Genomic DNA, 226,210 nt, shown 5'->3' on the forward strand with positions numbered 1-226,210 from the left:
TGACACCGGCCGAGTTCGCTCAGACCATCAACCCGCGACGTGATGCGGGCTCACGCAGCCGGAATGGCTCCGCACCGCAACACGCCGCTACCGCCCCGAATACAACAACCCAAAACCGCCGGAGCGAACTCAAAACTGGATAAAACTTGGGGGCAAGGTCAGTAGGCCAGTGCCGATGATGGGCCTTGATGAAGGTCGCTGAAACTGAGGGACGGGTATTTTTACCCTATTGCCCAACGATGCCATTTTAGGTGTATTCGCCCCAAACGATAATCAGCGACGGTGGGTAGTGGCAAAACAAAAACCCTTCAGCGCGATCACGCGAAAAATGATCGACGCATGGCTCCAGACAGACGCCGGTCAACCTGTCGCTCCACACGTCGTGTACAGTGATATTCTCGACATGCTGTCCATGAAGATGCGCTTGACGGTGTTCACGATCAGCGGCGGCGACCCACTCCAATGGCATATGAAGACGATTAGGCATTCCGGCTTCACCTCGCGTATCCTCAACATCAACGCGATTTTTGCAGATTGCCACATCGGCGAGTTTAAAGACCAGACCTATATGCGCGAGGCGGTCATTCCTCGCCTCAACCAAGTCCTTGAAACGCAACAGCCTTCCATGGAACTGGTCAAGACCAGGCTGTTCGGCGTCAACCTCGGCTACGATCGGATTTTGATTCCGCAACGCAATGCCGAGCGTCCTGAATGGATCATCTCGTCGTCCTATGCCCAGTTCCTCCTCAGCCCGCCCCAGCGTCAGGAGACGCTCGACATTGTCGACGAGACCATCGTTCAGTTGTTAATCGAAGGGGCAACGGCAAAGGAGATCGCGGTCACACTCGACGTCTCACACAGGACGGTTGAGCATCGGCTGGAACGGATGAAGGAACGATACGGTGCTCGAAATACCGTGCATCTGGTGGCGATGCTGATTGCCACGCATATCGATCGGTCGCACGGGGGCGATACCAGATCTTAGAGTATCTGTTCGCTAACTCCAGCGGAATAACTTGGAGTTATCGAACAGATAATCAAAAAAACGCTTGGTCACGTGCCGTAACACCATGATCAGTTGAACAGACTAAGGACGGTGTCGGTGTTCGAATTAGCGATCGACAAAGCTTGAATGGCGAGCTGCTGCTGGGCCTGCAGCGCCTTCTGGCGTGCGGACGCGTCGTTCAAGTCGGCATCGACAAGCTGTCCGACGCCCTTGTCCACAGTATCGATCAGCGTTTTCGTGAAGCCTGACTGCATATCGATACGTGCCTTGAGTGCGCCGAGCATCGCGGCACCGTCGATCGTCTTTTGTGTCATGAGTTCGACATCGATAATATACTTATCCAGACTCCCTGAATTGCTCACGATATCAATGCCGAAAATACCTGTCTGCGGGATAGGCTCGATATTGACGGAAACATTGCTGAAATGAACGCCTGTCCGAAAGCCGTTTAGCCTGTCTACGTTTGGGTCCGTTTTGACATTGACCGTGGTCGCGCTTGTCGCGGCAATGATGGTGTCCGGGCGGGTGATCAGGGTATTGAGAATTTGCGCCCACTGCGACGATGTCTCGATCTTTCCGTTGGTCGTACCCAGCACGGAATTCACAAGAGCACGGTTGATGACATGGGATGTTGGAGATTCGCGATTGAAATGAAAGTCGAAGTTGATGTCAACGGACTGGTAAACTTCGAATGCTTCGAAATCGAGATCAAGTGAATAGCGCTTCCCGTAGTCTAACCCGTTTTGGAGTCCACCGCTCCCCACCGTCGAGCTAAAATTGGAAATCTGGACGGCCGAGCCATTGAGACCGTTCGTTTCTCGCGAATAAATATCAAACTTGAAGTAGTAAGGATCCGACAGGTCTTTATAGTAGTATGTCGAAGCACTTGCGCCGATGCTGTTAAGTTGACTTCGAAGCACTGCGGCCATTTGAGAGGCTGTATCGATCTTTCCTCCATTAAAGGGGAGAACGCTGTCCACGACGCTTCGATTGATCGTCACGGAATAGGAATTGCCAGGAGCGTACGGACCGGGACTCGTGGAAGCCGGGTCTTCGGCGTCAAGTGTAATGTCAAACGTTATCCGATCGCTTGCCGTGGCAAAATCGAGCGGGCCGGCAAAGGTGAATCTTAGATTTCCCTCATAGCCCGACGTGCCCCGGCCGTCGGTGTATCCGGTCGGAGAGTACCAGGGACTCCCTATCGGAGCAGAGGATACTGAACGTATGCCGGCAATCGACTTCGGGCTGCGAGGATCGGCCTCAAGGATTCCGCCGCCCTCCTTGTTGAACAAGGCCGTCTCGAGGTGATCCACCGTCGTCGTGCCAATCCCAATGTTTCCAGAAGCCGACCTGTTGAAGGACGAGACTAGGGTGCTCGAACGCAGAGGCAAGGTCGTATCGATCAATCCCGAGATATCCGTACTCAGCCAGTTCTCCCCTGCGAAACTGGCCGAGTCGGCAATACTGCGTGTCGACTGCGCAAGCTGGTCGATTTCCTTCTGGATTTTCGCTTTATCGACACCCGGTTCCTTGGCCGCGACAAGCTTTGTCTTGATCTCATCCAGAACGTCCTTGACGGCAGACATCGCAGAATACGACACGTCGATCTTGGCTGCGGCAAGACCAAGCGCATCGTGAACGGTGGCAATCGCCTTGTTGTCCGAGCGCATCGTGGTCGCGATCGACCAGTAGGCGGCGTTGTCGGCAGCGCTCTGTATCCTGAGACCGGACGATATCTTTCCCTGCTCGGCACCCAGGCTGGAATTTATGCTTCGTAAAGTGCTGAGCGCAGCCAGCGCCGAAGTATTGGTGAGAATGCTTGTCATATGTCTAAGCCACGGTAAGGTTGCATCAAGGTGGCATCGTCATATGCCTGTTTCGGCAATCGCCGTCTCCGAAATATGGTTCATGATTGTTTAACAAACATGGAAATCGTGAGGGTAGAAATACGGTGCTGTAGCCTATCCTCTTGCTTTGGCTCTCTGTCTTCGGGTCATTCAACCCGCGCGTTGCACAGCTACACCGGCGAAGAAAAGGACGATGTGGATAGGCTAAGGACTATTTGACTGCTCACCTGCATTCTACTTGACGCAACCAAAGGCAGCAGCCGTGCCTCGTTTCGGAAATCATTTCCGCCTACTCGCCGTAAGCCGGGCACTTTGGCTGTCATCAAGACTCCCCACCGCATCACGCCGCTACCGGTCCTAATCCAGCAACCCAAATGAGCCGGACTTTAATCAATTCTGGAGGAAATTCTCAGGGGCAGGTCAGTCCCCATGTCCTCCGACATCACCCCGGATGCGCCGCGTCACTTCCGTTGCGAAGCGATCGCGTCGTCCTCGATGGCACAACACGCACCCATCGGTCCCATGGCACCATCCTCCGTCATCCCGGATCCGGCCGCGCCGATCCGCTTCTCGATGATCCCGCGATCCTGATCGGACTGGCGCTTGCGCATGTCCGGCAGGGGAAGGGGATGACCGGCACGGTTCCGGGCGCCGTCACGTCCCCGCTGCAGGCCCATGCCGATCATGGCAATCCGGCCTGCCGTCTGCTGCTCGACTGGCTTGAGCGTCGCAACAGCGCATCTGTGAGCGCGCCGCGGCAGGTAACCGGCCACGCCGCCCCGTCCGAAAAGCGCACCGCTCTGCCTGTCGCCTGGCAGCTTCGTCCGGCACGCACCGGTGGTTCGAAGCGGCAGAAGGCGACAGCGGTCCGGTCCGCCAATCTCAAAGCGGCAATTATTGCCGCCACTGCGGAGGGCCAGATCGATGAATAAGCTCGCCCGCCTTCTGCTCCGCCGCCTCGATCATGTTGCGCGTCGGCAGGCACAGCGCAATGCGCACGCCAACGGACTGCTGACGATGAAGATCGTCGACGTCGATGGTCATCTCATCCGCCGCTATGCGCCTGCCTTCGATGTCGGCAGGCTGAGTGGCAATCCGGATCGCGACCGCGCATGGATGCGCCGCACCTTCGCAGCCTACCTGTTGCCGACATCCAAGCCGTCGGACTTCGCGGCCGCCGATGAGAAGCCGCTTGCATCATTGCCGCCACCTCGGGATCGGCAACGAACGTCGGCGGACCCTGAAACGTCCGGAGATCGTGCCGCCGGTCATGCCGACCATCATGATTTTCGCGCCTACGCGGTCGGTCTTGTCGGGCGGGCGGGCAGGCTCGCTCTGGTCAGCAACATCGTCGCCGCCCTGGTGCTGGCCCGCGCGATCGAGAACACGGGCGTGCCGTTTGACAGGATCGTCCGGGCGATCGCCATGGCGGCGCCCGTGGTCTCGCTTCATGCACCCGTGTCCGGCTTCGAACGCGCCATGCGGCGGCTGATCGAACTGCCGGGGTTCCTGCCCGGCGCCACCCCGAGCGGCATCGATGGCGACTATGTCTATGACGACGACAGCTTCGTCGCCGCTGAAGGAGCGGGGCGACCGTATATCCAGTTCATCGGCGAGTCCGTCCATCGTCTGACGGGGGCGGCGCTGCAGCGCAGGCTCGTGAATGCCCTGACACGGGATTAGCCGGTCGTCGCGATCTCGGAGACGGCCGAACATATCCCCTCCGAGATCAGCCTTGCCGCTGACGTCGGGATTGTCGGCGGCTGGCTGGACTATGCCTTCATCAGCATGATGCTGGAAGCCGTCCATGGCGACGCCGGCCTTGCGGCACTCACCCGCTGGACCAATGCCTATGACGCGCACTACCTGACGCTCGACGATGTCGTTCTGGCCTTCCGCCCCGGCCGCAGTGCACCTGATGTCATCGACGTCCTGGCCTCGTTGATCGAACGCAACCGCATGGCCGCCCACGATGGTGACGATGGGGACGAAGCGGAGAGCCGGGGGACCGGCAAGCCGGTGAAGCCGAAGCCGGAAGAGGGACGTCCGGGACATCGGCGGCGAAGGACAGCAGTGGCGGGAGGCGTGACAAGCCCTCCGGCGCCGAGGTCATCCAGCCGGAGCGTGCGGGCGACGGCAAATCCAACCGTCCAGCGCTCACGGTCGAGACGCTCTCCGGCTACGGGAAGGCAAAGACCTGGGCGCTCGACCTGAAGGCGGATCTTGCCGACTACCGGGCAGGCACGCTTGCCTGGTCGCAGATGAGCAGCAAGCTCCTGCTTTCCGGCCCGCCGGGGACCGGCAAGACGACCTTTGCCCGGGCTCTGTGCAACAGTCTGCAAGCTCCGCTGGTCGTGACGTCCGTTTCCACCTGGCTGCAGGGTGGGCATCTGAGCGACGTCATCGCCCGGATGGCGCGAACCTTCGCCGAGGCGCTGGCGCTGGCGCCTGCCATCCTGTTCATCGACGAGATCGACGGCATCGGCAAACGACAGCCTGCCGAGCGGGAATATGCCGACTACTGGAACGCCGTCGTCAACAAGGCGCTCGAACTGCTGGATGGTGCCGTAAAGTCGGAAGGCCTCGTCATCGTCGGCGCCAGGCCTGACGATATCGACGAGGCCCTCAAGCGCTCCGGGCGGCTGGAAACGCACATCGAGATCCCGAAGCCGGATGTCGCGGCGCTCTCGGAGATTTTTGCGCATCATCTCGGCGAGGACATTGCCGTGCTCTTGGCGGGTGCGAGTGGGGAAGCTGACACGGCGAATGAGGCGCAGGCCGAGAACCCTGTCATCGCCACACAAGACGACGGCCTGCCGGACGATGCTGACGAGGGAGCGGATGCGCACATGGAACGCGACGACACCCAGAAAGGAGCAAGGACATGACGACATCCATCACCACCACCAGGATCGGGATGCCAGTTCCAGATGCGGCCCACGCGCTTCTGCGGCGTCTGGCAACCCGTGCCATGGGCCTCACCGGAGCGGACGTCGAACGCATCGTTCGTCAGGCACGGCTGAAAGCCCGGCGCGAGAAGCGCTCGATCCGCTTCGACGATCTTGAAGCCGGCATTCGCATGGATCGGCCTATCTTGCCCCATGACCTGCGCTGGCACTTCGCCGTGCACGAGGCTGGACACGCAGTCGTCCACCACGCTCTTCGCCTCGGTCCCATCTATGGTCTCACCATTGATACGCCTGATGGCGGTGGCCACAGCCTGCTTGGCTTCACCGCGTCCGGAAGCGACACGCTCGGCTACCGCGAGGACGTGCTGGCCATGCTGATGGCCGGACGGGCCGCCGAGCAGATCGTCGTCGGCTCCATCTCGGCAGGCTCCGGTGGAACGGATGACAGCGATCTCGCCCGTGCCACCCGTCTGGCGCTCACCATGGAGCGCTGCCTCGGCTTCGGCGCCGTGCATCCGCTGCTCTACCGCGACGACAAGGACCCCGCCGCCGTTCTCGACGCCCATCCCGGATTGGCGGCGCGCGTTCATGGCCTGCTGGAGAAGGCGCAGGCGCGGGCGGTCGGCATTCTCCAGGACCATCGCGGCACCCTCGACAGGCTCACGCAGGCGCTATTCGATGCACAGGCCCTGGACGAAGATGCCGTAAAGCAGCTTCTGAAGCGGCGTGATCTGGCGACAGGAAGCGAGTAGGTTCCTGCGAAAACCGGGAGGAGCCTCACGCATGACCGTCACCATCGTCGCGCATTGCGACTGGAGCATGGATCGCAGGAAGCGCTGGATGACCGTTGCCAGTCGCGACGGCTCCTGCTGGAAGATCGCAGCACCTGAACTGGTGGGCGACACCGCCACGCTGATCGAACGACTGCGGGCAAGGTCCGATGGGGACGGCGCCCTGTTGCTGGGCTTCGACTTCCCGATCGGCCTGCCCGAGGCCTATGCCCGGGCGGCCGGCGTCGGCTCGTTCCGTGAAGCGCTCGCCCTCTTCGGATCGGGCGCCTGGTCGGACTGGTACAGTGTGGCGGATCATAAAAGCCGGATCTCGCTTCATCGCCCCTTCTATCCGGCGCGACCGGGCGGCACACAGCGGGCGCATCTCTTCGAGGCGCTCGATGTCAGTGATCCCCGATCACTGTTGCGACAGTGCGAGCGGGCGACCAGCGATCGGCAGGCGGCCTGCATGCTGTTCTGGACGCTCGGCGGAAACCAGGTCGGCAAGGGCGCCAGCACCGGGTGGCGGGAGATCATCGTGCCGAACATCGACGTCATCGGCCTCTGGCCTTTCGACGGGCGCCTTGCCGATCTCGTCGCGCGAACCCCTTGCGTGATCGCTGAGACCTATCCCGGCGACGTCTATCGCCAGCTCGGCATGCCCAGGGGCGGTTGGAGCAAACGGCGGCAGGCCGATCGCCAGCGCATGGGTCTCGCCATGCGATCCTGGCTTGCCGCCCGCGAGACCATCGATGCCACCCGTCTGCTGCCGATCATCGACGGCGGCTTCGGTGCTGATACGGCAGGCGAGGATCGCTTCGATGCCGCCGTCGGCCTTCTCGGCATGCTCGACGTCGTCGATGGCAGGCGCGATGAGGGTGCGCCTGCCTCCGATGCCGTCCGGCGCTGGGAAGGGTGGATTCTGGGCCATCAGAGGGACAATGCATCCTGATCTGACACACAGTTGGACAGGTTGCCTGCAACGCATCTCACGTCCTGTCGACTTGAGACAGATTGCGCTCATGTGATTCCGACATCGGGATTTTTGATTCAGGACGCGAAGATCTTGATTCAGCAACGGCGTTTGCCTCGGCGCAACGCGTCTCGACGCGAGATGACGTGCCGTAACGCGAAACAAATTGCGCATTCTTGATTCAGACCTGCGGGCGACCGATTCCGAACTCAATAAATCCGATTCCGCCAATCGGCGCTTGCGCCGCTCGCCCGGCGCCTCGACCATGGAAGGGGGCAGACAACAGGAGGCCCCATAACAGGAGGCCGACACGATGAGGCCGACACGGGGAGGGGAGAAATCATGAGTATGAAGGCGGCACGGCAGCGGCAGAAGGCCCTTCGCGATGCCAATCGGAAGGCCCGGCGTCCGGATCGGGACGACGTCGCAAGGGTGGCCTTGTACTGGCTGATCCGCAGGGCCGTCGAGAAGGGTCAGACGGCCGAGCTCGAGAAGTTCCAGGACGTCATCGTCGCCATGCTGGCCGAACAGGGGTTCGACGAAGGCGAGAGTGATGTGGTGTTCGATGACCTCGTCGCGAAGTACAGCTCCGGCGGCCTGCCGTTCCGCAGGAAGACCCATCTGCTCTTTCCGGACGCGGTCGAAGACGGCGCCTGAGCGCAGGTGTCCGTACCCTCAGTGCCGTGGTCTCTGCTGAGTGCCCCGCGTCACGGCGTACGCTGTTCTGATGCGTTCTCCCCCCATTACTTCGTAAAACGCCGTTTGATTCTGAATCGGAATTCCAGAGTGCCACGCGGTTTGGCTAGCTGTTGCGCGACGCCTTCAATGCCGTGAGCCCGGAAATCATTTCCGCCTCGATCCATTCACTTCTTGCCTTCGCGTGCCCATGGCGGTGGTTGCTTGTTTTCGATCCACGGGAGAAGTTGCAAAGGCTTTCGTTCGATGTCCGACGTGATGACAGGATAGTGCTTCAAGGCGTCACGCATCAGCGGCAGGCCGGCCGGGTTGGTGTACCGCGTATTGGTTTCGCTGCCTTCGCTCAGGCGTCCGGAAATGTCGTCAATCACCTCAGTCGAAATACCCGCCTGCTTCAACGTATCGGCCATGCCATGCCGAAGCGCGTGAATGGCGCGCCCCCACATTTTCTCGCCAAGCGCGCCCTGCATGACAGGAACGAAGGTGTCGTAGAACCGATTGCCCGGGTCGTTGTCCGTCTTGTTCGAGAAGAGGTCCGGGAAGAGGGCCTCGTATCCCAATCGCCTGATGGCCTGGACGTAGTCGATGAACCCAAGTCGCACCAGTTCATCCGGCAGAGGCAGCAAGCGTTGCGACTGCGTGGTCTTCAAACGACGGATGCTGTTCGTGCGTAGAAGGATGACATAGCCATCGTCGTCCTTGGCAATATCGTTCACATGAAGCCCGGCGAACTCCCTGCGTCTCGGTCCCAGATAGGTGAAGAGAATGGGCAGAAAGTAGAGCGAATCATGAAAGACATGCTTGCCCGGTTGCCGCCGCTTTCCGCGCAGATGGTCACGCGACCCGCAGTAGACGGGGCTTGAGAAAATCGGAACGATATCCTCCGGCTTCGGCTTGTATTGCTGCTGACGAATATCTCCCGCCTTGGGCTTTCTCGGCCGGATCCCTTCAAAGGTCCAACTCTCAATCTCGAATCCGTGGCCTTTCAGATGTTTGAGGAAATGGCTGAGGTTGCCAAGGTGCTTGCGGATCGTCGCGGCGGCCAGCCCGACCTTTGGCTCGGTGCCGGACGCCTCCGCCGCGCGGCGCATCTCCTGGCCCTTGGCGCGCAGTTCCGGGGCCGACATCACCCGCATCCGGCTGCTGCGGCCCCAGTCGATTGGAATGTCGTTGAAGTGCTGGCGCAACAGGCCGATGTGATATTGCTCGATCTGCCCGGAATGCTCGACGCCATGTTCAGCGAGCACGGACTGGAACATGCGCACAAGAGCCTTGGCATCACGGGCCGTCTCCGCCGTCCACTTCTTGCCCATGTTGGCGATAAGCTTGTCACACTCCTGTTCGAACTCCGAAACGGTGACCACGCGTTGCTCGGAATCCGAAGCGTTTGAGGTCGCCTGTTTGCGCGTGGCTGGGCGTGGGGTCAGGTCGAGATAGGCGGCTTCCGGATCTTTTGGCGCGGCAGTCAGAGCTGATGCAGTTGGTGGTTCAGCCGCCGGAGGCGTCGGCGCAGGATCAGATCCGCGGGGTGGGGTGTCGGCTGCCTTGCCCTCGGGCATTGGTGCCAGGGCTCTTCCGCCGCCCGTAAACTCACTCTGGCCTTTTGTCCACCAGTTCATGACGCTCTGTGATGTCGAGCAGGGCCGCCGCGCGCCCTTCGAAGACCTTCGACATGGCGCGCTGACGATTGGCGACGGTGTCTTCGATCTCAAAATTGTAGATCAGCCGTCGGATGCCGTCTTCGAAGCCGGGGCTGCGGGCGATGGCGAGTTCCGCCCTGTAGTTGGCCCTGATAGCATCGACATGCGTTTGCGGGACGCCGTTGTTCAGCAGATAGGTGAGACCGGCGCAGCCCGTCTCCAGGGTCAACTCCACCCGGCTTCCGAACTTCGCGACGAGCTGGCAGGCCCAGCCAGCCTCGAGATCGAGTTCCATCTCGACGACGTCGCCGCCGCGTCCGTTGCGGCGCGCCATCATGTTGATGTCGTCGAGCCGTTCGAGTTGCTTGTCGCGCTCGTGCTCGAACAGTTTCTGGAGCTGCTGCTTGGACATCGCTTCCTTCGAATGCAGTTTCAGTTCGGCCAGCTTCGTATTGAGCTTCCGGCCAACCATCTGCGCCTTTCTATGATCGGAAACCTGAAGGCTGAGTGAAAGCCGGCTGCCACTCGGACAGGCGGTAAAGTGCGCCGGGATGCGCGGCCGCCAGTAGAAGATGTTTCCGCGGCGGATGAGATTCTCGACCTCGTGGCGAACGGCCATGACGAAATGCCCTGTCGTTCCAGAGCTGGCGCCGTCGCCCGCATTCGGGGCCTGGGCATCACCTCTGGGCATCAGTTCTGGGCATCAGGTCGCCAATGATGCCAAAACGGGATCCGGCGCATCTGGAAAACTGAAGGATAACAGGAATTTGCGAGAATTGGCTGGGGAACCTGGATTCGAACCAAGATTAACGGAGTCAGAGTCCGTCGTTCTACCGTTGAACTATTCCCCAACTGGCGAGCGGTTGTGTCCGCCGCGGTAGTGAGCGGGCTTATAAACAGAAAGCGCGGGGTTTGCAAAGACCCTTTGTGGAAAAAATCGCGCTTGGCTGCGCGGGGCAGGGCCAGGGTGTGGAAAAAAGCGTTTGGCGAAAGAATGCGGCGCTGGTAAAGTTTTCCCAACAACACTCAGGAAAAGCGCTTTGAGCGGGCTTCAAGGGCCAAGCGCGGCGCGATGGACAGTAATGTGATGGACCCCGAACACGGCGACAAGCCGTCCGTTTCCGGGGCGTCGGCAGCAGGCCGTGTCGAGGGACCCTCAGGTTCCACGCCGGTGAAGGGCAAGCGCAGGCGCCGTCGCGCCTCTGCGAAGGCCCAACCGCATGCCAGCCAGGCGGCCGAAGCTGCCCTGGTACGGCGTCCCCAGGACGAGGGACCGGCTGACGGGCCGGCCCGCAAGCGCAAGCGCCGTCGGCGCGGCAAGCCTTCCGGTGCATCCGGCGAAGGCAACCCGTCTGCGCAACACGCCAAGCATGCTCACGGCGAAGCCGTGGCCGCCCGCCGGACGGCGGCGGACATGGCCGCGGGCGCGGATCCGCGCGCCGATCGATCGGCGGCGGGGCGTGGACCTGCCGCGACGAGGGGCGGTGGCGACGGTTTGACGATCGCCGGCGCGGCGGAGGTGCGGGACGGGGCGGCGCGTGATCGCGATGGCGGCGAGCGGCCCGGCCTCTCGGGTCGCGATTCGCGGCCGCATGAGAAATCCGCATATGGGCATCCTTCGGACAAATCGCATCGCGGCGAGCGACACGGCCAGCGTGGCGGCAAGGAGGCGCGCGGGCAGCGTGCCCTGCAGGGCCGGCCGCTGACGAGCGAGCGGCGCCCCGGCGCGAAGCGCGATGCGGGCCGGGCCGGAGAAGCCGTGCCTCAGCCCCGGGCGGGGGAACACCCATCGGATCGGCAAGGCGTATCTGCCGGGCAGGATATGCCGCGGACAGGGCAGGGGCGGGGATACGATACCGCCCACGGGCAGAACCGGGGCGCCGGTCGCCACGGCACCAGCAGCGCGGGCACGTCACGCGGCGAGCGGCGGGAGGGGCGTGGCACGCCCGGTTCCTCCGATCGGCGGACGCAGGACAAACTGGCCTCATCCCACGGCATTCCGGGCCAAGGCCATTCGGGCCCGCGCATGGAGCAGGGCCGCGGCCCGGGCGAAATGGGCGACAGCGTTGATGGCGGCTGGCGGCCCCTGCTGCGCAGCGACGTCACGCGCCGGCCGCAGCCGGGCGGTGGTCACAGGCCGGCAGGGCGCGATGGCCATGGCCGCGGGCAGGACGAGCGCGATGCGGGCGGCCAGCGCCAGCGCGGCGCCGATCCGGGCCAACAGGATGCGCCGCTCTATGCCGCGCTCGACCTCGGCACCAACAATTGCCGTCTGCTGATCGCGCAGCCGACGCGGCCCGGCCAGTTCCGCGTCGTCGATGCTTTCTCGCGCATCGTGCGCCTCGGCGAAGGGCTGGCGGCGACGGGGCGGCTGTCGGACGAGGCGATGGAGCGCTCGGTGGAAGCGCTGCGCATCTGCGCCGGCAAACTGCGCAACCGCCAGATCCGCATGAGCCGGCTGATTGCCACGGAAGCGGCCCGCGCCGCCGAAAATGGCGAGGCCTTTCTCGAGCGCGTCGCCAGCGAGACCGGCCTGACGCTGGAGATCATCAACCGTGAGACTGAAGCGCGCCTTGCGGTCTCCGGCTGCTCCTCGCTGGTCGGGCGCGATACCAAATCCGTCGTGCTCTTCGATATCGGCGGCGGCTCTTCGGAAATCGCGGTGATCCGCATCGGCGACAACCGCTCCAGCCGGCTGGCCAACCACATCACCCACTGGACTTCGCTGCCCGTCGGCGTCGTCACGCTGTCGGAACGCCATGGCGGACGCGATGTGACGCCCGAGCGCTTCGAGGCCATGGTGGTCGAGGTGGCCGGCATGCTCGCCCATTTCGACAGTCCGCCGGTGGAGGCCCTGACCGGCGACGATCCGCAGTCCGGCTTCCACCTCATCGGCACCTCCGGCACGGTAACGACGCTCGCCGGCGTGCATCTCGATCTGCCGCGCTATGACCGGCGCCGGGTGGATGGCGTCTGGCTGACGGATGACGAGGTCTCGGCCATGCAGGCGCGGCTTCTGTCCTGGGATTTCGCCGCCCGCGCCGCCAATCCCTGCATCGGGCCGGATCGCGCCGATCTGGTGCTGGCGGGCTGCGCCATTCTCGAAGCCATTCGCCGCCGCTGGCCATCGACCCGCATGCGGGTGGCCGACAGGGGGCTTCGCGAAGGGCTGCTCACCGATATGATGGCCGATGACGGCGCCTGGCGCCGCAGCCGCCGGCCGTTCCGCAATGGCCGCGACGACGGCACCACCACAGGGGGCGCGAAGCCATGACCAAGCCACCGATCGGCGGCAACCGCACGGGCCGCAAGCTTGGCCAGAAGGTGAAGAAGGGCAAGCTGAAAGCCTCTTCCCGCCGCTGGCTGGAGCGCCACATCAACGATCCCTATGTGCAGCGTGCGCAGCTCGAGGGTTACCGCGCCCGCGCGGCCTTCAAGCTGCTGGAAATCGACGAGAAGCATGCGATCCTGAAAGGCGCGCGCCGCATCATCGATCTCGGAGCGGCGCCGGGCAGCTGGTCGCAGATCGCCGCCAAGGTGACGAGCTCCACGGATGCGGACCCGCGCGTGGCTGCCATCGACTTCCTGGAGATGAATCCGCTGCCGGGCGTCAATATCCTGATGCTCGACTTCCTCGACCCGACGGCGCCGGAGCTCTTGAAGCAGGCGATCGGCGGCGCGCCGGATGTCGTGCTGTCGGATATGGCCGCGCCCACCACCGGCCACCGCCAGACCGATCACCTGCGCACCATGCATCTGTGCGAAGTCGCGGCCTATTTCGCCGTCGATGTGCTGGCGCCGGGCGGGCATTTCCTGGCCAAGACCTTCCAGGGCGGAGCCGAGCGCGAACTGCTGACCATGCTCAAGAAGCATTTCCGCCAGGTCATCCACGTCAAGCCGCCGTCCTCGCGCGCCGAATCGGTCGAGATGTTCCTGCTCGCCAAGGGCTTCAAGGGCCGCCGGCTGACGGCGGCGGGCGAAGAGGATGGGGCGCAGGACGGCCATGTCCACGGTGGCGCGGAAGAGGATATCGATGCCTTCACCGGCCCGGATGCGGATGCATGATGCTGCTCTACACCACCGTCGGCAGCAATGATCTTGCCCGCGCCGGCCGCTTCTACGATCGCGTCCTGGCGACCCTCGGCTTTCACCGGGCGCGGGAGGATGCGAGCGAGATCGGCTATATGGCGGAAGGCGATGTGCGCTGCCGCTTCTGGGTCGTCACGCCCTTCGACGGCAAGCCCGCCCATTTCGGCAACGGCGTTACCATCGCCTTCGAGGCACCAAACCGCGCCGCCGTCGCCGCCTTCCACGCCGCAGCGCTCGCCGAGGGCGGCACGGATGAGGGCCAGCCGGGGCTGCGCCCGTTCCATGCGAATTTCTACGCGGCCTTCGCGCGGGATCACGACGGGAACAAGATTGTCGCCGTGTGCGAGCGGGCGGAGTAGACGGGAGCGCCTCGCGCGAGCCCCTCTCTGTCCTGGCGGACATCTCCCCCACACGGGGGGAGATCCGCTGGGCGCATTGTCATCTTTCACTCTTGAGCGTCTTTAGACCACGTCGCGCTCTGAAGCCCTGAGTAGCGTGTCGCAAATAACGCGTGGAGCCCATCTCCTGCCAATCTCCCCCCTTGCGGGGGAGATGTCCGGCAGGACAGAGGGGGGTGCCCGCACCACGTCCCGCGGCCAGATAATCCCCGCCCTTACTCCGCCGGCTCCTCCACCAGCTTCGCCGTCCGGCTGCGATGGCCCGACACCCGCTGGCCGGCGTCGCGGTTCATCCGCAGGAAAGGGATGACGGCAAGCAGCGTCAGCGCCGCGATGATCATGAAGGCCAGCTGGAAATCGGAAAGCGTCAGCTGCGTGCCCGTGATGACGGTCTCGAGTTCGAGGATCGTGCCGGCCACGGCAACGCCGAGCGCAACGCTCATCTGCTGCAGCACAGCGCTCATGGCGGTTGCCTTGCTGGCATCGGCATCGTCGATATCGGCAAAGGAGAGCGCGTTGACGCTTGTAAAGAAGAAGGAACGGGCAACGCCGGCGACCAGCAGGGTCGCAAACATCACCGCATAGGGGGTCGCCGGTGTGAAGAGCCCGTTGGCGAAGGTCATGGCCGCACCGATCAGCGCGGCGATGATCAGCGTCGTGCGGAACCCGGCGGCGGCCAGCACGCGGCGGGCGAAGAACTTGGTGGTGATGGCGCCGATCGCCCCGACAAAGGTGATCATGCCGGATTGGAAGGCATTCAGCCCGAACCCCACCTGCAACATCAGCGGCAGCAGGAAGGGGACGGCCCCGACAGAAATGCGAAACAGCGTGCCGCCCGTCGCCGCGGCGCGGAAGGCCGGGTCCCTGAAGAGCTTGAGGTCGAGAATGGGCGCAGGATGGCGCCGGGCGTGGCGCACATAGGCGAACCCCGCGACGATGCCGGTGGCGATCGCGGCAGCGCCGACGATCGGCGGCAGGGCGGGCATGCTGACGACGGAGAGCCCGAACATGGTGCCGGCAGCAGCGATGGCGCTGAGAAGAAAGCCCCTGGTGTCGATCGGCGGTGGCGCGGCCGCCTCGATCACTGGAAGATAGATGCCGGAGGCGATGTAGCCGATGAGCCCGACGGGCACGTTGATGAGAAAGATCCAGTGCCAAGAGAAATAAGTGGTGATGAAGCCGCCGAGCGGTGGACCAGCGAGCGGTCCGACCAGAGCGGGAATGGTCAGCAGCGCCATGGCCGAAACGAGCTGGCGCCGGTCGGTGCCGCGCACGAGCACGAGGCGGGCGACCGGTGTCATCATGGCCCCGCCCATGCCCTGGAAGAACCGCGCCAGCACGAAATCGACAAGGCTTGAGGAGAGCGAGCAGAGGATCGAGCCGGCGATGAAGACGAGGATCGCCCAGCGGAACACGCGCTTGGCCCCGAAGCGGTCGGCCATCCAGCCGCTCAAGGGAATGAAGATCGCCAGCGACACCATATAGGCCGTCAGGGCCAGCTTGAGCGTGATCGGCCCGATGCCGAGATCGGCCGCGATGGCCGGCAGCGAGGTGGCAATCACCGTGGAGTCCATCTGCTCCATGAACAGCGCCACGGCGAGGATGATGGGAACGAGCCGGTTCATGGGAGCAGGATCGGCGGCGGCGGGCATAATCTGGGGCGCTTGCATGGGGCACGCTTTTTGGAAAACTGGCGGGGAGATGGAAGGCCTGCAACGGCTCTCCAAGCTGGTCAACATAGCGCAGCTGTGCCGCACGTCCTCTCGCAAACATGAACATTGTGTAAGGGTCCATCACATCGCTGTGAGGTGCGTGGCTTTCTGACCCCGGCCCCTATCTTGCACCGTGGTCCAAGCCGCAGCGCGCTTCGTAAGCGGCATCGAGAATAGACAGGTTTCCCCGTCGGCCTGCACGGCCGCGATCCTTGCGAAGATCAGCAGAGAGGATAACAGCATGTCCAACACGCTTACGCCGCCCGCCGCCTTCACCCTCAATCGTCGCGTCCTGTTCGGACTGACCGCCGGTGCGCTGGCAGCGCCGGCCATCCTGCCGCGCGCGAGCTTCGCGCAGGATGCCGCTGCCCCGGCGGCCGGCGCGATGGCGCCGCGCATTCACACCTTCCCGCTCGGCAGCTTCAAGGTGACCGTGCTGTCGGACGGCAAGCGGGTGTCGGAAAAGCCGCAGGAAACCTTCGGAACCAACCAGACGCCCGAAGCGGTCGGCGAATTGCTGACCGCCAACTTCCTGCCGGCCGACAAGTATGTGAACGGGTTTTCCCCGACGCTTGTCGATACCGGTTCCGAGGTCGTGCTCTTCGACACCGGCATGGGCGAGGGCGGCCGCCAGGCGGGCGCCGGACAACTGATCAACGGGCTCGCCGCTGCCGGCTATACGCCCGACAAGGTGTCCGTCGTCGTCATCACCCACATGCATGGCGATCACATTGGTGGCCTCATGGAAGGCGGCCAGCCGGCATTCCCGAATGCCCGCTACGTGACGGGACAGGGCGAGTTCGATTTCTGGAAGGATACGGCCCGCGTCGGCACGCCGGCGGAAAACGGCCACAAGACGGTGCTCGCCAAGTTCGTACCGCTTGCGGAGAAGGCCACGTTCATCGGCGATGGCGGCGACGTCGTGCCCGGCATCACCGGCATGAAGGCCTTCGGCCATTCGCCGGGCCACATGATCTATCGCATTGAATCCGACGGAAAGGCGCTGATCCTCACCGCCGATACGGCCAACCATTTCGTCCTGTCGCTGCAACGCCCGGATTGGGAAGTGCGCTTCGACATGGACAAGGCCGCGGCTGCCGCCACGCGCAGACAAGTCTTCGACATGATCGCGACCGATCGCCTGCCCTTCGTCGGCTATCACATGCCCTTCCCGGCCGTCGGCTTCGTGGAAAAGCAGGATCAGGGCTATCGCTTCGCGCCGGCCAGCTACCAGTTCGACATCTGACGAACCGGAACCGCCGTTGAGGCGGCTTCACGCGCTGAGTATCGTGCGCGCAAAGCCGCCCACGGCATGGCGTGCGGACCGCCAGCATCGGCCACACGCCAGAACACACCGCCTCCTGAGAGACGGTGGTTTCTCTGTGTTCAGAGATTACTTGTCGTGCATGTCGCGCGCGACGTCGCGCAGCACGGCGGCCATGCGGGTCTGCAGGTCCTCGTCGCTGACCGAGGCGCCGGCGAGGGCGAGGTCGGTGCGCAGCCGCTCATAGGCGGCCGTCGGGCCATCGGCGGAGCAGGCGGCAAGCTCCTGCGCATAGGCATCGGCATCCTGGCGACGCATCGCAGACGCTGCCCAAAGGCCCATCAGCGCATTGCGGCGTGCCTCGGCCTTGAACTGAAATTCCTGCTGATAGGCAAATTCCGTTTCGAGCGCCTGAGCGCGCTTTCTGATGGCCGTCATGGTCGTCCCCGTTTTTTAAGAGTTGCTGTCGGCCCTGTTCCCGGGCCGTAAGAGCAACCTAACCGCGATTTTTTAAGAATCCGCACAGCAGAAACAGCTAATGAAACGTCAATGGCTTTTGCCAGGTCACGGCGCAGGCCAGCACTGCGGTTTTTTCAGTTCCCAACCTGTCAAAGACGTGTTACGTGCCCTCGCCAACTTCCAAGAAACGCTTCCAGCGACCGGGCGACCCGCCGTTCCGGAACCGTTTCGTTTTTTCGTTTGTGAAAAGGATATTGGCATGGCCCGCATCATTGAGACTGCTACCGGGATGGAGGCTCTGACCTTCGACGACGTGCTCCTGCAGCCCGGCCACTCCGAGGTCATGCCCGGCCAGACGAATGTCGCGACCCGCATCGCCCATGATTTCGAATTGAACCTGCCGATCCTTTCCTCCGCCATGGACACCGTGACGGAGGGGCGTCTTGCCATCGCCATGGCCCAGGCCGGCGGTCTCGGCGTCATCCATCGCAACCTGACGCCCGCCGAACAGGCCGAGGAAGTCCGCCAGGTCAAGAAGTTCGAAAGCGGCATGGTGGTCAACCCCGTCACCATCGGACCGGACGCAACGCTCGCCGACGCGCTCTCGCTGATGAAGATCCACGGCATTTCCGGCATTCCGGTCGTCGAAAACGCCTCTGCCGGCAAGGCCGGTCGCCTCGTCGGCATCCTCACCAATCGCGACGTGCGCTTTGCCTCCAACCCCGCCCAGAAGATTTACGAACTCATGACCCGCGAGAACCTCGTGACGGTCAAGGAAAACGTCGATCAGGTCGAGGCCAAGCGCCTCTTGCATTCCCACCGGATCGAAAAGCTGCTGGTGGTGGATGGCGAAGGCCGCTGCGTCGGCCTCATCACCGTCAAGGACATCGAAAAGTCGCAGCTGAACCCGAACGCCTCCAAGGATGCGCAGGGGCGCCTGCGCGCTGCTGCCGCCATCTCCGTGGGTGACGATGGCTTCGAGCGCGCCGAGCGCCTCATCGATGCCGGCGTCGACCTCATCGTCGTCGACACCGCCCACGGCCATTCGCAGCGCGTTCTCGACGCCGTCACCCGCGTCAAGAAGCTGTCGAACTCGGTGCGTATCATGGCCGGCAACGTCGCCACCGCCGATGGCACCAAGGCGCTGATCGATGCCGGTGCCGACGCCGTCAAGGTCGGTATCGGTCCGGGCTCCATCTGCACCACGCGCATCGTCGCCGGCGTCGGCGTGCCGCAGCTTGCCGCCATCATGGCCTCCGTCGAGGCGGCGCAGGCCAACGACATTCCCGTCATTGCCGATGGCGGCATCAAGTTCTCCGGCGACCTCGCCAAGGCGATTGCGGCCGGCGCCTCCGCCGTCATGATCGGCTCGCTGCTCGCCGGCACGGATGAAAGCCCGGGCGAGGTGTTCCTCTACCAGGGCCGCTCCTTCAAGGCCTATCGCGGCATGGGCTCCGTCGGCGCCATGGCGCGCGGCTCGGCCGACCGCTATTTCCAGGCGGAAGTGCGCGACACGCTGAAGCTGGTCCCTGAGGGCATTGAGGGCCAGGTGCCCTACAAGGGCCCGGTCGGCGGCGTGCTGCACCAGCTGGCCGGTGGCCTCAAGGCCTCCATGGGCTATGTCGGCGGCAAGGACATCAAGGACTTCCAGGAAAAGGCCACCTTCGTGCGCATCTCCGGTGCCGGCCTTCGCGAAAGCCACGCCCATGACGTGACGATCACCCGCGAAAGCCCGAACTACCCCGGCGCCGTCTGATCCCACTTCCTCCAAAGCCTTGTAAGGCCGCGTCTTCTTAACCAAGGCGCGGCCTTTCCCATTCCCCCCTTTTTTGGGCGTTGCCAGCAAGTGCTAACATTCGACAAATTGGTGGTATGGCGCTGTTTGGGGGCGCCCTACTGAGGGAAATCGAATGTTCAAGACACTCATCACGGCGGCGGCGCTCAGCCTCGCCGCATCGACGGCCGCTTTTGCCGTGGACGTCACCGCAGGCACCTACGATGTCGAAGGCACCAATCTCGACGGTTCCGCCTATAGCGGCACGGCCACCATTTCGCTGGAAAGCGATACGACCTGCTCGATCACCTGGGAAACCGGCGGTACGACCTCGCACGGCATCTGCATGCTTTACGACGACGCCTTCGCGGCCGGTTACGTCCTGCAGGATGCCGTTGGCCTCGTCGTTTACAAGGTCGAGCCCGGGGGCGTTCTCGAAGGCGGCTGGACGATCACCGGCAAGTCGGGCTCCGGCACCGAAACGCTGACCCTGCGCAAGTAAGCGCAAGGCCCGCACCGCAGTTTACGCCGTGAAGCCGTGCCCGGCCGGGCACGGCTTCGTCGTTTTGCCGGGGCAGGGGCCGCAACAGGCGTTTTTCTTGCCCGCGGGTTGCGCTACATCTCCCGCACCCAAGAAGGAGATGCCCTGTGACTGTTCTTTCCCCCGCCTACCTGTTCTGGCCGATGTTCGCCCATGTGCTGCTGGTGCTCGTGGTCTTCATGCTTCTGTCGAAGCAGCGGGTCGGTGCCGTCCGGGCGGGGCGCGCCAAGGTGTCCCAGTTCAAGGACAACAGGGAGGAGCCGGTCGAAAGCCTTGCCGCGAAGAACAACATCGCCAACCAGTTCGAAGTGCCGGTGCTCTTCCATATCGCCTGCATCCAGTTGCAGCTCTTCGATGCGGTGACACTGCCGGCCGCTGTTCTCGCCTGGCTGTTCGTCATCAGCCGCTATGCCCATGCCGCCATCCACCTGACGTCCAACCGCGTGCTCTTCCGCCGCCGCGCCTTCATCGCCAGCCTTGTCTTCACCGTCGCCCTCTGGCTGCTGCTCGCTGTCCGCCTCGCCATGGGCTGACGAGTGCCATCACAGCCGCGCTGTCGTTGACGCCGATCAATGGCGACGTCCCGTTCCGATGCTACGTCTCGGCCGACAGCAACGGGCAGCAGGGCTGCGAGGAGACGACGATGGCAGGGATGATGAAGGCCGCAGTGGTGCGTGAATTCGGCAAGCCACTGACGATCGAGGAGCGCCCGATCCCCACCCCGGGGCCGGGTCAGATTCTGGTGCGCTACGCCGCCACCGGCGTTTGCCACACCGACCTTCACGCCGCCAATGGCGATTGGCCGGTCAAGCCCAATCCGCCTTTCATTCCCGGCCATGAGGGCGTCGGCCACGTCGCCGCGCTCGGCGCCGGCGTCACCGGTATCAAGGAGGGGGATCGTGTCGGCGTTCCCTGGCTGCACACCGCCTGCGGCTGCTGCTCGCCCTGCCGCACCGGCTGGGAAACGCTCTGCGGCAGCCAGAAGAACACCGGCTATTCGCTTGACGGCACCTTCGCGCAATATGGTCTGGCCGATCCCGCCTTCGTCGGCCGTCTGCCGGATACCCTCGACTTCGGCCCTGCCGCACCGGTCCTGTGTGCAGGTGTCACGGTCTACAAGGGATTGAAGGAAACGGAAGTGCGCCCCGGCGAGTGGGTCGTCATTTCCGGCATTGGCGGCCTCGGCCACCTCGCCGTGCAATATGCCAAGGCGATGGGCATGCATGTGGTCGCCGCCGATATCTTCGATGAAAAGCTGGCGCTCGCGACAAGGCTCGGCGCCGACCTCACCGTCAATGGCCGTGATGCGGATGCCGTCGCCAAGGTGCAGGCCGCGACCGGCGGCGTGCATGGCGCGCTCGTCACCGCCGTTTCACCCAAAGCCATGGAGCAGGCCTTCGGCTTCCTGCGCTCGAAGGGCACGATGGCGCTGGTCGGCCTGCCGCCAGGCTTCCTTGCTCTGCCGGTCTTCGACACCGTGCTGAAGCGCATCACGGTGCGTGGCTCCATCGTCGGCACCCGGCAGGATCTGGAAGAGTCGCTGGCCTTCGCCGGGGAAGGGAAGGTCGCTTCGCACTTCTCGTGGGACAAGCTCGAAAACATCAATGCCATCTTCCACCGCATGGAAGAAGGACAGATCGACGGCCGCATCGTGCTCGATCTGGCAGCCTGACACGCAGGGAAGGCGAGAGGCGACTCGCGTTAAACCTGTGTTGGCAATCCAAGGAATACTGCTGCCAGAAGGAGAGGGGCTGCATCTGCCTCCTTAACCTTAACCGATCAGTCACCATGACAGCACCAAAAATGGCGCGTTTGCCGGCTTTTGGTCTGTCGGAAGCTGGAGTAGGTTCCGGCCGATCGCGTTGGGCGGTATATGCAGTGTTTCCACTACGGGTTTTGTAGGCGTTTTCGAAAGTCCGGTTATTTTAGTAAGGGTCGGCCGCGGTGCATCCCTGGATGCCCGCGGCCTGTTTCATTTTGCAGCAGAGTGTCTCGTTTTGAGGCAAGGACAACCCCCCGGCGGGCCTCACCAGCCGGGCAGCATGTGGCTCTGTCGCAAGCGCGGATAGCGCGGCAGCCCCTTGAGGTCGTTTTCGATCTCTTCGCTCACCGTGTTCGGCGTGATGTTGTCGAGGCAGGCCGTGATGTGGTTGGTGATCGCATTGGATAGCGAGGGCGACAATCCCGGCCGCTTCATGATGCCGATCTGCACCGGCGCCAGCGCAGGAAACCCATCCGCGACCGAGAGCACCTTCATGCCCGGACGCAGCGCCGATTCGGGCATCACCGACACCGCCATGCCGGCCAGAACGGCCGCGGCAACGACGGTGGAGGACCAGCTCGTGAAGAGAACGGTATAGTCTTTCCCGGATGCATCCAGCGCCGAGCAGGCGGCCTGCCGCCATTGGCAATCGCGCCGTCCGACGGCGAGCGGCACCGGCGCGTTTTCCGGTAGCGGATGGTTGACCGAGCTCACCCAGCACAGCGGCTCGGTGCGCACCACGTCCGAGGCGCGCGCTCGCGGATTGTGCGTGACGAGGGCGATGTCGAGGTCGCCGCGCGCCAGCTTTTCGGCGAGATCCACCGAGGGCTCGCAGACGATGAACAGTTCGACATTCGGATGCGTCTTGGCAAAGCGCATGATGATTTCCGGCATGTAGCGATCGGCATAATCATCCGGCGTGCCGATGCGCAACGTGCCCTCGAGACGATTGTCGTCGAAGGAGGCCATGGCCTCGTTGTTGAGGCGGATCATGCGGCGGGCAAAGTTCAAGAGCTTGTCGCCATCCACCGTCAGCCGGTTGCCGCGGCCATCCTTGACGAAGAGGGGTTTGCCGACGCGCTCTTCGAGGCGCCGCATTTGCATGGAAACGGCCGACTGCGTCTTGAACACGCGGTCGGCGGCCTTGGTGAAGCTGCCGGTATCGGCAATGGCGACGAAGGTCTGGAGCTGGTCGATGTCGAGGGGTGCGGACATGGGGAAGTGCCATCAGTTAAACTGATGGATATCATTAGAAACATTCGTTGGACTGATCAATACGGATTTGCGAAACCCGGCAGGCAAATCGCTGGCGGTCACCGGTCCGGGCTGCTGCCGATCTCCGGTCAAGCCCCGCCCATCCGCCCGGGCGGGGCTTTGCCCGACGCCGTTGTTTGAACCAGACCCTTGAAGGAGTTTCGTCATGTCTGCGCCCCGTTCCGCCCTCGATCTCGCTGCGAGCAAGCCTGGTCTTGCGCTTCGCGCCATCGAGTTTGCCGGTGCGGTCACGAACCTTGTGCGCCGACTGCGAAACCGAAATGCGATGCTGGCCCTTGCGGATCTCAGCGAATCCCAGTTGCTTGACATCGGGCTGACGCGGGAGGACGTGCACAGCGCCGTCACCTCGTCCTTCTTTGCCAACACCGGCAGTCATCTGACGCGGGCCGCCCGCCTTCGCGCCAATGCCTACTATCAGGGCCTTCGCCAGCCCTGAGCGAGGCTGACGGCAGAGGCCGTCTGAAAAGAATTTGCCGCGCCGTTATCCGGCGCGGCTCCGATCCCCGCAGGGTTTTGAGCCAACGAACCCTGCCTCTTGCCCGGTGCCCGGTCCCAAGGCCGGCCATCGGGCTTTTTTTATGCGGCGCGCTGGTGCCGGCTCCGCTCCATCTCGGCCGAGGACTGTCCCCGACCGACGCGGAAGCTCGCGATCAGCCGCAGCAGGTCGCCGGTGTCGTTGGCGAGCATTTCGGCCGAAGCCGTCGTCTCCTCCGCCATGGCGGCGTTCTGCTGGGTGGCGACGTCGAGCTGGTTGAGCGCGCTGGCGATGGAGCGCAGCGTCGTATCCTGCTCGGCGGCGCTGTGGGCGATCTTCGAGACAATCTCGTTGGCGCCTGTGATCTGCGTCGAGATCCGCTTCAGCGCCTCGCCGGTCTCGCCGACCAGTTCCACGCCCTGGGCAACCTGCTGGCTGGAGCGCTGGATCTGTTCCTTGATCTCCTTGGCCGCAGCGGCGGAGCGCTGCGCAAGTTCGCGCACTTCCTGGGCAACGACCGCAAAGCCCTTGCCGCTTTCGCCGGCGCGTGCCGCCTCGACGCCGGCATTCAGCGCCAGAAGGTTGGTCTGGAAGGCGATCTCGTCGATGACGCCGATGATCTTGCCGATTTCCTGCGCCGAGCTTTCGATGCCGCTCATCGCCGCAATGGCGCGGTTGACGATTTCGTCGCTCGAGTGCGTTTCCTCGCTGACGGTTGTCACCCGGCGTGCCGCATCGCGCGCGCCGTCCGCCGTCTGGCGCACGGCCACGGCGAGTTCGTCCATGGCGGCCGAGGTTTCCTCAAGGTTGGCGGCCTGGCGCTCCGTGCGCTGGGCGAGCTCGCCGGATGCCTTGCGGATTTCCTCCTTGCTGACACCGATATCCGCACCCTTGACGGACACGCGGCTCATGGCCTCTTCGAGCCGCGTCAGCGCCTCGTTGAAGTTTTCGCGCAGCTGATGGTACTTCGGCCCGAGATCGTCGCACCGCACCGTCAGGTCGCCGGTGGCGAGCGTCGCCAGCGCCGAACCGATCGTGCCGACGGCATGGCTCTGCTGGCGGGCTTCTTCGAGCTGGAAGGCAACGCTTTTTTCGCGCTCGCTGCTGAGTTCCAGTTCCTGCTCGCGCTGGCGGGCGGCCAGCGCATGGCGCTCGCGGATCTTTTCCTGCAATTCGCCTGTGGCGCGCGCCATCATGCCGACCTCGTTGGCAAGATCGCCGTGCGGAATGGCGATCGTGACATTCTCGTCGGCAACGGCGCGCAGCGCCGTGTGAACGGAGCGCAGCGGCAGGGTGATGTTGCGGATGACAAGCGTGGCGGCGATCAGGCCGAGCATGGCAACCACGATGCACAGCGATGCCGCCTTGATGATCTCGCCCTGAACATAGGTGTCCAGATCATCCATGTAGAGCCCGGTGACGACCACGAGGTTCCAGGGTGCGAAGGCCTGCGCATAGGCGGCCTTGCGGAAGTTATCGCCTTCCTGGCCCGGCTTCGGGCCGAAGAAGTCCACGCGCCCGCCCCCGGCAAAGCCGAGCTTCACCAATTCGTCGCGATAGGCAAAGCCGTTGCTGTCCGCCTTGCCCTTGAAGTTCTGCCCCACCCGCTTCGGATCGGGGTGGAAGAGCATGGTGACGTCCTTGTCATAGGCGAAGAAATAGCCATCCGGCGTGAACTTCATCGCCGCGATCGTCGCAAAGGCGTCCGCTCTGGCCTGATCCTGCGTCAGCGCACCCGCCTCGGCCTTCTTGTTGTACATCTCCATGACCGACAGGGCGGTCTCGACCTCGGTGCGCAGCATCTCGTAGCGCTGCTCGTAGATCGTTGCGGAGAAGGATCGGATCTGGAAAACCGACGCGGTCGCAAAGCCGGCCATCAGAAGGCCGACCAGCAGGTAGAGCGCCGAAGCGATTTTGAGATTTTTCATACATGCCCCCACGCATTGAGTGGCATGAATGTAACGGTAAGAGTTAAAATTGTACTTAATCAAATTGGATGCATCGTCGGAGGGCGGTTGTCGAAAGACCTGAAGTCATTTTCCCCGTGGAGGTCTTTTCTGTACCGCGCCCGTCAAGCAATGACAGGCCAGTTTTGTTGTGATTTACTACAAATCACACGGGATGATGGCGCGCCACGTGCCTGGGATACGCTTGCGTCTCAGGCCGTGCCCTCCGGCTTCCCCTTGCCCATATAGGTTTCGAGCAGGCCGTCGAACTGCTTCTGGTATTCCTTCTGGGCAGCAATGCCGCTGTCGAACATGGCGTTGAAGAAGGCGCCCATCTGCTCGCTCGCACTCGCTTCGCCAGAGGCCGCCTGCGGTTTGGCTTCGGGTTTTGCGGTCGGCTGGGCCGTTTCCTGGGGCTCGGCCGCTTTGGCGGCGGTGGCAAGAAAATCCTGATAGGCTTTGACGAAGGGGTTGCCGGCAAAAAGATCGGGCTCGGGTTTCTTCTCCGGTACGGTTCCCATGCCGAAAAAACCCTGCATGGCCTGGGTAAAGGGGTTGTCGAAGGGGTTTGCAGGCGCCGCCGGCTTCTGCTGCAGTCCGGCCGCCTCCATGAAGGGGCGCATCATCGCCGCGTAGGGGTTTTCCGGTGTCGACTGGGCGGCCTGACCACCCATCTGGCCGAACGGCGCCATCATCTGCTTGAAGAAGCCGCCCATCAGGGCGCTCGCGACCACCGGCAGCATCTGCTTGTAGATTTCCTGGCCGATGCCGGTCATCTGCGCGGCCTGCGCGGCAATGGCGCGCGACACGTCCTTCGAGCCGAAGAGGCGGCCGAGCGCCGCGTTGCCGTCATCGATACCCTGCGGGGAGAAGGCGCGGGCGAGATCCTCGAAATAGGGCGCATAATTGCCGCTCGCCATGGCGGCCAGAAGCGGCGTGAAGTCCATCGGGTTGGTCGCCTGCCGCTTCAGTGCGGAGGAAAAGGCCGGCATCAGCGCCTCGGTCGCAAGCCGCGCTTGCTCCTGCGCCAGACCGAACTGGCGGGCCATCATGTCCACGGCCTTGCCGTTCTGCGCCTGCATCATCATGTCGTAGAGTGGCAGCATTCCGATTCCCCTCGCATCGCCCGGTTCACCCGGTTCATTGCGCACTATAGGGCAATTCGGCGGTGGCAAAACCGCTTTTGTCACGGATTGGCGGTCATCCCCGAGGGAATGCGGCTCAGTACTGGAATTCGCTGAAGATCGGCTCCACCGAACCGTTCCAGCGACCCTTGTAAAGGCCGAGCAACTCCTCCGCGAGCGTCATGCGCCGCGCGACCATCTCGTCGAGCGGGGCAAGGAAGATGGTTTCATCCACGCCATCCCCGTTCAGCCGGGCGCGGTTCTTGAGGCCGAGCCGGGAGATGGCGAGGATGTCGCGCGCCACCGACCAGAGATCGCGCCCGCGCACCATGGCGGAAAGCCCCTCGGCCGGCACGGCGTTGCGCAGCGACAGTGCGTCCTCGTAGGACCAGTCCTTTACCGCGTCCTCGGCCGCATCGAGCGCCGCATCGTCGTAGAGAAGGCCGACCCAGAAGGCCGGTAGGGCACAGATGCGCCGCCACGGACCGCCATCGGCGCCACGCATCTCCAGGAAGCGCTTCAGCCGCACGTCCGGAAAGAGCGTGGAAAGGTGGTTGGTCCAGTCGCCCATGGTGGGCTGCCATTCGGCGAGCGTGCCCTTCAGCGCGCCGTCCATGAACTGGCGGAAGGTGATGTGCGTGCAGTCGTGATAGACGCCGTCGCGCACCACGAAATACATGGGCACATCGAGCGCCCAGCGCGCGTAGTCCTCAAAGCCGAAGTTCGGCGCGAAAAACGCCTCCAGCATGCCCGAACGCTGGTTGTCCGTGTCGCGCCAGATGTCGCCGCGCCAGGATTGCAGCCCGTTCGGGCGGCCGTCGGTAAAGGGCGAACTCGCAAACAGCGCGGTCGCCAGCGGTTGCAGCTTCAGCGACACCTGCATCTTCCGGCGCATGTCGGCCTCGGAGGAGAAGTCGAGATTCACCTGGATCGTGCAGGTGCGATACATCATGTCGAGCCCCTGCGAGCCGACCTTCGGCATGTAGCGCGACATGATGCCGTAGCGCGACTTCGGCATGCGCGGCGTTTGCTCAAGCGTCCACTTCGGGCTGCCGCCGATGCCGAGAAAACCGATCCCGAGCGGCTCGGCGATCGCCTTGACGGCCGCGAGGTGCTCGTTGGATTCCTTGCAGGTCTGGTGCAGCGTCTCCAGCGGCGCACCCGAAAGCTCGAACTGGCCGCCTGGCTCCAGCGAGATCGCGCCGCCGCCCGACGTTGCGGCAAGGCCGATGATCCTGCCGGCATCGTCGATCGGCTCCCAGCCGGTTCTTTCCTGAAGCTGGCGCAGGATCGTCTCGATCCCGGCTGCGCCCTCATAGGGCACGGGGGCATTGTCCGCCTTGAAGAAAACGAATTTCTCGTGCTCCGTCCCGATCCGGAAGGCATCCTTCGGCTTGCTGCCTTCGGCCATGTGCGCGGCGAGTTCGCTGAGGGAGGAAACCGGCGTCAGGTCGGTGGTATCTCGGGCCATGGTGGTCTTCTGCTTCTCGGGATCGTCGCCCCGCACGGCGCGGGAATGGTTGCTGCTGCTTGAACCGGATTTTTCAGGCTGGCAAGCAAAATCATTTCATGCCTGTTTCAAAAAACAATGACGCTTTGCGACCTTGAATAGCTCATTTCCAGTCCCCAATGGCGGCCTGCAAAACCGCCATGGCAGCCACCGCCGCCGTGTCCGCCCGCAGGATGCGCGGCCCGAGTGGAATGGCCGTGACAAAGGGCAGGGCGCGCAGCATCCGGCGTTCCTCCTCCGAAAATCCGCCCTCCGGCCCGACCAGCAGCGCAATCTTCCGCTCGGTGATGCGCGACAAGATCGGCAGCGGGTTCTGCCCGGCATCGCCCTCGTCGCAGAAGATCAGCCGCCGGCTGCCATCCCAGTCGGCAAGCACCTCCGCGAGCTTGCGCGGCGCCGCGACCGTCGGGATCGAAAGGATGCCGCATTGTTCGGCCGCCTCGATCACATTGGCCTCGATCTTCTCGACCGATCCGATCCGCCCCTGCACATGCTGGGTCATCACCGGTACCAGCCGTCCCGCGCCCATTTCCACGGCCTTCTGCACGAGATAGTCGAGCCGTCCTACCTTCAGCGGTGCGAAGAGATAGGAAAGGTCGGAGGCCTCCGGCTGCGGCCGCACCTGCTCCACGGCGACGAGCGCGATCTTCTTGCGGGTCGGGTAGGTCACCCGCGCCAGCCATTCGCCGTCGCGCCCGTTGAAGACCAGAAGCTCGGCCTCCGCTTCCAGCCGGAGCACATTGGCGAGATAGTTGAACTGTTCGGCGCTCGCCTCGTGGACAAGGCCTGCTCCGAGCGGGCTGGTGATGTAAAGGCGCTGCATGCGAAAATTGGCGCGCATGGAAGTCTCCGGCAGGGTCAGCGAAAGGCGGCCGCGAGAAGGGCATAGATGCCGGCCGACAGCAAGCCGCTCGCCGGTGTCGTCACCACCCAGGCCGCCAGAATGGTCATCAGGTGCGAGCGCCGCACCAGATAGCGCCGGCTGGTTTCGGACTGGTTGACGCCATCGGGGTTGATGGCGGTCTCGGCGCCGTCGCCCTCGCTCTCCCCGGCATTGCGGGTAACGAAGGCGCGGCGGCGGCTGGAGCGCGCCGTATACCATTCGCGAAACAGCCCGACCCCGAACACCGCACCCACCGCAATGTGGGTGGAACTGACAGGCAGGCCGAAGGCCGCGGCCAGGATGACGGTGATCGCAGTCGACATCACCACGCAATAGGCGCGGATCGGATTGAGCTTGGTGATCTCGCTGCCGACGACCCGGATCAGCTTTGGACCGTAGAGCAGGATCCCGACGGAGAGGCCGAGCGCGCCGATGACCAGCACCCAGAAGGGCGCCGAAAGCGGCTTGGCGAACACTCCACTGCCGAGCGCGTGCATGATGCCGGCCAGCGGTCCGATGGCGTTGGAGACGTCATTGGCCCCATGGGCAAAGGACATCAGCGCGGCCGCGAAGATCAGCGGCAGGCGAAACAGCTTGCGCAGCGATTGATTGCGGTTCTCCAGCCCCTCGGCGGCGCGGGCGATCAGCGGCTTCAGGCCCCCGTAGCTCGCAAGCCCGACCAACCCTCCGAGCACCAGGGCCTGGAAGGCCGTGATGCTCAGCACCTGCCCGGCGCCGACGAGAGTAATATAGGTCGTGAACGACCCGGCCATGATGGCAAGCAGCACGGGCACCCACCGCTTTGCCGCCTCCAGCTTGTCTTCGCGGTAAAGGATGAAGGTCTTCACGAAGGCGAGGAAGCCGATGGCGACCAGCGCGCCGAAGAGCGGCGAGGTGATCCAGCTGACGACGACGGCGCCGATGCTTTTCCAGTGCAGGGCATCGGCGCCGGCCGCAACGATGCCGGCCCCCGCCACCCCGCCGACGATGGCGTGGGTGGTGGAAACGGGCGCGCTGGCAAGGGTTGCGATGTTGACGACGATGGCAGCCGAAAGCAGCGCGGCGATCATCACCTTTGCGTAAGCCATGTCGCTCGGCATGCGATCAGGCGAAACGATGCCGGTGGCGATGGTGTCGATGACGTCGCGCCCGGCGATCAGCGCCCCCGCCGTGTCGAAAACGGCAGCAATGATCAGCGCCGTGCCGAGCGTCATGGCGCGGGCCCCGACGGCGGCGCCGACATTGTTCGTCACGTCGTTGGCGCCGATGTTGATGGCCATGTAGACGGCCAGCGCCGCGCCGGCGATCGCCATCACCGCCCCCGGTCGCTCCAGCATGACGAGGGCGGCAAAACTGGTGGCCAGCACAAGAAAGATCAGCGCGATGCCGGGCGCGACCAGCGAGCGCGACACGCGCACGGAGACCTCCTCCACGCGATGATATTTCTCCAGATCCTTGTCGAGCGTCGGCTTGCCGGCGCCCCGGGCAGTCTTGGCCATGGGTCGTTAAGTCCAGAATGAGGCGGGAAGGTCGGCGGGTGGGGCGATCGGGCTCCTGTGGGTTCCACGCTGGCGGTCGGTAGACCGTCGCAGCTGCGGCGATATCACAGGGCGTTCGGTGTGTCAGGTCGCATGTGGCGCGTCGTTGTCCGCGACGCGGGCCGGGCGCTGCCTAGCCGACCTTGCGCGTTGGCGTATCATGCGAGGGCGTCAGCGGCCCGCCTGCGGCAAAGGACCGGATGAGCGCCTTGAGCTCCGGCTCGTCCACCCGCATGGCGGCCTCCTCGGGCGTCACCCATTCCAGGCGACGCTTGCCCTTCTCCTTGAATTTCGAAACCATGTCCGAGACTTCGAGCGCATGCACGGCGACGATGCACGGCACTTTCACGCCATGCTCCAGACCCTTTTCGTAGACAAAGGTCCCGAGCATCTCTTCCTCAGCCTTTCCCTTGACGCCGGCTTCCTCGAAGGCTTCCTGCTCGGCGACCTGCGAGGCGCTGCGCCCGTCCATCGGCCAGCCCTTGGGGATCACCCAGCGTCCGGTGTCACGGCTGGTGATCAGCAGGATCTCCAGTGCGCCGTCGCCTTTGCGCCTGCGGTGGCACAGGGCAGCATACTGCATCCGCAAGGGTCTGCGGAACATCAACTGCATGTCAGCGACGAGACGGCTCAGGATACTCAATTCAAGATATTCCTTTCGAATGGGCTGGCGGGAAGAAAGCGCAAAGTGAAACGCGATAGAAAGAGGCGTGCCGGACAGTCTAGAAAGCCCTTCTAAAATCGGGTGTAAAGCGCCTGCTGTCCAGACCTGTGAAGCGTCCATGCGCCTAAACGTCCGTCTCAATAGACAAATATTGGTGTAGTCGTCGGTTGTGTCGTTCTTTAGAAGCGTAATTGCGCCATGGTATCGTCGCTTAGCGCCTTATCTACGCTTTTCCGTTCGAATCAGTCGCATCGTCTCCCCGATGAAGGCGCCGCAACTGCGAGACGCGCGCGCGGTCGCCTGCGCGATCGGCGGCGCGCGCTGCCTCGATGATGAAGTCGATATGGGCTTCCGCTGCCTGACGCGCCCGCCCCGGGTCGCCGGCAAGAATGCCATCGAGAATAGCCTCATGTTGCGACAGCAATGCGTCATGCGCGCCGGGCGCTGCGAAGACCATGCGCCGGTTGAGAAGGATCCCTTCCGACAGCAGTCGGTAGCAGGCCCGCATCGTGTGCAGCAGCACCATATTGTGGGCGCTCTCGCCGATGGCGTTGTGGAAGGCGATGTCCGCTTCGAGCTCGCGCTCGTAGTCATCAACGGCATGGGCGGCGCGCATCTGCGCGATGAGGGTGGCAAGATGCGCCCGGTCATCCGCGGTCGCCCGCTCGGCCGCCAGCGCCGCCGTCATGCCCTCCAGCGCACGCCGGTACTCCAGATAGTCCTGCCGGGCTTGCCCGTGGCGCGAGATGAGATCGATCAGCGGCTGCGAAAACACCTGCCCGATGATATCGGCCACGAAGGTGCCGCCACCATGCTGGCTGACGAGCAGGCCGCGCGTCTCCAGCACCTTCAGCGCCTCGCGCAGGATCGGTCGCGACACGTCGAGCCGTCGTGCCAGATCCCGCTCGCCCGGCAGCCGGTCGCCGTCCCGCAGCACGCCGTCGAGGATAAGTCGCTCGATGCGGGCCACCACTTCGTCGGCGGTGCGCGCATGGGGTATGGGTGCATAAAGGTCGGCATTCGTCGTCTCGCTCAAGGCGTCTCCTCCAAAGCGCCGGTGAGGCGAGGGCCGCAGGGCCGCCGAGTGATGGCACAGCCGCCTTGCGTCCCGCAAGCATTGCGCGGCGGGTCAGCGGATCGATGCGGTCCTGATGCGGTGCTTTGTCTTGCTTTCGGTCGAGGGATGCTTTTGCATTTTGCCAAAGGCTTGATAACGATGGGCGGTGGACAGGGGAGACTATCATGGCACGTCGCATGTTCGAATTTCCGCCCGCCACGGCGCGGGCCCAGGCGCTCGGCGAAATCCATTCGCGGCCCTATGTGCTCGTCGGCTCGCCCCGCGTCATCCTGCAGCTCGCCTTCCTGACGGAGGGCGGCTCCTCGGTCGATCAGGCCGTGATGTCGGAACTGTCGCGCTCGCGCGGTGTCTCGCCCCCGGCGCGGGAGGCAAACCACCACGCCATGGCCTGGGGGCCCGGCACGCTGCGCTGGGAACGCCACACGGAATTCTCCACTTATTTCTGGGATGGCCCGGTGCCGGAACGGTTCGGTGCCGAGGTCACCCAGCATCCCTTCGGCGACAGCTTTCCGCCACCGGGAACGCTGATCTCCGCCATCCGCCTCGAAGTGCGCCCGGATACCGAGGAAACCCGCGCGGCCATCGCGGATTTCGACCAGACGAGCCTCTGTTTCAGCGAGGCGAAGAACGGCCAGGCCCTCGTCGTCACCGACTTTCGCCAGAACGGCGACGGCATGACGCAGATCCTCGTCATCGACCGTTCCCTGACGGAAGCCGGGCGCGGTGCGCTGGTCCAGCGGCTCCTCGATATTGAAACCTACCGCACGCTCGCCATGATGGGTCTGCCGCTGGCCCAGTCCCTGTGGCCGGATGTGCGCCGCATCGAAAACGGGCTGACGGCCATCACCCAGCACATGAAGGGCGGCGTGCGCGAGACGGCAGATCGCCAGCTCTCCGAAATCACCCGTCTGGCTGCCGAACTGGAGGCGGGTGCCGCCCTCAGCCTCTACCGCTTCGGCGCCAGCCGCGCCTATTACGGCATCGTGCAGGAGCGCATCCGCGCGCTCGGCGAAACGGGCGTGCCCGGCTACGAGACGCTCGGCACCTTCCTCGAGCGGCGCCTCGCACCCGCCATGCGCACCTGCCAGTCCATCGAGGAGCAGCAGGCCAACCTCTCGCGCAAGCTTGCGCGCGCCACCGCGCTGCTCAGAAGCTGGGTGGATGTGGAACTGGAGCGACAGAATGCGACGCTGCTCTCGTCCATGGATCGCCGCGCCCGGCTGCAACTGCGCCTGCAGCAGACCGTTGAAGGCCTGTCGGTCGCCGCCATCTCCTATTACGTCGTCGGCCTCTTTGGCTATCTCGCCAAGGCGATCGGACACGATCTCGTGCCCGTCGATCCCGGCGTGCTGACCGGGGCTTTCGTGCCGATCGCCGTCATCGGCGTCTGGGTCACCGTCCGCCGCATCCGCAACCGCCATGCCGAGGAAGACAAGGAACATGGCGACGCCTGAGGTGAGGGCAGGCGTTATCCTTCCCAATAGGGCACGGGACCATAGAGCCCGGCGAGATAATCGATGAAGAGCCGCACCTTCACCGGCAGGAACTGCCGGCTCGGATAGACCGCCGACAACGCCAGCGTCTTCGGCCCTTCATAGGCCGGCAGCACCTGCACCAGCCGGCCTTCCTTGAGCTCCCGTCCGATATCCCAGGTGGAGCGCAGCGCGATGCCGAGCCCGGCAATCACCGCCTCGCGGATCACCTCGGAGGAGTTGGTGATCAGCGGCCCCTCAGGCCGGTAGGTGATCGCGCCCTCCGGTCCCTCCAGCTTCCACGCATCGTGGTTGTGGGCCGGCAGCAGGATGTGGCGGGCAAGATCCTCGATCGTTGCCGGCATGCCATGCGTTTCCAAATAGGCCGGTGCCGCGCAGAGCAGGCGCCGCACCGGCGCCAGCCGTCTGGCGACAAGGCTCGAATCGGAGAGATCGCCGATGCGCACGGCCAGATCGAAGCCGCCAGCGACGATGTCGGTGAAATCGTCCGAGAGCATCAGGTTGATCGTCAGCTCCGGATGCGCCTGCATGAAGGGCAAGAGGTGCGGCGCGATGTGCTGGCGGCCGAAGGAGGTCGGCGCCGAGATCTTCAGTGTGCCCTGCGCCTGTCCCGAACGTCCCGAGACGAAGGCCTCCGCCTCCTCGATGGCCCCCAGCACCGAGCGGATGCGCTCGTGAAAACCTTCGCCCGCCTCCGTCAGCGAAATCTGCCGCGTCGTGCGCTGCAACAGTCGTGTCCCCAGCCGATCTTCCAGCCGCTTGATGCGCTTGGAGATGACAGCCGGCGAAAGCCCGAGCGCCCGCCCCGCCGCCGACATGGAGCCGGTGGAAACGACGCGGGCGAAAATGTCGAGGTCTTCGAGATGCGTCATTCCCGCTCCATTTGTTCCATGCCGGCGAAAGTTCTTAGCATTTTTGCCGACTTTCGTGCAGTGGCAAAGGCGCGATCGAACTGGTAAAGAAAAATGACCAGTGACCGCGCCATCCACATCCGCTAGGCTCGGCGTTCACGGTCCGCTGCCGAGGATGGCGGTTTCAGGGAGGACAACCATGCACCAGCCGATCGCCTTTCTCGAACCGCGCCGCACCGTCATGGATCGCCGCGCCGTCATCGTCGCCGATCTCGCCGATCTCCTGCCCAAGGGCTGCCTGATCAGCGACGAGCGCGGCCTCGTGCCCTTCGAAACGGACGCCTTCGTCTCCTACCGCCGCCTGCCGCTCGCCGTCGCCCTGCCGGAGACGACGGCGCAGGTTTCGGCGCTCCTCAAATATTGCAGCCGCTACGGCATTCCCGTCGTGCCACGCGGGGCCGGCACATCGCTCTCCGGCGGCGCCATCCCGCAGGAAGATGCCGTCGTCATCGGCCTTTCCAAGCTCAACCGCATTCTGGAAGTGGACCTGCCGAACCGCACCGCCACCGTGCAGGCCGGCGTCACCAATCTCTCGATTTCCGAGGCCGTCTCGGCCGACGGCTTCTTCTATGCCCCGGACCCCAGCTCGCAGCTCGCCTGCACGATCGGCGGTAATATCGGCATGAACTCCGGCGGCGCCCACTGCCTGAAATACGGCGTCACCACCAACAACCTGCTGGGCGTGAAGATGGTGCTCTTCGACGGCACCGTCATCGAGCTCGGCGGCAAGGCGCTCGATGCGGCGGGCCTCGACATTCTCGGTCTCGTCTGCGGCTCCGAAGGCCAGCTCGGCATTGTGACGGAAGCAACCGTGCGCCTCGTCGCCAAGCCCGAAGGCGCCCGGCCCGTGCTCTTCGGCTTCCCCTCGTCGGTGGAAGCCGGTGCCTGCGTCGCCGAGGTGATCGGCACCGGCATCATCCCCGTCGCCATCGAATTCATGGACAAGCCGGCCATCGAGATCTGCGAGGCCTTCGCGAAGGCCGGCTATCCGCTCGATGTCGAGGCGCTGCTGATCGTCGAGGTTGAGGGCTCCGAGGCCGAGATGGACGCCATGCTCGCCGCCATCATCGAGATCGCCCGCCGCCACGGCGTCTCCACCATCCGCGAATGCCAGTCGGCGACGGAAGCGGCGCTCATCTGGAAGGGCCGCAAATCCGCCTTCGGCGCCACGGGCCGCATCTCCGACTATATCTGCATGGACGGCACCGTGCCGCTCGGCAAGCTGCCCTACGTGCTCGAAAAGACCGCCGAGATCATCGCCGGCTACGGCCTGCGCGTCGCCAACGTCTTCCACGCCGGCGACGGCAACATGCACCCGCTCATCCTCTTCAACGCCAACGATCCCGAGGATGCTGCGAAGGCCGAAGCGGCCGGCAACGATATCCTCAAGCTCTGCGTCGATGCCGGCGGCTGTCTGACCGGCGAGCACGGCGTCGGCATCGAAAAGCGCGACCTGATGCGCCACCAGTTCGCGGAGGTCGATCTCAATCAGCAGATGGCCGTGCGCGCCGCCTTCGACCCGGACTGGATCATGAACCCCTCCAAGGTCTTCCCGCTCGACGGAAGGCCCCCGTCTGCCGCCGCAAGGCCCGCCGATCCGCCCCGTGTCGCGACGGCCTCCTGACGGGCATCTTCGCGACCCCCTTTCCCCTTTGACGCCGCCCGGCTGCGGCCCGAACCCCGGATCTTTCCATGCCCGATATGCTGACTCCCACGAGCGAGGCCGAAGCCGCCGAGATGATCCGCGCCGCGGCCGCCGACAGCCGGCCGCTCGCCATTCGCGGCGGCGGCACCCGCAGCCTGAAGGCACTGGGCGAGGGCGCCACCATCCTGTCAACGTCAGGCCTCACAGGCATCACGGCCTACGAGTCGGCGGAGATGACGATGACCGCGCGCGCCGGCACCCCCTTGGCCGACATCGAGGCGGCTCTTGCCGCGCATCGCCAGATGCTCGCCTTCGAGCCCCATGACCTGCGCCCCGTTCTCGGCGCCACGGGCGAGCCGACCATCGGCGGCGTTTTCGCCACCAATGCCTCCGGTCCGCGCCGCTTCGTGGCGGGCGCGGCGCGTGACAGCCTGCTCGGCGTGCGCTTCGTCAACGGCAGCGGCGAGGCGGTGAAATCCGGCGGGCGCGTCATGAAGAACGTCACCGGCCTCGACCTCGTCAAGCTCATGGCCGGCTCGCGCGGCACGCTGGCGCTGATGAGCGAACTCACCTTCCGCCTGCTGCCCGTGCCGGAAACCGCCGCCACCATCGTGCTGTCAGGCCTCGACGACGAAGCCGCTGCCCGCGCCATGGCGGTCGCCATGAGCCTGCCGGTCGAAGTCTCCGGCGCAGCGCACCTTCCCGAAAGCGTGCGCAGCCGCTTCCTAGGCGGACACCTGCCCGAAGGCGCCGCCACCGTGCTGCGCCTCGAAGGCCTTGCCGCCTCCGTCGTGGTGCGCCTTCAAAAGCTGACCGCCGCCATGGCGCCCTTCGCCCCCGTCACCCGCCTCGACCGCGACGAGACCATCGCGCTCTGGCACGAGATCCGCGACGCCAGACCCTATGCGGACGGCACGACGCGCGCCCTCTGGCGCGTCTCCGCCGCTCCCATGGAAGGCCAGCGCCTCATCGCTGCGCTGCGCCTGCAAGCCGGCATCGACTGCTTCTACGACTGGCAGGGCGGCCTCGTCTGGATGCGGATGGAAGCCGGGCCGGAAGCCGCGCTGGTGCGCGGCTACGCCGAAAAACTCCCCGGCACCGCCCACGCCACGCTTGTCCGCGCCGATGCTGCGTCGCTTGCGGCAACGCCCGCCGAACCTCCCGTCTCCCCCGCCGTCGAAGCCCTGACCGCCCGCATCCGCGCGTCGATCGATCCGGCGGGCATCTTTTCCGGAAAGGCTGCCTGATGCAGACCAATTTTTCCCCCGCGCAGCTCGCTGATCCGCATGTGGCCGAATCCGAAAAGATCCTGCGGCGCTGCGTGCATTGCGGCTTCTGCACGGCCACCTGTCCGACCTATGTGACGCTCGGTGACGAGCTCGACAGTCCGCGCGGGCGCATCTATCTCATCAAGGACATGCTGGAAAACGGCCGGCCCGCCGACAAGGAGACGGTAACGCATATCGACCGGTGCCTCTCTTGCCTCTCCTGCACCACCACCTGTCCCTCCGGCGTCGACTACATGCACCTCGTCGATCACGCTCGCGTCCATATCGAGAAGACCTATACCCGGCCGCTGCCGGATCGCCTGACGCGCGCGCTGCTCGCTTTCGTGCTGCCACATCCGGCCCGCTTCCGGCTGGCGCTCAAGGCAGCCGGGCTTGCGCGCCCCTTCGCCGCTCTCTTCAAGCGTTTTCCCGTCACCCGTCCGCTCGGCAACATGCTGGATCTCGCGCCCGCCAGCGTGCCGGCCCCGTCCGATTCGGCCCGTGCCGGCACGCGCCCGGCCACGGCTGAAAAGCGCGGCCGTGTCGCCATTCTCTCCGGCTGCGCCCAGCCTGTGCTGAAGCCGGAGATCAACGAGGCGACGCTGCGCCTGCTCGCCCGCCTCGGCATCGAGGTCGTCATTCCCGAGGGCGAGGGCTGCTGCGGCTCGCTCGTCCACCACATGGGCCGCGAAGAGGAAGCGCTTGCAAGCGCCCGGCGCAATGTCGACGTCTGGACCCGCGAGATCGAGCGTGGCGGGCTCGACGCCATCCTCATCACCGCGTCGGGCTGCGGCACGACGATCAAGGACTACGGCCACATGCTGCGGCTCGACCCCGCCTATGCGGAAAAAGCCGCCCGCATCTCCGCGCTTGCGAAGGACATCACCGAATATCTCGCGACGCTCGACCTGCCCCGTCAGGAGCCCCGCAAGCTGACGGTGACCTATCATTCCGCCTGCTCCATGCAGCATGGCCAGAAGATCACCATGGCGCCGAAACTGCTGCTGAAGGCGGCGGGCTTCACGGTGCGCGATCCTGCCGAAGGGCACCTGTGCTGCGGCTCGGCCGGCACCTACAACATCCTTCAGTCCGAGATTTCCGACAGGCTGAAGGCCCGCAAGGTGAAAAACCTCGAAGCCACCAAGCCCGACGTCATCGCCACCGGCAACATCGGCTGCATCACCCAGATCGCAACCGGCACGGCGGTGCCGATCCTTCACACGGTGGAACTGCTCGACTGGGCCTATGGCGGCCCGAAGCCGCCTGCGCTGGCGGGGCGAGGGTAGGGGCAGTGGCGTACGTGCGCGCGGCGTGGGGTCGTCGCGTCATCAATGCTGCTGGCAAAAGCAGTCTCGGGCGGGCTTTAACGCTTGTCCGTTGCCCCACCCGCCGTCATCCTCGGGCTTGACCCGAGGATCACCTTTTAAAGCGCTTACGGGCGTGGCTGTTGATCCTCGGCTCAAGGCTGAGGATGACTTCAGAGTGTGAGGCATGAGAGCGGAATGCGGGAACGCGTCATCCGCGAGGATAGCGGTATGAGGGCGCGTCTGGCGTCAAACAAATCTCCCGGCAATACGCGCACGACCACCGAACCTATGCCGGCACTCGCGTCACAAACACGCGCTCGCGCCATCACCCCATCAGAAATGATAGGACACGCCCACATTCACCGCATTGGTCAGAATGTTGGTCTTCAGCTTGGCCCCGCTGTCGATGTCGACATTCACCCAGGAGTAATTGCCCTTGTACTCGGTGAAAACGGACCAGTTGTCGGTGATGGCGTAGGTGACGCCGGCCTGGGCCTGCAGCGTGGCGCCGCCCACCTGGTAACCGAAGGTGCGGCCGGAGGGGCGGGTGACTTCCACATGCGGAATGTTGATGCCGGCGCCGAGGCCGACATAGGGCGTCCAGGCGCGGCCCGGCTCGGTGAAGCGGTAGAGCGCGTTGAGCGTCAGGAGGTTCAGCCCGTCGGTGAATTCGAAATGCGTCCAGCCCGGCGTCTTGGCGAAGGTGTCGCCGCCCGCATAGACCTTGGCATGGGTAAAATCGATCGACAGGCCAACGTCCGGTTCGCCGAAGGAGCCGAGCCACCAGGTGGCGCGCGCGCCATAATAGGGCGGATTGGCGAAGGACTTGCCGTCCCAGCCGGCGGTGAAATGCGTCCCGTCGCTGGTCGTCACCCCGCTATGCGGCGCCGTCTGGTAGCCGCCGTAGACGGAAAGCTGCACATCTTCCGCGTGGGCGGGGGAGACGGTGACCATGCTCGTGGCGAGGAAAGCGGCGGAAAGGGCGATGGCGCGCATGAGATCGATCCGGAACGGGGATGATCACCGATGCGTATCAGTCGCGTGCAATCGATTTGTGACAGGGTGGGCGCCGGCAAACGCCCTACCCGGAGCGGCACCCCACCCGCTGCTTCGCAGCGACCTCCCCCTCAAGGGGAGGTAGGGTCTCGGAGGCCGCGGCATCCTCCCACACGCCCCTTGAGGGGGCGGGTCGGCGCTTGCGCCGGGGTGGGGTGACCTTTGGGCAGGTTATTGATGACGCGCACGACGCAGTGCAAGCCACCAGGCCGCACGTCGAACGCGTCGGCTTCATCCCCCGAACAGCTGCCGGAAGAAATCGACGCCGCGGTCGTCGAAGCTGACCTTGCCCTGGCGGTTGCCAGGACCGACGACGATGACCTTCGAGCCGACGGGCACGCGGGCATAGAGGTCCGTGACATCCTTGTTCATCATGCGGATGCAGCCGGACGACATGTTCTGGCCGATCGACCAGGGCTGGTTGGTGCCGTGGATGCGAAACGCCGTGTCGTGGCCGCGCTTGTTGTGCAGGTAGAGCGCCCGCGCGCCCAGCGGATTGTCTTCGCCGCCGGGCTGGTAGGCGGGCAGGATATGGCCTTTGCGGGCCTCACGGGCGCGCATTTCCGGCGGCGGCGTCCATCCCGGCCATTCGGCCTTGCGCCCCACCGTCACGACGCCGGACCAGCCGAAACCCTCGCGGCCAACGCCGATGCCGTAGCGGGTGGCGCGGTTCGTGCCATCGACCAGATAGAGAAACTTGTTGTTGGTATCGACGATGATGGTGCCCACCGGCTCGTCCGTCGCCAGCCGCACCCGGGTGCGGGCATATTTGCGATCCGGCATCTTCTTGTTGGCGATACGGATCACGTCCCGTTCCGCCGAAACGCCGGCCGGCCGCTCCATCATCGGCTGTGCGGTGGCGCCCGTTGCGCCCGTCACCGCCAGCGCCAGCACAAGGGCGGCTGCCTTGGCCGCCCCCGTCACGCTCGTCTTCGTCATGCGATTGTTCCCTTCTCCCGCATGGATGCCTTTGCCCATGCGCTCCCGTCCTTGTGTTTCCGCTGTCCTCGCCCGGTTTCCGCCGCACACAGGCTACCGCAACGGCTTGCGATGACAAGAGCCGTCCGCCACGGACAAGGCGCATCCTGGCTGCTTGGCCGCCCGCCCGCGGTTCCTGGGGTTATTGCACGATGACGCGGGCGCCGACATTGACGCGCTCGTAGAGGTCGGTCACATCCTCGTTGCGCATGCGGATGCAGCCCGAAGAGACCGCGTAGCCGATCGTCCACGGCGCATTGGTGCCGTGGATGCGGTAGAGGGTTGAGCCGAGATAGAGGGCGCGCGCGCCGAGCGGGTTCTGCGGGCCGCCTTCCATGCGGGCCGGCAGGAAATGGCCCTTGGCGGCCTCGCGCGCGATCATTTCCTGCGGCGGATGCCAGTCCGGCCATTCGGCCTTGCGGGTCACCTTGTGGGCGCCGGCCCATTCGAAACCGGGCTTGCCGACGCCGACGCCATAGCGGCGCGCCTCGCCATTGCCTTCAACAAGGTAGAGGAAGCGGTTGTTGGTGTCGATGACGATCGTGCCGGGCTTTTCGGCCGTTTCATAGGCCACTGTCTGCGGCAGGAATTTCGGGTCCAGGGCGCGGCGTGCCGGATCCTCGGCCCGGGTGATGGCTGCCACCTGCTGCGGATCCATCTGCTGGCCGGCCCGCGGCTGTCCGTAGGAAGGCTGGCGCACCGTCTGGCCGCCCAGCGCGACGCCGGCCCGGTCGATGCGTCGCACGGCAACGCCCGGCAAGGCGTCCATGGGCTGCCCGCGCCGCTGCTGATACTGGCCCTGCCGGTACTGGCCTTGCTGATATTGGCCTTGCTGATATTGCCCCTGCTGGTATTGCCGCGTCTGGTAACGGGTGGCGGCGCGCTGGCGCTCGCGATAGACGGGTCGCACCTGCCCATCCTGCACGCCAAGCTGCAGCAGCCACGGGGCGGCGAGGTCGGGACTGACGATCACCGGCGGCCGGTTGGCATAGCGGTCGTTGGCGCTCGCCACGCCGCCGGACAGCGGGGCAAGCGACAAGGCGAGGGCCAGTCCCGCAAGCGCGGGAAAGCGGCGGGCAAGACGGCTGTGGAGGATGGAGGAGGGCTTGAAGATCGGGCGCACGCTGAAAACCTTTCGCCGAAGGATCTGGCCGGCTGGGCCAAGGAATGGTGCGATCGTGGCAGGCGCGCGCAAGCGAAAGGTAAACGGCCGGCCTCGAAAAACCGAACGACCCGTTAAAGCTTTCGGTAGGGTTATCGCCCGGTATAGGACCATGGTTTCCACAAGGTGAATCGAAAGGACCCATGATGATCGCCGAGGGATTGATGAGGGGAGAGGACGGCGTGGTGACCTGCGCCTGGCACGGCGGGCTTGCCGACTATCGCCGCTACCACGACGCCGAATGGGGCCATCCCGTCACGGACGATACGCGCCTCTTCGAGAAGATCTGCCTGGAAGGGTTCCAGTCCGGTCTCTCCTGGCTGACGATCCTCCGGAAGCGCGAGGCCTTCCGCGCTGGCTTTGCCGGCTTCGACATCCCGGTCGTCGCGGCCTTCGGTGCCGCGGATGTGGAGCGGCTCGTTGCCGATCCCGGCATCGTGCGCCATCGCGGCAAGATCGTCTCCACCATCAACAATGCCCGCCGCGCGCTGGAGATGCAGGCCGAGTTCGGCTCGCTCGCCCGTTACTTCTGGTCCCACGAGCCGCAGCCGCAGGAGCGGCCTGATATCGTCGACCTCGCGCATATCCGGGCCAATCCCACGACGGTCGTCTCGACGAAAATCTCCAAGGACCTCAAGAAGCGCGGCTGGACCTTTGTCGGCCCCACCACTGTCTACGCCTTCATGCAGGCCATGGGCCTCGTCAATGACCACCTCGAAGGCTGTGCCTTGAGGGGCGAAGTCGAGCGCAAGCGCGCGCTTCTGCGCCGTCCGTAAGCGGGGTTTAACGCGAGGCTTGCCTGAAGCTGACCGAAAGTTCGTTTTTTCGCTTTGGCACCCTTGCTCCGGCATTTTAGGGATTTCAAACGCGCGAAAATCAGCTAGCTTCTGACTCAGCGGCAAATCACCATACAGTCTCGCGTTGAACATCCCGTCAGTGCTCGTGTCGGCGGGCGCCGCTATGTGCTGAATGAATCGGCATGATTGGAGAGATGACATGACGTCACAGTTTACGACGGAAGATTGGGCCTGCTTCAAGGCGCGCGAGATTGTCGAGCGCGAGGGCATGACCCTTGTTCGGGCCGCGCGCGGCAGCAGCCGGAACGATTTGCATGAAAGCAGCCTGCGGCTGGCGCGCGCCATCGCCGCGACACTCATCGAGGCTTCGGTGGACAATTCCGCCTATTCCAATCGCGCGCGCTCCTTCTGACGCACATCGCAAGGCCACGGGCTTGGTCGTGGCGGACCCGGGGTTGCCGGTCGAAATCGGCGCCCCGCGCTGAGCTCTGGTCTTTGCGAGATGTCGTCCCGGTCATTCCGGAAGGCTGGCGGCCTTCCGGAATGACCTTTCCTTCCCCGGTGTTTTGGCATTCCGGAAGGCTGACGGCCTTCCGGAATGACCCTTTCTTCATCGGTGTTTTGGCATTCCGGAAGGCTGGCGGCCGTCCGGAACACTGCGTTTGCGAGACACGCCTCACGCGTGCAGCTTTAGCCGCCGTTCTTGGCGAGCCAGTCCCGCATCTGGCGGATCTCCGCCTCCTGCGCCGCGATGATGTCCTCGGCGAGCTTGCGAATGTCCGGGTCGGTACCGTATTCCAGCTCCACCTTGGCCATGTCGATGGCGCCCTGATGGTGGGCGATCATGCCGCGCACGAAATCAACGTCCGCATTGCCGGTAAAGTCGATCGCCATGTCGCGGTGCATCCGCTGATTGCCCTCCTGAAAGGCCTTGCTGGAGGGCGCATCGGCCCCCGGCCCGGTGGCGGCCATATCGTGCTGCATGGCGCCGTGCCCCGCATGGCTGTCTTCGGCAAAGGCGGACATTGGAAGAAGCGTCAGCGATCCGCCGAGAAGGCAGGCGGCAAGAAAGCTGCGGACCGAATGCGTCGAGCGTGTTTGATGGGTCATTGTCCTGTTCCAGTCTGTGGTTCTGTGGCGCACGGCACGTCTCGCGCCCCGTCGATGGGATAGCGCGGTGTTCCGGCCGGCGACCGGATGGTGTGTGGGGAAGTCGATCGGTCGCTCAGGCCCTGCGTCGGGGTGGTTGCAGCGGAACGGCCGGCAACTGGCCGGAAAGCCGCGACACGATGAGGGGCGAAAGGCTTTCGGCATTTTCGGTTGCCTGCCGCAGCACGGTGCTGCGCGCCGCCAGCCCGAGACAGGCGCCGCAGGGAAAAGATGCATCATGCGACGGCCGCTGGGATTGGTCTGCGTCACCGCGGCCCGGTGACCGGATGTCCGTTGCCCTGTCGCCGTGATGCATTGCCCCGGCATGCACGTCCCCGGCATCGGCGCTGTGGTGGCTGGCATGGTTCGGCACGGGCCCGTGGGCACGGGGCGTCGCCATGGCCATGCCGCAGCCGGCAAGCGCCATGGCCCCGGCATGCGCGGGCGTGCCGGCAAGGCCGAGGCTGGAGATCATCATCAGGATGAGGGCGATGACGCGCATGTCACGAACATGGCGTGGGCAGGAAGCGCTGACAAGAGGGAGGGGGAACGAGGTGACGAGGGGCAGGGGGCAGGGGGCAGGGGGCAGGGGGCCAGTGATGAGGGGAATGGTGCGCGCCCGCAAGGCATGGATGTCCGAAAAGCCGGCAAAACCCCGCAGTGACGCCCTTTCAGGCGCGGGGACGATCCGCCTCGCTGCCATCGCCGTCCGGGCCGCGTTCGTCGGGCAGGCTTTCTCCACTCAGGAAGTAGCCGCGCAGCAGGCACATTCGCCCGCCGGCATCGGCAAGGGACCGACCGACGCAGGCAATGGCCGTCGCCGTCTCGCCATCGGCCCGCCGCGCGCGGTAGCCGAACATCATCGGCTTGCCCGTGGCGCGTTCCAGCGTTGCCAGCACGCCGTCGCGCGTGTCGTGCGCATAGGCGTTGACGATGTCCATGATGCCGCGCGTATCGGGTTGCAGCCCGTGCAAGGCCGCAGCCGCATCGGAGAGCGTATAGGCGCCGCTGGTCAGGTCACAGGAAAACGACGCCCGGGTCTGACCGGCGAGCACCGCCAGCCAGTCGAGGTCGACGGCCTGGCCCGCAGCGGCAAGGCCAACCAGCGGTGCATCACTGCCGTTGCGGGCCACGCTGTCTGCATGGCCGTCCCCCTGGCGCCCGCTGGCGAATGGTGCCCCTGACATTCTGCTCACGCGAAAACCCCGAAACGTGGCCGGTAATCCGCTGGGCGCCTTTCGGCAGAACGGTCGGATGCATGGGCCAATGTATATATGCGATTTTAAAGGACTGGAATCGCGATCGAAACCCGGTACATTGATCGTTCAATAAACTCAGGATATGTAATATTCAAGAAAATGCAACCGGAAGAAATCGTCTCCTCCGCAACCTCGCTCTCCTCGGCCGTCACGGATCTCGTCGCGCATCTGAGATCCTACCGGCTGAAAATGGGGCTGTCGCAGTCCGATATCGCCTGGAAGCTCGGCGTTTCCCTGCCAACCATTTCGCGCTGGGAGCGCGGCGTGGCGCGGCCGGATCTGCGTGCCATCGGCGCCATCATCGATTTCATGCGCCGGGCCGACAGCCATGATGCGGCAACCCTGGTGCGCAATGTCGCCCGCTCGCGCGAGAGCCGCAACCTGTGGGAGGGCGAGGACATCCGCTACCTCGTCGGCTCGCGGCGCGAACTGCTGGAAACGCCGCAACTGCGATCCCTCGTCGGCGAGCCCATCCGCCGCTATCTCGCCGGCTCCTATGCCATGATGGTGGAGGACCGGGCGGTGTGGTCCGCGCTGCGCCGCCACGAGATCGCCTCCGCCGAATTCTTCGGTGGCACCGCCATGACCAACACCTTCCTGCCGGCCGGCATGGTGCAGCTGAAGCGCATCACGCTGCATGCCGGCTATATTGGCGAGGTGCGCTGCGAGAGCCATTCGACGCTGATGCCGAAATCGCTCGCCACCAAGCAGGAGGGCGTCGTCCTCTATTCCTGGGACGAACTCGGCCGTCCGGCCTGAGAGGCCCTCTCTTGAAGGCGTAGCCCGAAACGCAAGGGACGCCGGCCCTCCGCCCGCCCATCAGCCTTGTCGCCCGGCGCGCAATCCGCTAGGAAGCCGGCACTTTCCTCCTGATTTTTAAAAGGTTCGGCCGACAATGTCCGACAAGAAGAAGACCCAGAAGCTCAAGGCCCGACTGCCGCGCGGTTTCGTCGATCGCGAGGCGGCCGATATCCGCGCCGTCAACGAGATGACCGCGAAGATCCGGGAGGTTTATGAGCGCTATGGCTTCGATCCCGTCGAAACGCCGCTCTTCGAATATACCGATGCGCTCGGCAAGTTCCTGCCCGACAGCGACCGCCCCAACGAGGGCGTCTTCTCGCTGAAGGACGACGACGAGCAGTGGATGAGCCTGCGCTACGACCTCACAGCGCCGCTCGCCCGCCATGTCGCGGAAAACTTCCAGGAAATCCAGCTTCCCTACCGCACCTACCGCGCCGGCTACGTCTTCCGCAACGAAAAGCCGGGCCCCGGCCGCTTCCGCCAGTTCATGCAGTTCGACGCCGACACGGTCGGCGCAGCCGGCGTGCAGGCCGATGCCGAAATGTGCATGATGATGGCCGACACGATGGAAGCGCTTGGCATCAAGCGCGGGGATTATGTGATCCGGGTGAATAGCCGGAAGGTGCTGGACGGCGTTCTTGAAACTGCCCGTGTCTTTGAAGATGCGCAGAAACTTGCCGTCCTTCGCGCAATGGACAAGTTCGACAAATTCGGTGTTGAAGGCGTCAAGCTTCTACTCGGAGCCGGTCGCAAGGATGAAAGTGGGGATTTTACAAAGGGGGCCGGTCTTGTCGACGATCAGATCGGCATAATCGTCTCGTACCTTGTCGCCCAATCTGGTTCCAGCTTCGCAACGATGAACGACGAAGCTACCCTTGTCGCTGGAGACGAAGAGCAGGCGTCTCATGGCTTTGGTAGTAGCGATACGTTTTACTACTCCAATCTCAGAACAATTCATGCCCTCACGGGCGTCCTTGGTGGTTCATCGTCGCAAGCTATCATTGACGAATTAAATAGCATGTTCAGCATGATTGCCTCAGCAGGTTACGGCTCGAGGCGCATTAAGTTCGACCCCTCCGTCGTCCGCGGCCTCGAATACTACACCGGCCCCGTCTTCGAAGCCGAGCTCACCTTCGCCGTCACCAACGAGAAGGGCGAGAAGGTCGTATTCGGCTCGGTCGGCGGCGGTGGGCGTTATGACGGGCTCGTGTCGCGCTTCATGGGGCAGCCTGTGCCGGCCACCGGCTTCTCCATTGGCGTCTCGCGCCTGATGACCGCGCTGAAGAACCTCGGCAAGCTCGGCGCCGACGAGGTCGTCGCCCCCGTGCTCGTTTGCGTCATGGACCGCAATGTCGAGGCGATGGGCCGTTACCAGCGTTTCACGCAGACCCTCCGCAACGCGGGTATCCGCGCCGAGATGTATCAGGGCAATAAAAAGAATTTTGGGGATCAGCTTAAATACGCGGATCGTCGTGGTTGCCCTATCGCGATCATCCAAGGTGGTGACGAGCGTGAGAGAACGGATGGCGACGGCAATCCGATGCCGGTGGTGCAGATCAAGGACCTCATCGAGGGCAAGCGCCTCTCCGGCGAGATTACCGACAACACCGAATGGCGCGAGGCCCGCGTCGCCCAGATCGTCGTGCCCGAGGACGACCTCGTCGCCAAGGTCGCCGAAATCCTCGCCGCCCAGGCCGAGGATCGCGCCCGGCAGGGGTAAGGATTTCCCGTGCTTTCGATTGTGGCCTGCCTTCCTCTGTCCTGCCGGACATCTCCCCCGCAAGGGGGGAGATCGGCTGGGCGCGGCCGCAGTGGGTCCTCGCCAGCGTTTGCGTGGAGCGTCGAAAATGGGCGGTTTGCTGCCGAGCGTCGCGATCACGCGAAAGCCCCCTCATCCGCCTGCCGGCACCTTCTCCCCGCCGGGGAGAAGGCCGCTGCGGCGCGGTCTGGCACCCCATCTCTTCTCCCCGCCGGGGAGAAGGTGCCCGAAGGGCGGATGAGGGGGCTTGCCCTCCATCATCGCCATCATCTGCCGACTGTCGCCATGCCCCTTCGTTCCGGACCCCGCCCATGCCCCTGATCAACCTGCCTGCCTTCGCCCCCGCGCTCGCCGAAGATCTGGCGGCCCTGAAGGCCGAGCGGGTGGATACGCCCGTGATCCAGCCGGCCGCGCCCTTTCTCGACATGGCGGGCGAGGATCTGCGCCGGCGCATCTTCCTCACGGAAAGCGAGACGGGCGAAAGCCTGTGCCTGCGCCCGGAATTCACCATCCCCGTCTGCATCCGCCACATCGAGACGGCGACGGGCACGCCGAAGCGCTATGCCTATCTCGGCGAGGTCTTCCGCCAGCGCCGCGAAGGTTCGGCCGAGTTCTATCAGGCCGGCATCGAGGATCTGGGTGATCCCGATGTTGCTCGCGCCGACGCGCGTGCCGTGGCCGATGCCGTCAGCGTCCTTGCCCGCCGCCTGCCCGGCCGGCCGCTTGCCGTCACGCTTGGCGATCAGGGCGTGTTCGAGGCCGTGGTGGCGGCCTGCGGCCTGCCGGCCGGCTGGCAGAAGCGGCTGATCCATGCCTTCGGCAACCATGCCCATCTCGCCCGCCTGCTGGAGGCCCTGTCGGACCCGGAAAAGACCGAGGTCTTCAATCCCGAGCTCGAAAAGCTTGCCATCCGTGGCCTGCTGGAGGACGAGGCGAGCCTCGCCGCCCATATCGACGCGACCATGCAGGCGACCGGCTATTCCACCAATGCCAGCCGCAGCCCGGCCGAAATCGCACGGCGCCTCAAGGAAAAGCTGGAGCTGGAAAGCATCCGCTTGGATGCCCGCACCCATGGCCTGCTCACCGAATTCCTCGGCGTCGATGTCCCGCTCGCCGATGCCCCGGCGGCGCTCTTTGCCTTCGCCGAGCGCTCCGGCCTCGACATCGCGCCCGCTTTGTCGCGCTTCGATGCGCGCGTGGCGGCGATCCGCAATGCCGGCGTCGAGCCTGATATCGTCACCTACCGCGCCGCCTTCGGCCGCCCGCTCGATTATTACACCGGCCTTGTCTTCGAGGTGACGGTGAAGGGCGAAACCGCCGTTCTTGCGGGCGGTGGCCGCTTCGATCGGCTGCTGACGCTGCTCGGCGCGGCCGACCGCATTCCGGCCGTCGGCTTCGCGCTCTGGCTGGACCGCATCGAGACCGCCATCAACGAGGGGAGGGCACGCGCATGACCGTCACCATCGGCCTGCCGTCCAAGGGACGCATGAAGGAGGATTGCTCGGCCATCCTTGCCCGCGCCGGCCTGCCGGTCGTTGCCGTCGGCAATGACCGCTCCTATCGCGGCCGCGTCGACGGGCGCGAGGATATCGAGATCGCCTTCCTCTCGGCCTCGGAGATCGCCCGCGAGATTGCTGCCGGTACCGTCGATTTCGGCGTCACCGGCGAGGATCTGGTGCGCGAGGGCCTGGCCGAGGTGGATGCGCGCGTGGAATTTTCCGCCCGCCTCGGCTTCGGCCATGCGGATGTCGTCGTCGCCGTGCCGGAAATCTGGCTGGATGTGGACACGATGGCCGACCTTGCCGATGTCGCCGCCGATTTCCGCGCCCGCCACCAGCGCCGCCTGACGGTCGCCACCAAATACTGGCGGCTGACGCAGCAGTTTTTCTCCCAGCGCCACGGCATCCAGCTCTACCGCATCGTGGAAAGCCTCGGCGCCACGGAAGGCGCGCCGGCTTCCGGCTCGGCCGATATCATCGTCGATATCACCTCGACGGGCTCGACGCTGACGGCGAACCACCTGAAGGTGCTGTCCGACGGCGTCATCCTGCGCTCCGAAGCCTGCCTCGTGCGGGCCCGGCGCAAGGAGCACGACAGCGATCCGGTTGTCGCCGAGATCGTCGAGCGGGTGCGCGCCGTCGTCTGACATCGCCCGGGCGTGCGGCGACGCAAGCCTGGCGCAAGCCGGCGGGCGCACCCTTGCCTTTACACGCGGGGCCATGCCGTTCCGCCATCCGGCTGCCCCTGCGCGGCCCCTCCCGATGGCGCTCCCGGTCCCCATCAATCGATCAAGCCCCGGATGAGCCGCGGACACCGATCCCCCATGCCAAGGATCCGGACCATGGTCAGTGCTCTCGAAACCGTCCGTTTCGCAACATCGCAGGCGCTGCTGAAGGCGCTGCGCGACACCGAGACCGAGGCCGAATCCGCCGGCAGCCTGCCCACTCCCATGGCCGGCATCCTCCGGGAATACGGCATCGACACCGCCGCCACCGGCGGGGCGGCCGGCACCCAGTCGCTCTCCGCGCTCCTGACCGGTCTCAGCCCGCAGAAAGTCTCCGGCACCACGCTCGGCACGGCTGTCGGCAGCGTCACGGCCCCCGTCGCGCCCATTTCCACGGACATCACCACCGCCTCCTTCATGACGGGCCTTGCCGGCCGCATCGTGGCGCTTGCCGATGCGCCGGATACGAAGGCGCAGGGCCAAGCCATGGCCAAGGCGCTGAAGGCGGGAACGCTGACGGTTGCCGATCCCCTGACCGGCCGCGCCGTCGCCGCCTTCTCGCCCGACAAGCAGCAGACCGGCACGGCGAGCGAGATCGGCGCCAGTGGATGGTCCGACTACTTGAAGGATCACCTCAAGCGCGGTGAGGACGGCACGTTCCTGAGGTCACGGGATGGCAGCTACATCGACGCCGCCACCGGCGCCAATGCCTGGTTCGGCACGGTGGGCAGTGGCTATGTCTATCTCACCTGGCCGGCCGCAAGCACGGGCACGGCAGCGGCCGCTTGACGTTACAGGCGATTTTTCGCCGCTCCCCATCTGACAATGGCCTGTCCGCTGGCCTATCTAGGTGAGGCCCGCCGCCGGGCGGCTGTCTCCTGTTGCGCCCGGCTTTCCCCTTGAAGACGCGAGCGGTCCCGCCATCCGGCTGGCCGCAGCGCTGTTCCGGAGCCTGCCATGGCCGACCTCTCTGCCTTTCCCATCACCAGCAAATGGCCCGCCAAAAACCCCGAGATCATCCAGCTCTATTCCCTGCCGACGCCGAACGGCCAGAAAGTGTCGATCGCACTGGAGGAAATGGGCCTCGCCTATGAACCACACCGCATCGACATCAGCACCAATGTGCAGAAGTCACCGGAATTCCTGTCGCTGAACCCCAATGGCCGCATCCCCGCCATCATCGACCCCAATGGTCCGGATGGCCAGCCGATCGGCCTTTTCGAATCCGGTGCCATCCTCGTCTATCTCGCCGAAAAGACCGGCAAGCTGCTGCCGGCCGATGCCAAGGAGCGTTACGAGACGCTCGCCTGGGTCATGTTCCAGATGGGCGGCGTCGGCCCCATGCTCGGTCAGTTCGGCCACTTCTTCAAATATGCCGCCGACAAGGTCGCCAACAATTCCTATCCGATGGAACGCTACCGCGACGAATCCAAGCGCCTGCTCGGCATTCTCGAGGAGCGGCTGAAGGGTCGCGAATGGCTGATGGGCGACGACTACACCATCGCCGACATCGCGACTTTCCCCTGGGTCGAGGGCGCCCGCCGCTTCTATGGGGCCGCCGATGTACTCGGCTACGACAAGCTGCCGCATGTGACCGCCTGGGTCGATCGCGCCCTTGCCCGCCCGGCCACGCAGCGCGGCCTGGAGATCCCGGCCAAGGATTGAGCTGAACCTTGCGCCGGTGACGATCCTGCGGGAGTTTCCTGGGATCAGGAAGGAGCACACCCATGTTCGTCACCGGCCGCTGCCATTGCGAAGCCATCACCTATGAAGCGGAGATCGACCCCGAGGCTGTCGGCATCTGCCATTGCACCGATTGCCAGCGCCTCACCGGCTCGCCCTTTCGCGTCACGGCGATCACCGCCGCCGATGCGATCCGGTTGACGGCAGGCCAGCCGAAGCGCTACCGGAAAGTGGGGGACAACGGGCGGGGTCGCCTGCAGCTTTTCTGCCCGGAGTGTGGCGCACCGCTCTTCACCACGGGGGAGGGGCCGGATGCGGCCACTTGGGGCATTCGCTGGGGTAGCATCGACCAGCGCGCCAGCCTTACCCCGAAGGGCCAGATCTGGTGCCGCTCGGCCGTGGACTGGCTGCCCGCCATCGGCGGCCTGCCGGCCAGCGACGGCGACGCATAACGGATGACGAGACCGGGCCGAGCGCGCCCGCGCATGAGGGGACGGACGAGGGAATGGCTGAGGGCATGACGGGGAACATCGTGATCGTGGGTGGCGGACAGGCCGGTTTTGCGGTCGCCGCAAAGCTCCGGGCCCTCGGGGACGCAAGGCCCGTTACCATCCTCGCCGCCGAGGCGTCGCTGCCCTATCAGCGCCCGCCACTCTCCAAGAAATATCTGCTGCGCGAGATGAGTCTCGACCGGCTCTTCTTCCGCCCGCAGGAATGGTTCGACGACAACGCCGTCGAGGTCCGCCTGTCGACGCGCGCCACAGGCATCGATCGCGAGGCCCGCACCGTGACGCTCTCGACCGGCGAGACGCTTGCCTATGGCACGCTGGTGCTGGCGACCGGCGCCACGCCGCGCCGCCTGCCGGCCGAGGTCGGTGGCGATCTTGCCGGCGTCACCGTCCTGCGCGACTTTGCCGATGCCGATGCGCTGGCCGGCGAGATGCAGCCCGGCCGCCGCGTGCTGATCGTCGGCGGCGGCTATATCGGCCTCGAGGCCGCCGCCGTCGCCCGGTCCCTGGGGCTGGAGGTGACGCTGATCGAGATGGCCGATCGCATCCTCAACCGCGTCGCCTCAGCCGCCACCGCCGATCTGCTGCGCGCCGTCCACCTTTCGCGCGGTGTCGATATCCGCGAAAACACCGGGCTGGTGCGTCTCGAGGGCCGCGACGGCCGCGTGGTTGCCGCGCACCTGACCGATGGCACGCGCCTCGACATCGACCTCGTCATTGCCGGGATCGGCGTTCTCGCCAATGATGCGCTCGCCCGGGAGGCGGGCCTCGAAACGGCCGGCGGCATCGTCGTCGATGCCTTCGGCCGCACCGCCGACCCCGCCATCTTCGCAGCCGGCGACGTTGCCGTCTTCGACTATGACGGCGCGCGCATCCGGCTGGAATCGGTGCAGAACGCCGTCGATCAGGCCGAGGCCGTCGCCGCCGTCATCGCGGGTGGCACGGCGGCCTATCGTCCCCATCCCTGGTTCTGGTCCGACCAGTTCGACATCAAGCTGCAGATCGCCGGCCTCGGCCGCGCCGGCGACGAGACGGTGCTGCGCCCCGGCCAGCGCGAGGGCAGTGTTTCCGTCTGGTATTTCCGCGACGGGCACCTGAAGGCGGTGGATGCGATCAACGATGCAAAAGCCTATGTCACGGCCAAAAAGCTGCTGGAACTCGGCCGCTCGCCAAGCATCGAGACGATCCGTGACACCGGCATCGACCTGAAGACGCTGATCGCCTGATCGCACCTGCACCGGCACTCCGGCGCGGGTCGGCTCGGTCACAGTATCCGCCCCGCATGCAGCGCAAATTTGCGCTTTGTTAAGCACGTTGCGGGACGTGATCCTTCCCTTTTGGATTTATATTCATAGTTTCATACTTGCTTAGAGGGAACCGATGCATTGCGGAGGCTGGGGACCCCTTGGTTCTCGTTGTCTTTGCTATGCGGAAGTCCGGCCATGATCAAAGTCCTGAACTGCCTTGTGGTCGATCACGATCCCAAACTCGTTCTGCTCGCGGCAGCGCTGTGCTTCCTGACGAGCTTCGGCGCGATCGTTCTTCTGCAACGCGCGACGGCTGCCGAGGGCAGGGGGCGTCTCGTCTGGCAGCTGGTGGCGGCCGGGGCAGCCGGCTACGGCATCTGGTCCACGCATTTCGTTGCGATGCTCGCCTATGATACGGGCGTGGTGATGGGCTTCGAGGTGGGCCTCACCCTGCTCTCCCTGCTGATCGCCGTGCTGATGACCTTCGCAGGGCTGGTGCTTGCAAGCGCGCAGGGCGCTGGTAAAGGCTGGACGCTGGCGGGCGCCGCCTGCATCGCCCTCGGCGTGTCGGGCATGCACTTCGTCGGCATGAACGCGCTCCAACTTCCCGGCAGCATCGAGTGGGATCCGCCGCTCGTCGCTGCCTCGCTGGTCTTTGCCCTGTCGTTTTCCGCCGCCGCCCTCTTTGCCACCCGCACCACGCACCGTTCTGCGGTGCGGCGCACCCTTCTGCCGGCGGTGCTGCTGACGCTGGCGATCGTTTCGCTGCATTTCACGGCCATGGGTGCGGTGACCGTCGGCGACGGACCGGTCTCCGAACATCTGACGTCCCTCGTCTCGCCCGGCCTTCTGGCATTGATGATCACCGCCATCGCGGTTTCCATGCTGTGCGCCGGCATCGTCATCGCCGGCTTTGCCAAGCGCACCCAGCGCGATCGTGCCGAAAACGAACGCCAGCTGTCCGTGCTGGTCCGCGGTGTCACCGATTACGCCATCTACATGCTCGATGTCGATGGTCGCGTCACCAGCTGGAATGCGGGTGCCGAGCGTCTCAAGGGTTACTCCGCCGCGGAAATCATCGGTCGGAGTTTCGCGTGCTTCTATTCAACGCAGGAGCAGGCCGATGGTGAGCCTGAGCGCACCCTGGCGGAAGCGCTGAGCAAGGGCGGCTGCGAACGCGAGGGCTACCGCTACCACAAGGATGGCACGACCTTCTGGGCGAACGTGGTCATCGAGCCCATCCACAACGAGGATGGATGCCATATCGGCTTCGCCAAGATCACCCGCGACCAGACGCGCCAGAAAGCCGAGGCCGAAAAGCTTGCGCGGATGACGGCAAATCTGGACAGCGCGGTCGAGAACATCACGCAGGGCATCTGCCTGTTCGATGCCGATGACCGGCTGGTGCTGTGCAACGAGCGCGTTCGCCGCCTCTTCGGCGCGACGCCCGATATGCCGTTGGTCGGCATGGGCTTCCGCGAGCTTCTGTGCGCCATCGGTGCCCAGAGGGGAAGCGATCCGGCACTTATCGCCGCCTTCGCCGAGAAGATCTATCACGAGCATATGGCCCCGCTGAAGGCCACGGGCGCCTCCGATGTGCTGATCAAGCTGCCCTCGGGCCTGTCCGTTTCGGTCAAGTACCGCGCCATTCCCGGCGGCGGCTGGGTCAGCACCTACGAGGATATCACGGAACGTCTTCAGTCGGAGGCGCGCATCGCCTTTCTCGCCCGCCATGATGGCCTGACGGGCCTGCCAAACCGCGAGCAGTTCCGCAACGCCCTGAACGAGGCCATCACTGCGGCCGAGCGCAGCGGTGAGCGCGTGGCCGTCGTCGCCCTTGATGTCGATGGTTTCAAGGAAATGAACGATATCCACGGCGCGGCCGGCGGTGACCTCGTGTTGAAGACTCTGGCCGAACGGCTGGTCGCCCTGCCAGAGGCCGGCCAGAGTGTCGCGCGCCTTGGCGGTGACGAATTTGCCGTCGTGCTGCGCTTTGAAGAGCTGGCCCAGCTGGAAGACCTTCTGGCCGACATCAAGGCGGCGACGACGACGCACCTGATGAGCGGTGAAGACGAGATCAACATCGGCTGCAGCCTCGGCGTCGCCATCTTTCCGCAGGACGCAGCGACAGCCGAAACCCTTGTCAACAATGCCGATCTCGCGCTGCAGCGCGCCAAGGGCGCGCTCACCGACAATGTCTGCTTCTACGAGACGGAGATGGACGAGGCGGCGCGCCTGCGCCGGGTACTCGCCGTCGATCTCTGGCAGGGCGTCGCCCGCCGCCAGTTCGCGCTGCATTATCAGGTGCAGACCTCGGTGGCGACGGGTGAGACGACCGGCTACGAGGTGCTGCTGCGCTGGGCCCATCCCGAGCGCGGCTTCGTTTCGCCGGCAAGCTTCATCCCGATCGCCGAGGAATGCGGCGCCATCCTGCCGATCGGCGAATGGGTGCTGAAGGAAGCCTGCCGCGAGGCCGCCGGCTGGGACAACGGCCTCAAGATCGCCGTCAACCTCTCCCCGGTCCAGCTTGCCCATGCCGATATCGTCGCGCTGGTCAGTGCAACGCTTGCCGAAACCGGCCTCGACCCCCGCCGGCTGGAGCTGGAGATCACCGAAACCACCATTATCGGCGACAAGCAGCGGGCGCTGGAAACGCTGCGGCAGATCAAGGCGCTCGGCGTTACCATCGCGCTTGATGATTTCGGCACCGGCTATTCCTCGCTCGATACGCTGCGCTCCTTCCCCTTCGACAAGATCAAGCTCGATCGCAGCTTCATGAACGCGGTGGAGGACAGCGCCGAAGCCAAGGCGATCCTGCGCGCCATTCTGGCGCTCGGCAGCAGCCTGAGGGTGCCGGTTCTGGCGGAGGGCGTCGAAACCGTCTCACAGCTCGACATCCTGCGCCTGGAAGGCTGCGACGAGGCCCAGGGCTACCTGCTCGGCCGCCCCCAGCCGATCGACCAGATCCACGCCGCCGCTCTCGCCGAGGGTCCCGTCGCGGCGTGAGCGCAGACAGGGCACTGCCCCCTCATCCGATCCTTCGGGGCACCCTCTCCCCGAGGGGAGAAGGGATTGTGGTGCTCTCGTCCGGGTCTCTTCTCCCCGGCGGGGAGAGATGATGCCGGCAGGCAGATGAGGGGGGGCGAAGCCATGCCGCGTCCCGAGGATGCCAGGTTCAAGGGCAGGTCTGCCGCCGGCCAGCGGGCCCGTTGCCGCCTGAGCGTCGGCGTGGCGCGACCGCCCCCTCATCCGACCCTTCGTGCCACCTTCTCCCCGAGGGGAGAAGGGATGGTGGCGCTCTCCGCTGGCTCTCTTCTCCCCGGCGGGGAGAAGATGCCGGCAGGCAGATGAGGGGGGCGAAGCCAAGCGGCGTCCCGACGTTGCACGCCCCAAACGCGGAGCCGCCGCCAACCCCGCCACACCCCGCACCTCCAAACGAAAAAGGGCGACCCGAAGGCCGCCCTTTCCGTATTGCGAGGCGTTGGACTGATTAGAAGTCCATGCCGCCCATGCCGCCGCCCATGCCGCCGGGCATTGCGGGGGCTTCCTTCTTCGGCAGCTCGGCGATCATCGCTTCCGTCGTGATGAGGAGCGAGGCAACCGAAGCGGCGTTCTGGAGGGCGGTGCGCACGACCTTGACCGGGTCGACGATGCCCATGGCGATCATGTCGCCATATTCCGACGTCTGGGCGTTGTAGCCGAAGTTGTCGTCGTTCTTGTCGAGGATCTTGCCGACAACGATGGAGGCTTCGTCGCCTGCGTTTTCAGCGATCTGGCGAACCAGCGACTGCAGGGCGCGGCGAACGATGTTGATGCCGGCTTCCTGGTCGTCGTTGGCGCCCTTGGCGGTGATCTTCGTGGAGGAGCGCAGCAGGGCCGTGCCACCACCGGGAACGATGCCTTCCTGAACGGCGGCGCGCGTTGCGTTCAGCGCGTCGTCGATGCGGTCCTTGCGTTCCTTGACTTCCACTTCCGTTGCACCGCCGACGCGGATGACGGCAACGCCGCCAGCAAGCTTGGCAAGGCGCTCCTGAAGCTTCTCGCGGTCGTAGTCCGAAGAGGTTTCTTCGATCTGCGCCTTGATCTGCGCGACGCGGCCTTCGATGTCGGTCTTCTGGCCGGCACCGTCGACGATCGTCGTGTTTTCCTTGGAGATCGAAACCTTCTTGGCGCGGCCGAGCATGTCGAGGGTGACAGACTCGAGCTTGATGCCGAGGTCTTCGGAGATGACAGTGCCGCCCGTCAGGATGGCGATGTCTTCCAGCATGGCCTTGCGGCGGTCGCCGAAGCCCGGAGCCTTGACGGCAGCGATCTTGAGGCCGCCACGCAGCTTGTTGACGACGAGCGTTGCAAGCGCTTCGCCTTCGACGTCTTCCGCGATGATGAGGAGCGGCTTGCCGGTCTGGACGACGGCTTCGAGAACCGGGAGCATCGCCTGGAGGTTCGAGAGCTTCTTCTCGTGCAGGAGAATGAAAGCGTCTTCGAGGTCGGCGACCATCTTTTCCGGGTTGGTCACGAAGTAGGGCGAGAGATAGCCGCGGTCGAACTGCATGCCTTCGACGACTTCGAGTTCGGTCTCGGCGGTCTTGGCTTCTTCAACCGTGATGACGCCTTCGTTGCCGACGCGCTGCATGGCTTCGGCAATGTCCTTGCCGACCTGCGTGTCGCCGTTGGCCGAGATCGTGCCGACCTGGGCAACTTCTTCCGAGGTGTTGATCTTCTTGGCCTTGGCCTGGAGATCCTTGACGACTTCGGCGACGGCGAGATCGATGCCGCGCTTCAGGTCCATCGGGTTCATGCCGGCGGCAACGGCCTTCTGGCCCTCGCGGACGATCGCCTGGGCGAGAACGGTTGCGGTCGTGGTGCCGTCGCCGGCGATGTCGTTGGTCTTCGAAGCGACTTCGCGGACCATCTGGGCGCCCATGTTCTCGAACTTGTCTTCCAGTTCGATTTCCTTGGCGACGGAAACGCCGTCCTTCGTGATGCGCGGTGCGCCGAAGGACTTGTCGATCACGACGTTGCGGCCCTTCGGACCCAGCGTGACCTTGACGGCATCAGCGAGAATGTCGACGCCGCGCAGCATCTTTTCGCGCGCGGTGCGGCCGAATTTGACTTCTTTGGCTGCCATGGTGAAAACTCCTTTGAAAGGTGTCTGCGATTGTTTCGCGAAACGGATATCGGCTTATCGATCCCCCCGGCCGGCGCTGTCGCCGGTCACCGGAGAGCGGTCGAAAGATCAGCCGATGATGCCCATGATGTCGGCTTCCTTCATGATCAGAAGGTCTTCGCCGTTGAGCTTGACTTCGGTGCCGGACCACTTGCCGAACAGGACGCGATCGCCGACCTTGACGTCGAGCGCAACGACCTTGCCGGTCTCATCACGGGCGCCGGAGCCAACAGCGACGATCTCGCCTTCCTGCGGCTTTTCCTTGGCGGTATCCGGAATGATGATGCCGCCCTTGGTCTTTTCTTCAGACTCGACGCGCTTGACGACGACACGGTCGTGCAGCGGGCGGAAATTGGTGCTTGCCATTGTCTTAATCCCTCGATCAAATGACATGGACGGACCCAAAAAGGCCCCTCGAATGTGTTAGCACTCTCTCTGGAGGAGTGCCAGCGACGTCGATTTAGGGATTGGCGCGGGGGGAGTCAAGGATGGGGTGGGGGAATTTTGCGGTGGCTGGTCATGGTGTGGCTAGATACGTTGGGGTTGTTACTCCGTCAGTGACGCCAACGATGGCATAAGCGCCATCACCGTTGCGCGTCTCGAAACAGACCAACGAATCTAGTTCAGTTCTCTCGTCCTCCCATCCTATCTAGAAGTTGTGCCAAATTACCTCTGACGGTCTTCGTGTACGGATGTTCGGTGCCTAGCGCTTTCTCAAAAAGTTCGAGAGCCTTGCGGTAGAGAATTTCGGCCTCCTCGTAACGCCCTTGGGCATTGAGGTTGTAGGCAACGTTGTTGTAGCTCGTCGCCGTATCGGGATGGGCCTCGCCCAGCGCCGCCCGCCGCAGTTCCAGCGCTTTGCGGTAGAGTGGTTCGGCCTCCTCGTGTCTTTTTTGGTCATCAAGGTTGGAGGCAACGTTGTTGTAGCTCGCCGCCGTATCGGGATGGGCCTCGCCCAGCGCCGCCCGCCGCAGTTCCAGCGCTTTGCGGTAGAGTGGTTCGGCCTCCTCGTGTCTTTTTTGGTCATCAAGGTTGGAGGCAACGTTGTTGTAGCTCGCCGCCGTATCGGGATGAGCCTCGCCGAGTGCCGCCCGCCGCAGTTCCAGTGCCTTGCGGTAGAGTGGTTCGGCCTCCTCGTAACGCCCTTGGGCATTGAGGTTGTAGGCAACGTTGTTGTAGCTCGTCGTCGTATCGGGATGGGCCTCGCCGAGTGCCGCCCGCCGCAGTTCCAGTGCCTTGCGGTAGAGTGGTTCGGCCTCCTCGTGTCTTTTTTGGTCATCAAGGTTGGAGGCAACGTTGTTGTAGCTCGTCGTCGTATCGGGATGGGCCTCGCCGAGTGCCGCCCGCCGCAGTTCCAGTGCCTTGCGGTAGAGTGGTTCGGCCTCCTCGTGTCTTTTTTGGTCATCAAGGTTGGAGGCAACGTTGTTGTAGCTCGCCGCCGTATCGGGATGAGCCTCGCCGAGTGCCGCCCGCCGCAGTTCCAGTGCCTTGCGGTAGAGTGGTTCGGCCTCCTCGTAACGCCCTTGGGCATTGAGGTTGTAGGCAACGTTGTTGTAGCTCGTCGTCGTATCGGGATGGGCCTCGCCGAGTGCCGCCCGCCGCAGTTCCAGTGCCTTGCGGTAGAGTGGTTCGGCCTCCTCGTGTCTTTTTTGGTCATCAAGGTTGGAGGCAACGTTGTTGTAGCTCGCCGCCGTATCGGGATGAGCCTCGCCGAGTGCCGCCCGCCGCAGTTCCAGTGCCTTGCGGTAGAGTGGTTCGGCCTCCTCGTGTCTTTTTTGGTCATCAAGGTTAGAGGCAACGTTGTTGTAGCTCGCCGCTGTATCGGGATGAGCCTCGCCGAGTGCCGCCCGCCGCAGTTCCAGTGCCTTGCGGTAGAGTGGTTCGGCCTCCTCGTAACGCCCTTGGGCATAGAGGTTGTAGGCAACGTTGTTGTAGCTCGTCGCCGTATCGGGATGGGCCTCGCCGAGTGCCGCCCGCCGCAGTTCCAGTGCCTTGCGGTGGAGGGGTTCGGCCTCCTCGTACCGCCCTTGGTCATAAAGGTTGGAGGCAACGTTGTTGTAGCTCGTCGCCGTATCGGGATGGGCCTCGCCGAGTGCCGCCCGCCGCAGTTCCAGTGCCTTGCGGTGGAGGGGTTCGGCCTCCTCGTGTCGCCCTTGCGCACCGAGGTTGGAGGCAACGTTGTCGTAGCTCGTCGCCGTATCGGGATGGGCCTCTCCGAGCGCCGCCCGCCGCAGTTCCAGTGCCTTGCGGTGGAGGGGTTCGGCCTCCTCGTGTCGCCCTTGGTCATAAAGGTTGGAGGCAACGTTGTTGTAGCTCGTCGCCGTATCGGGGTGGGCCTCTCCGAGGGTAGTCCCCTTCAGTTCCAGTGCCTTGCGGTGAAGGGGTTCGGCCTCCTCGTAACGCCCTTGGTCATCGAGGTTGGAGGCAAGGTTGTTGTAGCTCGTCGCCGTATCGGGGTGGGCCTCTCCGAGGGCAGCCTGCTTCAGTTCCAGTGCCGTGCGGTGGAGAGGTTCGGCTTCCTTGTAACGCCCTAGGTTATCAAGGTTGTAGGCAAGGTTGTTGTAGCTGGTCGCCGTATCGGGATGGGCCTCTCCGAGCACTGCCCGTCGCAGTTCCAGTGACTTGCGGTAGAGAGGTTCGGCCTCCTCGTAACGCCCTTGGTCATCAAGGTTGGAGGCAACGTTACTATAGCTTTCCGCCGTGTCTGGATGCTCATCGCCGAGCGCCTCAGCAAGAAGAGCACTCTGGGCGCGATAACACTCGACGGCCTGTGCATAGTTGAATTTCACGGCGGCAAGCTCGGCGCGTTTGCCGAGAATACCTGCCCGGTTTTCCTTGTCGCGTTTCGCCGTCTCTTCACGATCGGCGATTATGTCAATGTAGCGTTTATCGGCTTCAGCAAGTGCCTTTTCCGCCGCATCCAACGAAAAGTGCTCACCGCTTGTCAAAGCGTCATCCGCTTGCTCCAGAAGGGACGCAATCTCTGGGACTTCGTTTGCGAGAGATCGAAAATCTCCTCTGCTGTCGCGCAGTTCTTTCAGTCGTTCGTAAGATTTCTCCAATGCGGCAGCAAGATCTTCTCGTGGAATCCGCTTTTCAAGGATCATCGCTAGAAGGGCGATGAGGTCGCTCTCTGCCACATGCAGTTGTTGCTGCAGGAGTGCGACTTCAGGGTAGCTTGCGCGAATGTCCTCGACGGTTCTTTTGATCTCGACCACATCCTCTCGAACACTCCCGAGAGCATTCGCCATTTCGAACATGAGGCGTGGTTCGAGCTGGCGATAATAATTGTCGTCTTCGACCGCGGCCTCGATACCGGCGCGGACAACGTCTCGCGCAAAGCGGTAGGGCAGTGTTCCGCTGGCAGCAGTACCGAACAGGTCAGGATAGGCTTGTCCCAGCCCCGTCATGATGACCGTGACGGCGCGGTCCGCAAAGCCCTCGCGACTGACTGCGGATGCAGCCAGCGCTTTGTGGTCTATGATGCAACGTTCCAGGCCATCATTAAGGGCCTCATTGGCGGCGACAAGATCAGATCGAATGGCAAAATTGCCATCACCGCCAGAAACCAGATCGCCGTAGCTTTTGAGAACCTCTGCCTGGAGACGCGCGCGGACACGTTTGCATTCCGGCCCGAATTTCTGTCTGCGGCCCAAAACGAACCCGACAAGGGCAGCCGCGCCAACACTTGCCTCAATAGCTCCAGAGGGCACCCTGCCCAAGGCAACGGCGGCGGAGCCGACACAAACCGCTGCGATCTTCTCTAGTCCGGTCTCAAAAAAACGCACGTCGCTTACCCTCATCGGCAACAGACTTACTATTCATGGCCGAAAGTGCAATTCAAGCGATAGATTGGGAGAGACTATCTCGCTTTCGGGAGTAAGGCGTGCTGTGGATCGCAATGCTAAAGAAGCCTGCATGAATGTGGGCGAGGCCGCGTCCCTTCCCGCCATCGCGCGCCGCATGTTACATCCCTGTCACATCCCCGCTCTAACACCCGCCCCATCTGCCGGTGACCGACGAGGCACCGGGGATGCGCGTGGGGAGAGACGGCATGCAGGGAAGAATGGACGGCATCGGGCCGGGCGCGACGGCCGCTGCCGCAGGGGCCACGCCCACGCCCCCCAGCTTCGCCGAGCTCACCCGCGTCTTCGCCCGCATCGGCCTTCTCTCCTTCGGCGGCCCGGCCGGGCAGATCGCCTTGATGCACCGCGAGGTGGTGGAGGAGCGGCGGTGGATGTCGGAGAGCCGGTTTCTGCATGCGCTCAACTATTGCATGCTGCTGCCCGGCCCGGAGGCGCAGCAACTGGCGACCTATATCGGCTGGCTGCTGCACGGCACGCGCGGCGGGGTGGTCGCGGGGCTGCTGTTCATCCTGCCGGGCTTTGCCGTCATTCTGGCGCTCTCGGCGGCTTACGCGCTGTTTCAGGACACCCACTGGCTGGAAACCGTGTTCTACGGCCTGAAGGCCGCCGTGCTCGCCATCGTCATCGATGCGCTGCTGCGCCTTGCGCGCCGCACGCTGAAGACGGCCTTGGCGCGCGCCCTTGCGGCCGGCGCCTTCCTGGCGCTCTTCGTCTTCCAGCTGCCCTTTCCGCTGGTGGTCGCCGCCGCCGGCCTTATCGGCTTCCTCCTCTCGCGCCGCGACGAACGCAAGGGCACGGCCACGCTCGCCCCGCCCGAGCCCGATCCGGTGCCCATCACCTCCGCCCCGCCGACGCTTTCCCATGCTGCCAAAACGCTCGCCGCCTGCGGCCTGCTGTGGCTCGCGCCCTTCGCGCTGATCGCCGCCATGCTGGGGGCGGGGTCGGGCGCCATCTTCACCGCCATCGGCGCCTTCTTCTCCAAAATGGCCGTCGTCACCTTCGGCGGCGCCTATGCCGTACTCTCCTATGTCGCCCAGCAGGCGGTGGAGGTGCATGGCTGGCTGAAGCCCGGCGAGATGCTCGACGGGCTGGCGCTGGCCGAAACGACGCCGGGGCCGCTTGTGCTGGTGCTCGCCTTCGTCGGCTTCATGGGCGCCTTTCGCGGCGCCACGGGGCTTGAGCCGCTGACGGCGGGGCTCTTGGGCGCCACGCTGACCGTCTGGGTCACCTTCGTGCCCTGCTTCCTCTGGATCTTCCTCGGCGCGCCCCATGTCGAAAAACTCCGCCAGAATGTCGCGCTCTCCGGCGCGCTCTCTGCCATCTCGGCCGCGGTGGCCGGCGTCATTCTCAATCTCGCCCTCTGGTTCGCGCTGCACATCCTCTTTGCCCGCGTCACGCGGCTGGAGGCCGGCCCCGTCTCGCTGCCGCTGCCCGAGCTTGCCAGCATCGATCCCGGCGCCGTGGCGCTCACCATCCTCTCGGCGGTGCTGCTGATCGGCCTCAAGCGTGGCGTCGTCACCACGCTCGCCATCTCCGCCGCCGCCGGCATCGCGCTGAAGCTTGGCGGCCTCGCCTGAGGCGGTGTTTGGCCACGCCGGCCATTTTTTACGGCCCGCGGCTTGTAATCTTTCCGCTTCCTTGCAATGTCAGGCGCTTGGAAAGCTTGCCGGAAAGACTGGATGACCCCTCGCATCACTGCCCTCAGCGATCTGTCAAACCGCTACGACGTGGTGCTCTGCGACGTCTGGGGCGTCCTGCACAATGGCGTGGCCGCCTTCGCCGAAGCCTCCGAGGCGCTGATGGCCGCTCGCCGGCGCGGCGTCACCGTCGTGCTGCTCACCAATTCGCCGCGCCCCAATCCCAGCGTCCTGACCCAGCTGCGCGGCCTTGGCGTGCCGGATGAGGCCCATGACCGCATCGTCACCTCGGGCGATGTGACGCGGGCGCTGATCGCCACCGCGCCGCGCCGCATCTTCTTCATCGGCGCCGAACGGGATCTGGCGCTGATCAACGGTCTCGATGTCGAGCTGGTCGGCGCAGACAGCGCCGAGAGCATCGTCTGCTCCGGCTTCTTCGACGACGAGACCGAGACGCCGGCCGATTACCGCGCCACGCTGTCGGGTCTTGCGGCGCGCGGCGTGCCCTTCATCTGCGCCAATCCCGATCTCGTGGTCGAGCGCGGCGATCGCATGATCCCCTGCGCCGGGGCGCTCGCGGCGCTCTACCGCGAGCTTGGCGGCGAAACGGCGATTGCCGGCAAGCCATACCCCGCCATCTACCGCGCCGCCCTTGCCGAAGCCCGGGCGCTGCGCGGGGCGCTCGATCCGCGCCGCGTCATCTGCATCGGCGATGGCATGCCGACCGACGTGAAGGGCGCGCAGGATTTCGGCCTCGATCTTCTCTATATCTCCGGCGGCATCCATGCCGGCGACTACACCGCCGAGGGGCGCATCGACGAGCGCAAGCTGAAGGCCTTCCTCGCCCGCGAAGGTGCAACGCCGACCGCCTGGATGCCGCGTCTCGCATAGGGTTTCCACCATGACCGTCTTCCACCGCAACGAAACCCGCCAGCCCCTGCCGGAACCCCTGAAGGGCGGCGTCATCGCCATCGGCAATTTCGACGGCGTGCATCGCGGCCACCAGGCCGTGCTGGCCCGTGCGCTGGACGAGGCCCGCGCCCGCGGCGTGCCGGCGCTGGTGCTCACCTTCGAGCCGCATCCGCGCTCCGTCTTCCGGCCGGATATGCCGGTCTTCCGCATCACGCCTGCGCCGCTCAAGGCCCGCATCCTCGAATCCATGGGCTTCAGCGCCGTCATCGAATATCCCTTCGACCGCACCTTCTCCGAGATGACGGCACGCGCCTTCATCGAGAGCGTGCTGCTCGACTGGCTGCACGCCTCCCACGTCGTCACCGGCTTCGATTTCCACTTCGGCAAGGGCAGGGAAGGCGGCCCGGCCTTCCTGATGGCCGCCGGCGCCGAGGGTGGTTTCGGCGTCACGCTGGTCGATGCCTTCCGGGATGAAAACGCCGCCGTCATCTCCTCCAGCCACGTGCGCGCCGAACTTGTCGCAGGCGACGTCGTGGCCGCCGCCGGCATGCTTGGCTATCGCTACACGGTGGAATCGGAGGTCATCCACGGCAAGGCGCTCGGCCGCACGCTCGGCTATCCCACCGCCAACATGCGCCTTGCGCCCGAGGTGGCCCTGCGCACCGGCATCTACGCCGTGCGCTTCCGCATGGCCGATGGCACGCTCTACAATGGCGTCGCCAGCTTCGGCCGCCGCCCGACGGTCGACAGCAACGGCGAGGCGCTGCTCGAAACCTTCGTCTTCGATTATTCCGGCGACCTCTACGGCCAGATCTGCGCCGTCTCCTTCTTCGGCCATCTGCGCGACGAAATGAAGTTCGATGGCCTCGATGCGCTGGTTGTGCAGATGAAGCAGGACGACGCCGAAGCCCGCGCCCTGATGGCCGGCGTCCGGCCCCTCAGCGAAATCGACCGGCGGCTGTGCTTCTGATCAGAGGCGGTGGGTGGTTGCCCTTTCTCCTCCGTCATGGTCGGGCTTGACCCGATCATCCATGCGGCAAATGCAGTGGACGAGGCTTGGATCCTCGGGTCAAGCCCGAGGATGACGGCGAGAGGCGGAACCAGCAGCCCATCACCACCCCTTCAGCCTCTTCCCTTCCACCGCGAAAAGCCGTAAAGACCGCGCCATGACGTTTCATCGGCCGATCATCGATCTGCGAATTACCGGCCCGGCCTTCCGCGTTCTCTGAGCGAGGCCGGAGGGTCCGGGTTTTCGGGTGTGCCGAGGCTGCCCGTTTCACGTCTTCATTTTTCTTTGCCATGCCGTGCGCCGATCCTCCGGGCGCCAGAGAGAACCGATAGCAGAGCCATGACCGATAAAACCGCCGATAAAACCGCCGAGACCACCAAAGTCGATTATTCCAAGTCGCTCTACCTCCCCGAAACCGATTTCCCCATGCGCGCCGGCCTGCCGCAGAAGGAGCCGGAGACGGTGAAGCGCTGGCAGGAGATGGGGCTTTACAAGAAGCTGCGCGCCTCGGCCGCCGGCCGGGTGAAATTCACCCTGCATGACGGCCCGCCCTATGCCAACGGCAACATCCATATCGGCCACGCGCTGAACAAGATCCTGAAGGACGTCATCGTTCGCTCCTTCCAGATGCGCGGCCGCGACGCCGCCTACGTGCCCGGCTGGGACTGCCACGGCCTGCCGATCGAGTGGAAGATCGAGGAAAAGTACCGCGAGAAGGGCAAGAACAAGGACGAGGTGGAGATCAACGAATTCCGCCGCGAATGCCGCGAATTTGCCGAAGGCTGGATCGGCGTGCAGGCCGGCGAGTTCAAGCGCCTTGGCATCGAAGGCGATTTCGACAATCCCTACACGACGATGGCCTACCATTCCGAGGCCCGCATCGCCGGCGAACTCTTGAAGATCGCCAAGTCCGGCCAGCTCTATCGCGGCTCCAAGCCGATCATGTGGTCGGTGGTGGAACGCACGGCGCTTGCCGAGGCCGAGGTCGAATACCACGAGGTCGAGAGCGACACGATCTGGGTGAAGTTCCCGGTGATTAATGGTGCAGATCTAAATGTATCGGCAGCTCGCGAGCGTATGCCGAATGGTCAGATCTTTAACGCGTCAATGTTGGGTAATGCATCTGTTGTTATTTGGACTACAACTCCTTGGACTATCCCTGGAAACCGTGCCATTTCCTTCTCATCTCGGTATTCGTACGGACTTTATGAAATCCAAACGGCGGTGAATGATTTCGGCCCTCGCCCTGGCGAGTGGCTTATCTTTGCCGATAGGCTGGCGGAGGAGTGTGCAGCGAAAGCAAAGGTCACTCTCAAACGATTGACATTTGTTGATGCAGACGAATTGAAGCAAATCGTTACAGCCCACCCGCTCGCGCATCTCGGCTACGACTTCGCCGTCCCGCTGCTCGACGGCGACCACGTCACCGACGATGCCGGCACGGGCTTCGTGCACACGGCGCCCGGCCACGGCCGCGAGGACTTTGACGCCTGGATGGCGTCTGCCCGCGCCCTCGAAGCCCGTGGCATCTCCGCGAAGATCCCCTTCACCGTCGACGACGCCGGCTTCTACACTGCCGAAGCGCCCGGCTTCGGTCCGGATGCCGAGGGCGGTGCCGCGCGCGTCATGGACGACAACGGCAAGAAGGGCGATGCCAACAAGCGCGTCATCGAGGCGCTGATCGCGGCCAACAACCTGTTTGCCCGCGGTCGCATCAAGCATGATTACCCGCATTCCTGGCGCTCCAAGAAGCCGGTTATCTTCCGCAACACGCCGCAATGGTTCGTCTACATGGACAAGGATCTCGGCGACGGCTCGACGCTCCGCACCCGCGCGCTCGGCGCCATCGACGACACCCGCTTCGTTCCCGCCATGGGCCAGAACCGCCTGCGCGGCATGATCGAGCAGCGCCCGGACTGGGTTCTCTCGCGTCAAAGGGCGTGGGGCGTTCCGATCTGCGTCTTCGCCAATGAGGCCGGCGATATCCTGCGCGACGACGCGGTCGATGCCCGCATCCTCGAAGCCTTCGAGGCCGAAGGCGCCGACGCCTGGTTCGCGGAAGGCGCGGCCGAGCGTTTCCTCGGCAATGCCTACGATCCCGCCGAGTGGAAGCAGGTCCGCGACATCCTCGACGTCTGGTTTGACAGTGGCTCCACCCACACCTTCACGCTGGAGGATCGCCCGGAACTCAAGTGGCCGGCCGATGTCTATCTGGAAGGCTCCGACCAGCATCGCGGCTGGTTCCATTCCTCGCTGCTCGAAAGCTGCGCCACGCGTGGCCGCGCGCCCTATGATGCCGTCATCACCCACGGCTTCACCATGGCCGAAGACGGCCGCAAGATGTCGAAGTCGCTCGGCAACACCGTGACGCCGCAGGATGTGATGAAGGAATCGGGCGCCGATATCCTGCGCCTCTGGGTCATGAACACCGACTACTGGGAAGACCAGCGCCTCGGCAAGACCATCATCCAGACCAACATCGACGCCTACCGCAAGATCCGCAACACCATCCGTTGGATGCTCGGCACGCTCGCCCATGACACGGGCGAGGAGATCGCCCATGCCGACCTGCCGGCGCTCGAAAAGCTGATGCTGCATCGTCTGGCGGAACTGGATGAGGTCGTGCGCGCCGGCTACGACGCCTTCGACTTCAAGCGTGTCGTGCGCGCGCTCTCCGACTTCGCCAATGTGGAACTGTCGGCCTTCTACTTCGACGTCCGCAAGGATGCGCTCTACTGCGACGCCCCGTCGTCGCTGCGCCGTCGCGCGGCCCTGCATGTGATCCGCAAGCTGTTCGAAAGCCTGGTCGTCTGGTTCGCCCCCATGCTGCCCTTCACCATGGAAGAGGCCTGGCTGTCGAAGAAGCCGGATGCGGTCTCGGTGCACCTCGAGCAGTTCCCTGAGATCCCGGCCGACTGGAAGAACGAGGCGCTCGCCGCCAAGTGGGCAAAGATCCGCACGGTCCGCTCCGTCGTCACCGGTGCGCTGGAAATCGAGCGCCGCGAAAAGCGCATCGGCTCCTCGCTGGAAGCCGCGCCCGTCGTCCACATTGCCGACGCCGAGCTGCTGGCGGCCCTGAAGGGCGAGGATTTCGCGGAAATCTGCATCACCTCGGACGTGACGATCGTCGAGGGTGAAGGCCCGGCGGATGCCTTCCGCCTCGCCGATGTCGCCAAGGTCGTCGTCGTCCCGGCGCGCGCCGAAGGCACCAAATGCGCCCGCTCCTGGCGCATCACCAAGGATGTCGGCTCCGACCCCGCCTACCCGGATGTCTCGGCCCGCGATGCCGCAGCTCTCCGCGAGCTTGGCTTCACGGGGTGATGGGAGAGGGTGCGGCGTTTCCTTTTGAGCGCCGCACCCCCCTCTGTCCTGCCGGACATCTCCCCCACAAGGGGGGAGATCGCCCAGAGGCATGCTCCCCACGATGAATTGAGGCTTCTCGGTCTGCAAAATGCCGCGTGGGCGGGAAGCCCGCGCGCCCATCCAATCTCCCCCCTTGTGGGGGAGATGCCCGGCAGGGCAGAGGGGGGTGTGATGTTCCGCATGGACAGGCCCAAGCCTCCCACTACCCCCGCCAGCCAACCCCGCCCTCGGCCAGCCGCCGCGTTTTCGCCCGCGCCAGCGTTTCGGTGATGATCTTTGCCGGCGCCAGGGGATCGTCGAACCCCATCTCGATCGTGAGCACCAGCGAGCGTGCCGCGAGGTCTGCGGCAAGCGGGTTGGAGCGCTCCAGCCGCACCTCGTCCTTGGCGGTCGTCACCAGCGTCAGCCCGTCGCGCTCGGCACGGGCGAGAAGATCGGCGATCTCGTCGTCTGAGAGCACGTGGTGGTCGGGAAAGCTGACGGTGTCGACGATCTCGGCGCCGACGGCTGCCAGCGAGCGGTGAAACTTGGCGGGATCGGCAATGCCCGCCCAGGCCAGCACCCGCCGGCCAGCCACCTCCGCCCCGTTCAGCACCGAGACGGCGGCACGGAAAACGCCCTTGCCGGCGCGGGCGGCGCGGCGCACCTCGGGGTCCGCCGCCTCGCCGTCGCCCACCTTCAGGAGCGCGCTCGCATGGCGCATCTGCACGGCCAGCGGCGCGCGCACCGGGCCGGCCGGCACGACGAACCGGTTGCCGATGCCGCGCCCGCCATCCACGACGACGAGGGCATAGTCGATGACGAGCCGTGCGCTCTGGAACCCGTCATCCATGATGATGAGATCGGCGCCCGCCTCGATCAGCCGGAGCGCGCCCTGCAGCCGCTTGCGGCAGATGACGGTCAAGGCCTCGCGGGCGAGCAGCAGCGGCTCGTCGCCGACATCGCGGGCGCGATGGTGGGCCGGATCGACCAGCGTCGTCACGTCGAGCGTGCCGCCATAGCCGCGGCTGAGGAAGCCGGGGTTAAGGCCCATGCCCCTGGCGGCACGGGCGATCGCAAGCGCGGTCGGCGTCTTGCCGGCCCCCCCGACGGTAAAATTGCCGATGCACAGCACCGGCGCCGGCACGGAGCGCCGCCGCGCCCGGTTCATGCGCGCGCCCGAGACAGCGCCATAGGCAAGCGCCAGCGGCGCCAGCGCAAATGCCTGCCAGCCGGCCTTCATCCACCAGAAGGGCGGTGCCTCTGATACCATCTCGTCCGATTCCCTCCGCCGCGCACCCCGCCCGGCGCGACACAAAAGGCCAGAACGGCTGCGTTTGCAAGTCGTTCCCGCCCCGCCGCCGCCTCACAGCACCCGGTGAAGCTCGGTGATATCGGCGAGTACGTGGTCGGCGGCGGCGGCAAGGCTTTGGGGGGAACCGGTTCCGGTCAGCACCGCGACGGTGAGGCCGACGCCGGCGGCGCGGCCCATATGGAGATCGTGATTGTTGTCGCCGACGACGGCCACCTGCCGCGGATCAAGGCCGGTCGCGGCGCAGAAGCCGAGCACCATGCCGGGTTCGGGCTTGATGCCGTAGCCGCTGTCGTAGCCCGCGACAAAGTCGAGGCAGTCGGTAAAGCCGAAGCGACGGGCCGTCTCGCGGATCGAGCGCTCATTGTCGCTGGAGGCGACGCCGAGGCGGTAGCCGGCCGCCTTCAGCCCCGCGAAGAAGGCGCCGAGATCGGTGACGGGGGTGGAGTAGTCGGCGGCCATGGCAAAGAGGTTGTCGAACGCGATGGTGAGGTCGGCAAGCGAGAGCGGCGAACCGGCCGCGATCATGCCCTCGGCGATCTCCACCGTATTGCCGGCGGCCAGCAGGCTGTCCGGCGTCACATATCCGGTGTCCGGGTCCATGCCGGTCTCGGCAAGAATGGTGCGGGCGAGCGCCTCGTCGCCCCGCGCGGCGCGCCGGCCGAGCTCGTAATTGATCGGCACCCAGCTCTTCGCATAGTCGAGCAGTGTGCCGTCCTTGTCGAAGAGAATGCCGGCAATGCGCTGCCGGCCGGCCGGGTCCAGGGGCGCGGCTTTGGTATCGGCGCGGTGGGCGTCACTCATCTTGGCTTCCTTCGGGCAGGGACGGTTAGGGACGGAGAATAGCCGGGGAAGGGCGGCGCGCAACTGCCCGGCTGCGCCGTCGCAAGCGGCCGTCGCGTCAGGCGCCGCGGCCGTTCGGCAGTTGCAGCCGGGCCTTCATCGTCAGCGGATTGAGATAGGGCTCCAGCCCGCGCAGGGTTGCCGAGAGCGCGCCGCGCATCTCGTGCACGCTCTGCTGGCCCGCATCGATCATGCCGTGACGCACTGCGTCGTTGGCGAGGAGATAATGCACGCCCTTGGCCAGCATCTCGACGTCACGGATGATCTTGGCGCTGCCGCTGCGCGTCAGGGTCTGATAGGCGTCCCGGAAATTCTGCACATTGGGACCGGAGAGGATGGCGCAGCCGAGCATGGCCGGTTCCAAGGGGTTCTGTCCGCCCTCCGCAAACAGCGAGCGGCCGACGAAGGCGACATCGGTGAGGCGCAGGTAAAGCCCCATTTCGCCGATCGTGTCGCCGAGAAAGACGTCGACATCCGGCGTCAATGCATCGCCACGCGTGCGGCGCGCCACCTTCAGCCCCTGCGCAACGAGGGCGGCTTCCACCGCGTCCGACCGCTCCGGATGGCGCGGCACGATGATCGAGAGCTGGCCGAGCCGCTCCTTCAGGGCCCGGTGCACGGTGCCGGCGGCCGCCTCCTCGCCCTCGAAGGTGGAGATGGCGGCCCAGGTCTTGCGGGCGCCGATCTGCTGGCGATAGGCAGCAAGGGTCGCGGGATCGTGGGGCGGCGCGTCGGTATCGACCTTGAGGTTGCCGGACACCATCACCGGCAGCACGCCAAGCGCCGTAAACCGCTCCGCGTCGATATCGGATTGGGCAATCACCAGCGCCAGATTTTCGAAGATCGCATCGGCAATCGCCGGGCGCCGTTTCCAGCGGTTGAAGGTGCGGTCCGACATGCGGCCGTTGACGAGCACCTGCGGGATATGGCGGGCGCCGAGCTCCATGATGGTCATCGGCCAGATCTCGCTCTCGGCGATGATGGCGAGATCCGGCTGCCAATAGTCCAGAAACCGGCTGACGGCGGGCTTCAGGTCGATCGGCACATATTGGTGGATGACCGTATCGGCCAGGCGCTCGCAGACCACCTTGGCGGAGGTGCGCGTTCCCGTCGTCAGGATCACGGAGATGCCGCGCTTGCGCACCTCGCGGATGAGGGGCACGACGGAAGCCGTCTCGCCGACGCTGGCGGCGTGAAACCACACCAGCGGGCCCTCCGGCCTTGGCTGGCTCGCATGGCCATAACGTTCGCTGCGGCGCTTGGGATCTTCCTTGCCGCGCGCGGTGCGCAGTGCCAGATAGCTCCAGATGACGGGCGCAAGCGCCTGCCCGGCCAGCCGGTAGGTGGAAAGCATCGCGCGCGCATACAACCTGCTCATACCGTCATCATTCCCCTGACGTCGCCGGCATTTCCTTGAGGGGAAGACGGCCGCCCCTTGCAGACTGAGCCCGGAGCAAAGAGGCTCGCACGGGCGCACACGCTGCCCTGCCGCCATTCCCCACAGATACGGCGGATTTCAGGCATGCGCCTGGGAGGCCCGCGGCCGGCGCCGCTTTTACCCTTCGTTTCGACGCTTATTCGCTGCCGGGATCGAGCAGGCGGTGCATGTGAACGATGAAATAGCGCATATGCGCATTGTCGACCGTCAACTGCGCCTTGCTCTTCCACGCGGTCAGTGCCGACGCGTAGTCAGGGTAGATGCCGACAATATCGAGCTTCGACAGGTCACGAAATTCGAGGCCGGTCAGGGTGGTCAGTTCGCCGCCGAAGACGAGGTGCAGCAGTTGCTTCTTTTCAGAGGTGTCGGGCATCGGAAATCCATCGTTCAAACCGCTTTCAGGGCTGGTTTGGGGCATTCCGCCGCAAAGGTCAATGCCCTTCCATGGCCTGTCCGGCGGCGATCAGCCCGGCCAGTCGGTCATTGGCTGCGGCGCACAGGACGGGGTGTTTGACACTCGCCCTGTTGTAGGTCAGCGGGCTGGCATCGAGCATCTGCAGCGTGCCGCCGGCTCTCTCTAAAATCAGATCTGCGGCCGCCAGATCCCAGTCGTGGGAGCCGGTCTTGACGATGGTGGCATCGATCCGCCCGTCCGCGACCATGGCGAGGCGATAGGCGAGCGAAGGAACATGCTGGACGCGGCTGACGCCGGTGCGAAAGCCGGGTTCGAGCCGCGCGATCATGTCCTCGGCGGAGGCGACTTTCAGGGCCGCGTCGCCTTCCCGCGCCACGCCAATGACCGTGCCGTTCTTCAGCGCCGGCCCGTCAAGCGTTGCCTGGAAGATCTCGCCGAGTGCCGGCGCATAGAGTACGCCCGCCACCGGCCGGCCGGCATGCACGACGGCAACCGAAACGCACCACAGATCCTTGCCGGCAATGAAGGCACGGGTGCCGTCGATGGGATCGACCACGAAAAGCGTCTCGCAGGCGAGCCGCGCCGGATCGTCGTCCGTCTCCTCCGACAGCCAGCCGTAATTCGGCCGGGCCGGCAGCAGCATCTCCTTCAGCACGTCGTTTGCCGCAAAATCCGCCGCGCTGACGGGCGAGTGGCCGCCATTCTTCCACGTCACCTCCGGCGCATTGCGGAAATAGCCGAGCGCCGTGCGACCGGCCTCCTGCGCGGCGCGGGTGATGAGATCGAGATCGCCGGCAAAGGGGCCAGGGGCGGATGGCGCGTCACGTGCCGGCAAGGGTCATGCCTTCGATGGCGATGGTCGGGGCGGCCACGCCATATTTGCGGTCGATGTCGTTGGCCGGGGTGATGGCCATGAACATCTCCTTGAGGTTGGAGGCGATCGTCACTTCCGAGACGGCATAGGTCAGTTCGCCATTTTCGATCCAGAAGCCGGAGGCGCCGCGCGAATATTCGCCCGTGATCATGTTGACGCCCTGTCCGATCAGTTCGGTGACGTAAAAGCCGGTGCCGATCTGCCGGATGAGGTCTTCGGGCGCGATGCCGCCCGGTTCAAGCGCGAGGTTGGTGGGCGAGGGCGAGACGCTGTTGCCGCCGCGCACCCCGCGCCCGTTGGTTTCAAGGCCGAGCTCGCGCGCCGTCGAGGTCGAGAGGAACCAGTGGTTCAGCACGCCATCCTCGATCATCACGAGGCGCTCCCCCGTCACGCCCTCGCCGTCGAAGGGCCGCGAAGAGGAGCCGCGCACGACGAGCGGATCATCGGTGATCGAGAGGCCCGATTTCAGCACCTGCTTGCCCATGCGGTCGCGCAGGAAGCTCGTCTTGCGGGCAACGGAGGCGCCGTTGATGGCACCGGCGATGTGGCCGACGAACCCGCGCGCCAGGCGCGGATCGAAAACCACGGTCAGGCCCTTCATGGTCGGCACCTGCCGGGGATTGAGGCGTGCCACGGTGCGCTCGCCCGCCTTGCGGCCGATATCGGCGGCATCGCGCAAGTCGCGGTAGTAGAGGCGGCTGTCGAAATCGTAGTCGCGCTCCATCTTCGTGCCTTCGCCGGCGATAACGCTGACGGAGCGGCCGAAACGGCTGGCGCTGTAGGCGCCGGAAAAGCCGTGCGAGGTGACGAGCACCAGCCCGCCGGAGCCGGCCGAGGCACCGGCGCCACTGGAATTGGTCACGCCCTTGACCGCAAGCGCCGCATCTTCGGCCGCGAGCGCCGCGTCGGTCAGCGCCTCCGTCGAGACCTCGGTCGGATCGAAAAGCTCGAGATCGCGGATGGTTCTGGCAAGGCGCGCTTCCTCGGCAAGGCAGGCATAGGGGTCTTCCGGCGAGGCTTTCGCCATGGCGACGGCGCGTTCGGCGAGCACGCCGAGATCGAAGCCCGGATTGGCCGAAACGCTGGCAACGCGCTTGCCGACGAAGACCCGGAGCGAGAAGTCATCGCTCTCCGACGCCTCGGTGGATTCCACCTTGCCGAGACGCACGGCGACGGAGCGGGAGCGGCCGCGCACCACGACGGCATCGGCCGCATCGGCCCCCGCCTTTCGCGCACGCTGGACAAGGTCTTCAGCGCGGGCAAGCAGCGCGGCGGAATCGATCTCTTCGGTCATGATTTGGCCTTTCATTCCCTTCCCATTTATTGTGCAGTGCCGGGGGCATCAAGGGCTCGCACCTGATTCCCTCTCCCTTTCGAAAAGCGAAGACCTCATTCCATGGCCACGTCCTCCGTAATGTATTCGCAGGCCCTGCTGCTGCTTGGCGGCGCCGTCATCTCCGCGCCGCTGTTCAAGCGGCTCGGTCTCGGCACCGTTCTCGGCTATCTCGCCGCCGGCGTCATCATCGGGCCGATCGCCGCGCAGATCACCGAAGGGGAGCAAATTCTGCACGTCGCCGAACTCGGTGTGGTCTTCCTCCTGTTCATCATCGGGCTGGAACTGAAGCCATCCCGCCTTTGGCAGATGCGGCGCGACATTTTCGGCCTCGGCACCGCGCAGGTGCTGATCACGGGCGCGGCGCTCTCCGCGCTCGGCTTCTATTGCGGCCTGCTCAACTGGGAGGGCGCGATCATCGCGGGCTTCGGCCTTGCGCTGTCCTCCACGGCCTTCGCCATGCAGATCCTCGAGGAGAAGAACGACATCAACACGCGCTACGGCCAGCGCGCCTTTTCCGTCCTGCTGTTGCAGGACATGGCGATCGTGCCGCTCCTGGCGCTGATTCCGCTTCTGGCCAACCAGGCGCCGGAGGCAACGACGACCCCGCTGCAGGATTTTTCCATCGCGCTCATCGCCATCGGCGGCGTCGTGGCGGCCGGGCGGTATGCGCTGAACCCGCTCTTCCAGATCATTGCCCGCACCGGCGCGCGCGAGGCGATGATCGCCGTGGCCCTGCTGGTTGTCATGGGCGCCGCGACGGTCATGCAGGTGGCCGGCCTTTCCATGGCCATGGGCGCCTTCCTTGCCGGCGTCATGCTGGCCGAAAGCAGCTACCGGCATGAGCTCGAGGCCGATATCGAGCCCTTCCGTGGTATCTTGCAGGCGCTGTTCTTCATGGCGGTGGGCCTCTCCCTGCAGCTTGAGGTCATCAAAGAGAACTGGATGTTCATCCTCCTGGCCGTGCCGGTCGTCATCCTCGTCAAGGGCGTCGTCGTCTACGGCCTCTGCCGGGCGACGGGCTCGGGCCACAATGATGCGATCCGCATCGCCGCGCTTTTGCCGCAGGGCGGCGAGTTCGGCTTCGTGCTCTTCACCACGGCGGCAACCGCGGGCATTTTCACCGACGGCACCGCTTCGCTTCTCGTCGTTGTCGTGACCGTTTCCATGGCGCTGACACCAGCCGTCACCGCGCTGGCCGGCCTGACCGTGAAGGACGTCGCCGACCGCGAGGAACTGGAGGAGGATTTCGAGGGCGCCGGCGCCGACGTGCTGATGATCGGCTTTTCGCGCTTCGGCCAGATCGCCTCGCAGATCCTGCTTGCCGGCGGCCGTGACGTGACGATCATCGACCATTCCGCCGCCCGCGTTCGCCAGGCCGCCACCTTCGGATTCCGTATCTATTTCGGCGACGGCGCGCGGCTCGACGTGCTGCGCGCCGCCGGCATCGAAAAGGCCAAGATCGTCGCCGTCTGCACCCAGAAGAAGGAGATCACGGATCGCATCGTGGCCCTGGTGCAGGCGGAATATCCCAATGCCCGCCTCTTCGTGCGCTCCTATGACCGCCTGCACACGCTGGAACTTCGGGCCGCCGGCGTCGACTATGAGCTGCGCGAAACCTTCGAGTCCGGTCTCGTCTTCGGGCGCACCACGCTGGAAGCCCTCGGCATCGGCGACGACGAGGCGCTGGCCATCACCGACGACATCCGCCGCCGCGACGAGGCCCGTCTCGACGCCCAGGCCGTCGAAGGCATCACCGCCGGCCGCCATATGCTGCATTCCAAGCCGGTGCGTCCGGAACCGCTGGTCAAGCCGAAGAAGGACCACGCCCACACAGCCGAGGAAGGCCGCGAACTGCCCGAGGTGGAAGAGGTGCGGTAGGGGCAGGGTAGGGATTGGTGGCTGAGTTGTGCCTTGCTCTGCGCCCCCCGTGTCAGCTCTGGCCTGCCCCTTGATCACCCCACCCCGGCGCAAGCGCCGACCCGGCCCCTCAAGGGGCGGGTGGGAGGATGCCGCCGCCACACACGCCCTACCTCGCCGTGAGGGGAGAAGGCTGCACCCGCACACTCCCTACCTCCCCTTAAGGGGGAGGTCGCCGCAAAGCGGCTGGTGGGGTGATGCGCCGGTGCGGCGCAGCAGACGCATCGGGCCGGGTTAGGCTCTTCTACAGCGCCCGGCAGGGCAGAGAGGGGGTAGACCCCACGTACAGCGGCCCCCTTACAGACCGCCCACGCGCCCCGCCATCACCGCATCCAGCGCCCGCTTCAACTCGTCGCGAATGCCCTGCGTGGCGGCCAGCACCTCGCCCGCGCGCAGGAAGTCCAGCACGCGGAAACGGTTGACGTCCGGGCGCAGCAGGATGTCCGGGGCGCCTGCCTTCAGCTTCATGGAAATGATCGACTGCATCAAAAGCTGCGTGGCGCCGAACAGGCTGTCGATGCGGGTCGGCATCGTCTCGCCGTCGCCATCGGGGCCACCGACCACGTCGACGGCGATGACGATGTCGGCCAGCGCGCGCAGATGGTCGAAGGGGATGGGATTGTAGATGCCGCCATCGATCATCACGCGCCCGTCGATTTTCACGGGCATGAAGACGGCGGGGATGGCGCAGGAGGCGGCGATGGCCGGGAGCACAGGCCCGCGCTCGAAGATCGTCTCGTGCATCCCGTAATAGTCGGTCGCTGTCACCTTCAGCGGAATGGCAAGGCCTGAAAAATCCTCCGGGATAGTCTCCGGCAGAAAGGCTTTGAGGATCCGCTCGATGTTGAACTGGCCGAAGCGGAAGCCATTGGTCATGGCCTGGCTGAGGGTCGTCGGCCTGAGGCTCCAGAGGCGGTTGAAGACCTCGCCGCGCCGCCCGACCGTGGCGAGCGTATAGTCGCGGATGTCACGGCCCGGCATGCCCGCCGCCATGCCGGCCCCCATGATGGCGCCGATCGAGGAGCCGGCAATGGCCACCGGGCGGATGCCCATCTCGTCCAGCACCTCGATGACATGCAGATGCGCCAGCCCGCGCGCCCCGCCACCGCCGAAGGCCACCGCGACGGTCGGCCCGGATGCGCGTGGCGAGAGTGGCATGCCGACGGGAAGGGCGCTGGCCTCAGGGATGTCGCTGGACTGAGGGGTCTGGTCGGCCATGGCGCGCTCTCGCTCCTGTCATGTCGTTCGGGCCCGCCCCGCGTCTGGAAAGCGCAGCGGAACGCGCTGTGCACGAATGTAGCGGCAAGCGATGACGGGCGCATGTGGCCAAAGCGCGGCGGTGAGGTCTACCCTTCGAAGCGGTAGAAATGCATGCGCGTGTCGCCAAATTCCCGCATGTCGAGAAAGGCGCAGCGTTCCGGCAGAACGGACACCACATCCGCGCGCTCTTCCAGGATGATGAGCGCCCCCGGCACCAGCCAGCCGCCGGAAATGGCCGCCGCGATCGCCTTTTCGCCAAGCCCCTGCCCGTAGGGCGGATCGGCAAAAAGCAGATGGAAGGGGTCGAGATTACCGACCTTGCCGAGATCCGTCGCATCCCGGCGCAGGATCCGGGCGCGGCCTTGCAGGCCGAGCGTCTCGATATTGCTCTGGATGATGCCGCGCCCCTCGACGCTCTGCTCGACGAGAATGCCGGAGCGGCAGCCCCGCGACAGGGCCTCGATGCCGACGGCGCCGGTGCCGGCAAAGAGGTCGAGAACGCGCGTACCCTCCAGCACGCCCGCATGGGCATGCTGGAGAATGTTGAAGAGGCTTTCGCGCGTGCGATCCGTGGTCGGGCGGATCGCATCCGACTTCGGTCCCGCCAGCGCGCGACCGCGAAACTCACCGCCGACGACGCGCATCAGGCGCCCCGGCCGCCGCGCGGGCCATTGCCGCCGGGACGACCGCCGGAGCGGTTGCCACCTGGACGACCGCCGGGACCCTTGGCCCCTGGACCTTTGCCACCGAAGCCGCCCTTTCCGCCCGAACGATCACCCGATGGCCGATCACCGGAAGGACGGTCGCCACCGGCGCGCGGACCCTTGCTGAAGCCGGGCTTGCCGAAGGATTTGCCGGACGACGCGCGTCCGCCACCCTCGCCATCGGCGCTGCTTCCGAAGCTGCGGCCCTTGCCGGGTCCCTTGCCGAAGGACGGCTTGCCATCCCGGCCGCCGAAGCCCGGCTTGCTGTCCCGGTCAACGAAGCGCTTGCTGCCCCCGTCTGCGCGGTCGCCGAAGCTGCGCGGGCCCTTGCTGAAGGACCCCCGCTCGCCATCGCCGCGGGCCGGGCGCTCGTCGCGCCCCTCGCTGCGGTGCGGGCCGCGGGCGTCGCGATCGCCGCTGCCGCCGAAATCGCGGCGCGGGCCACGGCCACGCTCACCGCCCCGCTCGCCATCGCGCTCGTCGCGGCGCTGCGGCCGGTCGGCGCTGCGGATCCAGTCGCTGTCGTCCTCGTCGCGGTGAATGACCGGGCGCGCCGCATCGGCGCGCGCCTGACGCTCGGCCTTGCGGTCCGGGTCGAACTTCGCGCCCGTGCGGTTGGTCTTGCCATCGGCCGACTTGCCGTAGCGCTTGCCGCGCGGCCGGTCATCCTCGCGGCGGATGATCGGTTCTTCCGATCCATCCTTCTCGGTCTTTTCGGCGATCGGGCGGGCGCCCGGCGCCATCCAGACATTGGCGGTGCGGGCGCGCTTGGCCGGCACGCGGGCCGGCCGGTCGTCGCGCCGCTCATCGCGTTTGCCGTCCCGCCGGTCATCGCCGCGTGCGCCAAAATCCTTGCCGCCACGGGCCGGCCTGGTGTCGAGGCGGGCGCGGCCCTCCTCGCGGCGCTCGCCCTTGTCCATGCGGCGCTGCGGCCGGTCGGAGAAGGCTTCCTTCTTCCAGTCGTCGCGGCCGGAAGGACGCGTGTCGTCACCCTCGCGGGCCGGACGGCCGTCGAAGCTGTCGGTGCCGTCATTGTAGATCGGCGCATCGAAATTGGCCTTGGCCTCATCGATGAGGCGGGGCCCGAGCTGGTCGCGCAGCATGCGGCCGCGCACTTCCTGCACGCCGCCCTCCGGCAGGTCGCCGAGCTGGAACGGACCGTAGGAGATGCGGATCAGCCGGTTCACGTCGAGGCCAAGCGCGCCGAGCACGTTCTTGATCTCGCGGTTCTTGCCTTCGCGCAGACCCATCGTCAGCCAGACGTTGGAGCCCTGCGTGCGGTCGAGCGTCGCGTCGATGGCGCCGTAGAGCACGCCGTCGACGGCAATGCCCTCCTTCAGCTTGTCGAGCTCGGCCTGGTCGATCTCGCCATGGGCGCGCACGCGGTAGCGGCGCAGCCATCCGGTGGTCGGCAGCTCCAGCACGCGGGCCAGACCGCCGTCATTGGTGAGCAGCAGCAGGCCCTCGGTGTTAATGTCGAGGCGGCCGATGGAGAGCACGCGCGGCAGCTCCTCCGGCAGGTTTTCGAACACGGTCGGGCGACCCTCGGGGTCGGAGTTGGTCGTCACGAGGCCGGCCGGCTTGTGGTAGAGCCACAGGCGCGTGCGCTCGGGGCCGCGCACCGGCTCGCCATCCACCAGCACCTCGTCAGACGGGGTGATGTTGACGACGGGCGTGTCGAGCAGCTTGCCGTTGAGGGTGATGCGGCCTTCGCTGATCATCCGCTCGATGTCGCGGCGCGAAGCGACGCCGGCGCGGGCCAGCACCTTGGAAATGCGCTGCGGCTCGTCATTGACGGCGGAGGCGACGGGCGCATCCGCGGCCTTCGGCCGCGAGGTTTTCGCACGCGGCGCATCGCCGTCCTGCGGGCGGGGTTTGCGCTTCTGCACGTCGCTGCCGCCCTTGGCTGCGTAGGAGCCTTTGCTCCCATCCTTGCCGGCGAACGGCTTGTCGCCACGACGCGGGCCATCGCCGCCGAAGGAGGCGCTGCGGGGTGCGGATTTTCCGCCGGGCTTCGCACCCGGCTTGCGGCCTGTCGCCTTTGCGGCGCCCGGCTTCTTCGGCTTGTCTTTGTCTGTCATTTGTGTTGCCTGCCTTTTGGCGCTCTCCTATCAGGTCGGGGCCTTGCGGTTAAGCGGAAAGTTGCGGGCAAACCGGGCCCGGACGCGGAAGAATCGGATGACGGACGGCGAAAAGACGGTTTTGGAGGCGACGCCCGGCTCGCTCTTCATGCAGCGCGCCTTGCAGGAGGCGCGTGCGGCGGCGCTACGCGGCGAGGTGCCCGTCGGCGCGGTGGTTGTGCTCGATGGCGAGTTCATCGCCGCCGCCGGCAACCGCACGCGCGAGCTCTCCGACGTTTCCGCCCATGCCGAACTGCTGGCGATCCGTCAGGCCGGCGCCCGGCTCGGCAGCGACCGTTTGCCCGGCGCCGACCTCTACGTGACGCTGGAGCCGTGCACCCTCTGCGCCGCAGCCATCTCCTTCGCCCGCATCCGCCGGCTCTATTACGGCGCCGAAGACGAAAAGGGCGGCGCGGTCGACAATGGCGTGCGCTTCTTCTCCGCGCCCACCTGCCACCATGCGCCGGATGTCTATTCCGGCCTTGCGGCGACGGAAGCGAGCGAGATCCTCAAGGCGTTCTTCCGGGAGCGGCGGGAGGGCTCGAGCGAGCCTTGATCGAAAAACCCAACCGGATGGGTTATATGGAATGATAACGGTGTTGAAAGCCGCTGGACTTCGGTTTGTGATCTTCAAGGACGATCATGAGCCGGCCCACGTCCATGTGTTCGGTGATGGCGAGGCGAAGATAAATCTGGTGGGCGCGGCCGACGTCACGCTGGTCTGGGCGCGTGGCATGAGCCGAAGTGACGTTCGCCGGGCGATACAGATCACGCGTGAGCAGCGCGATGTCTTTCGAGCGGTGGAGAGATTTGCATGAATGAGTTGACCGATGCCGAAATCGATGCGGCCTTGGCGCGTGAAGCGGCCGCTGTAACGCCCGCCACCCGAGCGAGCGCGGCGCGCTTTGATACTGCGAGCCGCCGGACCGTGATCGAACTCGCCAACGGTGCGCTCTTCGCCTTTCCGCCGGAGCTTGCGGAGGGGCTGCGCAACGCATCGGACGAGGCGCTGGGCGACATCGAAATTCTCGACGATGGCACCGGTCTGCACTGGGAAAAGCTGGATGTCGATTTCACCGTGGCCGGCCTCGTTTCCGGCATTTTCGGCACGCGACGCTGGATGGCGCAACGCGCCGGGGAAGCAAGGTCGGACGCAAAGGCCCGCGCAGCCCGTCTGAACGGAAGCAAGGGCGGGCGCCCGAAAAAGGTCGCGCATGGTGGCCGCCAGCCGTGACGTGACACCGTCGTCAGGCGAAATCCTGTCCCCACCCAGTGTCAGCGGAAAAGCCGGGTGATAAAGAGGGGGCCAACCCAAGGAGCACCCCCAATGACCCGTACCCTTCTCGTCATCGATGTCCAGAACGACTACTTCCCCGGCGGCCATCTGCCGCTCTGGCAGCCGGAGGAAACCGAGGCGCGGATCGTCGACGCCATCGGCGCTGCGCGGGCGCGCGGCGACAAGGTGGTGCTGGTGCAGCATGTCTCGCCCGAGGCCGAGGGCCTGTTTGCGGCCGGCAGCCAAGGCGGCCAGATCCGCCCGGCCATCCTCGCTGCCGCCGGCGATGCGCCGGTGGTGACGAAAGCCCATGCCGACGCCTTCCAGGAAACCGACCTCAAGACCCATCTCGGCGGAACGAGCGAACTCTTCATTTGCGGGATGATGACGCAGAACTGCGTGATCTTCACGGCGCTGTCGGAGCTCGCGCACGGCTTGACGATCAAGGTGATAGGCGATCTCTGTGCTGCGCCGAGCGAAATCGTTCATCTCATTGCGCTGAATGGCCTGGAATCGAAGGGCTATGTCGTCGGTACGGACGCGCTTGGGCCCGCTCAGGCGTCCTGATCACCCGTTTTCATCGCATCGCCATCGGCAAAGGCGGCGAGATCGTCGCCGGTCAGGCGATAGCGGATCCATTCGCTCTGCGGTTTGGCGCCGATGGCGTCGTAGACACGAATGGCCGGTGCATTCCAGTCGAGCACCGACCATTCGAAGCGCCCGCACCCTTCGGTGAGCGCGATGCGGGCGAGGTGGCGCAGCAGCGCCTTGCCCGCCCCTGTGCCGCGCGCTTCGGGCGCCACATAGAGATCTTCGAGATAAAGACCCTTGCGGGCCTGCCAGGTGGAGTAGCTGTAGAAGAAGATGGCAAAGCCGACAGGCCTTCCGTCTTTCTCGGCGATCACAGCCCGCGCGGCCGGCTTGGGGCCGAACAGCGTGTCCGTCAGGCTGTCCACCGTCGCATCGACCGCGTCGGCAGCCTTCTCGTAGGTCGCGAGATCGATGATGAAACCGAGGATCACAGGCGCATCGGCCCGCACCGCATCGCGGATTGTCAGGGTCATGGGAAAAGCGCCTGATCTTGAAGAGACATCACGGCGACGCACGAAGCGCCGTCACGGGCGTCCGGATCAGAAGGGCCAGTACCACTTGCTGCCGGTGTTCTTCATCTCCGCTTCCTGCTTGCGGCGACGCTCCTTGACCCTTTCCGGTTCGCCGAGATCGGCAACGGCCTGTTCCGGCAGCTTGCGATATTCGAGCGGCGGATCGGAGAGGAATCGGCGTTTGTCGGAATAGGCGCCCATCTGGATCCGGCGGGCCTCGCGATAGGCCTCCTGCTGCTCCTTGGCGCTCAACTGGCGGCCGTTCGCGCTGGCCTTGGCAAGCGGCGAGACGTACGTGGTGCTGCCCTTGTTGGCATCAGCCTCCTCGCGCAGACGCTGGCGCGTCTCCTCGGGCGATTCGACCCAGGCAGGATTGTTCTCGCGGCTGGCGAGCGTCGCCTGTGGCTGCACCAGAGTCGCGGCTTCCTTGCCCGGTGGCAGCACGAGGCCGGCGCGCGGCTGGTATTTGGTGTTGGTCTTGTTGGTGTCGGGCGTGAACGCGAGTGTCGAGCCGAGATCGTCCACCAGATGTTCGGCCGCGGTCTTGTCGGTGCCGTAGGTGGGGCTGCTCATGCAGCCGGAGAGTGCCGCCGTGCCGGCGAGCATCGCCACCAGAGAGCCGTAGACCCGAACCTTCGCCATCATCGCATGAACCCTTCCAGCACTGCCGGTACGCACGCCATCGTCAACGGACGCCCTCATGGCCCCGTGGCGGAGGAATCCGCCAAATTTCAGGCAGCTTTACCGGATGGAAGGGGCAAGCGCAATCGCGCCCGCACGATTGTCGGGGCTCCCGCAGCTTCAGTGACGCTTCGTCTGGCACGCCGTCAAGATCCGGCAAGGCCCTGGTGCGGCCCGGCTCAGGCCTGATCCGGCAGGCCTCCGGCCCGGCGTTCTGCCTCCAGCGAGGCGGCGGCATCGCTGTAGGCTTCCTGGCGGGCGACACTCCAGTAGCGCAACTCGTCGACCGGGATCTGTCGGCCCGTGACGGCGCAGATGACATGCGAGCCGGCCAGCAGAATCTGGTAGTCGCCATCCTGGTAACGGATCTTTGCTTCGCGCATGCCGCCATCGAACCGGTTCATCGTCTGCCTCTCGTCCTTCGTCCACCGGGACAGGAACCCGGCATTGGCGGCCCGGGCCGCCCCTTGCCTCCGGCATAGACCCTCGTATGGCGGCTTGCCAAGCCTTTCCGTCCCTCAACTGCGGCCAAAGAGACGTTCGATATCGGAAAGCTTCAGCTCGATATAGGTGGGGCGGCCGTGATTGCACTGGCCGGAGCCGGGCGTCGCCTCCATCTGCCGCAGCAGCGCATTCATTTCCTCCGCGCGCAGCCGCCGCCCGGAGCGCACCGAGCCGTGGCAGGCCATGGTGGCGGCGAGGTAGTCGAGCCGTGCCGCGAGCCCCCCGGCCGTGTCCCATTCGGCCAGTTCGTCAGCCAGCTGCCGCACCAGCCCCACAGCATCCATCTCGCCCAGCATGGACGGCGTCTCGCGCACGCAGACCGCGCCCGGCCCGAACCGCTCGATCCCGAGCCCGAGGCGCGAAAAGCTCTCGGCATGCGCCATCAGCCGGTCGCAATCTTCCTCCGGCAGGTCGATGATCTCGGGGATCAGCAGCGCCTGGGCGGGAATGGCGCGTTCGGCAAGCCCCTTGCGCATGGCCTCAAACACGAGCCGCTCATGGGCTGCGTGCTGGTCGACGATGACGATGCCGTCGCGGGTCTGGGCGACGATATAGTTCTCGTGAAGCTGCGCCCGCGCCGCGCCAAGCGGAAACTGTTCGGCGCTCACCTCCGGCGCGGATGCCTGGCCTGTCGCCATCTCGACCGCTGGACCGCTGCGCGCCGACGGCGCGGCAAAAGCCGCAAAGCCACCCTGCGCCGCCTCGGCAAATCCCCATCCGGACGGTGCCGCCGCAGCGTCGCCCTGGATGCGCTCGCCACCTCCTGCCGACAGGGGGCGCGAGGGCGACATTGCCGCCGTCCAGGGCGAGGCGGGCCGCGCCGCGCCAAAGCCCGCACCCCCGCCAAAACCCGCACCCCCGCCAAAACGGTGTCCGCCACCGGGCGCGCCGCCCATGCCGTTTTCCGGCCGGAACGCGCGCATCAGGCCGCTCGCGCCGGTCGTTGCGGCCCGGTCGCCTTCCCTGGCCAGGGCCTCGCGGATCGCGCCGACGATCAGCCCGCGCACCAGTGCCGGATCGCGAAACCGCACATCGGCCTTGGCGGGATGCACGTTGACGTCCACCAGCGCCGGATCGATCGCGATCGACAGGACCGCGACCGGATAGCGCCCGTGCGGGATGGTCTCCGCATAGGCACCGCGAATGGCTGAGAGAATCAGCTTGTCCTGGACGGGGCGGCCGTTGACGAAGGCGAACTGATGCAGCGAATTGCCGCGATTGTAGGTGGGCACGCCCGCAAAGCCGGTCAGCCGCACCTCTTCCCGCTCGGCGTCAAGGCCGATCGCATTGTCGCGGAAATCCTTGCCGATCACCTGCGCGATCCGGGCGAGGCGGTCGTCACCGACCCCGGAAAATTCAAGCGTGGTGCGATCCGAGCCCGACAGCACGAAACGGATTGCGGGAAAGGCAAGCGCCATGCGCCGGACGATCTCGGTGATCGCCGCCGCTTCGGCGCGCTCGCTCTTTAGAAATTTCAGCCGGGCTGGCGTGGCGAAGAAGAGGTCGCGCACCTCGACGACGGTGCCGGGATTGGCCGCGGCCGGCCGCACGGGCCTCAGCGCGCCGCCTTCTACGGCAATCTCATGGCCCTCGGCTGTGCCCGGCTGGCGCGTCGTGATCGACAGGCGCGCCACCGAGCCGATCGACGGCAGCGCTTCGCCGCGAAAGCCGAGCGTGCGGATGTCGAAGAGGCTGTGCGAGAGCTTGGAGGTGCAGTGTCGCCGTACCGCCAGCTCCAGATCCTCCGGCGTCATGCCGCTGCCGTTGTCGGTGACGCGCAGCAGCCCCTTGCCGCCGCCGGCCGTGGCGATCTCGATGCGCGTTGCGCCGGCGTCGATGGCGTTTTCGATCAATTCCTTCGCCGCGCTGGCGGGGCGCTCGATGACCTCGCCGGCGGCGATCTGGTTGATCAGGGTTTCGGGAAGCTGCTTGATGATCATGCGCCATTTTCGGGGATTCGCCCACGTAAGGAAAGGCGGTCGCCCGGTTTTTCCCATGGGACGGCGCGGCGCAACGCCCGCTCGTCGGAAGCGACAAGCTCCGGTCAAGCATTGGTCGTCATGATGGCTGAAGACCCTCCGTGTGCAACCAGGCATTTCGCCGACGGCTGTTGCGCCCTGCGGGCGGTTTCGACATGGCGGCCTCCTGGTGGCAGGGAGTCGTGACGGTCGTGGAAATGGAGCATGTGAATGACGGGATCGGCGTCACCTGACGCGAACATCCACCGTTTGGTTCTTGATGTGGCTGCCGAAATGTTCGGGTCGGCCCTGCTTGTCTGCGACAAGTCGGATGCCATCGTCTTTGCCAGCCGCAGCCTTCTCCAGATCTTTCCGATCGGCGGCCAGTTCATCCAGCCGGGCACGCGCCTGCGTGATTTTCTCGGCGCGGTCTATGATTGCGGCGTTCGCCCCGGAACTGTGCCGGAAACCAGCCGCCGCCGGGCCAATCGCGACGAATGGATTTCCCGGCAGATTTCCATCCACTGGCGCGAGCGTCACGAAATGGAAGAGCGAATCGGCCGCCACCGCTGGATCAACATCGTCCTGCGCCGGCTGACGAGCGGCCACGGCGTCTTCGCCTTCATCGACATTTCCGAACAGCGCAACCGCGAGGAAAAGCTGCAGTTCGACCTCGAACGCGTCGAGATGACCGAACGCATCCTCGATGAACTGCCCAATCCGCTCTTCGTCAAGGACCGCAATCTCCACTACGTCGCCGTCAACAAGGCCTTCTGCCAACTGCAGGGCATGTCGGCCGAGCAGATCCTCGGCCGCACGGCCTGGGATCTCCTGGAGCCGGACCTTGCCGAGCGCTACGAGCGCTCCGACCGGCAAGTGCTCGAGACCGGCGAGGCCTTCGCCCTTCCCGAACAGGCCGTGACATCGGACGGTGAGGATCTCTGGGTCATCACCCGCAAGTTCCGCGTTGGCGATCCGGCCCAGCCGATGCTCGTCACCTGCCTGAACGATGTGTCCGAGGTGCTGATGGCGTCCGAATCGCCTTTCCCGGCCGCCGATGGCGCGCCCAAGCCCGACTATGACGCCTTTCTGCCGGGGCAGAACTGCTACGATCCCTTCCGTGCCATTGCCGTTCAGGATCTCGGGGTTGGCACCGGCATGATCGATCCGGCCGGGGTGACGCCCATCAAGACGAGCCCGCCATCGCGCGTCGCCATCGTCACCGCCGAGGATTCCATCGGCGCCGCCCTCGTCGCCCAGCTATCCATCTGGGGTGTCGAGGCCTGCCGCGTCGGCTCGCTCGCCGAACTCGACATGCTGCTCGATCTTGCCGCAGGGGAGGGCATCGCCCTTGATGCCATCCTCGCCGATACCGCGCTCGGTGCGCCGGGTGATCGGCCCATCCCGCTGATCGGCTTCGACGGCCACGCCGATGCCCATGCCCTTCTTGCGGATCTCGAACGGGCGGGCGTCGCCGTCTTCTCCGATCACGTCGCCCTTGACAGCGATGCCGATCTGGAGAGCGGCGACGATGCACGCGAGCCCGTGCGCGAGCCGGGCGTCGATGTGCTCGTCGTTGAGGACAACCAGATCAACCAGTTTGTCTTCACGCAGATCCTCGAAGCACTCGGCCTCAGCCAGCGCATCGTCGCGACGGCGCGCGAGGGAATTGACGCCTGGCTCGAGCTGCGCCCGCGCCTCGTCTTCGTCGACATTTCGCTGCCCGACATGGATCCCTATGACATGGTCGGAAAAATTCGGACGCTGGAAGCGGCGACCGGCAGCCAGACCCCCATCGTCCTTGTCGCCAACGGGATCGAGGCCTTCGATCCGCAGCGGGCTCAACCCCACGGTGTCCACGACCACCTGATGAAGCCTCTCAGCCCGGATGCCGTGGAGATCATGTATCGGCGGCATGTTCCCGTCAAAGTGGGGCGCGAAGGCGCCCAGCCGTGACGGCCTCAACTAACCCCTTGTCAACTCGTCACTTCTGGTGGTGCGGCAAGCCAATTTTTGGGACCCTGCAGCTAGATTATGTTAAGGTTCAGCCCGCATTCTCATTGTCGACAGTGAGGATTATCCGTTCCTACTAACGTTAGGGGGCGCGGATGCGCCGGGCCTCCTGGGGTCGGACTGCGGTCTGCCCGGACGGCGCGGCGGAATGGATAAAGGGTTGGCAACAGCATGGTCGGGGCGACGGGCACACCCCACAAGGCGGACGCATCCGGATTGCCGATCAAGGATCGGCTGACCGGCCTCGGCACACTTGCAAGCCTTCGCGACTCCATCGACAGCATAGCCGCCGAGCGGGCCGCCGATCCCGCGCCCTTCACCATCGGTCTCGTCAATCTCGACGGTTTCAAGCCGATCAACGATCTCTTCGGACCGGAATCGGGCGACGACATTCTCTGCCAGGTGGCCGAGCGTCTGCTGGCCTGTGTGCCCGATGGCGCCTCGGTCATGCGCACCGGCGGCGACGAGTTCGCCATCGTCCTGCCCTTCGTCTTCGAACGCAAGAGCGCCGAGAAGGTGGGCATGATGCTGAAGGAGGTGCTGTCGGCGCCTTTCGACATCGGTGACCGGCATGTGCGCCTGTCGGCCAGCTCGGGCTTTGCGATCTACCCGTTCGCCGGGGCCGAGGCGGGCGAGCTGACGAAGAGCGCAGCGACCGCGCTTTATCGCTCCAAGCGCCGCGGCCGCGCCCAGATCACCGTCTACTCCCACGAAATCGCGCAGGAAATGCGCCGCGCCACGCATATGGAGCAGGCGCTCAGAAACGCGATCATCGCCAACGAGATTGACGTACACTTCCAGCCGATCGTGGAGATCGCGACGGGCGACATCGTCGGCTTCGAGGCGCTCGCCCGCTGGTGCGATGCCGATCTCGGCTATGTCTCTCCGGCCGTCTTCGTGCCGCTGGCCGAGGAGCGCGGCTTCATCGACGCGCTGTCGGAGGCGCTGTTGCGCAAGGCCGCCGAGCAGGCGGTTTCCTGGCCCAGGCACATCTTTCTGTCCTTCAACCTGTCATCGGCGCAACTGGTCGATCCGGCAACGGCCCTCAACGTCCTGTCGATCGTCAATCGCGCCGGCCTTGATCCGCGCCGTCTCGACATCGAAATCACCGAAACCGCCGTCATGGCCGATCCGGACATTGCCGGCCGCGTGCTGACCATGCTGCGCAATGTCGGCTGCCGCATTTCGCTGGATGATTTCGGCACGGGCCAATCCAGCCTCGGTCGTCTGTGCGACTTCACCTTCGACAAGGTCAAGATTGATCGTTCCTTCGTGTCGCGGCTGACGGCCGAGCGCAGCACCGAACACATCGTGCGCGCCATCATCGACATGTGCCACGGCATGAATTTCCAGGTCGTGGCGGAAGGCATCGAGACGGCGGCCGAAGTGGACATGCTGCGGCGCCTCGGCTGCACCATCGGCCAGGGCTGGTATTTCGGCAAGGCCGTCGATGCCGTTACCGCGCGCCGCCTGATCAATGACAGCGCCACGCGCCAACTGGCCGTCGGCTGATCGCCCTGCCTGTTATTGGCCGCGCCTCACTCCCCTGCCGGCTGGGCAGCCCGGCTCCGCTCCCCTTCGGCCAGCAGCCAGTCTCGCACCCGGCTTGCCTGCGCCGACAGCTCCCGTGAGCGCGGCCACACGACGTAGAAGGCCAGCCCCGTTTCCAGAACATGGCCGCCGACCGGCATCAGCGCCCCGGCGCGCACCTGCTGCTCGATCAGATGCTGCCAGCCGAGCGCAATGCCTTCGCCTGCCAGCACCGCCTGGATGACCAGCACATAATCATTGATGGCGAGACGCCGCGGCCGGGCGCGATAGGCGATGCCGGCGCTCTGGAACCATTCGGCCCAGTCGCAGGCCCGGCGCACCGGTTCCTCCAGATGGATGAGGCCATGTTTCAAGAGGTCGCCCGGCGTTTGCGGATGTCCGTGGCGCGCGAGGAAGGCGGGGCTCGCCACCGCGGTGATCACCTCCGGCGCGAGAAGCGCGGTATGGTAGCCCGGCCAGTGGGCGGGGTCGCCGCCGCGAATGCCGAGCGGGATCGGCTCTTCCTCAAGGTCGAGATCGCGCACGCTCGTCTGGATGCGCAGGTCGATCTCCGGCAGGTCTTCCCGCATCTGTGCCAGCCGTGGCAGCATCCACATCGAAGCAAAGGCGGTGGACGCGGCCAGCGTCACATGCGTCTCGCGCCCCTTGGCGCGGATCTGCTCGGCAGAACGCTGGATGCGGGCAAGGCCGAGCGTCACATCCGCATGGAACTTTTCCCCCGCCTCGGTCAGCGTCACGGCCCGATGCAGGCGGTGGAACAGCGGCTGGCCGAGCTGATCCTCCAACGTGCGGATCGCATAGGAGACGGCGGCCTGCGTCATGCCGAGCTCGGCGCCGGCGCGGGTGAAATTCTGGTGCCGCCCGGCCGCCTCGAAGACGATCAGGCTGCCGGCGGAGGGAAGGAGGCGGCGAAGCGTTTGCATAAGGTGAGATTATGACAATGGGAGAATTTTACCAGCGTCACAAGTGCTCTTTGCGGGACTAGCCTGTGTGAAACAAATGGCAGAAGCCGCAACGGGCACCAACGCCGGGGAACGCACATGGACGAGATCACGCCAGTCACCGAAAGCCAGGGCCGACGCACGCGCGGCGCCCGCACCCAGCGCGGCGGCGCGGGCCGCTTGGCCACCGGCGTGCCCTACATCCAGCGCAACATCCCCACCTACGATATCCTCGGCGAGGAGAGCCTCCAGAAAATCGAGAAGACCGCCGAGCGCATCCTTGCCGAGATCGGCATCGATTTTCGCGACGATCCCGCCGCCCTCGACCTCTGGCGACAAGCGGGTGCCCGCATTGACGGCCTGCGCGTACGCTTTGAACCCGGCATGCTCGCCGAAATCTGTTCGACCGCGCCGCAAAGCTTCACCCAGCACGCCCGCAACCCCGCCAACAACATCGAGATCGGCGGGAAGAACGTGGTCTTTTCCCCCGCCTATGGCTCGCCCTTCGTCATGGATCTCGACAAGGGCCGGCGGTATGGCACGCTGGAAGACTTCCAGAACTTCATCAAGCTCGCCCAGTCGAGCCCATGGCTGCACCATTCCGGCGGCACGATCTGCGAGCCCGTCGATGTCGCCGTCAACAAGCGTCATCTCGACATGGTCTTCAGCCATATCAAATATTCCGACCGCGCCTTCATGGGGTCGATAACGGCCGAAGACCGTGCCGAAGATTCGATCGAGTTGGCGCGCCTGCTCTTCGGCGAGGCCTTTGTCGATCAGCACTGCGTCATTCTCGGCAATGTCAACGTCAACTCGCCGCTCGTCTGGGACGGCACGATGACCAAGTCGCTGCGCGCCTATGCCCGCGCCAACCAGGCCGCCGTCATCGTGCCCTTCATTCTCGGCGGCGCCATGGGCCCGGTCACCACGGCCGGCGCCATTGCGCAATCCTTCGCCGAAACGCTGGCCGGCTGCGCGCTGACGCAGCTGGAGCGCAAGGGCGCGCCGGTTATTTTCGGCAACTTCCTCTCCTCCATGTCGCTGCGGTCGGGCTCGCCCACCTTCGGTACGCCGGAACCGGCGATCGGCTCCATGGTGGTCGGCCAGCTCGCCCGGCGCGCCAAGCTGCCGCTGCGCTGCGCCGGCAATTTCTCCAATTCCAAGCTGCCCGACGGGCAGGCCATGGTGGAAGGCACCATGTCCATGCTCTCGGCCGTCCATTGCGGCGCCAACTTCATCCTGCATTCGGCCGGTTTCCTCGACGGCCTGCTCGCCATGTCCTACGAGAAGTTCATGATGGACCTCGACCTGTGCGGCGCGCTGCATTCCTACCTCGCCGGCGTCGTCGTTGACGACAACACGCTGGCCATGGATGCGTTCGAAGAGGTCGGCCCCGGCAGCCACTTCCTCGGCTGCGCCCACACGCTGCGCAACTACCAGACCGCCTTCTGGGATTCGTCCCTCTCCGACAACGAGCCTTTCGAAAAGTGGAGCGAGGAGGGCGGCGCCACCGATTACGCCACCCGCGCCAACCGCGCCTGGAAAAAGGCGCTCTCCGACTACCAAGCCCCGCCGCTCGATATCGCCATCGAGGAGTCTCTGACCGATTACATCGCCCGCAAGAAGGGCGGTGTGGATGACGCCTGGTATTGATGGCGAAACAAAAAAGGCGCCCCCTTGCAGGAGCGCCTTCCTCATCGATCGGGATCGATGCTTACTGGGCCGTCGCCGGTTCCTGGGCCGGGGCGGTGCCCGTGGCCGGAGCCGTCGTCATGCCCGTGCCGGTGGACGAGGTGGTCGAACCGTCAACGGCAGCGCCGTTGTTGCGCTCGGCAAGAACCTGGGCCTTGGTCTTGAATTCCGGAGCAGCCTTCAGGCTGTCAGCCGTTTCCTGCGTCGTCAGCTTGATCGTGCCGTCCTGCGGGTTTTCAGACACCGTCACGGCTTCGAAGGGGACGGCGACGTTCTTTTCGCCGATGCCGAGGAAACCGCCGACGCCGATCACGGCGGCTTCAACAGCGCCGTCCTTTTTGAAGATCAGGTCGTTGATTTCGCCGATGCTTTCGTCAGCCGCGTTGTAGACGGACTGGCCGATATAGGTCGAGGACGCGATCTGATCCATGGACTGCTCGGTCAGGTAACCGGCCGGTGCAGCCGCGGTGGTGCCGGCAGCCGGCATTTCGGTCGACGGGGTCGTCATCGTGCCGCTGGTGCCGTCGGTACCCTGCATCGGCTGGGTTTCCATGGTCGGGGGCGTTGCGGTGTCCTGCGCGAAGGCGAGGGGAGACAGCGTGGTGACGCCTGCAAGCAGGGCGCCGGCCGCGACAGAAGCGATAAACTTGTTGGTCATGGGGTAACCTTCCTTTTCGTTTCGTTGCGATCAAGGCGCGGTCTTCAGTGTCCCGCACCGCTGATGCCGACCTAACGTGCCGATACGAAAAGTGGTTCCGCAGAAAATTTTTCCCCAAAACGGGAACAAAACGCTATTTTAGAGCCCGCTGCTGGCACGGCGGGCTCCTGTTTTTGCGCGTCAGTTGCTCAAAACTCTTCCCGGCTGTCGCCCGACTTCAGCGCCGCATTGCCATGAAAGGCAGGGGCGGCGCGAACCGCGGCCGGCCGGGAGGGCGTCGTCGGGACCTGGGCCGGGGCTGACCGGGCAGGGGTTTCGAAAATGCCGGCCTTCGCGGCACCCCCGAACTTGGACTGGCCGAGGTTCAGGGCCAAAAGGTTGGTCTGGAAGGCGATCTCGTCGACCACGCCGATACTGTTGCCGATTCCGCCGGCCGATTGTTCGATCTTCCCCATGGCATCGACGGCCTCGCCGACCACCTTGCCCGAATGTTCCGCACTCTGCTTGGTGCGCCGCACCATCTGGCCGGCCTCCCGGGCGCGATGGCTGGAATCGACGACCGTGGTGGTGATCTGCTCGAGAGCCGCCGCCGTCTCTTCGACCGAGGCAGCCTGCTGCTCGGTGCGCCGGGCAAGATCGTTGGAGGCAGACTGGATCTGCTGGGAGGAGACGGCAATCGGTGCCGCATTGTGCGAGATCGTCTGCAGCGCCGCGCGCATCTTGGATGAGGTCTCGTTGAAGTCGATGCGCAGCTGGTCCAGCGCTGGCAGGGAAGGCGTCTGGATGGTAGGGGTCAGGTCGCTCCCCGCCATGGCATTCAACGCGCCCCCCCAGGCCTGCCGGCTCTCCTGTCGGTGCAGCGGGTCAGAGCCGGAAGGCTGGTTCGAACTTGCCCTTGAAGGGAACCCCCAGCTCGAACGTGTTGCCAGCCTGCGGGTCCGCGGCTTTTTCCTCCGGGCCGTAATCCTGCCAGGCCGAGGTCACCAGCACCCGGTCGGCATTGTGCCCGATGGCGGCGGGGCAGCTCGACTGCTTGGCCGGCACGCCGTAGCGGGCGATGCGCGTTCCATCGGGACGATAGACATCGACGGCGCCGATCCCCCAGGTGGCGTTCCAGATATTGCCCTCGGCATCCGTGATGGCACCGTCGATCGTGGCGTCGGAGCCATGGGCATCGACCAGCACCGTCGGTGTTCCCGTCGGCAGGCCCGTGGCCGGGTCGAGCGCCACCCGCATCATCTGGTTGGGAATGGAATCGACGAAATAGCCGACCGATCCGTCCGGGGAGAAGCAGATGCCGTTCGGAATGGAAAGGCCGTCGAAGAGTTTCGTGACGGTGGTGCCGGCCACATGGTAGATCGCGCCGGCGCCCTCTTCGGCCTTGCGGCCCATGGTGCTGGCCCACAGCACACCGGAAGGATGCATGCGCCCGTCATTGGCGCGGTTGCCCGGCTTGTCCTCCAGCTTCACGAAGGCCGAGAGGCTGCCATCGCCCGTCCGGCGGATGAAGAGGCCCTCATCGGAGACGATCAGTTGACGGTCCGCATCGATGATCGCCATCACGCTGCCGAGGAAGGGCAGGGGATGCACCGTCTTCACGCCCGCGGAAAGCGCGAGCGCATGCAGTGCCTTGCCCTTGATGTCGAACCAGAAGGCGGTGTCGGTCGCCGGATCGTAGGTCGGCCCTTCGCCCAGTTCGAGATGCGCGCCGCACAGCACGCGGCCCTGAAACGCTGTCCGCTCCATCACGCATTTCCTCCGTAGACCCGGTCATAGGCCTCGATCGTCACCCGGGCGCGCTTTGCCACCTCGGCGGCGTCCATGCCGGCCTTGTAGAGGCTGGAGCCGAGGCCGAAGGCGCGGATGCCGATGCGGGCGTAGTCGGCGAAGTTGGTTTCCGACACGCCGCCGACCGCCGCGATGGTCAACTCCTTCGGCAAGACGGCGCGGATGGCGTTGATGCCCTCCGGGCCGAGCACGCTGGCGGGGAAGAATTTCAGCCCCGTCGCGCCGGCGCGCGCCGCCGCCAGAGCTTCCGTGGGGGTGAAGACGCCCGGCAGCGTGACCATGCCGCGCTCGGCGGCGAGGCGGATCACCGCCGGTTCCACATTGGGGCTGACCATCAGCCGGCCGCCGGCACTGTCCAGCCGCTCCACATCCTCGGTCGTCAGCACGGTGCCGGCGCCGATCAGCACGCCTTCCGGCGCCATCTTCGCGGCGATCTCGATGGAGGTGAAGGGATCGGGCGAGTTCAGCGGGATCTCGATCGCCGTCAGCCCGGCGTCGATCAGCGCGCCGACCACGGCTTCGGTCTCTTCCGGTTTCAGGCCGCGCAGGATGGCAACGAGCGCGCGCTGCATCGGCGGGAAGGGAATGCGTGTCATCAAGTCAGTTCCTTTGTCAGGCCTCTTTCGGCGCCGCAAACGCACGAAGCGCCCCGGCACCATTCAACAGGCGGGCGGCCGTTACAAGGCCCAGATCTGCCGGGCGGCATGGGCGAGGCCTTCGCGCACCGCGACGTCCGCATCCACCGTCTCCGCGGTAATCCCGGCGACGTCGAAGGCGGCGCGGTAAAGATCGGCCAGCGCTCCGGAGCCAACCAGAATGGCATGCTCGACCGTCCCGAAGGACAGCGCTCCGGCGCATTCCAGGCCGATCAGCGCACCGGAAAGCCGAGCCCGCGAGGCCGTCGCGTCCTTGCCCTGCAGCAACTGCCCGGCACGGATCGAAAAGACGATGTTGGTCGCCAGCGCCGGCCGTTCGAGCGCCATGGAGACGGCCGCGCGGAAGTCGGCGTGGTCACCGTCAAAGCGGCCCGCCTCGGCCAGCGTGTGGGACAGAACCGAATGACGCGACAGAACGTCGAAGAGTTCACCCGTCATGAAGGTGGAAAACCCGTCGACGCGCCCGCCCGAAAGCCGGACCCATTTGCTGTGCGTGCCCGGCATGCAGACGAGCCCGCTGGCATCGGGGTCAAGACGCGTGGCCCCGAGAAGCTGCGTTTCCTCGCCGCGCATCACATCCGGATGGGCTGCGTCGCGCTGGGCAAGCCCCGGCAGGATGCGCACGTCACGGGCAATGCCCGGCACGCGCACGGCCTGTCCGGCAATCTCGGCCAGCGCCGCCGGCGTATCGATATAGCCGGCCTCGACCCATCCCTGTCGCGCGCCGACCATGCCGCAGGCGATGACGGGTGTGTTGGCCGCCGCACCGGCCGCTTCCAGATGCCGCTCCAGCGCCGCTTCAAAGCCGCCCGGGGCTGCGGACGTGCTCGTCATGCCGTCGCTGCTGCGGCGCTCGGCGATGACCGTGCCGTCAGGGCCGATCAGCCAGAGCCGAAAGCTGCTCGTGCCCCAATCGACGGCCGCATAGGATGCCGTGGTGGAGGACATGGGGGAAGATTGCGTCATGCTCAGGTTGCGCCTCCGTCGACGATGATGCTTTGCGCCGTCATGCCGCCGGAGGCGGAGGAGGCAAGGAAAAGACAGGGGCCTACGAGATCCTGCGGCGCCAAGGCCCGTTTCAGGCACTGCCGCTCCACCATGCGGGCGATGGATTGCTCCGTCAGCCAGAGCTGTTTTTGCCGCTCGGTCACGATCATGCCGGGCAGGATGCAGTTGACGCGGATGTTCTCCGGGCCGAGCCGTCCGGCCAGGGAGCGGGTGAGCCCGACAATGCCGGCCTTGGCAGTGGCATAGGCGGGGATATCGCCCATGTTGAGGAGATAGGCGATCGAGGAGAAGTTGACGATCGCTCCGCCGCCGGCTGCCCGCATGAACGGCAGGGCGGCCTGTGCGGCGAAGAAGAAATGGCGAAGATTGACCGCCTGGCTCTCGTCCCAGCTTTCCGGCGTGAGCGCATCGATGTCCTGCCGGTCGTCGCGGGCGGCATTGTTGACAAGAATATCGAGCCCGCCGAGCCGTTCGCCCATCGCCGTCACGGCCTCTGTCACAGCCGCCGCGTCCCGAAGGTCGCAGGCGAGAAAGGCGGGGGTGTGCCCGCCCTTCGCCAGCGTCGCGATCAGGGCCTCGGCCGCGGCCGCGTCAATATCCAGAAATCCGACCCGGGCGCCCTGTCCGCAAAAGGCGCCCACCAGGCTAGCGCCGATCCCTGAGGCGCCGCCCGTGACCAGCACCGCCTTGCCGGCAAGATCCCCGTAGAAAGGTGATGACTTCGGCATGATGGTCCCGATCGCGTCCCGACAAACATGTTCCAATAAATGGAATAGTGTTTTACTATGCGGAATATCGCGTGTCAGACTGGCTGCTGTCAAGGCCGGGTTGTGGCACCGACGCCTCTGGCTGGCATGATGGGAAGAGCGGGTCAGATGAGAAGAGCGGATCAGAGTGCATGAGGCAGGCATGGAACCAGTGACGGACGAGACCGCGCAGCCCGCGACCGATACCGGCACCTTCGGCAAGGTGCTCGCCGTTCTCGATCTTGTGCTGTCGGCCGATACACCGCTGCGCTTCAAGGATGTTCTGCAGCTCGCCGGCCAGCCCCGCGGCACCCTGCACCGCCAGTTGACTCATCTTGTCAGTGAGGGGCTGCTGGTGGTCGGTGCCGATGGCAGTTATACGCCGGGGCTTCGGCTGCTGCGGCTCGCCCACCGGTCCTGGTCGCAGAACAGCTTCCGCACCGTCGCGGCGCCGCATCTCCTGCGCCTGCATGCCGCCACCGGCGAGACGGTGCATCTCGGCGTGCTCAGCGGCAGCGACATCGTCTATGTGGACAAGGTGGAGGGGCAGCAGACCGTGCGCATGGGCTCGCAGGTCGGCAAGACCTCGCCGGTCTACTGTACCGGTATCGGCAAGGCGGCGATCGCCCTTCTGCCCGAGGCCGAACTGGAGCGACTGCTATCCACGATCCGCTTCGTCCGCCACACGCCGGCGACCCTCGCCGATGCCGCAGCGCTGCGGGCCGAGATCGCCACCGTCCGGCAGTCCGGCATTGCCTTCGACCGGGAGGAGCACGAAGAAGGCATCCGCTGCGTGGCGGCGCCGATTCGCGCCGGTGGCAAGGAACCCGTCGCGGCCATCTCGGTCACCGGTCCGGCCTATCGAATCTCGGTCGATCAGCTCGATCGCTGGAGCGAGGTGGTCAGCGGTTGCGCGGCCGATATTGCGCGCGACTGGCGGCTTTGCCTCGGTCCAGGCCGCTGAAACGGGGATGCTTTACCGTAAACTCCACACCGGCGCTGGACGTTGCGCGGGCGCAAATGTAGTTTACGAAAACGTTGCAGGTCTTGTATTTTGCCCCTTTTCTCGTTGTTTGGGCAGGCTTACGACAAATGGTGATGATTTCGGCAAAGCTTGAAGCCGCGACGAAAGAATGAGTAGAAAAGTTTGGCATGATGGACATTGCGGTCAACGACAGGCTCGAGCCCTCTTTGAAGTCGCTGGAGACGCTCTCCAGTGCGGAGGATATCTCGATTGAGCTCGAAAAGCTCTGCGAGACCTTCCGCTTCAGGAGCTACATCGTCCTGGTTCTGAGGGACCGGGCCTGCGAACTTCTGAGCGACCATGTCGTTCTGTCGAACTGGCCGGCAAAGCTGCTTGCCCAGTACGATCAGGAGCGCTGGTCGCGCAACAGTCCTGTCTTTGAGCGTCTGCGCAGGAGCACCATTCCCTTTACCTTCGACATCGAGGCGACTCCGCGGGCGACGCGCGTCTTTGATGCGTTTACCGATGCAGGCATGAGTCGCGGCGTTTACATTCCCGTCCATGACCGGCGCGGCGTTCGCGGCGCGATCGGCCTTGGCGGTACCCGCGAACCGGTGGGCGTCGAGGATATCCTGCCCATCAACATGGCCTGCAGCGCGATTTTCCAGGCTGTCTGCAATCTCAATCTGGACCGCGCTCCGACGGGTGCTCGCCTGTCGGATCGTGAACTGGAATGCCTGCGCTGGGCTGCGGAAGGCAAGACGGCCGCCGAGGTCGCGGCCATCCTTGGCCTGTCCGAATACACGGTCACCCATTATCTCAACCGTGCGGCGCAGAAACTCGATTCCGTCAATCGCGTGCAGGCGGTCGTCAAGGCGCTTCGCGCCAAGCTGATCGGCTGACGCAGGCCGTGACTGATGTGAGTGGTATCGCCATGGGTTCGCGGCATGTGTACAATGGGAGCCCGGCCGTTGTGTGGGGCTTTGTGGCCGATGGAGCCGAAGGAGAGACGTGGATGAAAGTGGCCGGAATCTCGGCGTGCGCTCTGCGATGACCCGCGACAGCAACGGATCATCCGCGTTCCGGACAGGTGATTTTGCAGCGGAGATCGCGTCGCTGCAGACGCAGTTTGATGTGATCCGCTACCTGCGCCGGGTCGCGCAGCTCTTTGGCTTCTCCCACTTCATCATTGCAACCGTTCCCGGCGCCGATTCCGACGGGCTCGGGGCCCATTCGCTGGTCAGCAATCTGCCCTCCGAACTGATCGCGAGGATCGATGCGCTCGATCTCGTCCGGTCCGGCGAAGGCTTCCGTCGCCTGCGCGGAACAACCGCACCGTTCGAACTGTCGCTGAAGACCCACTGCCCGGATGCGGAACGGCAGGACGAAGCGGACGTCAAGACGTTGGATGTCGTCCTCAACGAGGCCAATCTGCGGCAGGTCAATATTTTCCCCGTCCACGACGTGGCGGGAACACGCGCCTTTTTGGCCTTCGTCGGCCCTGAAGTGGAAGTGCCGACCGCTGCGGTGATGGAACTGCAGATGGTCGCCATTCACCTCTTCAACCGTCTCGTGGATATCAGTGCGCTTTTGAAGGCGCCGACGAACCGGCTGTCGGACCGCGAAATTCAGTGCCTCACCTGGACCGCGGCCGGCAAGACCAGTTCCGAGATCGCCGGCATTCTCGGTCTCTCCGAGCATACGGTGAACCACTACCTGAACCACGTCACCAAGAAGCTCGATGCGGTCAACCGCACCCAGGCCGTGGTCAAGGCCCTGAAACTGGGTCTGATCAGCTAAGAGGTGGGGGACGTCGCCCTGCCGCTTTTGAAGGCGTTTTCCAACCTCTGCGTATGATTTGTGCAGCGTGACGGAGTCCCGCAGCGGCAGCGGCGATGCAGGTGGATCTGCGGAAGGCCGTTGACCGGGTGCCATTATAAAAAAGACGAATAAAGACAGTCTGTTGCCAGAAATCTTCGTTTCCTGGAGAAATCGGAAGTCCAACTGGCACACCTCCTGCATCTTGATGGACAGGTCCAGAGGGGACTGACAAAAAGAGACGCGCCCACGAAGGCTGCGATCATCAAGGCTGTCGCCTCTGCCGTGATCCCGGATGTACGGACACGGCAGAGGTGGCAGCTTTTTGCATTTCCGGGCGATGGCAACGCGCGGCCACCTTGCAAAATGCGCAAGACGGATTGGCGAGAGGACGTCGCTCGACTATCTCTGCGCGATGAAGCGCGCGCGGGCGCCGGATTTCGCAGGGAATGGATCACGACATGGCAGATGTGACGAAAGAGATGGTGCTGGAAAAGCTCGCTGCGGTGCGCGGGCCCGGGCTTGAAGGCAACATCGTCGAGCGCGGCCTCGTCTCGGAAGTCTTCATTGCCGAAGGCAAGGTCTATTTCTCGCTGACCGTACCGGCCGAAAAGGCACGTGAACTCGAGCCGATGCGCGCGGCGGCCGAGCGTGTCGTGAAGGATATTCCGGGTGTCAAGGCGGTCATGGTCGCGCTGACCGCCGATCGCAAGGCCGGGCAGGGGAGCGCGCCCGCCCGCCGTCCGCCGCCGCCTTCGGCCGGCCATGCGCATGATCACGGCCACGCACACGGGCACAGCCACGCCCCCGCCCAGCCACGCCAGCAGGCCACCCGCGCCGGTATCCCCGGCGTCGGCGCCATCATTGCGGTCGCCTCCGGCAAGGGCGGTGTCGGCAAGTCCACGACCTCCGTCAATCTCGCCCTCGGCCTGAAGGCCAATGGTCTGAAGGTTGGCATCCTCGACGCCGATATTTACGGTCCCTCCATGCCGCGCCTGCTCGGCCTTTCCGGCCGTCCGCAGCAGATCGAGGGTCGCCTGATCCGCCCCATGGAGAATTACGGCCTCAAGGTCATGTCGATGGGCTTCCTCGTCGATGAGGAGGTCGCGATGATCTGGCGCGGCCCGATGATCCAGTCGGCGCTGCTGCAGATGCTGCGCGAGGTCGCCTGGGGCGATCTCGACGTGCTCGTGGTCGATATGCCGCCCGGCACCGGTGACGCGCAGTTGACCATGGCGCAGCAGGTGCCGCTCGCCGGCGCCGTCATCGTCTCCACGCCGCAGGATCTCGCGCTCATCGATGCCCGCAAGGGCCTTGCCATGTTCCGCAAGGTCGAGGTGCCCGTGCTCGGCATCGTCGAGAACATGAGCTACTTCATCGCTCCCGACACCGGAAAACGCTACGACATCTTCGGCCATGGCGGCGCGCGGGCGGAAGCGGAGCGTATCGGCGTGCCCTTCCTTGGCGAGGTGCCGCTGACCATGACGATCCGCGAGACCTCCGATGCCGGCACGCCCATCGTCGTCGCCGAGCCGGATGGCCCCTCGGCCGCCGTCTATCGCGAGATCGCGGCCCGGGTCTGGGCGGGGGTCGAGGCGGGCGGCGCGGCGCAAGCGCCGGACATCGTGTTTGATTGACGCGCCTCACGCGATCTCATTAGGATATGCGTCGATGCGAAGGCGGGACTGCGGCGCGCCGATGGCAGGGTGATTGATTTTTCCCCCGGACTGCGCCATATGCCGCGCCGCACACGTTTCTGTGTCCAACTCCATGCCCTCTCGCGGTGGACCTCGGCTCCCCCGTGACGACCGAGTTGCGGAAGCAGTCCTCGCCGAAGGGTAGCGCAACGCATGACACGTTCCGGACGGGCAAAGGGCAGGGCGGGCTTCCCCCTGGCGGCGAGCCGATGATCACCCTCCACACATCGACGGGCGAGGCGCGTGAACTGCACGCCGCCGGTTTCGAACCGCGTCCGCAGACACTCGATCCCGCCATCGTCTGGATCGACATGCTGCAACCCAACAAGGCCGAAGATGCGCTGGTGGAAGGCCTGCTCGGCATTTCCGTGCCGACCCGGGAAGACCTGAAGGACATCGAGCCGTCGAGCCGCCTCTACACGGAAAACGGCGCCGTCTTCATGACGGCCTCGCTTCTGTGCGGCGTCGACCGGGAGCGCCCGGCGCTGACGGATGTCGCCTTCGTGCTCGCGCAAAACCGGGTCGTCACCGTGCGCTATGATGATCCGCGCGCCTTCACCCTCTTCAAGGCGGCGCTGAAGCGCAGCCCGGACGGCTGCGGCACGGGTATCGGTCTCCTGCTGCGCCTGCTCGAGACCATCACTGATCGCACCGCTGAAATCCTCGAACATGCCGCGCTGAAGCTCGACGATCTCTCGCACAGGGTCTTCGAAACCCCGGCCGGCAGCCGTCGGCGCGATCCGCACTATCTCGAAGAGCGCCTGCGCGAGGTTGCCGCCCAGCACCGTCTTGTGGCGCTTGCCCGCGACAGCCTCAGTTCCCTCGATCGCCTGCTGACCTTCCTCTACACCGTTCCGGACACCCAGGCCGAGACGGAGATGAAGGAACTGTCCCGCACCCTGTCGCGCGACGTGCAGACCCTCTCGGAACATGCGACCTTCATTTCCGGCAATATCGCCTTCCTGCTGGATGCCTCGCTCGGCCTCATCAATGTCGAGCAGAACGCCATCATCAAGATCTTCTCGATCGCCTCGGTGGTCTTCCTGCCGCCGACCCTCGTCGCTTCGCTTTACGGCATGAATTTCCGCTTCATGCCGGAACTGGACTGGACCTTCGGATATCCCTTCGCGATCCTTCTCATGATCGTCTCGGCCATCATTCCCTATCTCTTCTTCCGCTGGAAAGGCTGGCTGTAAGGGCTCGGTGATCGAGCATCCTTGACGCCGCTAGGAGCACCCATGGGTCACGCAGCAGACCACTCCCACGTCAGCAGCCACAACAGGCTGAAACGGTTCCTCATCCTGGCGCTCGGCTCGGTCGGCGTCGTCTATGGTGATATCGGCACCAGCCCGCTTTACGCCTTCCGCGAGGCCATGCGCCCCATCGCGGCCGATGGCGTGGCGCGCGAAGAGGTTGTCGGCCTCATCTCGCTGATGATCTGGACGCTGACGATCATCGTCACCTTCAAATACGTGCTCTTCCTGCTGCGCGCCGACAACCACGGTGAAGGCGGCACGCTGTCGCTGCTGGCCCTGCTCATGAAAAAGACCGGGGCCCATGCGCCGCTCTTGTTCCTGATGGGCATTGCCGGCGCTGCGCTCTTCATCGGCGATGCCATGATCACGCCGGCGCTCTCGGTTCTCTCGGCCGTGGAGGGCCTGAAACTCGTCACGCCCCATTTCGATGACTATGTCGTGCCGATCGCCGTCATTATCCTTGTCGCGCTCTTTGCCGTGCAGTCGCGCGGCACCGCGGCGGTCTCCAATTTCTTCGGACCCATCACCGTCATCTGGTTCCTGGTGCTGGCCGCCGGCGGCATCAGCCATATCGGCGATGACCTTGCCATCCTCTCGGCCTTCAACCCCTTCCACGCCGTGCATTTCATGATCACCGAGGGCTATCTCGGCATCATCGTGCTCGGCGCCGTCTTCCTGACGGTCACCGGGGCGGAAGCGCTCTACGCGGACCTTGGCCATTTCGGCCGCCGGCCCATCCAGTGGGCCTGGATCTGCCTCGTCTTCCCGTCGCTCACGCTGAACTATCTCGGCCAGGGCGCGCTGGTGCTGAAGCATCCCGAAACGCTGTCCAACCCTTTCTACCTGATGTTCCCGGAATGGGCGCTGCTGCCCGTCGTGCTGCTCGCCACTGCCGCCACCATCATCGCCAGCCAGGCCGTCATCACCGGCGCCTTCTCGCTGACGCGCCAGGCAATCCATCTCGGTTTCCTGCCGCGCATGGCCATCGTGCACACCTCCGAAACCAACACGGGGCAGATCTACCTGCCGAGCGTCAACACGCTGCTGCTCTTCGGCGTCATGCTGCTCGTCTTCGTTTTCGGCTCGTCCGAATCGCTGGCGACCGCCTATGGCATCTCCGTCACCGGCGCCATGGTCGTCACCACCGTGCTCGCCTTCGCCTTCGTGCGCATCCGCTGGCACTGGCCGCTGTGGCTGGCCATCGTCGTTCTCATGCCGCTGCTGGCGCTGGAACTCGTCTTCCTCGGCGCCAACCTGCTGAAGATCCATGACGGTGGCTATGTACCGGTGATGATCGCGCTCGCCTGCGTCGTCATCATGTGGACCTGGCGCCGGGGCACGGCCATCCTGCATGAAAAGACCCGCCGGACGGATGTTCCGCTCGCAACCTTCGTCAAATCCATCGAGAAGAAGAGCGAGCACGCCCCCGTCGTTGTGCCTGGCACCGCGATCTTCCTGACCAGCGACCCGGACTCGACGCCCGCCGCGCTGATGCACAACATCAAGCACAATCACGTCCTGCACCAGCAGAACTTCATCCTGACCATCCGCACGGCCAACACGCCGCGGGTGCGCAAGGAAGACCGCGTCTCCGTGCGCCCGCTGTCGGAGCGCTTCCAGATCCTGGAAATGACCTTCGGTTTCATGGAGACCCAGAACGTGTCGCAGACACTCGGCCTTTTCAAGAAATCCGGCCTGAAGTTCGACATCATGTCGACCTCCTTCTATCTCGGCCGGCGCAAGCTCGTTCCCGATGCGCAGTCCGGCATGCCCCACTGGCAGGACCGGCTCTTCATCGGCCTCGCCAACGCCGCCATCGACCCCTCCGACTATTTCCGCCTGCCCACCAACCGCGTGGTCGAACTCGGCTCCCACGTCATCATCTGACGGGGTCCTCACGGGGAATTGAGAGGGGAGGGGCAGGCCGCCTTCCAGCGGTGAAGCGGCATTCCCTCCCTCCGCCATCATCGGGCTTGACCCGAGGATCCATTTCACGAACCACGACAATGGCTTGTGGATGCTCGGGTCACGCCCGAGCATGACGGCGATAGGGCGCAAGGACGCCCCCCTTACTTCCAACCCTCGCCACCACCCCACCATCTCCGCAAGCCGCGATTAACCAAACATCAAGGTTAATGCTTCACTTTTCCGACCATGGCGAAGGGGCCGAAAGCCCCGGTTGGCAGGGCGTTGAGCCTGCCTGCCGTCGCCGGTGCCGCTTGAGGCGCCTGTCGTTCCAGTGCAGTTCGCGTTTCCTCGGAGTTGGTCGTTTGCGTCAGCGTCATGCTTCTCGCCGCAAGGCAGGTCATCGGGCCCTCGGCCTCCTCAGCCCCATCCTCCTCGGCATTCTCACCTTTGTCGGCACGCCCTCCGATGCCGCCCATGCGGACCTTGCCACCTATCTGTCCGGCATCAACCGGGGCGGCGAGCGCTGGCGCATGTATATGACCACCTCGCCGGCCGGCTCCGTGCACGAGGTAGAAATGGTCTTCAACGACCCCATCACAACCGGCGCGCTCGCCGATGGCGCCGGCATCCGGCTTCCCGACGGACGCATGGCGGCGCTCTCTGGCGAGACCCGCAAGGGCGAGGGCGTTCCGGACGAGGATCGCGTCAACCGCCGCGAAAAGAAGGGCCGAATCGTTGCCGTCGTGCCCGTCACGCCGCCGAAGGATTTCACGGCCGGCTCCATCCTCGAGCGTCACTCCATGCTGATCGAGCCCGAGTTCGACAGCAAGGAGCACATGCGTTTCGCCCGCCCGAAGATCAAGGGCCGAGAAATCGAGATCGCCACGGCCTTCTATCGCAAGAAGGCGGAGCCCCGCGATCCGCAGGTTTCGCCGATGTTGGCGAGCCTCGTCACCAACACCCGGCCCGATATTCTCGCCACCGCCTATGCGGAGCCGGCCCCGGACTATGCCCGGCAGTCGCCGTTCGATTCGATCCTGACCGACAAGGATGCGCGCGGCCGTTTCATCCCGCAGATCTCGCCCGAGGATCACGCCTGGGCCGCCACGCCCCTGCCGCCGGACGTCTTCTCCGCCGCCGAGCAGGAGTGCCTCGCCAACGGCATCTATTTCGAGGCACGCGGCGAATCCCTGAAGGGCCAGGCCGCGGTCGCGCAGGTCATCCTCAACCGGGTGCGCAATCCCGCCTATCCCAAGACCGTCTGCGGCGTCGTCTACCAGAACGAACAGTGGCGCAACCGCTGCCAGTTCTCCTTCGCCTGCGATTTCATCAAGGATGTCGTGCACTCCCGCACCCATTGGAAAATGGCGCAGGAAGTGGCCATGGCGGTGACGGCCGGCAAGATCTGGCTGCCGGAAGTCGGCTCTTCCACGCACTATCACGCCACCTATGTGCGCCCCAACTGGGCCGGCACGATGAAACGGGTGGGGCAGATCGGCAAGCACATCTTCTACCGCACCTATGGCGGCGGCTGGTCCTGACCACGCTGACGTTCCAAAGGCTTTCGTCGGGCGCCGCAATCCGTTGCGGTGCACAAGCGATTCCCGCCCGATTCCCTGCGGCGAATCCGACCTTTGTATTATCCCATTGATTTCATGATGATTTATTGCGCTGGAATGCGTTAACCCCTGCCTTGACTAGAAGGAGGGCTAAAACTATGGTGCGGCCGACTTGAAAACGGGCCGCCAACGCGCAGTTCAGCCCTTGTCATCCTGCCGCTCTTTCAAGGCGCGGCAAGACCAAACGGGAGGAAATGCCATGGTGGGAAAACCCGAAGACAGTCCGGAGGCGCGCCTGAAGGAGCTGGGCAACAGCCTCAAGGGTCGCCGGCGCAGCGATGAGGACATCAAGGCTGCTGACGAGCGCGCAAGCGAAACCCGCAAGGGCTACGCCATGGCCGTCAAGCTTTCGAGTGAATTCATTGCAGCCGTCATCGTGGGTGCGATTCTGGGCTGGCTTTTGGACAATTTTGCGGCTACAGGGCCGTGGGGAATGATCGTGTTCCTCCTCCTCGGCTTCTGTGCCGGCGTGCTGAACGTGATGCGCGCGGCGGGATTGGTGGCATCGCCCCATCCGGTCGATCGCCTCGGCGGCAGGGACAAGAACGGCAGGCTCTGAGGGCCGGTCGGATCACGAAAAGGCCGGCCGCAAGGCGGGCGACAAGACAGAGAGAGCGGCTGTGGCAGGCGACAAGGTAGATCCGGTACACCAGTTTGTGGTCAACAAGATCGTTCCGATCGAAATTGGCGGCATCGACTTCTCCTTCACCAATTCGTCGCTGTTCATGGTCGTCGCCGTGGTTCTCGCCAGCGGCTTCCTGTACCTGACGACCTCGCAGCGCGGCCTCATTCCGGGCCGACTCCAGTCGGTCTCGGAACTCTCCTACGAATTCATCGCCTCCATGCTGCGCGAAGGCGCCGGCAGCCACGGCATGAAGTTCTTCCCGATGGTCTTCTCGCTGTTCATGTTCGTGCTGACCGCGAACCTGCTCGGGATGGTGCCCTACTTCTTCACCGTCACCTCGCAGATCATCGTCACCTTCGCGCTGGCGCTGTTCGTCATCCTGACGGTCATCGTCTACGGTTTCTACAAGCACGGTTTCGGCTTCCTCGGCCTCTTCGTGCCCCAGGGCGTTCCGGGCGCGCTTCTGCCGCTCGTCGTCGCGATCGAGGTCATCTCGTTCCTCTCGCGTCCGATCAGCCTTTCGGTTCGTCTCTTCGCCAACATGCTGGCCGGTCACATCACGCTCAAGGTCTTTGCGGGCTTCGTCGCCACGCTGAGCACCATGGGTGCCATCGGCATCGGCGGTGCGGTCCTGCCGCTCGCCATGACCGTTGCCCTGACCGGTCTCGAATTCCTCGTAGCCTTCCTGCAGGCCTACGTCTTTGCGGTACTGACGTGCATGTACCTCAACGACGCGGTGCATCCGGGTGGTCACTGAGGATTGAACGTCGTCGGTGCCCGTTCTTCCGGGCGCCACAAGAATAGCCGCAACAACCATTTCGAAGGAGTTTCACATGGAAGCGGAAGCAGCAAAGTACCTCGGCGCAGGCATCGCGACCCTCGGCATGGCCGGCACGGCTCTCGGCCTTGGCAACATCTTCGGCAACTACCTTGCCGGCGCCCTGCGCAACCCGTCGGCTGCTGACGGCCAGTTCGGCCGCCTGGTATTCGGCTTCGCCGTTACGGAAGCTCTGGGCATCTTCTCGCTGCTCATCGCTCTCCTCCTGCTCTTCGCCGTCTGATATCGGCAAGGCACGATCGCGGCGCTGAAGGCGGCGCCGCGATCGCTCGATTTGAGTGCACCTGGAGGTGAGCATGTTTGTGACCGCGGCCTATGCCCAGTCAACCACGACAGAGCCGACCGCGACGGAAGGCGCAGCAGCAGGACACGACGCCGCTGCTCCGGCTGGTGAGCTTCACACCGAAACCGGTGTGGCCCACGAAGGCGGTCACGGAGGCGTTTTCCCGCCTTTCGACTCAACCCATTTCGCATCGCAGCTGCTCTGGCTCGCGATCTCTTTCGGCCTGTTCTACCTCCTGATGAGCAAGGTCATCATTCCGCGCATTGGCGGAATTCTCGAGACACGCCACGACCGGATCGCGCAGGACCTCGATGAGGCCGCCCGCCTGAAGGCCGAGGCCGATGCGGCCATCGCATCCTACGAACAGGAACTGGCAGCCGCCAAGGCCAAGGGCAACGCGATCGCTTCCGAAGCGCGCGACGCCGCCAAGGTCAAGGCCGACGCCGAGCGTGCATCGCTCGAAGCCGACCTGTCCCAGAAGATCTCCGCCGCCGAGGCGCGCATTGCCGACATCAAGGCTGCTGCGCTGGCCGAAGTGGGCACGATCGCCACCGACACCGCCGCCGCCGTCGTCGAACGCCTCATTGGCCCCAAGGCCAGCGAAGCGGACGTCGCCGCCGCTGTCCAGTCCGTGAAGTAAGGGAGACGTTCCATGGATTTGACCTCTCTGGCTTCCGTCTGGGCCTTCGTAGGCCTTCTCATCTTCCTCGGCCTGATGGTGTACCTGAAGGTTCCGGGCATGCTGGCCAAGTCGCTCGACGAACGCGCCGGCAAGATCAGCAGCGAACTGGCCGAAGCCAAGCGTCTGCGTGAGGAAGCCCAGGCGCTCGTCGCCGAATTCCAGCGCAAGCGCAAGGACGCCGAACAGGAAGCGGCCTCGATCGTCGCCGCCGCCAAGCGCGAAGCCGATGCCCTGACCGCCGAAGCCAAGGCCAAGACGGAAGAATACGTGGCCCGCCGCACCGCCCTGTCGGAACAGAAGATCCGCCAGGCCGAGACCGACGCCATCAACGCCGTCCGCTCCGCCGCCGTCGACCTCGCCATCGCAGCCGCCGAAAAGGTGATTGCCGCCAAGTCCGACGCCGGCACCCAGAACGAGCTCTTCACCAACGCCCTCGGCGAAGTGCGCACCCGCCTCAACTAAGGCGTTGCCGTTGCGCCGGTGACAGATCGATACCGAAACGCCGGAGTGCTGATGCGCTCCGGCGTTTTGCTGTGTGGAGTTCGGTCCGTAGAGGTGTCGCTGCGCCTTGAATCGGCTATGGGGACGCGGTGAAACCAACACGTCGTCCTCTGCCGATTAGGGTTGAGGAAGCCGCCGCGCCCATCCCATCTCCCGCCTCGTGGGGGAGATGCCCGGCAGGGCAGAGGGGGTAGGGCGCATATGCAAGCTCTTCCTCGAGAACCGGCAGGCACATTCCCGCTCACTCCCCCTTCAGCGGCCTGAACGTCATCCGGTGCAGCGCGCAGGGCCCAAGGGCCTTGATGGCGGCGAGATGCGCCGCCGTGCCGTAGCCGGCATGGGCCGCAAAACCATAGCCGATGAAGGCCGCTTCCGCCGTTGCCATCATCCGGTCGCGCGTGACCTTGGCGACGATGGAGGCCGCCGCGATCGAGACCGAGCGGGCATCGCCCTTGACCACGGCACGGCCGGGGCAGGGAAGGCCGGGCGGCACATCCCGGCCATCGATGATGGCGCTGGCCGCCGGCACGGCAAGACCGCGCACCGCCCGCGCCATGGCCGCCAGATTGGCCTTCAGCACATCGGTGCGGTCGATTTCGGCGGGCGAGGCGGTGGCGATGGAGACGGCGAGCGCCTGGTCGAGAATGAGCGAAAACAGCGCCTCGCGCTTCACGGCGGTGAGCCTCTTGCTGTCGTTCAGCCCCGGCGGAATGCGAGCGGGATCAAGGATCACCGCCGCCGTCACCACCGGCCCCGCCAGCGGCCCGCGCCCCGCCTCGTCCACCCCCGCCACCGGCCAAAGGCCTTCGCGCCGCAACCCGTCCTCGATCGAAAAATCGGGGGTCAGAACGACGGGAAAAAGATCGGCGAGAGCGGGTTCGGTTTTCGGACGTGCCATGCCTGCCGGATTGCCACGACGAGGGCGGGTAGGCAAGGGGGGGCATGGTGCGGGGATCGCGCGTGCGTGGGGCACTCCCTCTGCCCAGCCGATCTCCCCCACGGGTGGGGAGATCGGCTGGGCACGGCGGCTTCCTGCAGATCATCGCTATAGGAAGCCGAGAGGGTGATGAAGTCCGGTGCGCGCGCTACCAGCCAATCTCCCCACCCGTGGGGGATGCCTGGCAGGGCAGAGGGGGGGCGGCTCGCCGCTCGCGCCGCCGCTCTACACCGCCAGCCGCGCCGCCAGGGCTTCGATATCCCGCGGCGCAAACACCGCAATCCCGGCCTGCGAGAGCCGCGCGGCGACGACGCCCTGGCCGGCGATCCTGGTGCCGGCAAAGTGCCCGTCATAGATGGCAAGCGAACCGCAGGAGGGGCTGCCGTCAATCAAGAGCGCAAAGCGACAGCCCGCATCACGGGCGACCGTCAGTGCATGGTCGGCAGCGCGCTGAAACACGGCGGTCACGTCCCGCCCTGTCGCCTCCATCACCCGCGCCGTGCCGCCCAGCACTGCTGTCCCGCCGCCTGCACCCACGATCTCGGCCGGCGGACGCGGCACCGGCAGGCCGGCGGCCATTTCCGGACAGAGTGCCACGAGGCGCCCTTCGGCAGACCATCGTTCAAGAACGGGATGAAGAAATGGCTTGGCCTTGCCGTCGTAGCGGACCGCATGGCCCATGAGGCAGGCACTGACGAGAATCTTCTCCATGCGCATGCCCTCCCGTCGGACAGGGGAATGCCGCCTGCCGTCGTCATGTCAGCGAAAGACCGGGGCGCGTAGCCCCGGCCGCCCCCGTCCTCAGCCGGCGATCTTCGAAAAATCCGCCACCGTGCCCGTTGCTTCGCGGATGCGGGCAAGCAGCGCAAGGCGGTTGGAGCGGATCGCCGGATTTTCGTCATTGACGAGCACGTCGGCAAAGAAGGCGTCGATCGGGACGCGAAGGGCTGCGAGCGCCTCCATGGCGGAGCGGAAGTCCTCGCGCGACACGGCGTCCGCGGCCGAAGCCGCCGCCTGCGTGGTCGCGACGTAAAGTTCCTGCTCGGGCGCCAGCGCCAGAAGGCTCGGGTCGACCGTGGTGCCAACCGCCGTTCCCTTCTTCTCCTCGGCCGCCAGAAGCTGCGTGGCGCGCTTGGTGCCGGCCAGCAGGTTCAGCCCCTCTTCGGAGGTGATGAAAGCCGTCAGCGCCTCGACACGCCGCGCCACCATCAGGAGGTCGTCATTGCCACTGCCGACCGCGAGCACGGCGTCGATAAGGTCATGCCGCGCCCCGAGATCACGCAGATAGACCTTCAGACGGTCGTGGAAGAAGGAGAGGAGGTCGGCCACGACGGGCGCCGCGTCCGGACGGTTGGCATAAGTCCGCTCGATGGCGCGATCCAGCGCCTCCGTGTCACCGGCCTGATCAAGATGCAGCGCGGCCTTGAATTCTTCATCGGACTGCGGGTCGTGAAGATGGTCGAAGACCTCTTCCGCGGCGGCTGTCGCGATGGCGGTGAGAGGAAGATTGATCTTCCGCTCCAGCATCATCCGCACCACACCCAGCGCCGCCCGCCGCAGCGCATATGGATCTTTCGAACCGGTCGGCTTTTCGTCGATCGCCCAGAATCCCGTCAGCGTATCCAGCTTGTCGGCGAGCGCTACCGTCAGGCCGACGGCGTTTTCCGGCAGGCGGTCGGAGGGGCCCTGCGGCTTCCAGTGATCCTCGATGGCGGCGGCAACTGCCGGGTCTTCGCCCTGCAACACCGCATATTTGCGGCCCATGATGCCCTGAAGCTCGGGGAATTCGCCGACGGCTTCGGTGCGCAGGTCAGCCTTCGCCAGAACCACGGCGCGGTCGACCAGCGCCTTGTCGGCTCCGGTGAAGTCCGCAAGCTGCGCAGCCAGCGCGCGGATACGGCTGACGCGTTCGCCCTGCGTGCCGAGCTTGGCGTGGAAAGTTACCTTCAGCGCATCGAGCTTGGCCATGCGCTGGTCGAGCGGCTTGGCAAGGTCGAGGTTGAACGTGCCGGCCGAGGCCTTCAGCGTCTCGAGGTCCGGCAGGTCGTTCTGGTCGCGGGTCCAGAAGTGGCGGGCGTCGGAAAGGCGGGCTCGCACGACCTTGCCATTGCCATGCACGATCTCCTTGCCGCCATCCGTCGCCGCGATATTGGCGACGAGGATGAAGCGGTTGGACAGCACGCTCTCATCGGCCCCCTGCGGGCGCGTCACGAAGCATTTCTGGTTGGTCTTGATGGTGAGGCGGATGATCTCGGCGGGGATTTCGAGGTATTCCTCCTCGAATTCGCCCATCAGCACCTGCGGCCATTCCACGAGGCCGGAAACTTCCTCCAGCAGGCCGTCGTCCTCCACGAGGTCGAGCCCGCTGGCGAAGGCGAGGTTGCGGGCATCCGCGCCGATGATCTCCTTGCGGCGCTCGGCGTCGAGCACCACGAAGGCCTTTTCCAGCTTCTCGACATAGTCGGCAAAGCGGCGAACGGTGATCGCCGCCGGCGCATGGAAGCGGTGGCCATAGGTGACATTGCCGGCCACGATGCCGTCCACCTCGAAGGGGATCACCTGCGTCTCGTCATGCTCCGGCCCGAAGGTGCAGACGATGGATTGCAGCGGCCGCACCCAGCGCAGCGCGCCGGGCTTCGCCGAGGCGGCGCCGGAGCGCATCGGCTTCGGCCAGGGAAAATCGCGGATGATCTTCGGCATGATCTCGGCGACGATCTCTTCCGTCGGCCGGCCGGGCTTGACGATATGGGCGACGTAGAAATCGCCCTTCTTCGGATCGCTGTGCACATGCGCTTCGGAAATCGAGGCCAGCCCCGCGCCGCGCAGAAAGCCCTCGATCGCCTTCTCATTGGCGTCGGTGCGCGGGCCCTTGCGCTCCTCGCGCTGGTCGGCGGACCGCGCTGTCAGCCCGCGAATGTCGAGCGTCAGGCGCCGCGGCGTCCAGTATTCCCGCGCCCCCTCATAGGTCAGCCCCGCCTCGACGAGTTGGTTCGTCACCAGCGTCTTCAGATCGCCCGCCGCCTTGCGCTGCAAACGGGCAGGAATTTCCTCGGAGCGGAGTTCAAGCAGGAGATCGGGCATCAGAGCTTACTTTTGACAGGGTGAACGGACTGGCGCGGACTTAGCAAGCCGCGCAGCAAAAGTCATCCCGATGCGATGCAAAAGCACGTTGCTCCCGCGTTTCATGCAGCCGACAAAGTGGGGAGCGCCGCAAGCTCGTCCGCTTTGGCGCGCGCATGCATCTTCAGGTCATAGCTGGTCTGCAGGTTCATCCAGAATTCCGGCGAGGTGTCGAAGAACCGCGCGAGGCGCAAGGCCGTGTCCGGCGTCATTGCGGTCTGTTCGCTGGCCAGCCTTTCGATGCGCGTGCGCGGGACATTCAGCTTGCGCGCCAGCATACCGGCGCTCAGTCCGAGCGGCGACAAGAATTCGTCTCTGAGAATTTCACCCGGATGAACCGGCGGCAGAACAACAGTCATCGATGCGCTCCTTCTTTAATGATAGTCGACAATCTCGACATTCTCGGCTCCGCCATCCGACCATGTGAAGCAGATCCGCCACTGATCATTGATGCGGATCGAATGCTGGCCGCTCCGGTTGCCCCTCAAGGCTTCCAACCGGTTGCCAGGTGGCGCCAACAGATCACGAAGCTCGCGTGCGTTGTCGAGCAGCGTCAGCTTGACGACGGCGCGTCGGGCGAGATCGGCAGGAAATCCCTTCGGTACACTTCCGCCGGCAACCGCCCGTGTCCGTGCATCTGCATAGGATCGAATTGCCATGTCTCACTCCGGGAATGTATCACTGTACGATACATTTTCAAGTCAGCTCGTTACGCGCCTCACCACCCCCCGCCACCGCCGCCACCGCCGCCACCGCCCGAGGAGCCGCCGGAAAAGCCCGAGGAGGACGAAGACTGCGGTTGCGGCAGCGTCGAGGCGATGGTTGTCGCCATGGAGGAGGAGAAGGAGCCGATGCGGCCGAAGCCGCGGGAGAGGTCGCCGATGTACCAGCCGGGCTGGTGGGCGGCGGCGGCCGCGCCGGCGGCAGTGGCGAGCCAGGCTTCGAAGGTGCGGCTCCACGGCTTTTCGACCCCGAGCGCGACGGCGTAGGGCAGCAGCGTTTCGAAATGCTGCGGCGACATGGCCGGTGCGCCCTGCATGTTCATCCGGTCGCGCTCGGCGACGGTCAGATAGAGGCGCAAGCCCTCGACGCCATTCATCAGGCGCCGGCCGAGCGGCGTCGGCGCACCCATCAGGAAGAAGAACAGCACATTGACCAGCACGATGCCGCCGATGCCGATGAGAAGCGGCAGGTCGCTGATATCACTGAAGAGGGCGATCTGGCTTGCGATGACGGAGCCGCCGATGCTCACGGCGACGAAGCCGATGAAGCCGAGCGCGACGATGGAGCCGATGCGGGAGGCGAGCGGAGCATGGCGGCGCAGGCCCTTGCCGAACTGCACGGCAAATGTGCCGAGGAAGAGCGCCGAGAAGCAGACGGCAAAGAGCATGCCGACAATATCCTCGCCAGGATTGCCGAAGAGGAAGATGGCGCCGATGAAGAGGGCGCTGAGCGCCGCCCCGCCGATCACGTAACCGGTATTGTGCCGGTAGTAGCGACCACGATGTTCCTTTTCGATGGCAGCGCGGAAATCCTCGCCGACGCCCTTGACCGCGGTGCCATTGGCACTGTCGATCACAAGCGTCCCGCCCGCCTGGTCGACGGCCTTCAGCAGCGCCGCTTCACCCGGCGGCAGCGCCGCAGTCACAGGCTTTGGCGTGCGCTTCAGGGTGATCGAGCGTTTCAGATCCTCGATCGTCAGATAGCCTGATACGGCAAGGCTGATCGCGGCCGCCGACAGCGCCGTCCAGCCGCCACTGGAAAAGCCGGTATTGTCGACATAGTTGACGAGGGCCGGCGACAGGCCCTCCGGCGCATCCCAGCGCGGCACCACCGTGCCGGCCGGCGGATCGCGCCCCACCAGCCACCAGAAGCGGGTGTAATAGGCGAGCACGGCGGCGAGGCCGACATAGGCGATGATGTCGCCAAGGAAATCGCGCAGCAGCCATAGCGTCTGCTGCGTGTCGCTCGGCGGCGCGAAGACGCCCTTTTCGACCTTCACCGCGATGGTCAGCCCCTCCCGTGCACCGAGCGCCCGCGTGGTGGCAAAGGTCAGCCTGTCGCCGTCGATGCGAACCCGTGCATCCTTGCCCGTCGCCCCCTGCGGCCCGGTGAAGAACACGGTGTCGACCGGCCGCGCACCGTCCGGCAGCGTCACGGTGGCGGTGGCGGAGAGGATGGGAAAGGCCCAGCCATTGCCGGTCACGTTCCAGTAGAATTCGTCGTGATCGGTAAAGAAGCGGATCTGCCGGTCGGTGCGGTAGGTGATGACATAGGTATGCCGGCCGGGATCGAGGAGTGTGTCGGCACTGCCGATGCGCAGGCGCTGCCCGCCGGAGATGGTCTCGAGCGCAAAGGGCTCGGGCGATCCGTCGCGCTCCACCGACTGGACGTCGAAGGCGACGCTCTGGCGGCGGCCGGCCGCATCCACCATGGTCGTCGGAAAATCGCGGAAGATGCCGCGGCGGATGTTGTTGCCCTCGGCGGTGACGGTGATGGTCTCGCTGACGCGGACATCGCCATCGCGGGAAAGGTCGATCACCGCATCGAAGCCATTGATGACCTCCGCGGCGGCGGCCGGCTGGCCGGCCAGAAGCGCCAGCAGCAGAAGAAGACGTCCGAACCACCGTGCCATTGCCGTTCCTCCGTCTTCTGGTGCCGTTGGCGGCGTCTTCAACCCTTGGGAATGTCCCCGGTCAGTTCGACGCCGAGCGAGGAGAGCGCCCGCCAGTAGCCGGGATAGGTCTTGCCGACGCAAGCGGGGTCGAGAATGGTGATGCCGCCGATCTTGAGGCCCGCAAGCGCAAAGCTCATGGCGATGCGGTGATCGGCGAAGGTGTCGATCTCGGCCGGAAGGTGCTGGCCGGCAAGCGCCGGATCGGCGTTGACGATGAGGTCGTCGCCCTCTTCCACGGCGAGGCCCGGCCGGATGGCATTGAGGCCGGTCGAAACGGCGCGGATGCGGTCGCATTCCTTGACGCGCAGATTGGCGATGCCGACGAAGCGCACCGGCGCCGCGTTGAAGGCGGCAAGCACGGCAATCGTCGGGATCGCATCCTGCATCTGCGAGCCGTCGATCACGGCGGGCAGGTGCGGCAGCTTCGAAATGAAATCATAGGCGCGCGCATCGGGCTGCGAAAATACGGCCGCCGGCGTGCCGATGTCGATGGCCCCGCCCGTCAGGACTTCCGCACCCCAGAGATAGGTGGCGGCCGAGGCGTCGGGTTCGATGTGATAGTCGGCGGCGCGGTAGCCGGTCGGTGCCACGCGCCAACTGGTCGGGCTCGCCTGCTCCACCTTGGCGCCGAACGCTGCCATGGCCGCCGTCGTGAGGTCGATATAGCCGCGCGCCCCGATATCGGCGCCGGTGAGCGCGATTTCGACAGCCCGGTCATTGCCGGCCGCCGCCATCAGCAGCGCGGAGACATACTGGCTGGAAAGCCCGCCATCGATCTCCACGCGGCTCTCGCCGAAGCGCCCCGTGCCGGTCACCGTCACCGGCGGGCAGCCTGTCGGCGCGTCAGCCGCAACGCCCATGCGCACCAGCGCCTCCACCAGCGGGCGGATCGGCCGCTTGCGCATGTGTTCGTCGCCATCGACCACGACCGTGCCATCGACGAGCGCGGCAGCGGCCGTGAGGAAGCGCGTCGCCGTGCCGGCATTGCCGAGGAAGAGGGGGGCGGCCGGCGGGGTGAGGCGACCGGAGCCTGAAACGACGAAGGTCGTGTCGTCGGGCTCCTCGATCGTCACGCCCATGGCCCGCAGCGCCTCGGCCATGTAGCGCGTGTCGTCGCTCTTCAGCGCGCCCGTCAGGCGGCTGGTACCGGCTGAGAGACCGGCGAGCAGCAGCGCGCGGTTGGTGATCGACTTCGAGCCGGGCGGCGCGACATGGCCTTTCAGCGGGCCGCTGGCGGGGGTGATGGTGAGCTTGCCGGAAGAGGGGGTCATGGCACCTGTCTCGATATCGGTCGTCTGCTGGTCAGAAAGGCCCCGGTCAGACCGGAACCCCTTGCGTGTCGCCGTCCTCTACGACGGATCGGCGGCTTCCGGAAGATCAGAACTTCACGGCCGGCACGGCCCGGTCGGCCGCATCGGTGATCTCGAAATAGGGCGCCTTGGTAAAGCCGAAGGGGCCGGCAACGAGATTGGAGGGGAAGCTCTCGACCTTGACGTTGAGGTCGCGGGCCGCGCCATTGTAGTAGCGGCGCGACATCTGGATTTCGCCCTCGATGCTTTCGAGGCTCCGCTGCAGCTCGGCGAAATTCTGGTTGGCCTTGAGGTCCGGATAGGCCTCGGCCAGCGCCACGATGCGCCCCAGCGCCTGCGAGAGCGCGCCTTCGATGGCGGCGCGGCCGGCCACGTCGCCAGAGGGTGCCGCCTGGGCGCGGTTGCGCAGCGAGACCACCTCTTCGAGCACCGTCTTTTCGTGGGCCGCATAGCCCTTCACGGTCTCGATGAGGTTGGGGATGAGGTCGGCGCGCCGTTTCAGCTGCACGTCGATGCCCGACCAGGCCTCCTCCTTCATCTGCCGGGCCTTCACCAGACCGTTATAGACGATGACGAGGTAGAGCGCGGCAGCGGCGAGGATCGCAAGACCGATCAGCATGGTGAGTTCCTCCTGACAGTGGCGGGAGGATTAGCGCACTTCGCCGCAGCCGCAAAGCCGCAATGAAGGGCCTGTTCCCGGCGGAACGGCGGCAAAGGCGAGATCGGGCGAAAGTCACGGCATCGGATCAACCCCAAGCCGGCAGCGCCCATCATGTCCACTCTCGCCAAGCTCCTCAACGTCGTCGCCTTCACCGCGCTCTTCCTGGTGCAGGCCTCGGTCATGCCGGTCGAAAAGCCGAGCGGCATCCGCCGCGCCCTCCAGACCTATGCCGGCCAGCTGCCGACCGGCGCCTATCCGACGCTGAAGCCCGTCTGGACGCTCGGCGTCGCCCAGGTCGAAACGCTCTGAAAAACCGGAATGCCAGGAAGTATAAGTCGCCCACAATCCCATCAAATTTGAATAAAAGCCGACTGCCGGCCTGCACGTGATCTGAAGACCTGTCCTGTATCAGAAAGGAACAAGAAGAACACGACAGGGACATCATGACCGCGATTGCTTTGACCGGCGCCAGCGCGCCCTTACCCATGTCCGCTTTCCGGCCACAGCCGGCGCCGGCCGCGCCTGTCTACGTGGACGAGCCGCTTGCCGATGACAGCTCTTGGCCATCGGTCTCGAACATTGCCGAGCCCACAGACTGGCAGTCCTACACGCCGGCAGAGGTGCTCCCGGATCCGCAGCCGGCGCCCGTTTATGTCGATGCCCCGCTTTTCGACCCCAACGCCCCGGACGAGGCCGTGATCGCCGCCGGCCGCGCCCTGCGTGCCCCGCCGCCGGCCGCAGCAACCGATGAAATGCCGATCGCGCCGGAGGCCCCCGTGGTCTATCGCGACGAGCCGCTTTATGACCCCAACGCGCCGGACGAAGCCATCCTCGCCGCAGGCCGGGCCCTGCGCATAACGGCCGAGGCCTTCGCTGCCACTTTCCCGTCCGCCACCGCCGCGCGCCCGGTCAACACCGACGGCCTCGCCGCGGCGGAAGCCCGCAGCCGCGAAAATGCCGTCAACGCACTCGCCGCCCGCACCCCAACCACCCTGCTCGCCCTCAGCAGCCTTTCCGGCGGCGCTCTGCTCTTCAATGCCGACAACGCGGCCAGCGAGACCCCCGCGACAACCACCCTCGGCCTCTTCACCGCCGGCTACCGCGAGCATTGAGGCAAACGGCAAAGGCCGGACGCGATGGGCATCCGGCCTTCTTGTTTTGCACTGAAAACGATGTGTCGAAGCCTAAGCCGCAATTCCGCCCGGCACGGCGCCGCCGGCATCCGTCAGGAGGAAGGCTTCGCCGCAAGCCTTCGCGAGGGTGCGCACGCGCAAAATGTAGCTCTGGCGCTCGGTGACGGAAATCACGCCGCGGGCGTCGAGCAGGTTGAAGACGTGCGAGGCCTTGATGCACTGGTCGTAGGCCGGCAGCACGCATGTGTGCAGCACGCCCGGCTCGGCGGGATGGCCGGCCGCAAGCAGGGCTTGGCATTCCTTTTCCGCATCGATGAAGTGCTGGTGCAGCATCGCCGTGTTGGCATATTCGAAATTGTGGCGCGAATATTCCTGCTCGGCCTGCAGGAAGACCTGCCCGTAGGTGATCTTCTCGTCGCCCTCGCGGCCGTTGAAGTTGAGGTCGTAGACATTGTCGACGCCCTGCACATACATCGCGAGGCGCTCGAGGCCGTAGGTCAGTTCGCCCGAGACGGGGGCGCATTCGATGCCGCAGACCTGCTGGAAATAGGTGAACTGCGAGACTTCCATGCCGTCGCACCAGCATTCCCAGCCAAGACCCCAGGCCCCCAGCGTCGGGCTTTCCCAGTCGTCTTCCACGAAGCGGATGTCGTGCAGCAGGGGATCGAGGCCGATCGCCTCCAGCGAGCCGAGATAGAGCTCCTGCAGGTTCGACGGGTTCGGCTTCAGGATGACCTGATACTGGTAGTAGTGCTGGAGACGGTTCGGGTTCTCGCCATAGCGCCCGTCCGTCGGCCGGCGCGAGGGCTGCACATAGGCGGCGCGCCAAGGCTTGGGGCCGAGTGCACGCAGGGTCGTTGCGGGATGGAACGTGCCGGCGCCGACTTCCATGTCGTAGGGTTGCAGCACCGCGCAGCCCTTGTCTGCCCAGTAGGCGTGCAGCGTCAGGATCAGCGCCTGGAACGAACGCTTCGGATTCATGTGGTCGGGAACGGTGGTCATGGTGAAATAGCCCGAATGCCGTGGAGATGGCCGGACGAGTGCCACGAGAGGGGGAGGGAGGTCAACAGTGAAGGGCGGCAGCGAGTATATCCGCTCTTCCAGGGCAACATCCTCAGTCCTTCTTCACCCGGTATTCCCCCGTCACCGGATCCTTGATCAGCGTCCCTTGCGTGCCGGTCTGCTGTTCGCGGCGCACGCGTTCGCGCTGGCGGGCGAGGCGTTCGGCGTCGGCGACGAATTTGCGGTAGCCGAGCCATGCGACGCCCGCGATGAGGAGAATGAGGATCAGTTGCGGCATCGGCCCCTCCGGTGCTCGGGTCGGCGGCGCCTTTTTGCGACGCGGCCGGCCGGCGGGGTCTTGTCCGCCGGTCCCGTCTTTGTTCTTTCGGCCTTAAAGACCGTATCGGCTCCACAATGCCCTTTCCTCGGCTGCTTCGGCAAGTCCCGAAGCCAGCGAGGCGGCAAGCGGCTGGGCTGCGTCGCCGAGGCTGGAGGAGACGCCCGGCATGCGCCGGCCGAAGAGGCCGCGGGCCGGCTGGATGAGGCGCAGTTCAGCTTTCGCCCCGAACCGGCGCTTCAGCGTGCCCCGGAGGTCGCCGATCCCGTCCACGAGGCCGAGTTCGCGGCCCTTGGTGCCGGTCCAGAAAAGCCCGGAGAAGAGCGTCGGATCATCGGCAAGCTTGGCGCCGCGACGTTCTTTGACCATGTCTATGAAGGTCTGGTGGATCTCGAGCTGCAGGCTCTTCAGATAGTCGATGTCGCTGTCGCGCTCCGGCTGGAAGGGATCGAGGATCGCCTTGTTCTCCCCGGCCGTATAGACGCGCCGCTCGACGCCGATCTTCTTCAGGAGTTCTGGAAAGCCGAAGCCGCCGGAGACGACGCCGATCGAGCCGACGATGGAGGAGGGGTCGGCGAAGATCTCGTCACCGGCCACCGCGATCATGTAGCCGCCTGAAGCGGCTGCGTCCTCGACGAAGACGATGACGCGCTTGTTCTTCTCTTCCGCCAGATCGCGGATGCGCTGGTAGATGAGCCGCGCCTGCACCGGTGAGCCGCCGGGCGAATTGATCGACAGCGCCACGGCCGGCGCTTCCTTCACCGCAAAGGCGCGCTCCAGCAGCGGGGCGACCGAGGCAAGGTTGAGGGCGGGGCGGAACTGGCTGCCGCCCGCAAAGATCGCGCCATTCAGGCGCACCACGGGAATGACGGTGGTTTCGCCGCGAAACTTGCGCGGAAGCAGCTTTTTGATGAACGCTTTCATGTCGGGCCTTGCTGAAACAGTCGCTATGGATGGACCCGATGTAGGGATTGGCGGGCGCCGCGCAATGGAGGGGTCGGGAAAACCCGCGTGATCGGGAAAGGTCGCCGACACGCAGACGGCGTTTGTCGGCGCTTACCGACCCCGCCGGGCATAGGCGGCGCGGCCATTGTTGAGGTCGTCGACATCGTCCGCAAAGCGATGCCCGTCCTCGACATGCATGATGAGCGGCGCGCGCAGCGTCAGCCGCGCCCGGCTCTGCTTGATGGCGGTGACGAGGATGCGCACGGCGTTTTCGCCGGCGCGCGGATGCAGCGGGGTGATCTCGATGCCGCCGAGCCGGCGTCCGCATGCATCGATGATCCCGGCGATCGATTCCGGGCGGGCGATGAGCGAAAGTTGCCCGCCGGGTTTCAGCATGGCGGCGCCGGTGCGAATCCAGCCGGCCAACAGCCCGTCGGTCATCGCATGGGCCTCGGCCTTCAGCGCGTCGGGCGTGCGGCGGTCCGCGCCGTCGTTGAAGGGCGGGTTCATGATCACGTGGTCAAAGGCATCGTCGGCAAGGCCCGCCGCCACGCGGGCGCGTCCGGTCAGCATCACATCCGCCTCGATCAGCGACAGGCGCGGCGTCAAAGCGGCGTTTTCGGGGTGGGCGAGGGTGTCGCGCGCATAGGCGGCCATGACGGGCGAGCGCTCGACCAGGAGCACCTTAGCCTCCGGCAGGCGGGCGGCGACGGCAAGGCCGGCCGCCCCGGCCCCCGCGCCGAGATCGGCCACCCGCATCGGCCCGCTTCCGGCGACGAGGGCGGCGAGCAGCATCGCATCCATGCCCGAGCGATGGCCGCGCCGTTCGGGCTGCACCACATGGAAGCGGCCGCGGTGAAAGGCATCGACGGTGCGGCCGAGATCGGCGGCGGTCAAGTCGTGATGGTCCGGCGTCCCATCAGGCTCTGGCGCTGTCACCATCCGCCTTCCTCCTCCGGCGGGCGCAACTCATGGGCAAGGCCGGCGTCGCAAAGGATGGTCCGCGCCTCTGCAGCGTCCTCGCTCGGCACCAGTAGCCGACGCGGCAGAAGGCCGAGCGAGCCTTCCAGCACGCTCATGCCCTGGTCTGCGATGAGGCAGGCGATCTCGGCCTCCTTCAGAAGGCTTTCGGCGAAGGACAGAAGGACAGGGTCGTTGGTGCGGATCAATTCTCTCATCGCCCTGCCGTCGTCTCCATGCCCGCGGTGCCTGCCGCAATCGCCTTGCAGTTCGGGCCGCGGCGTCCGTTTCCCGCGTCCCGGTGTCGCCGGGGGCTCTGTGTCTTTCGGCGCACGAGACAATTCGCCTCTTGCCGCCCGGTGCCACGGTTTCTATTGTTCTTTTCAGAAATGCAACAGGAGTCCGGGTTTTGGGCGTCGTGGTATCGCTGGAAGACAGCAAGAACAGGCAGGCATCGGTCAAGCCGCTGGTGGATCTCACCCGGGCTGACATGGAGCGGGTAAACCAGCTGATCCTCTCCAAGGCCGGCTCCGACGTGCAGATGATTCCGGAAGTCGCCAACCACCTGATTTCCTCCGGCGGCAAGCGCCTGCGCCCGATGCTGACGCTCGCCTCGGCTGCCATGTTCGGCTATAGCGGCGACAGCCACATCAAGCTCGCCACCAGCGTCGAGTTCATGCACACGGCAACGCTGCTGCATGACGATGTGGTGGACGAAAGCGACCTGCGCCGCGGCAAGTCCACGGCCCGCACCATCTGGGGCAACCAGGCGAGCGTGCTGGTCGGCGACTTCCTGCTCGGCCAGGCCTTCCGCATGATGGTCGATGTCGGCTCTCTCGATGCGCTCGACGTTCTCTCCACCGCCGCCTCCGTCATTGCCGAAGGCGAAGTGCTGCAGCTCTCCGTCGCCAAGAACATGGAAACCACGGAGGACGACTATCTCGCCGTCATCCGCGCCAAGACGGCCGCGCTCTTTGCCGCTGCCGCCGAAGTCGGCCCCATCATTGCCGGCGCGCCGCGCGCCGATCGCAATGCGTTGAAATCCTACGGCATGAATCTCGGCCTTGCCTTCCAGCTCGTCGATGACGTGCTCGATTACGGTGGCTCGGCCGCCGATCTCGGCAAGAATGTCGGCGACGACTTCCGCGAGGGCAAGATCACCCTGCCGGTCATCCTGTCCTATCGTCGCGGCACGCCGGACGAACGCGCCTTCTGGCGCGCGGCGATCGAGGGTGGCGAAAGCGGCGACGAGAATCTGGAAAAGGCGCTCGGTCTGATCACCCGCTACAACGGCCTTGGCGACACCATCGCCCGCGCGCAGCATTACGGCACGATCGCCCGCGATGCCCTGGCGCCGCTGCCGGCTTCCCCGCTGAAGTCCGCCCTTCTCGAAGTCATCGATTTCTGCATCGAACGCCTGAACTGACGATGTCCTGAGGGGCGGCTGTGGCCGCTCCTCCGTCCCGGTGACGCCCTTGCAGCACGGCATCAAAAAAGTCATGCTTCACCACGATACCGACGCATTGCTCTGGAATGAGTCGCGTCGCGGACGCCGCGCGGGTTGCGGCCAGAAAGGCTTCTTATGCGGAAAGATCGTTTTCTACGTCTCCTGAACGGCGCTGCCATCGTGGCCATCATGGGTCTTGGCGCGGCCGTCGTCTCGGCCGAGGACAAGCCCGCCGAGCCGAAGGCCGAAGTCACCTTCGAGACGCGCGACGTCAACACGTTTTCGGGCGCCTATCTCGCCGCCCGCACGGCCGATATCGACCGCGATTTCGTCACTGCCACCGAGCTTTACCGCAAGGCTCTCGCCCTTCAGCCCGACAATGTGGACATCGCCCAGCGGCTGATGATCACCTATCTCATGAATGGCGACTTCAAGAAGGCGGTCGATGCCGCCGACAAGCTAAAGACCGACGCGTCCGTCGAGCGCATCACCTCCATGGTGCGCGGCGTCGATGCCATCGCCACCAAGCATTACCGCAAGGCGACCGAGATCCTGACATATGAGGGGCCGAACGATCTCGATCGCCTCATGACGGGCCTTCTGCAGGCCTGGGCGATTGCCGGCGAGGGCAAGACCAGACAGGCGATTGCCGCCGTCGACAAGCTCGAAGGGCCGGAATGGTTCGGCATCTTCAAGAGCTACGTCTCCGGCACGATCGCCTTGCAGGCCGGTGACATCGATACGGCCCGCAGCCGCCTCAACACCGCCGTGCTGGATCGCGATGGCGCCAGCGGCGCGCCGGATACCTTCATGCGCGCCATCTTCGCGCTGGCGCGCCTCGAAGCCGATGCCGGCAACAAGCAGAAGGCGCTCGACACGGTCGCCGTGGGCGAAGGCGTGGTCAACAATTACACGCCGCTCGACGCCCTGCGCGCTAGCATCGAAAAGGGCGAGAAGCAGCCGCAGCAGGTGGAAACGCCGGCCGAAGGCGCAGCCTCCGTTCTCTTTGCCATCGCCGCTGCGCTCAATCGCGGCGGCGCCGAGGATATTGTCACGCTCTATCTGCAGACGGCCCGCGCGCTCGATCGTGACAGCGCCGACATCCTTATCATGCTCGGCGGCATTTCCGAAACGCTGAAGAAGCCTGAGCAGGCCATCGCGCTCTACCGCGAAGTGCCGGCCGATTCGCCCATGCGCCGCCTGTCGGAACTGCAACTGGGGCTCAGCCTCGCCGCGGTCGACAAGGTGGAGGAGGCCAAGACTCACCTGCAGGCGCTGATCGACCAGGATCCCAAGAACATGCGCAGCTATCTGGCGCTCGGCAGCGTGCTGTCCGATGCCAAGGATTACCGCGCCATGGGTGCCCTCTACGATCGCGCCGTGGAGGCCATGGGGCCGGTGCCGCAGCGGAGCGACTGGACGATCTTCTTCCAGCGCGGCATCGCCTATGAGCGCCTGAAGGAATGGCCGAAGGCCGAGCCGAACTTCAAGAAGGCCCTGGAACTCAACCCCGATCAGGCGCAGGTGCTGAACTATCTCGGCTACTCCTGGGTGGACATGAACATGAACCTCGAAGAGGCCATGAACATGATTCGCAAGGCCGTCGAACTGAAGCCGGATGACGGCTACATCGTCGATTCGCTCGGCTGGGCCTATTACCGCCTCGGCAAGTTCGACGAGGCCGTGACGGAACTGGAGCGCGCCGCCGAACTGATGGCGGGCGATCCGACCATCAACGACCACCTCGGCGATGCCTATTGGCGCGTCGGCCGCAAGCTGGAAGCCACCTTCCAGTGGCGCCAGGCGCTGGAACTGAAGCCGGAGCCGGCCGAGATCCCGAAGATCCAGGCCAAGCTCGACAACGGCCTGCCGCCGCTGGACAATACCGTGCCGGCCGCCGACGCCGGAGGCATCAACCAGCCGAAGAAGGAGCCGGAGGCAGACGTCGCCGCCGGCAAGAAGTCCTGAGCACAGCAGGAGCGCCGCGGTGAGCCGTTCGGCGATCCCTGACCGGCAGGCGCCCACGGCCTTTCAGGCCGGCAAGGCGCATGGTTCTGCCGGTGCCGCGCTGCCCGGCATGGCGCTGACCCGTCTGGCACCGGCCAAGCTCAATCTTGCGCTGCATGTCGTCGGCCAGCGTGCCGACGGCTACCATCTGCTCGAAAGCATCGTCACCTTTGCCGATGCCGGCGACCGCGTCGGCGTCAGTGAAGCTGCGGCGGATCGTTTCACGGTCAGCGGCCCCTTCGCCTCCCACGTGCCGCTCGATGCCGAGGGTGCCACGGGCAACCTCGTTCTGAAGGCACGCGATGGCCTGCGGGCGCTTGCTGCCGCGCGCGGCCTTGCCGCCGGGCCGGTGCATCTCCATCTCGAAAAGAACCTGCCGGTGCAGTCGGGCATCGGCGGCGGCTCCGCCGATGCCGCGGCCGCGCTGTCCCTCCTGTGTGATCTCTGGAACCTCGACGGGATCTTCGCGCCGCCGTCGCCATCCGGCGCGCTGCCGCTCGACCTCGCCGCCCTGGCGCTGACCCTCGGCGCCGACGTGCCCATGTGCCTTGCCGGCGTGCCGGCCCTCATCACCGGCATCGGCGAGGGCATCACGCCGCTGCCGACACTGCCCGCCCTGCCGGCGATCCTCGTCAATCCTCGGGTCGGCGTCTCCACCCCCGCCATCTTCCGGCTCCTGACGCAGAAGACCAATCCGCCGCTGACGCTTCCCGCTCCGGCGGCAACGCCGGCTGAATGGCTTTCGGCCCTCGCGGCCATGCGCAACGATCTCGCGCCACCGGCCCGCACGCTCGAACCCGCGATCGGCGCGGTCGAGGACGCGCTCACCGATGCCGGCGCGGTGCTGGTGCGCATGTCCGGTTCCGGCGCAACCTGCTTCGGCCTTTTCGCAGACCGGAATGCGCGCGACCGCGCGGCAACGCAGCTTGGAGCCGAACGGCCCGGCTGGTATGTTCAGCCCTGCCACACCAGAGGAGCCGGCGATGACAAAACGTGATCCGCACCGCCCCTTCATCTCCGTCCGATTCGCGGTCCTCACCGTCTCCGATACGCGCACGGTCGCCGACGACCGGTCCGGCGATACGCTGGCCTCGCTGATCGAGGGCGAGGGCCATAGCCTCGCCGTACGCGCCATCGTGCCGGACGACCGGGCGAAGATCGCCGACACCGTGATGGACTGGGTGAAGTCCGGCATTGCCGACGTCGTGCTGACGACGGGCGGCACCGGCTTTACCGGCCGCGACGTGACGCCGGATGCGCTGGAGCCGCTGTTCGACAAGCGCATGGACGGCTTTTCCGTCGTCTTCCACCGCCTCTCCTACGAGAAGATCGGCACCTCGACGATCCAGTCCCGCGCCACCGCCGGCCTGATTGGCTCGACCTTCGTCTTCGTGCTGCCGGGCTCGCCCGGCGCTTGCCGCGACGCCTGGGAGGGCGTCCTCAAGCCGCAATTCGACTACGGCCACCGTCCCTGCAATTTCGTGGAAATCATGCCGCGCCTTGATGAGCACCTGAAGCGCGGCAAGTGAGGCGGAGGCGGGCGCGGTTCACCCGCCCCGCTGGCGCCGCGCCACCCAGGCGGGGGCGATCTCGCTCGCCATGCGCTTCGGCCTGATAGCAACGGCCAGGGCGGCAAGGGTCGTGGCGCCCCCGGCAAGGCGCAGGGCATCTGCCTTGCGCACGAGGCAGCCGTTTTCCAGCGGGCCCTGACGGCGCGTCAGCCGTGTCAGGAAGGAGCGGCGAAACTGTCGGGCAGGGGTCAGCCGCGCGGGGCCGCCGCCGATCGCCAGATGTTCGCCGATCTCCTCGACCCAGCGGCCCATCGGCCGTGCGCCGGGCTCCAGCAGCAGCAGCCAGTCGCCGCGCGTGCGTGTCACCGCATCCGTCAGCGTCACGCCGGACAGAAAAAGGCATCCCGCCGCATCGGCGACCGCTGAACTTCCATCGCGCGACCCGCGATCAAGGATGACGACATCGCTGACGAGGCCTTCGACAGCACCCGCGACAAGCACCGTCAGCGTCGCCGCCAGCTCCGCCTCGTCATCCAAAACCTCGATCAGCACACTCAGCATAATCCTCCCTATCGCATCGCCCCGCGAAACGCCACACCTGCAAGGCCGGTGCGCCGCAAGCGCTTTGAACGACGTTAACATCGGTGACATGAAAGCCGTCATGGCGCCGGGTGTGGCGCGCGCCGCATCCTGTTTGTTCTTGCAATGTTCTTTTTTTCGCGCTAGGACAGGGATCACCGGAAGCCGGCCATGGGGCCGGCGGGTCGGAGAGGATCCATGGCAGAGCTGAGAGAACTCAGGCAGGGTGCGCTTGCGCCCGGTCACCGGGCAGATGTGGCCGATGCGCTGGTGGAGCGCTCGGGCGCACGCATCGAGGTCGACCGCCGCCGCGGGCGCGGTGCGGGCCTCAATCCAAGCGGTCGCTTCGAGCCCGTCTCGCGCGAGGTCTTCGACGACGGCTGGCAGACGCTGGAGGAATTGCCGCCGTTTCGCACCGAAGTGCAGGTAGAAAAGCCGCGCAGCATCATCGCCCGCAACGAAAGCCCGGACATTCCCTTCGATCGGTCCGTGAACCCCTATCGTGGCTGCGAGCATGGCTGCATCTACTGCTTCGCCCGGCCCACCCATGCCTATATGGGCCTGTCGCCGGGGCTGGATTTCGAGGCGAAGCTGTTTGCCAAGCCCGATGCGGCAAAGCTTCTGGAGCGCGAACTTGCCAAACCCGGCTACAAGCCGCGCCCGATCGCCATCGGCACCAACACCGACCCCTACCAGCCCGTCGAGCGCGAATGGCGCATCATGCGGCAGGTGCTGGAAGTGTTGCGCGACGCCAACCACCCGGTGATGATCGTCACCAAATCGGCGCTGGTGACGCGCGACATCGACATTCTCGCGCCGATGGCCGAGAAGGGTCTGGCGCGCGTCGGTCTTTCCGTCACCACGCTCGACCGCAAACTGGCCCGCAGCATGGAGCCGCGCGCTTCGACGCCCGCCAAACGGCTTGAGGCGATCCGTCAGGTGACCGATGCCGGCATTCCTGCGGGGGTGCTCGTCTCGCCGATCATCCCCGCCCTCAACGACCACGAGATCGAGCGCGTGCTGGAGGCGGCGAAGACAGCCGGGGCAACGGAGGCGAGCTATGTGCTGCTGCGCCTGCCGCTGGAGGTCGCGCCGCTCTTTCGCGACTGGCTGCTGCGCGAATATCCCGATCGCTACCGCCACGTCATGTCGCTGGTCCGCTCCATGCGCGGCGGCAAGGACTACGATGCCGAATTCGGCAAGCGGATGAAGGGCGCCGGCCCCTATGCCTGGCAGATCGGCCGCCGCTTCGAGCTGGCGGCCAAGCGCCTGGAGCTCAACCTGACGAAGCGTCAGCTCAATGCCGACCTCTTCGTTCCGCCGCTCGGCCATGGCGTGCAACTGTCCTTGCTGTAGGAACGCACGGGTCGAGCGCGAAAGGATGTGGGTGCCCCCGAATGCACGAAGGCGCCTCCGCTTCTCTCGGAGACGCCTTCGTTCGCTCCCGGCGAATGCCCCGCCCGGCAACCGCAGGGTAGCCGACGGGCGGGGGAATGACGGGGTTACTGTACCCTGAGTTGGAGCGTGTCCGGATCAAAAACCTGTGATCGGACGTCGGCCGCCGTTTGCGTTGCGTCTGGCGTGCCGGTTGCAGAGGCGACCGATGCGGTCTGCGCCGCGGTATCGATCCCGCCGGCGGCAATGAGGGTGCCGACCGATGTCGTGGCAGCGGCGGCAAGCGAGCCGCCCGTTGCCGTGTCCATGCCCCGGAAAAGATCCGGCGGCAGGCTGCTGACGAAGGTCACCGGCGATCCGCCGAGCCAGGCTTCGGTGCGCACCAGCTTCATCTCACCGTTCACCGTGCGGATCTCGCGTCGTTCGGTCCCGGGCGTGATGGCCGGCACGCGGTAGCCGCCATCGGCAACTTTCTTTGGCACATCGACACAGGTCTGGCAGGTGATTGTCTCGATGCTGCTCGCGGTCGTCGACGCGGTGCCGGTCACGATCGTTTCAATCGATCCCGCCGCGGCCGGGCCGGCGACGAGCGTGATGAGGGCAGGAAGCAGGACAGGACGCATGATACAACTCTCCATATTGCTGGAGAGCCTACCCGCAAAATCTTACGGTCCGGTCAGGAGAAATGGTAAACATCTTCTGGTTTTTGCGGAAAATCCGGTTACCAGCGCTGCTCTGGCGGCCGACGCGGAGGGGTCGACCGGCCTGATTTTGGCGACGCCCCGGAATTACGTGCGGTTGAGCGCCCGCCAGCCAATATCGGAGCGCGTAAAGCCATTGTCGAAGCGGACCGCAGCGACGGCGTCATAGGCGGCATTGCGTGCCGACGCGACATCCGCGCCCATCGCCGTCACGTTGAGGACGCGCCCGCCCGTCGCCACCAACTGCCCGTCCTTGAGGGCCGTGCCGGCATGGAAGACCTTGGAACTGTCGGTGTCGGCGGGCAGCGCCGCGATCGGCAGACCCTTGTCGTAGGAGCCGGGATAGCCCTTCGAGGCGACCACCACCGTCAGCGCCGCCTCCTCGCGCCACTCGGCGGAAACCTCCGAGAGTCGGCCGGTTGCCGCCGCGTGGAGGATCGGCAGAAGGTCGCTCTTCAGCCGCATCATCAGCACCTGGCACTCGGGATCGCCGAAGCGCACATTGTATTCGATGAGTTCCGGTCCCTTGGCCGTGATCATCAGGCCGGCAAACAGCACGCCGCTGAACGGGTGCCCGCTTTCGGCCATGCCGCGGATCGTCGGCTCGATGATCTCGGCCATGGTGCGGGCGACCATCGCCTCACTCATCACGGGGGCAGGGGAGTAGGCGCCCATGCCGCCGGTGTTCGGGCCGGTATCGCCGTCGCCGACGCGCTTGTGGTCCTGGGCGGAGGCGAGCGGCAGCGCCGTCTTGCCATCCGTCAGGCAGAAGAAGCTCGCCTCTTCGCCGTCGAGGAAGGCTTCCACGACCACTTCCGCCCCGGCCGCGCCGAAGGCGCCGGCAAAGCAGTCGTCGATGGCGGCAAGCGCTTCGGCCACGGTCATTGCCACCGTCACGCCTTTGCCGGCTGCCAGCCCGTCGGCCTTGATGACGATCGGCGCACCCTGCTGCTCGACATAGGCGCGGGCCGCGCCCGCCTCGGAAAAGCGGCGATAGGCGCCGGTCGGAATATTGTAACGCGCGCAGATATCCTTGGTGAAACCCTTGGAGCCCTCAAGCTGCGCTGCCGCCTTCGACGGGCCGAACACGGCAATTCCCTCGGCGCGCAGGCGGTCTGCAAGGCCGGCGACCAGCGGCGCCTCCGGCCCGACCACGACGAAATCGATGCCGGTGTCCTGGCAGAAGGCGATGACGGCATCATGATTGTCGGTGTCGAGGGCGACGAGCGTCGCTTCCTCGGCGATGCCGGGATTGCCGGGCGCGGCGTAGAGCGCCGTCAGACGCGCAGACTGCCGGAGTTTCCAGGCCAAAGCATGTTCGCGCCCGCCCGAACCGATCAAGAGAACCTTCATCTGAGCACCTCCGTTGTCTCGCCGAAACGCCGCCGCTGCGCCCGTCTGGCCCATGGCCTGCGGTTAAGGGGCGGGGCAGGAGAGGTCAAGGGAAAACCGATCGTATGCGGCCACGCCGCTGGAGAGGTGCCGATCCGGCCCTCGCGGCATGGGCCTGCGCCCTTTCGCCCGGCTTGACCGGACCGCTGCCGCACGGCAATCAGGAGGCATGATGACACCCGCTCCCGACACGACTCCCGTCACACCTGCGGCCCCCGAAACCGGCCGCGTCGCCGATGCGCCCTCGCGCAACTGGGTCTACCGCGTGCTGCCGCCGGGTCTTTGGCCCTATGCGCAGCTCGCCCGCTGGGATCGGCCGATCGGCTGGCAGTTGCTGCTCTGGCCGTGCCTGTGGTCCGCCACGCTCGCCGCCGGCGCGGCCGCTGAGACGACGCCGATACCCTTCGGCACCTATCTCTTCCATCTCGTGTTGTTCTTCATCGGCGCCGTCGCCATGCGCGGGGCGGGCTGCACCTATAATGATCTCGTCGACTACCGGATCGACATGGCGGTTGCCCGCACGCGCTCGCGCCCGTTGCCCTCCGGCCGGGTCAGCCGCAAGGCCGCAACCCTCTTTATGGTGTTGCAGGCGCTGGTCGGGCTTGTCGTTCTCCTGCAGTTCAACGGTTTTTCGATCGGCCTCGGCATCGCCTCGCTCGTCATCGTCGCCGCCTATCCCTTTGCCAAGCGGGTGACGGACTGGCCGCAACTCGTGCTCGGCCTTGCCTTTTCCTGGGGGGCGCTGATGGGCTGGGCGGCCGCTTTCGGCGACCTCGGCGCGGCGCCCGTCTTTCTCTATCTTGCCTCCATCCTGTGGACGATCGGCTACGATACGATCTACGCCTATCAGGACCGGGAAGATGACGCGCTGATCGGGGTGCGCTCCACGGCGCGCCGTTTCGGCGATCGCCCGCGCCCGTGGCTCGCCGCGCTCTACGGCGCCGCCGTGCTGTTCCTGGCGCTTGCCTTCATCGCGGCCGGTGCGGGCTTCTTCGCCTGGCTCGCGCTTCTTGTCGCGGCGGTCATGCTCGCCTGGCAGATCCTGGTGCTGGATATCCGCGATCCCGCCGATTGCCTGGCGCTCTTCCGCCTGAATGGCACGGTGGGCCTCATCCTGTTTGCGGGCCTTTTCGCCGCCCTCGTCTGGCGGCTTCTGGTCTGATCAGGCCCAGCTCGGCCCGGTGCTCTTCGAGCGGCGGTCGCGGCGCAGATAGGCGGCGGCGAGAATGCGGGCCAGGCTGGCAATTCGGGTGATCATCTGGCGCATCGGGGACCTCCTTGTCTGTGGTGGCAAAGCCTGTCGTGGCAAACGCTATGGATGGGCTATGGCACGAACGTGGCGGGGGTCCTGTCACCAGGGTAACAAACTGTATTTTCAAAACAAAAAACCGACCGCAGGGGGTCGGTCGGTCTTTTGCACCGGAGGAAATGTGGCTGAAATCAGGACCGGGCGATGATCTCGCGCCCGTCGATCCTGAGGGCAACGCCGAGCTTGCCGGTGGAGCGGCGCACCAGGAAGCGCGGCCGGCGATCGGCGAAGTAGGCATAGCGGCGGCGGGGCCGGGGACGGCTGGTGCGAACCTCGCCCAGATGCTCCTCGAGCGGACGGGCAACGCCGTCGGCCTCCACCATCAGCATCGGAATGTGATAGGCCTGCGACCAGGCACGCCAGTCCGCGGCGATGTCGGACAGGTCATGGGCCACCAGAAGCGGGATGCACAGGTCCGGATCGTCGTGGTGCAGTTCCAGCGTGACGGTCACCAGGCCGTTGCCATGGTCGATGGCACGGGCCGCAACGCCCTTGAAGGCACGGGCCGGCAGCGCGATCGACAGCGGCAGGCCGCTTGTGGGAAGGATCTTGCGCAGCACGGCACCGCGTTCGTCGAGCTGGATCGAGACGGTGCCCGGATGCCCGGGAAGAGCGTAATTGGCCTGTTGCGGAAAACGCATCGGATCGAGCCGCAGTGTGTTTCCGAGCCATGCCGGCTGGGTCAGTGTATTGCGCATTGTGTATTCGCCCTTGTTTTACCGTGAGAGCCGCTTTCCGCAGTCTTCTCGTCGGGACGTTTTCCGTCCTCTGTGACTGCAATCTACGGACCGCCACTTTGAGGGCGCTTAATTTTTGCGGTTAAGAAAACTTTGCGGTTTCCGATGGTTAGCGAAAGCCAACCCGTCACGGTTGCCAGTTCGTGAAGCTTTTGCCGGTCATTTTCGCAAACCGGCCTGAACAGCCTCGCACAAGGCTGCGGGCCCACCGTCCCGAGACAGGGCGGGGTGCGTGCGCATGCGCCGGATCTGTACCGGTTAACGCGATGGCAAGGACTGATAGGGCATGGTCGCCTGTGGAGCCGGCGCGGCACGATACCGCCTTGTCGATGAGCGCCCGGCCCGCATGAGGCGATACGCGGCGAAATGAGACAGGATCGCTTCAGGCGCACGGGCGCCGGCGGTGGTTCGAAAGGCCCGGAGAACCCCTTTGGCAACGACGTTTCTCGATTACAATCTCATCGCGCGCGACATGAACGCGAGCCTCAATCGCGTTGCCAAGCAGACGCTGGTGGCGCGCGACGCCGAATATTACAAGGCCAATATCGGCAAGGTTTCGACGGTCGATGAGTTTCTGGACGATTACCGGCTCTACTCCTATGCCATGAAGGCGCATGGTCTCGAAGACATGACCTATGCGAAAGCCTTCATGAAGAAGGTGCTGGAAAGCGATCTGACGGACGATGCGAGTTTTGCCAACAAGCTGTCCGACGACCGCTACCGCAAGTTCGCCGCCGCTTTCGACTTCTCCAAGGCGACCGCCGTCGCCCAGACGGACGCGCAGACCGACAGCATCATCGGGCTTTACACCAATAAGATCGCGACCCTTTCCGAGACGCTGACGGACGATACCCGTTACTACGGCGCCGTCATCGACAGCGTCACCACGGTCGACGAGCTCCTGACCAATTCGCGTCTGAAGGATATCGCGCTGAAAGCGCTGCAGATCGACCCGACCTACGTGTCCTTCGACCACCTGAAGAAGGTGCTGACAAGTGACGCCAACGACCCCGGCAGCTACCTGAACACGCTGGACTATGGCGACGATACCCAGACGCTCGACAAGTTCAGGGCGCTGAATGCCGCCTTCAATTTCCAGACGGATGGCACGCTGGCGTCCGGCACCCTGCCGCAGAACGACACGCAGAAGAAGGTGATCGAGGAAGGCTATATTCTCAACGGCAGCACGCGCGCCACCCGCGCCGCGGCGCTGCTCAACGACGAGTATTACCGCAACACGATCGGCTCGGTGACCACTGTCGATGACATCAAGTCGAACCCGCGCCTGCTCTCCATCATCCTCACCGGGTTCGGCCTGCCGACGAGCACGCTGACCTCGACCTTCGAAAACATCGTCACCAGCGATCCGAACGACCCCGCAAGCTACGTCAATACCCAGGGCGGCGAGCTCAACCAGGCCTACAAGGCGCTCCGCGCCGCCTTCAACTTCGAAGCGGACGGCACGATTGCTGCCGGCAACGTGGCGCAGACCGCCCAGCAGATCGAAACGACGTCCGGCGGCTACTTCTCCTTCTATGACGACAAGGACGATGCCGCCGACGAGGATCTGATCAGCCGCTTCAAGCTGGAAGTCGGCACCATCAAGACGGTGGACGACCTCCTCGCCAGCCAGCGCATGATGAGCCTTGCGTTCACGGCCTTCGACATCAAGCCGGAGGAATATACCGCCCGCACCCTGAAGAAGGTTCTGACGAGCGATCTCAATGATCCCGCCAGCTATGTGAACAAACTCGGGGACGAGCGGCTGCTCGCCTTCGCCAAGGCGTTCAATTTCAAGGCGGACGGCGAGACGACAGCGCCACGGCTGGCGCAGGATCAGTCCGAAATTCTCAATGTCTCGAAGAAATACGTCCTGGAAAAGAGCCGTTTCGGGACGGACGCCGAGAAGAAGAAGGCGGAAGACGAGGCGGCCTATTACAGCTCCAAGATCTCCGGCGTCGAAAAGCTCGATGATTTCCTCAAGGATCGTCGCCTGGTCGACTTCGTCCTGACGGCCTATGACATCGATCCGAAAACGGTGACGACCGCAGATCTCAAGAAGATGTTCCTTTCCGATCCCAACGATCCGAGGAGCGCCATCAACACCACGACCAACCGCGATTACCGCGTGATCGTCGCCTCCTTCAATTTCGATGGCGACGGCAAGATCACCCGTCGTCCGGAAGGCCAGATCCAGACCCAGCGCGGCGTGGCGGAAACGCAGCAGTTCTACCTCAACCAGACGCTCGAGCAGGACGCCGGCGCGGAGAACGAAGGCGTGCGCCTCGCGCTCTACTTCCAGCGCAAGGCCGATTCGCTCTCATCGGCCTACGATATCCTCGCGGATCCCGCGCTGCTGTCCTTCGTGCAGACGACCTTCAGCATCCCGAAGGAAATGTCGAGCGCGGATGTGGAGATCCAGAAGACCCAGATCGACAAGGTCCTGAACATCAAGGATCTGCAGGACCCGGAAGAGGTCAGCAAGATCGTCAAGCGCTTCACCGCCCTTTACGATCTGGCCAACGATACCGGCTCGCCGGCACTCGCCATCTTCGGCGGCAGCGGCGGCATCAGCGCCGATACGCTCTTCACCCTCTCGCAGTTGCGCCAGGGCGGCCTTTAACGCCGGGTGATGCGTGGCGCCACTCAGAGGCGCTGCTGCAGGACCTTGTCCGGGTTCATGATGCCGGCCGGATCGAAGGCGGCCTTGATGCGCTGCATCAGGTCGATCTCGATCGGCTCGCGGATCGCCGCCAGTTCGTCGCGTTTGAGCTGACCGATGCCGTGCTCGGCGGAAATCGAGCCGGCATGGGCCCTGACGATGGCGTGGACCCGGTCGCTGACCTCGTGCCAGCGGTCGAGGAAGGCGCGGCTGTCGGCGCCGACGGGCTGGGAGATGTTGTAGTGGATATTGCCGTCGCCCATGTGCCCGAAGGCGCAGATCCGCGCCCCCGGCACCATCGCCATCACCGCCTGATCCGCCTCGGCCAGAAAGGCCGGAATGGACGCGACCGGCACGGACACATCATGCTTGATTGATCCGCCCTCCGGCTTCTGGGCCGGCGACATGCTCTCGCGCATGTGCCAGAAGGCGCGCCGCTGCGTCTCGTTCTGGGCGATCACCGCGTCCGCAACGAGGTCTGCGGCGTAGGCTTCTTCCAGGATCGCCGTCACGATCGCATCGGCGCTGTCCTGCGCGTCCGACGTCGAGACATCGATCAGCACGTACCAGGGCTGCGGCGTCGCAAGGGGAGGGCGCACGCCCGGAATGTGCTTCACGGTGAAATCCACACCGATCTCAGCCATCAGTTCGAAGCCTGTCAGGGCCGGGCCGGCACGGCGCGTCGCGATGCCGAAAAGGGTCAGTGCGGCCTTGGGGTCTGACAGTCCGGCAATCGCCACCTGATGGCCGGCCGGGCGGGGGAAGAGCTTCAGCACCGCCGCCGTGATGACGCCGAGCGTGCCTTCCGCGCCGATGAAGAGGTCGCGCAGATCATAGCCCGTATTGTCCTTCTTGAGCCGTCTGAGCCCGTTCCAGATCTCGCCGGTCGGCAGCACCACCTCCAGCCCGAGGCACAGATGCCGCATGTTGCCATAGGCGAGCACCGCCGTTCCCCCGGCATTGGTGGAAAGGTTGCCGCCGATCTGGGCGCTGCCCTGCGATCCCAGCGACAGCGGAAAGATCCGCTCGACCGTCTCCGCCGCCGCATGGATGTCGGCAAGCACCGCGCCCGCTTCCGCCACCAGCACGTTGCCGACGGGGTCCACGTCGCGGATGCGGTTCATGCGCTCCAGCGACAGAACGACGTCATCAAGACCCGTGCGCGGCACCTGCCCGGCCACATGGCCCGTATTGCCGCCCTGCGGCACGATCGGCGTGCCAGTCTCGCTCGCGAGCTTCAGGATCGCCGCGACCTCTGCCGTCGAGCCTGGCTTCAGCACCGCGGGCGTCTGGCCGGTGTAGAGGCCGCGCGTGTCGTGGATATAGCGCTCCTGATCGGCTTTCGCGGTCACCATGTTTTGCGCGCCGACGATGGCGCGGAAGCGGTCGATCAGGGCATCGTCGATCATGGGCAGGTCCTCGTTGTCGCGGTCAGGCGCGGGGCGCGGCGGCGCGCTCGATCCGGTCGTGAATGGCTTCGCCCAGTCCCTGTCGCGGGATCGGTCCGAAAACGATGCGCCGCGCGCCGCTGGCATCGGCCCGCTTCATCATGTCGAACAAAGCCGCAGCCGCCTCGCGAAGGTCGCCGCCGGGGCTGAGATTGAAGACGGCATGGGCCATCTCCTCTCCGGCGACCGGCTCCGGCCCGAAACGGATCAGCGCCTCGCCGGGCTCCACATGGGTGGCTTCGAGCCTCACCGGCGCGTCGGGCGCATAGTGGGAGGCGAGCATGCCGGGCGCGACGATGGCTGCACCGGAGGTCTCAGGCCGCTCCACGGCGATCCCCGTCGCCGCCTCGATCTCTGCGGCATCGAGCCCGCCGGGCCGCAGCAGGCGGATGCGGCCGTCCTCGACCTTCACGATGGTCGATTCCAGCCCGACCACGCAGGCACCAGCGTCGAGAATGAGTTCGATCCGCGCACCGAGATCGGCTTCCACATGCTGCGCGCTCGTCGGGCTGATCCGCCCCGAGGTGTTGGCGCTTGGCGCCGAGAGCGGGCGTCCGAGAGCGGCGATGACGCGCCGGGAAAAGCCGTCCGGCATCCGCATGGCGACCGTGTCGAGCCCGGCCGTCGCCAGCGGATGGATGGTGCTGTCGGCCTTGAGGGGCAGAACGAGCGTCAGCGGCCCGGGCCAGAAGCGATCGGCAAGCTGACGGGAGACGGGATCGAAAACGGCATGCTGCTCCGCCATGGCGAGATCGGCGACATGGGCAATCAGCGGGTTGAAGCGCGGCCGGCCCTTCACCTCGTAAATCCGGGTGACGGCTTCCGCCTCGGTCGCGTCCGCCGCCAGCCCGTAGACGGTCTCGGTCGGTATGGCGACCGGAAGCCGACGCGACAGAACGTCGAGCGCCGCCGCAATCGCCCCGTCCGGGTCGCGTCTTACATCGATGATCCGTGCCATGCGTTGCACCTTGTCCTGTGTCGAAGAAGCACCGCCGGAAGGCGCGTCCCCGGTGGCATCAAGCGTCCGCAACGCGCGCTCCGCAGCGCGAACCCTCTGCTGTCAGCGGCGCCAATCTCCACCGCCGTCATCCTCGGGCTTGACCGAGGATCCACAGCCACGCAGGCGAACGGCGCATGGATCCTCGGTCAAGCCCGAGGATGACGCAGGGAGCGCAAGCAAAGCGCCGACTGGGGAGCACCGCACGGCGCCCTTTGCACCATCCCCTAGCGCATTCGTCGGTGAAGAGAAATGCCAAAGCGGCAAAAGCAGGCGCGCTACAGCGCCTTGACGATCTTGCGCAGGTCCTCGTTGCGTGCGCCGAGCAGCAGCACGTTCTTCAGCGCATCCTTGGGATCATGCGTTTGAAAGAGGACGCCGTTCGGGCGGATGGTGCGGTTGATCGTCAGGTCGCCGCCTGCCTGGCCGGGCTCGGTGGCGACTGCAAAATACATGCGCGAATAGGAAAGGCTGACCCGGCGGAAGAACTGTTCGTCATCCGCGCCGATCTCGGCGAAGAAATTGGCGAGATAGAAGGACCAGGTAATGTCGCTCTTGGCACCGGGAAAGCGCGTGCGTGCCGCCGTCACGTGACAGTAGCCGAGGTGCGGACTGTCGGACAGCGTGCGGTGAAAGATGAGCTTCGGAAAGCGGATCGCCTTGTGAAAGCCGTTGATCCGCGCGCAGGTCGTCTCGCCGGCCGCTTCGAGCCGCTTGCCGGTGCGGGCCGCCACCTCCGCATGGGTCAGGTAGCGGCGCTCCTGCTGGTTCCAGTCCTCCGGCTTGCGGTCGATGCGGCCGGTGCGCAGGAATTCGGTGTAGATGGCGCGGCCGATCTTGCCGGCCGGCGATTTGGAGGCGTTGTCGTAATATCTGAGCTTGCTCATGCTCGTCGTCATCCGCAGCCACCGGCCGCGTCCCATCGGCCATGATGCTCCATATTAGAAGGCTCCGTTTAACGAGACCTTGATGTGAAACTGTCCCCAATCGGGAGGGGTGGTCATTTTGAAACACCCAAACATGCGGGCATGGTCCGAGGCTTGCGTGGCCGGTGCTACCGCGAAGCGGCGCGCGTGTCGCGTTTTGCAGGCGACTGTTTCTGAGGCATCTGCCCAAGGCTTGGGCGGGTGTCTGCGCGATTGATGCGCATCCGGAAAAGTTACGTGTTTCTAATCGGTTAGAGGGCGGAAGCGAACATCTTTCGGCCTGTCGTCAAAAGCGTGCGGCTTGGCGCATTCAGGATATTGCGACGCGCGGCTCTCGGATTAGATGAAGCCATTCGAGGTGCCGCCCTTAGGGAGGGCGGAGAATTGGGAAGCCGGTCAAAAATCCGGCGCTGCCCCCGCAACGGTAGCAGAGCACGACGAACGGCAGGAGGCCACTGGGAAATCCCTTCGGCGAGGGGAACCTGGGAAGGCGCCGTCCGGGTCCCGGTAAAGGGGCGGCTCTGGAGCCCGGAAACCAGCCTTGAAGCGAAACGACCGGCTGCGGTGGGCGGCTGGAGCGGTGGATGCTCCATGCCCGGAGCCGTCCCTTGCTCCGCCCTTGCCCTGGCCATCACTACAAATCACGCCCGGAGCGGCTGTCCCGCTTCCGATGGCCAGCAGGGAACGACGACATCATGACGATCCGCGGCGACATGCTCCAGCGCCTCAAGGGCCGTAAGCCCGGTTACAGCCTCGAACAGGCCTTCTACACCGATCCTGAATTCTTCAAGATCGACCTGGAGGAGGTCTGGTACAAGGACTGGCTGTTTGTCGGCCATGAATGCGAAGTGGCCAAGCCCGGCGCCTACTTCACCCTGCAGGTCGGCGCCTATCCCGTCGTCATCGTCCGCGACCGCCAGGGCGTTGTGCGCGCGCTGAACAATTCCTGCCGCCATCGCGGCTCGCGCGTGTGCAACCACAAGAAGGGAACCTCCGCCAAGCTCGTCTGTCCCTATCACCAGTGGACCTACGAACTGGACGGCAAGCTGCTCTTCGCCCGCCAGATGGGCGAGGATTTCGACAAGACGACCCATGGCATGAAGCCGATCGCCTGCGAAACCGCGGGCGGCTACATCTTCATCAACCTGTCCGAACGTCCGATGGACTTTGCGCCACTGCGCGAGATGATGGAGCCCTATTTCGCGCCCCATAACCTCAAGGACACCAAGGTCGCCTTCGAGAGCACCATCATCGAGAAGGGCAACTGGAAGCTCGTCTGGGAAAACAACCGCGAGTGCTACCACTGCGCCGCCAACCATCCGGAACTGTGCCGCACCTACCCGGAAGCCCCGACGGCCACCGGCGTGCAGGGCGCCAAGGACGATCCGGTCATCGCCGAACACTGGGCGAAATGCGAAGCCGCCGGTCTGCCGAGCGAATTCCGCATGCACCCGACCGGCCAGATGCGCGTTGCCCGCATGCCGCTCATCAACGATGCGGAAAGCTACACCATGTCCGGTCGCCCGGCCGTCCGGCGGCTGATGTCGGATCAGGTCACGCAGAGCCACATCGGCACGCTGCTGCTCTTCCATTACCCGACCACCTGGAACCACGTTTTGAAGGACCACGCCATTACCTTCCGCGTGCTGCCGCTCGGTCCTGAACTGACGGAAGTCACCACCAAGTGGCTGGTCCACAAGGATGCCGTCGAGGGCGTCGATTACAATCTCGAGGAACTGACCCACGTCTGGACCGAAACCAACGACCAGGATCGCCAGATCGTGGAAGAAAACGCCTTCGGCATCCGCTCGCCCGCCTACGAGCCCGGCCCCTATTCGCCGGAACACGAAGGCGGCGTCATGCAGTTCGTCGAGTGGTACACGACTTTCATGACCCACCGCCTGCAGGGCGAGACCACCTCCATCGCACGGGTTGCCTGACCATGACCATCGCGTCGACCTTCCACCATTTCGACGAACTCCAGCCGTTCAACGATCGCCAGCACCGGCTGGAATGCATCGCCGTGACGGCGGAAACGGCCGACGTGATGACCTTCGTGTTCAAATCCGAAACGCCGGGCTGGTTTCGCTACCTGCCCGGCCAGTTCGTGACACTGGAGCTGCCTGTCGGCCCCGAGCCGGTCATGCGCACCTATACGCTCTCCTCCACGCCGTCGCGGCCCTTCTCGGTCGCCGTGACGGTGAAGGCTCAAGGTGGCAGCATCGGCACGCGCTGGATGTTCGAGAACCTCAAGCCCGGCATGTCGCTGAAAGCCTTTGGCCCGCTCGGCGACTTCACCTTCGCCCGCCATCCGGGCGAGAAGTATCTGTTCGTCTCGGCCGGCTCCGGCATCACGCCGATGATGTCGATGACCCGCTGGATGGCCGATTGCGCGCCGATGAGCGATGTCGCCTTCCTCACCTGCGCCCGCACCCCCGGCGACATCCTGTTCCGCTCCGAGCTCGAAAGCCTTTCGGCTGGCATGCCGAACCTCTCGCTCGGCTTCGTCGTCGAGGGCCACCAGCCGCGCGACGGCTGGCACGGCCTGCGCGGCCGTATCGATATCGACAAGCTGAAGCTGCTCTGCCCGGATTTCCGCGACCGCACCGTCTTCTGTTGCGGCCCGGAGCCCTTCATGCGTGGCGTCAAGGGCGCGCTGGAAGCGAACGGCTTCGACATGGGCCGCTACCATGAGGAAAGCTTCCAGCCCGCCGTCCCGGAACCCGTCGTGCTGCCGCAGGGCGAGCCGGGCGCACCCGCCGCCATCGTCAGCTTCTCGCTGGCCGGCAAGGAGGTCGCCTGCGCGCCGGGCCAGACCATCCTCCAGGTCGCCCGCGCCCATGGCGTGCGTATCGGCGCCGCCTGCGAGGGCGGCATCTGCGGCACGTGCCGCGTCATGAAGCTCTCCGGCGACGTCGAGATGAGCCACAATGGCGGCATCCTCGATGACGAGATCGACGAAGGCTACATCCTCGCCTGCTGCTCGCGCCCGCTGGGACCGGTGACGGTCGAGGTCTGATCGCGCAACACCGGCCACGCCCGATGCATGGCCGGCCTTCTTCCGAGCCTTGGCGTCGGCCAAGAGTCGGCCGCCGTCAGAGCGGGCGGCAATCGAGGTGCAGTTCCGCCTCGCGCACCGACTGGCAGCGGCGCTGCACCTTGACCGGCTTTTCCTCCGCTGCCTGCTGCCGCACGGGCTGCACCTTCTGCTGCGCGACCGTCGGCTGCCGCTCGATTGTGCGGCGCTGCGGTGTCGTGCTGCGTTCGCGCGTTACGGTCTTGGTGCGCTCGCGAATGCAGGCGCCGGACGCCGAAAGCACGCGGCCCGCGGGGCAGGTCTTGGCAACGCACTGCCCGTTCCGCTCCACTTGCCTGTTACCGCAGACGAGCGGGCAGACGCGTCCCGGCACGCCGGAGAGGGCTGCAAGAAGCGCCTGCGATGGCGTATCGGCGCCGTCCGGCAGGGCACGTTGGCGGCGGTAGGCGGACAGGGCCGCCTGTGATTGCGGCCCCCAATGACCATCAGCCTTCGATAAGAGGCACCCGGCGCCCGAAAGGCGTGTCTGGATGGCGCGGACCAGCGTGCTGTCCACCGCGCCATCGGCAGGCTCGGTCACGGCCAGGGCGGGTGCCGGGGCAAGGGCAGCCACCTCGAGAGCCGGATCGGCGGCATTCGTCCCGGGCGCTCCGGCTGCCTCCTGCGCGTTCGCGGTCGCGGTCGCCGACGGGCCGTCAGCCTGAGGGGCGGTCTCCAGCGCGGCGAGACGCCGTTTGGCGATGCCGGCAAAGGCGCAGTTCGGGAACCGGTCGATGTGCTCGCGCAGCAGCGTCGCATCATTCTCCCCGGCAATTGCCTGCCAGTGCAGCGCCGCCTCTGCGCAGGGATCGGCCGCTGCAGCCGGAAGGGCCGCCTCGACCAGCGGCGGCTTGAGGTAGATGCTGATGCCGGGCAGGCGACCGTATTCGAAGGGCGTTTGCCGGCCCTTGGTGCGCTCCTGCACCCGGTCGGCGATCTGCCGGAACATGAGGTTCAGTTCGAGGCCGGGCTGTTCCACATAATGCAGCAGCGCCTCCGTGTAGGGACTGTGCCCGACCGCCGCATCCCCATCATCGGCGGTGGTGCCGGCCGCGGCCGCGTAACTGACCAGCATGCCGGGCTTCGGTTCGACGCGGGCAAGGCCGCGTCCGACGGAACGGTTGCCACGACTGGGTTTCATCGTCGCGGTGAAGGGATTGTTCCGGCAGGCGTCGAGGAGAACGAGGCGCAGGCCTTTGACATCCTCGATGGAGGCGAGAATGTCGCTGAGGCCAACCGTCTCGAAGCCGATCCGGCGGTCGGTGGTCAGCCGCGCATCGGTCGGGATGAGGTAGTTCTCGCCGTCGAGCTCCATCCCGTGGCCGGCATAGTAGAACACGGCCTGTTCGGCCCCCGTCGCCTTGTCCGCGAAGTCGGCCAGCACGGCTTCAAGGGCGCCCTTTCCGAGATCGGTGCGGTGTGTGACGGAAAATCCGAGCCGGCCGAGGGCCGCCGCAACCGCCTCACTGTCGGCGATCGTGTTTTGCAGCGGACTGGCATTGCGGTAGGCGGCATTGCCGATGACCAGGGCCACGCGCGGTTCCGCCTTCGCCGCTACCGCCGCAATACCGGCAAACACCGGGAGCAGACACAGCACGACAAAAAAACCCAGCAGACGGTCCCTTGCCCACTGGCTCGCTCGGCGCCGACCCCTTGTGAACCCGCGTCCCATCTCGCCCCCCTTCGATCTCGCGGCACGTGTCGTGACGTGCCTGTGCCCCCGCATCAAGATTTGCCGACTTCCCTGACGATGGCAAGCGCGGCGTTTCCGGCTTGCCGCAGCATTCCCGGCTGTCCGCATGACGCATGGTGGACCGAAAAAATTCATGCTGCTCTCGTTTCTGTGAACCGGCCTTCGCGGAACAATGCGTCGAACCGCACGTTTCAGCGACATCAGAAGACCATCCGCAGGGAGAAACATCATGTTCGCAGCAACCAGAAAATGGGTCGCGACCGCCTTGTCCGTCGTTCTCGTCGCCTCTGTCGCGGTCCCGGCGCAGGCGATGAACCTCGCCGTGCCGGCACCGGTCAAGATTGAACGCAACAATGCCGACAATCTGGTGCAGCAGGTTCAGTATGGCCGCGGCTATTACATGCGCGGTGGGCGCCACTATTACAACGGCCATCGCGGTTACCGTGAATATCGCCGTGGCTATCGCCAGCATAACGGCCTGTGGTTCCCGCTCGGCGCCTTCGCGGCCGGCGCCATCATCGGCGGCGCTCTCAATGACGGCCGCCCTGTCTACCGCAGCAACCGTGCGGTTCGCGTCAGCGCCCGTCACGTCGCCTGGTGCGAGAACCGTTACCGGTCCTACCGCGCCTACGACAACTCATACCAGCCCTATAACGGCCCGCGCCAGCAGTGCTACTCGCCGTATAGCCGCTAACAGCGCAGCATATCGGCGTCTGTGGCTGATGCAGATGCCAGGAAACACGCGTTTGAACGGGCCGGGAGCCATCTCCCGGCCCGTTCTGCGTGTTTTCTGTCATCGCCGCATCGGAAGCTTGCATGGCCGTATGTGACCCTTCTTTTTTAAGATATCTGTAATATCTAATTTGTAACGATTGGCCGTACAGAGCCGGGTCGTTCCGGTTGCGACCTTCCCGGTGGCGCCACCGGCAGTGCCCATTGCCGAACCCGCCGTCTTCTCCCCCCCGGCAGGTTCGGGCTTGAGACTTTGGAGTGAATCATGACGGGTCAAATCCCCAGAAGCACGCCCCGGCAGCGCATGCTCAAGGGCGTCAAGCTCGTGATCGGCGGGCGTTCGACGATTGACGCCATCCTGCGCGACCTCTCGGATACCGGCGCGCGCATCCGCGTCGAAAACACCGTCTCCCTTCCGGAAACGTTCGAACTTCTGCACGAGGACGGTCGCCGCCCGTGCCGCGTCGTGCGTCGGACGATCAACGAAATAGGGGTCGTCTTCACCGACCTTTGAAGCCTGAGCACTTGGCATTTCACCGGGCGTGAGACCGTTTCCGGTCGCGGTGAAATGCGCCTCTGGCGCGGTGGGTCAGAGAATGCCAATCCGCCTGAGGATCAGCCAGGCCACGCCCATCGACCCTAAAATGATACTGAAGGCCACCAGGGTGCCATGGATCGCTCCGTCGCCCGAAAAGGGCATGCCACCCGTGTTCATCCCGAAGAAGCCGGTCACGAGCGTCGGTGGCAGCAGGAAGGCGGTCATCAGCGAGAGGATATAGAGATGGCGGTTGGTCTCCGCCGAGACCTGGCTGTCGATTTCCTCGTGCAGCAGGCGCGCCCGCTCCTGCAAGGCGAAAACGTCCCGGTCCACGGCCTCCAGCCGGTCGGCAAGGCGCTCGGCAAGATCGAGGAACCCGTCCGGCACCTCGTCCTCTTCGGCGGACGAGGCGCGCCTGAGCAGCGCCAGCACCGTGCGCAGGTGCCGATGCAGGCGAACGGCCGTGCGGCGCAGCGGCGCAAGGCCCGGCTCGTGCATGCCGCCCGTCTCGCCGTAGACATGGTCCTCGATGGCGTTGAGCTCGTGGGTCAGTTCCAGCACGAGCGCGATCAGCGTGCGCTGGAACTCGCCGACGATCATGCCGAAAAGATCGATCGGCCGTCGGCAACGGGCATTGCGCTCGACCACGGCCTTGACCCGGTCGATGCTGCGCAGCGGGTGCAGCCGAGTCGTGACGATGATGCCGTCGGCGACGGCAAAGTGCAGCCAGCCGATCGTCTGCGTCTCCGCATCGAAGGTGCGCTCGAAATCCACCAGCGTGCCGTGCACCACGTCATTGTCATGGGCGATGGAGGCCTGGGTGTCGTTGCTGGTGAGCGTCGCGCGCGCATCGGCGGTCAGGCCCGGAATGCGCTCGATCAGCGCCGGCGTGCGGGCGTCGCTCAGCGCCATGTGCAGCCATACCCAGCCTTCGCCGGGCAGCACCGCTTCCACGGGCGCATTCAGCGCAATGCGCTCGCAACGGTTCTCGCCGGGATAGAAGCGGAAGCCCCAGACGAGGCCGGGAATTTCCTGGGAGATGAGGCTCATCACGCCCTCCGGACGGCATCTGTCTGCGCCCGGGCGGGCGTGTCCGCCTGTCGCTCTACAGCCTTGCACGTCCCTTGAAAAGGGCAAAGCAGGCCCTGTGCGGCCCGCCGGTGCCGTTCCCGTCGCAGCGTTGCGCGCCCGGCATCCGGCCAAGGCTTTTCGGGCCGCGCGGGCCGGGTGGGGGCCGCATCGCCACGGTTCCTTTCCGCCCGCCACACCATCGCTTGCAGGCGAATTGCCGCGTTGACGTTTACGTAAAAATCAATATTCTCTCGTCTCGAAGGCGGCGTCGGGAGGCGCCGCGACGTTTGGCTTGCGGCGCGCGCTGCCGGCCCGATGACCATGACCCTGTCTGTCGTGGACCGGTAAGGGCATCCGGCCAAGGGCCGCACGATGCCGCAATCCGCCGGACACGGACGTGCTATGACGCCGGACCGCCTGCGCCGCCGCGCCGCAGGCCGCTTGAGGAGGATGATGATGTACAAGGCCCCCGTTTCCGAGATTGCCTTCGCGCTGAAGCATGTGGCAGGCCTGAAAGCCGCGCTCGATGCCGGTCGCCTCGGCGATCTCAGCGAGGATCTGGTCGATGCCATCCTGGAGGAGGCCGGCCGCTACGCCACCGATGTCGTCGCCCCCCTCGGGCCGGTCGGCGACAAGCAGGGTTCGCGCCTCGTCGATGGCGAAGTCGTGACGCCGGACGGCTGGCGCGACATGTATCGCGACTGGGTCGCCGGCGGCTGGAACGGTCTGACGGCGCCGGAGGAATTCGGCGGGCAGGCCCTGCCGCACATGCTGCATGTCGCCGCGCTCGAAATGTGGAATTCCGGCTCCATGGCCTTCGCGCTCGGCCCGACGCTCACGATGGGCGCGGTGGAGGCCCTGGAAAAGCACGGCTCGGACGCGCTGAAGGCGACCTATCTGCCGAAGATGGTCTCCGGCGAGTGGACCGGCACCATGAACCTCACCGAGCCCCATGCCGGCTCCGACCTCGGTGTCCTCAAAGCCCGCGCCGAGCGCGCCGGCGACGGCACCTACCGCATCTTCGGCCAGAAGATCTACATCACCTGGGGCGAACACGATTTCACCGACAATATTGTCCACCTCGTCCTCGCCCGCCTGCCGGATGCGCCGGCCGGCACGCGCGGCATCTCGCTCTTCCTGGTGCCGAAGTTCCTCGTCAATGAGGACGGCTCGCTCGGCGCCCGCAACGACCTTTTCTGCCACTCGGTCGAGCACAAGCTCGGTATCCATGCCTCGCCCACCTGCACGATGATCTATGGCGACGGGCGTTTCGGCGACGAAAAGGGCGCCATCGGCTACCTCATCGGCGAGGAGAACCGCGGTCTCAACTGCATGTTCACGATGATGAACAATGCCCGTCTCGCCGTCGCCATGCAGGGTGTCGCCATTGCCGAGGCCGCCACGCAGAAGGCCATCGCCTATGCCCGCGAGCGCACGCAGGGCAAGGCGCCCGGCTGGACTGGCAGCGGCATGAGCCCGATCATCGAACATCCCGATATCGCCCGCACGCTGCTGACCATGAAGGCTCTGACGCAGGGCTCCCGCGCCATCGCCTATGCCTGCGCCCACGCCGTGGACATGGCGCACGCGACGGAGGGCGATGACAGCCGCCACTGGCAGGAGCGTTCCAGCCTGCTCACCCCGATCGCCAAGTCCTTCGGCACCGATGCCGGCGTCGATGTCGCCTCCCTCGGCGTGCAGGTGCATGGCGGCATGGGCTTCATTGAGGAGACGGGCGCGGCCCGCCTGCTGCGCGATGCCCGCATCGCCCCGATCTACGAAGGCACCAACGGCATCCAGGCCATCGACCTCGTCACCCGCAAGCTGCCTCTGTCGGAAGGCAATCACGTGAAGGGCTATATCGGCGAACTCGGCGAGATCGCCGATGCCGTCGCCGCCTCCAACCGTCCGGCCTTTGGAGAGAGCGCCGCCCGTCTGAAAGCCGCGATCGCCGATCTTTCCGAAACGACCGACTGGCTGCTGGCGCAGCTTGCAGCCGGCCAGACGGCAACGGCGCTCGCCGGCGCCACGCCCTACCAGCGTCTTTTCGGCCTTGTTCTGACCGGCGCCTATCTCGCCAGCGCGGGCCTTGCCGATGCCGGTGATGCCGCAGGCGATGCGCGTGTAGCGCTCGCCCGCTTCACGGCGGAAAACCTTCTGGCGGAGACGGCGGCGCTGAAGGACCGCGTCATCGCCGGCGCCGAAAGCCTCGAAGCCGCCCGTGTGGCGCTCGCCTGACCCCGAACCGAAAGAGCCGATCACGACCATGACCGATCACGTCATCATTGAGCGTCCCGAGGCCCATCCGGGCGTTGAGGTCATCCGCCTCAACCGTCCGGAAAAGAAGAACGCCATCACCCGCGCCATGTATGCGGCCATGACGGCAGCGCTGACGGCCAGCAATACGGATCCTGCCGTGCGTGTCACGGTCTTCCTCGGCTCCGAGGGCTGCTTTTCGGCCGGCAACGACATGTCCGATTTCCTCGCCTTTGCCATGGGCGGCAGCATGGGCAGCGAGGTGATCGACTTCCTGAAGGCGCTGGCGACCTACGCAAAGCCGCTGGTCTCCGGCGTCGATGGCCTTGCCATTGGCATCGGCACCACCATTCATCTGCACTGCGATGAGACCATCGCCTCCGACCGCAGCCAGTTCCGCACCCCCTTCGTGGATCTGGCGCTGGTGCCGGAAGCGGCCTCCAGCCTGCTGGTGCCGCGCATCATGGGCCATCAGCGCGCCTTCGCGCTTTTGGCGGCGGGCGACGTCTTCCTCGCGCCGGAAGCCCGCGAGGCGGGACTGGTGCGCGCCGTCGTCGCCCCGCCGGCCGTCGAGGCGGAGACCCTTGCGGCAGCCGACCGCCTGGCGAAGAAGCCGCCAGAAGCGCTGGCGATTGCCCGCAAACTGCTGCGTGGTGATACGTCCGAGGTCCTCGCCCGCATCGACGAGGAGGCGGCCTTCTTCGCGGAACGGCTGAAGAGCGCCGAGGCCCGCGCCGCCTTCGAGGCCTTCATGCGCCGCGGCTGAGGCCATGCGCGGGCGGCCCTGCAGACGGCGCATGGCAGGTGCCAATCCGGCGTGATTGCCTTGTCCCTGCCATCTGGCAGGCCATATACTGCAGGCGCGCGGAGATCGGCAGGGAGAGCCGAGGGGAGGGGCGCCTCACGTCTGACGAAAGGGCCCGCCGCATCATGCCGTCCAGCTTCCGCAAATCCTTGTCCCGCCTGCTCACGCAGCAGAAGCGATGGGAAAAGCGCATGTCGCGCGTGGCGACCGCCTCGCGTGCCGTGCTCGCCTTCCAGGCCGATACGCTGTCCGCCTTCGCACGCCCCGTCGCCCCGCCAAGGCTGACGGAAATCACTGGTTTTGGCACCAATCCGGGCCGGCTGAAGATGTTTGCCTATGTGCCGCAGAATCTGCCGCGCCACGCGCCGCTCGTCGTCGTGCTGCATGGCTGCCGGCAAAATGCGGAGGACTACGAGCGCGGTGCCGGCTGGACGCATATGGCCCGCGAGCGCGGCTTTGCGCTCCTTTTTGCCGAGCAGCGCCGTGCCAACAATCCCAATGTCTGCTTCAACTGGTTTCGTCCGTCCAATGTTACGCGCGATCGCGGTGAGGTCGGATCGATCCGGCAGATGATCACCCGCATGGTGGCGCTCTACAAGCTCGACCGCCGCCGCATCTTCATCACCGGCCTCTCGGCCGGCGGCGCCATGACCGCGGCGATGATCTCCGCCTATCCGGAACTCTTTGCCGGCGCCGGCATCATCGCCGGCCTGCCCTTCGGCGCGGCCCGCGACGTCTCCCGCGCCATCGATGCCATGCGCGCGCCGCCGCAGCGCACGGCCGAGGAGTGGGGTGACCTCGTGCGCAAGGCGACCGGCAAGCCGTTGCCCAAACGCCTGCCCACGGTCTCCATCTGGCACGGGACGGACGATCGCACGGTCACCTTCGCCAATGCCGAGGCGCTGCTCGCCCAGTGGCGCGACGTCCACGGTCTGTCTGCGGAAGCGGGCCGGACGGAAAAGGTGGACGGCCACCAGCGCACCGTCTGGGCCGATGCCAAGGGCCAGCCCCGGGTCACCCTCTACCGCATCGAGGGCATGGACCACGGCACGCCGCTCAAGGCCGGCACCGGCCCCCGCGCCCGCGAAATCGCCGGTGACTACATGCTCGACGCCGGCATTTCCTCGACACGGCATCTGGCCGACGCGTGGGGATTGAAGAAGCCGACGCTCGCCGCGGTGCTGTCACCGGGGCGGTGAGGGGCCGCCTTGATTTCCGTCACAAATTCCATTGTGAAGACGCAGGCGGCCAACGTCCGCAACGGTGATCCCACCACCAACCATCATCCTCGGGCTTGACCCGAGGATCCACGCCGCGAGCGCTCAGGTTGCCGTATGGATGCTCGGGTCAAGCCCGAGCATGACGGAGGTTGTGGGATGCGCCGCAGCAAGGCACCGCCATCACCCCCTCACGATCCCGCCCGCAACTCCGGCACATCCCCCAACCCCGTCACCCCTTCGTCAGCGTCGCCACCGCTTCCACATGGGTGCTCCACAGAAACTGGTCGATCGGCGTCACCGTGTCGATGCGGTAGCCGCCGGCCGTGAGGATGGCGAGGTCGCGGGCGAGGGTCGCCGGGTTGCAGGAAACGGCGACGATGGTTTTCACCGCGCTGCGCGCCATTTCCCGGCACTGGGCTTCGGCGCCGGCGCGTGGCGGGTCGAAGACGACGGCGTCATAGGCTTTCAGTTCTGCGGTCATCAGCGGCCGGCGGAAAAGGTCGCGGCGCTCGACGGTCACCGGCTTCAGCCCCTGCGTGCCGCGGGCGGCGGTATCGAGCGCCTTGATGGCCTTCTCGTCGCCTTCCACCGCATGCACGCGGGCCTGCCGCGCGATCCGCAGCGCAAAGGTACCCATGCCGGCAAAGAGGTCCGCCACGCGCTTGGCCTTGCCGAGATGGGCGAGCACCAGCCGCGCCATCTCCTCTTCCGCACGCGCGCTCGCCTGTGCGAAGGGGGCGGGCGGCGGCACGACGGACACGCCGCCGAAATCCACCATCGGCTTGCGCGGCTCGACCAGAATCTCGCCATCGACGACGACGCGCGCCACGTCCTTTGCCTTCAGGACGGCATCCACCGCCTGGCGGCGCTGCGCCTCCGACATCTTGCGCTGCCCCTCGAAGGAAAGGTCCAGCCCCGTCAGCGTGTCGAGCACGGTCACCTTGAAGGTCTCGCTCCCCGTCGCCACGGCGGCGGCGATGCGGCGGATGACGGGAAGGCGCGCCACGAGAACCGGCAGCGCCACGGGACATTCGTCGATATCGACGAGCGTATGGCTGCCCATGCTGTTGAAGCCGAGCACGAGGCCCTTTTCCGTCCGCCGACAGCTCAGCACAAGCCGTCGCCGTTCGCCGGGCGCAGCGGGAACCAGCGGCGCAACGGCGACAGCCGGGCTGAGGCCCGAAAGCGCATCGCTGACCAGCGCGTGCTTGAATGCCTCATAGACGGGGGGCGCCACATGCTGCAGCGTGCAGCCGCCACAAGCCCCGCCCGGCGCATCCGGCCCGAAATGCCGGCAGGCAGGCGCGATACGGTTCGCCGACGCTTCCTTCAGCGCCATCAGCGTGCCGTCCGTGCCATTGATGGCGGCGGTGATCACGTCGCCGGGCACGGTAAAGGGCACGTAGACCGGCCCCTTCGGTCCGGCGGCCAGCCCGTCGCCCTTGGGGGCAAGGGCGGTGATCGCAAGCGTTTCCGCGCTCATGGCTTTCGTCCTGCCAGAAGAAATTCGACATTGCCGTCGCCGCCGGCGATCGGGGAGGGGATGAGGCCGAGGCTTTCCCATCCCATCTCGTCAACCAGCCAGCGCTCCAGCCCGGCCGCGACATCCGGCGCCGAGGCCGGATCCTTGAGCAGGCCGCCCTTGCCGATCGCCTCGCGGCCCGCCTCGAACTGCGGCTTGACCAGCAGCGCGCAATGGGCGCCACGCTCGGCCATCTCCAGCGCCGGGGGCAGGGCGAGCCGGATCGAGATGAAGGAGACATCCGAGACGACGAAGGTGATGGTGCGATCACCGATATCCTCGCGTTCCATGCCGCGCGCATTCAGCCCTTCCAGCGAGGTGACGCGTTCGTCCTCGGCGATGGAAGGATGCATCTGCCCGTGGCCGACATCGACCGCCGTCACATGCGCGGCGCCGCGCGCCAGAAGCACCTGCGTGAAGCCGCCGGTGGAGGCGCCGATATCGAGGCATTCGCAGCCCGCCGGGTCCAGGTTGAAGCTGTCAAGCGCGGCGATCAGCTTCAGCGCCGCCCGGGACACGTAATCCCGCGCCGGATCGACGGTCGAAAGCTCGGCATCGGGTGCAACGGTCGTGCCGGGCTTCGAAACGATGGCGCCATCGACGCTCACGGTGCCGCGCATGATCGCGTCGCGGGCGCGCGAGCGGCTGGCAGCAAGGCCACGATCGACCAGAAGCTGGTCGAGGCGGATAAAAGAATTTTTTGCAGAGGTCATGGCTTGTCATGACCAATCCCGGCCCGCTGTGCAAGCCGCTTCTCTCCAAAGGATCTGCATTGTTGCACCGCAAAAAGCCGCTCGGCAGTCTATAGTTGAGTATGATGTAATTCTTGTATGGCGGCGACAACCTCAGGGTATCGGTTCCTGCCCTATTTCAGTAGATATTCGAATTGACGAATGTCAGTATTCAGCATCGCGAGATGTAGTGAAGCAATTTTCCTGCAATGAAGCGTCAGGTTTGGCTTTTATATTGCTTTAACGAAGTCGAGCTAACGATTGCTTTTGAAAAGCAGGCGCTTGCCAGTGTTGGCGCGCGCTTCACCCGATCATGACGATCGTTTCCCCATTCAACAGCACGACGCGCAACCGCCCGCCCGGAGGAGCCAATGTCACGTCCGTCGATCAAAACTTCCCTGATCATCGTTTTCGCCGTGATCGGTCTCACCGTTGCCGCCTTTGCAGCCATTTCGTTGAAGGCGACGGCCACCATCCAGTCGACGGCCGAGGAAATCGGCAGCAACTGGCTACCGAGCGTCATTGCCAGCCAGGACTTCGAGCGTAGCCTGCTCAGCATGCGCGTCTCCTATCTCAGCCACATCGCCGCCAGCCAGACGGCCGACATTGCCGCGGCCGACAAGGTCGTGGACGCTGCCAAGCAGGATCTGGCTGACAAGATTGCCGCCTACGAGCCCCTCGCCAAAACGCAGAAAGAGGTTGAACTGCTGGACAGCATCAAGGCCGGCGTTAAGACCTATCTGGAGATGGGCGACGTCATGCTCGACCTGTCGCGTGACAATTTCGACCTGAAGGCCGGGGAGAAGGCCGCCGACATGCGCGTGGTTGCTGACAAAATTCTCACGGCCTCCCACGAACTCATCAGATTCAACGCCGATGGTGCCAAGACGGCGGTCGAAACGGGCGCTGCCGCCGAACATGCCGCGACGTTGCAGATCATGGCGGTCGTCGCCTTCGTCGCGATCGTGATCATCGGTGGCACGGTCTACGGCTTCTTTGGCATTGCCCGTCCGGTCGGCAACATCACGCTGGCCATGCGCCGCCTTGCCGATGGCGACACCGACAGTGCGGTTCCCTATTCCGGTCGTGCCGATGAAGTGGGCGCGATGGCCGGGGCCGTCGAAGTCTTCCGCCAGGCCGCTATTGCCAATCGCAAGCTGGAGCGCGACGCCGAAGCCGCCCGCCACGCCGCCGAGGCCGACCGCGTGCGCCTGCAGCAGGAGGCCGAAGCCGCAGCCCAGCAGCGCCTGCAACAGGCCACCGCCGGCCTTGCCGTCGGTCTGCGCCGTCTTGCCGCCGGGGATCTCTCCTTCCAGCTCGACGAGCCCTTCGCGCCCGACTTCGAGCAACTGCGCCAGGACCTCAACGCCGCCGTCAGCCAGCTCGGCCAGACCCTGCGCGCCGTCGCCCATGCCACCGGCTCCATCGATGGCGGCGCCCGCGAAATCAGCCAGGGCGCGGAAGACCTGTCGAAGCGCACCGAACAGCAGGCCGCCTCGCTCGAGGAAACCGCGGCTGCGCTCGATGAGATCACGGCCAACGTCACCAACTCCTCCAAGCGTTCGGAAGAGGCCCGTGCCGTCGCCACCCGCGCCAATGAGAGCGCGGCCCAGTCCGGCAAGGTCGTGGCGAGTGCCGTCGATGCCATGCAGCGCATCGAACATTCCTCAAGCCAGATTTCCAACATCATCGGCGTGATCGACGAGATCGCCTTCCAGACCAACCTTCTTGCCCTCAATGCCGGTGTGGAAGCCGCCCGCGCGGGTGAGGCCGGCAAGGGCTTCGCCGTCGTGGCCCAGGAAGTGCGCGAACTCGCCCAGCGTTCGGCCCAGGCCGCCAAGGAAATCAAGGAACTCATCCGCAACTCCGCCGTCGAGGTGGAAAGCGGCGTGAAGCTGGTGCGCGATACCGGTTCCGTGCTGAAGACGATCGAAGAGTATGTCGTCACCATCAACCAGCACATGGAAGCCATCGCCACCTCGGCCCGCGAACAGTCCACCGGACTTGCCGAGGTCAACACTGCCGTCAACCAGATGGATCAGGTCACCCAGCAGAACGCCGCGATGGTGGAAGAGACCAACGCCGCCTCCGCCACCCTTGCAAACGAGGCCAACCGTCTGCAGCAGTTGATCGGCCAGTTCACGCTGGGCGCCGGCAGCGGCGCTGGCGAGGGCACGGCGGGCCTGCGCCGCATGGCCGCCGCCATGGCGGAACCGGCCGCTGTCCGTGCCCCGGCACGTGCGCCGGCCCGCGCGCCCGTCGCCCGGTCCTCGGCCGCCGTCGCCACCAAGGCCGACGACTGGCAGGAGTTCTGATCCTTCAGCAGAAAGCCATCCCGCACACCCCACATTCGGGACTTCGCGAACCCGGCGCCGCAAGGCGTCGGGTTTGTCACATCTATGCCCAGCGAAGGCGCTTGGCTGCCGTCCCGGCATCTGGCACAAGGGCGGATATCAGGACAAAAGCGGGGGGCTGCACGATGACACTCACGATGAAGCGGACCGCCATTGCGGCGGCCCTGGGCCTGCTCCTGGCGAGCACAAGCGCCCGCGCCAACGACACGCTGGCGGAACTTCACACCGGCGGCCTCGTCTTCATGCGCTCCGACGCCGTCGAGATGGCGAAGGAGGACCTCTTCATCTCGCCGACCGAAATCCGCGTCGAATACGTCTTCCGCAACGCCACCGACGCGGATGTCGACAGCATCGTTGCCTTCCCCATGCCCGACATTCAGGGCTCGATGGAGGGCGATTTCAACGTCGATACGCTCCATGCCGACAATTTCCTCGGCTTTTCCACCACGCAGGACGGCGCGCCGATCAAGCCGGAGCTGCAGCAGCGCGCCACGGTTTTCGGCATCGATGTGACGGCCGACCTCAAGGCCGAGGGCATTCCGCTGATGCCCTACGGCGAGGCGACCGCCGGAGCCCTGACGAAACTCTCGCCCGAAAAGACCGCCGACTGGGTGTCGCGCGGCATCGTGATGAAAAACGAGTGGGACGACGGCAGCGGTGTCCTCAAAAGCGAGCTGGTACCCATCTGGAAACTCTCCTCCGTCTATTACTGGCGCACCCGCTTCCCGGCCGGCAAGACGGTGAGCGTCAAGCACACCTATACGCCGAGCGTCGGCGGTACCGCCGGCATCAGCTTCCTCGACGAGGGCAAGCCGACCCCAGACGCGACGGCCGAGTACCGGCGCAAATACTGCATGGACGAGGCCTTCATCAAACGCGGCGCCGACCTCTTCGCCAATGCCGGCAAGGACAACCAGCCCTACTATACCGAGGCCTGGATCTCCTACATCCTGACCACCGGCTCCAACTGGTACGGACCCATCAAGGACTTCACCCTGACGGTCGACAAGGGCGATCCGAAGAACTTCGTCAGCTTCTGCGGCGAAAATGTCAGGAAGATCGGCGAGACCACCTTCCAGATAAAGGCCACCGACTTCTACCCGCAGGAAGAACTGAGCGTGCTGATCCTGCAGTATAATGATCCGATAGAGTGAGGGTGGGCTGAACGCGCTCGGTCGGTGCTGACCGAGGTCTGCCGGCCGTGCCGCGGGTCACCCCACCCGCCGCTTTGCGGCGACCTCCCCCTCAAGGGGAGGTAGGGCCCCGGCGGCCGCGGCATCCTCCCACCCGCCCCTTGAGGGGGCGGGTCGGCGCTTGCGCCGGGTGGGGTGATCGTTGGGCAGAACGCACGATGCAACCGAACCTGGGCGCATGGCAGGTGGGCAGTTCGAAAAAAGACAAACGCGATAAGAGCGCAGGGCGCAAAGCGCCGCCTCTTAAGCCGAAGCCCCGATCGTCAGCGCCTTCTGTCCGAGCGCCTTGAACACCGTGGAGACGATGCCGGCGCGGTCGAGGCCGGCGCGGGCATACATGGCGGAGGGGCTGGCCTGGTCGGTCCACTCGTCGGGCAGCGTCAGCGGGCGCACCTTCAGGCCGTTGTCGATCAGCCCTTCCGTGGCGAGGAAGGTCAGCACATGGCTGCCGAAACCGCCGACCGAACCTTCCTCGATGGTGACGAGTACCTCGTGGTGGCGGGCGAGCTGGCGGATGAGGTCGTGGTCGAGCGGCTTGGCAAAGCGCGCATCGGCGACCGTGGTGGAGAGGCCGGCCGCATCGAGGTCTTCCGCTGCCGCCAGGCAATCGGCCAGCCGCGTGCCGAAGGACAGCAGCGCCACCTTCGAGCCCTGCTTGACGACGCGGCCCTTGCCGATCTGGAGGATCTCGCCGCGCTCGGGCAATTCGACGCCCACGCCTTCGCCGCGCGGATAACGGAAGGAAATCGGACCCTCGTCATAGGCGGCGGCCGTGCGCACCATGTGCTTCAGCTCCGCCTCGTCGGCGGCGGCCATCACCACGAAGCCGGGCAGGCAGGCGAGGAAGGCGGTGTCGAAGGAGCCGGCATGGGTCGGGCCGTCGGCGCCGACGAAGCCGGCGCGGTCGATGGGAAAGCGGACCGGCAGGCCCTGCAAAGCCACATCATGCACCACCTGATCGTAGCCGCGCTGCAGGAAGGTCGAGTAGATCGCGCAGAACGGCTTGTAGCCCTCGGTCGCAAGCCCGGCTGCAAAGGTCACCGCATGCTGCTCGGCAATGCCGACATCGAAGGTGCGCGACGGATAAAGGTCTGCCAGCTTGTCGAGGCCGGTGCCGGACGGCATGGCGGCGGTCACGCCGACGATCTTCTCGTCGAACCCGGCTTCCTGCGCCAGCGCATCGGCAAAGACGGCGGTGTAGGCCGGCGCATTCGGCTTGGCCTTCGCCTGCGCGCCCGTGATGACGTCGAACTTGTTGACGCCGTGATACTTGTCGGCGGCGGCTTCCGCCGGCGCATAGCCCTTGCCCTTCTGCGTCACGACATGGATCAGCACCGGCCCCTTGGCATTGTCGCGCACATTGCGCAGCACGGGCAGCAGGTGCTCGAAAGAGTGACCGTCGATCGGGCCGATGTGGTAAAAGCCGAGCTCCTCGAACATGGTGCCGCCGGTCACATAGCCGCGCGCATGTTCGACGGCGCGGGTGATGGCCCGGTCCACCGTCTTGCCGAGATAGGCCGTCAGCTTCTTGCCGAACTCCCGGAAGCCCATATAGGTGCGGCCGGAGGCAAGGCGCGCGAGGTACGCGCTCATGGCCCCCGTCGGCGGGGCAATCGACATGTCGTTGTCGTTGAGGATGACGATGAGCCGCGCATCGAGCGCGCCCGCATTGTTCAGCGCCTCATAGGCCATGCCGGCCGACATGGCGCCGTCGCCGATGACCGCGATGACGTTCTTCGGCTCGCCCGACAACTCGCCCGCCACCGCCATGCCGAGGCCTGCCGAGATGGAGGTCGAGGAATGGGCCGCGCCGAAGGGGTCGTATTCGCTCTCCGCCCGGCGGGTGAAGCCCGAAAGGCCGCCTTCCTGGCGCAGCGTGCGGATCCGGTCGCGCCGGCCCGTCAGGATCTTGTGCGGATAACACTGGTGGCCGACGTCGAAGATCAGCTTGTCCTTCGGCGTGTCGAACACCTTGTGGATCGCGATCGTCAGTTCCACCACGCCGAGGCCTGCGCCCAGATGCCCGCCGGTGCGCGAGACGGCGTCGATCATTTCAGCCCGCACCTCTTCTGCCAGCTGCGGCAGGTCCTTGTCCTCGACCCTCTTCAGGTCTTGGGGCAGATGCACCCGGTCGAGCAGGGGCGTGGAAGGGGCCTGGAGGGCGCGCTGATCCGTCACGTCGAAACCTTTGTCGTTCATGGCGCGATTGTGGAGGCGCGCCGGAAAAGGGGACCATCCTCACATCGGAGCAGGCCGCCTTTTGCCATCATGAACAGGAATTTAGTTGCTCCGATGGCGAATGGAAACGCCTGGGAGGCAATCTTCTTGGCCGACCGACAAGAATTCCGGTCTTTTCTGGGGTTTAACCGGCTGGCAGCGGCACGAATTCTTCCTCGTCGCCGGGAACGATGTCGAATCGGCCCGTGCGCCACTCGTTTTTCGCCTGTTCTATGCGTTCCTTCGAAGAAGAGACGAAGTTCCACCAGATGAAGCGCTGCGAACGCATCGCAGCACCACCGAACAGCATGACATGACAGCCGTCCGGCCCCGCCTTCAGCGTAATGGCATCGCCCGGTCGGAAGACCAGGAGCTGGTTCTGCTGGAAGAGATCGCCGGCGACATCAAGTGTGCCCGCCAGAACATAGAGCGCGCGCTCCTCCCAGTCCGCAGCAAGCGGCGCGCTCGCACCGGGCCCGAGCTTCAGATCGGCATAGAGCGTATCGGAAAACACCTTCACCGGTGCCGTCGCGCCCTCGTAGGTGCCGAGCACCACGCGCGCCTCCACGCCCTTGTCGGAAAGAAAGGGAAGGGCCGCGCATTCCGTATGCGAGAAGACCGGCTCGATCTCCTCCATCGCGTCCGGCAGCGCCAGCCAGGTCTGGAGGCCCGAAAGCGAATGCGGTAGGCCGCGCAGGTTTTCCGGCGAGCGTTCCGAATGCACGATGCCGCGCCCCGCCGTCATCAGGTTCACGTCGCCGGGGCGGATCACCATCTCTGTGCCGAGGCTGTCGCGATGCTTGATCTCCCCGTCGAAGAGATAGGTGACGGTCGAAAGCCCGATATGCGGATGCGGCTTCACATCCAGCGCCTCGCCCGCCCGGATCAGCGCCGGCCCCATCCGGTCGAAGAAGATGAACGGCCCCACCAGCCGCCGCTTCGCCGTCGGCAGCGCCCGCCTCACCTCGAACCCGCCGATATCGCTGGTGCGCGGAATGATGAGCTGCGAAAGCGCATCGCAGGAAAAGCGGTCGCCGACTTCTGGGTCTGGGCCGGGGAAGAAGGACATGGGTGGCTCCTGTTCGGGGGGCGGTGTGCTTCTAGCGAAGCCGAGCTGGGATGGCAGACGACATCCGTCTACACGACCGAGATCCGCTCCTGCTCCTCGGGGAACCGGCTCAAGAATGCAACGATATCCCGCTTGAGACTGGGGAGGCGCTGTGTCGCGATCAACCAGTTCATGCTCTCTGTTATCGTATCGTAGTCATGGCGCAGCCGGTTGCCGATGGCACGGATGGCGATCCAGTCGTGATCGGGAAAATACGTTGCTGCTTCTGGCCCGATCTTCACGGCCGCTTCCGAAATGCGGCTCAGGCACCGTTCGACAGCGTCGATTACCATCTGCGAGCGCAGGAAAGCTGTTTCATCCAAACCTTCGATATGACTTTCGATGCGTCCGATGTTCTCAACGATATCGCGCATGCGGACAAGCGGACGATCAGAAGGCAACGATACGGTCCTTCTCGATGTTGGCCCGTACGTGCGCCTTGCGTAAGGGCTCCGCCACCACATCCACCTTCTTGGCGCCGGTGATGTGCGCAATCTTCTCCGTGAGAATTTCGAGAGCGCTGTAATATCCGAAGCCGGATGCCAAAACCGGTGGCGCCAGCGTCACGAGAATGTCCAGGTCGGAGTCGGGGCCGTTTTCGCGTCTCGCGACAGACCCGAAAACAGAAAGATGCTGCGCACCCGCAGCTTCAAGCTCGCTGCGATGCTCTTTAAGCTCTGCAATGATGCGCTCTCTGTTCATGGCAAGATTTTACCACGGTAGGTGTGCCCCGTCACGCCCCGTCGAGCGGCTCCGTACCCGTGGCCTTGCCGGCGCGGTCGAGACGGATCTTCTCGATCCGGTCTTCGGCGGCCTTCAGGAGCGTCTCGCAATGCTTTTTCAGCGCTTCGCCGCGCTCGTAGATCTCGATGGAGCGGTCGAGCGCCACGTCGCCGCGCTCCAGCGCCGAGACGATCTGTTCCAGTTCCTCGACGGCCTGTTCGAAGCTCAGTGTCTTGACGTCGGCGGCCATGCTTATCCCCTCATCAGGCGTTCGATATGGAGCCCGGCGGATTCGGCGAGCCCTTCGAGGTCGTAGCCGCCTTCCAGCAGGCTGACCAGTCGGTTGTTGGCGCTGCGGCCCGCCACGTCGAGCAGCTTGCCGGTCGCCCAGTCGAAATCCTCGCCCGTCAGGTTGATCTGGGCCAGCGGATCGCGGTGGTGGGCGTCAAAGCCCGCCGAGATCAACACGAGGTCGGGGCGGAAATTGTCGAGCGCCGTCAGAACGCGCTCGCGGAAGGCCTCGCGAAAATGGTCGCTGCCATCGTTCGGCGCAAGCGGCGCATTGACGATGGTGCCATGCGTGCCGCGCTCGTCCTTGGCGCCCGTGCCGGGGTAGAGCGGCATCTGGTGCGTGGAACAGAAGAGTACGGAGGGATCGTCGTAGAAGATGTCTTGCGTGCCATTGCCGTGGTGCACGTCCCAATCGACGATCGCGACTCGTTCGACCCCGTGGGCCTGCTGGGCGTGGCGGGCGGCAATGGCCACGTTGTTGAAGAAACAGAAGCCCATGGCCTTGGTCTTCTCGGCATGGTGGCCGGGCGGCCGCGAGGCGACGAACACATTGTCGGCCTTGCCGGAAAACACGTCGTCGACGGCTGCGATCGCCCCGCCGATGCCGGTCAGCGCGGCTTGCAGGCTCGCCGGGCTTGCATGCGTGTCGGCCTCGAAATGGTTGATGCCCTCTTCGGGAATGACCCGCATCACGGCGCGCAGGTGCTCTTCCGGATGGGCGAGCAGAACGTAATCCTCGTTGGCCTGCGGCGCCTGCTTGCGGGTGAGGCGGGCAAAGCGCTGGTGCTCCAGCGCAAGGTTCAGTGCCTTCAGGCGGTCGGGACGTTCGGGATGCCCCTCGGGCACCTTGTGCTCGAGAAAAACGGGATGTTCGTACAGAACCGTCGTCATGGACCGAGGTCTCCTGAAACCGCTGGCAACGCCAAAGAGGCCGCCGTGCCGCAAGGTTTTAGGGCGCGGATGGTCGCACGTCCATGAAGGGCGGCAAAAGAGCCACGCTTTTCAACAGCCGCGGCGGGTGCGCGCCGCGGCTGGAAGGGCAGGGATCAGGCGCTGCGCGGTAGCAGCGGATAGCCGGCAAGAACCGCGCGGGCGGCAAGCGTGGCGATCGCCGCCTTGACGAGATCGCCCGGAATGAAGGCGAGGTTGCCGGCAAGGGCGGCGCCGAAGGGCGTGCCCGTGACGTAGGAGAGCCACGGAATGCCGAAGCCGTAGACGACGCCGATGCCGCCGACGACGGAGGCGATGAAGAAGCCGGCAAACTGCTTTGCCTCACCCGTGGCAGGGCCGACGATGCGCTCGGCGATGAGGCCGGTCACGAAGGCGCCGACGATCCAGCCGAAAATGTAGCCCGCCGTGGGACCGGCGAGGATCGCAAGGCCGCCCTTGCCGCCGGCCAGAACCGGAAGGCCGATCGCCACCATGAGAACCAGCAGCGCATAGGACGCCGCGCCGCGCTTGGCGCCGATGATGCAGCCGGCCAGCATGACGCCCATCGACTGCGCCGTGATCGGCACCGGAATGAAGCCGAGGGTGATCGGCGGGATGAGGCCGAGCACGATGATGATGGCGGTGAAAAGCGCCACGAGAACGATGTCCCTGGTCGTCATGGGGGTCTCCTTGGGGCGCGGGCCGCTTTGCGACGCGCATTGGGTTCCAGCATGCTACAAAATCACGCTGGCGTGATTAGCGCAAATTTGCGGCTGCTCAAAAGGAAATATGAGAGAAGCGGTAGATAGCCTCAGCCGCGTTTGCCGCGCCTCAGGCCCCGCGCATCAATGGCGGTGGCGATCGCGTCGGCGTCCTTCAGCGTCAGGATGATCAGCGGCCCCACAAGCGTCTTCCACTTCGGCTTCAGCCCACGGGCCAGATGCGCCTCGCGGATCTCGCTGTAACGGTTGAAGATATCGGGCACGAAGCGCAGCACGAGGCCGAGGGCCAGCGCCACATCCGCGGCGCGCACCAGCCCCAGCCTTTCGACGGGCAGCAGCAGTCGTGTGATCTCTTCCATGAAAGCGGAGATCGTCGTCGTCGCCGTCACCGTGGCGGCCAGAAGCACCAGCGCGAGGATGCGGAGGACGGCGACGAGCACGTCGAGCGGTGGCTGGACGATGAGATTGACGGCCGCCAGGAGTGCGATGGTCACGAGAACCGGCCGCAGCCGCCGCAGCCCTTCGCGCACCGTCAGTCCCAGAGTGAAATAGAACGCGCCCGCGACCAGAAGGCCGAGTCCGAGAAGCACGGGGGACTGGGTCAGGAAGGCGAGAATGCTGGCGATCAAAAGGATCGCCAGCTTCACCCGTGTTGTCAGCCGGTGAAAAAGGCTGTCTCCCTCCACATGCAGGCTGGTCAGCATGCGGCGATCTCGCGGTAGCGGGCAATGCTGTCGGCCGGCGCGCCATCCTGAACGAGATGTCCGCCGTCAAAGACCAGCACGCGATCGTAGTCGGCAAGGAGGTCGAGATCATGCGCGACCGTGATCACGCATTGCGGCAGCTGCGCCACCGCGTCCACCACCTGCCGGCGGTTCTTCAGATCGAGTTGGTTGGTCGGCTCGTCGAGGATCAGGATTTCGGCTCCCGTCACCAGCACGCTCGCCATCGCCACCAGTTGCGTCTCGCCGCCGGAAAGTTCATGCACGCGCCGCGCCGCAAGATCCGCAATGCCGAGGCTGGCCAGCATCGCCTCCACGCGCGCCGCAATCTCCGCCTTGGAAAGGCCGCGTCCGGACAGGCCAAAGGCGAGGTCTTCGGCAACGCCGGGCATGATGAGCTGGTTCTGCGGGTTCTGGAACACGAAGCCGACCTTGCCGAGCACCGCATCGGCGTCGCTCACCGTGTCGAGGCCGTCAACCGTCACGTGGCCGCTTGTCGGCTTCACCAGCCCGTTGATCAGCTTGGCGAAGGTGGTCTTGCCGGACCCGTTGAGCCCGATCACGCCGATGCGCCGCTCGCAAAGCGTGAGGCGCAGCGGCGAAAGCGCCACGCGCCCCGCAAAGCTGACCCCTGCCGCATCGAACCGGATTTCCACCTACCATGCCTCCACGCGCCGTTGACGGTGCGTCCCTATAGTCAGGAATCGGCAGCTTGCGAAGGGGCCGGGCCGCAGACCTCTTGAACAAAAGAGGAACGTGACTAAGCTCTCCGCATGTCGACTCGTCTTTCCCTGCCTGAGGCCCGTCTCGTTTTTCTGAACCGCCAGGGCCTTGCCGCCCCGCCGGGGCGCGCGCTCGGCAAGGCCGGCCTGCTTCAACTCATCGACGATCTCGGTTTCGTGCAGGTCGATAGCATCCAGTGGGTGGAGCGGGCCCACCACCAGATTCTCTTTGCCCGCAACCAGACCTACCGCCCCGAGCACCTGAAGTCCCTGTTGGAAGAGGACGGTGAACTCTTCGAGCACTGGACCCACGACGCCTCGATCATTCCGAGCCGCTTCTTCAAATACTGGAAGCACCGCTTTCGCTGGGAGGAGGAGACGATCATTGCGCGCTGGCAGCGCTGGCGTGGCGAGAATTTCCACGAGAGCTTTGATGAAACCTATGCCCGCATCCGCGATGGCGGGCGGGTTCTCTCGCGCGATCTGAAAGCCGATGGTCATACGTCCGGCGGCTGGTGGAACTGGCACCCGTCCAAGACGGCGCTGGAAAGCCTCTGGCGCATGGGAAAGCTCGCCATCGCCGGCCGAGAGAATTTCCAGAAGATCTACGACCTCACCGAACGCGTCATCCCCGCCCACCATCACCAGGAAGAGGTGAGCCGGGCGGACTTCATCGACTGGTGCTGTCGCGCCGCGCTTCAGCGGCTGGGTTTCGCCACCTCCGGTGAGATCGCGGCCTTCCTTGATCTTGTTTCGCCGGACGAGGCCAAGGCGTGGGTGACTGAGAACAGGGAAGAGCTTGAAGAGGTGCTGATCGAGCTTGATGGCGGCGCCCGCCCGCGCGCCGCCTTCGCGCTCGCCGGTTTCGGGCAGACGCTCGGCGGTCTGCAAACGCCAGCGTCACGGGTGCGTGTGCTCAGCCCCTTCGATCCGCTCATCCGGGATCGAAACCGCACGCACCGTCTCTTCGGTTTCCACTATCGCATCGAGGTTTTCGTGCCGGAGCCGCAGCGCCTGTACGGCTACTATGTGTTCCCGCTGCTGGAAGGTGATCGCCTGATCGGCCGCATCGACATGAAAGCCAATCGGCGCGAGGGAAGCCTCGACGTGCGTCGCTTCTGGCTGGAGCCCGGCATCCGCACCTCCGCCGGCCGCATGGAGCGGCTCGACGCCGAACTGGCGCGTCTCGCGCGCTTCGTCGGACTTCAGACCGTGCGTTTCCCGCACGAAGCCCGGCTGCCCGCCGAACGCCCGCTGCCGGTGACATAGCGGCGCATAACCCGCACGGCCGGCGGCGACCGGCTCCGGTCGTCCGCAAGAATCTGTCCGGGCATGATCGGTAAACCCTTTGTTGACTATAAGGAAACGCTGTTTCGAAAAAGTGCAACTTCGTACTTTTCTGTGCCGAAACGCGCCTAGTTACCCCACAATCGGGCAGCCAAACACGCAATGGGGCGAAACGAGGGCGGGGATTTATGAAAACCTTAAGCTTCTGTTCCTATGTAATTTCATACTTTCATTGCTTCAAAAGTGTGATTGTTCGCGACCCGCTACCTCATTGACTGTTCAGACGCTGAAAGCAGGAAACAGATGCGCAATATCTCCATCAATGCCAAAATGCTGGTCATTCTGGGCGGCTTTGCAACCTTTGCCCTGGGTACGGCCATCTACAGCAACACGAATATGCGTTCGATTGATGCCCGCTACACCGAGCTTCTCAGCCATGAAACGGCTGCCAACGTCGCTCTCGCCAAAGCCAACCGCGCCCTCCAACTCGGCCGGGCGTCGATCGCCGATATCATCATGCTGAGCGATCCCGCTGCCGTCGAGCGCGCGGAAAATGAACTCAAACGTTCGACCGGCGATTTCGATCGTCTGATGGGCGATGCAAAGGCCGCTCTGCCCGACGTGGTGCAACTTCAGGAGTTTGCCACGCAAGGGGCTGCCCTGCTGAAATCCACGTGTGCCAGGGCAGTGGACATGGGCCGCGCCACAAAATCCGCCGCTGACGTCGTGGCCGCCACAAATGTGTTCGCCGCCGAGTGCCAGCCGGGCTTTCCGGTGCTCAGCGACAGAATCCGTGTCTACGCCAACGAACTGCTTGCGCTTTCGAATTCAAAGAGTGACGGTTTGACGAGCGATGTTCACTTCATCACGGCATCCACGCTGTTCGGCATGATCGGTGCGACGCTGCTCGTCCTGATCGGTGCCTATTTCGCCGTCCGTACCTGGCTCGTGCGCCCCATCAACGCCCTGCGCGACACCATGGCGGCGCTGGCCACCGGCGACTACAGCGTCGACGTGCGTGAAACCGACCGCCGTGATGAAATCGGCAAGATGGCGGCCACCGTCGAGGTCTTCAAGCGCAACGGCCTGGAAGGGATCGCCTTGCAGAAGCAGGCCGAGGACATGCGAGGCGAGGCCGAGCGCAAGCGGATCGCCGATCAGGAGCGTACCGACCGGGAGGCCCAGGACCTGCGGGTCGCTGCCGAGGCGCTTGCGCGCAGCCTGCAGCGTCTGGCGGCCGGCGATCTCACCTGCCGCATCGAGACCCGCTTTGCCGAGGTTTACGAAGGGCTGCGCACCAACTTCAACGCAACGGTCGAGCAACTGTCCCGCACGGTTGGCGCGGTGAACGCCGCCGTCCTCAGCATGGAAGGCGGAACGCGGGAGATCGCCGCCGGCGCCGATGACCTGTCGAAGCGCACCGAGCAGCAGGCCGCCTCGCTGGAGGAAACCGCCGCCGCCATGGAGCAGATCACCTCCAACGTCACCCATTCCAGCAAGCTGACCGGCGAGGCCCGGACCGTTGCCGAACAGGCCAGCGGCAGCGCCACGAATTCCGTGCGGGTTGTCGCCGAAGCCGAGAGCGCCATGCAGCGCATCGAGGAGAGCTCGCAGCAGATCGCAAACATCATCGGCGTTATCGACGAGATCGCCTTCCAGACCAACCTTCTGGCGCTCAATGCCGGTGTGGAAGCGGCGCGGGCCGGGGATGCCGGCAAGGGCTTTGCCGTCGTCGCCCAGGAAGTGCGTGAACTTGCGCAGCGCTCCGCTTCGGCAGCCAAGGAAATCCGCGGCCTGATCCAGACATCGACGGGCGAGGTGGATAACGGCGTCAAGCTGGTGCGCGATACCGGCGTGGCACTGAAGCACATCGTCGAGCACATCGCTCACATCAACAAGCACATGCAGACCATTGCCACCTCCGCGCAGGAGCAGGCAACGGGCCTTTCGCAGGTCAATGTCGCCGTCAACCAGATGGACCAGGCGACCCAGCAGAACGCCGCAATGGTGGAGGAAACCACCGCTGCCGCCGCCAGCCTCGCCTCCGAAGCCGCGCGCCTGAAGGAACTCGTCAGCCAGTTCGTCCTCGACGGCGCAGCCAATGGCTCCGTCTCGGCCCTGCGCCAGGTTGCCGACGCCATGGCCGCCCCCGCAGCCATCCGGCGCCCGGCGCCGCTCACCCAGCCATCCCGCCCGAGCCGCGCCCCCGCACGCGCCTCTGTCGCAACAGCGACAGCCGCCGATAACGACTGGCAGGAGTTCTGAGGCGATTGACCTCAGAGGATCGATCGGGCTGACATGAAAAACGCCGATCCGGGATACCGGGTCGGCGTTCGTCGCTTTGTCTTTCACAGCCGGTGCAGGCAGCTTGATCTCGCTTGGTATCGTGATATGATACCAAGACTTGGAGGGCGCTGATGATCGTTTCGCATAAGGCGGGCTTGACGGAAAAAGTCGCTGCCGGCCTCGCCCCGAAAGGGTTTCCCGCTGACCTCGTGCGGGCCGCGCAACGCAAGCTCTTCCTGTTGAACGAAGCGACGCGCCTCGACGATTTGCGCTCGCCACCGGGAAACCGGCTTGAGGCACTGAAGGGTGACCGACAGGGGCAGCACTCGATCCGGATCAACAGGCAATGGCGGATCTGCTTTGTCTGGACGGCAGCCGGGCCCGAAAATGTGGAGATCATCGACTATCATGACTGAAGCAACTGCCCAGCTGAAAGGCGATGCGCCCAAGGCGCTTTCGGATATCCTTCCCCCCATTCATCCGGGTGAAATTCTGCGCGAGGAGTATCTGGCGCCGCTTGACCTGACACCTTACGCGCTCGCCAAGCGGCTGGGTGTACCCCGCACGCGCATCGAACGTCTCGTTGCCGAGAGGGTGGGTGTTTCCCCCGACACGGCTCTGCGCCTTGCGAAATTCTTCAAGACAGCGCCGGAATTCTGGCTGAACATGCAGGCCAGTTACGACCTGAAAGTGCAGGCACCGGCCATTGCCGCCGAACTCGCCAACATCACCGAACTGGAAGCCGCCGAGTAAACGGTGTTCTTTGTCTACCGCTGCTCCCCCGTCTGCCCGCGGTCGCGCAGGTAGTGATCCGCCAGCGTGCAGGCGACCATCGCCTCGCCGATCGGAACGGCGCGGATGCCGACGCAGGGGTCGTGGCGGCCCTTGGTGCGCACATCCACCTCGTTGCCGTCGGCGTCGATCGAACGGCGTTCGGTCAGGATCGACGAGGTCGGCTTGATGGCGAAGCGCGCCACGATCGGCTCGCCCGTCGAAATGCCGCCAAGGATGCCGCCGGCATGGTTCGACAGGAAGATCGGCTGGCCGTTCGGGCCGATGCGCATCTCGTCGGCATTTTCCTCGCCGGTGATTTCGGCCGCCGCAAAGCCATTGCCGATCTCCACGCCCTTGACGGCATTGATCGACATGAGGTTCGCGGTGATGTCCTGGTCGAGCTTGGCATAGATCGGCGCGCCAAGCCCCGCCGGCACGCCCTCGGCGATCACCTCGATGACGGCGCCGACCGAGGAGCCGGCCTTGCGGATGCCGTCGAGATACGCCTCCCAGACCGGCACGATGGCCGGGTCAGGTGCGAAGAACGGATTGTTGTCGACTTCTGCCCAGTCCCAGTTGTCGCGGTTGATGCGGTGCTTGCCGATCTGCACCAGTGCCGCGCGCACCACGACGCCTGGCACAACCTTGCGCGCAAGGCCGCCGGCCGCCACGCGCGCCGCCGTTTCGCGGGCGGAAGAGCGCCCGCCGCCGCGATAGTCGCGAATGCCGTATTTCACGTCATAGGTATAGTCGGCATGGCCGGGGCGATAGCGCCGGGCGATCTCGCCGTAATCCTTCGAGCGCTGGTCGGTGTTCTCGATCATCATCGAGATCGGCGTGCCCGTCGAGATCATCGTCTCGCCGTCCTCGTCGATCATCACGCCCGAGAGCACCCGCACCAGATCATCCTCGCGCCGCTGCGTCACGAACCGCGACTGGCCGGGTTTGCGCTTGTCGAGCCAGACCTGCAGCTCGGCAAGGGTGAAGCGGATGCCGGGCGGGCAGCCATCGACGACGCAGCCGAGCGCCGGCCCATGGCTCTCGCCCCAGGTCGTGACGCGGAAGAGGTGACCGAACGTATTGTGTGACATCAGCAAAACCGTGGGGCCAGGGGCCTGCTAGGGGTGGCCGGGTAAGGGTGGCAGGGGAGGGGACGCACCGGCCCCCCGCGTTCGGCCGCACTCTTACTGCATAAAGGGGCGCGACGGAAAGGCCTTTGCCGGCCGATCACGCCCATGACGTCCTTGGTCTGTGCCGGGTGTCTCAGGCAACCTTGCGCTGATGGCCGAGGGCGAAATCGAGGAGGGCATCGGGCGAGAGCGGACGCGAGAAGGCATAGCCTTGCAGGAGGTCGCAGCCAAGCGTGCTCAGCATCTCCGCATGCACCAGCGTCTCCACGCCCTCGGCCACCGTCTCGATGCCCAGCGAGCGACCGATATCGAGGATGGAGCGCAGCAGCGCCTGTTCGTTATGGGCGCCGAGCACCGGCGTCACCAGCTGCCGGTCGATCTTCAGCCGCTTCGGCTTCAGCTTCAGCAGGCTGACGATGGAGGTATGGCCGGTGCCGAAATCGTCGAGTTCGATGTCGATGCCAAGGCTCTTGACGCCCTCGATATTGGCGATCACGGCATCGTCGCTCTCGTCGAGGAAGATCGATTCGACCAGTTCGAAGGCGATCCGGCCGGGGGCGATGTTCATCTCGCGCAGCGTCTCGAGCAGGGCGCTGTCGCGCAGGCGCCGGGCCGACACGTTGACCGAGATCTTCGGCATGTAGAGGCCGCGCGATGCCCACAGGGCGCTGTCGAGCACGGCACGCTCCAGAACGATCCGGTCGAGCTTGGCCATGGCGTCGATTTCCTCCGCCACCTTGAGGAAGCGGTCCGGCGTCAGGAGACCCTCGCGCGGATGCTGCCAGCGGATCAGCGCTTCGACGCCGGCCAGCCTGTGCGTGGATGCCTCGAACTGCGGCTGATACCAGGCCACGAACTCGCCGCGCTCGATGCCGTCGAGAATCTCGTCCGCCACGCGCTTGCTGGTGATGATCGCCGATTGCAGGCTCTCGCTGAAAAATTCCAGCCGGTTTCGACCGCTTTCCTTCGCCCGGTAGAGGGCGATGTCGGCATTGACCAGCAGTTGCTGGCTGTCTGTGCTGGGGCTGCGGGCCCGGGCAATGCCGATCGAAACACCGAAGCGGCAGGGAAAGCCGTTGTAATCCACCGGCTGGCGCATCTGCTCGATGATGCGCTCCGACATGGCGGTCAGATAACCGTCGGCCGGTACGTCGGCCACGACAATGACGAATTCGTCGCCGCCGATGCGACAGACGATGTCGCCTGCGCGCGTATTGAGGCGGATGACCGAGGCGGCATGCACCAGCATGGCGTCGCCGGCGGCATGGCCGAGCGTGTCGTTGATCTGCTTGAAGCGGTCGAGGTCGATATGCAGCACCGCAACGCCTTCCAGCGTGCCGCCGCGTTCGGCCACCCAGCGGTTCAACTCCCGGTCCAGCATACGCCGGTTGCCGAGCCCGGTCAGCGGATCGTGCAGCGCATTGTGCTCGATGCGATCCTTCGCCTTCGCAAGCTCGATGTTGCGGGCGTCGGCGATCTGCTTGGCGGCCTTCAGGCTTTCGGTCAGCTCGACGTCACTCGTCACATCGAAGGAAAGGCCGATGAGGCGGCGACGGCCGTCAAGGCCGACATGCGCCTTCCCGACCGAGCGCACATGCCGCACCGTGCCGTCCGGGAGCACGACGCGCGACTGGCAACTATAGGGCAGGTCGTTCGCGATGCAGTGCGTGACGTTCTCCAGGGCGGCAGCGCGGTCGTCCGGATGCAGCGAGGAGAGCCACATCTCCTCCGTGGTCAGCCCGTCCACATAGTCCTTGCCGTGCAACTGGTGCATGCGCTGGTCCCAGAATGTCCGGTCATTGTCGAGTTCGGCTTCCCACAGCCCGCATTCGTAGGATTCGAGCGCCAGTTCCAGCCGTCGGGTCGTCCGCTCCAGCATCGCCGCCTGCTCGTCCGAGCGCTGCTTGGCCTCCAAAAGGCGGGCATTCAATTCGACGTCGTCGGTCACGTCCCAGCAGATGCCGCTCAGGATCAGCCGGTCGCCGTCCGTCTCACCGATCGAGCCGACGCCGCGAATGGTGCGAACAGCCCCCGAGGGCAGCACCACGCGGTACTGGGCGCGATAGGCCAGTCCCTCGTTGAGGGATCTCAGCATTGCCTTGTGGCCATCGAGCCGGTCATCGGGATGTAGCGATGTCAGCCAGGTCTCGACCGTCAGCGGCTGGTTGCTGAAGTGGTCGCCATGAAGGGCATTCATGCGATCATCGACAATCCCGAGGCCCGTCCTGACGTCGATTTCCCAGATGCCGATGCGCGAGGCGTCGAGTGCCAGGTCCAGACGGCGCGACAGCGTCAGCAGCTGGTCGTTGCGTTTGCGCAGGGTTGCGCGACTGCGCTGCCGGTCGCCCAGGACGGCGCCGAACAGCATGATGATGGCGATGACGAAGATCAACGCCGAGATCGTGACCATGCGAATGCGTGCGGCATCCGCAGAGGGCTGGTCCCAGCCCTGCAACGGGCGGGCCGCCAGTTCCCACCGCCCGCCGGGCAGAACGAGCCGTGAGGTGGTCGGCGCGTCATCAAAAATGGCGGCTTCCCCAAAGAAGGGGTCCACGGACGTGCCATGACTGGAACGATCGCGGATTGCAATGGCCAACCGATTGCTGTCGGCTGTCAGGCCTGCGCGGGCGTAGAGCTCAGCCTCGTCGATCGAAGCCCGCATGAAGCCCCAGAAGGTCGATTTTCCCTCGATCTCCGTGAAGATCGGCACGAGGATGTTGAAGGCACTTTCGCCGGAAGGGAGCCGGATCGGACCGTCGAACAGGGCGCTTGCGTTGTTCTGCGCCCGCTCCATGCTCTGACGCTGCGTGGCGAAACGATCGAGCCGCTTGCCATTGGCACCGATGACCTGATTGCGGGGAAAGGTCATCGACACGATGCCGGCCGGCGCTACGCTGATGCGGACGAATTGCGGGTTCTGCAAGAGCACCTTGCGGGCATAGCTTTCGAAAAGGGCTTCGGCCACGCGCGGATTGACCGAAAACACGTTGCCGACACCCTTGATGGCGACGATGCTCCGGTTGATTTCACTCTTGAGGGAAAGCGCGAGCTGATCCAGCTCGGATTTGACGCTGAGGCGCAGTTCGTTCTGATGCACCGCAGCATTCTGGCGGTCGATGACATAGCCTGTGAACAGCACAATGCAGGATGCAACAAGCGCCACCAGTATGGTCGGCCGCGATGTTGTGACGCTGTGCCGGAAACGGCCCGTCTTGTCCCCGATGTCCACTGAGCGTCGTCCCCCTGCTCTTGAGCGGTCGAGTATGCTCGATTGTATATTAACAGGGACTTATTACCCGAGGGCGAAGATCGGTCAGGAGAAGAGGGGCCCCATCTTGCCAAAGCGGGCGCGGGGGGGGGGCGAGCCTCCCCTCGGCCGCACAGGTGGCGCTGTGCTCGTCCTGTTGCAATGCAGCGGTAAATTTTGCCACAATCGGAGAGCAAGGCTCGTCGCTCGGGCCCATGCAACGGCAGCAAGCAGGACAGCAGGAATGCGTTTCATCATAGCGACACTTCTCGCCACCGCGGGTCTTCTCTCCCCCCTGTCCGGCATGGCGGCCGAGAGCGGCGACGTGGAGGCGGTGATCACCGGCGTCGATACGGAGAAGCTCAGCCTCTCCCTCGATGACGGCCAGAAGTATCAGGCGCCTGAGGAATTCAACTTCGAAGGCCTGAAGGCCGGTGTGAAGGTGATTGTTTTCTATACGGAAGTTGACGGCAAGCGTGTCATCAACGACCTGCAGATCGCGCAGTAACGCCATCCGGTCCGGCAAAGGTCGCTGGCGACATCCGGAGGGCGACGACCGTGTCTCTTGCCCTCAGACCCAGTCCGCGCTGCTCTCTCCAATGCGCAGGATACGGTCCTGAGGGATGGGCGCAACGGCCGCATCGGCGCCGCTCATCAGGGACTTGATTCGGAAAACCGAGCGGATGACGCCGCCATGGGCGATGCACACGGTCGGCCGGTCCACGGTCGAGAGCCATGCGGCAACCCGCCAGGACAGGATTTCGTAGCTTTCGGCCGCGTCGCCCGGCGGGATGAAGTCCCATTTGGAGGCTTCGCGGGCTGCAATGGCGTCGGGATGCCGCTCCTCGATCTCCGTCAGCGTGTGGCCCTCCCAGTCGCCGAAGGACACCTCGCGCAACCGCTCGTCGAGCCTGTACCCGTCACGGGCAAGGCCGAGCTCCCCGCGAATCGCTTCCATCGTCTGGCGGCAACGGGTCAGCGGGCTGGAGACGAAATCATAATCTTCGATCGTGGCGCCGATCAGGGCCTTGAGCGCCCTGCCATTGGCCGCCGCCTGCCGTTCACCCACGCTGTTCAGCGCAATGTCCTTCTGGCCCTGAAGACGCCCTTCGGCGTTCCAGTCGGTTTGCCCATGACGCACCATGTAGACGAGCACGATAGACTCCGGATTTTCGGCGGGAGAGGGGGCAACAAGGTCTGCCCGTGACGAGATGGCGTTTCTTTTCGCGCAGTCGGCGCCAAAAGAAAAGGGCCAAAACAAAAGGGCGCCGGCCGGACAATCCGGGCAGCGCCCTCACGTTCATTCCTTGACGACGGAGATGTCGGGCGCGTCCACCGCTTTCATGCCGATCGTGTGATAGCCCGAATCGACATGGTGGATCTCGCCGGTAACCCCTGTCGACAGGTCGGACAGGAGGTAGAGCGCGGAATTGCCGACCTCCTCGATGGAAACCGTCCGCTTCAACGGCGCATTATATTCGCTCCACTTGAGGATATAGCGGAAGTCGCCGATGCCGGAGGCCGCCAGGGTCTTGATCGGGCCGGCCGAAATGGCGTTGACGCGGATGCCGCGGCTGCCGAGATCGACGGCAAGGTAGCGCACGCTCGCCTCCAGCGCTGCCTTCGCGACGCCCATGACGTTGTAGTGCGGCATGACCTTTTCCGCGCCGTAATAGGTCAGCGTGATCATCGAACCGCCGTCCTTCATGATCCGCTCGGCGCGCTGCGCCACAGCCGTGAAGGAGTAGACGGAGATGTCCATCGTCCGGGTGAAGTTTTCCCGGCTGGTGTTGAGGTAGCGGCCGGTTAGCTCGTCCTTGTCGGAAAAGGCGATGGCATGGACCACGAAGTCGATCTTGCCCCAGGCCTTTTCGAGCGTTTCGAACACCGTATCGACGCTTGCCAGATCGGTGACGTCGCAGTGGCCGGCCAGCATCGCGCCGAGTTCGTTCGCGAGCGGCTCGACGCGCTTCTTCAGCGCATCGCCCTGATAGGTGAGCGCCAGTTCCGCGCCGGCATCGGCCAGCGCCTTTGCAATGCCCCAGGCGATCGACCGATTGTTTGCGACGCCCATGATGACGCCGCGCTTGCCCGTCATCAGTCCCGATGCATGTACCATTCCAGTCCCCATTCTGGGCGCTGCCACCCAGGCGAGGGAGCGGTCCCGCAAGAAGACGCGTCAATGCGGCGCCTTTGGCGCGCCGCTGCGTCACTTTGTCAAGGCTGCCCTATGACATAGGGCGATGGGGCGTTCAAGCGCACAACAAATCAGGAACTGTTAGTCCCCGTAATATTGGGTTAATGTCATTGATCTGTCATGGAATATCGGTGATTTCTAGAGATAGAGACCGTGCTTCATCGAGCGCATGAGGTCGGTGATCTTCTCGTCCGGCTTCTCGAACAGAACAATGCGCAGTTCGACCACGAGGTCGCCGCGCTGACCATCGCTGCCCATCAGGCCGCGGCCGGCGATGCGCACGGCCTTGTCGGAGCCGGACCAGGCGGGCACCTCGATGCTGGCGGCGCCGTCGAGGCTCTCCACCTGCCGTTCGCAACCGAGCACGGCATCCTGGATGTCGATGGAGATCGTCGTGACGAGGTCGAGCCCCTCGATCCGGAAGCGCTCGTCGCGCTGGAAGCGCAGGATGGCGACGGCATCGCCGCGCCGGGCGCCCGCGACCCGGTAGCCCTGCTCGCGTAGCCGGATGGGCTGGCCGTCCACGGCGCCGGCCGGCACGGCGATCTTCACCGTTTCGCCTTCCGGCAGCGACACGCTCACGCGCTCGCGGCGAAACAGCTGCGTGACGGTGACGGGAACGTCCACGACGAGATCGGGCGTCTTTTCCACGATGCGGCCGCGCAGCCGCTTGACGAGGGCATTGACCAGTTCGGCCGCCGGAGCTGCGGCCCGGCGCAGCATGAAGCCGCCCTTCTGTGCGGCCGGCCGTTCGCCGTCGTCCCCTTCGGCCCAGTCCTCGCGCTCGCTGTCGCCCGTCCGGGCGTCCGTGCGCGCGTCGAAGCCACGCTCGTCGGTGCCGGAGCGCGGGCGGGCCTGCGACTGCTGCTGATACTGGGGTTGCGCCTGGGCCTGCGACTGGGCCTGGGCCTGAGACTGGGCGGAAAAGGGGGAGGGGCCGCCTGTCCGGCCCTTGCCCTCGCCGAAGAGGCGGTCGACCATCTCCTCGGCCGTCTCAGGGCCGATCGGCTTTTCCGCTTCGGCCTGCGCGGCGGCATTGGCGGCCTGCATGCGGGCTTTCAACTCCTCCATGCGGCGCAGATCCGCCTCGCGGCGTGCCTGGTCGTAGCGGTTGCGCAGCTTCGGGTCCTTCAGCACCTCGTAGGCGCGGCCGATTTCGGCAAAGCGCTGGGCCGCATCCGGGTCGTCCTGATTGTGGTCCGGATGGGCGGACTTGGCCGCATTGCGCCATGCCGCCTTGATCTCGTCCAGGCCGGCGTTGCGCCGGACACCGAGGGTCGCATAGGGATCACGCATCTCAATCTCGCCCCATGGGGTTCGTCTCCTCGACAAACGTCGAGGCACGCACTCCGTTCCCGGCCGCACCCATTTGTGTGGCCTCGTCGGGGAAATGCTCGTGCAAACTTGCTAATCTGAAGTTAGAAATGCGGGCGCCGGCATCGATCAGACCGGCAAATGCGCCACAAAGACCCGACTTTGACGAAGGATGGTTAACACTGTCTTGCGCCGGAGATGTCGCCAGGGGCAGAGCCGCTGGCGATGCGTCGGCCTGTGTCAATTCTGCGGCGCGAACTTGACGAGGTTCCAGCGGTCGCCGGCCACCTTGCAGGCGCTGCCCTCGAAGCGGGCAATGCCCTCATAGGAATGGCGCGTCGTGACGAAATCGCGGCAGGTCAGCCCGGTATCGGCGCTTTCACGCACCACGCTGATGACGCCGGCGCTGCCCGACCGTGTGTTGGCCCACGGAATGGCCGCCTGACCGAGGCTTTTGAGATCGGCGGCTGACACCGCGTTGCGCACCGCCGCCTCGTCAGTCGTCTCGTCGAGCGCCGCAGGCACGGAGGATGTCATGATGTTGCGGTCCACCGAGTCCATCTTCAGGACGTCGCCCGCCGTGCCCATGCAGCCGGTGAGGCAAAGCAGGGCGAATGCGACCGCCGCAAGGCGCGACGCTGCGCCGCGTGTCGCGGGGCGATCCCTCATTGTGTCTTCGAGCGACTTTGCTATGTCTACCACGGCAATCCCGTCCGGTTCGAAGGCGGCTTCGATACGCGCATCATTGGCGTCTACCGTCGCTGGCTGTCCTGAAACGTGACACCGGTTGGTCACCGCCAAAGGCGCAGAAATCAGCATCGGAAGACGATCATGGATGAAAAAGGGTTAACATCAGGTGACTTCACGGAAGCGGCAGAGCCCTTCACGTTGTTCGGCACCTGGCTGGAGGAAGCCGGTGCCAGCGAGCCAAACGATCCCAATGCGCTTTCGCTCGCCACCGTCGATGAAAACGGTCTGCCCAATGTGCGCATGGTGCTTCTGAAGGATTTCGACACGAACGGCTTTGTCTTCTACACAAACTACGAAAGCCAGAAGGGACGCGAAATTCTGGGCAGCGGTAAGGCCGCCATGTGTTTTCACTGGAAAACGCTGCGCCGCCAGGTGCGCCTGCGCGGTCCGATCTCGCCCGTCAGCGATGCCGAGGCGGATGAATATTACCGCACCCGTCCGCGCGGCAGCCGCATCGGCGCCTGGGCCTCCAAGCAGTCGCGCCCGCTCGAAAGCCGCTTTGCGCTCGAAAAGGCCGTTGCCGAATACACGGCACGCTACCCGATCGGCGACATCCCGCGTCCGCCGCACTGGTCCGGTTTCCGGCTCGCGCCGACCTCCATCGAGTTCTGGCACGACCGTCCCTTCCGCCTGCACGACCGCGTCGAGTTCCGTCGCGCAAGCCCGGAAGGCGGCTGGGAGAAGGTGCGGATGTATCCGTAAGACGGGCTGCGTCAGGCGGGCAAGGGATCATGCCTTGCCCGCAAGGCCATCCCTACCCGGCCATCAGGCGGAAGGGGATGCCCGACGCCAGCGCCCGCACATAAAGCGCGCGCTGATAGTAGCCGTTCAGCGAAATGCGTCGCAGCATGGCAAAGGCTGGCGAGGGACCGATAACGCCGGGTCGGGTGGTGACGGCCGTCGTGAAGCCGGCCTCGCGTGCGAGGCGTTCCTCGCGCGCCGTCGCGGCCTGTGCATCGCCATAGGGATAGGCAAGGGAGCTGGGACGCCGGCCGATAATATCTGCAACCACATCCGCCGACGCCGTCATTTCGCGCAGCGCTTCGGCATCGGGGAGCCGCGACAGCGCTGCATGCGTGACGGTGTGGGCGCCGATCGTGGCGCCGGGCACCTTGGCGAGGGCGGCAATGCCGGCCCGGTCGAGCGTCAGCCGCTCGGTGATCCCCAGGGGATCGATGCCATGGGCCCGCGCCGCGCCATCGAGTTTCGCCACCGCATCCGCTTCCCGGAGTGTGCCCCGCGTGCCGCGAATGAAGCTCGCAATGTAATCGAATGCGCTGTCGCGGCTCGCATAGTCCGTCAGCGTGAAGGTCCGCAGACCCTCGCCGAAATCCACGCTCACCCGGTCGTTGCGGGTCAAAAGCTCCGTCGCCGTTTCCCACCACAGCGTGTGGCTGCGCTGGATGAAGCCGGCCGTGGCATAGACGGTGAAGGGCACGCCATGGCGCTCAAAGACCGGCGCGGCATGCTCCAGATTGTCGCGGTAGCCGTCATCCAGCGTGAAGCAGGCAAAGGGGCGAAGGTCCGGATCGTCGCCGGTACCGGCCAGGTCATCCGTCGAGACGAAGCGATAGCCTTCGGCCTTGAGCGTGAGGATCGCCGTTTCCAGAAAGCCGGGCGTGACTTCCAGATGCCCGTTCGGCGCGAAGGGCCGCGCCGCCTCGGGACGAACATGGTGCAGCGTGAAGATCGCGCCGCGCCCGCGCGCCTGACGCAAAAGCCCGCCGCGGGACAGGGCAAAGGACGCGATCAGCCCGCCGCGGATCGCGGTATGGCGCGCCGCCATCCTGGCTCTCGTCGCAATCGACATGGCTGGTCCCTTGCTGTCTCGCGGTCGCCGCTGCCGCCGCGCATCAACCCTGACTAGCAGCGATCCGTTAAGCCTTGTTAAACTTTAGCACCGGTGTAGCAAAACCGGATCGTGACAATCCCGCAGCACGGCGGCAGAACGAGGGGCCGGCGCCAGTGCCGGTCAATATGTCGCACAGACCGGCGACCGAAGCCCGCGGCTGCCTGAAGCCTTACGTCCTGCCCTCAGGCCTGCGTACCGCCGACCGTGATCGCGTCCATGCGCAGATGCGGCTGGCCGACGCCGACCGGCACCCACTGGCCCGCCTTGCCGCAATTGCCTATGCCGGTGTCGAGCTTGGTGTCGTTGCCGATCATCGTCACGCGGCGCATGGCGTCCGGCCCGTTGCCGATCAGCATGGCGCCCTTCACCGGCGCGCCGATCCTGCCGTTTTCGATGAGGTAGGCCTCGGTGCAGCCGAAGACGAACTTGCCCGAGGTGATGTCCACCTGCCCGCCGCCGAAGGAAACGGCATAGATGCCCTTCTTGACGGAGGCGATGATCTCCTCCGGCGTATGGCCACCGGACAGCATGTAGGTGTTGGTCATGCGCGGCATCGGCACATGCGCATAGCCCTGGCGGCGACCATTGCCGGTCGGCTTCATGCCCATGAGGCGAGCATTCTGCCGGTCCTGCATATAGCCGACCAGTTTGCCGTCCTCGATCAGCACATTATAGGCGGAGGGCGTTCCCTCGTCGTCGATGGTGATGGAGCCGCGCCGCTCGCCGATCGTCCCGTCATCCACCACCGTGACGCCCTTGGCCGCGACCTGCTCGCCGAGCAGGCCGGCAAAGGCAGAGGTCTTCTTGCGGTTGAAGTCGCCCTCGAGGCCATGGCCGACCGCCTCGTGCAGCATCACGCCCGGCCAGCCATTGCCCAGCACCACGTCCATGGTGCCGGCCGGCGCATCGATCGCCTCGAGATTGACGAGCGCCTGGCGCAGCGCCTCCTCCGCGCCGGCCTGCCAGTTTTCCGTGGCGATGAACTCCTCGAACCCACGCCGGCCGCCGATGCCGAAGGAGCCGGATTCCTGTCGGTCGCCCTCGCCGGTGACGACGGAGATGTTGAGCCGCGTCATCGGCCTGACATCGCGCATGCGGTGACCATCGGCACGGATGATCTCCACCACCTGCCAGCTCGCGCCGATCGTCGCCGTCACCTGCCGCACCTTCGGGTCCTTGGAACGCAGATAGGCGTCGATCTCGGTCAAGAGCGCCACCTTCGCCTCGAAGGACGGTTCGCCGATCGGATTGCCGTCGCCGTAAAGCCGGGCATTGGTGCCCTGTGGCGCGGCGGCATAGGAGCCGGAATGGCCGCGCGTGACCTGCGCCACCGCATCGGACGCCCGCTTCAGCGCCGCAAGCGAAAGGTCGCCCGAATGCGCGTAGCCAACGGCTTCGCCGGCCACGGCCCGCAGGCCAAACCCCTGATCGGTGTTGAAGCTGCCGCCTTTCAGGCGCCCATTGTCGAAGGAGAGCGATTCCGCCTGCGCGTGCTCGAGGTAGAGTTCGCCGTCATCGGCCCGCGCCAGCGTTTCCTTCAACACCGCCTGCACGGCCGCCTCGTCCGCATCGAAAAGGGAAAGAAGATCGGTGTTCATCGGCACGCTCCTGAAGATCTCGTTCCGTCCCATGTAGAGATGCCGAGGGGGGAGGGCAAGTTACGGAAAGGAGAGGTGGCGCAGGGAGAGGGCGGTTGCAGGAAGGGTGCACCAGCGCGATACTGCGACAATGATCGGAGGTGGCGATGACCGAGGAAAGTCAGCCTGTGCAACAATCGGGGTCTGCAGATCGCATACAGGCGGGCTTTCATGGGATATTATCCCCTGAGCTCGTGGAGGAATGCCGGCGGCAATCTCTGCTCGTTGCCCAAAGCGATGCAGCGAATGCCGATCTCGCCCGCTTCATGGATGCGGCATGGGTAGACCTTATCAGCGACCTCGCGCCAGAGTAGAGAAGGCAGTCACAGCAGAGCGTAACAGTGCTTTGCCGTCCACAGTGCTTCTGCAGAACGCAGGCATGGTTCATGCGATACCGTCCCACACTCGTCATCCCGGCCCCCGAGCCGGGATCCAGCGGTCACGCGTCCGCGTGGCTTAAAGAGTCGTTCCAGATCACGGACTTGATCTGGCTAGATCCCGGCTCTGGGGCCGGGATGACGGCGGTGGATGTGGCGTCGGGGCGATCCATTCCAGACGTTGCGACAGCAGGCAACCCACGACGCGATCACGGCAGCGCGTCATACCCTTCGCCGAACCCCTTCAGGTCCACGGGAATGCCGATGCCCTCTTCTGGCGACTGGAAGACGATGAAGGTCGCGGTGGCGCCGGCGCGGAAGGTCTTCAGAAGCTCGTCTTCCAGCACCACTTCGGCATAACAGCCATCGGAAAAGCAGCGCACGAAATAGGCGCGGCCGATATCCTTGCCGTCGACATTGAGGCCAAGGCCATTGGGCAGGAGAACGCCGAGCGGGGCCAGCACGCGCAGGATCTTCGCCTTGCGGTCGGCCGTCTTCAGGACGACAACGGAAAGCCCGACCTCCGGCCGGTCCTCGGCGATGACATTCTGCATCAGCGCGCATTGTTCGCCGGTGGCGCCGGCCGGCTGGTCGCACACGATCGACCAGGCGCCATGATTGGACTTCACCGTGCCCGGTTGCTGGGCCCCGGCACCGACGGCCGTGGACAGGAGAAGCGCCGCCGCGGCAAAGGCCGTCTTGACGGGCAGAGAGAATGAGCGACGGCCCATGCGCACCTCGAAACTACGAATCATCGGGATATTCTTTAAGGCCGCGGTTGCGGATGAAAAGCCCCGAGGCGCACATTAGGGGTAGGTATGGCTGAATTTGGACGGAGTTTCCTCACTTCCTCCCGCTTGAGGCGTCCGACCTTCCGGCTGTCGGCTCCGCCCCGTCAGACGGATTCGAACATGAGCGAGCGGTGAAGGGCCGCGCCGGCCATGTTGCCGTCTCCAACGGCCAGGGCCACGGATCCGGAAATGCGGGCGGCATCGCCGCAGGCGAAGACACCGGGAATGCTGGTCTCCTTTGTCGCGCTGGTCCGGATCATCGCGCCGATCGGGCTGTCGTCCATGGCAAGGCCCAACTGATCGGCAAAGGGACTGGCCTGGGTGACCTCAGCCAGCGCGAAGATCCCGGCGAAGGGCAGCGTGCGCCCATCCGCAAGCGTGATATCGGCATGCCCGGTGATGCCGACGACCGGGCTGCGCTCGACGTTCGTGCCGCGCGCCGAAAGCGCCGAAAGCTGGTCGGCATCCGGCTCGAAGGCAGTGTTGAGAAGAAGTGTCGTCGGCCCCCAGTCCGGCAGCATCAGCGCGTGATGCATGGAAAGCGCCGATCCCGCGATCACCGCGATCGGGCCGCGGTCCAGCTCGTATCCATGGCAATAGGGGCAATGAAACACGCTTCTGCCCCAGCGCTCCGCAAGCCCCGGTATGGCCGGCAGAGTGTCCGTGACGCCGGTGGCGAGCAAAAGCCGCCGTGCGGCAAAGCGCGCGCCATCGGCAATGACGTCGAATGCGGCGCCGTCCTCATCCCGCACCTTGAGCCGCTGCACGCGCTCTGCCCGGGCGGAGAGAAGGCGGACCGTCGGATAGGCCAGAACCTGGTCTCGGGCCCGTTGCGCAATCACAGCCGGATCAACCCCGTCCTGCGTCAGAAAACCATGCGAATGGGCGGCAAACCGATTTCGTCGCACGCCCTCGTCGATGATCAGCACCCTGCGACGGGCGCGGCCCAGCTGCAGCGCTGCGGACAGGCCGGCATAGCTGCCGCCGATGATGATTGCGTCGTTGACACTCTGGCTCATGAAGGAGGCTCCTGTTCACGCAACAACATAAGTAGCGAGAAAACACGCGTCAACGGTCATGATACTTTTCTTGTTGCATGAGGTGCTGACATGGTATGGGCCGGCTTGGAAACAATTCGGCGCGGGGTATCGCACATGCGGCAGGACAGCCGGCTATCGCGGATGTTGCACGTCCTCATCCATCTCGGCCGCCACGACGGCCCCATGACCTCGGAGAAAATTGCTGCGATGCTGGATGCCAATCCGGTCGTCATCCGCAGAACGATGGCGGGGCTTCGCGACGAAGGTTATGTGCATTCGGTCAAGGGACATGGCGGCGGCTGGACGCTCGCGCGCCCCTTGAACGAACTGACGCTTCTCGACATTCATCGCGCGGTGGGCGAGCCGTCGATCTTTGCGCTCGGCCCAGCCGATGACATGCCGGGATGCCCGATCGAAAAGGCCGTCAATGCGACGCTCGCCGACGTCTTTGCTGAAGCCGAGGGCCTGATGATGCAACGGTTCGCGGCCCTCACCCTGGCCGATATAGCCGACACCTTTCCGGCGCAGGTGCCCTCCCGATAGGACGGGGAGGGACCCATCGCGGACGCTGGACCCGATGTGAGGGGGCGGCGTCGGCCCTCAGCCTTGTGGACAACCGCGCAAACTTTGCCGCACGAACCGCCACGCTGGTCCGTGCCTTGCGTTTCGGCAAAAATGCCGCATCGGCCGTCGTGGACAGATGTTGCGGCATGGATCAAACTGTGGTTTGAAGCGGTTCAGTATCGCAGGGATTCTGCGCAACGCTTTGATCCTGATCAAGCGCGCATTTGGGAGAGACGATCGTGATGAAAAGGGCTTATGCAGTTCTGGCAGCCATTGCCTGTCTGCTCTTTGCTCCGGCAGCCTTCGCAGACAAGCCGGAGCCGTGGCAGATGACGCTTCAGCCGGCGGCGACGGGAATCATGGAGGAAGTGACCTGGTTCGAGCAGTACACTTTGTGGTTCATCGTACCGATCACGCTCTTCGTTCTGCTGCTGCTCATCGTCGTGGTCGTCAAGTTCCGCGAAGGGGCAAACCCGGTTCCGTCGAAGACCAGCCACAACACGGCGATCGAGGTCGTCTGGACGCTCGGTCCGGTCATCATCCTTCTGTTCCTCGCCATTCCCTCGTTCCAGCTGCTGAATGCCCAGTTGACGCTGCCGGAAAAGGCCGACGTCACCGTCAAGGCGACCGGCAACCAGTGGTACTGGAGCTATGAATATGAAGGCGGCGAGACGCCCGTTTCCTTCGACAGCCTGATGCTGAAGGAAACCGACCGTGACGCCGCCGGCAAGCAGGATGTCGCCGCCTATCCGCGTCTCCTTGCCGTGGACAACGAAGTCGTCGTTCCCGTCGGTGCCAATGTGCGCCTGCTCGTCACCGCCGGCGACGTCATCCATGCCTTTGCGATGCCCGCCTTCGGCGTGAAGATCGATGCCATCCCGGGCCGCCTCAACGAAACCTGGTTCCGCGCCGAGAAGGAAGGCCTCTACTACGGCCAGTGTTCCGAGCTGTGCGGCAAGGACCATGCCTATATGCCGATCGCCGTGCGTGTCGTCGCCAAGGACAAGTACGACGCCTGGATCGCCGCCGCCGCCACCAATCTGGGCGAGGCCAACAAGGCTCTGATGGCCGCCGTCGACGGGGCGAAGTCGCTCACCGTCGCCGACAACGCCAAGTAATCTGGAGGGGACAACCATGGCCGGATCTTCCGCCCACCACAATCACGATCACGCCGGGCACGATCATGCCGCGCATGGTCACGATCATGACCACGCCCATCAGCCGCTTTCCTTCTTCTCGCGTTGGTTCCTGTCGACCAACCACAAGGACATCGGCACGCTCTACCTGATCTTCGCGATCATCGCAGGCATCATCGGCGGCACGCTGTCGATCATCATGCGCATGGAGCTCGCAGAGCCGGGCATCCAGATCTTCCACGGCCTTGCCTCCATGGTCTACGGCTTCGAGGGTGACGCTGCCATCGACGGCGGCAAGCACATGTACAACGTCTTCACGACGGCCCACGCCCTCATCATGATCTTCTTCATGGTGATGCCGGCCCTCATCGGCGGTTTCGCCAACTGGATGGTGCCGATCATGATCGGTGCGCCGGATATGGCCTTCCCGCGCATGAACAACATCTCCTTCTGGCTGATCGTGCCGGCCTTCCTGCTGGTGCTTCTGTCCATGTTCGTCGAAGGTCCGGCCGGTGCCTATGGCTCGGGCGGTGGCTGGACGATCTATCCGCCGCTGTCGACCTCCGGCCAGCCGGGCCCCTCGATGGATCTCGTGATCCTCGGCCTGCACATTGCCGGTGCTTCCTCGATCCTCGGTGCGATCAACTTCATCACCACCATCCTCAACATGCGGGCCCCGGGCATGACGCTGCACAAGATGCCGCTGTTTGCCTGGTCGGTGCTCGTGACCGCCTTCCTGCTGCTGCTCTCGCTCCCGGTCCTGGCCGGCGCGCTGACCATGCTGCTGACCGACCGCAACTTCGGCACCACCTTCTTCACGCCCGAAGGCGGCGGTGATCCGATCCTCTTCCAGCACCTGTTCTGGTTCTTCGGTCACCCGGAAGTGTACATTCTGATCCTGCCCGGCTTCGGCATCATCAGCCACATCATCTCCACCTTCTCGAAGAAGCCGGTCTTCGGCTACCTCGGCATGGCCTATGCCATGGTCGCCATCGGCGCCGTCGGCTTCGTCGTGTGGGCGCACCACATGTACACGGTCGGCCTCTCGCTCGACACGCAGCGCTACTTCGTCTTCGCCACCATGGTCATCGCGGTGCCCACGGGCATCAAGATCTTCTCGTGGATCGCGACGATGTGGGGCGGTTCGATCCGCTTCGCGACCCCGATGGTCTGGGCCATCGGCTTCGTCTTCCTCTTCACCGTCGGCGGCGTCACGGGCGTCCAGCTCGCCAATGCCGGCCTCGACCGCGCCCTGCATGACACCTATTACGTCGTGGCCCACTTCCACTACGTTCTCTCGCTCGGCGCCGTCTTCGCCATCTTCGCGGCCTGGTACTACTGGTTCCCGAAGATGACCGGCTACATGTATTCCGAGTTCATCGGCAAGCTGCACTTCTGGGTCATGTTCATCGGCGTGAACCTGGTGTTCTTCCCGCAGCACTTCCTGGGTCTGGCCGGCATGCCGCGCCGCTACATCGACTATCCGGATGCCTTTGCCGGCTGGAACCATGTGTCGTCCTACGGCTCCTACATCGCCGGCGTCGGCGTGCTGATCTTCCTCTACGGCGTCTTCGAAGCCTTCGCCAAGAAGCGCGTCGCGGGCGACAATCCCTGGGGTGTCGGCGCCAACACGCTGGAATGGCAGCTCACCTCGCCGCCGCCGTTCCACCAGTGGGAACAGCTGCCGCGCATCAAGTAAGCGCTTGAAGGCGGAAGGCCGTCCCCGTGGCGGCCTTCTTCCAGACATGAAGACGGTGTTCGGGATGCTGGGGAGATCCACGAACGCCGCAGTAGCAGGGTAGGACCATGACAGTCATCGACGGAACCAACGGCACCACGGGCGCGATCGCGCTGTCGGAGGCGAGCCCCCGCGACTTCTTCGCGCTCCTGAAGCCGCGCGTCATGTCGCTGGTCGTGTTCACGGCGCTGGCCGGCCTCGTCCTGGCACCGGGCCACATCAATCCCTTCATGGGCTTCATTGCCATTCTCTGCATTGCGGTCGGCGCCGGCGCGTCCGGTGCGCTGAACATGTGGTACGATGCCGATATCGACGCCGTTATGACCCGCACCGCCACGCGCCCCATTCCGGCTGGCCGGGTGAGCGGCGAAGAGGCCCTGGCCTTCGGCCTGATCCTCTCCTTCTTTTCCGTCGGCATTCTCGGCCTCGCGATCAACTGGGTCGCGGCCGGTATTCTCGCCTTCACCATCTTCTTCTACGCCGTCATCTACACCATGTGGCTGAAGCGCTGGACCTCGCAGAACATCGTCATCGGCGGTGCGGCGGGCGCATTCCCGCCCATGATCGGCTGGGCCTGCGTCACCGGCGGCGTGTCGATCGAGAGCATCGTGCTCTTCCTCATCATCTTCCTGTGGACGCCGGCGCATTTCTGGGCGCTCGCCCTTTTCAAGATGCGCGAATACGGAGCCGTCGGCGTGCCCATGCTGCCGAATGTGGCGGGCGAGCCGGCCACCAAGCGCCAGATCCTGGCCTATGCCGTGCTGACGGCGCTGATCGGCATTGCCCCGACCATGCTCGGCTTTGCGAGCCTCGGTTACGGCGCGGTCGCCGGCATGCTCGGCCTCTGTCTCGTCTGGTCGTCGGTCGGCGTGCTGCGCATGCCCGATGGCGATGAGCGCATGGTGCCGGCAAAGAAGCTTTTCGGCTATTCCATCCTCTACCTCTTCGCGATCTTTACCGCGCTGATGGTCGATCATCTCGTGGCGCCGTTGCTGGCCGGCCTTTCCGGAGGCCTGTGATGGAAACGGTCACGCTCACCGAAAAACAGAAGAAGTCGCGCCGCGGCCGCAACATTGCGCTCGGCGTCGTCCTCGCCGGCCTCGTTGTCATCTTCTACGTCATCACCGTCGTCAAATTCACCACGGGGACGATGCCGCTATGACCGGGGCTGCGCAACAACCACAGGCGGCGCCGGCCGCCGAAGCCCGCCGCGAGCGCAACAACGGCGTGATCGTGGCAAGCTGCGTCACCTTCGTCGTCGCCATGCTCGGCGCCGCCTATGCCGCCGTGCCGCTCTACGATCTCTTCTGCCGCGTCACCGGCTATAACGGCACCACACAGCGCGTCGAGCAGGTCTCCGAGACCATCCTCGACCGCACCATGCGCGTGACCTTCGATGCCAATACGGGTGGCGGCCTGCCCTGGTCGTTCACGCCCGTCGATCGCGATGTGGAAATGCGCATCGGCGAGACCGTGCAGATCAACTATCGCGTCAAGAACCTTGCGGAACGGCCGACCACCGGCCAGGCGACGTTCAACGTCACGCCCATGCAGGGCGGCGCCTATTTCAACAAGGTCGCCTGCTTCTGCTTTACCGAGACGACGTTGCAGCCGGGCGAGGAGCGCGACATGCCGGTCGTCTTCTTCATCGATCCGGCGATCGTCGACCAGCCGGAAACGCGTGACATCAAGCTCATGACCCTGTCCTACACCTTCTACCCGCGCGAGCCGTCAAAGCCCGTCGCCGCGGTGAACAAGGCGGCAGAGGTCGAGACCAAACTTTGAGGATGGTCGCTTCCGGTTCGCCGGGGCGATTTGAGAGAGGACTATCGGGGATCACTGACATGGCCGATGCACATCAGAAAAACCACGACTACCATATCATCGATCCGAGCCCGTGGCCGTTGCTCGCCTCCATCGGCGCCTTCATCATGGCGTTCGGCGGCGTAGGCTACATGCGCTATCTCTCGGGCGGCTCGTTCAAGATGTTCGGCCTGGAAATGGCGAACCCCTGGGTCTTCTTCATCGGCCTGGCGCTGATCATCTACACGATGTTCGGATGGTGGGGCGATACCATCAAGGAAGCCCACGAGGGTCACCACACGCGCGTCGTCTCGCTGCACCTGCGCTACGGCATGATCATGTTCATCGCGTCTGAAGTGATGTTCTTCGTGGCCTGGTTCTGGGCCTATTTCGACGCCAGCCTCTTCCCGGGCGAAGCCATCCAGGCCACCCGCGCCACCTTCACGGGCGGCGAATGGCCGCCGAAGGGCATCGAGGTCATCGACCCCTGGCACCTGCCGCTCTACAACACCGTGATCCTGCTTCTGTCCGGCACCACCGTGACCTGGGCGCACCACGCCCTGCTGCACGGCGACCGCAAGGGCCTCGTCAACGGCCTCGCGCTGACCGTCGTGCTCGGTGTGCTTTTCTCGTTCGTGCAGGCCTATGAGTATGTGCACGCACCCTTTGCCTTCAAGGACAGCATCTACGGCGCCACCTTCTTCATGGCGACCGGCTTCCACGGCTTCCACGTTCTGGTCGGCACGATCTTCCTGATCGTCTGCCTCATCCGCGCCATCCGCGGCGACTTCACGTCGAAGCAGCATTTCGGCTTCGAAGCGGCCGCCTGGTATTGGCACTTTGTGGACGTGGTCTGGCTGTTCCTGTTCTTCTCCATCTACATCTGGGGTGGTTGGGGCGCACCGCTTCACCACGGCTGATCGGACGGGGAACGTTCAGACGACTTGCGATCTTTGAGGGGGCGGCTTTCGGTTTGCGAGGCCGCCCCTTCGCATTCCATGCGGGCATGCCCGTATTTTCGGGGAGACACACCTGCGTCACATGCACGCGGTGTATCCGGCGGCGGTTCCGGCTAAGGTCGGAGGGGGGACGCTGCCGACAGTGAGGAGAATGACATGCCTGATGACCACGCCCATTTCGCGCCGGTCGATCCTGTGTCCACGGGGCTGCGGGGCCTCTGCCCGCGCTGCGGCCAGGGCAAGCTGTTCGATGGGCTCGTCAAGCCGCGGGCCCGCTGCACGGCCTGCGACCTCGATTACGGCTTTGCCGATGCGGGTGACGGCCCGGTCGTCTTCGTCATCCTGATCGTCGGCTTCATCGTCGTCGGCGCGGCGCTCTGGGCCGAAGTGAATTTCCAGCCGCCGCTCTGGCTGCATTTCATCGTCTGGATCCCGCTCGCCACCATCCTCAGCCTGGCCCTGATGCGCATGCTGAAGGGGGTTCTGATCAACCTGCAATACCGCAACAAGGCCGGGCAGGGGCAGATCGACCGTGGCTGAGACCGGGCAGGCGTCAGCAGACGGCGCCGCGACGGGTCACGCAGCGCCCGGCCGCCGCCGGCGGTTGCCGCTTGTCGTCACCATGGGCCTGCTGCTCGCGGCCTTCGCCATTCTCCTTTCGCTCGGCACCTGGCAGGTCGAGCGCCTCGTCTGGAAAGAGGCGCTCCTCGCCACCATCGCCGAACGCCGCGCCGCGCCGCCCGCGCCGCTCGCCGACATCGAAGCGGCGGCAGCCGCCGGTCAGGACATCGACTACCGCACCGTCACCGCCACCGGCACTTTCGAGCATGGCCGCGAGCGGCATTTCCTCGCGACGTGGAATGGCGAGAGCGGCTTTTACGTCTTCACGCCGCTGACGCTTGCCGATGGCCGCAGCCTCTTCATCAATCGCGGCTTCGTGCCCTATGACCGAAAGGATCCGGCCAAGCGGTCCGAGGGGCAGGTGGCCGGCCCCGTGACCGTCACCGGCCTTGCCCGCCCGCCGCTCGCCGCCAAGCCCTCCCTGCTGGTGCCGGACAATGACGCGGCAAAGAATGTCTTCTACTGGAAGGATCTCGCCGCCATGACCACCTCGGCCGGCCTCGATCCGGCCCGCACGCTGCCGCTCTTCGTCGATGCCGATGCCACACCCAACCCCGGCGGCCTTCCCATCGGCGGCGTCACGCAGGTCGACCTGCCCAACAACCACCTGCAATACGCCGTCACCTGGTATGGCCTGGCGCTCGCGCTGGCCGGCGTTGTTCTGGTGGCATGGGTGCGGCGGCGGTCCGCGCCGGCGGCGTGAGGGGCGGCGGAGGGAAAGCAGGAATGGTTGGGCGCCAGACCCCCCTCTGTCCTGCCGGACATCTCCCCCACAAGGGGGGAGATCCGCAAAAGGCGCGCTTGCAGGGCACCTTGACGTCTCGGTTGAGGAAACATGTCTCTAAGCGGACGCCGGCCCGCCCAGCCGATCTCCCCCCTTGTGGGGGAGATGCCCGGCAGGGCAGAGGGGGGTAATACCCCCCAACAACCTCGCCCCCATCCCGCCATGGCGCCCGCCGCCAAAACATGCCAAGCATGCGGGCAGAACCGCAGCAGGAGAAACCCGCATGCAGACAGCCGCCAACCTTTTCGTTGCCCTGACGGCGCTCCTGCATATCGGGTTCCTCATCCTTGAAATGCTGCTCTGGACGAAGCCCTTCGGACGCAAGGTCTTCCGCAACACGCCGGAAAAGGCCGAGATCACCCGGGTCCTCGCCGCCAATCAGGGACTCTACAACGGCTTCCTCGCCGCTGGCCTTTTCTGGTCGCTCCTCCACCCCGATCCCGTCTTTGCGGTCCAGTTGAAGCTGTTCTTCCTTGTGTGCGTGGGCGTGGCGGCTATATATGGCGCATGGACGGTCAGCCCGCGCATCCTTCTCGTGCAGGGTGGCCCGGCGTTTCTGGCGCTGCTTTTCGTCTTCCTCGGCATGTGAGACCGGCACCCTTGCTCGATATGGCTTCTTCCGCTTCCACCACCGCGCGCTCCGCCCTCACCATCCGCCTGTGCGGCCCGCGCGGCTTTTGCGCCGGGGTGGACCGCGCCATCCAGATCGTCGTTCTCGCGCTGAAGAAATACGGTGCCCCCGTCTATGTCCGCCACGAGATCGTGCACAATCGCTACGTGGTGGAGGGGCTCGAGGCCAAGGGCGCCATCTTCGTCGAGGAACTCGACGAAATCCCGGCCGAGCACCGCGACCAGCCGGTGGTCTTCTCCGCCCACGGCGTGCCGAAATCGGTCCCGGCCGATGCCGAGGCCCGCAACCTCTTTTATCTCGACGCCACCTGTCCGCTGGTCTCCAAGGTGCACAAGCAGGCCATGCGCCATCAGCGCCTCGGCCGCCATGTCGTTCTCATCGGCCATGCCGGCCACCCGGAAGTCATCGGCACCATGGGCCAGCTGCCGGAAGGCTCCGTTTCGCTGGTGGAGACCATCGAGGATGCCGAGCGCTACCAGCCCGCCGATCCCGACAATCTCGGCTATGTCACGCAGACGACGCTGTCGGTCGATGACACCGCCGGCGTCATTCGCAAGCTGCACGAGCGCTTCCCGAACCTCACCGCCCCCGCTGCCGACAGCATCTGCTATGCCACCACCAACCGGCAGGAAGCCGTCAAGCAGGCCGCGCCCGGCTGCGACCTCTTCCTCATCGTCGGTGCGCCGAATTCCTCAAATTCCAAGCGTCTGGTGGAAGTCGCCCTCAGGGCCGGCGCCCGCCAGTCGCTGCTCGTCCAGCGCGCCAGCGAAATCGACTGGGGCAGCGTCGGCGCGCTGAAGACCGTCGGCCTCTCCGCCGGCGCCTCGGCCCCGGAAGTCATCGTCAACGAGATCATCGAGGCCTTCAAGGCGCGCTACGACACCACCGTCGAACTTGCCGATACCGTGGAAGAAAACGAGCACTTCCTCGTCAACCGCGAACTGCGCGAAGTCGAACTCACCCACACCGACATGGCCTGGGTGAACGGCTGAGGCTGCCGCCTTGAACAGCTACACATTCGTGTGTATGCTTCCGGCATGCGAAGCGATGCCATTCTGAGCGCATTGAAGGCAGACGGCTGGGTCGAGGTGGCCAGGCGCGGCAGCCATGTTCAGTTAAAGCATCCCGAAAAGCCCGGCCGCGTAACGGTGCCACACCCCAAGCGGGATATCCCGTTGGGAACGCTGAAAAGCATCGAGGGCCAGGCCGGTCTGAAGCTGAGGTGAGCCATGAGCCAGAACTATATCGGCCTGATTCGCAAAGAGCCTGACAGCGATTATGGCGTTTCCTTCCCCGATTTCCCCGGCGTCGTCACCGCAGGCACCGACCTCGACGACGCGCGCCGCATGGCGGAAGAGGCGCTGGCGCTGCATGTCGAAGGCATGATCGAAGACGGCGACCCGCTTCCATCGCCCTTGACGCTCGAGGCGGTCATGGCCGATGGCGACAATTCCGATGCCGTCGCCTTCCTCGTGCCCGTTGCGGTGCCCTCCCGTCGCGCCGTCCGCCTCAACATCACCCTGCCGGAAAATGTGGTGAAGGACATCGACCGCTACGCCGGCAGCCGCGGCATGACCCGCTCGGCCTTTCTGCTGAAGGCGTCGGTGCGCGCTATGGCCGAGGATACGGAACGCGCCTGACACGCCGTTCCCTCATCCATTTCCTGTGCCCATGCCGCAAACGGGCTGGCACGGCGCGGCCGGCCACGCTATGGCTCATGCGATACTCCCGAGAGCATGGATCCGACGCCGTGGCCGTCTATACCGATATTACCGAGGACGAGTTGTCCGCCTTTCTTGCCGATTACGATGTCGGCACGCTGACGGCCTACAAGGGCATTGCGGAGGGCGTGGAGAACTCCAACTTCCTGCTGCACACCACGGTGGCCCGCTATATCCTGACACTCTACGAAAAGCGGGTCGATCCTGCCGATCTGCCCTTCTTTCTCGGGCTGATGCAGCATCTGGCGGACCGGGGCCTGTCCTGCCCGCTGCCGATCGCGCGGCGCGATGGCGGGCATCTCGGCGAACTCTCGGGGCGGCCGGCAGCGTTGATCTCCTTCCTCGAAGGCGTCTGGCTGCGCAAGCCCGAGGCCGGCCATTGCCGGCAGGTGGGCGCCGCGCTGGCGGCCATGCATCTGGCCGGCGAGGGCTTTGCCCTGAAGCGGGCGAATGCGCTCTCCGTCGAGGGCTGGCGGCCGCTCTGGAACAACTCCGCCGCCCGCGCCGACGAGGTGCAGGCGGGGCTGGCGGACGAGATCGCGGCCGAGCTCGATGCGCTGGAAGCGGCCTGGCCGAAAACGCTTCCCGAGGGCGTCTGCCATGCCGATCTCTTCCCGGACAACGTCTTCTTCCTCGACGACACGCTCTCCGGCCTCATCGATTTCTATTTCGCCTGCAACGACATTCTCGCCTACGACGTCTCCGTCTGCCTCAACGCCTGGTGCTTCGAAAAGGACGGATCGTTCAACCTGACCAAGGGCAGGGCGCTGCTGTCCGGCTATACGGAGGTGCGCCCACTCTCGGAGGAGGAGGCGGCGGCGCTGCCGCTTCTCGCCCGTGGCTCGGCGCTGCGCTTCTTCCTGACGCGGCTCTACGACTGGCTGATGACGCCGGCCGGCGCTCTGGTGGTCAAGAAGGATCCGCTTGAATATCTGCGCAAGCTGCGCTTCCACCGCGCCGTCGCCGATGCCGCCGACTACGGCCTTGAGCGCCCCTGAGCGCCCCTGAGCACCCTTGCGCGCCCCTGAGCACCCTTGCGCGTGCTCCCCTTGAAAGAGATGCCCAGCATGAAACATGTCGATATCTACACGGATGGCGCCTGCTCCGGAAATCCCGGTCCCGGCGGCTGGGGTGCGGTGCTGCGCTATGGCGAGACCGAGAAGGAACTCTTCGGCGGCGAAGCCGCCACCACCAACAACCGCATGGAACTGACCGCCGCGGTGACGGCGCTGACGGCCCTGAAGACGGCTTGCGACGTCGATCTCTACACCGACTCGAAATACGTCATGGACGGCATCGAGAAGTGGATCCACGGCTGGAAGAAGAATGGCTGGAAGACCGCCGACAAGAAGCCCGTCAAGAACGGCGAACTCTGGCAGGCGCTCGATGCCGCCCGCGGTCAGCACACGGTGCGCTGGCACTGGGTGAAGGGCCATGCCGGCCATCCCGAAAACGAGCGCGCCGACGAACTCGCCCGCCGCGGCATGGAGCCCTTCAAACGCCGCTGAAGGCGGGGAGGGACAGAACGGTCCTTATTCTTCTCCGTCATTCCGGTTCGAGGCCGGAACGACGGAAAGGTTGGTTGGCATTGCCCACTGGCGCTTGAATCAATCTCTCAAGAGCTTTGCGCGCCGGATTCACACGTCCCCGCAAGAGCGTGAAAGGACTCATCCTTCCGCGAGTGAGCCGTCAGGCCGCGGCGCGCTCCGTTGTAACAGTGCGCACCAGAAGCGCCGTTTCCCCCTCGATCGTCAGGGCAAAGGCGCCGTCCGGCGAGATGATCGCCATGCGGGCCCAGGCGAGCGGCGGGCCGCCGGCCTTGAGGGCCGCGACGGCGTGGGCAAGGCTGGTGCCCGAGGCCGTGACGACGCCGTAGTGGCAGTCGGCTTCCGAGACGAGATGGCAGGGGCGGGCCACCAGTGCATCGAGCCACAGATGGGCGGGCGTCTCGCTGAGCAAGGGGCCGGCCAGCGCCAGCAGCGCTTCGCCCACCGCATGCGGTCCTTCGGCAAGCGGCAGGCGGATGCTGTCGCGCTCCGTGTCGCGGTTCGCCGCAAGGGCGGCAAGATGCGCGGAGGGCAGGGTCGCCGCACCCCCGACTTCGCTGAGGCGCCAGTCGGAGCCGCTGGCTTCGATCGCGGCAAAGGCCGGAGCAAGATCGCAGGCACGACGTTCGGCAATCAGCGTCAGCGCTGTATCCCGAAGCCTCAGCTGAAGCGGTGTCAAGGCTGCCGCTCCATCCGTCATTCGCCCGATCATGTCCGTGGTCTCCTCTGTCGTTTCGTCGTTGACAGGGATCAGATACTCTCACGGCGGAAGTGTGGCTGTCACCGCGGGAACCGATCACGGCCGGTCACGAAAATGAAGGCCTGCGCGGGCGTTACCCCACGCAGGCCATAAACCGGTTGAACGGCTCAGCGCCGGATCAGAGTGCTTCGAGGATGGCGGCGGCGGCAGAAACCGTGGCCTGGCCGGGGTTTTCCTCAAGGCCGAGATGCTTGACGACGCCATTGTCGGCGATCAGGGCGTAACGCTTGGAGCGAACGCCGAGCCCGCCGGCCGACAGGTCGATGTCGAGACCGAGCGCCTTGGTGAAGGCGGCGTTCCAGTCGGCGATGAAGCGCAGCTTGCCTTCGCCGCCGGTGGACTTGGCCCAGGCGCCCATCACGTGATGGTCGTTGACGGAAACGACGAAGATGTCGTCGATCCCCTTGGCGAGAATGGCTTCACGGTTTTCGATGAAGCCCGGCACATGGTTGATCGAGCAGGTGGGGGTAAAGGCACCCGGCACGGCAAAGAGAACGACGCGGCGGCCGAGGAACATGGCATCGGTATCGATGTCGGCCGGACCGTCCGGCGTGCGTTCCTTGAGGGTGAGGCTCGGCAGCTTGTCTCCTACGGCAATGGTCATGGGTCACGGTCCTTTGGAAGCGGAAAGACGAAAGGGGCGGTGCGTGCCGGCCAAACCCGCACCGGCGCCCCCGCAAGGGCTGCCGTGCGGAAACGGCGGCAGCCATCCTTATCGCGCCGCCGGGTCAAGGTCGAGGATATCAAGCGATGTTTCCCGTCTTTCGAGAACGATGCCGGTCGTTGGTCATTGCAGGGAAAGGCGCGTCTCCAGTTCCGCCTTGCCCAGCCGCACGGCAAGGAGGGCGCCCTCCGCAAGCCGCGCCTGCGCGCCCTTTCCAAGTCGCACGGGCACATCCACCGCAAAGCGCCCGGCGCCCTCGGCGCGCACCTGCGGTGAGCCGAAGCCGACGCCGGCGGGCCCCGCGAGGAAGATGTCGGGCAGGGCTGTCCCGTCCCCTCTGCCCGTCACGGTAAAGCTCAGCCTGTCCTTGTCGGCTGACAGCCTGGCCCCGCTCACCGACAGGCCCGGCGAGCGCTCCGGCGGCAGGCTGGCACGCGCCGCCTCGATCAGCGCTGCATCGAGCGGCTCGAAGGCGCCCGCCCGCGGCAGTGTCACGGACAAGGTGCCGGATACGGGAATGCAGATCTCCTTGCAGATGCCAAGGAAGAGGTCGGCATCCAGACTTTCGGGCATCTTCCCTGATGGCACCGACAGGGTGAGCGGAAACTGCGCCTTCCCGGCATAGCCGGCCATCTGCAGATCGCCCTCCTGAAAATGCTCCGGCACGGGAAAGCCCATGCTCTCCAGCGTCACGGCGGGATCGGCAAAGCTGAGGGTCGGCGGAATGCCGCCGGCGCCGGGTTCGCGCCAGTAGGTGTGCCAGCCAGGCTCAAGGCGGATATCGACGAGCGCCTCGACCTGCCCCCCGGCGTCCGGCGCGAGCGCCACCAGCCGCACGCGACCACCCTTGACCTCCAGCCACGGGCTCGACGCTGCAAGGGCCATGGACGGTGCGGAAATGGCAACGAGCGTGAGCGAGACCAGGAACAATCGTGCCCCCGCCCTTGCCCTGAAGGCCTGCCGTTCCAGATAACGATGAAGTGATGCGGTGCTGGCCATGCCTGCCCTGTCCGGAAATGTGGGGGTCTTTGCCCGAAACTTTGCGCTGAAACCGTCGTTGAACCTATCGCTTTCGATAGCGCTTCACCAGATCGGGCTTTCGCGGCATCATCCTTGATGAACACGCCCATTGCGGCAAAATCACCGGCGGCCAATGGAAGGACTTTTCATTTGGCTGCGAATTGATAGGCTGACCCCATGGCAATCACGATGACGCAAGGCAAGCGGGAACGGGGTGTGCTGGACGGTCAGTTCCTGATCGCCATGCCGCAGCTTGCCGACACGAATTTCGCCCGTACCGTCGTCTATATCTGCGCCCATTCCGGTGATGGCGCGATGGGTTTCGTGCTCAACAGGCCGCAGACGCTGACCTTCCCGGACGTGTTGCTGCATCTGGATATCATCCAGCCCGATCAGGCGATCAAGCTGCCGGATTCGGCCCGCAATTTCCGTGTGCAGACTGGCGGCCCGGTGGAAACCGGCCGCGGCTTCGTGCTGCATTCGGATGATTACATGAGCGATTCCAGCATTCCCGTCAGCGATGAGATCTGCCTGACGGCAACGCTCGATATCGTCAGGGCCATTTCCCGTGGGCACGGTCCCTCCCGCGCCATGCTGATGCTGGGCTATGCCAGCTGGGCGCCCGGCCAACTGGAGGGAGAGATCGCCCAAAACAGCTGGCTGAATTGCCCGGCGCGGGACGACCTCATCTTCGACAGCGGCCTCGGCGACAAGTACGACCGCGTGCTGCACCATATGGGCGTCACCCCCGCCATGCTCTCCATGGATACCGGCCACGCCTGACCGGCGTGCGAGGGTCTTCGACGCCCGCGCGCTGCGGGCGGGGCCGTCACGTTCGGACCGTTGTAAAACCTTTCCTGAAATTCACGTTTGATACCGGAACCAAAGCCTGTTTGGCCCGTTTTCTGGTCGCAAGGCGCAACGAAACGTCAAGCGCCGTAACGAACAGAGGAGCCATCCAATGGGTAGTCTTTCCGACAAGGTTTCCGGCACCGCCAACGAAGTCGCCGGCAAGGTCAAGCAGGCAGCCGGCAAGGCCACTGGCAACCGTCAGATGGAAGCTGAAGGCAAGGGCCAGGAAGTCAAGGGCAAGGCCCAGAAGGCGACCGGTGAGGCCAAGGATGCAGTCAAGGGCGTCGTCGATCGCATGTGATCGGTGATGCCCGTGTCACGCGGCTCAAGGCCGGCGTGACGGGGCAGGGCCCTTTGCTTTCCCTCGGCAAGGGCCCGACCATTCCCGCCCGACCGCTTGCGGAAGGGCTGGGAGGAGCGCTGAGCGCGTTCGGACGGGTTCACCGGACAGCGCTCGCGCCAGGCCCGCCGCGCGCGAAAGCGCCGGCGGGCTTTCCGTCGACAGCCGGAGGGGAAGCGGCACACGACGATGACGCCACGGCCTTGCGGCCTGCTGGCCATGTAGACCTAAATTCATTTCTTTTCGTGACCCCGCCGCAACAAGCGGCCGCGCCGGTCACACCTTCAGGGGGCCATGATGCGCATTTTCAACTGTGATACCTGCGGAAATCCCGTCTATTTCGATAGCACCCAGTGCGTGTCCTGCGGCTCGCGCCTCGGTTTCGTGCCGAAGGACATGAAGGTTCACGCCGTGACCGAAGGTGAGAACGGGTTGTGGACCTCGCCCGGTCTTGAGGGTACGGGCCTGCGCTTTTGCGCCAATGCCGTCGACGATGTCTGCAACTGGATGATCGATGCCGGCGAAACGGACGAGACCTTCTGCATCGCTTGCCGCCACAACCGTATCGTGCCGGTGACGGACAATCCCGTCGGCCTCGAGCGCTTCCGCAAGATAAGCCAGGCCCAGCGCCACCTCTTCTATTCCATCCTGCGCTGGAACCTGCCGCGCCAGACCCGCGAGGAACTGCCCGAAGGCGGTCTGGTTTTCGATTTCCTCGCTGACGAGGTGGATGAAAACGGCAAGATCACCCCGGCCATGACCGGCCACGAAGATGGCCTGATCAGCCTGCGCGCCGCCGAGGCCGAAGATGCGACGCGCGAGAGCATCCGCGTTGCCATGAACGAGCCGTATCGTACGCTGCTCGGCCACTTCCGTCACGAGATCGGCCATTATTACTGGTCGCGTCTCGTCACCGATCCCGCGACGCTGGACCGGGCCCGCGCCCTCTTCGGCGACGAGCGCGAGGATTATGCGGCCGCTCTCAAGAAGAATTACGAGGAAGGCCCGCCGGCCGACTGGCAGAACAACTTCATCTCCACCTATGCCAGCTGCCACCCGGCGGAAGACTTCGCCGAATGCTGGGCGCACTATTTCCACATCGTCGATACGCTGGAAACGGCCCGCGCCTTCGGCCTCTCCACCGCCCCGCAGCGCCACGCCGACATGGCGGCGGAAGTGGACTTCAACCCCTACCAGTCGCCGGATGCCAAGACGCTCATCGAAGCCTGGGTGCCGATCTCTGTGGCACTCAACGCCATGCAGCGCTCCATGGGCCAGCCCGATGCCTACCCCTTCGTGCTGAACGTGCCGGTCATGGAAAAGCTCGAGTTCATCAACGACCTCGTGCAGGGCAAGCCGATCGCCATGGAAAGCGCCGTCGCGGCGTGAGGCCTAGACATCGCCGCGCAAAGCCCCCTCATCCGCCTGCCGGCACCTTCTCCCCCGAGGGGAGAAGGCAGAAAGCGGTGACGTCTGGCTCCATCTCCCTTCTCCCCGCCGGGGAGAAGGTGCCCGAAGGGCGGATGAGGGGGCCCGCTGACCACCTCATGTGCCGCAGCCTAGTTCAGCTCCCCCGCTGACCCGACCAGGCATGCCATTCGGCTTCCGACCCGTGCCATACATTGAGGTCGATCTTGCCGGACACGCCGTGCGAAAGGCCGGAGCCGGAATACTGCCAGAAGTGCCACTTGCGGCCCGGATAGACCTTGGAGGGGTGCTGGGCGACGGCGCGCAGCCAGAACTTCTCGTTCTTCAACTCACCCGACAGATTGTCCTCGTAGAAATCGGGCGCGGTGTAGATGATCGGGCGCTGGCCGTAATGGGCTTCCACCATGTCCATGAACACCCGCATCTTTTCCAGCACCTGCGCGCGGCTCGGCTGGCGGCGGCACTTGGATTCGCCGTTCCATTCCACGTCGATGACAGGCGGCAGCGCCTCGGGGTCGCGCGGCACGTTGCGGATGAACCAGGCGGCCTGCTCGCTTGCCGTGCGGCACCAGTAGAAGAAGTGGTAGGCGCCGCGCTTCAGGCCCGCCGCATGCGCCTTGCGCCAGTTGGTCTTGAACATCGGGTCGAGATGGTCGCCGCCGTCGGTCGCCTTGATATAGGCGAAGTTGGCGCCCTGCGTGCGCAGCTTTGGCCAGTCGATGTCGCCCTGCCAGCGCGACACATCAACGCCGTGAACGGCATAGTGGCGCGGCTGGCGCTTGCCGAAATTGATGGGCTTGGCATCGCGGAACCGCTGGGAATAGACGCGGGAGCGCTTGCCGGGCCGTGCTTCGCTCTCGTCGGACAGCGTCGGCCGTAGTGCCTCGCCCGGCCGGTTCAGGGGGATCGCCATCGCCATTTCGGTATTGGCAGCCTGAAGCGCCGCGCTGGGTGCAGGGCGGTTGGCAAAGGCAAGCGCATCCGGATCGTGCGCGACGGCCTGCGAGGGCATCTGCTGCATGCCGGCCATGCTGGTCTCGACGCTGCTGACGGCAGAGGGCGGGGTGGCGGCGGGCACGACCGAGCTCGTCACCTCGTTGGACGGGATCGGTGCCAGCGCCACCTCCGGCGAGGAGCTGGAGGTACAGCCCGCCAGCAGGAAGCAGGCGAGCGACATGGCTGGCACGATGGCTGGCATCACCGGAAAACGCATGAAAACCCCTACGCAGTACAGGAACAGGCGGCGCAAACGCGCCACCGGGTTTCACCCCATTGCAATTTGCTAACGGAAGATTACCGGGAAAGGATGAATGCGAAGTTTACGGGGCGCCTGTGACATCGGCGCATCGCATCACGCTTTCGTCAGGGGCAGGGGAGCCCTATTCCATGGAAAGGATCAGGTTGCGCACCACGGGATAGATCTCGTTTTCCCAGCGCCGCCCGTTGAAGACGCCGTAATGGCCGACATTGGCCTGCAGATGGTGACGTCTCAGATGCGGGCGCAGCGTGTGACAGAGGTCGTGCGCAGCCGACGTCTGGCCGAGCCCGCAAATGTCGTCGCGCCCGCCTTCCACCGTCAGGAGCGCCGTGTTGCGGATCGCGCTGCAATCCACCTTGCGGCCGTGATGGGTAAAATCGCCCGTGGCCAGTTCCGCCTTCTGGAACACCCGGTCGATGGTCTCGATGTAGAATTCGCGCGTCAGGTCCAGCACGGCGAAATACTCGTCGTAGAAGGTCTTGATCTTCTCCGCCTCGGCCGTCTCGCCATTGGCGAGGTGCCGGTAAAGCTTGCGGTGCTGCTCCACATGCCGCTCCATGTTCATGGCCATGAAGGCCGTGAGCTGGAGAAAGCCCGGATAGACCCGCCGCCCGCCGCCGCGATAGCGGAAGGGCACGGTGCCGATCAGCTGCGTCTCGAACCAGGAGAGCGGCTTGGAGAGCGCCAGTTCGTTGACGGCGGTCGGGCTCTCGCGCGGATCGACGGGGCCGGCCATCAGGGTAAGGGTTCGCGGCGTTGCCGGATGGTGGTCCTCCGACATCAGCGCCACCGCCGCCAGCGCCTGCACGCAGGGCTGGCAGACTGCCAGCATGTGCCCGCCCGGCCCGATCTCCTCCTGGAAGCGGATGACGTAATCCACATATTCGTCCACGCCGAACCGTCCGGCCGTGACAGAGACATCGCGCGCATTCACCCAGTCTGTGATGTAGACGTCGTGGTCGCGCAGGAGGGTGCGCACCGTGCCGGCCAGAAGCGTCGCGAAATGCCCGGAGAGCGGGGCCACCACGAGCACGCGCGGGCGCGGCGTATCGATGTCGGCAACGAAGTGCAGCAACTGGCCAAAGGGCAGGTCGAGCACGACCTCGGTACTGATCGGCACGTCGCGATTGCCGATCAGCACGCTGGTGATGTGAAAGTCCGGCCGCACATGTGTGAATTCGAAGCGGGAGAGCATCTCCAGCGACGCCTCGCTTTGGCGCGCCACAGCCGGACTGAACCCGTCAAGGAGAACGCTCGGCCAGCCCTTCATCCACCGCGCCCAGTCGCGCCAGGGCGCCACGAGATCATCCTCGAACTGGTAGAGCTGATAGAGCATTGCCGTCGCCTCGTGTCGATGAGTGGAATGATCTTTGCCGCGGTGCAAAAATGCTAGTGCAAAATCTTTCGCGATGCGAGAAGATTGTTTGCCGGACGCTTGGCGGCCTGCACGGCGGTGATCCGACCAGATGGCGTCGACGCTGGCAAGACGGAAGACGAGGGTGCATCATCGCATCCGGCACAGGGCGATGCGCTGCGGGCAGGAGAGGGCAGGCGAGATGGCAGACGGCAAGACGACGAAATCCGACACAGGCACCGCCCGGATCGCGGCACCGGCACCGGCACCGGCACTGGTCAAATCCCCCGCCAAGTCACGACCACCGGCGAAGACGCCCTCTGCCCGCAGGGCGGCGCCGGCGGATATCGCCACCGAAAAGTCGGACAAGGCCTTGGAAGGCTCGCAAAAGAGCGCCGCGCTGACGCTGTCATCGAAGAACTATTCTTCCTGGTCGCTGCGCGGCTGGCTGCTCTGCCGCATGGCCGGGCTCGATTTTACCGAGGTGATGATCGAGATCGACGATGATGCCCGCCAGGAACTCCTGCTGCTCTCGCCCTCCGTGCTCGTGCCGCGCCTCACCCACGGCGATGTCGTGGTCTGGGATACGCTGGCGATCGCCGAGTACCTCAACGAGACCTTCCCCGATGCCGGCCTCTGGCCGGAAGATCCGGCAGCCCGCGCGCTCTGCCGCGCCGTTGCCGGCGAAATGCATTCCGGCTTCCACAATCTGCGCTCGGCCCTGCCGATGAACCTCAAGGCCCGCCACGAGCGCTTCAAGATCTTTTCCGGCGCAAGGCCCGACGTCGAGCGCGTCAAGACCATCTGGACCGAGTGCCTGGACAGAAGCGGCGGCCCCTGGCTCTTCGGCGATCGCCCCACCGTCGCCGACGCCATGTATGCCCCGGTCTGCTCCCGCTTCCACACCTATGCCGTGGACCTGCCCGAAGCCCTCGAACGCTACGCCGCCCACATCCTCTCCTGGCCCCTCATGGCCGACTGGATCGCCGGGGCGCTTGCCGAGCCCGACGAGATCGTCGAGCTGGAGGTGGAGTTTTGACGGACGCGCGGAACACCACAGCCTCGCAATTATCATCTCCTTGCAAGACCCAGAGATAACGCCCCAGCGCTGCGGCAAGTACCCACCCGCCCCTTGAGGGGGCGGGTCGGCGCGTGCGCCGGGGTGGGGTGACATCTGGGCAGGAGCCGAGCCACAGCTCAGCCATCTGGCAAGGCAGGGATCAAAGGTGGCGGTATGGCGCGAACGTTTCCTTGATCGTCATGGCCGAGAGCACAATGCGACCGGGGTGAAATGAGGATTTCAGTCTGTCCGGTCGAACGGCGGCCAAAGTGAGCGTCGCAAGTCACCCCACCCGCCGCTTTGCGGCGACCTCCCCCTCAAGGGGAGGTAGGATTGCCGGGATGCCACCTCCCCCAAAACCCTCTGGCCTTTCCCCCTCTGTCACGGCAGGATGCATCATCCCGCAGCACCGGACAGCGAAACGCCATGTTTCTCAACACCGACAACCACAAGCCCCACTATTGGGGTGAAGAGCCGCCGAAAAAGCCGAAATATCCGGAGCTGACGCGCGGTCAGCAGAAAGTGCTGTTCGCCCTGATCGGCTTCAATCTGCTGCTCTTGCTGCTCGCCCCCATCGGCGGCGCGACGATCATTTCCGCGCTGGTGCATATGGCGGAGTAGGGGCAGTCGGCGGAGTTTGGGCAGAGGGGGGGGTAAACCCACACACACCGCCGCCGGCCCCTTCAGCCCCTCACGCCCGCCTCATCAGCGGAAACCGCTCCTTGAGCAGCCGCCCGATGGATTCGGCGCCAATCGGCGGGCCGAAAAGGAAGCTCTGGCCGTAGTCGCAGCCCATCTGGGCCAACTGCTGGGCGTCCTCTTCCGTCTCGATGCCCTCGGCCACCACCTGCATGTCGAGTTCGCGGGCCATGCTGACGACGTTGCGCAGCAGCACGGCGCGCTTGTCGGAGGGGTCCTTCACCAGCGCCTTGTCGATCTTGATCGTGTCGAAGGGGAAGCGGGTGAGGTAGGAGAGCGAGGAATAGCCGGTGCCGAAGTCGTCGAGCGCCAGCGTCAGGCCGGCATCCTTCAGCTTGGTGAGCACGAGGCGCGCCTGTTCCGGGTTCTCCATCACCACCGATTCCGTCAGCTCCATCTTGATCCGGGCCGGGTCGCAGCGGTTCTTGGCAATGATGGCGCGCAGGTCCTCGCACAATTCGTTGGAGAGAAGCTGCGCGGAGGAGAGGTTGACGGACACGAAGATCGGCAGGGCCCCGGTCGCCAGTTGCCATTCGGCAAGATCGGAGGTCGCCTGTTCCAGCGCGAAGAGACCGAGCTGGTTGATGAGTTCGGAATTCTCCGCAATCGGAATGAACTCGCTCGGGGAAATATTGCCGCGCTTGGGGTGATCCCAGCGCATCAGCGCCTCGAAACCGGCAATTTCCGCATCAGCAAGGCGCACGATTGGCTGGTAGGCCATCGACAGTTCCTTGCGCTCGATGGCGCGGCGCAGCTCCGCTTCGAGCTGCAGCCGGTCGGTGCCGGAGGTCCGGAAGGCGGGCCGGAAGGGCTCGACGCGATTGCCGCCCTGCTTCTTGGCGCGGAACATGGCAAGTTCCGCATCGTTGAGGAGCCCGGCCGCATTTTCCTGCTGGTCCACCCAGGAGACAAGGCCGATGGAGGCCGTCAGGTTGATTTCCTTGGCTCCGAAGGAAAGCGGCACCATGATCGCCTTGGAAACGGCATCGGCAAAATCCGCCACTTTGCCCGGCTCGCGCTCGGACATGAGGATCAGGCCGAACTGGTCGCCGCCAAGCCGCGCCAGCGTGTCCTGCGGGCGCAGCAGGCGGCGAAGACGGCGTGTCAGCGCGATCAGGATATTGTCGCCGGCGGCGATGCCGAGCTGGTCGTTCACCGCCTTGTAGCGATCGATGTCGATGACGAGCACCGTCGGGCGGATCATGTTTGAGGTCGGGGCCAGCGACAGGATCGCCTGCAGACGATCAAGGAACACCTGCCGGTTCGGCAGGCCCGTCAGATTGTCGACCACCGCATTGTTGAGCAGTCGCTCCACCGAATTGCGCTGTTCGGTGATGTCGCCGATCGTGCCGACGCAGCGGATGATCTCGCCCGTTGCGGCCAGCACCGGCCGGGCGCGGATCGCCAGCCAGTGATAATGGCCGTCTTCGGCGCGGATGCGGAACTCGTGGTTCAGCCGTCCCCGGCGATGCTCCAGCAGCACGTCGAGCGTGGCGCGGAAGCGGTCGCGGTCGTCGGGGTGAAGGCGCGGCAGCCAGTTGCGGGCCGGCCCGTGCATGGTGCCGGGCGCAAGGCCGAGCTGCGCCGAAACATCCGGCATGGTGACGATGCGGTCGCGCGCCACGTCCCAGTCCCAGACCGTGTCGCCCGAGCCCGTCAGCGCCAGCGATTGCCGCTCCATGTCGGAGAACAGGCCCAGCTGGTAGGCGCCGCCGGCAAAGGCGTGTTGCATCACCGTAAAGCCGATGAGAAGCACGATCAGCACCAGCCCGCCGCCGAGCGCCGGCTGCACGATGTCGTTGGCGAGCTGCCCGGTGACCGTCATCCAGGCCCCGAACAGCCAGACGAGGATCAGCGCCCAGGCCGGCACCAGCAGGATGGCGCGGTCATAGCGCGAAAAGCCGAGATAGATGATGAGAATGAGGCCGACCGTGCCCGTCAGCGCGAAGGAAAGCCGCGCGATCCCGGCCGCGATGGCGGGGTCGTAGACCGCCACGCCGAAAAGCAGGCCGAGGCCAAGAACCCAGGCGAGGGTGGCGTAGGACAGGTGCTGGTGCCAGCGGTTGAGGTTGAGATAGGTGAAGAGGAAGACCACGAGGCCGGCGGCAAGGAACACCTCCGTGCCCGCCCGCCAGATCCGCTCGTCATCCGCCGTGACATGGATCAGCTTGGAAATGAAGCCGAAATCGACGCAGATATAGGCGAGCACCGCCCAGGCGAGCGCCGCCGTCGCCGGCAACATCGACGTGCCCTTGACGACGAAGAGAATGGTGAGGAACACCGCCAGCAGGCCGGCAATGCCGAGCACGATGCCGCGATAGAGCGTGAAGGCGTTGACCGTATCCTTGTAGGCGTCCGGCTCCCACAGATAGATCTGCGGCAGCTCCGGCGACGCGAGTTCCGCCACGAAGGTAATGACGGAGCCGGGGTTGAGCGTGATGCGGAAGACATCCGCCTCCTCGCTCGGCTGCCGGTCCAGCGCAAAGCCCTCCGACGGGGTGATGGCGAGAATGCGCTGCGAGCCGAGATCGGGCCAGAAGAGCTTGGAATTGACGAGGCGGAAGTGGGGGGCGACGATGACGCGCTCCAGCTGCTCTTCCGAGACGTTGGCGAGCGCGAAGACGGCCCAGTCGCCGCGATGCTGGTCCGAGGAGGCGCGCACCTCGATGCGCCGCACGATGCCGTCCGTGCCGGGCGCGGTGGAGACCTGGAAGGCATCGCCGCGACCCGTATAGATTTCCGTCGTTGCCGTCAGGTCGAGCGCAGTGTCCTCGCGCGAAATCTTCACCGGCTCCAGCGCGAGCGCCGGCCCTGCGCCGAACAGCGCGAGCACGAAAAGAGCGGCGAGGATGCGGCCGAGCTGAGCCATCGGGCACGCGGCGGCTCGGCGTTTCAAAGCGTTCAACACGATTACACTTCCGTTGGACCATCGGGAGGCGCGAGCCGCGAAAACAGCAGGTGATCGCGCCATTGGCCGTTGATTTTCAGGTATTTCCGAAGGTAGCCTTCCTGCTCAAAACCGGCCTTTTCAAGGAGCCTCACGCTTCTGTCATTGTCCGGAATACAGGCCGCTTCGATCCGGTGCAACTGAAGGACCGAAAAGATGTAGGGGATGACAAGGCCAACGGCGGCGCTCATATGCCCGTGGCCGGCATGGCGCTCGCCCATCCAGTAGCCGATCATACAGGATTGCGCCGCCCCGCGCCGGATGTGGCCGATGGTGATGCCGCCCAGCAGCGCATCGCTCCGACGTGAAAACAACAGCAGCGCCACCGCCTGTCCGGCGGAAAACTCCTGTTCGCTGCGTGCCACCCGATCGCGGAAGGCGCCCTCCGTCAGATCCTCGGCGCGCCAGGCCGGCTCCCAGGGTTCGAGAAAGGCCCGGCTTTCGGAGCGTAAGCCCGTCCAGGCGCGGTAGTCGCCCACCACCGGCAGGCGCAGCAGATAGTCAGCATCGGCAATCGTCACGGTCTCCGGGGGCCGGGAGAGAAACCGGAACATCGATCTCGCCATGCGTTTCATTGCTCCCCTGCGACCCGAAAGACCGCTCCATGCCATCGCCCACGCGGGCGACCCGGCCATCAAATCAGACGCCAAACGCCGCATCAAGCGGCGAGGGACAGGCGGGCGCGAGACGATCGCCTGCGCCGCGACGGCGCCGGGAGGAGGCACCGTCCTTCATGGTGGACAAGGCGAGGACTCAGCTTGCCGCGCGCACCGGCGCGGGCTTCAGCGAAAGGCTCTCGGCCATCTGTGCGGTCGGCGCCAGAAGCTCCAGCGGGCCGATGGCCGAGAGCGTCGGGACCGTGTCGAAGAACAGCCGCCCGGCAAGATCGGTCAGCCGTTCTACGGTGATGCCGGACAGGCGCTCCATCAGTTCCTGGTTGGGAATGGTGCGGCCATAGAGCATCATCTGCCGGGCGATCTGGCCGGCGCGCGCCGCCGGGCTTTCCTGCCCCATCAGAAGCTGGGCGCGGATCTGGGCGCGGGCGCGCTCGATTTCCTGCTGCTCGATCCGGTCGGACGACTTTCGCAGCTCCTCGATGATGACGGGCATCAGTTCCGGCAGGTTTTCCCCACCGGTTGCGGCGTGGACGCCGAAGATGCCGGTGTCGGAAAAGCCCCAGTGGAAGGCATAGACGGAATAGCAAAGGCCGCGATGCTCGCGCACTTCCTGAAACAGGCGGGACGACATGCCGCCGCCGAGGATATTGGCAAGGATCTGCGAACAGTAGAAGTCCCGCGCGTGATAGGCCTTGCCCTCGAAGCCGAGCAGCACCTGCGCATCCATCAGGTCGCGCTCCTCGCGCGTCTCGCCGCCCGTGTAGAGGGCGGTCTCCAGGATCGGCGTCGCGCTCGGCTTGGTCGGGATGGAGGCGAACCGCTCTTCCACCTGCTTGACGAAGCTGTCGTGATCCACCGCGCCGGCCGCCACCACGAAGAGCCGGTCGGTCGTGTAGTTGCGGCCGAGATAGGCGCGAATCTGGTCGGGCGTGAAGGAATTGACCGTATCCGGCGTGCCGAGGATCGGCCGGCCGATCGTCTGGCCGCGGAAGGCGGTCTCGGCGAAGCGGTCGAAGACGACATCGTCGGGCACATCGTTGGCCGCGCCGATTTCCTGCAGGATGACGTGCTTTTCGCGCCGCAACTCTTCCTCGTCGAAGCTCGATTCGGTGAGGATGTCGGCGAGGATATCGACCGCGAGCGGGACATGATCCTTCAGCACGCGGGCGTAATAGGAGGTGGTCTCGGTGGAGGTGGCGGCGTTGACCTCGCCGCCGACATTCTCGATTTCCTCGGCAATCTGCCGCGCCGTGCGCCGGGCCGTGCCCTTGAAGGCCATGTGCTCGAGGAGATGGGCGATGCCGTGTTCTTCGACCGTTTCGTTGCGCGATCCGGATTTGATCCACACGCCGAGTGCGACACTCTCCAGATGCGGCATGGTTTCCGTGACGACCGTCAGGCCGGACGTCAGCCGCGTGCACTCAACTTTCATCATCCGTCTTTCTGCGCTCTACTTCCGGCAACGCTCTACTTCCGGATGCGGGCGTGGTCGCCGACGTAAGCCTCGACGGTCTTCAGCTCGGGATCCAGGATATCGAAACGCTCCTCCCTGTCCATCAAGTCAGCAAGCCACGTCGGAAGCGCCGGGTCAATACCGGATGCGGATTTTACAGCCGCCGGGAACTTGGCCGGATGCGCGGTTGCAAGCGTCACCATGGGCGAGCCCGCCTTCTCGTGCTTGGCAGCGACATGCACGCCGATGGCGGTGTGCGGGTCGAGCAGATAGCCGGTCTCGGCAAGCGTCGCGGCAATCGTCTTGGCCACGTCCTTCTCGCTGGCGCGGCCGGCACGGAACTCGCGGCGGATCGCCTTCAGCGCCTTTTCCTCGATCTCGAAGGCGCCGGACTGCTTCAGCCCGTCCATCGCGCGGCGCACCTTGGCGGGGTCGCGGTCATAGGCCTCGAACAGCAGCCGCTCGAAGTTGGAGGAGACGCCGATGTCCATGGAGGGGGACGTCGTCGCCTTCACGGCGCGCATCTCGTAGCGGCCGGTCTTCAGGGTGCGGGCGAGAATGTCGTTCTCGTTGGTCGCAACCACCAGCTTGTCGATGGGCAGCCCCATCTTCTTGGCGACGTAACCGGCGAAAATGTCGCCAAAATTGCCCGTCGGAACCGTGAAGGAGATCTTCCGGTCCGGACCGCCGAGCGAAACGGCGGTGGTGAAGTAATAGACCACCTGCGCCATGATGCGCGCCCAGTTGATCGAGTTGACGCCCGACAGCGCCACCTGTTCGCGGAAGGGCGCATCGTTGAACATGGCTTTGACGAGGTTCTGGCAGTCGTCGAAATTGCCGTTGATGGCCACCGCATGCACGTTCGAGGCCGTCGAGGTCGTCATTTGCCGCTGCTGCACCGGCGAGACCTTGCCATGCGGGAAGAGGATGAAGATGTCGGTGCGCTCGCGCCCCGCAAAGGCGTCGATCGCCGCCCCGCCCGTATCGCCGGACGTGGCGCCGACGATGGTGGCGCGCTCGCCGCGCTCCGTCAGCACATGGTCCATGAGGCGGCCGAGCATCTGCATCGCCACGTCCTTGAAGGCGAGCGTCGTGCCGTGGAAGAGCTCCATGATGAAGCTGTTCGGCCCGGTCTGGACGAGCGGCACGACGGCCGGATGGCGGAAGGTCGCATAGGCCTCGTCGATCATGGCGCGCAGCGTCTCGCCCTTGATCTCGTCGCCGGTGAAGCGCGACATCACCGCAAAGGCGATCTCCTGATAGGACTGGCCGCGCATCGACCGGATGTCCTTCTTCTTGAAGGTCGGCCATTCCTTGGGCACGTAAAGCCCGCCATCGCTGGCAAGCCCGGCCAGCAGCGCATCGGAAAAGCCGAGCGAGGGGGCCTCGCCCCGGGTGGAAACATAGGTCACCATCGTCCTGTCCTTCATCCTGCGGGCCTCGCGCCCCGGGCGCCGCCGTCATCCTTGCGCGCCGCCGCCTTTCCTATCCCGCTCCGCAGCGAAAGGGCCGTCTCTTTGCGTCAGGCACTGGCAAAGCCGGGCAGGGGGCAGGAAAACTTCGCGGCACGCCAACCGTATGGCTGGGTACGGCCAATCACCAAAACCGTGTCGTGCCTAACGCAACCGTCGGGAAAAGAAAACAGCTTTCACGGCACGCAGGCCCTGCCGCCAAAGACTGGCCGGCGCCGCGGCGGGGAGCGAAAGGCATCGGACGATGTCGATGCAATTGTTGCAGGAAGCCCCGTTCCGGTTTTCAAATTTATGCAGTAGGGTGCCGCCCGAAAGTGCCGACCGCAGGCGGGATCACCGCTCCGCGCTGCCGGCAGGCACAGGATTTGAACGACGGATGGCCTGCCGGGGATGCCCGCAAGCTGCCCGGCGCTATCGGCCATGAGGGCCGGAGAAAAACGGTTCCCGGTAAGACCGGGCGAGTGGGGAGTGTCAGTCGCGTGTCTTCAAAGCTTTTCGGTTCTCTCATTGCCGCCTCCCTCGTGATGGCGCTTGCCGGCTGCAGCAAGACGGATACGGCGGACATGGTGGCCGTGGATGCCGGGACCGGTGCCCAGATGGCGCCGGCCGCAAACCCCGCCGGAACGACGCTCGCCACCGGCGTTGGCGGCCAGCCCGTGGCCGTCATCCAGGGTGCTTGCCCGCAGGTCTTCATCTCCGATGATGCGGCCGTGCACCGCGTCTACGCCAGGGGCGCGACGGACGATCCGATGCAGATCCAGTATCAGGCCTCCTTCGGCGACCAGACCCGCCAGTGCGTCCAGAGCACGGCAAACCTCACCGTCAACATCGTCGCGCAGGGCCGCGTCGTCCTCGGCCCCGTCGGCACGCCCGGCTCCGTCAACCTGCCGATCCGCGTGACCGCCCGCGACGGCGACCAGGTTCTCTACGACCAGGTCCGCCCCTTTGCCGTCGATATCCCGGCTGAAGGCACCACCCAGTTCGTCTTCACCGACAGCAACGTCTCCATCCCCGCCGGCGCCGGCGCCGACACCAAGATCTACATCGGCTTCGACAAGGGCGCAAAAGCGGGCAAGACGAAGCGGAAGTGAGAGGGAGAAGGCCGTCAGGCTTTCGCCTTCTTGCCGGGTTTTGAAGGCACCCATATCCTGATAACGGGATGGGAACGTCACCTGTCAAACCCACCGTCGTCATCCTCGGGCCTGACCCGAGGATCTATTTTCAAACACTTAGGCGTATGGCTGTGGATGCTCGGGTCAAGCCCGAGCATGACGTCCTCTCTTGAGCCGCAGCCATAATTCACCTGCATTCCCGGCGTCAGGCGGTCGTGTCGCCCCTCACGCCACCACATCCTCCGACCACTCCGCCAGCGCCGCGATTACGCCTGGCAGCATCGCCATGCGCGAGATCACCGTCTCGGCGCCGGCATCCGTCAGCTTGTCGGCATGCGAGGGATAGGTGTGGGAGCCGCCGGTGAAGCCGACGACGCGCATGCCGGCGGCGCGGGCCGCTTCCACGCCGTGCACGCTGTCTTCCACCACCAGCGTGCGGGCGGGCTTTGCGCCCATCTGCTTGGCGCCGTGCAGGAAAATGTCCGGCTTCGGCTTCACCCGGTCTTCGCCGAGGTCGCGCGCCGAATAGACATGGCCCTTGAAGAGCGGCTTCAGCTTGACGGCCGAGAGCATCAGGTCGAGTCGCTTCGACGTGGAGTTGGAGCACACGCAGAAGGGGAGTTCCAGCTTTTCCAGCATGGCCTTGACGCCCTCGATCGCTTCCACTTCCTTCGGCAGGCGCTGGTCGAGGAGCTTTTCCACCTTGTCGATCAGCGAGGCGGAAAAGGGGATGTCGGCCTCGCGCTCGACGGTCAGCAGCGTGTTGCGCCAGGTCATGCCGGCAAAGCGCTCGGAATGCTCTTCCGCGCTGATCGGATAGCCGGCCTCCGTCAGGAGCTCGGATTCGACGCGCGAGCAGATGATTTCGGAATCGACGAGCACCCCGTCGCAATCGAAGATGATGAGGTCGAAACCGGCCATGAAAGAGTCCTTGCGTCCTTTGGAAATATCCGCGCCCCTCTATACGAAGCGGGCGCGGCAAACAAGCAAATGGCCTGCCGAAGCGGGTGAGGGCGTGACCATCGGCCGGCTTTCTGTCAGGATGACGGCGAAAGGACCGCCATGCTGACGCTTGATGACCTGCGCGCCATGATCCTCGTTCTGCCCGATACGGTGGAGACGTCCGTCTTCGGCAATCCGTGTTTCAAGGTGGGCGACAAGGCCATCTGCTTCTGGAATGTCGGTCACGACAGCCCGGTCTTCAAGGTCTCCTTCGACGAACGCGACATGCTGATCGAAGCCGAGCCCGAAACCTTCTTCACCACGCCGCATCATCGCCCGTCGCCGCTGGTGCTCGCCCGCCCTCAAACCGTCGATCCCGAATGGGCGCGGGCGACGCTCGAGCGCACCTGGCGCCGTCTGGCCCGCCGCGCCACGGTGACGCGCTATGACGAGGCGCAGGCGGACACGGCCGGTCGGGCCTGAGCCGTCCGCGATCCGCCTCCTGTTTGCCGCCGCGCCGGCCTCGGCTATGACGTCACCATGAACGCTGCATCCTCTTCCCCCGCCGAACAGCCCGTGCGGCTGCGTGCGCATCACCTGCTCTGCATGCTGACCTTTATCGGCGAGGGCTACAGCCCCACCTTCGTCGCCGAATATCGCCGCATCGTCGCGCGTCTGGGGGCCGGCGCCGAGATCGAGATCGTCGCCGGACCCGACGACATCTGCGCGCCGATCTGCCATGCCGCCGGGGAGCACTGTCACAACGAAAGCGTGCAGGACCGCGATCGGCGGGCGGCGGCGAGCGTCACGGCACTTCTTGGCATAGAGATCGCCCCCGGTGCCCGCTTCCGGCTCGACGCCGCGCGCCTGTCACGCCTCAGGCACGCCTTTGCCACCGGCACGATCCGCGCCGCCTGCGCCGATTGCGAATGGGCACCGCTCTGCGACGGCATTGCCGCGTCCGGCTTCGAAGGCGTGCTGCTCGCCTGCCGCGCCTGACGGGCGGCAGCGCCCCGATCTTTGGTATTAACCATGCCGCCCCTTCCAAATTGCGCCCTGATCAAAAAAAGCGTGCCGCCTTCAGCCTTTGGTAACCATCCTCGGTAACCATAAGGCATCAAAGAAGTTCTGCGTATCCGTTTCCTGAGTTCAGTGTAAAAGCGAGTTTGTGATGGCACCTGTGGTTTCGCTTGCCGACGTCTCCCGCGCTCCGAGCCGTGTTGGCTGGATCGACACGATCATCAAGGGTGACTGCGTCGCAGCGCTCGAAGCACTCCCCGACAAATCCGTGGACGTCGTCTTTGCCGATCCGCCGTACAACCTCCAGCTCGGCGGCACGCTGCATCGTCCGGATCAGTCGCTGGTCGATGCCGTCGATGACGAGTGGGACCAGTTCTCCTCCTTCGAGGCCTACGATGCCTTCACCCGCGCCTGGCTGCTGGCCGTGCGCCGCGTGCTGAAGCCCACCGGCACCCTCTGGGTCATCGGCTCCTACCACAACATCTTCCGCGTCGGCGCCACGCTCCAGGACCTCAATTTCTGGATCCTCAACGATATCATCTGGCGCAAGACCAACCCCATGCCGAACTTCAAGGGCCGCCGGTTCCAGAACGCCCATGAAACGCTGATCTGGGCGAGCCCCAGCGCCAAGGGCAAGGGCTACACCTTCAACTACGATGCCATGAAGGCGGCGAACGACGACGTGCAGATGCGCTCGGACTGGCTCTTCCCGATCTGCTCGGGCGGCGAGCGCCTGAAGGACGACAATGGCGACAAGGTGCATCCGACCCAGAAGCCGGAAGCGCTGCTCGCCCGCATCCTGATGGCCTCCACCAAGCCTGGCGACATCGTGCTCGACCCCTTCTTCGGCTCCGGCACCACGGGCGCCGTTGCCAAGCGCCTCGGCCGCCACTTCGTCGGCATCGAGCGCGAGCAGAGCTATATCGATGCGGCCTCTGCCCGCATCGCCGCCGTCGAGCCGCTCGGCAAGGCGACACTCTCCGTGATGACCGGCAAGAAGGCCGAACCCCGCGTCGCCTTCAACACCCTGGTCGAAAGCGGCCTCATCCGCCCCGGCACCGTGCTGACGGATGCGCGGCGCCGCTACAGCGCGATCGTTCGCGCCGACGGTACGCTGGCCTCGGGCGGCGAGGCCGGATCGATTCATCGCCTTGGCGCGCGCGTCCAAGGCCTTGATGCCTGCAATGGATGGACTTTCTGGCACTACGACGACGGCCAATCCCTGCGGCCGATCGACGATCTGCGGACAGTCATTCGAAACGGCCTGGCGAAACTGAACTGATCAACCAGTTCCCCGCCAGACCCGACGGCCGGGCCGGTCCCTTGTACCTTCAGTCCCGGAACGGCCGAAAGCGCTCGGAGGCAACTCCGGGCGCTTTTTCTGTTTTTCTGAAAGACACGTCATACGTGGTTCGTTGGGGGGCGGGTCTTCCCGCGCACTGGGCCCCCGATCATGCCCGTAGCCATGGATCCTCGGCTCGGGGCCGAGAATGACGGAGATCGCGGGCCCGTCGCCACTCGCATTGCGACTGTCGGCGCTGGTCGGAGGTCGCCGATAGGCGAGAGGTCTCCCCACCCACCGTCATCCTCGGGCTTGACCCGAGGATCCATTCCGAACGTGAAAACAGAGGCTTGAGGAACTCGAACCGAAGCCCTGAAAGCGTCAACGTGTCCCTACCGATCCGCGACGATCACCCGCACGATCAACCCGTCCTCGTCAAAAAACACCGCTTCCTCGCCCGCCCGCGCGATGCGTTCCCCCGTCGAGCGCTTCGTGGCCGTCAGCCGCCAGTCGGCGTGGGCGGCGAGCGGTGCGACGCGCTCCACCTTGTCATCAACGGCCTGCTGGTCGGGATACTCCGTGAAATAGGCGCGAAAACTGTCGATGACCGCGTCTCGTCCCGTTACCGTTCCCACACCCGGCGATTCATAGGCGATATCGGCATGGAACATCGCCGCAATCGCCGCAAAATCCTGGGCCTGGATAGCGGCGTGATAGGCGATCAGCGCCGCCTTGGGATCGAAGGAAAAGACGCGGGTGTCGCTCATGCCTGGGGCATCTCCTCGGTTTTCAGAAGGCCGTAGGTGGCGAGATCGACGCGCAGCGCGGCGGGGTCGGTGAAGAGCACGGCATGCCAGCCGGCGGCTTTCGCGCCTTCGACATTGGCGGGGGCGTCGTCGATGAAGAGCGTGTGGGCCGGGTCGAGGCCAAAACTCTTCACATGCGTCTCGTAGATCTCGCGCTGCGGCTTGATGAGGCCGATGTCGCCCGACACGGTCACGCCGCGCGGGACTTTAAGGAAGGGGAAGATCTCCTGCGCCTGCCGGAAGGTGTCGGAGGCGAAGTTGGTCAGCATCGTCACGTCGCGGCCTTCCTCGATGAAGCCGAGCATCAGCGCAACGCTCTCCTCATAGGCATGCGGCACCATCTCGTGCCAGTGACGGCGGAAGGCGCGGATCTGCTCCTCGCGCTCCGGGTGGTCGGCAAGCAGCAGCGCCTCGGCCTCGTCCCAGGTGCGGCCGCGGTCCTGTTCGAGGTTCCAGTCATGGGTGCAGACATTGGCGAAGAACCAGGCACGCTCTTCCGCATCGGGGATGATGCGCGAGAAGGGCAGGTTGGGATCGTAATGGATCAGCACCTTGCCGATGTCGAAAACGATGTGGCGGATCTCGGCCTCAGCCATGGGCAGTCCTTTCATCAGGAGACGCGCCGGGGACGGTGCGTCGGGAACGGTGTGACGTGGCCGGTACCGGCAGGCGTAGCGAATCGCGTCCGCCGCCTTGCCTTCGATATCACCGGCCCCGCCGGGGCGGAAAGGCGGTCGGTATAGCCGCGGCAATTGCCTTCTTCATGACAGTCGGCAGCGCCTCGCCGGAAAGGTTTTCCACCGGCTCCCACCAGCCGTCTACCCCTGTGGGATGCGCATCGATCCGCACCCGGTAGACGGAGAGCCGCAGCTCGAAATGGGTGAAGACATGCACGATGCCGCCGGCCGGCTCCCAATCGGCAGGGAAGGGGGCGGCGTGCAGGGCGGCGTCGGCGAGAAATCCGTCCCGCGCGCCGTCGTCCGGCGCCTCCGCCACGCGCCAGTCCGTGCCCGGCACCTCCGTCATGCCGCCGAGCAGGCCGCGCTCCGGCCGCTTGCGCAGGAGCACCGCGCCGTCCTGATCCACCGCCACAAAAGCGGCCCCGATGCGCACCGGCTTCACACCCTTGCGCGCCTTGACCGGAAAACGCTCCGGATCGTCGTTTGCGAGCGCCAGGCAGGCGCTGTTCAGCGGACAGAGCGCGCAGGCCGGCCGCTTCGGCGTGCAGATCGTGGCACCCAAGTCCATCATGGCCTGCGCAAAATCGCCGGGCCGCTCGGCCGGCGTGATCTCCGCCACTGCCGCCCGCATCACGGTCTTGGCGCCCGGTAGCGGCTGATCGATGAGGCGAAGGCGCGAGATGACACGCTCCACATTGCCGTCCAGCACCGCGGCCTGCCGGTTGAAGGCAATGGCGGCGATGGCGGCGGCCGTGTAGTCCCCGATGCCCGGCAGCGTCTTCAGCCCCTCCACCGTATCGGGAAACCGCCCGCCATGGTCGGCGGCCACCACCTCTGCACATTTCTTGAGGTTGCGGGCCCGCGCGTAATAGCCAAGGCCCGCCCAGGCCTTCATCACGCTCTCCGTCTCCGCCGCCGCCAGATCTTCCACCCGCGGCCAGCGGGCGAGAAAGGCGTCGAAATAGGGCTTCACCGCCTGCACCGTTGTCTGCTGCAGCATCACCTCCGACAGCCAGACGCGGTAGGGATCGGCCCTGATACCCGCCGCCTGCTCCGGCGGCGTGACGCGCCAGGGCAGGCTGCGATGATGCCGGTCGTACCAGGAAAGAAGGGCGGACGCGATGGTGGGGGATGCGGGCATTGAGGTCCTGTGATGCTGACGTCGGCAGGTGGCGTACGGCACCCCCCTGTGCCCTGCCGGGCATCTCCTCCGCAAGGGGGAGATCGGATGTGGCACTGTCTCATCCCTTACGCGTGCGCAAGGCAAGCGGTTTTCTCCGCCTTCCGAGTTCCGTCAAGCCCCGCCCCCAGCCAATCTCCCCACATGTGGGGGAGATGCCCGGCAGGGCAGAGGGGGTTAAGCCGCGGTCTGCGAAACAACCGACGACACCCCGCCCCAAACTGCGCTATATAACCTGTCAGTCACCCGAAACACGGAAACGACCCACGTGAATGAAACGAGGAAACCGGGACGAAGGCCCCGCGGCGCAGCGCAGATCGGCGAGATCGCCAATCGTCTCGTCGATCCCGTGCTCGCCCGCCGCGCCGGCATTTCCACCGAGCTCATCGGCGTCTGGGACGAGATCGCCGGCGAAAGCTTTGCCGATTGCACGCGGCCCGAAAAGATCGCGTGGCCGCGCCGCATCTCCGAGGGCGAGCCGGATGGCGGCTACGAGCCGGGTGTGCTGACGGTCGCCTGCGAAGGCGCGCGCGCGCTTTTCCTCACTCACCGGCAGGGCGAACTCATTCAGCGCATCAACGGCTTCTTCGGCTTCCCCGCCATCTCCCGCCTGCGCATCGTGCAAAAACCCGTTTCCACCGCCGCCCGCCGCCCGCGCATGCGCCCGCTGACCGGCGAGAAGGCGGCACGCCTGAAGGACATGACCGACGGTATCGAAAACGAGGCCCTGAAGGCGGCGCTGACACGGCTCGGCACGGGCGTGATGCAGAAGCGGGGGCGGTGAGGGGGGCGACCGTGCTTGCCAAATGTGCCGCGGCGTCCGATATTTCGAAAAGACAGTCAGCGAGGTTCCGGCGATGGCAAATGTCAGCTTGAAAGCGGCCAAGGCGAGCTTCTCCGAATTGATCGAAGAGGCTGCGGCGGGCGAGTTTGTGACGATCACCCGTGATGGAATGCCGGCCGCCGTTCTCGTGAGCGTTGAGGCCGCCGAAGAGGCAAGGCGTGCCATGGCAAAGCCGAAGAAAAGCTTTGCCGATTTGCTGCTCGCCTTCCCTGGCGGTATCGAGTTCGAGCGCGACCAGACCCCCGTTCGGGATATCGATGTTTGAGCGGCTTTCTGCTGGATACCAACGTCCTGTCGTGCCTGGCGCCGGATAAGCCACCCATTTCCGCTCCAGCCCGGGACTGGTTCAGAGTGGAGGCCAATGCCGGGCGTCTCTTTCTCTCTGCCATGACCTTTCTTGAAATCGAACAGGGACTGCGGTCCTTGGCCCGTCGCGGCGCAGTCGGTCGGTATCAGGCATTGCTGGACTGGTTGGAGGCCGTCGACGACGGGTACCGCGAACGTGTTCTGCCTTTGAATGCGACAGTCGCCCGGCTTGCGGGGGTGATGAGCGAAGCCGCAAAAGCCAAGGGCGTCCATCCCGGACTACCCGACATCATCATTGCGGCGACCGCCCGCGCCCACGACCTGACGCTGGTGACACTCAACCGAAAGCACTTTCACCCGCTCGGTTTTATCGAAGATCTACCACCGGCCCTGCAATCCCTGCGCAGCCGGAAACGACAGTCTTGCCGCTTCGCCCTCACAAGGTCACATTTGTTTGAACTTTTTCCCCGGTGGGTGCCTTGTTGGCGAAACAAAGCCGTATTATCGCAGGGAACCTCGGAACTTACCTTTGCAGGAACCCTCGATCATGTCCGACCTCATCCTGACCAAGCGCCGTCTTCTCGGTGGTATTGCCCTTGTCGCTGCCGGCGGCGTGCTGGCGGCCTGCAATGACAAGGAGGCTGCCGATGCCTCCGGCGGCAAGACCGGCATTGACGGCGCCGACATCGATCCGGTCCAGACCTCCGCGACAGCGCAGGAGCTGCCGCAGCCGGAAGGCGATGTGGACATGACGAAGCTGCTGGAGCCCGGCCCGCTGCCGGAAGAAGCCCTCGGGAAGGCCGACGCCCCGATCACCGTCGTCGAATACATGTCGATGACCTGCCCGCACTGCGCGCATTTCCACAACACCACCTTCGAGCCGATCAAGGAAAAGTACATCGACACGGGCAAGGTGCGGTTCATCATCCGCGAATTCCCCTTCGATCCGCGCGCGGCGGCCGCCTTCATGCTGGCGCGCTGCGCGCCCGAGGGCCAGTATTTCCCGATGGTCTCCATGCTCTTCAAGCAGCAGCAGCAATGGGCGACGGCGGAAAACGGCCGCGATGCGCTGCTGCAGATGTCGAAGCTCGCCGGCTTCAGCCAGCAGACCTTCGAGGAATGCCTGACGAACCAGAAGCTGCTCGACGACGTCAACGCCGTCATGCAGCGCGGCAACAAGGATTTTGGCGTCAATTCCACGCCGACCTTCTTCATCAACGGCAAGAAATACTCGGGCGACATGTCCGTCGAGGCCATGTCCGGCATCTTCGACGCGCTGCTGTAAGAAGGCAGACGGTTTTCCCTTGTCCCGCTCGCTGACGGGAAGAGGGTGTGACGCGGATTGCCCGAAGCGCCGTCATCCTCGGGCTTGACCCGAGGATGTACGCCTCACTCTCAGCGGTCGCCGCATGGATGCTCGGGGCAAGCCCGAGCATGACGGCGGAGGAGGATGGCGCGTCGCAATGCGCTGGCGCGCCACCGCCACCGCCGCGCGCCCCTTTTGCCTTCCACCGCAAGGCTTGCTAGGTGTTGCCCATGAAGTTCACCAAGCTACGCCTCCTCGGCTTCAAATCCTTCGTCGAGCCCGCCGAATTCGTCATCGAGCGGGGCCTGACGGGCGTGGTCGGGCCGAATGGCTGCGGCAAGTCGAACCTCGTCGAGGCGCTGCGCTGGGTGATGGGGGAAAACTCCTACAAGAACATGCGCGCCTCGGGCATGGACGACGTGATCTTCTCCGGCTCCGGCAATCGCCCGGCCCGCAACACGGCCGAAGTCGGCCTCTTCCTCGACAATGCCGACCGCACCGCGCCTGCCGCCTTCAACGATGCCGACGAGATCCAGGTAACGCGCCGCATCGAGCGCGAGCAGGGCTCGGTCTACCGCATCAACGGCAAGGAAGCCCGCGCCAAAGATGTGCAACTGCTCTTTGCCGATGCCTCCACCGGCGCCCGCTCGCCCTCCATGGTGGGGCAGGGGCGCATCGGCGAGCTGATCGCCGCAAAGCCCCAGGCGCGCCGGCAACTGCTGGAAGAAGCCGCCGGCATTTCCGGCCTGCATTCGCGCCGCCACGAGGCGGAGCTGCGCCTGCGCGGTGCCGAGACCAACCTTGAGCGTCTCGAGGACGTCACGAGCCAGCTCGAAAGCCAGATCGAGAGCCTGAAGCGCCAGTCGCGGCAGGCCAATCGCTTCAAGGCGCTCTCGGCCGATATCCGCCGCAACGAGGCGATCCTGCTGCACATTCGCTGGATGCAGGCCAAGGAGGCCGAAGCCGAGGCCGACAGCCAGCTGAACCAGATCACGTCGCTGACCGCCGAGAAGGCGCAGGCCCAGATGAATGCGGCCAAGCACCAGGCGGTCGTGGCGCTGCGCCTGCCGGAGCTGCGCGAGGAAGAGGCGAAAGCCGCCGCCGCCCTGCAACGTCTGCAGATCGCCGGGCGGCAGCTGGAGGAGGATGCCGGCCGCATCCTCAAGCGCCGCGACGAGTTGCAGCGCCGGCTGGCCCAGCTTGCCGAAGACATCCGCCGCGAAGAGCGTCTGGCCGCCGACAATGCCGGCAGCCTGGAGCGTCTCGACCGGGAGGAGGCCGAACTGGCCGATTTCCTCGCCGATGCCGGGGATGCGGCCATCGAGGCGCAGGAGCGGCTGGGCGAAGCCAGCGAGAAGCTCGCCGAAAGCGAACGGCGCCTGGCGCTTGCCACCGCCGAGCGCGCCGAGGCGCAGGCGCTGCGCAATCAGGTGGAACGGCGCATGCGCGACCTTTCCGATCGCCGCGCCCGGCTCGATCGCCAGCTTTCCACCGAGCGCTCGGATCTCGAGGCCCTCGACGAAAAGCTCGCCGTCATGCCCGATCCCGAGGAGCGCCGCGAGGCGGTGGAGGCGGCTGAAGGCGCCATCGAGACCGCCGAGGAAACGCTTGGTGCCATCGAGGATGCGCTGTCCGCTGCCCGTGCCGATGAAGCGGCCGCCCGTCCGCCGGTGGACCGGGCCCGCGCCGAGGCCAATGCGCTGGAGACCGAAGCCCGCACCATCCGCCGCATGCTGGAGGCCGTCGCCGGTGCGGGGGCTGCAACGCCCGTCGTCGACGCGATCGTTGTTGACCGCGGCTTCGAAACCGCACTCGGCGCTGCCCTGGGAGATGGCCTCGAAGCGCCGCTAGATGAGGCCGCCCCCGCCCACTGGCGCATGCCGGGCGATGGCGCGGACGATCCGGCCCTGCCGGAGGGTGTCACCCCGCTCGCCACCCATGTGCGCGGCCCGGCCGAGCTTTCCCGGGTGCTGGCCCAGATCGGCCTTGTCGCCGACGAAGCGGAAGCCGCGCGGCTGCAGCGCTCCCTGTCTGCCGGTCAGGTGCTCGTCACCCGCGACGGCGCCGTCTTCCGCTGGGATGGACACGTGGCCGGCGCCGACGCGCCGAGTGCGGCCGCCCTCCGGCTCGGCCAGAAGAACCGGCTGAAGGAGCTGGAAGCCGAAATCGAAGAGGCGGGCGCCCGCGTCGAGACGGCGGAGGAGGCACTGGCCGCCGCCGGCGAACGTGTGCGCCGCGAGGACGAGCGCCTGCGCCTTGCCCGCGACGAGATGCGCCTTCTGCAACGCCGCGTCACGGAAGCCCGCGAGGCGCTCGCCGCCGCCGAGCGTGCCGCCGGTGACCTGATGCGCCGCCGCGCCGTCGCTGCCGAAGCCCTCTCGCGCACGCAGGCGCAGGCCGAGGAACTGGCGGAGGAGACCGAGGAGGCCGCCGCCGCGCTTGCCGATGCGCCTGATCTCACCGACCTCGACCTGCAACTGCGCGTGTTGACCGCCGAAGTTGCGACCGACCGCGCGGCGGTCGCAGAGGCGCGCGCCGCCTATGACGGTCTTGCCCGCGAAAACGAGGCGCGCCGCCGCCGCATCGCCGCCATCACCCTTGAGCGCGAGACCTGGAAAGTGCGCGCGGCGAGCGCCGCCGAGCAGGTGGAGACGCTGCGCGAGCGCGAGGCCGAGGCGCGCGAGGAGCTGGAAGAGTTGCTCGACGCCCCCGACGCCTTCGAGGACCAGCGCCGTGCCTTGATGGCGGAACTGTCGAAAGCCGAGGCCGTGCGTCGCGAGGCCGGCGACCGGCTGGCCGAGGCCGACACGCGGGTGCGCGAGGCCGACCGCCTTGCGACGCTTGCCCTTTCCGAACTTGCAGAGGTGCGCGAGCGGCGCGGCCGCGCCGAAGAGCGCCTGCTGTCCAGCCGCGAAAAGCGCATCGAGGCCGAGGCCCGCATTCGCGACACCGTGCAATGCGCCCCGCAGGAGATCATCCGCCTGACGGGGCTGACGCCCGAAGCGCCGCTGCCCGACCTCAGGAACATCGAGCGCGAGGTGGACCGTCTCAAGATGGAGCGCGAGCGCCTCGGCCCCGTCAACCTGCGTGCCGAGGAAGAACAGAAAGAGCTCTCGGACCGTCTGAGCGCGCTCAACACCGAGCGGGAAGACATTATCGAGGCGATCCGCAAGCTGCGCGCCGCCATCCAGAACCTCAACCGCGAGGGAAGGGAGCGGCTGCTGGCGGCCTTCGATGTCGTCAACGTGCAGTTCCAGCGCCTCTTCACCCACCTCTTCAATGGCGGCACGGCCGAGCTTCAGCTGATCGAGAGCGAGGATCCGCTCGAAGCCGGTCTCGAAATCCTGGCGCGCCCGCCGGGCAAGAAGCCGCAGACCATGACGCTGCTCTCCGGCGGCGAGCAGGCGCTGACCGCCATGGCGCTGATCTTCGCCGTCTTCCTCACCAATCCCGCGCCGATCTGCGTGCTGGACGAGGTGGATGCGCCGCTCGACGACCACAATGTGGAGCGCTATTGCAACCTGATGGACGAAATGGCGGCCTCCACCGAAACCCGCTTCGTCATCATCACCCACAACCCCATCACCATGGCCCGCATGAACCGCCTCTACGGCGTCACCATGGCCGAACAGGGCGTCAGCCAACTCGTCAGCGTCGACCTCCAGACGGCGGAGCGGCTGCGCGAGGCGGTGTGAGGGGTACAAGGCGGGTGCCCACGCGCAAAGCGCAGATGCTGCGCTTCAATCCTTGAGGTCGCCGATGCGTGTAGGATGTCACGGGCCAAGCCCGAGGACGACGTGGCGCGTGCGTTGGGTCCCGCCTTCTCCGTCGCGCTTCGGGCACACACCCAACCCGCCGTCATCCTCGGGCTTGACCCGAGGATCCATTCACAAGTGATATCAGTGCCTTATGGATGGTCGGGTCAAGCCCGACCATGACGGGGAGTGTGGCGCACTCACCTCGCCGCGTTGATCTGCTTTGCCACCACATCGTGGTTGAGCCAGAGAACGGGGCCGGAGGGGTTGGCGACTTCGCCGAAGATCAGGGCACCGGTGGCCTCGACCACGAGCGCGCTCAGGCGGTCGGAAATCAGCGCCTTGCCGTCCTTGTGCATCTGCGCGATGGCGTTGGAGGTCTCGATGGTGATGTCCGACTGGCCCTGGCTGTTCGGCATCGGCCAGTTGTTGAAGTCGTAGAAGGGCTTCATGACGTCGCTGACCTGGAAATCGGCGATCGCCTTCAAAACGTCGTCGATGCTGTGGCCCTCCGACAGAAGGCTCTCGCACTCCTGCCAGATCCGCTCGGCGCGCGCGCCGCCATTTTCCTTCTTCAGCGCCTTGAGAAGCGGCAGCAGGGGCAGCTCGATACCGGCAAAGACATCGGAGGAATTGGTGCGGATTTCCGGGCAGTTGAAGACGGTCGCCTTGATGCCGGCGGCAAAAGCCTCCTCGGCGATCGCCTCGAGCTTCATCTTCGCATAGCCCTGCGTATAGTTCGTATAGGTCTGCCAGCGATAGTCGTCGCCGATCAGGATGCCGGTGCCGTGATAGCCGTAGGCCGAATAGCGCACCTGTCCGCCGCTCTTTTCGATGCGCGCGCGAATGGCGGCGCTGCCCTCGATCAGGTGGCGGAAGCTGTTGGCCGAGACCTCGTCGAAATTCTGCAGGATCAGCTTGCCCATGTCGCTGTCGAGCAGCACCTGCGAGGACATGTGGCGGGCGCCGCGCCCCTTGTAGATTCGGTTGGCGATGACGAGGAAGACCTTGGCCTTCGGGATGCCGCCGGCCATCGTGTGGGCAAAATGCACGTTCTTGCCATCGGCGATCATGCCGTCGAGTTCGCGCATGATCTCGGCAACCGCGCCCTTGAAGCGCTCCACACCCACCGCGCGGCAGCGTTCGATCTGCGCCCAGTCGAGCTTGGCCGTCTCCCAGGTCTCCAGCGTCAGCGGCGCGAGCAGGTCGGTCGGCGTCGGCTCGCCGGCAGGTGCATCAAGGTCGAAACCGGCCATGGCCGGCACGTTGATGATCCGCCCGCCGAGATTGGCTTCGGCCTCGGCCAGCTCCTCGGGCGTCAGCGCGCGCAAGCGGTTGGCCTCGTCGCGCCGACCGACGGTGATGCCGATGATCTCCATGCCGGCCTTTTTCGCCTGGTCGAGGAGGCCCGTGACATAGCCACGCCCGAACAGTTCTCCGAAAAGCACAAACACGTCGCCCTTCCGGTAAAGGTTGTTGTGCGGGATCTCGGTCAGGGAAACAGGGCTGTTCACGGTCATGTTCGAATCCAGAATACGAGTGTCAGGCA

The 226,210-nt window shown here is 65.2% G+C and carries 210 protein-coding genes, 1 tRNA gene, 2 pseudogenes and 1 riboswitch; of the genes and pseudogenes, 112 read left to right on the plus strand and 101 right to left on the minus strand.

All coding sequences use genetic code 11. The annotated features are described in order from the left end of the window. Positions 1-143, plus strand: a pseudogene (locus F3H41_RS14575) (IS3 family transposase); the annotation flags it as partial. A gap of 86 nt (positions 144-229) precedes the next feature. Next, entirely contained in the window at positions 230-985 is a 756-nt protein-coding gene (locus tag F3H41_RS14580) for a helix-turn-helix transcriptional regulator (protein WP_244616209.1), read from the plus strand. Between the two features lie 89 nt (positions 986-1,074). Here the strand turns inward: F3H41_RS14580 and F3H41_RS21565 are convergent, their stop codons facing one another. Next, positions 1,075-2,832 carry a flagellin gene (locus F3H41_RS21565; RefSeq protein WP_244616210.1) on the minus strand — a complete coding sequence of 586 codons (1,758 nt, stop codon included), beginning with the start codon at positions 2,830-2,832 and terminating at the stop codon, positions 1,075-1,077. Positions 2,833-3,482: 650 nt separating this feature from the next. Here F3H41_RS21565 and F3H41_RS14595 point away from each other — a divergent pair. From F3H41_RS14595 to F3H41_RS14620, 6 genes are all read left to right on the plus strand, one after another. After that, entirely contained in the window at positions 3,483-3,785 is a 303-nt protein-coding gene (locus F3H41_RS14595) for a hypothetical protein (RefSeq protein WP_149739432.1), read from the plus strand. Further along, positions 3,778-4,536: a hypothetical protein gene (locus F3H41_RS14600; RefSeq protein ID WP_149739433.1), complete on the plus strand. Its 759-nt coding sequence runs from the start codon at positions 3,778-3,780 to the stop codon at positions 4,534-4,536. The genes F3H41_RS14595 and F3H41_RS14600 overlap by 8 nt, the downstream gene beginning before the upstream one ends. Positions 4,537-5,114: 578 nt before the next feature. Beyond that, on the plus strand, positions 5,115-5,741 hold the full coding sequence (locus F3H41_RS14605) for an ATP-binding protein (RefSeq protein ID WP_149739434.1): 627 nt from the start codon (positions 5,115-5,117) through the stop codon (positions 5,739-5,741). Beyond that, the gene (locus tag F3H41_RS14610; protein ID WP_149739435.1) at positions 5,738-6,514 is read left to right on the plus strand and encodes an ATP-dependent Zn protease; all 777 of its coding nucleotides are present in this window, start codon (positions 5,738-5,740) and stop codon (positions 6,512-6,514) included. The genes F3H41_RS14605 and F3H41_RS14610 overlap by 4 nt, the downstream gene beginning before the upstream one ends. A 31-nt stretch (positions 6,515-6,545) precedes the next feature. Then, entirely contained in the window at positions 6,546-7,484 is a 939-nt protein-coding gene (locus F3H41_RS14615) for a DUF429 domain-containing protein (RefSeq protein WP_149739436.1), read from the plus strand. Positions 7,485-7,847: 363 nt separating this feature from the next. Further along, positions 7,848-8,162 (plus strand): hypothetical protein, encoded by a 315-nt coding sequence (locus tag F3H41_RS14620; RefSeq protein ID WP_149739437.1) that lies wholly within the window; start codon positions 7,848-7,850, stop codon positions 8,160-8,162. A 206-nt stretch (positions 8,163-8,368) separates the two neighbouring features. On the opposite strand, the gene F3H41_RS14625 is transcribed toward F3H41_RS14620, so the two are convergent. The 3 genes from F3H41_RS14625 to F3H41_RS14630 all read right to left on the minus strand — a co-directional run bounded on the left by F3H41_RS14625 (position 8,369) and on the right by F3H41_RS14630 (position 10,692). Then, positions 8,369-9,760, minus strand: coding sequence for a hypothetical protein (locus tag F3H41_RS14625; protein WP_244616211.1), 1,392 nt, complete (start codon positions 9,758-9,760; stop codon positions 8,369-8,371). 31 nt (positions 9,761-9,791) lie between these two features. Continuing rightward, positions 9,792-10,460, minus strand: a complete 669-nt coding sequence (locus tag F3H41_RS21570) for a hypothetical protein (RefSeq protein ID WP_244616212.1) — start codon at positions 10,458-10,460, stop codon at positions 9,792-9,794. A gap of 158 nt (positions 10,461-10,618) precedes the next feature. After that, a tRNA-Gln gene (locus F3H41_RS14630) sits at positions 10,619-10,692 on the minus strand. A 971-nt stretch (positions 10,693-11,663) separates the two neighbouring features. Here F3H41_RS14630 and F3H41_RS14635 point away from each other — a divergent pair. From F3H41_RS14635 to F3H41_RS14645, 3 genes are read left to right on the plus strand one after another with little or no spacing between them, the layout of a single operon-like run. Beyond that, complete coding sequence (locus tag F3H41_RS14635; protein WP_244616227.1) at positions 11,664-13,115, plus strand: Ppx/GppA phosphatase family protein; 1,452 nt, start codon at positions 11,664-11,666, stop codon at positions 13,113-13,115. Beyond that, entirely contained in the window at positions 13,112-13,906 is a 795-nt protein-coding gene (locus tag F3H41_RS14640; RefSeq protein WP_149739438.1) for an RlmE family RNA methyltransferase, read from the plus strand. The genes F3H41_RS14635 and F3H41_RS14640 overlap by 4 nt, the downstream gene beginning before the upstream one ends. Beyond that, positions 13,906-14,289, plus strand: coding sequence for a VOC family protein (locus F3H41_RS14645; protein ID WP_149739644.1), 384 nt, complete (start codon positions 13,906-13,908; stop codon positions 14,287-14,289). The genes F3H41_RS14640 and F3H41_RS14645 overlap by 1 nt, the downstream gene beginning before the upstream one ends. 254 nt (positions 14,290-14,543) lie before the next feature. On the opposite strand, the gene F3H41_RS14655 is transcribed toward F3H41_RS14645, so the two are convergent. Continuing rightward, positions 14,544-15,953: a DHA2 family efflux MFS transporter permease subunit gene (locus F3H41_RS14655; RefSeq protein WP_149739645.1), complete on the minus strand. Its 1,410-nt coding sequence runs from the start codon at positions 15,951-15,953 to the stop codon at positions 14,544-14,546. A gap of 328 nt (positions 15,954-16,281) precedes the next feature. On the opposite strand from F3H41_RS14655, the gene F3H41_RS14660 reads away from it, so the two are divergent. Continuing rightward, the gene (locus tag F3H41_RS14660) at positions 16,282-17,286 is read left to right on the plus strand and encodes an MBL fold metallo-hydrolase (protein WP_149739439.1); all 1,005 of its coding nucleotides are present in this window, start codon (positions 16,282-16,284) and stop codon (positions 17,284-17,286) included. Positions 17,287-17,433: 147 nt separating this feature from the next. Here F3H41_RS14660 and F3H41_RS14665 read toward each other — a convergent pair whose 3' ends face one another. Continuing rightward, positions 17,434-17,742: an ATPase inhibitor subunit zeta gene (locus F3H41_RS14665; RefSeq protein ID WP_149739440.1), complete on the minus strand. Its 309-nt coding sequence runs from the start codon at positions 17,740-17,742 to the stop codon at positions 17,434-17,436. Between the two features lie 280 nt (positions 17,743-18,022). On the opposite strand from F3H41_RS14665, the gene guaB reads away from it, so the two are divergent. From guaB to adhP, 4 genes are all read left to right on the plus strand, one after another. Then, positions 18,023-19,519 (plus strand): IMP dehydrogenase, encoded by a 1,497-nt coding sequence (gene guaB, locus F3H41_RS14670; protein ID WP_149739441.1) that lies wholly within the window; start codon positions 18,023-18,025, stop codon positions 19,517-19,519. 154 nt (positions 19,520-19,673) lie between these two features. Next, positions 19,674-20,039, plus strand: coding sequence for a hypothetical protein (locus F3H41_RS14675; RefSeq protein ID WP_149739442.1), 366 nt, complete (start codon positions 19,674-19,676; stop codon positions 20,037-20,039). Between the two features lie 146 nt (positions 20,040-20,185). Further along, positions 20,186-20,611, plus strand: coding sequence for an MAPEG family protein (locus tag F3H41_RS14680; protein WP_244616213.1), 426 nt, complete (start codon positions 20,186-20,188; stop codon positions 20,609-20,611). 110 nt (positions 20,612-20,721) lie between these two features. Then, positions 20,722-21,750, plus strand: a complete 1,029-nt coding sequence (gene adhP, locus F3H41_RS14685; RefSeq protein ID WP_149739443.1) for an alcohol dehydrogenase AdhP — start codon at positions 20,722-20,724, stop codon at positions 21,748-21,750. Between the two features lie 354 nt (positions 21,751-22,104). On the opposite strand, the gene F3H41_RS14690 is transcribed toward adhP, so the two are convergent. After that, entirely contained in the window at positions 22,105-23,055 is a 951-nt protein-coding gene (locus F3H41_RS14690) for a LysR substrate-binding domain-containing protein (RefSeq protein ID WP_149739444.1), read from the minus strand. A 205-nt stretch (positions 23,056-23,260) separates the two neighbouring features. Between F3H41_RS14690 and F3H41_RS14695 the strand changes: the two genes are divergently transcribed. Next, positions 23,261-23,551, plus strand: a complete 291-nt coding sequence (locus F3H41_RS14695) for a DUF1127 domain-containing protein (protein WP_149739445.1) — start codon at positions 23,261-23,263, stop codon at positions 23,549-23,551. A 140-nt stretch (positions 23,552-23,691) separates the two neighbouring features. Here F3H41_RS14695 and F3H41_RS14700 read toward each other — a convergent pair whose 3' ends face one another. The 7 genes from F3H41_RS14700 to F3H41_RS14730 form a co-directional block, all read right to left on the minus strand. Continuing rightward, the gene (locus tag F3H41_RS14700) at positions 23,692-25,518 is read right to left on the minus strand and encodes a methyl-accepting chemotaxis protein (protein ID WP_149739446.1); all 1,827 of its coding nucleotides are present in this window, start codon (positions 25,516-25,518) and stop codon (positions 23,692-23,694) included. Between the two features lie 230 nt (positions 25,519-25,748). After that, on the minus strand, positions 25,749-26,642 hold the full coding sequence (locus tag F3H41_RS14705) for a DUF937 domain-containing protein (RefSeq protein ID WP_149739447.1): 894 nt from the start codon (positions 26,640-26,642) through the stop codon (positions 25,749-25,751). Positions 26,643-26,757: 115 nt separating this feature from the next. Continuing rightward, positions 26,758-28,131: a glutamate--cysteine ligase gene (locus tag F3H41_RS14710; protein WP_149739448.1), complete on the minus strand. Its 1,374-nt coding sequence runs from the start codon at positions 28,129-28,131 to the stop codon at positions 26,758-26,760. Between the two features lie 142 nt (positions 28,132-28,273). Further along, complete coding sequence (locus tag F3H41_RS14715) at positions 28,274-29,011, minus strand: 16S rRNA (uracil(1498)-N(3))-methyltransferase (protein ID WP_149739449.1); 738 nt, start codon at positions 29,009-29,011, stop codon at positions 28,274-28,276. Between the two features lie 17 nt (positions 29,012-29,028). After that, a complete protein-coding gene (locus F3H41_RS14720; protein ID WP_149739450.1) occupies positions 29,029-30,552 on the minus strand; it encodes an inorganic phosphate transporter in 1,524 nt (507 codons plus the stop codon). A 172-nt stretch (positions 30,553-30,724) separates the two neighbouring features. After that, entirely contained in the window at positions 30,725-31,234 is a 510-nt protein-coding gene (locus F3H41_RS14725; RefSeq protein WP_149739647.1) for an NUDIX hydrolase, read from the minus strand. A 244-nt stretch (positions 31,235-31,478) separates the two neighbouring features. Then, positions 31,479-32,291 (minus strand): FCD domain-containing protein, encoded by an 813-nt coding sequence (locus F3H41_RS14730; protein WP_149739451.1) that lies wholly within the window; start codon positions 32,289-32,291, stop codon positions 31,479-31,481. A 206-nt stretch (positions 32,292-32,497) separates the two neighbouring features. On the opposite strand from F3H41_RS14730, the gene F3H41_RS14735 reads away from it, so the two are divergent. Further along, positions 32,498-33,787 (plus strand): DUF3422 family protein, encoded by a 1,290-nt coding sequence (locus F3H41_RS14735; RefSeq protein WP_149739452.1) that lies wholly within the window; start codon positions 32,498-32,500, stop codon positions 33,785-33,787. Between the two features lie 14 nt (positions 33,788-33,801). Here F3H41_RS14735 and F3H41_RS14740 read toward each other — a convergent pair whose 3' ends face one another. Continuing rightward, positions 33,802-34,698 (minus strand): LysR family transcriptional regulator, encoded by an 897-nt coding sequence (locus F3H41_RS14740; protein WP_149739453.1) that lies wholly within the window; start codon positions 34,696-34,698, stop codon positions 33,802-33,804. Between the two features lie 178 nt (positions 34,699-34,876). Between F3H41_RS14740 and F3H41_RS14745 the strand changes: the two genes are divergently transcribed. From F3H41_RS14745 to glcF, 3 genes are all read left to right on the plus strand, one after another. Further along, a complete protein-coding gene (locus F3H41_RS14745) occupies positions 34,877-36,361 on the plus strand; it encodes an FAD-linked oxidase C-terminal domain-containing protein (RefSeq protein ID WP_149739454.1) in 1,485 nt (494 codons plus the stop codon). Between the two features lie 68 nt (positions 36,362-36,429). After that, entirely contained in the window at positions 36,430-37,629 is a 1,200-nt protein-coding gene (locus F3H41_RS14750; RefSeq protein WP_149739455.1) for an FAD-binding protein, read from the plus strand. Next, positions 37,629-38,936: a glycolate oxidase subunit GlcF gene (gene glcF, locus F3H41_RS14755; RefSeq protein WP_149739456.1), complete on the plus strand. Its 1,308-nt coding sequence runs from the start codon at positions 37,629-37,631 to the stop codon at positions 38,934-38,936. Before F3H41_RS14750 ends, glcF begins: the two co-directional genes overlap by 1 nt. Before the next feature lie 354 nt (positions 38,937-39,290). Here glcF and F3H41_RS14760 read toward each other — a convergent pair whose 3' ends face one another. From F3H41_RS14760 to F3H41_RS14770, 3 genes are all read right to left on the minus strand, one after another. Next, the gene (locus F3H41_RS14760; RefSeq protein ID WP_149739457.1) at positions 39,291-39,953 is read right to left on the minus strand and encodes an outer membrane beta-barrel protein; all 663 of its coding nucleotides are present in this window, start codon (positions 39,951-39,953) and stop codon (positions 39,291-39,293) included. A gap of 291 nt (positions 39,954-40,244) precedes the next feature. Continuing rightward, positions 40,245-40,952 (minus strand): L,D-transpeptidase, encoded by a 708-nt coding sequence (locus F3H41_RS14765; RefSeq protein ID WP_149739458.1) that lies wholly within the window; start codon positions 40,950-40,952, stop codon positions 40,245-40,247. Between the two features lie 181 nt (positions 40,953-41,133). Next, the gene (locus F3H41_RS14770) at positions 41,134-42,087 is read right to left on the minus strand and encodes a L,D-transpeptidase (protein WP_348532495.1); all 954 of its coding nucleotides are present in this window, start codon (positions 42,085-42,087) and stop codon (positions 41,134-41,136) included. Positions 42,088-42,299: 212 nt separating this feature from the next. On the opposite strand from F3H41_RS14770, the gene F3H41_RS14780 reads away from it, so the two are divergent. Continuing rightward, a complete protein-coding gene (locus tag F3H41_RS14780) occupies positions 42,300-42,929 on the plus strand; it encodes a DNA-3-methyladenine glycosylase I (RefSeq protein ID WP_149739649.1) in 630 nt (209 codons plus the stop codon). A 220-nt stretch (positions 42,930-43,149) separates the two neighbouring features. Then, on the plus strand, positions 43,150-43,362 hold the full coding sequence (locus F3H41_RS14785) for a hypothetical protein (protein ID WP_149739459.1): 213 nt from the start codon (positions 43,150-43,152) through the stop codon (positions 43,360-43,362). Positions 43,363-43,640: 278 nt separating this feature from the next. On the opposite strand, the gene F3H41_RS14790 is transcribed toward F3H41_RS14785, so the two are convergent. From F3H41_RS14790 to F3H41_RS14800, 3 genes are all read right to left on the minus strand, one after another. Beyond that, a complete protein-coding gene (locus F3H41_RS14790; RefSeq protein ID WP_244616229.1) occupies positions 43,641-43,976 on the minus strand; it encodes a DUF305 domain-containing protein in 336 nt (111 codons plus the stop codon). 199 nt (positions 43,977-44,175) lie between these two features. Beyond that, the gene (locus F3H41_RS14795; RefSeq protein WP_149739461.1) at positions 44,176-44,601 is read right to left on the minus strand and encodes a hypothetical protein; all 426 of its coding nucleotides are present in this window, start codon (positions 44,599-44,601) and stop codon (positions 44,176-44,178) included. A gap of 169 nt (positions 44,602-44,770) precedes the next feature. Continuing rightward, positions 44,771-45,286: a hypothetical protein gene (locus F3H41_RS14800; protein WP_149739462.1), complete on the minus strand. Its 516-nt coding sequence runs from the start codon at positions 45,284-45,286 to the stop codon at positions 44,771-44,773. 171 nt (positions 45,287-45,457) lie between these two features. Here F3H41_RS14800 and F3H41_RS14805 point away from each other — a divergent pair, with 171 nt between their 5' ends. The 9 genes from F3H41_RS14805 (at position 45,458) to F3H41_RS14850 (ending at position 56,587) form a co-directional block, all read left to right on the plus strand. Further along, positions 45,458-46,117 carry a helix-turn-helix transcriptional regulator gene (locus F3H41_RS14805; RefSeq protein ID WP_149739463.1) on the plus strand — a complete coding sequence of 220 codons (660 nt, stop codon included), beginning with the start codon at positions 45,458-45,460 and terminating at the stop codon, positions 46,115-46,117. A gap of 136 nt (positions 46,118-46,253) precedes the next feature. After that, positions 46,254-47,879: a histidine--tRNA ligase gene (hisS, locus tag F3H41_RS14810; RefSeq protein ID WP_149739464.1), complete on the plus strand. Its 1,626-nt coding sequence runs from the start codon at positions 46,254-46,256 to the stop codon at positions 47,877-47,879. A 350-nt stretch (positions 47,880-48,229) separates the two neighbouring features. Then, positions 48,230-49,372, plus strand: coding sequence for an ATP phosphoribosyltransferase regulatory subunit (locus F3H41_RS14820; RefSeq protein ID WP_149739465.1), 1,143 nt, complete (start codon positions 48,230-48,232; stop codon positions 49,370-49,372). Beyond that, the gene (gene hisG / locus F3H41_RS14825) at positions 49,369-50,064 is read left to right on the plus strand and encodes an ATP phosphoribosyltransferase (protein ID WP_149739466.1); all 696 of its coding nucleotides are present in this window, start codon (positions 49,369-49,371) and stop codon (positions 50,062-50,064) included. The genes F3H41_RS14820 and hisG overlap by 4 nt, the downstream gene beginning before the upstream one ends. A 195-nt stretch (positions 50,065-50,259) precedes the next feature. Beyond that, entirely contained in the window at positions 50,260-50,931 is a 672-nt protein-coding gene (locus F3H41_RS14830) for a hypothetical protein (RefSeq protein WP_149739467.1), read from the plus strand. Between the two features lie 168 nt (positions 50,932-51,099). Further along, entirely contained in the window at positions 51,100-51,807 is a 708-nt protein-coding gene (locus F3H41_RS14835; RefSeq protein WP_149739468.1) for a glutathione binding-like protein, read from the plus strand. Positions 51,808-51,869: 62 nt separating this feature from the next. Next, positions 51,870-52,277 carry a GFA family protein gene (locus F3H41_RS14840; RefSeq protein WP_149739469.1) on the plus strand — a complete coding sequence of 136 codons (408 nt, stop codon included), beginning with the start codon at positions 51,870-51,872 and terminating at the stop codon, positions 52,275-52,277. Between the two features lie 65 nt (positions 52,278-52,342). Beyond that, positions 52,343-53,560, plus strand: coding sequence for an FAD-dependent oxidoreductase (locus F3H41_RS14845; protein WP_149739470.1), 1,218 nt, complete (start codon positions 52,343-52,345; stop codon positions 53,558-53,560). 216 nt (positions 53,561-53,776) lie between these two features. After that, positions 53,777-56,587, plus strand: coding sequence for an EAL domain-containing protein (locus tag F3H41_RS14850; RefSeq protein WP_149739471.1), 2,811 nt, complete (start codon positions 53,777-53,779; stop codon positions 56,585-56,587). Positions 56,588-57,071: 484 nt separating this feature from the next. Here the strand turns inward: F3H41_RS14850 and groL are convergent, their stop codons facing one another. The 3 genes from groL to F3H41_RS14865 all read right to left on the minus strand — a co-directional run bounded on the left by groL (position 57,072) and on the right by F3H41_RS14865 (position 61,696). Next, positions 57,072-58,709: a chaperonin GroEL gene (gene groL, locus F3H41_RS14855; protein WP_149739472.1), complete on the minus strand. Its 1,638-nt coding sequence runs from the start codon at positions 58,707-58,709 to the stop codon at positions 57,072-57,074. 108 nt (positions 58,710-58,817) lie between these two features. Then, on the minus strand, positions 58,818-59,114 hold the full coding sequence (groES, locus tag F3H41_RS14860; protein WP_149739473.1) for a co-chaperone GroES: 297 nt from the start codon (positions 59,112-59,114) through the stop codon (positions 58,818-58,820). A gap of 257 nt (positions 59,115-59,371) precedes the next feature. Continuing rightward, complete coding sequence (locus tag F3H41_RS14865; RefSeq protein ID WP_188129477.1) at positions 59,372-61,696, minus strand: tetratricopeptide repeat protein; 2,325 nt, start codon at positions 61,694-61,696, stop codon at positions 59,372-59,374. Between the two features lie 192 nt (positions 61,697-61,888). Between F3H41_RS14865 and F3H41_RS21310 the strand changes: the two genes are divergently transcribed. The 5 genes from F3H41_RS21310 to ileS all read left to right on the plus strand — a co-directional run bounded on the left by F3H41_RS21310 (position 61,889) and on the right by ileS (position 69,493). Further along, positions 61,889-62,515: a hypothetical protein gene (locus F3H41_RS21310; RefSeq protein ID WP_188129478.1), complete on the plus strand. Its 627-nt coding sequence runs from the start codon at positions 61,889-61,891 to the stop codon at positions 62,513-62,515. A gap of 287 nt (positions 62,516-62,802) precedes the next feature. Continuing rightward, positions 62,803-64,191, plus strand: coding sequence for a chromate efflux transporter (gene chrA, locus F3H41_RS14870; protein ID WP_244616214.1), 1,389 nt, complete (start codon positions 62,803-62,805; stop codon positions 64,189-64,191). 102 nt (positions 64,192-64,293) lie between these two features. Next, a complete protein-coding gene (locus tag F3H41_RS14875; protein ID WP_149739475.1) occupies positions 64,294-65,142 on the plus strand; it encodes a TIGR01459 family HAD-type hydrolase in 849 nt (282 codons plus the stop codon). Between the two features lie 10 nt (positions 65,143-65,152). Next, positions 65,153-66,133 (plus strand): bifunctional riboflavin kinase/FAD synthetase, encoded by a 981-nt coding sequence (locus F3H41_RS14880; RefSeq protein WP_149739476.1) that lies wholly within the window; start codon positions 65,153-65,155, stop codon positions 66,131-66,133. Between the two features lie 378 nt (positions 66,134-66,511). After that, a complete protein-coding gene (gene ileS, locus F3H41_RS14885; protein ID WP_149739477.1) occupies positions 66,512-69,493 on the plus strand; it encodes an isoleucine--tRNA ligase in 2,982 nt (993 codons plus the stop codon). Between the two features lie 244 nt (positions 69,494-69,737). Here ileS and lpxK read toward each other — a convergent pair whose 3' ends face one another. From lpxK to F3H41_RS14920, 6 genes are all read right to left on the minus strand, one after another. Then, entirely contained in the window at positions 69,738-70,787 is a 1,050-nt protein-coding gene (gene lpxK / locus F3H41_RS14895; protein ID WP_149739478.1) for a tetraacyldisaccharide 4'-kinase, read from the minus strand. Between the two features lie 93 nt (positions 70,788-70,880). Continuing rightward, positions 70,881-71,630, minus strand: a complete 750-nt coding sequence (locus F3H41_RS14900; RefSeq protein ID WP_149739479.1) for an HAD family hydrolase — start codon at positions 71,628-71,630, stop codon at positions 70,881-70,883. 97 nt (positions 71,631-71,727) lie between these two features. Continuing rightward, positions 71,728-73,047, minus strand: coding sequence for a lipid IV(A) 3-deoxy-D-manno-octulosonic acid transferase (gene waaA / locus F3H41_RS14905; protein ID WP_149739480.1), 1,320 nt, complete (start codon positions 73,045-73,047; stop codon positions 71,728-71,730). A 196-nt stretch (positions 73,048-73,243) separates the two neighbouring features. Continuing rightward, positions 73,244-73,480: a DUF4170 domain-containing protein gene (locus tag F3H41_RS14910; protein WP_149739481.1), complete on the minus strand. Its 237-nt coding sequence runs from the start codon at positions 73,478-73,480 to the stop codon at positions 73,244-73,246. A gap of 58 nt (positions 73,481-73,538) precedes the next feature. Further along, positions 73,539-74,357, minus strand: a complete 819-nt coding sequence (locus F3H41_RS14915; protein ID WP_149739482.1) for a 3'(2'),5'-bisphosphate nucleotidase CysQ — start codon at positions 74,355-74,357, stop codon at positions 73,539-73,541. Beyond that, positions 74,344-75,690 carry a TldD/PmbA family protein gene (locus F3H41_RS14920; protein WP_149739483.1) on the minus strand — a complete coding sequence of 449 codons (1,347 nt, stop codon included), beginning with the start codon at positions 75,688-75,690 and terminating at the stop codon, positions 74,344-74,346. The genes F3H41_RS14915 and F3H41_RS14920 overlap by 14 nt, the downstream gene beginning before the upstream one ends. 102 nt (positions 75,691-75,792) lie before the next feature. Here F3H41_RS14920 and F3H41_RS14925 point away from each other — a divergent pair, with 102 nt between their 5' ends. Beyond that, complete coding sequence (locus F3H41_RS14925) at positions 75,793-77,610, plus strand: monovalent cation:proton antiporter-2 (CPA2) family protein (protein ID WP_149739484.1); 1,818 nt, start codon at positions 75,793-75,795, stop codon at positions 77,608-77,610. 336 nt (positions 77,611-77,946) lie between these two features. Here F3H41_RS14925 and F3H41_RS14930 read toward each other — a convergent pair whose 3' ends face one another. The 3 genes from F3H41_RS14930 to F3H41_RS14940 form a co-directional block, all read right to left on the minus strand. After that, positions 77,947-78,807 carry a patatin-like phospholipase family protein gene (locus tag F3H41_RS14930; protein ID WP_149739651.1) on the minus strand — a complete coding sequence of 287 codons (861 nt, stop codon included), beginning with the start codon at positions 78,805-78,807 and terminating at the stop codon, positions 77,947-77,949. Between the two features lie 188 nt (positions 78,808-78,995). After that, positions 78,996-79,553: a 16S rRNA (guanine(966)-N(2))-methyltransferase RsmD gene (gene rsmD, locus F3H41_RS14935; RefSeq protein WP_149739485.1), complete on the minus strand. Its 558-nt coding sequence runs from the start codon at positions 79,551-79,553 to the stop codon at positions 78,996-78,998. Continuing rightward, entirely contained in the window at positions 79,553-81,694 is a 2,142-nt protein-coding gene (locus F3H41_RS14940; RefSeq protein ID WP_149739486.1) for a pseudouridine synthase, read from the minus strand. Before F3H41_RS14940 ends, rsmD begins: the two co-directional genes overlap by 1 nt. A 97-nt stretch (positions 81,695-81,791) precedes the next feature. Between F3H41_RS14940 and F3H41_RS14945 the strand changes: the two genes are divergently transcribed. The 4 genes from F3H41_RS14945 (at position 81,792) to F3H41_RS14960 (ending at position 83,576) form a co-directional block, all read left to right on the plus strand. Then, a complete protein-coding gene (locus tag F3H41_RS14945; protein ID WP_149739487.1) occupies positions 81,792-82,289 on the plus strand; it encodes a nucleoside deaminase in 498 nt (165 codons plus the stop codon). A 31-nt stretch (positions 82,290-82,320) separates the two neighbouring features. Further along, positions 82,321-82,551 carry a DUF4160 domain-containing protein gene (locus F3H41_RS14950; RefSeq protein WP_244616215.1) on the plus strand — a complete coding sequence of 77 codons (231 nt, stop codon included), beginning with the start codon at positions 82,321-82,323 and terminating at the stop codon, positions 82,549-82,551. Continuing rightward, a complete protein-coding gene (locus tag F3H41_RS14955) occupies positions 82,548-82,967 on the plus strand; it encodes a DUF2442 domain-containing protein (protein WP_149739488.1) in 420 nt (139 codons plus the stop codon). Before F3H41_RS14950 ends, F3H41_RS14955 begins: the two co-directional genes overlap by 4 nt. Before the next feature lie 93 nt (positions 82,968-83,060). Further along, positions 83,061-83,576, plus strand: coding sequence for an isochorismatase family protein (locus F3H41_RS14960; RefSeq protein ID WP_149739489.1), 516 nt, complete (start codon positions 83,061-83,063; stop codon positions 83,574-83,576). Here F3H41_RS14960 and F3H41_RS14965 read toward each other — a convergent pair. The 4 genes from F3H41_RS14965 to mutL form a co-directional block, all read right to left on the minus strand. Further along, entirely contained in the window at positions 83,564-84,073 is a 510-nt protein-coding gene (locus F3H41_RS14965; RefSeq protein ID WP_149739490.1) for a GNAT family N-acetyltransferase, read from the minus strand. The two genes, F3H41_RS14960 and F3H41_RS14965, sit on opposite strands and share 13 nt — an antisense overlap. A gap of 66 nt (positions 84,074-84,139) precedes the next feature. Continuing rightward, on the minus strand, positions 84,140-84,757 hold the full coding sequence (locus F3H41_RS14970; RefSeq protein WP_149739491.1) for a hypothetical protein: 618 nt from the start codon (positions 84,755-84,757) through the stop codon (positions 84,140-84,142). Positions 84,758-84,972: 215 nt separating this feature from the next. Next, the gene (locus F3H41_RS14975) at positions 84,973-85,197 is read right to left on the minus strand and encodes a DUF2093 domain-containing protein (RefSeq protein WP_149739492.1); all 225 of its coding nucleotides are present in this window, start codon (positions 85,195-85,197) and stop codon (positions 84,973-84,975) included. A gap of 114 nt (positions 85,198-85,311) precedes the next feature. Beyond that, positions 85,312-87,237 (minus strand): DNA mismatch repair endonuclease MutL, encoded by a 1,926-nt coding sequence (gene mutL / locus F3H41_RS14980; RefSeq protein ID WP_149739493.1) that lies wholly within the window; start codon positions 87,235-87,237, stop codon positions 85,312-85,314. A 140-nt stretch (positions 87,238-87,377) separates the two neighbouring features. Here mutL and F3H41_RS21720 point away from each other — a divergent pair, with 140 nt between their 5' ends. The 3 genes from F3H41_RS21720 to F3H41_RS14990 all read left to right on the plus strand — a co-directional run bounded on the left by F3H41_RS21720 (position 87,378) and on the right by F3H41_RS14990 (position 90,780). Further along, positions 87,378-87,509: a hypothetical protein gene (locus F3H41_RS21720; RefSeq protein WP_280177050.1), complete on the plus strand. Its 132-nt coding sequence runs from the start codon at positions 87,378-87,380 to the stop codon at positions 87,507-87,509. Then, positions 87,487-89,211 carry a PAS domain-containing protein gene (locus tag F3H41_RS14985; RefSeq protein WP_149739494.1) on the plus strand — a complete coding sequence of 575 codons (1,725 nt, stop codon included), beginning with the start codon at positions 87,487-87,489 and terminating at the stop codon, positions 89,209-89,211. The genes F3H41_RS21720 and F3H41_RS14985 overlap by 23 nt, the downstream gene beginning before the upstream one ends. A gap of 228 nt (positions 89,212-89,439) precedes the next feature. Next, positions 89,440-90,780 (plus strand): EAL domain-containing protein, encoded by a 1,341-nt coding sequence (locus tag F3H41_RS14990; protein WP_149739495.1) that lies wholly within the window; start codon positions 89,440-89,442, stop codon positions 90,778-90,780. Between the two features lie 26 nt (positions 90,781-90,806). Here F3H41_RS14990 and F3H41_RS14995 read toward each other — a convergent pair whose 3' ends face one another. Next, positions 90,807-91,742 (minus strand): LysR substrate-binding domain-containing protein, encoded by a 936-nt coding sequence (locus tag F3H41_RS14995; protein WP_149739496.1) that lies wholly within the window; start codon positions 91,740-91,742, stop codon positions 90,807-90,809. A gap of 117 nt (positions 91,743-91,859) precedes the next feature. Here F3H41_RS14995 and F3H41_RS15000 point away from each other — a divergent pair, with 117 nt between their 5' ends. Continuing rightward, positions 91,860-93,413, plus strand: a complete 1,554-nt coding sequence (locus F3H41_RS15000) for a trimethylamine methyltransferase family protein (RefSeq protein ID WP_149739497.1) — start codon at positions 91,860-91,862, stop codon at positions 93,411-93,413. A 61-nt stretch (positions 93,414-93,474) separates the two neighbouring features. Here the strand turns inward: F3H41_RS15000 and F3H41_RS15005 are convergent, their stop codons facing one another. From F3H41_RS15005 to F3H41_RS15030, 6 genes and pseudogenes are all read right to left on the minus strand, one after another. After that, positions 93,475-94,110: a PRC-barrel domain-containing protein gene (locus F3H41_RS15005; RefSeq protein ID WP_149739498.1), complete on the minus strand. Its 636-nt coding sequence runs from the start codon at positions 94,108-94,110 to the stop codon at positions 93,475-93,477. A gap of 356 nt (positions 94,111-94,466) precedes the next feature. Then, positions 94,467-94,961 (minus strand): annotated as a pseudogene (locus tag F3H41_RS21575) (methyl-accepting chemotaxis protein); the annotation flags it as partial. A 13-nt stretch (positions 94,962-94,974) separates the two neighbouring features. Then, a complete protein-coding gene (locus F3H41_RS15015) occupies positions 94,975-95,856 on the minus strand; it encodes an SMP-30/gluconolactonase/LRE family protein (protein ID WP_149739500.1) in 882 nt (293 codons plus the stop codon). Next, entirely contained in the window at positions 95,856-96,494 is a 639-nt protein-coding gene (locus F3H41_RS15020) for a 2-dehydro-3-deoxy-6-phosphogalactonate aldolase (RefSeq protein WP_149739501.1), read from the minus strand. Before F3H41_RS15020 ends, F3H41_RS15015 begins: the two co-directional genes overlap by 1 nt. 81 nt (positions 96,495-96,575) lie before the next feature. Next, complete coding sequence (locus F3H41_RS15025; protein WP_244616216.1) at positions 96,576-97,520, minus strand: 2-dehydro-3-deoxygalactonokinase; 945 nt, start codon at positions 97,518-97,520, stop codon at positions 96,576-96,578. 2 nt (positions 97,521-97,522) lie between these two features. Further along, positions 97,523-98,290, minus strand: coding sequence for an SDR family oxidoreductase (locus F3H41_RS15030; protein WP_149739502.1), 768 nt, complete (start codon positions 98,288-98,290; stop codon positions 97,523-97,525). Between the two features lie 181 nt (positions 98,291-98,471). Between F3H41_RS15030 and F3H41_RS15035 the strand changes: the two genes are divergently transcribed. The 12 genes from F3H41_RS15035 (at position 98,472) to F3H41_RS15090 (ending at position 110,460) form a co-directional block, all read left to right on the plus strand. Continuing rightward, the gene (locus F3H41_RS15035) at positions 98,472-99,272 is read left to right on the plus strand and encodes an IclR family transcriptional regulator (protein ID WP_149739503.1); all 801 of its coding nucleotides are present in this window, start codon (positions 98,472-98,474) and stop codon (positions 99,270-99,272) included. A 188-nt stretch (positions 99,273-99,460) separates the two neighbouring features. After that, positions 99,461-100,174 (plus strand): LuxR family transcriptional regulator, encoded by a 714-nt coding sequence (locus F3H41_RS15040; RefSeq protein WP_149739504.1) that lies wholly within the window; start codon positions 99,461-99,463, stop codon positions 100,172-100,174. Positions 100,175-100,283: 109 nt separating this feature from the next. Then, positions 100,284-101,072, plus strand: coding sequence for a LuxR family transcriptional regulator (locus tag F3H41_RS15045; RefSeq protein WP_244616217.1), 789 nt, complete (start codon positions 100,284-100,286; stop codon positions 101,070-101,072). Between the two features lie 479 nt (positions 101,073-101,551). Next, a complete protein-coding gene (apbC, locus tag F3H41_RS15050; RefSeq protein WP_149739505.1) occupies positions 101,552-102,727 on the plus strand; it encodes an iron-sulfur cluster carrier protein ApbC in 1,176 nt (391 codons plus the stop codon). Positions 102,728-102,996: 269 nt separating this feature from the next. Further along, positions 102,997-103,983 carry a magnesium transporter CorA family protein gene (locus F3H41_RS15055; protein WP_149739506.1) on the plus strand — a complete coding sequence of 329 codons (987 nt, stop codon included), beginning with the start codon at positions 102,997-102,999 and terminating at the stop codon, positions 103,981-103,983. A 42-nt stretch (positions 103,984-104,025) separates the two neighbouring features. Then, on the plus strand, positions 104,026-105,930 hold the full coding sequence (locus F3H41_RS15060) for a potassium transporter Kup (protein WP_149739507.1): 1,905 nt from the start codon (positions 104,026-104,028) through the stop codon (positions 105,928-105,930). Between the two features lie 383 nt (positions 105,931-106,313). Next, the gene (locus F3H41_RS15065) at positions 106,314-107,492 is read left to right on the plus strand and encodes a cell wall hydrolase (protein WP_244616218.1); all 1,179 of its coding nucleotides are present in this window, start codon (positions 106,314-106,316) and stop codon (positions 107,490-107,492) included. A gap of 277 nt (positions 107,493-107,769) precedes the next feature. Next, positions 107,770-108,129, plus strand: a complete 360-nt coding sequence (locus F3H41_RS15070; RefSeq protein WP_149739509.1) for an AtpZ/AtpI family protein — start codon at positions 107,770-107,772, stop codon at positions 108,127-108,129. 61 nt (positions 108,130-108,190) lie between these two features. Beyond that, positions 108,191-108,952, plus strand: a complete 762-nt coding sequence (locus F3H41_RS15075) for a F0F1 ATP synthase subunit A (RefSeq protein WP_149739510.1) — start codon at positions 108,191-108,193, stop codon at positions 108,950-108,952. 76 nt (positions 108,953-109,028) lie between these two features. Continuing rightward, the gene (locus F3H41_RS15080) at positions 109,029-109,256 is read left to right on the plus strand and encodes a F0F1 ATP synthase subunit C (protein ID WP_149739511.1); all 228 of its coding nucleotides are present in this window, start codon (positions 109,029-109,031) and stop codon (positions 109,254-109,256) included. Positions 109,257-109,329: 73 nt separating this feature from the next. After that, on the plus strand, positions 109,330-109,956 hold the full coding sequence (locus F3H41_RS15085) for a F0F1 ATP synthase subunit B (protein WP_149739512.1): 627 nt from the start codon (positions 109,330-109,332) through the stop codon (positions 109,954-109,956). An 18-nt stretch (positions 109,957-109,974) separates the two neighbouring features. Then, a complete protein-coding gene (locus F3H41_RS15090) occupies positions 109,975-110,460 on the plus strand; it encodes a F0F1 ATP synthase subunit B (protein ID WP_149739654.1) in 486 nt (161 codons plus the stop codon). Positions 110,461-110,740: 280 nt separating this feature from the next. Here F3H41_RS15090 and F3H41_RS15095 read toward each other — a convergent pair whose 3' ends face one another. From F3H41_RS15095 to F3H41_RS15130, 8 genes are all read right to left on the minus strand, one after another. Next, positions 110,741-111,397, minus strand: coding sequence for a ribonuclease HII (locus F3H41_RS15095; protein ID WP_149739513.1), 657 nt, complete (start codon positions 111,395-111,397; stop codon positions 110,741-110,743). A gap of 264 nt (positions 111,398-111,661) precedes the next feature. Then, positions 111,662-112,147: a DUF523 domain-containing protein gene (locus F3H41_RS15100; RefSeq protein ID WP_149739514.1), complete on the minus strand. Its 486-nt coding sequence runs from the start codon at positions 112,145-112,147 to the stop codon at positions 111,662-111,664. Positions 112,148-112,237: 90 nt separating this feature from the next. Beyond that, complete coding sequence (glyS, locus tag F3H41_RS15105; RefSeq protein ID WP_149739515.1) at positions 112,238-114,517, minus strand: glycine--tRNA ligase subunit beta; 2,280 nt, start codon at positions 114,515-114,517, stop codon at positions 112,238-112,240. A gap of 101 nt (positions 114,518-114,618) precedes the next feature. Continuing rightward, positions 114,619-114,915, minus strand: a complete 297-nt coding sequence (locus F3H41_RS15110; protein WP_149739516.1) for a HigA family addiction module antitoxin — start codon at positions 114,913-114,915, stop codon at positions 114,619-114,621. A gap of 15 nt (positions 114,916-114,930) precedes the next feature. Then, complete coding sequence (locus F3H41_RS15115; RefSeq protein ID WP_149739517.1) at positions 114,931-115,215, minus strand: type II toxin-antitoxin system RelE/ParE family toxin; 285 nt, start codon at positions 115,213-115,215, stop codon at positions 114,931-114,933. A 59-nt stretch (positions 115,216-115,274) separates the two neighbouring features. Beyond that, on the minus strand, positions 115,275-117,191 hold the full coding sequence (locus F3H41_RS15120; protein WP_149739518.1) for a DUF2207 domain-containing protein: 1,917 nt from the start codon (positions 117,189-117,191) through the stop codon (positions 115,275-115,277). A gap of 38 nt (positions 117,192-117,229) precedes the next feature. Continuing rightward, positions 117,230-118,504 (minus strand): 3-phosphoshikimate 1-carboxyvinyltransferase, encoded by a 1,275-nt coding sequence (locus F3H41_RS15125; RefSeq protein ID WP_149739519.1) that lies wholly within the window; start codon positions 118,502-118,504, stop codon positions 117,230-117,232. 106 nt (positions 118,505-118,610) lie between these two features. Then, positions 118,611-119,162, minus strand: a complete 552-nt coding sequence (locus F3H41_RS15130) for a LemA family protein (protein ID WP_149739520.1) — start codon at positions 119,160-119,162, stop codon at positions 118,611-118,613. A gap of 153 nt (positions 119,163-119,315) precedes the next feature. On the opposite strand from F3H41_RS15130, the gene F3H41_RS15135 reads away from it, so the two are divergent. After that, positions 119,316-119,513 (plus strand): hypothetical protein, encoded by a 198-nt coding sequence (locus tag F3H41_RS15135; protein WP_149739521.1) that lies wholly within the window; start codon positions 119,316-119,318, stop codon positions 119,511-119,513. A 134-nt stretch (positions 119,514-119,647) separates the two neighbouring features. Beyond that, a complete protein-coding gene (locus F3H41_RS15140) occupies positions 119,648-120,316 on the plus strand; it encodes a hypothetical protein (RefSeq protein ID WP_149739522.1) in 669 nt (222 codons plus the stop codon). Between the two features lie 72 nt (positions 120,317-120,388). Here F3H41_RS15140 and F3H41_RS15145 read toward each other — a convergent pair whose 3' ends face one another. The 5 genes from F3H41_RS15145 to F3H41_RS15165 all read right to left on the minus strand — a co-directional run bounded on the left by F3H41_RS15145 (position 120,389) and on the right by F3H41_RS15165 (position 123,799). After that, positions 120,389-121,339, minus strand: coding sequence for a glycine--tRNA ligase subunit alpha (locus F3H41_RS15145; protein ID WP_149739523.1), 951 nt, complete (start codon positions 121,337-121,339; stop codon positions 120,389-120,391). Between the two features lie 112 nt (positions 121,340-121,451). Next, the gene (locus F3H41_RS15150; RefSeq protein ID WP_149739524.1) at positions 121,452-121,637 is read right to left on the minus strand and encodes a hypothetical protein; all 186 of its coding nucleotides are present in this window, start codon (positions 121,635-121,637) and stop codon (positions 121,452-121,454) included. 93 nt (positions 121,638-121,730) lie between these two features. After that, positions 121,731-122,600, minus strand: coding sequence for a S49 family peptidase (locus F3H41_RS15155; protein WP_149739525.1), 870 nt, complete (start codon positions 122,598-122,600; stop codon positions 121,731-121,733). Positions 122,601-122,732: 132 nt separating this feature from the next. Further along, positions 122,733-123,518 carry a methyltransferase gene (locus F3H41_RS15160; protein ID WP_244616230.1) on the minus strand — a complete coding sequence of 262 codons (786 nt, stop codon included), beginning with the start codon at positions 123,516-123,518 and terminating at the stop codon, positions 122,733-122,735. Between the two features lie 38 nt (positions 123,519-123,556). Next, complete coding sequence (locus F3H41_RS15165; RefSeq protein ID WP_149739527.1) at positions 123,557-123,799, minus strand: DUF2007 domain-containing protein; 243 nt, start codon at positions 123,797-123,799, stop codon at positions 123,557-123,559. A gap of 191 nt (positions 123,800-123,990) precedes the next feature. Between F3H41_RS15165 and F3H41_RS15170 the strand changes: the two genes are divergently transcribed. The 4 genes from F3H41_RS15170 to moaB all read left to right on the plus strand — a co-directional run bounded on the left by F3H41_RS15170 (position 123,991) and on the right by moaB (position 128,564). Further along, the gene (locus F3H41_RS15170; protein ID WP_149739528.1) at positions 123,991-125,007 is read left to right on the plus strand and encodes a polyprenyl synthetase family protein; all 1,017 of its coding nucleotides are present in this window, start codon (positions 123,991-123,993) and stop codon (positions 125,005-125,007) included. 156 nt (positions 125,008-125,163) lie between these two features. Further along, on the plus strand, positions 125,164-126,996 hold the full coding sequence (locus F3H41_RS15175; protein ID WP_149739529.1) for a tetratricopeptide repeat protein: 1,833 nt from the start codon (positions 125,164-125,166) through the stop codon (positions 126,994-126,996). Positions 126,997-127,105: 109 nt separating this feature from the next. Beyond that, the gene (locus tag F3H41_RS15180) at positions 127,106-128,032 is read left to right on the plus strand and encodes a 4-(cytidine 5'-diphospho)-2-C-methyl-D-erythritol kinase (RefSeq protein WP_149739655.1); all 927 of its coding nucleotides are present in this window, start codon (positions 127,106-127,108) and stop codon (positions 128,030-128,032) included. Continuing rightward, on the plus strand, positions 128,019-128,564 hold the full coding sequence (moaB, locus tag F3H41_RS15185) for a molybdenum cofactor biosynthesis protein B (protein ID WP_149739530.1): 546 nt from the start codon (positions 128,019-128,021) through the stop codon (positions 128,562-128,564). The genes F3H41_RS15180 and moaB overlap by 14 nt, the downstream gene beginning before the upstream one ends. 18 nt (positions 128,565-128,582) lie before the next feature. Here moaB and F3H41_RS15190 read toward each other — a convergent pair whose 3' ends face one another. Further along, on the minus strand, positions 128,583-129,107 hold the full coding sequence (locus tag F3H41_RS15190) for a glycosyl transferase (RefSeq protein WP_149739531.1): 525 nt from the start codon (positions 129,105-129,107) through the stop codon (positions 128,583-128,585). 216 nt (positions 129,108-129,323) lie between these two features. On the opposite strand from F3H41_RS15190, the gene F3H41_RS15195 reads away from it, so the two are divergent. Beyond that, on the plus strand, positions 129,324-130,481 hold the full coding sequence (locus F3H41_RS15195; protein WP_149739532.1) for a PA0069 family radical SAM protein: 1,158 nt from the start codon (positions 129,324-129,326) through the stop codon (positions 130,479-130,481). 146 nt (positions 130,482-130,627) lie between these two features. On the opposite strand, the gene F3H41_RS15200 is transcribed toward F3H41_RS15195, so the two are convergent. Further along, positions 130,628-131,143, minus strand: coding sequence for a plant virulence effector HPE1-like domain-containing protein (locus F3H41_RS15200; protein ID WP_149739533.1), 516 nt, complete (start codon positions 131,141-131,143; stop codon positions 130,628-130,630). A 165-nt stretch (positions 131,144-131,308) separates the two neighbouring features. Then, complete coding sequence (gene purD, locus F3H41_RS15205; RefSeq protein WP_149739534.1) at positions 131,309-132,574, minus strand: phosphoribosylamine--glycine ligase; 1,266 nt, start codon at positions 132,572-132,574, stop codon at positions 131,309-131,311. 211 nt (positions 132,575-132,785) lie between these two features. On the opposite strand from purD, the gene ubiA reads away from it, so the two are divergent. After that, positions 132,786-133,775, plus strand: coding sequence for a 4-hydroxybenzoate octaprenyltransferase (ubiA, locus tag F3H41_RS15210; protein WP_149739535.1), 990 nt, complete (start codon positions 132,786-132,788; stop codon positions 133,773-133,775). Between the two features lie 278 nt (positions 133,776-134,053). Here ubiA and F3H41_RS15215 read toward each other — a convergent pair whose 3' ends face one another. Next, entirely contained in the window at positions 134,054-134,620 is a 567-nt protein-coding gene (locus F3H41_RS15215; RefSeq protein WP_149739536.1) for a DUF6101 family protein, read from the minus strand. Positions 134,621-135,089: 469 nt separating this feature from the next. Here F3H41_RS15215 and F3H41_RS15220 point away from each other — a divergent pair, with 469 nt between their 5' ends. Continuing rightward, positions 135,090-137,282, plus strand: a complete 2,193-nt coding sequence (locus tag F3H41_RS15220) for a DUF1217 domain-containing protein (protein ID WP_149739537.1) — start codon at positions 135,090-135,092, stop codon at positions 137,280-137,282. 23 nt (positions 137,283-137,305) lie between these two features. Here the strand turns inward: F3H41_RS15220 and F3H41_RS15225 are convergent, their stop codons facing one another. The 3 genes from F3H41_RS15225 to F3H41_RS15235 all read right to left on the minus strand — a co-directional run bounded on the left by F3H41_RS15225 (position 137,306) and on the right by F3H41_RS15235 (position 140,653). Beyond that, positions 137,306-138,730 (minus strand): FAD-binding oxidoreductase, encoded by a 1,425-nt coding sequence (locus F3H41_RS15225; protein ID WP_149739538.1) that lies wholly within the window; start codon positions 138,728-138,730, stop codon positions 137,306-137,308. Between the two features lie 22 nt (positions 138,731-138,752). Further along, positions 138,753-139,727 carry an L-threonylcarbamoyladenylate synthase gene (locus tag F3H41_RS15230; protein ID WP_149739539.1) on the minus strand — a complete coding sequence of 325 codons (975 nt, stop codon included), beginning with the start codon at positions 139,725-139,727 and terminating at the stop codon, positions 138,753-138,755. A gap of 317 nt (positions 139,728-140,044) precedes the next feature. Further along, the gene (locus F3H41_RS15235) at positions 140,045-140,653 is read right to left on the minus strand and encodes a DUF6656 family protein (RefSeq protein WP_149739540.1); all 609 of its coding nucleotides are present in this window, start codon (positions 140,651-140,653) and stop codon (positions 140,045-140,047) included. Positions 140,654-141,031: 378 nt separating this feature from the next. Continuing rightward, positions 141,032-141,251: riboswitch (cobalamin riboswitch) on the plus strand. Positions 141,252-141,387: 136 nt separating this feature from the next. Here F3H41_RS15235 and F3H41_RS15240 point away from each other — a divergent pair. Then, complete coding sequence (locus F3H41_RS15240) at positions 141,388-142,632, plus strand: aromatic ring-hydroxylating dioxygenase subunit alpha (protein ID WP_149739541.1); 1,245 nt, start codon at positions 141,388-141,390, stop codon at positions 142,630-142,632. A gap of 2 nt (positions 142,633-142,634) precedes the next feature. After that, positions 142,635-143,711 carry a hybrid-cluster NAD(P)-dependent oxidoreductase gene (locus F3H41_RS15245; RefSeq protein ID WP_149739542.1) on the plus strand — a complete coding sequence of 359 codons (1,077 nt, stop codon included), beginning with the start codon at positions 142,635-142,637 and terminating at the stop codon, positions 143,709-143,711. A gap of 76 nt (positions 143,712-143,787) precedes the next feature. On the opposite strand, the gene F3H41_RS15250 is transcribed toward F3H41_RS15245, so the two are convergent. Further along, positions 143,788-145,302, minus strand: coding sequence for a caspase family protein (locus tag F3H41_RS15250; RefSeq protein WP_188129479.1), 1,515 nt, complete (start codon positions 145,300-145,302; stop codon positions 143,788-143,790). A gap of 388 nt (positions 145,303-145,690) precedes the next feature. Between F3H41_RS15250 and F3H41_RS15255 the strand changes: the two genes are divergently transcribed. Then, a complete protein-coding gene (locus F3H41_RS15255; RefSeq protein ID WP_149739544.1) occupies positions 145,691-146,155 on the plus strand; it encodes a BA14K family protein in 465 nt (154 codons plus the stop codon). A gap of 303 nt (positions 146,156-146,458) precedes the next feature. Further along, positions 146,459-146,707, plus strand: a complete 249-nt coding sequence (locus tag F3H41_RS15260; protein WP_149739545.1) for a PilZ domain-containing protein — start codon at positions 146,459-146,461, stop codon at positions 146,705-146,707. Positions 146,708-146,782: 75 nt separating this feature from the next. Here the strand turns inward: F3H41_RS15260 and F3H41_RS15265 are convergent, their stop codons facing one another. Further along, positions 146,783-147,781 (minus strand): transporter, encoded by a 999-nt coding sequence (locus tag F3H41_RS15265; protein ID WP_149739546.1) that lies wholly within the window; start codon positions 147,779-147,781, stop codon positions 146,783-146,785. A gap of 477 nt (positions 147,782-148,258) precedes the next feature. Between F3H41_RS15265 and F3H41_RS15270 the strand changes: the two genes are divergently transcribed. The 3 genes from F3H41_RS15270 (at position 148,259) to F3H41_RS15280 (ending at position 152,062) form a co-directional block, all read left to right on the plus strand. Further along, a complete protein-coding gene (locus tag F3H41_RS15270) occupies positions 148,259-150,040 on the plus strand; it encodes an acyl-CoA dehydrogenase (RefSeq protein ID WP_149739547.1) in 1,782 nt (593 codons plus the stop codon). Between the two features lie 28 nt (positions 150,041-150,068). Then, positions 150,069-150,824: a crotonase/enoyl-CoA hydratase family protein gene (locus F3H41_RS15275; protein ID WP_149739548.1), complete on the plus strand. Its 756-nt coding sequence runs from the start codon at positions 150,069-150,071 to the stop codon at positions 150,822-150,824. Positions 150,825-151,054: 230 nt separating this feature from the next. Then, positions 151,055-152,062, plus strand: coding sequence for a PHB depolymerase family esterase (locus F3H41_RS15280; protein WP_244616219.1), 1,008 nt, complete (start codon positions 151,055-151,057; stop codon positions 152,060-152,062). Positions 152,063-152,312: 250 nt separating this feature from the next. On the opposite strand, the gene F3H41_RS15285 is transcribed toward F3H41_RS15280, so the two are convergent. Together F3H41_RS15285 and F3H41_RS15290 are read right to left on the minus strand one after the other, a co-directional pair. Further along, positions 152,313-153,566 (minus strand): class I SAM-dependent RNA methyltransferase, encoded by a 1,254-nt coding sequence (locus tag F3H41_RS15285; protein WP_149739550.1) that lies wholly within the window; start codon positions 153,564-153,566, stop codon positions 152,313-152,315. Next, on the minus strand, positions 153,563-154,318 hold the full coding sequence (locus tag F3H41_RS15290; RefSeq protein ID WP_149739551.1) for a TlyA family RNA methyltransferase: 756 nt from the start codon (positions 154,316-154,318) through the stop codon (positions 153,563-153,565). Before F3H41_RS15290 ends, F3H41_RS15285 begins: the two co-directional genes overlap by 4 nt. A 389-nt stretch (positions 154,319-154,707) precedes the next feature. Between F3H41_RS15290 and F3H41_RS15295 the strand changes: the two genes are divergently transcribed. After that, positions 154,708-156,651, plus strand: a complete 1,944-nt coding sequence (locus tag F3H41_RS15295) for a methyl-accepting chemotaxis protein (protein WP_149739552.1) — start codon at positions 154,708-154,710, stop codon at positions 156,649-156,651. A gap of 164 nt (positions 156,652-156,815) precedes the next feature. Further along, the gene (locus F3H41_RS15300) at positions 156,816-157,844 is read left to right on the plus strand and encodes a DUF4424 domain-containing protein (protein ID WP_244616220.1); all 1,029 of its coding nucleotides are present in this window, start codon (positions 156,816-156,818) and stop codon (positions 157,842-157,844) included. Positions 157,845-158,126: 282 nt separating this feature from the next. Here the strand turns inward: F3H41_RS15300 and dxs are convergent, their stop codons facing one another. The 9 genes from dxs to F3H41_RS15345 form a co-directional block, all read right to left on the minus strand. After that, the gene (dxs, locus tag F3H41_RS15305; protein WP_149739553.1) at positions 158,127-160,082 is read right to left on the minus strand and encodes a 1-deoxy-D-xylulose-5-phosphate synthase; all 1,956 of its coding nucleotides are present in this window, start codon (positions 160,080-160,082) and stop codon (positions 158,127-158,129) included. A 163-nt stretch (positions 160,083-160,245) separates the two neighbouring features. Beyond that, positions 160,246-161,169: a pirin family protein gene (locus F3H41_RS15310; protein WP_149739554.1), complete on the minus strand. Its 924-nt coding sequence runs from the start codon at positions 161,167-161,169 to the stop codon at positions 160,246-160,248. 68 nt (positions 161,170-161,237) lie between these two features. After that, a complete protein-coding gene (locus F3H41_RS15315; RefSeq protein WP_188129480.1) occupies positions 161,238-161,582 on the minus strand; it encodes a HepT-like ribonuclease domain-containing protein in 345 nt (114 codons plus the stop codon). Positions 161,583-161,598: 16 nt separating this feature from the next. Then, positions 161,599-161,910, minus strand: a complete 312-nt coding sequence (locus F3H41_RS15320; RefSeq protein ID WP_149739556.1) for a nucleotidyltransferase domain-containing protein — start codon at positions 161,908-161,910, stop codon at positions 161,599-161,601. A gap of 31 nt (positions 161,911-161,941) precedes the next feature. Beyond that, positions 161,942-162,181 carry an exodeoxyribonuclease VII small subunit gene (locus F3H41_RS15325; protein ID WP_149739557.1) on the minus strand — a complete coding sequence of 80 codons (240 nt, stop codon included), beginning with the start codon at positions 162,179-162,181 and terminating at the stop codon, positions 161,942-161,944. Positions 162,182-162,183: 2 nt separating this feature from the next. Continuing rightward, positions 162,184-163,113, minus strand: a complete 930-nt coding sequence (locus tag F3H41_RS15330) for a histone deacetylase family protein (protein ID WP_149739558.1) — start codon at positions 163,111-163,113, stop codon at positions 162,184-162,186. Positions 163,114-163,268: 155 nt separating this feature from the next. Then, complete coding sequence (locus F3H41_RS15335; protein WP_149739559.1) at positions 163,269-163,832, minus strand: biotin transporter BioY; 564 nt, start codon at positions 163,830-163,832, stop codon at positions 163,269-163,271. Between the two features lie 131 nt (positions 163,833-163,963). Further along, positions 163,964-164,578 (minus strand): energy-coupling factor transporter transmembrane protein EcfT, encoded by a 615-nt coding sequence (locus tag F3H41_RS15340; protein WP_149739560.1) that lies wholly within the window; start codon positions 164,576-164,578, stop codon positions 163,964-163,966. Continuing rightward, a complete protein-coding gene (locus F3H41_RS15345; RefSeq protein ID WP_149739561.1) occupies positions 164,572-165,252 on the minus strand; it encodes an ABC transporter ATP-binding protein in 681 nt (226 codons plus the stop codon). The genes F3H41_RS15340 and F3H41_RS15345 overlap by 7 nt, the downstream gene beginning before the upstream one ends. A gap of 117 nt (positions 165,253-165,369) precedes the next feature. Between F3H41_RS15345 and F3H41_RS15350 the strand changes: the two genes are divergently transcribed. The 4 genes from F3H41_RS15350 to F3H41_RS15365 all read left to right on the plus strand — a co-directional run bounded on the left by F3H41_RS15350 (position 165,370) and on the right by F3H41_RS15365 (position 169,644). Next, positions 165,370-166,587, plus strand: a complete 1,218-nt coding sequence (locus tag F3H41_RS15350; protein WP_149739562.1) for a winged helix-turn-helix domain-containing protein — start codon at positions 165,370-165,372, stop codon at positions 166,585-166,587. A 321-nt stretch (positions 166,588-166,908) separates the two neighbouring features. Further along, positions 166,909-168,870, plus strand: a complete 1,962-nt coding sequence (locus tag F3H41_RS15355) for a methyl-accepting chemotaxis protein (protein WP_149739563.1) — start codon at positions 166,909-166,911, stop codon at positions 168,868-168,870. A 152-nt stretch (positions 168,871-169,022) separates the two neighbouring features. Beyond that, positions 169,023-169,307: a type II toxin-antitoxin system RelE/ParE family toxin gene (locus F3H41_RS15360; protein ID WP_149739564.1), complete on the plus strand. Its 285-nt coding sequence runs from the start codon at positions 169,023-169,025 to the stop codon at positions 169,305-169,307. Then, complete coding sequence (locus F3H41_RS15365; RefSeq protein WP_149739565.1) at positions 169,300-169,644, plus strand: HigA family addiction module antitoxin; 345 nt, start codon at positions 169,300-169,302, stop codon at positions 169,642-169,644. Before F3H41_RS15360 ends, F3H41_RS15365 begins: the two co-directional genes overlap by 8 nt. A 14-nt stretch (positions 169,645-169,658) precedes the next feature. Here the strand turns inward: F3H41_RS15365 and aroC are convergent, their stop codons facing one another. Next, positions 169,659-170,756 carry a chorismate synthase gene (gene aroC / locus F3H41_RS15370; protein ID WP_149739566.1) on the minus strand — a complete coding sequence of 366 codons (1,098 nt, stop codon included), beginning with the start codon at positions 170,754-170,756 and terminating at the stop codon, positions 169,659-169,661. 172 nt (positions 170,757-170,928) lie between these two features. Continuing rightward, positions 170,929-173,958, minus strand: coding sequence for an EAL domain-containing protein (locus F3H41_RS15375; protein WP_149739567.1), 3,030 nt, complete (start codon positions 173,956-173,958; stop codon positions 170,929-170,931). A gap of 328 nt (positions 173,959-174,286) precedes the next feature. Between F3H41_RS15375 and F3H41_RS15380 the strand changes: the two genes are divergently transcribed. Further along, on the plus strand, positions 174,287-174,550 hold the full coding sequence (locus F3H41_RS15380) for a DUF1344 domain-containing protein (RefSeq protein WP_149739568.1): 264 nt from the start codon (positions 174,287-174,289) through the stop codon (positions 174,548-174,550). 63 nt (positions 174,551-174,613) lie between these two features. On the opposite strand, the gene F3H41_RS15385 is transcribed toward F3H41_RS15380, so the two are convergent. The 4 genes from F3H41_RS15385 to F3H41_RS15400 form a co-directional block, all read right to left on the minus strand. Then, positions 174,614-175,198, minus strand: a complete 585-nt coding sequence (locus F3H41_RS15385; protein ID WP_149739569.1) for a histidine phosphatase family protein — start codon at positions 175,196-175,198, stop codon at positions 174,614-174,616. A 144-nt stretch (positions 175,199-175,342) separates the two neighbouring features. Then, positions 175,343-176,161 (minus strand): enoyl-ACP reductase FabI, encoded by an 819-nt coding sequence (gene fabI, locus F3H41_RS15390; protein ID WP_149739570.1) that lies wholly within the window; start codon positions 176,159-176,161, stop codon positions 175,343-175,345. 216 nt (positions 176,162-176,377) lie between these two features. Next, positions 176,378-177,535: a DnaJ C-terminal domain-containing protein gene (locus F3H41_RS15395; RefSeq protein WP_149739571.1), complete on the minus strand. Its 1,158-nt coding sequence runs from the start codon at positions 177,533-177,535 to the stop codon at positions 176,378-176,380. 258 nt (positions 177,536-177,793) lie between these two features. Continuing rightward, positions 177,794-178,222, minus strand: coding sequence for an RT0821/Lpp0805 family surface protein (locus tag F3H41_RS15400; RefSeq protein ID WP_149739572.1), 429 nt, complete (start codon positions 178,220-178,222; stop codon positions 177,794-177,796). 162 nt (positions 178,223-178,384) lie between these two features. On the opposite strand from F3H41_RS15400, the gene pdxH reads away from it, so the two are divergent. Then, a complete protein-coding gene (pdxH, locus tag F3H41_RS15405) occupies positions 178,385-179,005 on the plus strand; it encodes a pyridoxamine 5'-phosphate oxidase (protein ID WP_149739573.1) in 621 nt (206 codons plus the stop codon). A gap of 52 nt (positions 179,006-179,057) precedes the next feature. On the opposite strand, the gene F3H41_RS15410 is transcribed toward pdxH, so the two are convergent. Together F3H41_RS15410 and tldD are read right to left on the minus strand one after the other, a co-directional pair. Next, positions 179,058-180,089: a polysaccharide deacetylase family protein gene (locus F3H41_RS15410; protein ID WP_244616221.1), complete on the minus strand. Its 1,032-nt coding sequence runs from the start codon at positions 180,087-180,089 to the stop codon at positions 179,058-179,060. Between the two features lie 248 nt (positions 180,090-180,337). Beyond that, positions 180,338-181,753, minus strand: coding sequence for a metalloprotease TldD (gene tldD / locus F3H41_RS15415; protein ID WP_149739575.1), 1,416 nt, complete (start codon positions 181,751-181,753; stop codon positions 180,338-180,340). Positions 181,754-181,899: 146 nt separating this feature from the next. Between tldD and F3H41_RS15420 the strand changes: the two genes are divergently transcribed. Then, complete coding sequence (locus F3H41_RS15420; protein WP_149739576.1) at positions 181,900-182,106, plus strand: antitoxin MazE-like protein; 207 nt, start codon at positions 181,900-181,902, stop codon at positions 182,104-182,106. 272 nt (positions 182,107-182,378) lie between these two features. On the opposite strand, the gene F3H41_RS15425 is transcribed toward F3H41_RS15420, so the two are convergent. After that, positions 182,379-182,900 carry an invasion associated locus B family protein gene (locus F3H41_RS15425; RefSeq protein WP_149739657.1) on the minus strand — a complete coding sequence of 174 codons (522 nt, stop codon included), beginning with the start codon at positions 182,898-182,900 and terminating at the stop codon, positions 182,379-182,381. Positions 182,901-183,064: 164 nt separating this feature from the next. Further along, entirely contained in the window at positions 183,065-183,979 is a 915-nt protein-coding gene (locus F3H41_RS15430; protein ID WP_149739577.1) for an NAD(P)/FAD-dependent oxidoreductase, read from the minus strand. A gap of 135 nt (positions 183,980-184,114) precedes the next feature. Here F3H41_RS15430 and F3H41_RS15435 point away from each other — a divergent pair, with 135 nt between their 5' ends. The 15 genes from F3H41_RS15435 (at position 184,115) to rnhA (ending at position 195,465) form a co-directional block, all read left to right on the plus strand. Further along, positions 184,115-184,543, plus strand: a complete 429-nt coding sequence (locus F3H41_RS15435) for an Rrf2 family transcriptional regulator (RefSeq protein WP_149739578.1) — start codon at positions 184,115-184,117, stop codon at positions 184,541-184,543. 260 nt (positions 184,544-184,803) lie between these two features. After that, positions 184,804-185,682: a cytochrome c oxidase subunit II gene (gene coxB, locus F3H41_RS15440; RefSeq protein WP_149739579.1), complete on the plus strand. Its 879-nt coding sequence runs from the start codon at positions 184,804-184,806 to the stop codon at positions 185,680-185,682. Positions 185,683-185,698: 16 nt separating this feature from the next. Next, entirely contained in the window at positions 185,699-187,399 is a 1,701-nt protein-coding gene (ctaD, locus tag F3H41_RS15445) for a cytochrome c oxidase subunit I (protein ID WP_149739580.1), read from the plus strand. Between the two features lie 107 nt (positions 187,400-187,506). After that, a complete protein-coding gene (locus F3H41_RS15450) occupies positions 187,507-188,457 on the plus strand; it encodes a heme o synthase (RefSeq protein WP_149739581.1) in 951 nt (316 codons plus the stop codon). Next, positions 188,457-188,600 (plus strand): hypothetical protein, encoded by a 144-nt coding sequence (locus F3H41_RS15455; RefSeq protein WP_149739582.1) that lies wholly within the window; start codon positions 188,457-188,459, stop codon positions 188,598-188,600. Before F3H41_RS15450 ends, F3H41_RS15455 begins: the two co-directional genes overlap by 1 nt. Next, positions 188,597-189,223: a cytochrome c oxidase assembly protein gene (locus F3H41_RS15460; protein ID WP_149739583.1), complete on the plus strand. Its 627-nt coding sequence runs from the start codon at positions 188,597-188,599 to the stop codon at positions 189,221-189,223. Before F3H41_RS15455 ends, F3H41_RS15460 begins: the two co-directional genes overlap by 4 nt. 59 nt (positions 189,224-189,282) lie before the next feature. After that, a complete protein-coding gene (locus F3H41_RS15465; RefSeq protein ID WP_149739584.1) occupies positions 189,283-190,161 on the plus strand; it encodes a cytochrome c oxidase subunit 3 in 879 nt (292 codons plus the stop codon). A gap of 195 nt (positions 190,162-190,356) precedes the next feature. After that, positions 190,357-190,740, plus strand: coding sequence for a DUF983 domain-containing protein (locus tag F3H41_RS15470; protein ID WP_149739585.1), 384 nt, complete (start codon positions 190,357-190,359; stop codon positions 190,738-190,740). Between the two features lie 82 nt (positions 190,741-190,822). Beyond that, a complete protein-coding gene (locus tag F3H41_RS15475; protein WP_149739658.1) occupies positions 190,823-191,524 on the plus strand; it encodes an SURF1 family protein in 702 nt (233 codons plus the stop codon). Positions 191,525-191,828: 304 nt separating this feature from the next. Beyond that, positions 191,829-192,194 carry a DUF1304 domain-containing protein gene (locus F3H41_RS15480; RefSeq protein WP_149739586.1) on the plus strand — a complete coding sequence of 122 codons (366 nt, stop codon included), beginning with the start codon at positions 191,829-191,831 and terminating at the stop codon, positions 192,192-192,194. Positions 192,195-192,214: 20 nt separating this feature from the next. After that, positions 192,215-193,228, plus strand: coding sequence for a 4-hydroxy-3-methylbut-2-enyl diphosphate reductase (ispH, locus tag F3H41_RS15485; RefSeq protein WP_149739659.1), 1,014 nt, complete (start codon positions 192,215-192,217; stop codon positions 193,226-193,228). A gap of 45 nt (positions 193,229-193,273) precedes the next feature. Next, entirely contained in the window at positions 193,274-193,462 is a 189-nt protein-coding gene (locus F3H41_RS15490) for a type II toxin-antitoxin system HicA family toxin (protein WP_149739587.1), read from the plus strand. A 3-nt stretch (positions 193,463-193,465) separates the two neighbouring features. Further along, a complete protein-coding gene (locus F3H41_RS15495) occupies positions 193,466-193,876 on the plus strand; it encodes a type II toxin-antitoxin system HicB family antitoxin (RefSeq protein ID WP_149739588.1) in 411 nt (136 codons plus the stop codon). Between the two features lie 110 nt (positions 193,877-193,986). After that, positions 193,987-194,955, plus strand: coding sequence for a homoserine kinase (locus F3H41_RS15500; protein ID WP_149739589.1), 969 nt, complete (start codon positions 193,987-193,989; stop codon positions 194,953-194,955). A 69-nt stretch (positions 194,956-195,024) separates the two neighbouring features. Further along, positions 195,025-195,465, plus strand: coding sequence for a ribonuclease HI (gene rnhA / locus F3H41_RS15505; protein ID WP_149739590.1), 441 nt, complete (start codon positions 195,025-195,027; stop codon positions 195,463-195,465). 181 nt (positions 195,466-195,646) lie between these two features. Here the strand turns inward: rnhA and F3H41_RS15510 are convergent, their stop codons facing one another. The 3 genes from F3H41_RS15510 to F3H41_RS15520 all read right to left on the minus strand — a co-directional run bounded on the left by F3H41_RS15510 (position 195,647) and on the right by F3H41_RS15520 (position 197,927). Further along, on the minus strand, positions 195,647-196,216 hold the full coding sequence (locus F3H41_RS15510; RefSeq protein WP_149739591.1) for a hypothetical protein: 570 nt from the start codon (positions 196,214-196,216) through the stop codon (positions 195,647-195,649). A gap of 166 nt (positions 196,217-196,382) precedes the next feature. Continuing rightward, complete coding sequence (locus F3H41_RS15515) at positions 196,383-196,868, minus strand: peroxiredoxin (protein WP_149739592.1); 486 nt, start codon at positions 196,866-196,868, stop codon at positions 196,383-196,385. Between the two features lie 183 nt (positions 196,869-197,051). Beyond that, entirely contained in the window at positions 197,052-197,927 is an 876-nt protein-coding gene (locus tag F3H41_RS15520) for a protein-disulfide reductase DsbD domain-containing protein (RefSeq protein WP_149739593.1), read from the minus strand. A 198-nt stretch (positions 197,928-198,125) separates the two neighbouring features. Here F3H41_RS15520 and F3H41_RS15525 point away from each other — a divergent pair, with 198 nt between their 5' ends. The 3 genes from F3H41_RS15525 to F3H41_RS15535 all read left to right on the plus strand — a co-directional run bounded on the left by F3H41_RS15525 (position 198,126) and on the right by F3H41_RS15535 (position 200,529). Next, positions 198,126-198,731 carry a YqgE/AlgH family protein gene (locus F3H41_RS15525; protein ID WP_149739594.1) on the plus strand — a complete coding sequence of 202 codons (606 nt, stop codon included), beginning with the start codon at positions 198,126-198,128 and terminating at the stop codon, positions 198,729-198,731. Between the two features lie 178 nt (positions 198,732-198,909). After that, a complete protein-coding gene (locus tag F3H41_RS15530; RefSeq protein WP_149739595.1) occupies positions 198,910-199,101 on the plus strand; it encodes a CsbD family protein in 192 nt (63 codons plus the stop codon). Between the two features lie 336 nt (positions 199,102-199,437). Beyond that, positions 199,438-200,529 (plus strand): putative zinc-binding peptidase, encoded by a 1,092-nt coding sequence (locus F3H41_RS15535; RefSeq protein WP_149739596.1) that lies wholly within the window; start codon positions 199,438-199,440, stop codon positions 200,527-200,529. A gap of 175 nt (positions 200,530-200,704) precedes the next feature. Here F3H41_RS15535 and F3H41_RS15540 read toward each other — a convergent pair whose 3' ends face one another. Both F3H41_RS15540 and phaZ read right to left on the minus strand, forming a co-directional pair. Further along, positions 200,705-201,769: a GH25 family lysozyme gene (locus F3H41_RS15540; RefSeq protein ID WP_188129489.1), complete on the minus strand. Its 1,065-nt coding sequence runs from the start codon at positions 201,767-201,769 to the stop codon at positions 200,705-200,707. 178 nt (positions 201,770-201,947) lie between these two features. Further along, complete coding sequence (phaZ, locus tag F3H41_RS15545) at positions 201,948-203,162, minus strand: polyhydroxyalkanoate depolymerase (RefSeq protein ID WP_149739598.1); 1,215 nt, start codon at positions 203,160-203,162, stop codon at positions 201,948-201,950. A 391-nt stretch (positions 203,163-203,553) separates the two neighbouring features. On the opposite strand from phaZ, the gene F3H41_RS15550 reads away from it, so the two are divergent. Continuing rightward, positions 203,554-204,219 carry a glutathione S-transferase gene (locus F3H41_RS15550; protein ID WP_149739660.1) on the plus strand — a complete coding sequence of 222 codons (666 nt, stop codon included), beginning with the start codon at positions 203,554-203,556 and terminating at the stop codon, positions 204,217-204,219. 447 nt (positions 204,220-204,666) lie between these two features. Next, complete coding sequence (locus tag F3H41_RS15555; RefSeq protein WP_149739599.1) at positions 204,667-204,861, plus strand: hypothetical protein; 195 nt, start codon at positions 204,667-204,669, stop codon at positions 204,859-204,861. A 70-nt stretch (positions 204,862-204,931) separates the two neighbouring features. On the opposite strand, the gene F3H41_RS15560 is transcribed toward F3H41_RS15555, so the two are convergent. From F3H41_RS15560 to thrC, 4 genes are all read right to left on the minus strand, one after another. After that, on the minus strand, positions 204,932-207,808 hold the full coding sequence (locus F3H41_RS15560; RefSeq protein ID WP_149739600.1) for an EAL domain-containing protein: 2,877 nt from the start codon (positions 207,806-207,808) through the stop codon (positions 204,932-204,934). Between the two features lie 41 nt (positions 207,809-207,849). Then, a complete protein-coding gene (locus F3H41_RS15565; protein WP_149739661.1) occupies positions 207,850-208,452 on the minus strand; it encodes a GNAT family protein in 603 nt (200 codons plus the stop codon). A 187-nt stretch (positions 208,453-208,639) separates the two neighbouring features. Continuing rightward, on the minus strand, positions 208,640-209,938 hold the full coding sequence (locus tag F3H41_RS15570; RefSeq protein ID WP_149739601.1) for a pitrilysin family protein: 1,299 nt from the start codon (positions 209,936-209,938) through the stop codon (positions 208,640-208,642). Between the two features lie 32 nt (positions 209,939-209,970). Next, positions 209,971-211,371, minus strand: a complete 1,401-nt coding sequence (gene thrC / locus F3H41_RS15575) for a threonine synthase (RefSeq protein ID WP_149739602.1) — start codon at positions 211,369-211,371, stop codon at positions 209,971-209,973. Between the two features lie 536 nt (positions 211,372-211,907). On the opposite strand from thrC, the gene F3H41_RS15580 reads away from it, so the two are divergent. Next, positions 211,908-212,519, plus strand: coding sequence for a hypothetical protein (locus tag F3H41_RS15580; RefSeq protein ID WP_149739603.1), 612 nt, complete (start codon positions 211,908-211,910; stop codon positions 212,517-212,519). A 246-nt stretch (positions 212,520-212,765) separates the two neighbouring features. Here F3H41_RS15580 and F3H41_RS15585 read toward each other — a convergent pair whose 3' ends face one another. Next, entirely contained in the window at positions 212,766-213,461 is a 696-nt protein-coding gene (locus F3H41_RS15585; protein ID WP_149739604.1) for an HAD family hydrolase, read from the minus strand. 141 nt (positions 213,462-213,602) lie between these two features. On the opposite strand from F3H41_RS15585, the gene F3H41_RS15590 reads away from it, so the two are divergent. From F3H41_RS15590 to F3H41_RS15600, 3 genes are all read left to right on the plus strand, one after another. Continuing rightward, the gene (locus tag F3H41_RS15590; RefSeq protein ID WP_149739605.1) at positions 213,603-213,965 is read left to right on the plus strand and encodes an MmcQ/YjbR family DNA-binding protein; all 363 of its coding nucleotides are present in this window, start codon (positions 213,603-213,605) and stop codon (positions 213,963-213,965) included. Between the two features lie 57 nt (positions 213,966-214,022). After that, positions 214,023-214,481 carry a DUF1284 domain-containing protein gene (locus F3H41_RS15595; RefSeq protein ID WP_149739606.1) on the plus strand — a complete coding sequence of 153 codons (459 nt, stop codon included), beginning with the start codon at positions 214,023-214,025 and terminating at the stop codon, positions 214,479-214,481. A gap of 172 nt (positions 214,482-214,653) precedes the next feature. Beyond that, positions 214,654-215,784 carry a site-specific DNA-methyltransferase gene (locus tag F3H41_RS15600; protein WP_149739607.1) on the plus strand — a complete coding sequence of 377 codons (1,131 nt, stop codon included), beginning with the start codon at positions 214,654-214,656 and terminating at the stop codon, positions 215,782-215,784. A gap of 392 nt (positions 215,785-216,176) precedes the next feature. Here the strand turns inward: F3H41_RS15600 and F3H41_RS15605 are convergent, their stop codons facing one another. From F3H41_RS15605 to mutY, 3 genes are all read right to left on the minus strand, one after another. Next, positions 216,177-216,551 (minus strand): nuclear transport factor 2 family protein, encoded by a 375-nt coding sequence (locus F3H41_RS15605; RefSeq protein ID WP_149739608.1) that lies wholly within the window; start codon positions 216,549-216,551, stop codon positions 216,177-216,179. Beyond that, on the minus strand, positions 216,548-217,186 hold the full coding sequence (locus tag F3H41_RS15610) for an HAD family phosphatase (RefSeq protein ID WP_149739609.1): 639 nt from the start codon (positions 217,184-217,186) through the stop codon (positions 216,548-216,550). Before F3H41_RS15610 ends, F3H41_RS15605 begins: the two co-directional genes overlap by 4 nt. Before the next feature lie 109 nt (positions 217,187-217,295). Beyond that, positions 217,296-218,411 (minus strand): A/G-specific adenine glycosylase, encoded by a 1,116-nt coding sequence (gene mutY, locus F3H41_RS15615; RefSeq protein WP_149739610.1) that lies wholly within the window; start codon positions 218,409-218,411, stop codon positions 217,296-217,298. A gap of 307 nt (positions 218,412-218,718) precedes the next feature. On the opposite strand from mutY, the gene F3H41_RS15620 reads away from it, so the two are divergent. The 5 genes from F3H41_RS15620 (at position 218,719) to F3H41_RS15640 (ending at position 224,601) form a co-directional block, all read left to right on the plus strand. Next, a complete protein-coding gene (locus F3H41_RS15620) occupies positions 218,719-219,234 on the plus strand; it encodes a DUF721 domain-containing protein (RefSeq protein ID WP_149739611.1) in 516 nt (171 codons plus the stop codon). A 73-nt stretch (positions 219,235-219,307) separates the two neighbouring features. Beyond that, positions 219,308-219,559 (plus strand): type II toxin-antitoxin system prevent-host-death family antitoxin, encoded by a 252-nt coding sequence (locus F3H41_RS15625; RefSeq protein WP_149739612.1) that lies wholly within the window; start codon positions 219,308-219,310, stop codon positions 219,557-219,559. Then, positions 219,556-220,233 carry a type II toxin-antitoxin system VapC family toxin gene (locus F3H41_RS15630; protein ID WP_149739613.1) on the plus strand — a complete coding sequence of 226 codons (678 nt, stop codon included), beginning with the start codon at positions 219,556-219,558 and terminating at the stop codon, positions 220,231-220,233. The genes F3H41_RS15625 and F3H41_RS15630 overlap by 4 nt, the downstream gene beginning before the upstream one ends. Beyond that, positions 220,148-220,885: a DsbA family protein gene (locus F3H41_RS15635; protein WP_149739614.1), complete on the plus strand. Its 738-nt coding sequence runs from the start codon at positions 220,148-220,150 to the stop codon at positions 220,883-220,885. The genes F3H41_RS15630 and F3H41_RS15635 overlap by 86 nt, the downstream gene beginning before the upstream one ends. 251 nt (positions 220,886-221,136) lie before the next feature. Continuing rightward, positions 221,137-224,601: a chromosome segregation SMC family protein gene (locus tag F3H41_RS15640; RefSeq protein ID WP_149739615.1), complete on the plus strand. Its 3,465-nt coding sequence runs from the start codon at positions 221,137-221,139 to the stop codon at positions 224,599-224,601. Between the two features lie 260 nt (positions 224,602-224,861). On the opposite strand, the gene F3H41_RS15645 is transcribed toward F3H41_RS15640, so the two are convergent. After that, on the minus strand, positions 224,862-226,175 hold the full coding sequence (locus tag F3H41_RS15645) for a hypothetical protein (protein ID WP_188129490.1): 1,314 nt from the start codon (positions 226,173-226,175) through the stop codon (positions 224,862-224,864). Positions 226,176-226,210: the final 35 nt, after the last annotated feature.

Source organism: Rhizobium sp. RU20A (assembly GCF_900155885.1).
GTDB lineage: Bacteria > Pseudomonadota > Alphaproteobacteria > Rhizobiales > Rhizobiaceae > RU20A.

Coding starts and splice junctions, on each gene's coding strand:
- F3H41_RS15400 (WP_149739572.1), bottom strand. CDS start 178,222: ATGAGGGATCGCCCCGCGACACGCGGCGCAGCGTCGCGCCTTGCGGCG.
- phaZ (WP_149739598.1), bottom strand. CDS start 203,162: ATGCTCTATCAGCTCTACCAGTTCGAGGATGATCTCGTGGCGCCCTGG.
- F3H41_RS15460 (WP_149739583.1), top strand. CDS start 188,597: ATGACCGGGGCTGCGCAACAACCACAGGCGGCGCCGGCCGCCGAAGCC.
- mutY (WP_149739610.1), bottom strand. CDS start 218,411: ATGCCCGCATCCCCCACCATCGCGTCCGCCCTTCTTTCCTGGTACGAC.
- F3H41_RS14745 (WP_149739454.1), top strand. CDS start 34,877: ATGCACCAGCCGATCGCCTTTCTCGAACCGCGCCGCACCGTCATGGAT.
- F3H41_RS14900 (WP_149739479.1), bottom strand. CDS start 71,630: ATGAGTGACGCCCACCGCGCCGATACCAAAGCCGCGCCCCTGGACCCG.
- F3H41_RS15030 (WP_149739502.1), bottom strand. CDS start 98,290: ATGCCGAAGTCATCACCTTTCTACGGGGATCTTGCCGGCAAGGCGGTG.
- F3H41_RS14660 (WP_149739439.1), top strand. CDS start 16,282: ATGTCCAACACGCTTACGCCGCCCGCCGCCTTCACCCTCAATCGTCGC.
- F3H41_RS14720 (WP_149739450.1), bottom strand. CDS start 30,552: ATGGCCAAGACTGCCCGGGGCGCCGGCAAGCCGACGCTCGACAAGGAT.
- F3H41_RS15475 (WP_149739658.1), top strand. CDS start 190,823: ATGGGCCTGCTGCTCGCGGCCTTCGCCATTCTCCTTTCGCTCGGCACC.
- F3H41_RS14760 (WP_149739457.1), bottom strand. CDS start 39,953: ATGCGCGCCATCGCCCTTTCCGCCGCTTTCCTCGCCACGAGCATGGTC.
- F3H41_RS14780 (WP_149739649.1), top strand. CDS start 42,300: ATGATCGCCGAGGGATTGATGAGGGGAGAGGACGGCGTGGTGACCTGC.
- ileS (WP_149739477.1), top strand. CDS start 66,512: ATGACCGATAAAACCGCCGATAAAACCGCCGAGACCACCAAAGTCGAT.
- F3H41_RS14930 (WP_149739651.1), bottom strand. CDS start 78,807: ATGCCACTCTCGCCACGCGCATCCGGGCCGACCGTCGCGGTGGCCTTC.
- F3H41_RS15310 (WP_149739554.1), bottom strand. CDS start 161,169: ATGTCCTTCTTCCCCGGCCCAGACCCAGAAGTCGGCGACCGCTTTTCC.
- adhP (WP_149739443.1), top strand. CDS start 20,722: ATGGCAGGGATGATGAAGGCCGCAGTGGTGCGTGAATTCGGCAAGCCA.
- F3H41_RS14690 (WP_149739444.1), bottom strand. CDS start 23,055: ATGTCCGCACCCCTCGACATCGACCAGCTCCAGACCTTCGTCGCCATT.
- F3H41_RS14835 (WP_149739468.1), top strand. CDS start 51,100: ATGGCCGACCTCTCTGCCTTTCCCATCACCAGCAAATGGCCCGCCAAA.
- F3H41_RS15320 (WP_149739556.1), bottom strand. CDS start 161,910: ATGAACAGAGAGCGCATCATTGCAGAGCTTAAAGAGCATCGCAGCGAG.
- F3H41_RS15515 (WP_149739592.1), bottom strand. CDS start 196,868: ATGACCATTGCCGTAGGAGACAAGCTGCCGAGCCTCACCCTCAAGGAA.
- F3H41_RS15115 (WP_149739517.1), bottom strand. CDS start 115,215: ATGGCAATTCGATCCTATGCAGATGCACGGACACGGGCGGTTGCCGGC.
- F3H41_RS15360 (WP_149739564.1), top strand. CDS start 169,023: ATGATCGTTTCGCATAAGGCGGGCTTGACGGAAAAAGTCGCTGCCGGC.
- waaA (WP_149739480.1), bottom strand. CDS start 73,047: ATGAGCAGGTTGTATGCGCGCGCGATGCTTTCCACCTACCGGCTGGCC.
- F3H41_RS14710 (WP_149739448.1), bottom strand. CDS start 28,131: ATGGCCCGAGATACCACCGACCTGACGCCGGTTTCCTCCCTCAGCGAA.
- mutL (WP_149739493.1), bottom strand. CDS start 87,237: ATGATCATCAAGCAGCTTCCCGAAACCCTGATCAACCAGATCGCCGCC.
- F3H41_RS15570 (WP_149739601.1), bottom strand. CDS start 209,938: ATGATGAAAGTTGAGTGCACGCGGCTGACGTCCGGCCTGACGGTCGTC.
- rsmD (WP_149739485.1), bottom strand. CDS start 79,553: ATGCGCGTCGTCGGCGGTGAGTTTCGCGGTCGCGCGCTGGCGGGACCG.
- F3H41_RS15380 (WP_149739568.1), top strand. CDS start 174,287: ATGCGTTTCATCATAGCGACACTTCTCGCCACCGCGGGTCTTCTCTCC.
- F3H41_RS15355 (WP_149739563.1), top strand. CDS start 166,909: ATGCGCAATATCTCCATCAATGCCAAAATGCTGGTCATTCTGGGCGGC.
- F3H41_RS15605 (WP_149739608.1), bottom strand. CDS start 216,551: ATGAGCGACACCCGCGTCTTTTCCTTCGATCCCAAGGCGGCGCTGATC.
- chrA (WP_244616214.1), top strand. CDS start 62,803: ATGCAGGGAAGAATGGACGGCATCGGGCCGGGCGCGACGGCCGCTGCC.
- F3H41_RS15410 (WP_244616221.1), bottom strand. CDS start 180,089: ATGGCGGCGCGCCATACCGCGATCCGCGGCGGGCTGATCGCGTCCTTT.
- F3H41_RS14765 (WP_149739458.1), bottom strand. CDS start 40,952: ATGACGAAGACGAGCGTGACGGGGGCGGCCAAGGCAGCCGCCCTTGTG.
- F3H41_RS15085 (WP_149739512.1), top strand. CDS start 109,330: ATGTTTGTGACCGCGGCCTATGCCCAGTCAACCACGACAGAGCCGACC.
- F3H41_RS15215 (WP_149739536.1), bottom strand. CDS start 134,620: ATGCGCAATACACTGACCCAGCCGGCATGGCTCGGAAACACACTGCGG.
- F3H41_RS14910 (WP_149739481.1), bottom strand. CDS start 73,480: ATGCCCGACACCTCTGAAAAGAAGCAACTGCTGCACCTCGTCTTCGGC.
- F3H41_RS15290 (WP_149739551.1), bottom strand. CDS start 154,318: ATGACCTCTGCAAAAAATTCTTTTATCCGCCTCGACCAGCTTCTGGTC.
- F3H41_RS14955 (WP_149739488.1), top strand. CDS start 82,548: ATGAATGAGTTGACCGATGCCGAAATCGATGCGGCCTTGGCGCGTGAA.
- F3H41_RS14790 (WP_244616229.1), bottom strand. CDS start 43,976: ATGTCCGCCTTTGCCGAAGACAGCCATGCGGGGCACGGCGCCATGCAG.
- F3H41_RS15280 (WP_244616219.1), top strand. CDS start 151,055: ATGTCGCGCGTGGCGACCGCCTCGCGTGCCGTGCTCGCCTTCCAGGCC.
- F3H41_RS15315 (WP_188129480.1), bottom strand. CDS start 161,582: ATGCGCGATATCGTTGAGAACATCGGACGCATCGAAAGTCATATCGAA.
- F3H41_RS15120 (WP_149739518.1), bottom strand. CDS start 117,191: ATGGCACGGTGGTTCGGACGTCTTCTTCTGCTGCTGGCGCTTCTGGCC.
- lpxK (WP_149739478.1), bottom strand. CDS start 70,787: ATGGTATCAGAGGCACCGCCCTTCTGGTGGATGAAGGCCGGCTGGCAG.
- F3H41_RS15590 (WP_149739605.1), top strand. CDS start 213,603: ATGCTGACGCTTGATGACCTGCGCGCCATGATCCTCGTTCTGCCCGAT.
- purD (WP_149739534.1), bottom strand. CDS start 132,574: ATGAAGGTTCTCTTGATCGGTTCGGGCGGGCGCGAACATGCTTTGGCC.
- F3H41_RS14840 (WP_149739469.1), top strand. CDS start 51,870: ATGTTCGTCACCGGCCGCTGCCATTGCGAAGCCATCACCTATGAAGCG.
- F3H41_RS15195 (WP_149739532.1), top strand. CDS start 129,324: ATGGCAGAGCTGAGAGAACTCAGGCAGGGTGCGCTTGCGCCCGGTCAC.
- F3H41_RS15070 (WP_149739509.1), top strand. CDS start 107,770: ATGGTGGGAAAACCCGAAGACAGTCCGGAGGCGCGCCTGAAGGAGCTG.
- F3H41_RS14600 (WP_149739433.1), top strand. CDS start 3,778: ATGAATAAGCTCGCCCGCCTTCTGCTCCGCCGCCTCGATCATGTTGCG.
- F3H41_RS15465 (WP_149739584.1), top strand. CDS start 189,283: ATGGCCGATGCACATCAGAAAAACCACGACTACCATATCATCGATCCG.
- F3H41_RS14705 (WP_149739447.1), bottom strand. CDS start 26,642: ATGCTGCCACTCTACGACATGATGATGCAGGCGCAGAACGGCAAGGCC.
- F3H41_RS14995 (WP_149739496.1), bottom strand. CDS start 91,742: ATGCAAACGCTTCGCCGCCTCCTTCCCTCCGCCGGCAGCCTGATCGTC.
- F3H41_RS14635 (WP_244616227.1), top strand. CDS start 11,664: ATGCCGCGGACAGGGCAGGGGCGGGGATACGATACCGCCCACGGGCAG.
- F3H41_RS14665 (WP_149739440.1), bottom strand. CDS start 17,742: ATGACGGCCATCAGAAAGCGCGCTCAGGCGCTCGAAACGGAATTTGCC.
- F3H41_RS15480 (WP_149739586.1), top strand. CDS start 191,829: ATGCAGACAGCCGCCAACCTTTTCGTTGCCCTGACGGCGCTCCTGCAT.
- F3H41_RS15560 (WP_149739600.1), bottom strand. CDS start 207,808: ATGGCTCAGCTCGGCCGCATCCTCGCCGCTCTTTTCGTGCTCGCGCTG.
- dxs (WP_149739553.1), bottom strand. CDS start 160,082: ATGAACGACAAAGGTTTCGACGTGACGGATCAGCGCGCCCTCCAGGCC.
- apbC (WP_149739505.1), top strand. CDS start 101,552: ATGGCAGATGTGACGAAAGAGATGGTGCTGGAAAAGCTCGCTGCGGTG.
- F3H41_RS15585 (WP_149739604.1), bottom strand. CDS start 213,461: ATGGCCGGTTTCGACCTCATCATCTTCGATTGCGACGGGGTGCTCGTC.
- F3H41_RS15635 (WP_149739614.1), top strand. CDS start 220,148: ATGTCCGACCTCATCCTGACCAAGCGCCGTCTTCTCGGTGGTATTGCC.
- F3H41_RS15340 (WP_149739560.1), bottom strand. CDS start 164,578: ATGCTGACCAGCCTGCATGTGGAGGGAGACAGCCTTTTTCACCGGCTG.
- F3H41_RS14800 (WP_149739462.1), bottom strand. CDS start 45,286: ATGTCAGGGGCACCATTCGCCAGCGGGCGCCAGGGGGACGGCCATGCA.
- hisS (WP_149739464.1), top strand. CDS start 46,254: ATGTCCGACAAGAAGAAGACCCAGAAGCTCAAGGCCCGACTGCCGCGC.
- F3H41_RS15175 (WP_149739529.1), top strand. CDS start 125,164: ATGCGGAAAGATCGTTTTCTACGTCTCCTGAACGGCGCTGCCATCGTG.
- F3H41_RS15165 (WP_149739527.1), bottom strand. CDS start 123,799: ATGAGAGAATTGATCCGCACCAACGACCCTGTCCTTCTGTCCTTCGCC.
- F3H41_RS14625 (WP_244616211.1), bottom strand. CDS start 9,760: ATGCCCGAGGGCAAGGCAGCCGACACCCCACCCCGCGGATCTGATCCT.
- F3H41_RS14620 (WP_149739437.1), top strand. CDS start 7,848: ATGAGTATGAAGGCGGCACGGCAGCGGCAGAAGGCCCTTCGCGATGCC.
- F3H41_RS14880 (WP_149739476.1), top strand. CDS start 65,153: ATGACCGTCTTCCACCGCAACGAAACCCGCCAGCCCCTGCCGGAACCC.
- F3H41_RS15490 (WP_149739587.1), top strand. CDS start 193,274: ATGCGAAGCGATGCCATTCTGAGCGCATTGAAGGCAGACGGCTGGGTC.
- F3H41_RS14645 (WP_149739644.1), top strand. CDS start 13,906: ATGCTGCTCTACACCACCGTCGGCAGCAATGATCTTGCCCGCGCCGGC.
- F3H41_RS14970 (WP_149739491.1), bottom strand. CDS start 84,757: ATGATGGCGAAGGTTCGGGTCTACGGCTCTCTGGTGGCGATGCTCGCC.
- glyS (WP_149739515.1), bottom strand. CDS start 114,517: ATGCCCGATCTCCTGCTTGAACTCCGCTCCGAGGAAATTCCTGCCCGT.
- F3H41_RS15450 (WP_149739581.1), top strand. CDS start 187,507: ATGACAGTCATCGACGGAACCAACGGCACCACGGGCGCGATCGCGCTG.
- F3H41_RS14640 (WP_149739438.1), top strand. CDS start 13,112: ATGACCAAGCCACCGATCGGCGGCAACCGCACGGGCCGCAAGCTTGGC.
- F3H41_RS14940 (WP_149739486.1), bottom strand. CDS start 81,694: ATGACAGACAAAGACAAGCCGAAGAAGCCGGGCGCCGCAAAGGCGACA.
- F3H41_RS15640 (WP_149739615.1), top strand. CDS start 221,137: ATGAAGTTCACCAAGCTACGCCTCCTCGGCTTCAAATCCTTCGTCGAG.
- F3H41_RS15365 (WP_149739565.1), top strand. CDS start 169,300: ATGACTGAAGCAACTGCCCAGCTGAAAGGCGATGCGCCCAAGGCGCTT.
- F3H41_RS14985 (WP_149739494.1), top strand. CDS start 87,487: ATGACGGGATCGGCGTCACCTGACGCGAACATCCACCGTTTGGTTCTT.
- F3H41_RS14875 (WP_149739475.1), top strand. CDS start 64,294: ATGACCCCTCGCATCACTGCCCTCAGCGATCTGTCAAACCGCTACGAC.
- F3H41_RS15260 (WP_149739545.1), top strand. CDS start 146,459: ATGACGGGTCAAATCCCCAGAAGCACGCCCCGGCAGCGCATGCTCAAG.
- F3H41_RS15150 (WP_149739524.1), bottom strand. CDS start 121,637: ATGCCGCAACTGATCCTCATTCTCCTCATCGCGGGCGTCGCATGGCTC.
- F3H41_RS15270 (WP_149739547.1), top strand. CDS start 148,259: ATGTACAAGGCCCCCGTTTCCGAGATTGCCTTCGCGCTGAAGCATGTG.
- hisG (WP_149739466.1), top strand. CDS start 49,369: ATGACCGTCACCATCGGCCTGCCGTCCAAGGGACGCATGAAGGAGGAT.
- F3H41_RS15435 (WP_149739578.1), top strand. CDS start 184,115: ATGCGGCAGGACAGCCGGCTATCGCGGATGTTGCACGTCCTCATCCAT.
- groL (WP_149739472.1), bottom strand. CDS start 58,709: ATGGCAGCCAAAGAAGTCAAATTCGGCCGCACCGCGCGCGAAAAGATG.
- F3H41_RS15080 (WP_149739511.1), top strand. CDS start 109,029: ATGGAAGCGGAAGCAGCAAAGTACCTCGGCGCAGGCATCGCGACCCTC.
- F3H41_RS15595 (WP_149739606.1), top strand. CDS start 214,023: ATGAACGCTGCATCCTCTTCCCCCGCCGAACAGCCCGTGCGGCTGCGT.
- F3H41_RS15180 (WP_149739655.1), top strand. CDS start 127,106: ATGGCGCTGACCCGTCTGGCACCGGCCAAGCTCAATCTTGCGCTGCAT.
- F3H41_RS15035 (WP_149739503.1), top strand. CDS start 98,472: ATGGAACCAGTGACGGACGAGACCGCGCAGCCCGCGACCGATACCGGC.
- F3H41_RS21570 (WP_244616212.1), bottom strand. CDS start 10,460: ATGGCCGTTCGCCACGAGGTCGAGAATCTCATCCGCCGCGGAAACATC.
- F3H41_RS15190 (WP_149739531.1), bottom strand. CDS start 129,107: ATGCTGAGTGTGCTGATCGAGGTTTTGGATGACGAGGCGGAGCTGGCG.
- F3H41_RS14975 (WP_149739492.1), bottom strand. CDS start 85,197: ATGAACCGGTTCGATGGCGGCATGCGCGAAGCAAAGATCCGTTACCAG.
- F3H41_RS15470 (WP_149739585.1), top strand. CDS start 190,357: ATGCCTGATGACCACGCCCATTTCGCGCCGGTCGATCCTGTGTCCACG.
- F3H41_RS15495 (WP_149739588.1), top strand. CDS start 193,466: ATGAGCCAGAACTATATCGGCCTGATTCGCAAAGAGCCTGACAGCGAT.
- F3H41_RS15240 (WP_149739541.1), top strand. CDS start 141,388: ATGACGATCCGCGGCGACATGCTCCAGCGCCTCAAGGGCCGTAAGCCC.
- ubiA (WP_149739535.1), top strand. CDS start 132,786: ATGACACCCGCTCCCGACACGACTCCCGTCACACCTGCGGCCCCCGAA.
- F3H41_RS15135 (WP_149739521.1), top strand. CDS start 119,316: ATGTCCACTCTCGCCAAGCTCCTCAACGTCGTCGCCTTCACCGCGCTC.
- F3H41_RS21565 (WP_244616210.1), bottom strand. CDS start 2,832: ATGACAAGCATTCTCACCAATACTTCGGCGCTGGCTGCGCTCAGCACT.
- F3H41_RS15600 (WP_149739607.1), top strand. CDS start 214,654: ATGGCACCTGTGGTTTCGCTTGCCGACGTCTCCCGCGCTCCGAGCCGT.
- F3H41_RS14850 (WP_149739471.1), top strand. CDS start 53,777: ATGATCAAAGTCCTGAACTGCCTTGTGGTCGATCACGATCCCAAACTC.
- F3H41_RS15060 (WP_149739507.1), top strand. CDS start 104,026: ATGGGTCACGCAGCAGACCACTCCCACGTCAGCAGCCACAACAGGCTG.
- F3H41_RS14675 (WP_149739442.1), top strand. CDS start 19,674: ATGTTCAAGACACTCATCACGGCGGCGGCGCTCAGCCTCGCCGCATCG.
- F3H41_RS15040 (WP_149739504.1), top strand. CDS start 99,461: ATGATGGACATTGCGGTCAACGACAGGCTCGAGCCCTCTTTGAAGTCG.
- F3H41_RS15140 (WP_149739522.1), top strand. CDS start 119,648: ATGACCGCGATTGCTTTGACCGGCGCCAGCGCGCCCTTACCCATGTCC.
- F3H41_RS15095 (WP_149739513.1), bottom strand. CDS start 111,397: ATGGCACGTCCGAAAACCGAACCCGCTCTCGCCGATCTTTTTCCCGTC.
- F3H41_RS15255 (WP_149739544.1), top strand. CDS start 145,691: ATGTTCGCAGCAACCAGAAAATGGGTCGCGACCGCCTTGTCCGTCGTT.
- F3H41_RS14960 (WP_149739489.1), top strand. CDS start 83,061: ATGACCCGTACCCTTCTCGTCATCGATGTCCAGAACGACTACTTCCCC.
- F3H41_RS15520 (WP_149739593.1), bottom strand. CDS start 197,927: ATGGCCAGCACCGCATCACTTCATCGTTATCTGGAACGGCAGGCCTTC.
- F3H41_RS14655 (WP_149739645.1), bottom strand. CDS start 15,953: ATGAACCGGCTCGTTCCCATCATCCTCGCCGTGGCGCTGTTCATGGAG.
- F3H41_RS14735 (WP_149739452.1), top strand. CDS start 32,498: ATGGCACGTCGCATGTTCGAATTTCCGCCCGCCACGGCGCGGGCCCAG.
- F3H41_RS15335 (WP_149739559.1), bottom strand. CDS start 163,832: ATGACGACCAGGGACATCGTTCTCGTGGCGCTTTTCACCGCCATCATC.
- F3H41_RS15020 (WP_149739501.1), bottom strand. CDS start 96,494: ATGACACGCATTCCCTTCCCGCCGATGCAGCGCGCGCTCGTTGCCATC.
- aroC (WP_149739566.1), bottom strand. CDS start 170,756: ATGTCACACAATACGTTCGGTCACCTCTTCCGCGTCACGACCTGGGGC.
- F3H41_RS14700 (WP_149739446.1), bottom strand. CDS start 25,518: ATGAAAAATCTCAAAATCGCTTCGGCGCTCTACCTGCTGGTCGGCCTT.
- F3H41_RS15235 (WP_149739540.1), bottom strand. CDS start 140,653: ATGAGCAAGCTCAGATATTACGACAACGCCTCCAAATCGCCGGCCGGC.
- F3H41_RS15350 (WP_149739562.1), top strand. CDS start 165,370: ATGTCGACTCGTCTTTCCCTGCCTGAGGCCCGTCTCGTTTTTCTGAAC.
- F3H41_RS15625 (WP_149739612.1), top strand. CDS start 219,308: ATGGCAAATGTCAGCTTGAAAGCGGCCAAGGCGAGCTTCTCCGAATTG.
- F3H41_RS15285 (WP_149739550.1), bottom strand. CDS start 153,566: ATGAGCGCGGAAACGCTTGCGATCACCGCCCTTGCCCCCAAGGGCGAC.
- F3H41_RS15245 (WP_149739542.1), top strand. CDS start 142,635: ATGACCATCGCGTCGACCTTCCACCATTTCGACGAACTCCAGCCGTTC.
- guaB (WP_149739441.1), top strand. CDS start 18,023: ATGGCCCGCATCATTGAGACTGCTACCGGGATGGAGGCTCTGACCTTC.
- F3H41_RS14595 (WP_149739432.1), top strand. CDS start 3,483: ATGACCGGCACGGTTCCGGGCGCCGTCACGTCCCCGCTGCAGGCCCAT.
- pdxH (WP_149739573.1), top strand. CDS start 178,385: ATGGATGAAAAAGGGTTAACATCAGGTGACTTCACGGAAGCGGCAGAG.
- F3H41_RS15610 (WP_149739609.1), bottom strand. CDS start 217,186: ATGGCTGAGGCCGAGATCCGCCACATCGTTTTCGACATCGGCAAGGTG.
- groES (WP_149739473.1), bottom strand. CDS start 59,114: ATGGCAAGCACCAATTTCCGCCCGCTGCACGACCGTGTCGTCGTCAAG.
- F3H41_RS15145 (WP_149739523.1), bottom strand. CDS start 121,339: ATGACCACCGTTCCCGACCACATGAATCCGAAGCGTTCGTTCCAGGCG.
- F3H41_RS14615 (WP_149739436.1), top strand. CDS start 6,546: ATGACCGTCACCATCGTCGCGCATTGCGACTGGAGCATGGATCGCAGG.
- F3H41_RS15395 (WP_149739571.1), bottom strand. CDS start 177,535: ATGCGTGATCCCTATGCGACCCTCGGTGTCCGGCGCAACGCCGGCCTG.
- F3H41_RS14845 (WP_149739470.1), top strand. CDS start 52,343: ATGACGGGGAACATCGTGATCGTGGGTGGCGGACAGGCCGGTTTTGCG.
- ctaD (WP_149739580.1), top strand. CDS start 185,699: ATGGCCGGATCTTCCGCCCACCACAATCACGATCACGCCGGGCACGAT.
- F3H41_RS15015 (WP_149739500.1), bottom strand. CDS start 95,856: ATGGAGCGGACAGCGTTTCAGGGCCGCGTGCTGTGCGGCGCGCATCTC.
- moaB (WP_149739530.1), top strand. CDS start 128,019: ATGACAAAACGTGATCCGCACCGCCCCTTCATCTCCGTCCGATTCGCG.
- F3H41_RS15430 (WP_149739577.1), bottom strand. CDS start 183,979: ATGAGCCAGAGTGTCAACGACGCAATCATCATCGGCGGCAGCTATGCC.
- F3H41_RS15005 (WP_149739498.1), bottom strand. CDS start 94,110: ATGACCAACAAGTTTATCGCTTCTGTCGCGGCCGGCGCCCTGCTTGCA.
- F3H41_RS15200 (WP_149739533.1), bottom strand. CDS start 131,143: ATGCGTCCTGTCCTGCTTCCTGCCCTCATCACGCTCGTCGCCGGCCCG.
- F3H41_RS14795 (WP_149739461.1), bottom strand. CDS start 44,601: ATGCGCGTCATCGCCCTCATCCTGATGATGATCTCCAGCCTCGGCCTT.
- F3H41_RS15565 (WP_149739661.1), bottom strand. CDS start 208,452: ATGGCGAGATCGATGTTCCGGTTTCTCTCCCGGCCCCCGGAGACCGTG.
- F3H41_RS15425 (WP_149739657.1), bottom strand. CDS start 182,900: ATGGGCCGTCGCTCATTCTCTCTGCCCGTCAAGACGGCCTTTGCCGCG.
- F3H41_RS14785 (WP_149739459.1), top strand. CDS start 43,150: ATGACGTCACAGTTTACGACGGAAGATTGGGCCTGCTTCAAGGCGCGC.
- F3H41_RS14805 (WP_149739463.1), top strand. CDS start 45,458: ATGCAACCGGAAGAAATCGTCTCCTCCGCAACCTCGCTCTCCTCGGCC.
- F3H41_RS14830 (WP_149739467.1), top strand. CDS start 50,260: ATGGTCAGTGCTCTCGAAACCGTCCGTTTCGCAACATCGCAGGCGCTG.
- glcF (WP_149739456.1), top strand. CDS start 37,629: ATGCAGACCAATTTTTCCCCCGCGCAGCTCGCTGATCCGCATGTGGCC.
- F3H41_RS15025 (WP_244616216.1), bottom strand. CDS start 97,520: ATGACGCAATCTTCCCCCATGTCCTCCACCACGGCATCCTATGCGGCC.
- F3H41_RS15055 (WP_149739506.1), top strand. CDS start 102,997: ATGATCACCCTCCACACATCGACGGGCGAGGCGCGTGAACTGCACGCC.
- F3H41_RS15530 (WP_149739595.1), top strand. CDS start 198,910: ATGGGTAGTCTTTCCGACAAGGTTTCCGGCACCGCCAACGAAGTCGCC.
- F3H41_RS15265 (WP_149739546.1), bottom strand. CDS start 147,781: ATGAGCCTCATCTCCCAGGAAATTCCCGGCCTCGTCTGGGGCTTCCGC.
- F3H41_RS15330 (WP_149739558.1), bottom strand. CDS start 163,113: ATGACGACGGTTCTGTACGAACATCCCGTTTTTCTCGAGCACAAGGTG.
- F3H41_RS14965 (WP_149739490.1), bottom strand. CDS start 84,073: ATGACCCTGACAATCCGCGATGCGGTGCGGGCCGATGCGCCTGTGATC.
- F3H41_RS14925 (WP_149739484.1), top strand. CDS start 75,793: ATGGCCACGTCCTCCGTAATGTATTCGCAGGCCCTGCTGCTGCTTGGC.
- thrC (WP_149739602.1), bottom strand. CDS start 211,371: ATGGTGACCTATGTTTCCACCCGGGGCGAGGCCCCCTCGCTCGGCTTT.
- F3H41_RS15230 (WP_149739539.1), bottom strand. CDS start 139,727: ATGGCACGGATCATCGATGTAAGACGCGACCCGGACGGGGCGATTGCG.
- F3H41_RS15155 (WP_149739525.1), bottom strand. CDS start 122,600: ATGAAAGCGTTCATCAAAAAGCTGCTTCCGCGCAAGTTTCGCGGCGAA.
- tldD (WP_149739575.1), bottom strand. CDS start 181,753: ATGAACACCGATCTTCTTTCCCTTTTCGATGCGGACGAGGCGGCCGTG.
- ispH (WP_149739659.1), top strand. CDS start 192,215: ATGGCTTCTTCCGCTTCCACCACCGCGCGCTCCGCCCTCACCATCCGC.
- F3H41_RS14945 (WP_149739487.1), top strand. CDS start 81,792: ATGACGGACGGCGAAAAGACGGTTTTGGAGGCGACGCCCGGCTCGCTC.
- F3H41_RS15420 (WP_149739576.1), top strand. CDS start 181,900: ATGACCGAGGAAAGTCAGCCTGTGCAACAATCGGGGTCTGCAGATCGC.
- F3H41_RS14950 (WP_244616215.1), top strand. CDS start 82,321: ATGATAACGGTGTTGAAAGCCGCTGGACTTCGGTTTGTGATCTTCAAG.
- F3H41_RS14605 (WP_149739434.1), top strand. CDS start 5,115: ATGAGCAGCAAGCTCCTGCTTTCCGGCCCGCCGGGGACCGGCAAGACG.
- F3H41_RS15000 (WP_149739497.1), top strand. CDS start 91,860: ATGGACGAGATCACGCCAGTCACCGAAAGCCAGGGCCGACGCACGCGC.
- F3H41_RS15300 (WP_244616220.1), top strand. CDS start 156,816: ATGACACTCACGATGAAGCGGACCGCCATTGCGGCGGCCCTGGGCCTG.
- F3H41_RS15325 (WP_149739557.1), bottom strand. CDS start 162,181: ATGGCCGCCGACGTCAAGACACTGAGCTTCGAACAGGCCGTCGAGGAA.
- rnhA (WP_149739590.1), top strand. CDS start 195,025: ATGAAACATGTCGATATCTACACGGATGGCGCCTGCTCCGGAAATCCC.
- F3H41_RS14695 (WP_149739445.1), top strand. CDS start 23,261: ATGTCTGCGCCCCGTTCCGCCCTCGATCTCGCTGCGAGCAAGCCTGGT.
- F3H41_RS15125 (WP_149739519.1), bottom strand. CDS start 118,504: ATGACCCCCTCTTCCGGCAAGCTCACCATCACCCCCGCCAGCGGCCCG.
- F3H41_RS15295 (WP_149739552.1), top strand. CDS start 154,708: ATGTCACGTCCGTCGATCAAAACTTCCCTGATCATCGTTTTCGCCGTG.
- F3H41_RS15525 (WP_149739594.1), top strand. CDS start 198,126: ATGGCAATCACGATGACGCAAGGCAAGCGGGAACGGGGTGTGCTGGAC.
- F3H41_RS15275 (WP_149739548.1), top strand. CDS start 150,069: ATGACCGATCACGTCATCATTGAGCGTCCCGAGGCCCATCCGGGCGTT.
- F3H41_RS15555 (WP_149739599.1), top strand. CDS start 204,667: ATGTTTCTCAACACCGACAACCACAAGCCCCACTATTGGGGTGAAGAG.
- F3H41_RS21310 (WP_188129478.1), top strand. CDS start 61,889: ATGCAGTTGTTGCTGCAGGAGTGCGACTTCAGGGTAGCTTGCGCGAAT.
- F3H41_RS15225 (WP_149739538.1), bottom strand. CDS start 138,730: ATGATCGACGATGCCCTGATCGACCGCTTCCGCGCCATCGTCGGCGCG.
- F3H41_RS14920 (WP_149739483.1), bottom strand. CDS start 75,690: ATGACCGAAGAGATCGATTCCGCCGCGCTGCTTGCCCGCGCTGAAGAC.
- F3H41_RS14715 (WP_149739449.1), bottom strand. CDS start 29,011: ATGCGCGCCAATTTTCGCATGCAGCGCCTTTACATCACCAGCCCGCTC.
- F3H41_RS15110 (WP_149739516.1), bottom strand. CDS start 114,915: ATGACTGTTGTTCTGCCGCCGGTTCATCCGGGTGAAATTCTCAGAGAC.
- F3H41_RS14990 (WP_149739495.1), top strand. CDS start 89,440: ATGGTCGGGGCGACGGGCACACCCCACAAGGCGGACGCATCCGGATTG.
- F3H41_RS15100 (WP_149739514.1), bottom strand. CDS start 112,147: ATGGAGAAGATTCTCGTCAGTGCCTGCCTCATGGGCCATGCGGTCCGC.
- F3H41_RS15130 (WP_149739520.1), bottom strand. CDS start 119,162: ATGCTGATCGGTCTTGCGATCCTCGCCGCTGCCGCGCTCTACCTCGTC.
- F3H41_RS15535 (WP_149739596.1), top strand. CDS start 199,438: ATGCGCATTTTCAACTGTGATACCTGCGGAAATCCCGTCTATTTCGAT.
- F3H41_RS14740 (WP_149739453.1), bottom strand. CDS start 34,698: ATGACGCATCTCGAAGACCTCGACATTTTCGCCCGCGTCGTTTCCACC.
- F3H41_RS14820 (WP_149739465.1), top strand. CDS start 48,230: ATGCCCCTGATCAACCTGCCTGCCTTCGCCCCCGCGCTCGCCGAAGAT.
- F3H41_RS14610 (WP_149739435.1), top strand. CDS start 5,738: ATGACGACATCCATCACCACCACCAGGATCGGGATGCCAGTTCCAGAT.
- F3H41_RS15510 (WP_149739591.1), bottom strand. CDS start 196,216: ATGATCGGGCGAATGACGGATGGAGCGGCAGCCTTGACACCGCTTCAG.
- F3H41_RS15455 (WP_149739582.1), top strand. CDS start 188,457: ATGGAAACGGTCACGCTCACCGAAAAACAGAAGAAGTCGCGCCGCGGC.
- F3H41_RS14750 (WP_149739455.1), top strand. CDS start 36,430: ATGCCCGATATGCTGACTCCCACGAGCGAGGCCGAAGCCGCCGAGATG.
- fabI (WP_149739570.1), bottom strand. CDS start 176,161: ATGGTACATGCATCGGGACTGATGACGGGCAAGCGCGGCGTCATCATG.